Genomic DNA, 227,306 nt, shown 5'->3' with positions numbered 1-227,306 from the left:
ACACCATCGAGGCGATGGCGGCCAGCACCAGGAGGGGGCCCCAGCGCAGCCGCCGGGCCACGGCGGGGCCACCGAGAGCGACGAGCAGGGCCACCAGGACTGCCGGGACGGTGCCCGGGCCGACGTGCGGCACCCACGCGGCGAGCAGCGGCGGCCAGCCCACGAGCACGGGGACGCCGGCGTCGATCAGCTGCCATCCGACGACGGACGACGCCGTGACCAGCAGCGCAGCGACCAGGACGGCCGCGAGGTCACCCCGCAGGCGCAGCGGGCGGCGGGTCGCGGACGGGGGTTCCCCGGCCGGCCCGGGGCGGTCCCGCAGCACGGTGGTCATCGCCGACGGACAGTACGGAGGCCCGGTGATCTCGCCGTGAGGAGGTCCGTGAAGCGGGTGTGAGTAGCCCGGACGGACGAAGAAGGACACGCCTCGACGGCCCACGAGCCACTCGACACGGGCACGACCCCGCGCGGCGGGCGCGCGTCCGACCTCATAGCGTGACGCCGATGGACGGTCGCGTGGACGTGGTGCTCCCCTGTCTCGACGAGGCCGAGGCGCTGCCCGGGGTGCTCGCCGCGCTGCCCGACGGCTTCGACGCCGTGGTGTGCGACAACGGCTCGACCGACGGCACCCCGGAGGTCGCCGCCGGACTCGGTGCGCTCGTCGTCCACGAGGCGCGGCCGGGCTACGGCGCGGCCGTGCACACCGGGCTCGAGGCGACGCGCACCGACGTCGTCGCGGTGATCGACGCGGACGGCTCGCTCGATCCCGCCGAGCTGCCCGCGATGGTGCGGCTGCTGCTCGACACCGGCGCCGACCTCGTGGTCGGGCGGCGGGTACCGGCGGCGCGCGGGGTGTGGCCGTGGCACGCCCGGGTCAGCAACCGGGTGCTCTCGGGGCTGATGCGGACCCGCGGGGTGGGCGTGCGCGACATCGCCCCGATCCGGGTGGCGCGCCGGCAGGCCCTGCTCGACCTCGGGATCACCGACCGCGCGTTCGGCTACCCGCTCGAGCTGCTCATCCGCGCCGGCGCCGCCGGCTGGCGCGTCCGCGAGGTCGACGTCGCCTACCGCCCGCGGGCCGGGGGCCGCTCGAAGGTCTCCGGCTCGGTGAAGGGGACGGTCCGCGCCGTGCGCGACATGTCGAAGGCCATCGCCCGCACCCGCCCGGCCGCGGTGACCGGCAGCCCGGCACCGTCCACCGCACTCGACGACCGCGGCACCGCCCGATGACCGACAGGGCCGAACCGATCACGACGGCCCGAACGAACGCGCGGACCATGCGGACCAGTGCGCCGGTCACGAGGGTCGTCCTCGTGCTCGCGAAGGCCCCCGTCGCGGGCCGGGCCAAGACCCGGCTCATCGCGGCCACGACCCCGGAGGGCGCGGCGAACATCGCCGCCGCGGCCCTCCTCGACACCCTCGACGCCGCGCGGGCCGTCCGCGACGCGCACGTCGTCGTCGCCCTGGAGGGCGACCCCGCCGAGGCCGAGCGCCGCGACGAGATCACCGCCGCGCTCGCCGGGTGCCTCGTGGTGCCGCAGCGCGGCGAGAGCCTCGGCGACCGGATCACCGCCGCGCACGCCGACGTCGCCGACGCCTTCCCCGGCGCCGTCAGCGTGCAGATCGGGATGGACACCCCGCAGGTCGACGCCGGGCTCCTGGGCGACGCGCTCGACCTCGTCACCACCGACGCGGACGCGGCGCTCGGGCCGGCGTTCGACGGGGGCTGGTGGGCTCTCGCCCTGGCCGACCCGCGCCGGGCCGGCCTCGTCGCCGACGTGCCGACCTCCCGTGACGACACCGGCGCCCGCACCCTCACCGCCCTGCGCGCCGGGCTCACCCCGGACCGGGTGCTCGAGCTGCCGCCCCTGTCCGACGTGGACACCCCCGACGACGCCGTCGCCGTCGCCGACCTCGCTCCCACCGGTCGTTTCGCCCGCGCCGTCGCGGACGTTCTCCCCCTCGCCGGGTCGAGCTCCGCTGCGCTCCGTCTCCCTGCCGACGGGTCGAGCTCCGCTGCGCTCCGTCTCCCGATCCCCGGAGGCCTCCCCCGATGACCCGCACGACGTCGCCCGTGACGGATCCCGTCGCGGCCGAGCTGCTCACCGCGGCGACCGACACCGGCACCGTGTTCGACGCCGCGCTCGCCGGACGGCGCCACCGCCTGGTGCGCCACGACGGGGTGGTGCTCCCGCTGGCCGTGCAGCGCTGGCACGACGACGCCGACACCGACGACGACTGGCTGCTCGGACGCTGCTCCGGGCCGACGCTCGACCTCGGCTGCGGCCCGGGCCGTCTCGTCGTCGCGCTCGCCGACCGCGGTGTGGCCGCGCTCGGCGTCGACGTGTCCGTGCAGGCCGTCCAGCGCTGCCTCGAGCGCGGGGCCGCGGTGCTCCACCGCGACGCGTTCGAGCGCCTGCCCGGCGAGGGCCGCTGGCAGCACGTCGTGCTCGCCGACGGCAACATCGGGATCGGCGGCGACCCCGTCACCCTGCTGCGCCGGTGCCGCGCCCTGCTCGCCGACGGCGGCACGATCCTGCTCGAGCTCGAGCCCGACGCCGCGCTGTGGTGCGGCAGCGCCTACCTCGAGTGCCTCGACGACACCCCGGTCGACGCCGTCACCGACGCCCCGTGGTTCCCGTGGGCGGTGCTCGGACCGCACGCGGTCGACGAGGTGGCCACCGAGGCCGGCCTCGCCGTCGTCGCCCGCGCCGACGGCCCACGCGTGTTCGTGGAGCTCGCGCGGGCGTAGCGCCGGACCCGGGAACGCATCCGGGACCGGGGGTCAGCGACCCCCGATCACCCGGCTCCCCAGCGTCACCTGGACCTCCCGGGTCCCGCCCGGGGACTGCAGCGTGAGCCGCACCGTCTGACCGGGCGCCCGCGACTGGATCGCCGCGACGAACGCGTTGGCGTCCTCGATCACCCGGTTGTCGACGCCGACGACGACGTCGCCCGCCGCGATCCCCGCCTGCTGGGCGGGCGAGCCGGGCTGCACGTCGGCCATGGCCGCACCGCGCGGCTGGGCGTCGGCCACCCCGACACCGATGATCGCCTGCGTCGCCTGGCCGGTGTCGACGAGCTCGGTGGCCAGACGGCGGGCCTGGTTGATCGGGATCGCGAACCCGAGACCGATCGAGCCGGCCTCCTGCCCCGCGCTGCCGGTGGTGCTGGCGATCGCGGTGTTGACCCCGATCACGCGGCCCTGGAAGTCGACCAGCGGCCCGCCGGAGTTGCCGGGGTTGATCGCGGCGTCGGTCTGGATGGCGTCGAGGACGCTGCTCTGGCCCGCGCCGGACCCGCCGGCCTCGACGGGACGCTGCAGGGCGCTGACGATGCCGGTGGTCACCGTGCCGGAGAGCCCCAGCGGCGAGCCGACGGCCATGACGGGCTGGCCCTGCACGAGCTGGTCGGAGTTGCCGAGGGTCGCGGGGCGCAGGTCCGCGACCCCGCTCGCCCGCACGACGGCGATGTCTGCCGCCGGGGCCGTGCCGACGACCTGGACGGGCGCGGCGCGGCCGTCGGAGAAGATCGCCTCGAGACCGCCGCCCTGGCCGGCCTGCAGCACGTGGTTGTTGGTCATGATCAGGCCGTCGGCCGAGAGCACGATCCCCGACCCCTCGCCCGCCGCCCCCCGGATCTGCACGGCGCTGGGCAGCACGGTCGCCGCGACCGCCTCGACGGAGCCGGGCGCCGCAGCGGCGCCCCCGGTGTCGGGCACGGGCTCGTCGAGGGCCGTGCCCTGCGACGAGCTCGAGGACCCGGACGAGCCCCCGATCCCGCCGACGATCGCGGCGCCGAGCGCCCCGCCGATGAGTCCGGCCACCAGGGCGAGCGCGATCAGCCCCAGCGCGCCGGGCCGCCGGCGCGAGGCGGCCTGGCCGTTCTGGGGACCCGGACCGCCCGGTCCTCCCCCGCCGCCCCAGCCGGCGCCGGGATCGCGCGCCCAGCCGCCGGGCGGGGTCGCCGGGCCGGCGGCGGTGGTGCCCCAGCCGTAGCCCCCACCGGCGGGAGGCGTGCCGGGGGTGGTCGCCGTGCCGCCCGGGGGCGCGTAGCCCCCCGGTCCGGCGGCGGGCGCCTCCCGGGTCTGCGGCGCCGTCGCGGGGTAGGACGGGACGGCGCCGAACGACGCCGTCGGGCCCGCCGACGACGGGGCCTGGCCGAGCCCGGGCGGCGGGCCCTGCAGAGGCTGGGCAGCCTGCGGGGGCTGGCCGGCCTGCTGGGACGCCGGCGGAGCCTGCGGGGGCTGGCCCGACGGGGTGGACTGCGTCGACCGGGTCGGCGCGCTGTACGGCGTCGCGCCCTCGGCCGTGCCCGCCGGCGGGGTCGCGGACGTGTCGGTGTCCCGGCCGTACTCCCGGCCCGTCCCCTCGGCCCACCGCACTCCCCCGGGCCCCGAGGGCACCGCCGTCTCGCGGGTGGGGCCGGACTCCACCGACGGCCCGGACGAGCCGGGTCCGCCGGTGGGCGAGGCGGACGTCGAGGCGTCGGGCGTGTCGCCCGTCGACGGACCGGGACCGTCGGCGGCGCGGGACGCGGCGTCGTTCTCGCTCATGGGTCAACCCTCTCGCACCGACCGTCCGGGCGCGCCGACCGGCATCCCCCGCCGACCCGAGCGCCGACAGGGGAAGCTGGTGGGGTGGAACGTCCCGCACCCGGCCCGTCGACCGATGGTCCCGCAGCAGTCGACGAGCGCGCCGACGAGCGCGCTGACGAGCCCGCGACGGGGCCCGCCGTCGGGACCACGGACGTCCCCGCGGCCGCGACGGTCGACCGCCCCGCGCCCGGCGACGACGACGAGCCGCCGCCCGGGCTGATCCGGCACGTCCTGCAGGGCATCCCGCTGCGGCGGCGGGTCGGCATCCTCGTCTCGGTCGGCGGCGGGCTGCTCGTGGCGCTGATCGCGATCGCGGTGTTCCTCACCGCCCAGCGCGCCCTCTACGACCAGCTCGACGAGAGCCTGGTGCAGCGCGCGACGGTCGCGGCCGCGGGCGACCTCGCCGACCCCGCGATCCTGTTGCGCGTCTCCTCCGACGCCCTCGCCGCCGGCGAGGTGCGGGTCGCGATCGTCACCGCGGACGGGGAGTTCGTCACCCTGCGCGGCAACAGCCCACCGCTGGGGGCCGCCGAGGTCTCCGCCGCGCGCCAGGACCCGCCGACGTCGGTGCGCACGGGTGTCGCCGACGGCGAGGTCTACCGCGTCGTCGCCGTCTACGCGGGTGAGGGCCGTGCGCTCGTATTGGCCCAGGAGCTGGACCCGACGCGGCGGACCCTCTCCAAGCTCGCCGTGGTGCTGCTCGTCGCCGGGGCGTCGGGTGTGCTGCTCGCCGCCCTGACCGGCGTCGCGATCGCGCGGGCCGGGCTGCGCCCCGTCGAGCGTCTGATCTCGGCGACCGAGCGTGTCGCCCGCACCGGCGACCTGCGCCCGATCCCCGTCACCGGCGGCGACGAGCTCGCCCGGCTGACCACCAGCTTCAACGCCATGCTCGCCGCGTTGGCGTCGTCGATCGAACGACAACGCCGGCTGGTCGCCGACGCGGGGCACGAGCTGCGCACACCGCTGACGTCGCTGCGCACCAACCTCGAGCTGCTCATGGCCTCGGAGCGGGCGTCCGGGACGCCGGGTGCCCCGACGCTCTCGGCGCAGGACCGCGAGGAGCTGCAGGCCGACCTGCGCGCGCAGGTCGACGAGCTCGCCAACCTCATCGGCGACGTCGTCGAGCTCGCCCGCGACGACCCGCCGGAGGTGACCGCCGAGCCGCTCGACCTCGCCGACGTGGTCGAGCGCGCCCTCGACCGGGCGCGGCGGCGTGCCGCGGCCGAGAACGTCACGTTCGACGTCGAGTTCGTCTCCTGCGAGGTCACCGGCGACGCCAACGCCCTGGAGCGTGCCGCGCTGAACCTGCTCGACAACGCCGCGAAGTGGAGCCCGCCGGGCGGGACGGTGCGCGTGACCCTGCGCGAGGGCGTCGCGCCGGAGCGGCCGGGCACCGCGGTGCTCGAGGTGGCCGACCAGGGCCCGGGGATCGCCGACGAGGAGCTCGACCTCGTCTTCGAGCGCTTCTACCGCTCCCTCGACGCGCGGACGATGAGCGGGTCGGGGCTCGGGCTCTCGATCGTCGCGCAGGTCGCCGACCGCCACCACGGCGGCGTCTCGGCCGCCCGGGCGCCCGAGGGGGGCGCGCTGCTGCGGTTCTGGGTGCCGCGCCGCTGACGTTCCACATAGTGCTCACGGAGCGTCACGCGGTCTGTACGTGTGGCTGTGACCCGGCTTACGGTCGGGACGCGGACGACTCGACGAGGAGAGACCCCCAGTGAGCAGACTGCGCTTCGGCACGTTCCTGGCCCCGTTCCACCGTGCCGGTGAGAACCCGACCCTCGCGCTGCAGCGCGACCTCGAGCTGGTCGAGCACCTCGACGCGCTGGGCATCGACGAGGCCTGGATCGGCGAGCACCACTCGGCCGGCAGCGAGATCATCGCGTCCCCGGAGATCTTCATCGCGGCCGCCGCGGAGCGGACCAAGCGGATCAAGCTCGGCACCGGCGTGACCTCGGCGAGCTACCACAACCCGCTCTGGGTGGCCGACCGCATGGTGCTGCTCGACCACCTCACCCGCGGTCGCTCGATGCTCGGCGTCGGCCCCGGGTCGCTGCCCAGCGACTCGGCCATGATCGGGCTGAACCCGACCGACACGCGCGAGCTGCTGGACGTCAACCTCGACATCATCATGCGGCTGCTGCGTGGCGAGGTGGTCACCGAGCAGACGAAGACCCACAACCTCGTCGAGGCCCAGCTGCAGCTGCGGCCCTACACGGAGCCGTGCTTCGACGTCGCCGTCGCGGCCGTCGCCTCGCCCACCGGGCCCCGGATGGCCGGGCGGCACGGCGTGGGCCTGCTCTCGATCGGCGCGACGCTCTCGCAGGACGGCTTCGACGCGCTCGCCCACCACTGGAACGTCGTCGAGGAGCGCGCGCAGCACTACGGGCAGCCGACGCCGGACCGGGAGAAGTGGCGCCTGGTCGGGCTCATGCACATCGCCGAGACCAAGGAGCAGGCCTACCGCGACGTCGAGTACGGGATCGAGAACTGGTTCCGCTACTTCCAGAAGACCGCGGCGTTCCCGCAGATGGCGGTCGAGGGCGGCGACGTCAAGGAGATGATCGACTTCATCAACGAGGCCGGCATCGGGGCGATCGGGACGCCGGACGACGCGAAGGCGCAGGTCCAGCGCCTCGCCGACCAGTCCGGCGGCTTCGGCGCGATGCTGCTGCTCGGCCACGAGTGGGCGAACCCGCAGGCGACCAAGCGCTCGTGGGAGCTCATCGCGCAGAACGTCGTGCCGCACTTCCAGGGCACGACGTGGGGCGGGGTCAGCCACGCCGAGTCGACCCAGGCGGCGAAGGAGCGCGCCGGGCTCAAGCGCGACGCCTACGCCGCGACGCAGCTCGAGGCCGTCGACCACATGACGAAGAAGTACGCCGACGAGGTCGCCTCGAAGTAGCAGGTCAGCCTATGTGAGTGAAATTGTGGGCTATAGCCCACAATTTCACTCACATGGGTCTTACGGCGGAGTCTCGCGCAGCACGTAGCCCACGCCGCGGACGGTGTGGATGAGGCGTGCCTCGCCCTCGGCCTCGGTCTTGCGGCGCAGGTAGCCCACGTAGACCTCGAGCGCGTTGCCCGTGGTCGGGAAGTCGTAGCCCCAGACGTCCTCGAGGATGCGGCTGCGCGTGAGCACCCGGCGCGGGTTGGCCATGAACAGCTCGAGCAGCGAGAACTCGGTGCGCGTGAGGCTGATCGGCCGCTCGCCGCGCCGGACCTCGCGCGTCACGGGGTCGAGCGAGAGGTCGCCGAAGCGCAGCGGCTCGGGGTCCGGCGCGCCGGTCTCCTCGGGGGAGGTCCGGCGCAGCAGCGCCCGCAGGCGCGCGAGCAGCTCCTCGAGCGCGAAGGGCTTGGCGAGGTAGTCGTCCGCGCCGGCGTCGAGGCCGGCCACGCGGTCGGACACCGCCTCGCGGGCGGTGAGCACGAGCACCGGGATGTCGTCCCCGGCGTTGCGCAGCCGCCGGCACACCTCGAGCCCGTCGACCCGCGGCATCATCACGTCGAGGACGAGGGCGTCGGGACGCTGGCCCGCGATGGCGTCGAGCGCCTGCTGGCCGTCCGCGGCGAGCTCGACCTGGTAGCCGTTGAACGCCAGCGAGCGGCGCAACGAGTCGCGCACCGCCCGGTCGTCGTCCGCGACGAGGATCCGCATACCGGACAGTGTGGCCGCACGGCCTGAGACCGTGCTGAGACGCGCCGTGCGCGGCTCACCCGTCCGGCCCAGCGCACCGGGGACGGACGGTGGCCGGTCCTCCCGCCCGAGATGTCCGATACGGGATCGACACCGGCGACACGCAACCGCGCACCGTCCCGACGCGTCTCGCATGGTTGAGGATGTCGGGGCAGGATCTCCCGGATCGGGACGAGGGGGACGGTGTGTCGGGAACGGAGCGCAGCCGCGTGCGCAGCAGTCGGGGGCTCGATCGGGGGTCGACGGGCCCGCTCGTCGTGCTGCTCGCGCTGATCGCCCTCCTGGGTGGGTGTGCGGGGGTGGCCACCGCGCCGCCGCCACCGCCCGTGCCGCCGGTCGCGCTCGCCGCGTCCGTCGCGCCGGGTGCGGTGGACGTCGCCCCCGCCGAGCCGCTCGTCGTGTCCGCCGCGGGCGGCCGGCTGACGTCGGTCACCGTGACGCCCGCGGGCGGGCAGGCCCTCGCCGGCACCCCGGACCCCGCGGGCACCCGCTGGACCAGCCCCGCGCTCGCCTACGGCACCGAGTACCGCGTGCAGGCCGCCGGCGTCGACGAGCAGGGCCGGCCGGGGACGCCGCTCGACCAGACCTTCCGCACGGTGGCGCCCGAGGAGACCCTCGGGATCGCGAGCATCCGCCCCACCGACGGGCAGACCGTCGGCGTCGCGATGCCGATCTCGATCACGTTCGACGCGCCCGTCACCGATCGCGCCGCCGTCGAGCGCCGCGTGTCGGTGGAGACCTCGGTGCCCACCGAGGGCTCGTTCCGCTGGATGTCGGACGAGCAGCTCAACTGGCGCCCGAAGGAGTACTGGCGGCCCGGCACGCAGGTCTCGGTGAACGCGCGCCTGTTCGGCGTCGACAGCGGCGAGGGCGTGTACGGCGAGGAGGACCGTTCCTTCGCGTTCACCGTCGGCCGCGACCAGCGCGCCCGCGGCGACGTCAACGAGCACACGCTCGTGCTCTACCAGGACGGCCAGGAACTGCGCAGCCTGCCGGCGTCGTACGGCCGCGACATCTACCCGACGCAGTTCGGCGTGCACGTCGCGTTCGAGAAGCACGAGGTCAAGCGCATGCGCTCGGACACGTGGGGCGGCCCGGGCGAGGGCCAGCCCGGGTTCTACGACCAGAACCTGCCCCTGGCCGTGCGCATCTCCAACAACGGCGAGTTCGTGCACGTCAACCCGGACTCGGTCAGCGCGCAGGGCCGCCGCAACGTGTCCCACGGCTGCGTCAACCTCTCGCCGGCCAACGGCCGCTTCTTCTACGACTGGGTGCAGATGGGCGACCCGGTGGAGATCGTCGGCTCGAGCCGCCCGCTGACCACCCGCGACGGGGACATCGCCGACTGGACGATCCCGTGGGAGGAGTACCGGCAGGGCTCGGCGCTCGCGTCAACCTGACCCGAGCAGGCCCTCGGTCGTCATCCGCACCCGCACGAGGCGCCCGTCCGCGTCGTGGTGCAGCCGGTCGGCGCACACCGAGCGCCGGTGGTTCCCGCCGCCCGGCAGCGCCCCGTTGTGGTAGAAGAAGATCCACTCGCCGTCGACCTCGACGGGACACGGCCGGTTGGTCGCGCAGTTGCCCGGCACCTCGTTGAGGAGCCCCTCGACGGTCCAGGGCCCCTCGGGGTGCCGGCTGCGCGCCCAGACCACGCGCTGCGGGTGGCCGTAGCCGTACGCCAGGTAGAGCGTGCCGTCGCGCCCGTGGACGTGGACGCCCTCCTGGAAGCTCGGGAGGTCGATCTCGGTGACCGGGCCGGCCAGGGCCGTCATGGAGTCGTCGAGCCGGGCGACGAAGCAGCGGTGCTTGCCCCAGTACAGGTACGCCTGCCCGTCGTGGACGAGCACCCAGGGGTCGATCGTGTGGTCGTGCCCGTCGTCGTCGGGCACGTCGTTGGTGATCAGCGCGCGGCCCAGCGCGTCGCGGAACGGGCCGGTGGGGTGGTTGGCCACCGCCACGGCGATGGCGCCGCCCGGCACGGTCGCGTGGTGGACGGCCGGGTTCACGGCGAGGTACCACCAGAACCGCCCGTGCCGCTCGACGACGCACGACGCCTTCGCGCCGTCGCGGGCCCACGGGAAGTCGGCGACGCGCAGCAGCGGGCCGTGCGGCGTCCACGTCCGCAGGTCGGACGAGGAGAAGCAGAGCCAGTCGTGCATGACGAACCGGTCGGCGCCGGGCGGCGCCTCGTCGTGGCCGGTGTAGAGGTAGGCCGTGCCGTCGTGGATTAGCACCGCCGGGTCGGACGTGTAGACGTCGCGGATGATCGGGTTGCCCTCGCGGATCGCCGGCACGGAACCGGACGCTAGAGGACGACCCCGACAGCGCCCTCCGCGATCAGAACTCCACCCGCACGAGCCCCAGCACCTCGGCGCGCCAGTCGGCGTAGGCCTTGCCGATGGCCTGCCGGTCGGCGGCCTGCGCGGAGGTCGTCGACGGGGTCTCCGACGGCGTGCTGCCGTCGAGGCTCGCGGCGATGTCCGCGCCGGTCCACTCGGGCCCGGCGGTGCGCACCCGCAGGTGGCCCGGCGCCCGCTCGGCGCGCAGGGCGTGGGCGAGCACGCGCATGAGCGCGGTGCGCGCCTCCTGGTCGTCGGGCGCCTCGGTGTCGACGTTCGTCTGGCCGCCGACGAGCACCACCGTCGAGGCGTCGTGGAGCGCGGGCAGCACCGTCTCGGCGGCGCGGAAGCGGCTGAGCAGACCCTCGGAGAGGAACTGCTCGACCCGTCCCACGAGGCTGCCGCTGCGCGGGGTCATGGCCACCGGCAGCTGCACGTAGGCGTCGAACGACTTGCCGGACACCGCCTCGCCGAGACGGTCGAGGGTGTCGACCACCGTGGTCTCCGCGCCGGTGGCCCGGACGGCCTCCGCCACCTCGGTCAGTCGCTCGCCGCCACCGGTCACCAGCACGCTCGTCATGGCGCGTGACCCTAATCGGGGGAGGCCTGTTCAGGCACGGTGTACAACGCCACCACGCGGGCGGCCGCGGCGGCCATCTCGTCGCGCAGCTCCGGCGGCCCGAGCACCTCGACGGCCTCGCCGTACCCCAGCAGCCCGGCCCGCGCGGCGACCAGCGAGCGGAACGGCGCGGTCATCACCTCGCGGCCGTCGGCCCCGGCGCCCTCGAGGCGCCACGGCCCGGCCTGGACGGCGAGCGCGACGCGCCGCAGCGTCGGCGCCCACGCCGGGTCGACGCGCACCCGCACCTCGACCTCGTCGGACGGCGCCTGCAGCCGGTCGCGCAGCTCTCCCCACACCTCGGCGAGGTCGCGCTCGTCGGGGCGGCGGGCGGCCGTGCCCGTCGCCGCGACGTCCCGGACGCGGCTGACGCGGTACATCTTCGGCTGCCCGCGGTGGGCGGCGACGAGGTACCAGGTGCCGGCCTTGCTCACGAGGCCGTAGGGATCGACCGTGCGCCACGTGGCGTCGGCGGCGTCGCCCGTGGCGTAGTGGATGCGCACCCGCTCGTCCGCCACGAGCGCGGCGTCGAGCGCGGGCAGGGCGGGCAGGTCCTCGGGCGCGCGCCGCCACCCCTGGTGCTCGACGAGCAGGCGCCGCCGGGCGCGGTCGACGCCGTCGCGGCGGGCGTCCGGCACGGCGGCCAGCAGCTTGCGCGACGCCGACGCGAGCGCCGTGCCGAGCGCGCCTCCGTCGGCCGACGCCCCGAGCGCCACGAGCGCGCGCAGCTCGTCGTCGGTCATGCCCGTCACGTCGGTGCGGTAGCCCTCGAGCAGCGCGACGCCGCCGCGCCGGCCGCGCTCGCAGTACACCGGCACCCCGGCCGACGAGAGCGCCTCGACGTCGCGCTGCACCGTGCGGGTGGAGACCTCGAGTCGCCGGGCGATCTCGGGCGCGGGCAGCCGGCCGTGGGTCTGCAGGAGCAGCAGCGTCGCGAGCAGGCGGTCCGAGCGCACGGGGCCAGAATGCCCCAGAAACACGACAGCAGATGTCCGGTATCGAGGCGCACGCTGCTCCTATGACCCCCGCACCCGCCACCCTCGTGCTCGAGCCCCTCGGCCCGTTCGACCTGGAGCAGACCCGCGCCTTCGTCGGCCGCTGGCCCCCGATCACGCGCCACCGGCCGTCCCCCGACGAGCCCCTGCGCCTCACCGCCCCGCTCGACGGCGACCAGCGCCCCGTCGCGTTCGCCCTGCGCCAGGCCGCACCCGACGGCCCGGTGCAGGTCGAGATCGCGGGTGCCGACGGCGCCGAGGACCGGGCGCTGGCCCAGGTCGCGCGCCTCCTGTCGCTCGACCACGACGCCCGCGACTACCCCGACGTCGGACGCCGCGTCCCGGCGATCGGCCGCCTCATGGCCGCGCACCCCGGCCTGCGCCCGACGCTCTTCGGCACGCCGTACGAGGCCGCGGCCTGGAGCGTCGTCTCGGCCCGGATCAGCGAGCGCCAGGCCGGCACGCTCTTCCGGCGCCTCGCGGTCGCCCACGGCGAGACGCTCACCGTCGCCGGCGCCGAGGTCGACGCGTTCCCGCGCCCGGAGGCCCTGCTGGCCCTGCGCGAGCTGCCCGGCCTGCCGGCCGAGAAGGTGCGCCGGCTGCACGGCGTCGCCGAGGCCGCCCTGGCCGGGGAGCTCGGGATCGACCGGCTGCGCGCGCTCGGACCCGACGGCGCCCGGGCCGCGCTGCAGCGCGTGCGCGGCATCGGCGCCTTCTACGCCTCCCTCGTCTGGCTGCGCGCCTGCGGCGTCGTGGACGAGTGGCCCGACGGCGAGCCCCGCTGCCGCGCCGCGCTCGCCCGCCTCCACGGACGCCACCCCGACGACGCGCTCGACGACCTGGTCGCCGAGCTCCGCCCCTACCGCACCTGGGTCGCGCTGCTCCTGCGCGTGGCCTGCTGAGAACCCACCCCGAGGAGAAGGAACCATGACCGCACAGCCCGACCCCCGCCCCCTGCTCACCCGCGCGCTCGACCAGATCGGCGCGCTGGTCGCCGGCACCGAAACCGCGGCACTCGAGCGCCCGACCCCGTGCGACGACTGGGACGTCCGCACGCTGCTCGACCACCTCGTCGGCGTGCACCGCCGCATCGCCCACGTGGGCGCGGGCGGGCACTTCGGGGACATCGAGTCCGCCCCGGCCGTCGCCCCCGGCACCCACGTCGCCGAGATCGCCGCCGCCCGCGCGGACATCGACAGCGTGTGGTTGCACGACGGAGCCGTGCTCGACCGCGTGCTCACCGTCCCGTGGGGCACCATGCCCGGCCGGTTCGTCGGCTTCGGCTACGTCCAGGAGCTCACCGTGCACGCGTGGGACCTCGGCGCCGCGACCGGACACACCGCGGGCCTCGACGACGAGCTCGCCCTCGCCGTCGAGGACACCGCCCACCGGGTCCTGCCCGCTGAGCCCCGCGGCGGGCCGATCCCCTTTGGTCCGCCGGTCGCGGTGGCCGACGACGCCCCGCCCTACGAGCGGCTCGTCGGCTGGCTCGGACGTGACCCGCGGGGAGCGCTCGTCCGGTAGCCCGACGATGCTCCCCGGGCCGCGCCGCACCGGGCTCGCGCACGACGAGTTCCACACCGCAGCGATGAGTCCGTCGCTCGCGGCGCGTCACCACCTCCTAGACCGAACGAACCCGGCACCCGGAGGAACCGCCATGGCACGCCCCGTCGTCCACTTCGAGATCACCGGCCGCGACCCGGAGGCGCTGCGCCGCTGGTTCGGCGAGCTCTTCGCCTGGGACTTCGACGAGCCGAGCACCGTCGCCGAGGGCATCTCCGATCCCGGTAGGTACCACTTCACGGCTCCGGAGGGCGGCATCCCGGGCGGCGTCGCCGGCGGTCCGGGGTACACCCCGGGCACACTGTTCTACGTCGCCGTCGACGACGTCGAGGCCGCACTCGCCCGGGCCGAGGAGCTCGGCGGGCGCCGCGTGTTCGGGCCGGCGGCGGCGCCGTCGGGCCTGGTCGTCGGGCACCTGGCCGACCCCGAGGGCAACGTCGTCGGCCTCGCCGCCCTCCCGGTGTGACCTGCGTCGAGCCCCTCCGTTCGTTCCGAGCACGTATTATTCGGGGTGGCGGGAGTGACCCGAGGGTCACCGGGGGCGCGACGGACGGGGTGAGACGGTGGCGACGAGCGCAGGGGCCACGGCTCCGAAGGACACCGCCGCGACGGCCCGGCGCCGCGTCCGCCTCGATCCCCCGGCCGACCTCGTCGCGGCCCCCGGCTACGGCGCCCGGCGCGTCTACCAGGCCTACCTGGCCGCCTGGACCAAGCACGTCGACTCGGTGCTCACCGGCCCGCAGTTCGCGGTGCTCTCGGCGGTGCGCGCCTACCCGGACGCCGACCAGACGGCGTTGGCGAGCGCCGTCGCCCTGGACACCTCGACGATGGCCGACGTCTGCCGGCGCATGGAGCGACGCGGCCTGATCGCGCGCCACGAGGCCCCGCACGACGCGCGGGCGAAGGTCCTGACGCTGACCGACGAGGGCGCCGAGGCACTGGCGGAGACCAACCGCCGGGCGCGTGCGCTCGACGAGGCGCTGCTCGCCGGCTGCCCGGCCGAGCAGCGCCCGCACCTCGCGTCGCTGCTCAACGACCTCGGCCGGGAGTGGGAGCAGGTCGCGGAGCAGGGCGAGCTGTGAAGGACGCAGCGAACGCGCCGTTCGCTGCTTCTTTGCGCCGGAAGTCCCCGTTCGCGGGCGGTGGGTCCGGAGGGTCCGCGCACGCGGAGCAATCGCGACGAGTGGTGAGCCCTCCTCCGTAGCCTGAACGGCCCATGCCTGCGCCTGCGATCTGTTACGGCCGTGTCTCCGGACACGGCAGGCTATTGCGTCCTCGGATAGTACGTGCTCGGATTGAACGCAGCCGAACGCGAGCACCACACCGGGAGGGCGGCCAGATGGCGAGCCAGTCGTTCGAGGTCACCATCGTCGGGGGAGGTCTGGGCGGCCTGTGCGCCGCGCTGTCGCTGCGCCAGCGCGGCCTGCGCGTCACCGTCGTCGAGGCCGCGCCCGAGCTCGGCGAGATCGGCGCCGGCATCCAGACCGCGCCGAACGCCAGCCGCATCCTCATCGGGCTCGGGCTGCGCGCCCAGCTCGAGGCGATCCGCACCCAGCCCGAGGACCAGGTCCGCCGCCGCTGGGCCGACGGCAGCATCATCGCCCAGCTCCCCCTCGGGCAGCGGGTGATCGACCAGTACGGCGCCCCGTACTGGCACTACCACCGCGCCGACCTGCACCGCGTCCTGCTCGACGCGTGCGCCGACCCCGAGGGCCCCGGCCCGGTGGTCGCGCTGCACACCGGCGCCAAGGTCGCCGAGCTCGACCGGACCGACCCGCGGCGCCCCGTCGCGGTCGCCGAGGACGGGCGCCGCTTCGCCGGCGACGTGCTGATCGGCGCCGACGGCATCCGCTCCGCGGTCCGCGACCTCGCGGGCTTCGAGGACTCCCTGGTGTTCTCCGGCGAGATGGCCTACCGCGCGCTGATCCCCGGCGAGCTCGTGGCCGCGGACCCCGCGACGCGCTTCCTCATGGACCGCTACCACTCGACCATCTGGTACGGCCCCGACAAGCACCTCGTCCACTACGTCATCCGCGGCGGCCAGTACCTCAACGTCGTCGCGATCGTGCCGTGCTCCGACACGATCGCGCGCGACTGGAGCGGCCCCGCCACCCCCGACCAGCTCGCGGCCGACTTCGCCGACTGGGACGACCGCGTCCCGACGGTGCTCTCGAAGGCCAAGCCCGAGGACGTCTCGCTGTGGGCGATGTACCGGCGCCGCCGCGACCCGGTGTGGGTCGACGGCCGCGTCGCGCTGCTCGGCGACGCCTGCCACGCGATGCTCCCGTACCAGGCCCAGGGCGCCTCGCAGTCGATGGAGGACGCCGCGGTGCTCGCCGAGGAGCTCGGCCGCGTGACGCGCGACGACATCGACGGCGCCCTCGTGCGCTACGTCGACCGGCGCGCCAAGCACGCCGGCATGGTGCAGGACGCCTCGCTGCAGAACATGGCGTTCTACCACCTGCCCGACGGCCCCGAGCAGCGCGAGCGCGACGACAAGCTGCGCCGTTTCGACGGCGAGTCGGACGTCTCCTACGACTGGCTGTGGAACGGCAGCCCGCTGCGCGACCACGACACCGAGTCGATCCACTACCAGTTCGCCCGCTGACGCGCGGACCGCGACACCACCCCCCACCACCCGCGACGGGAGCGAACAGATGCGCACCGGAGACCAGATCGTCCAGGATCTTCCCTGGCGCTGGGGCGTCCAAGGAAAGATCTTCCTCATCGGCGGCCTCGGCTACATGTTCGACGCCTGGGACGTCGCCCTCAACGGGTTCCTCACCCCGCTGATCGGCACCGAGTTCGGGCTCTCGCCGGCCCAGCGGGGCCTCGTCGCCACCGCCAACCTCATCGGCATGGCCGTCGGCGCCGTCGCCTGGGGCACGGTCGCCGACCGCATCGGCCGCAAGAAGGCCTTCAGCATCACCCTGCTGATCTTCGCGCTGTTCTCGGTGTTCGGGGCGTTCTCGCCGAACATCGAGATCTTCCTGCTGCTGCGCTTCCTCGCCGGCGTCGGCCTCGGCGGCTGTATCCCCGTCGACTACGCGATCGTCAGCGAGTTCTCCCCCAAGAAGCAGCGCGGCCGGGTGCTCGCCGCGATGGACGGGTGGTGGCCGATCGGCGCGACACTCGCCGGCGTCTCGGCGACGCTGCTCGTGCCCGTCGAGGGCAACTGGCGCTGGATGCTCGTGCTGATGATCCTGCCGGCGCTCCTGCTGTTCTGGATCCGCCGCGGCGTGCCCGAGTCGCCGCTCTACCTCTCCCGCATGGGCCGCGAGACCGAGGCCCGCGCCGTCATCGACGACATGGTCACCCGCACCGGCGCCACCCCCGAGCCGTACGTCATCCCGGCCCCGGTGGCCGAGGACAAGCGCGGCGGCGCCTGGGCCGCGGCCGTCGACCAGCTGCGCCGCGTCTGGGCCTTCAACCCGAAGATCACCGCCGTGGCGTGGTCGCTGTTCATCGCCGTCATGCTCGTGTACTACGCCGCCCTGAGCTGGATGCCCTCGATCCTGCGGGCGCAGGGCTTCGGCGAGATCGCGGCCTTCGCCTCGACCACCCTGATGAACGCGCTCGGCATCGTCGGTGTCGCCATCTCGGTGCTCGTCGTCGACAAGTACGGCCGGAAGCGGGTCATCGCGATCGCCGGCCCGGTCGCGGCCGCGACCCTGGTCCTGTTCTCGCTGCTGCTCGGCACGCCGACGCTCGCGATCGTCGCCATCGGCGCCTTCGGCCTCTTCGCGCTGATCGTCATCCCGGTCATGTACGCCTACGTCTCCGAGCTCTACCCGACCGAGCTGCGCGCGTCGGGCTTCGGCTGGGCGTCGTCCTCGAGCCGCGCGATCACCGGCTTCGCCCCGCTGCTGTTCGGCAGCGTGCTCTGGCCGGTGCTGGGCCTGCCGCTGACCTTCACGCTGCTCGGTGTGCTCGTCGTCGGCGCCGTGATCTTCATGTGGGTCGGCGCGCCGGAGACCGCGGGCCGCGAGCTCGACCGGATCACCACCGACGTGCCCGACCAGCCCGCCGTCGAGGCCACCGGCAGCGAGCGCACCACGGCCTGACCGCGCTCCCCGTTTCGAGCGAAGGGCACCCTCGGTCGGCTAGACCGGCCGAGGGTGCCCTTCGCCACAACGCTCCACGGAAGGGAGGCCCGCGACGTGAAGCCCGCCGCGTTCACCTACCACCGCGCGCACGACGTCGCCGACGCCGTCGCGCTGCTCGTCGACCTCGCCGCGGCGGGCGAGGACCCCAAGGTCATCGCGGGCGGCCAGAGCCTCATGCCGATGATGAACTTCCGGCTCGCGCGCCCGACGGCGCTGGTCGACCTCGGGCCGCTGCGCCGGGTCCCGGCCATGACGGCGATCGACGCCTCCGACGGCACCCTGACCCTCGGTGCCCTGGTCACCCACCACGCCGTCGAGAAGGCCGACCTCCCTCCGGAGTGGGCCGTGCTCTCCCGCGCCATGCGCTGGGTCGGGCACCTGCCGATCCGCAGCCGCGGCACGGTCGCCGGCAGCCTCGTGCACGGCGACGCCACCGCCGAGTGGTGCCTGCTCGCGCTGCTCCTCGACGCCGTCGTCGTCGCCGAGGGCCCCGGCGGGCGCCGCGGGATCCCGGCCGGCGAGCTGTTCCACGGCTTCTACGCCACCGCCGTCGATCCGGACGAGGTCGTCGTCGAGGTCCGCTTCACCCGCCCCGCGCCGCACGCCGCGCTGTGCGAGTTCGCGCGCCGCCACGGCGACTTCGCGATCGTCGACGCGGCCGTGGCGCTCGACCTGGACGGCACGACCGTGACGGGTGGGCGCGTCGTCCTCGGCGGCGTCGCGCCGGCCCCGGTCCGCGTGCCCGAGGCCGAGGCTGCGCTCGCCGGCGAGGCGGGCGATGCCCTGTGGGCCGCGGTTGCCGACGCGGCCGCCGCGGCGGTCGATCCCCCGGACGACGCCACCACCACCGCCGCCTACCGCCGTCGGCTGACGCGCACGCTGGTGGCGCAGGCCTGTCGAGGGGCTGCGCGATGACCGCGACGGACCTGCCCGCGCCGACCGAGCCCCGCTTCGAAGGACGCCGGGGCCGCTGGGTCGGCGCCTCGATCCCCCGCCACGAGGACCCGCGCCTGCTCACCGGCCGCGGGCGCTTCGTCGACGACATCACCCTGCCCGGGATGCTGCACGCGGGCTTCGTGCGCGCGACCGTCGCGCACGCCCACGTCACCGCGATCGACCTGACCGCCACCCGCGTGGTCGACGGCGTCGTCGCCGCCTACGACGCCCGCGACCTGGCGCTCGGCGACATCGTCGCGCTGCTCGACCGGCCCGCCGAGGAGTTCACGCCGACGGCGATGCCGATCCTCGCGAAGGACAAGGTCCGGTTCGTCGGCGAGCCGCTGGCGATCGTCATCGCGCGCGACCCGTACGCCGTCGAGGACGGCATCGAGGCCGCGGTCGTCTCGTACGACGTCCTCGACGCCGTCGTCGACGAGGAGACCGCGCTGCGCGGCTCCGCGCTGGTCCACGACGAGGCCGCCGGCAACGTGCTACTCGACGTGTCGATGTTCGACACGCCAGGCGTCGACGAGGCGTTCGCGGACGCGGACGTCACCGTGGAGGTGACCACCCGCAGCGGCCGGCAGAACGCGCTCCCGCTCGAGACGCGCGGCGTCGTCGCGTCGTGGGATGCCCGCGACGACCAGCTGCTCGTCCAGACCTGCACGCAGGTCCCCCACCAGGTCCGCACGCTCGTCGCGCGCTGCCTGGACGTTCCCGAGCGCACGGTGCGCGTCACCGTCCCCGACATGGGCGGCGGCTTCGGGCAGAAGTGCGTGGTCGGGCGCGAGGAGGTCGCGGTGGCCGCCGTGGCACAGCGGCTGCACCGTCCCGTCAAGTGGATCGAGGACCGGCGCGAGGCGCTGACCGCCGGGTTCCTCGCCCGCGAGCAGACCTACCGGACGCGCGCGGCGTTCGACGCCGACGGGCACATCACCGCCCTCGACGTCGACGTCGTCTGCGACATGGGCGCCTACTCCTGCTACCCCTTCACCGCGGGCATCGAGCCGCTGATGGCGTCCGCGGAGATGCCGAGCGTCTACCGCGTGCCCGCCTACCGCGTGCGCGGGCGGGCGCTGACCAGCAACAAGGCCCCGACGGCGCCGTACCGCGGGGTGAGCCGCCCGCAGTACGTCATGGCGATCGAGCGGGTGATGGAGCGCGCCGCCCGCGAGCTGGGGCTGGACGCGGTCGAGGTGCGCCGGCGCAACGTCATCACCGAGTTCCCCTACACCGGCGTCAACGCCGTCACCTACGACCCCGGCACCTACCAGGAGTCGCTGGACCTCGCCGAGGCGACGATCCGCGACGAGGGCTGGTACGCGCTGCGTGACGCGGGCGAGCGGCACCTCGGGATCGGCTTCTGCTGCTTCTCCGAGCGCACCGGCTACGGCTCCGAGGCCTTCGCCAAGCGGAAGATGACCGTGGTCCCGGGCTTCGACCTCTCCGAGATCCGGATGGACACCACCGGCGCGGTCGTCGTTACCAGCGGGACGATGAACCACGGGCAGTCGCACGAGACGACGTTCGCTCAGATCGTCGCCGACCGGCTCGGCATCGACGTCGCCCGCGTCAAGCTGCGCCAGGGCGACACCGAGCGCATCGCCTACGGGTGGGGCACGTTCGCGTCGCGGTCGGTGACGATCGGCGGCTCGGCCGTCTCGCTGGCCTCCGAGCGCCTGGGCGAGCTGCTGTGCCGGATCGCCGCCCACCTGCTCGAGACCCGCCCGGACAACGTCGCGCTCGACGGCGACGGCGGCGTGGTCCAGCTCGACGACCCGTCGCGGCGGCTGTCGTACGAGGAGATCGCCGACGTCGCCTACCTGCGCAGCCACCTGCTGCCCAAGGACGTCGAGCCGACCCTGTCCGCGACGGCGAGCTTCGACGTGCCCGGCGACGGGACGTTCTCCAACGCCACGCACGCCGTGGTGGTCGAGGCCGACCCGGGCACCGGGGCGGTCCGCATCCTGCGCTACGTGTGCGTCGAGGACTGCGGGGTGGTGATCCACCCGAAGGTCGTCGACGGGCAGTGCCGCGGCGGGATCGCGCAGGGCATCGCCGGGGCACTGTTCGAGGAGGTCACCTACGACGGCCACGGCGAGCCGTCGGCGGCGTCGTTCATCGACTACCTGGTGCCGACGGCCACCGAGATCCCGGACGTGTCGATCTCGCACCTCGAGACGCCGTGCGCGTTCACCGAGAACGGGGCGAAGGGCGCCGGCGAGGGCGGCACGATCGGCGCGCCCGCGGCCGTGCTCAACGCCGTGAACGACGCGCTGCGCCACACCGGCGTCGAGCTGGACACCACGCCGATCCACCCCCGCGTGGTGGCCGACGCCCTGGAGAGGCCGTGAACGACCCGCACCTGCTGACGCTGACCGTCAACGGCACCGAGGAGGAGGTCGTCGTCGAGCCGCGCCGCACGCTCGCCGACGTCCTGCGCCACGACCTGCGCCTCACCGGCACCCACGTGGGGTGCGAGCACGGGGTGTGCGGGGCGTGCACCGTGCTCATGGACGACGCCCCGGTGCGCGCCTGCCTGGTGTTCGCCGTGCAGGCCGAGGGCGCCGACGTCCGCACGGTGGAGTCCCTCGACACCGACGGCGCGCTCTCCGACCTGCAGCAGGCGTTCGCCGACCACCACAGCTTGCAGTGCGGGTTCTGCACGCCCGGCTTCCTCATGCTCGCCGAGGGCGTGCTCGCGGAGTCGCCCGACGCCGATCGCGAGGAGATCCGCGAGGGGCTCTCGGCGAACCTGTGCCGCTGCACCGGCTACCAGACCATCGTCGACGCGGTGCACGCGACGGCGTGCGCGCGGCGTTCTCAGGAGGTCCCGTCGTGATCCTGGACAACCACCTCGCCGTGCCGGCCGCCCCGGACGACGTGTTCGCGCTGCTCAACGACGTCGAGCGGGTCGCGGGCTGCCTGCCGGGCGCGACGCTCGAGGGGCGGGAGGGCGAGGCGTACCGCGGTCGCGTGAAGGTCAAGGTCGGCCCGATCAGCGCCGCCTACGCGGGCACGCTGCGCTTCACCGAGGTCGTGCCCGACGAGCGCACGCTGCGCCTGTCCGCCCGCGCCTCCGACGCCCACGGGGCCGGCGACGCCGAGGCGGACGTCGTGCTCTCCGTCGCCGAGGCCGAGGGCGGCTCGACCCTCGACCTGCACACCGACCTGCTGATCCGCGGCAAGATCGCGCAGTTCGGCAAGGGCGCGATCACGACGGTCTCGAGCCGCCTGCTCGACCAGTTCGCCCGCAACCTCGCCGGCGAGCTCGCGAACGGCTCGCCCGGCACCGGGAGTGCCAGCGTGGGGGCCACGCTGACAAATCAGACACAGCACGCCGATAGGGTCAGGAAATCCGCCAGCTCGGCCACACCCGCCGACGACGGTCAGGCGCTCGACGGGCTCGCCATGCTCCTGCCGCCCAATGCCGGCCGCTGGGCCGCGCTGGCGGGTGCCGCCGGGGTGGGCGTCGTCCAGGGCTACCTGCTGGGCCGCCTGCGCGGCCAGAAGATGCTGATCGAGGAGCTGCGCCGTGACCGCTGACGACCCCCTGCACGGCACCGCCACCGACGCCGTCTACGACCGCGCCGGCTTCGGTGCCGCCGTCCCCCGCGGTGAGCGCCCGGCGCTGGTCGTCGTCGACCTCACCCGCGGCTTCACCGAGGCCGCGTTCCCCTCCGGCGCGGACCTGACCGCCGAGGTCGCCGCGACGTCCCGGCTCGTGGCCGCTGCACGCCACGGCGGCGTGCCCGTCGTCTGGACCGTCATCAGCTACACGCCCGCCGAGGCCGACGGCGACGCCGTGGCGTGGCTGCGCAAGGCCCCCGGGATGCGGGCGCTGCGTGACGGCAGCGAGGCGGTCGCCCTCGACCCGCGCCTCGACGTCCGCCCCGGGGACCCCGTGATCGTCAAGAAGGGGGCCTCGGCGTTCCACGGCTCGTCGCTGGCCGCCCTGCTCGCCGGCCTGCACGTCGACACGGCGGTGGTCTGCGGCGCGACGACGTCCGGCTGCGTCCGTGCCACGGCCGTCGACGCGGTGCAGTCCGGGTTCGACACGCTCGTCGTCGCCGACGGCTGCGGCGACCGCGCGCGGGGCCCGCACGACGCCGCCCTCTACGACCTGCAGGCCAAGTACGCCGACGTCGTCGACCTCGACGACGCCGTCGCCTACCTCGACGACCCCTTCCGGAAGGCCGATCGGTGACCGAATCCGCGCAGCAGCGCGTCCTGACCCAGCCGGCGCTCGCCGACCTCGCCGAGACGGCCGCGGTGAGCCGCTGGGTGCGCTCGGGGGACGTCCGCCTGCACGTCCTCGACCACGGCCCGGTGGACGGGGTGCCGCTGCTGATCGTCCCGGGGATCACGAGCCCGGCGATCGCCATGGACTTCGTGGCCCGCGAGCTCACCGACCTCGTCCGCCCGCTCGTGCTCGACGTGCGCGGGCGCGGGTTCTCCGACAGCGGTGACGCCTGGGACCTCGACACCTACGCCGACGACGTCGCCGCGGTGATCGAGCAGCTCGGCCTCGAGCGCCCGCTCGTGCTCGGGCACTCCATGGGCGCGCGGATCACCGCCGTCGCCGCCACCCGCCTCGCCCTGCGCGGCACCGTGCTCGTCGACCCGCCGATGAGCGGCCCGGGCCGCGGTCCGTACCCGACGACGCTGGAGGCCTTCCTCGGCCAGCTCGACCAGGCCTGTCGGGGCACCGACGCCGACGAGGTCGCGTCGTCGTGGCCCCGCTGGCCGCGGCGCGAGCAGGAGCTGCGCGCGCACTGGATGAGCTCGATCTCGCGCGACGCCATCATCGCGACCCACGCCGGCTTCGAGTCCGAGGACTTCTTCGCGACCTGGCCGTCGGTGCCCGCCCCGACCGTGCTCATCCACGGCGGCGACAGCCCCGTCGTCACCGCCGAGGGGGCCGAGGAGGCGGCGAAGGCCAACCCCGCCGCCACGGTCGTCGCGGTCCCGGGCACCGGGCACATGGTCTTCTGGGACGACCCCGCGGCGGCCCTCGCCACGACCCGCGAGGCCCTGCGCTCACTGCTCTGACCGAAGGGCACCTTCGCTCGATCTATCCGAGCGAAGGTGCCCTTCGGTCAGTACGGGCGCGCCGACTCAGGCCGCGCGGGTGACGTCCCCCGGGTCGGCGACGGAGCCCGAGAGCAGGGCGCCGGCCCCCGGCACGCGCGTGGAGAGCCCCAGCGACGACAGGATGCGGAACGTCGTCGCCGTCGCCGCGGAGAGCACCGGGAGGCCGACCTCGTCCTGCACGGCCTCGATCGACGGCAGCGACGGCATCTGCACGCACGCCGAGAGCACGAGCGCGTCCGCCCCGGAGAGGTCCAGCTTCCTGTGGTGCTCCCGCAGGTCGGCGGGGTCGAGCCGGGCGACCGCGAGGTTGTCGGGGACCTCGAGCGACAGGGAGTCGACGACCTCGACGCCGGCGTCGGTGAGGTAGTCGACGACGGCCTGGGTCAGCGGCTTCATGTACGGCGTCACGATGGCCACCCGCTTCGCCCCCAGGGCCGCGATGCCCGAGATCAGGGCCCCGGCGCTCGACACCACCGGCGCCGAGGAGCCCTCGGCCCGCAGCGCGCCGGTGATGTCGTCCTCCGCGGTGCAGTGGAAGCCGGGCCCCTGGGCCATGATCGCCACCAGGCAGGCGGTGGCGACGACGTCGGGCCGGGCGTCCGCGAGCTCCGTCGCCGCCCGCGTGGCCTGGGCGTTCATCGCCTGCAGCTGCTCGGGCGTCACGTGCTGCATCCGCGCCCGGGCGGCGTGGAAGACGAACCGCTCGTCCGGGATGACCTGCTCGCGCGCGGCGAGCATCCGCGGGAGCTCGGTCTCCATCGTGAGGTTGGAGCTCGGGACGATCATCCCCACGTGATGATCTCTGTGGTGGTCGGTCATCGCTTCTCGACGGGCTTCATCTCGGGGATGGTCAGTTCACCCTTGTCGACGACGAGCTCGTCGTCCAGGTACAGCGAGTTGCCGCGCATCGGGATGTCGAAGTGGCACGGCGTGTCGTTCGGGCCGCCGAGCTCGTTGTTCGGGCCGATCGAGAACATGACGTTGCCGTAGAAGCTGCGCAGCTCCATGCCCATGCCGCCCGGGAACTGCGTCAGGCCGTGCCAGTGGGCGCGCTCGTCGAGACCCCAGCCGACGTGCGACATGCCGTAGCCGCGGGGGTCGTCGAAGCTCGTGATGTACGACGACAGGAGCTCGGCGTCGAGGCCGCCGCGGATGTCCCGGATGAACCCCTGCTCGATGGTCAGCGTCACCGGCGTCTGCACGTAGGTGTTGAACGGCAGCAGCACGTCGCCGGGCGAGAGCACGATCTGCCCGTCCACGCCGTCGTCGGCGCCGCCGGTGAACACGAACGCGGCCGGCCAGTGGTCCCAGCGGCCGGGGGTGTCGGTGTAGCCGTACTCGGAGAGCGTCGGGTAGACGCCGAGGCGGTAGGTGACGTCGGTGCCCGCGGGGCTGGTGATGCGCATCGACTGCGCCTTGGCCAGCAGGTCGGCGCCGTACTCGACGCGCTCGCGCAGCTCGGTGGTCGGCATGAGGCGGGCGAGCAGCTCGGGCGGCTCGACGGCGGTCAGGATGCGGGTGCCGGCGTCCTGGATCGCGAACTGCTCCGGCGAGAACAGCAGGAACGTGCAGTCGACGAGCATGTCGACCGATTTGAGGGCCTCCACCGCGAGCGGGATGTTCCCCAGACCCGAGTCCCCGACCGCCCATGCGCCCGACGCGCTGGCCGGCGGCGGGAGGCGCAGGTGGAAGGTCGCCGCACCGAGCTGCTGCGCGGCCCACAGGAACGCGTCGGCGTACTCCCCGCGGTCGGAGCCCCGGGTCAGCACGGCGACGGTCTCGCCCTCGTGCACGCCCGAGAGCGTGAGCTGCTGCAGGCAGATGTCGTTGAACAGGTTCTGGTCCATCGGTCGACCACCTCCAACCTCAATCCGAGCACGTACTATCCGAGCACGCAAGGTCTGCAACGCAATCGTCATCGCTACGCTGCGCCGATGGCTCCGGAGGACGAACGCATTGCCCTGTTCCTCGACTACGAGAACCTCGCGATCGGAGCACGCGACGGGCTCGGTGTGACGCCGTTCGACTTCGGGCCGGTCGCCAACGCGCTGGCTGAGAGGGGCCGGGTGGTGACGCGGCGCGCGTACGGCGACTGGTCGGCGTTCGACGAGGACCGCCGCCTGCTCGCCCGCGCCCAGGTGGAGCTGATCGAGATCCCGCAGCGGATCGGCGGCTCCCGCAAGAACGCCGCCGACATCAAGATGGCCGTCGACGCGATCGAGCTGGCCTACGAGCGCGGGTTCGTGACGACGTTCGCGATCGGCACCGGCGACTCCGACTTCACCCCGTTGATGCACAAGCTGCGCGAGATGGACAAGCGCGTCATCGGCATCGGCGTGCAGTCGTCGACCTCGGCGCTGCTGCCCGCGGCGTGCGACGAGTTCCTCTTCTACGACCGCCTGCCCGGCGTCGAGGGACGTCCCGTCCCCGCACGGCCGTCTCGTCACCGGCCGGCGACCCCCGCCCCGACGCCGGCGCCGGCACCCGAACCGGAGCCCGAGACGAGCCCGGACGACGACCCCGACCTCGCCGCCGTCGTCACCAGCACGCTCGCCGGCCTCGCGCGGGCCACCGACGGGCCGGTGCGCGCCTCCACCCTCAAGCGGGCGATCCTGCGCAAGGACCCGACCTTCGACGAGGGCGACCAGGGCTTCCGCGGCTTCGGCGAGCTGCTGCGCCACCTCGAGAACCGCGGCGTCCTCACCCTCGCTCCGGGGACGGCCGCGGGCGACCCCGAGGTGGCGTTCCCCGAGGGCGCGTCGGCCGAGGACGAGGCGTTCGCGCTGCTCGCGAGCACGGTCCGCGACCTGCAGTCGCCCCAGCTCTCGGGGCTGAAGGACCAGATGCGCAAGCGCGAGCCGGGGTTCTCGGAGAAGCGCTACGGGTTCTCGAACTTCCTGTCCTTCGCCCGCGCCGCCCGCGCCCGCGACCTGGTGACGATGGAGTGGGACGAGCGCCTCGGCGACTACCAGCTGCGCGCCGTGTGAGGCCTCAGCGGTGCTGGCGGCGGCTCCCGCCGTGCCAGTCCTCGGTGATCCCGACCTGGTCGGTCGACACCCCGAACGACGGCAGCTGCGGCTGCTCGCGCAGGCTGCGCTTGAGCTCGGCGAAGCCCGGGAACCGCGCGAGGCCGACGGCGTGGTCCCAGAGCTCGCCGGCCTGCTCCTCCGTGGGCATGCGACTGATCACCGGGCCGAAGAAGGCGAGACCGTCGGGCGGGTCGACCTGGATGATCGGGGTCCCGACGTCCCGGCCGGTCAGCGCGAGGGCCTCGTCGGTCTCGGCCTGCACCACCGCGTCCCACGCGGTGTCCGCGGCGGCCGTCGCGAGCCCGATCGGCAGGTCGGCGGTGGTCAGCACCTTCTCCAGGAACGCGTCGCTGCCCTGGGTCTCGCGGGCATCGGCGGTGTCGGGCACCGGCTCCTGCTCGAACACGTGGCGCCCGAAGGCCTCCTGCAGCCGGTCGAGGGCCTCGGGGCCGTGCTCCTCGCGGGTGCGCGCCGCGACCCGCAGACCCCGCAGCCCTGCGGTGTGGCCGGCCTCGTACTCGGGCGGGAACTGCGCGGCGTAGTCGACCCCGGCGTTGAGCAGGCGCAGCGAGATGAAGCGCCACTCGATCGCGAGGTCCCGCTGCCGGGCGACCACCCGCAACCACTTGCTCGTCATCCAGCAGAACGGGCAGATCGGGTCGAACCAGAGGCGCACGTCCACGCCCGCGAGCCTAGGACGGTCACGCGCGGAGGCGGGCGGCGAGCGTCCCCTGTCCCGGGCCGTCGAGCTCGTCGAGGGCGTCGGCCCGCCCGGCCGCGGCCATGAGCAGGGCCTCGCCGGGTCCGGTGACCTCGGCGCCCTTCCCGTGGCTCCAGTCGAGGTCGGTCGCCCGCAGGCGCAGTCCGCGGATGCGCGGGGCGACGTGGATCGGCGGCGCGATCATCGCGAAGTCCAGGATCGCGCGCAGGCGCTCGGGCGGGATCGTCCGCGGCAGCCCGAGCGGGCGGCGGATGTCCTGGTGGTGGATCGCGCCGTCGGTCAGGGCGATCCGGCCGCCGAAGCGCGCCGTGAACCCCTCGGGGGTCGTGTAGCGGCGCAGGAGGGCGACCAGGCCCCACGGGTCCATGTCGTGCAGAGCGTCGACGGCCTTCTGGTTGGCCCGGTCCGGCGACAGGCCGGCGAGGACGAGCGTCCGCAGGAAGCCCGTCATGCCCTGGACGTCGTAGCTGACGACGTGGGCGGCGACGTCGCGCACCGACCAGCCCCGGCAGAGCGTCGGGGCCTCCCACTGCTCCGGGGTGAGCGTGGCGAGGAAGTCGGCGAGCTCGGCGCGCTCCTCGCGGGCCAGCGCCACGGTGTCGGGCATGCCGCATCGTGGCCGGAGGACCGCCGGGCGCGGAACCACCGACACGGTGCCCCGGACCCACTAGCGTCGTCACCGTGCGCCACGAGAGCACCGCCGACATCCCCGCACCCGTCCAGCAGGTCTGGGACGTGCTGATCGACGTCGAACGCTGGCCCGAGTGGACGCCGACGATGCGCCGGGTGGAGATCCTCGACGGCGCCACCCTCGCCGAGGGCACCCGTGTCCGGGTGCGCCAGCCCCGCCTGCCCGTGCTCGTGTGGACCGTCGACGAGGTCCGGCCCGGCGAGGCGTTCTCCTGGGTCAGCGGGCCGGCGGCGGGGCGCACGCGGGCCACCCACGAGCTGACGGTGCTGCCCGACGGCGGCACCCGCATCGCGCTCGCCCTCGTCCAGCGGGGGCTCTCGGCGGTGTTCGGCGCCCTGAGCACCGGGCTGACCAAGGCCTACCTGCGCACCGAGGCCGAGTCGCTGCGGGCGCGCTGCTCAGCCGGCTGAGTCCTGCAGCCGCCGCATCCCCGCGAGCCAGCGCTCGTAGTCCTGGCCCTTGCGCGCGAAGAACGTCAGCACCTCGGGGTGGGGCAGGATGAGGAACTCCTCGCGGCCGATCCCCTCGACGACGGCCGCGGCGACGGTCTCGGGCGAGAGCACCTCACCGGCCGCGCGCACGGTGTTCGCGGCGAGCGAGCTGAAGGTGTCGTCGGACCCCGCGCCCTCGAGCATCGCCGTCGCGACCCCCATCGGGCACAGCGCGCTGACGCGGATGCCGCGCGCGCCGTAGGTCACCGACAGCCACTCGGCGAACGCCACCGCCGCGTGCTTGCTGACGGCGTAGGGCGCCGAGCCGATCTGCGTGAGCAGGCCCGCCGCCGACGCGGTCGCGACGAAGTAGCCCTCGCCGCGCTCGAGCCAGCCGGGCAGCAGGAGACGCGCGGCGGTGATGTGGGCGCGGACGTTGACGTCGAGGACGGTGTCCCAGAGGTCGTCGGGGGTCTCCACCGGATCGGTGCCCGCCGCGATGCCGGCGTTGGCGCACCAGAGGTCGACCGGCCCGACCTCGTCGAGCAGGGCCGCGGTGGCGTCCCGGTCGGTGACGTCGAGGGCGCGGGACACCGCGGCGCCCGGGACGTCGGGCGCCTGGAGGTCAGTGGCCACCACACGGGCGCCGGCGTCGGCCAGGGCCGCGACCAGCGCGCGGCCGATGCCGCCGCCGGCCCCGGTGACGACGGCGACGCGGTTTCGGAGCTCCACCCCTCAGACCCGCTCGATGATCGTCGCGTTGGACTGGCCGCCGCCCTCGCACATCGTCTGCAGGCCGCGGGTGCCGCCGGTGCGGTGCAGCTCGTGGACGAGCTTGGTCGCGAGGATCGCGCCCGTCGCGCCCAGCGGGTGGCCCATGGCGATGGCGCCGCCGTTGACGTTGGTGCGCTCCAGCGGCGCGCCCGTCTCCTGCGCCCACGCCAGCACGACCGGGGCGAAGGCCTCGTTGCACTCGAACAGGTCGATGTCGTCGATCGTCAGCTTCGCCCGGCGCAGGACGTCGCGCGTGGCGGGGATCGGGCCGGTGAGCATGTACACCGGGTCCTCCCCCACCACCGACAGCGTCGTCACCTTCGCGATCGGCGTCAGGCCGTGGGTGCGCAGGGCGTCCTCGGAGACGACGAGCAGCGCGGCCGCGCCGACCGAGACCTGGCTGGAGACGGCCGCGGTGAGCTCGTAGCCCTCGCGCAGCGGCGGCAGCGCGGACATCTTCTCGACGTTCGCGTCGGGGCGGATGCCCTCGTCGCGGTCGAGGCCCTGCAGCGGGGCGATCTGGGACGTGAAGCGGCCCTCGTCGGTGGCCCGCGCCGCGCGGCGGTGGCTCTCGACGGCGAACTCCTCGAGCTGCGGGCGGCGCAGGTCCCACTTCTCGGCGATGAGCTGGGCGCCGCGGAACTGGCTGATCTCCTGCTCGCCGTAGCGCTCGATCCAGCCCGGGCCCTCGCGGCGGGTGCCCATGCGCTCGAGCACGGCGGCGTTGGCGTCGATGGGGACGATGGCCATGTTCTCGACGCCGGCGGCGATGACCATGTCCTGGGTGCCGGAGAGCACGGCCTGGGCGGCGAAGTGCAGGGCCTGCTGCGACGACCCGCAGGCGCGGTTGATCGTCACGCCGGGCACGTGCTCGGGGAAGCCGGCCGAGAGCCACGCCGTGCGCCCGATGACCCCGGCCTGCGGGCCCAGCTGGGACACGCAGCCCATGAGGACGTCCTCGACCGCGCCCGGGTCGATGCCGGTGCGCTCCACCAGGGCCGTCAGCGCGTGCGCGCCGAGGTCGGCGGGGTGCACGTCGGCCAGCGCGCCCTTGCGCGTGCCCACGGGCGTGCGGACGGCGTCGACGATGTAGGCCTCGGTCACGGGCACGGGCTCCTCCGGCGGATCGAGTGCGTGGCGTTACTGACGTTCAGTGTCTGCGACGCCACGCCGCTGACACCAGCGTGATCCTCAACCGGCTGCGCGGGCCTCGCGGACGAGGCGGCGCGCGCGGGCGATGTCGGGCGGGGCGGGGAGGTCGGGCAAGATCGTCGACGCCGTGTACAGCGCGCGCAGGGCGACGGTGACGCCGAGGTCGGTGGTGGGCAGTCCCGGCAGGCCGTACATCCGCCGCGCCCAGCGGGGCAGGGTCGAGAACGAGAGCGCGGCGATCGACGACAGCGTCAGCGCGATCCCCGTCGGCGCGCTCGGCTGCGGGGTGAGCAGGCCCCCGACGCCACGGCGCGCCTCGTCGGTGAGCCGCAGCTGCGGGCGGACGCGGTCGAAGTAGGCGCCGAGCTCGGCCCGCGACGCCGGCACGATCGCGGGGTCGAGGCCCACCACCTCGGCGGCGCGCACGCTCTCGGCGACGTAGGCGTCGGCCTCGGCGTCGTCGACCACCCCGGCCCGCCGGGCCACCGAGACGTACGAGTCGATCTCCGCGTTGTGCACCCAGAGCAGGTTCTCCGGGTCGTCGAGGGCGATCTCGGTGCCGTCGGCGTCCGTGCCGCGCAGCGTCGCGTGCAGGCGCCGCACCCGGCTCGCGGCCGTCTCGACGTCGGCGCGGGAGCCGAACGTGCGGGTGCCGACGAAGCCGACCGTGCGCTGGAAGCGCGGCCACGCCTTCTTGGGGTCGAACAGCGCCGAGTTCTGGTAGGTCGCGCGCATCACCTGCGGGTGCAGCGACTGCAGCAGCAGCGCGCGCATGCCCGCGACCCAGAGCACGGGCTCGAGCTGGACCCGCCACGTCACCGACGTCGGCCCGAACAGGCCCTCGTCGACCCCGTCGATCCCCTCCGCCATCACACCGCCGCTCTCCGTCGCCACGAGGACGGGGTCTCCGATCCGCGCGCCGCCAACCGCTGACACCGGCATACCACGTCCACTATCGTGGTCGTTCGTCGACGATGGAGGTCGCTCGGAGGCGCGGTGGACGACTGGGAGGCCTACCGGCTCGCCACGGCCTACGTCCTCGCGTCCGCGCGGGAGGACCGGGGCGCGATGGACGAGACCTTCGCCCACGTGCTGCGCGACCCGCACGTCCTGGTCGGGTTCGTCGGCGCGCTGACCCGGCTCGCCCACCTCCTCGTCGTCGAGCGCACCGGCTCGGAGGACGCCGCCCGCTGCTGGCTGGAGGACCGGGTGCGCTGGCTGTCCTCCGTCGACCCGCCGAGCGGGGGGTGAGCGGGACTCCGCGCGTGTGACCGCGACCACCCGCCCGGCCGTACGATGACGCGGATGACAGCGGGCGGTCTGCGGATCCGGCTCGTCGGCCGGTTCGCCCTCGAGGGGTTCGACGGTCACGCTCCCGTGACCGTCCCGAACGGGCGTGCCCAGCGACTGCTCGCCGTGCTCGCCGCGCACCAGGGCCGGTTCGTCCCCACCGACACGATCGTCGCCGCCCTGTGGCCGGACGGCCCGGCCGAGCCTTCCGGGCGCCCGGGCCGCAACCTCGCCGCGCTCGTCAGCCGGCTGCGCCGCGGCATCGGCAAGGACCGCGTCGAGGGCGACCCGAGCGGCTACCGCCTCGTCCGCGACGCCGCCACCACCGTCGACGTCTACGAGGGCCTCGCGCTGGCCGAGGAGGCGGAGCGCGACCTCGATCGCGGCCTCATGCTGCGGGCGCTGTCCGGCGCCCAGAGCGCGGAGGACCTGCTCGGCCGGGGCGCGGCCCTCGTCGGCGAGCCCGACGCCCCGTGGGCCGAGGAGGTCCGCCGCCTGGTCGCGACGACGCTCTCCCGCGCGCGCTCCTGCCACTGGACCGCGGCGCTCGCGCTCGGCGAGGACCGCACGGCCATCGACCTCGCCTCCCGCGCGCTGGCCGCCGACGCCCTCGACGAGCCGGCCGCCCGCGCCCTCATGCGCGCCTACGTCCGCCAGGGCGCCGACGGCGCCGCGCTCGCCGCCTACGAGCAGCTGCGCCGAGCGCTGTCGGAGGAGCTGGGCGCGGACCCGTCGCCGGCGACGCAGGAGATCTACCGCTCGCTGCTCGTGCCGGACGACCGCCCGTCCGACGCCGCGCCGGTCGCGGTGCAGGGGCGCGACCGCGAGCTCGCCCAGCTGCGCCGCGCCTGGTCGGCGGCCTCGCGCGGTCACGGCGGCCTCGTGCTCGTCACGGGCGAGGCCGGGATCGGCAAGAGCGCGCTGGCGCGCGTGCTCGCCGGCGAGGCGCGCGACGCGGGCGCCACCGTCCTCGAGGTCCGCTGCCAGGAGGCCGAGCGCTCGCTCTACCTGCAGCCGCTGGCCGAGGCGGTGCGCACGCTCGTGGGGCGCGAGGCCGCACCGCAGTCCGCCGGGGCGCCGCTGCTGCACCCGGCCGAGCGGGAGGCGCTCGGCGAGCTCGCGCCGGAGCTCGGCCCCGGGGGGACGCGGCCGGCGACCGACGAGCTCGGCCACCGCCGCACGTTGCTCGCGCTCGCCGAGCTCTTCGGGCGCACCGCGGAGGTGCACCCGATCCTGCTGGTGGTCGAGGACCTCCAGCACGCGGGCCAGACCACCGTGGAGGCCCTGCACGTGCTCGCGACACGCCTCGCCGCGCGGCGGGTCCTCGTGCTCGCGACGGAGCGCTCCGCCGAGGAGCGCAGCGGCACCGAGAGCCTGCTGGACGTGGCCACGCACCTGCGCGTCCCGCCGCTGTCCCGCGCCGCGGTGACCGCCCTGCTCGCCGCGTCGGGGGCCCGGTACGACCTCGACACCTTCCTCGCGTGGACCGGGGGCTCGCCGCTGCTGGTCGGCGAGCTGCTGCGCCACCCCGTGCCGGCGACGCGCGACGGGACGGCGGGCGGGGCACCGGTCATCCCCGAGGACCTCTACGTCCTGCTGCGACGCCGCCTGGACGCCACCGCCGAGGACGTCGTGCTGCTCCTCGGGCAGGCGGCCGTGCTCGGGTCGTCGTTCGCGCTCGACGACGCCGCGGCGCTCGCCGGCGTCGGACCCGAGGAGTGCGCCCGCCGCGCCGAGCGCGCGGTGCGTGCCGGCCTGCTGGTGCCCGACGGCGCGCGCTACCGCTTCGCCAACGACATCGTCCGGACCGTCGCCTACTCCCGCGCCGAGCTCCCGGTCCGGACCAGCCGCCACCGCCGCGCCGCCGAACTCCTCGCCGATCGCCCCGAGGCCGCCGCCGGGCACCACTCGGCCGCCGGCGACCACGCCGCCGCGGCGCGGGCGTGGCTGGCCGCCGCCGACGCCGCCCACCTCGTGTTCGCCCACCGCGACGCCGAGCGGCTGCTGACCTCCGCCCTCGGGAGCGCCGAGCGCACCGGGGACGCGGTGCTGCGCGCCACCGTCCTGCTGCGGCGCGGCCAGGCGCGCTGCGACCTCGCCCGGTTCGACGACGCACAGGCCGACCACGACGCCGCGCTCACCCTGGCCCGGGAGCTGGGCGACGAGGAGCTCGAGGCGCGCGCGCTCGAGGCCCTGGGCTGGACGGCGCTCTGGGCGCGCGACGCGTTCGCCGCCGTGGATCTCGCCGAGCGGGCCGGGCACCTCGCCGAGTCCGCCGCGGCCGCGCCGGGCGCGCGGCGGAGCTCGCTGCTGCTGCTCGGGCGGGTGCGGCACTGGGACGGCGACTACACCGGCGCGACCCACGCCTACCAGCAGGTGCTCGCCGTCGGGACCGAGGACGCCCTCGGCGCGGTGGCGATGGCCTACCGTGGCGCGCTGCTCCAGCACATGGACCGCTTCGCCGAGGCCCGCGCGGTCCTCGAGCGCGCCGTCGAGCTGTGCCGCCAGACCGGGGAGTTCCGCACGCTGCTGCAGAGCCTGTTCTTCTGCGGCCTCGCCCGCGGCGACGCCGGCGACTTCGCGGGCGCGCTGCGCGCGCTCGACCGCGCCCGGCGTCTCATCGACGACGCCGGCGTCGGCTACTACCGCGCCGGCATCGAGACGACGACGTCGTGGCTCTGGCAGGAGCTCGGCGACCTCGACCGCGCGCGCGAGCACGCCGAGACCGCCGTCGACCTGGCCCATCGTGGCGGCGGGGCGCTGGAGCTCGAGCAGGAGCTGCACGCCCTGCTCGCGCGCGCCGACTGCCTGCTGCTGGCCGGGAAGGACGACGACGCGGGCGCGACGGTCGAGGAGGCGGCGCCGCTGCTGGACCGCTCGCTGCCCTTCCGGCCGCGCGCGGCGATGCGGCTGCTCGAGATGCAGGCGCGCTGGGAGCCCGGGCGCGCCGAGGAGCTGCTCGTGACCTCGCGGACCTACCGGTCGGCGAAGTACGAGGCGCTCGCCCTGACCCACCTCGGGCGCGGCGAGGAGGCGGCGGCCGCGGCCCTGCGCACCCGCTCGGACCTCGTCGTCGCGCAGGTCGGCGCGCCGTCGACCCGGGGCCCGGCGCGCGACCGGATCGCGGCCGCGCTACCCGCCGAGCTGCGTGCCCGGTTCGTCGAGCACGGCCGTCTGGTCGTCCCGCGCACGCCGCACTAGCTCGATCGTCATGAACACGTGCGGGCGCCCCGCGTACTCCTCGGTGCCCCCGGCGGTCCAGCCGAGACGCTCGAAGAACCGCCGGTTGGCCGGCTGGACGTGGGCCACCATGCGCCGGCCGCCGCGGGCGGCCGCGGTGGCGACGGCGAAGCGCACCAGCGGTCCCCCGGCGCCGGCCGTCCGGGCCGCCGCGAGGACGGCGAGGCGGTCGCCCTGCCAGACGCCGTCGCCGAGGGGGAACAGGCGGACCGTCCCGACGACCTCCTCGCCGACCCGCGCGACGACGTGCAGCACGTCGTCGCGGGCGTCGTGGGAGTCGAGGTCGTCGCCGGCGAAGATGCCCTGCTCGTCGACGAACACGGTCCGGCGCACGCGGTGGTGCGCGGCGCGCTCGGCCTCGTCGGTCGCGATCGCGCAGACCACGGGCCGCGCGACCGAGCGCGTCACGAGCGGGCCCCCGACGAGCCCGGACGCCGCCCGATCTGCAGCAGCGGCTGCACGGCGTTGAGCGCGGAGCAGGCCTGGCAGCGGGCGCAGCCGGCGACGGCGTCGGCCGACGACATCTTCCGCTCGGTCATGTACGCCGCGACCTTCTGGTAGACGCGGTCGGTGTAGGCCGCGTCCGGGGGCGTGGCGTCGGCGAGCAGGCTGCCCGCGACGGGCCGCAGCGGCACGAGGAACGGGTAGACGCCGACGTCGACCGCGCGCCGGCAGCCCTCGATCGTCAGCTCGGGGTCCTCCCCCAGGCCGAGGATGACGTAGGTGGACACCCGGCCGCGGCCCCAGAGCGCGACGGCGCGCTCCCAGGTGCGGTAGTAGGTGTCGAGGCCCGTGCGCGCCTTGCCGGGGGCGACGCGGGCCAGCACGTCGGGGTCGAACGTCTCGACGTGGATGCCGACCGCGTCCGCCCCGCCGGTGCCGTGCACCTCGTCGAGGATCGCGGGGTCGCGCGGCGGCTCGAACTGGATCTCGACGGGCAGGCCGGCGGCGTCCTTGACCGCGCGCCCGCAGCGGGCGACGTAGCGGGCCCCGCGGTCGGGGGCGACCGAGCTGCCGGTGGTGAGCGTGGCGTCGACGGCGCCGTCGAGCTCCTTGGCGGCGACCGCGACCTCGGCGAGCTGCTCGGGGGTCTTGCGGGCGACGGTGCTGCCGGCGTCCAGCGACACCCCGATCCCGCAGAAGGCGCACTGGTCGGCGGTGTTCCAGTAGTTGCACGCCTGCACGACCGTGCTCGCGAGCGAGTCGAGGTGCAGCAGCGCGATCTTCCAGTAGGGCGTGCCGTCGGCGGTGGTGCGGTCGTAGAAACGGGGCCGGCGCGCGCCGGTGACCGACGCGAGGCGCTCGCCGTCGCGGTAGAGCCCCTGGGCACCGTTGTCCTCGGCGCGCAGGACGTACGGCGAGCCCGCGGTGGTGGGCACCGTGACCGGGAAGCCCTCGATCCAGAGCATGCCGGCGTCAGTGGGCCCGGCCCCGCCGGTGCGGGTCTCCACGGACGTCTCGAGGCGGATCCCGGCGCTCTGGACGGCGACGATCACCGACGCGATGGCCGCCGGATCCGGGTGCGCCTGCGCCGTGACCGTCTCCTCGCCCATCAGGCCCGTCATGCGCCACCCGCCTCGCGTCTACTTTCGGCCACGGTCATCTCTTATCGGAAAGCATCGTGTCGCCGCCGTCAAGGCGTGAGTCGATCTCCTCCCGGCGGCGGGCGCGCGCGTCGCGCCACGCCGCGGCGTCGGCAAACGACACGTCCCCGCCGTCGCCGTCGGCGATCGGGTCGCCCGTGGTGACGTCGAGGACGGCCTCGCCGAGCGTGTACGGCTCGTCGCCGGCGTACGGGTCGGCCGTCGCGACCAGGGCGAGCCCCGACGCGAGGTGCATCTCGACGGTCCGCTGGGTCGTGCCCGCCGTCTCGTCGAGGACCACCCAGCGGTCGCCCGCCTCGTGCGCGGCGGCGATCGCCGCCGCCCGCCCGGCGCGTGCCGCGGCGGCGACCAGCTCGTCGGCGCGCACCGCGAGCGCGGCGTCGAGCACCGCGCGCGTGCCGGCCCGGTCGAGCACGCCGGCGGGGTCGGCGTCGAGGGCGAGCAGGGCCCCGACCGTCGGGGTCGCGGCGCGGACCTCGTCGAGGCACGGCGCCGACGCGCTCGGCCAGGCGCCGGTACTCCTCGCCGTCGACCACGGCGATCGACCACACCCGGTCGCCCGCCGCCTGCCACCGTGCGCGCGCCCGGCCGAGAGCCGCCTCTTCCCCGGAGCGCACCGCAGCATTCATGATGTCCACTATAGTAGACGGGCGCTGCTCATCATGGATCAGGAGTGACGGACACCGATGCCCAGAACCGCAGTGGTCGCCCTCGGCGGGAACGCCATCACCCGGGGCGGCCAGGCCGGGACCTACGCCGAGCAGGCGGAGAACGCGCACGCGATGGCCCGCGCCGTGTGCGCGCTGCGCGACGCCGGGTGGAACGTCGTGCTGGTCCACGGCAACGGGCCCCAGGTCGGCAACCTCGCGATCCAGCAGGACGAGGCGGCCTCGATCGTGCCCGCGCTCCCGCTGTTCTGCGTCAACTCGATGACCCAGGGGCAGCTCGGCAGCCTGCTCGGCCTCGCCCTGCTCGCCGAGGGGCGCGGGCGGCTGCCCGGCGTCGTCTCGGTGGTCACCCACGTCATGGTCGACCCGGCCGACCCCGCGTTCGAGCGCCCCACCAAGCCCGTCGGTCCCTACTTCAGCGAGGCGCAGGCGCGCGTGCTCGCCCAGGAGCGGGGCTGGGAGATGATCCCCGACGGCGCGCGGGGCCACCGCCGGGTCGTGCCGTCGCCGAAGCCGGTCGGGATCGTCGAGGTCGACGCCGTCCGGGCCCTCATCGAGCAGCACATGATCGTCGTCGCGGGCGGGGGCGGCGGCATCCCGGTGATCGCGGGCGACCACGGACTCGAGGGCATCGACGCCGTGATCGACAAGGACTTCACCGCGCAGCGGCTCGCGGCCTCGGTGAACGCCGACGCGCTGGTGCTCGTCACCGACACCCCCAAGGTCTACGTCGACTTCGACACCCCGGACCGGCGCGCGATCGACCAGATGTCGGTCGACGAGGCCGCGAAGCACCTCGAGGACGGGCAGTTCCCCGCCGGCAGCATGGGCCCGAAGGTGCGCGCCGCCGTGCGCTTCATCCGCGAGGGCGGGCGCACCGCGGTGATCACCACCGCGGACCGTGCCGGGCCCTCGCTCGACGCGGGCGACGCCTACGGCGCCGAGCTGGTCGGTACCCGCATCGTGGGGAACGGGCGATGAGCGCGGGCTTCCTGCTCTACCGTGACACCTACCTCGACTCGGTCGTCCAGCTCTCGGGCACGCGCGCGATGCGCGAGGTCCCCGGGGTCGACTGGGCCGCGGTGGCGATGGCGACCGAGGCGAACCTGGAGACGCTGGAGAAGGAGGGCTTCGACCCGGCCGGCTGGGCCGGCGCGGGGCCGGGCGACCTCTTCCTCGCGGTCCGGGCCGACTCCGCGGAGGTCGTCGAGGCCGCGCAGGACGCCGGTCGCGCCGCCGCGTTCAGCCCGCGGGAGGCGACGACGACCGGGGTCGCCGAGCCCGACCCGCGCACCCTGGCCGAGGCCGTCGCCCGGCAGGCGAGCAGCAACGTCGCGGTGGTCTCGGTGCCCGGCGACTACGCGGCCCTCGAGACCCACCAGGCCCTCGGCGCCGGGCTCGACGTCCTGCTGTTCAGCGACAACGTGTCCCTCCACGACGAGATCGCGCTGAAGACGCGCGCCGCGGGCCTCGGCCGGCTGGTGATGGGCCCGGGGGCCGGGACGGCGATGCTCGGGCGGACGTGCCTGGGGTTCGCGAACGTCGTCGCCCCCCTCACCGACCGCGTCGGGGCGGTCGGTGTCGTGGCCGCGGCGGGCACCGGTGCGCAGGAGGTGGCCGCCCTCCTCGACCGCTGGGGCGTCGGGGTGACCCACGTCGTCGGCCTCGGCGGGCGCGACCTCGGCGCGCGGGTCGGCGGGCCCATGGGCCGGCTCGCCGTGCGCACGATGGCCGCGGACCCCGCGACGGACGCGATCCTGCTGGTCTCCAAACCGCCGGACCCCGACGTCGCGCGCTCGGTCGTCGCCGAGGCCGGCGACACCCCGCTCGTCGCCGCCCTCATCGGCATGGACGAGCCGCTCGACGGTGCGTCGGTCGTCCAGGTGCCGACGCTCGAGGCCGGCGCGCTGGCGGTGCTCGGCGTCCTCGGCCGGGGCGCGCCCGACCCGTCGGCGGGACTGCGCGCGCGGGTCGAGACCGCGATCGCCGACCTCGACCCCGGGCGCACGCTGGTCCGGGGCCTCTATTCCGGCGGCACGCTCTGCTACGAGTCGCTGGTCGTGCTCTCGCGCGTGCTCGGGCCGGTGTGGTCGAACACTCCGCTCGACAAGGCGCTCGCCGTGCCGGCCCCCGCGTCGAGCCACGTGTGCCTCGACCTCGGCGAGGAGGAGTACACCCAGGGCCGGCCGCACCCGATGATCGACCCCGAGGCCCGGCTCGAGCACCTGCGCGCCCAGGGCGCCGACCCCGAGGTCGCGGCGATCGTGCTCGACGTCGTGCTCGGCTACGGCGCGCACCCCGACCCCGCGGGCGAGCTGGCCGGCGAGTGCGCCCGCATCGTCGCCGGCGGCGGGCGGGTCGTGGTCTACGTGCTCGGCACCGAGGGCGATCCCCAGGGCCTCGAGGACCAGCGTCGGGCGTTCCTCGACGCCGGGTGCGTGGTCACCGAGACCGCCGCGCGCGCCGCCCTCGCGGCCGCGGCGATCGCGCGGCGCGACCCGGCGATCGCCGAGCTCGGGGCGTCCGGGTGGGCCCCGTGAGGGAGCTCGCCCTCGTCACCCACTCCACCTCGCCGCGCGGCGGGATGGTGCACACCCTCGCGCTCGCCGAGGCCCTGCAGGCCGCGGGGCGCGCGGTGCACGTCGTCAGCCAGGGCGACCCCGCCGCGGGTCTCTTCCGGCCCACGTCGGTGCCGTTCACGGTGCTGCCGGCCCCGCCGTCCGGCGGCTCGCTGACGGACAAGGTGTTCGCGTCGATCGACCTGCTCAGCGGGGCCCTCGCCGACCTCGCCCACCGGTTCGACGTGCTGCACACCCAGGACTGCATCGCCGCGCGCGCCGCCGCGCGCGTGCGGGACGGCGGGGCCGGGGTGGCGGTGGTGCGCACCGTGCACCACGTCGACGACTTCACCACCCCCGCGCTCGTCGACTGCCAACGCGCGGCGATCCGCGAGCCGGACCGGGTGCTCGTCGTCAGCGAGCAGTGGCGGCGCATCCTGCGCGACGAGTACGCGCGCGAGGCCACCGTCGTGCCCAACGGCGTCGACCCCGACCGCTTCCCGCCGGTCACCGCGGAGCGGGTCGCCGAGCTGCGGGCGTCGGTCGGCGCCCAGGACCGGTTCGTCTTCCTCGGCGTCGGCGGGATCGAGCCGCGCAAGGGCACGCACGTGGCGTTCGAGGCGCTGGCGCGGCTGAAGGCCACCATGCCGCACCCGCCGATGCTCGCGATCGTCGGCGGCCACTCGTTCCGCGACTACGCGGCCTACCGCCACGAGACCCTCGCCCGGCTCCCGGAGCTGGGCCTCGAGCTCGGCCGCGACGTCGTCCTGCTCGGCACGCTGTCCGAGGCCGACCTCGGCGCCTGGTACCGCAGCGCCGACGCGCTGTGCTTCCCCTCGCTGGCGGAGGGCTGGGGCCTCGCGGTGCTCGAGGCCATGGCCGCCGACCTGCCCGTGGTCGCCGGCGACCTCCCGGTGTTCCGGGAGTACCTGCTGCACCACCACAACGCCCTCATGCCGCCCTCGGGCGACGCCGCGGCGCTCGCGCGCGCGATGCAGGAGATGTACGCCGACCGCGCCCTGCGCCGCCGGCTGCGCGCCGGCGGTCGGGTGACGCTGGCCCGCTACACCTGGGCCGCGAGCGCCCGCCGGCACCTCGCCGTGTACGACGACGTGCGGGCGGGGGCCGTGGGGCAGGCCTAGTCAGTGCCCGTGCCCGTGGCCGTGCCCGTCGTCGCGGTGGTCGTGACCGGCCGGGCGCGCGGCCAGCTCCGACGAGCGTGCCGCGACGTCGTCGCCGCCCAGCGCCCCGCCGTCGACCAGCACGTCCTCGAGGGCGTCGAGCCAGCAGGCGTAGTAGCGGAACTCCGGGTCGTCGAGACCGTGCTCGGCCTCCCACGCCGCGATCCGGGCGACGAGGCGGTCGCGGAACGCGTCCCAGGTGAACGCGCCCGCCTCGGACAGCGACACCGCCATGCCGAACGCGCGGCTCTCCCACGGCTCGGTGAACACCAGCTCGCCGTTGGCCCGCGGCGGCGCGGCCGGGCCGGAGACGTCGAGGGCCGTCGACACGGCGGTCACGGCGCGGACACGACGGCCACGCCGACCATGGCGTCGCGGGTGACCAGGCCGGTCAGCGCCTCGGCGTCCCAGTCCTCGGTGCCGGCCGGGCGCTGCGGCAGCACGAGGTAGCGCACCTCGGACGACGAGTCCCAGACCTCGATCTCCTTGTCCGCGGGCACGTCCAGGCCCATCTCGCGCAGCACCGTGCGCGGCTCGCGCACCACGCGCGCGCGGTAGGCCGGGTCCTTGTACCAGCTCGGCGGCAGGCCGAGCACCGGCCACGGGTAGCACGAGCAGAGGGTGCACACGACGACGTGGTGGACGTCGTCGGTCTGCTCGAGCACGACGATGTGCTCGCCCTGCGGCCCGGCGAAGCCCAGTTCCTTGATCGCGGACGTGCCCTCGGCAAGCAGGCGCTCCCGGTACTCGGGCTCGGTCCACGCCTTGGCGACGACCTTGGCGCCGTTGAGCGGGCCCACGTCCTGCTCGTAGGTCTTGATGAACTTGTCCATCACCGCGGGGTCGATCAGCCCGCGCTCCACCAGCAGCGACTCCAGCGCCTCGGTGCGCTGCGCGGGCTCGGGACGACGGGTCGGGGCGCCGGTCACCGGTCACTCTCCAGATAGCTCTCGAACAGGTCGACGTGCAGCGTGAAGGGCTCCGCGTCGTCACCCCAGAGCTCGGTGGACGCGAAGCCGACGGTGTAGACGTACTGCGGGTTCTCGCCCTGGAACACGGCGTGGGTGTCGGGCAGCAGGTGACCCGGGCGCACCGCGGTGATCGTCCCGCGCCGGCCCCGGACGTAGCCGGGCAGCTTGGACGGGCCCTGCGGGCGGGGGGTGCTCGTGGTCCGCACGGCGTCGCCCGCCGCGAAGGCCGGCGGGCCGTCGATCTCGCGCAGCGAGCCCGGCCCGGTCGGGGCGTAGTCGGGCTTGGCCGGCTCGGGGAACGCCGGCTCGTCGACGTCCTCGCCGGCGAGCGCGCGCGCCCGGGCGTCGACCGCGCCCGGCGCGAGGATGCTGCTGTCCTGCAGCATCAGTTCAGCGGCGTTGAGCCAGCGGCCGTAGTAGCCGTCGGCGAGGTAGGACACGGGGTCGAGCCGCTCGAGCGCGTAGCGGAACGCGTCGAGGTTGCGCCCCGAGATGCGGCCCATGGTCAGGACCGTCATCGCGAAGCTGCGGCCCTCCCACGGCTCGCCGAACGGCGGCTCGTCGGGCGTCGGGACCTGCGCGGGGCCCCACCCCGGCGACCCGCCCATGTCGGCCAACGGATCCACGAGAACTCCTCACTCGCACCGGAGCCGGGGCGGCGCCGTGTGCGCCGCCCCGTCGCCACCACCGGTCAGACGGTCCAGGTCTGCATCACGAGCGCACCTTCGCGCCGCGCGGTCAGCTGGGCGTCGAGGACGTCCAGCGGGTTGATCGGCTTGACGCCCTCCATCATGTCGACCTCGCGCATGCCGTAGAGCATCGCCGCCGAGAACCGGCAGGCGTAGACCTTGCCGCCCTCGTTCATGAAGGTCGTGAGCTGCTTGTTGTAGCCCAGCGCCCCGGGGAACGCCTCGTCGCCGACCTTCGGGAAGCCGCGCGACGCGGACGCCATCAGGGAGCCCGGGCCGAACAGGACGATGCTGGTGTCGAAGCCCTTCCGGTTGACCCGGGTGGCGGTCAGCATGTTGACCAGCCCGACCGAGCCCTCGAAGGGCACGGTGTGCATGAAGATGTAGGCCTTCTCGCCCTGCTCGGCCTGGATGTCGTCGAAGACCTTGTCCTCGTAGTCGACGATCGCGTCGCCGGGGCTGACACGCTCACCCACGATCTGGACCACTGGTACCCCTCGTCTCTGTCTTGTGTGGTGCTCCCGGCGGGTGGGTCCCGCCGCTGTCGGTGGGGCGGTCAGACCGCCGGCTCGCGCCGTTCGGGCGGCGGGGCCCAGGTCTGCCGGTGGCTGCCCGGCATCGCGCGGAGGATCCGGTGGCGCAGGGGCCACGGGAGCGCCCGGTAGACCGGCGCGAAGACGCGTAGCCAGGCGAGCTCGAGGGGCCCGTGGGGGCGGCGCGGTCCGCGGGTGCCCGGGTAGCGCTTCGCGAGCTGCTCGTGGGCGCCGACCATCAGGTAGTGCTGGGAGTTCTCGCGGAGCCACCGGGAGAACGAGGTGCGGGCCATGTCAGAGCTTCCCGGCCTTGCGCAGCTCGTCGAGCCCGTTGGTCGCCGCGACGACGATCGGCTCGTTGAGCGCCCCGATCGCGGGCGAGTAGACGTTCTCCATGGTCGACAGGTCGTGGAACGTGAAGCCGTGCTTGACGGCCATCGCCAGGAAGTCGGCGCGCTCCTTGATGCCCTCCTGGCCGACCATCTGCGCGCCGATGAGGCGCAGGCTGCCGGGCTCGGCGAGCAGCTTGACCTTCACCGGCTTCACGCCCGGGTAGTAGCGCGCCCGCGAGATGCCCTGGGCCTGGCCGAGCACGTAGGGGATGCCGAGTGCGGTCGCGGTGGTCTCGCCGAACGAGGCGCCGCCGATGATCCACTTGCCGGCCGGCGTGCCCCAGGGCACGTAGACCGCCTTGTAGGCGCGGGTGCCGCCGCCGGCGTTGACCCCCGCGGTCTTGCCCTGCGCGTAGGCGTGGCTGCCCGTGAGCCCCTGCAGCGGCACCCGCGTGAGCCCGTGCGGGACCTCGACGGCGTCGCCCGCCGCGTACACGCCGGGCACTGAGGTGGCCATCCGCTCGTCGACGATGATCCCGCCCGTGGAGCCGATCTTCAGGCCCGCGGCGGCGGCGAGGCGCGCGTTCGGCGTCTTGTGGGTCGCGACGACGACGAGGTCGCACGGCAGCTCGCCGTCGGAGGTCGCGACGGCGTTGACGTGCCCCTGCCCGACGAAGCCCTGGAGGGTGGTGTTGAAGTGCGCGACGACGCCGAGCTCGCGCCACGACTCCTCGACCGGCGCCATGATGTCCGGGTCGGCCATGTCGGCGAGCGGCCAGGGGTGCGGGTCGATGAGGTGGGTCTCGATGCCGCGGTGGGCGAGCGAGGTGGTCATCTCGACGCCGAGCGGGGTCGCGTGGACGACGACCGCCCGCTTCACGGAGTCGAGGACCTTGTCCCACTCCATCGCCGCGCGGATGTTCTTGACGTAGTACAGGCCCTCGAGCTCGCCGCCGGGCACGCCCGGGTCGGCGTACTCGAACCCGGTGGCGACGATCAGCGTGTCGTAGCCGACGGCGCCCTCGCCGGCGACCTGCACGGTGCGCGCGGCGGTGTCGATGCCGGTCACCGTCGTCTCGTAGTGGACGTCGATGCCGACCTGGACGTACTGCTCCTTGGTGGCCAGGAACAGCCGCTCGAAGTCCGGGATCTCCTGCCCGTGGACGTAGGGGATGCCGCAGGGGCTGTAGGCCACGTCCTCGAACTCGGTGTAGACGACGACCTCGGCGTCCGGGTTCGCGGCCTTCACCCCGCCCGCGGAACCCAGCCCGGCGGCACCGCCGCCGATGATCACGGTCTTGTGCGGCACGCGGACCCTTTCCTCGACCCCTACGATGCGTGGCTCGGAGCCGGTCGACGCCACGCGCCGGATCCGACAGGATGTCCACCAAAGTTGATGCGTGTTGACCATACTGACCGCGTCGTGGGTGTCAAGGAGTAGCGCCATGGCCCGATCAGCAGCCGAGCCCGCGGGCTCCGCCGGGACACCGGCCGGCTGGGAGACGGTGGTCGACGCGATCGGCCCCAAGGTGCGTGACCTGCGCCAACAGGCCGGCCTGTCGCTCCAGCAGCTCGCGCGGCGCGCCGACGTGTCGGCGGCCGCCATCCACAAGGTGGAGCGCGGCGACATGGTCCCGACGATCACGACGCTGCTGAAGCTCGCGGACGCCCTCGAGCGGCCCATCGGCCACTTCGTCGGCGACGAGGCCCCCACGACCGTGGCGTCCGTGGTCGCCGCCGGGGCGGGCACGGTGGTCGCCGACGACGCCGGCACCACCCGCACCGCGATCACCGCCGCGCCGGAGCGCTTCCGGGTGGGTGGCGCCGCGGTGGTCGTGGACGCCGGCGCGGAGGGCACGTCCGGGGGGCCGCAGGCCGGCGAGGAGCTGGTGCACCTGCTCCACGGCAGCCTCGAGGTGGAGGTCGCCGGGGAGCGCCACGTCCTGGGCGCCGGCGACACCATCCAGTTCCCCGCCGACCGTCACACCCGCTGGCGCAATCCCGGACCCGCGGCGGCGCGCGCGGTCTGGCTCACGACGCGGGGCAGCTGACCCAGCCCGAGCGCCATCCCGGCCGCGAGGTGCCGGCCGGAGTCGGCGCCGAGGCGGTGCAGCCTGGTCAGCGCGCGGGTCGCGGCAGTTCGGTCGCCGGCGGCGACCGCGTGCAGCCAGACGTGCGCGGGCGCGACCGACTGCCCCCGCGCGGCCCAGGTCAGGAACGCCCGCGCGACCTCGGTGGTCCGCACGGTGTCCGTCAGCGACCGGAGGCGTTCCTCGCCGACGCCCGCGGCCCGCGCCACCAGCAGCACGCCGGCGAGCACGTCGTCACCGGCCGGCGTGAGGCCCGGACCCCGCCCGCCGACGGCCGCGGCGAGCTCCTCGAGGCTCCCCGCCCGTGCCGCGGTCCCGATCATCTCGCCGGGCACGAGCGCGTCCCGGGCGAGGGCGGTGTCGCCGAACGCCCGCGGCAGCGTCCCGCGCCACACCGCCCCCGGTCCGCGGACCGCCCACCGCTCCCCCGCGAGCCGGGTGCCGTCGCCCGTGACCGCCTCGCCCACCCGGCACGGCGGCAGCGCCGCGCACCGGACGTGGATCGGCCCCGCGTCGACGCCGGGCGCGACGAGCGCGACCAGCTCGCCGTCCAGGCGCAGGTAGGCCGCCCGGCGATGCACCGACACGACGCGCCCGGTCACCGGGCGGCGCAGCAGGCCGGCGGCACCGAGACCGGCGTCGATGATCATCCGGCGAGCGCGTGCAGGGCCTCGGTGAAGCAGGCCAGCGGCGCCGTCGCCACCCCGGCGCCGACCTGGCCCTGCCCCGACGACGCCGCGAGGATCCCGGTGTTGACCTTCGGGGTGACGCCCGTCGCCACCACCTTGCGCAGGTCGACCCCGACCGGCGTCCCGGCGAACCCCGCCGCGGGCAGCGTGAACCGGCTGCTCGCCCCCACGCAGATGCGCCGGAACGCGTCGGTGGCCGCGGCGGCGTCGGCCATCGAGCCGCCGAGGAACGCCGCGACGGCCGGCGAGTTCGCCGCGGCCGGCCCGCCGAGGCCCACGAGCTCGAGGACGGCGCTGTCGCCGATGTCGGGCGCCGCGTCGTCCGGGCCGAGGCCGGAGTAGTAGAGCGCGTCGCCGACCGGCGGCGCGGCCGTCGTGTACCAGCGGTCGGAGCCCGGCAGGCGGATGCCGAAGGTCGTGCCGTTGCGGGCCATCGAGGTGACGATCGACGAGCCCGGCACGCGCCCCGCCCACAGCGTCAGCGCCTTCGCCGCGGCCATCGCCGGGGTGAGGAAGAACAGGTGGTTGCCGGCGAGGAAGTCGGCGAAGGGGCCGCGGACGTCGTCGGGCAGGGCCGCGACGTGCCCGAGCCAGGTGCGCGCGAGCAGGTTGGTGGCCGCCTGGGTGCGCATGTGCAGGTCGTCGCCCATGGCGATGCCCTGCGCCGCGAGGGCCAGGACGTCGAGGGGTCCGGATCGCTGCAGCACGGCGGCGAGCGCCGGGCCGACGGCGTCGCGCAGCAGGCGCAGGCGGGCGATCGCGGCGTCGGTGTCGCGGCCGAACCAGGGCACCTCGCCGGGGCCCTGGTTGATCGGCGCGAACGAGCGCACGAGGCCGTCGTCGGCGGTGAGCTCCACGACGAGCACCGGGGCCGACGGCCCGATCGCGCTGGCCATGGGCACGACCATGTCGTGGTGGTTGGCGGGCTCGAGGCGCACGCCGCCCTCGGCGAGCAGGCGGTCGGCCGCGGCGACGTCGGCGGCCCATCCCTCGGCGACGGTCGCGGCGCGCATCGAGCGGCGCAGCGGGTCGCAGGCCTGCGCCCAGTCGACCGCCGGGCCGCAGTGCAGCAGCATCCGCCCCTCGACCCCGGGCACGACCTCGTCGGCGCGGCGCACGCCGGTCAGGAACGGCACGCCGGTGTCGAGGCGGCGCAGGACCTCGGCGTTGGCGACGTCGACCGACGGGTCGGCGTACAGGCGCGTCAGGGCCCGCACGGCGTCCGGGTCGCCGCCGGCGGGCGGGCGCCAGTCGACGTGGGTGACGGTGCCGCCCTGGGCGCGGACCGCGTCGGCGAACATCGGCAGCCCGACGTTCACCACGGCGATCTCGTCGGGCAGGGCTCGGACGGGTGCGGTCATCGGGACTCCCTCTCGGCGCTCTCGGGGGTGGTGGCCTGGCGGACGGCGTCGAGCAGCGCGGTCTCGGCCCCGTCGAACGCGGCGAGGCGCTCGCGGGCCCGGGCGTCGAGCTGGTCGAGCCGGTGGGTGAGGTCGGCGGTCATGCGCGCGACCGCGGCGGGCGCGGCGCCGCCCTGCGCGTCGCGGGAGAGCACGATCCGCCACGGGTCGAGCGCGCCGGTGAGGTCGGTCCCGGCGAGCCCGAGCGCACGGCCGGTGTGCTCGAGCGCCGCGCGGTCGAGCATCTCGCCGGTGATCTCGACGCCGGGGACGCCGGCCCGGCTCGCGGTGCGCACCGCGCGCCCGACGACGAGGTAGGCGGTGCGGTAGTCGACGTCGCAGGTCTGCACGAGGTGCTCGGCGAGGTCGGTGGCCTGGCTGTACCCGCCGCGGACCTCCTCGGCGAGCCGGTCGGCGTTGACGCGCAGGGTGCGCACGACGCCCGCGGCGAGCCGGGTGATGCGCAGCGTGAGGTCGAGCGCGCGGGGGACCTCGCCGTAGGCGTAGATCAGGTTGTCGCTGCGCGCCGACGGGCTCTTGCTCACCGCGAGGAAGCCCGACAGGCGCCCGATGAGCACGCCGGACGCCCCGCGGATGATCGAGAGCGAGTACGGGTTGCGCTTCTGCGGCATGAGCACGCTGGCGCGCGTGAAGCCGTGGTCGAGGTCGACGTAGTCGAACTCGCTGGACGACCAGATCTCCAGGTCCTCGGCGAGCTTGGAGAGGTTCGAGACGAGGCTGGAGGCCACCGCGAGCACGGAGATCAGCCCGTCGACCTGCCACATCGCGTCCCGGGTGTGCTCGATGACGCCGTCGAACCCGAGCGCCTCGGCGACGAACGCGCGGTCCTCCAGCAGCCGGGTGCCGTTGACGCAGCCGGCGCCGCCCGGGCTCGTATCGACCCAGTCGAGCTCGGCGAGCAGGCGCTGCCCGTCGCGCACGGTGGAGTAGACGAACGAGAGCAGGTAGTGGGCGAACGTCGAGGGCTGGGCGTGCTGCAGGTAGGTCTGGTCGGGCATCACCGTCTCGGTGTGCTCCTCGGCGCGCGCCACCGCGTCGCGCCCGAACCGGACCGCCTCGCCGACGAGCTCCGCGATCTGGTGCCGCACGTGCAGGCGCAGCGCGATCCGGACGGCCTCGCGCCGCGGCCGCCCGGCGTGCAGCCAGCCCGCGACGTCGCCGAGCTGGGAGACGAACCACGCCTCGCGGGAGTTGTAGGGCTCACCGAGCTCCGGGTCGTAGGGGAACTCCTCGGCCGGGGTCGCCTGGGCGACCAGGAGCAGCTCCAGCAGCGCCCGCTGCGCCGCGGCGGGGACGAGGCCCCGGCGGGAGAGGTCGAGCACGTGCGCGATGTCGGCGAGGTTGAGCCCGCGGTGCAGGAACGGGGCGTCGGCGTTCTCGAGCGCGAACCCCGACGCCACGAGCTCGGGGGCGGGACCGCCGACCGGCGGCCCCTCGTCGCGGTGGGCGCTCACGGTGCTCCTTCCGGGCTATGTGAGCGAACTTCGGGGCGATAGCCCCGAAGTTCGCTCACATGGGAGAGGGCGGAGACGAGGCCGCCGGTGGACCACAGGAGGGTCGGGTCGGGGCCGGCGTGCGCGACGTGCTCGATCGCCACGGCCGCGGCCTTCGCCCCGTAGGTGTCGTCGAGCAGCAGGCCCTCGGTGCGCAGGACGAGGTCGGCGGCGGCGCGGTCGGCGGGCGACGCCACCCCGAAGCCGGGACCCCGGGCATCGACGATCGTCAGCTGCTCGCGACACGGCGGCGGCGAGTCCAGGAGCGCCGCCGTCGCCCCGGCGAGGGCGAGGACCGCGGCGGTGATCTCGTCGGGCGGGCGGCTCACCGACGCCCCGAGCACCCGCCAGCCGGTGCCCGCGAGGCCCGCCAGCAGGCCCGCGACGCTGCCGCCGGAGCCGACGGGGATCACCACGGTCGGGGCCTGCGCCTCGGTCCACTGCGCGACGACCTCCGCCGCGGCGCACGCGAACCCGAGGGCGCCCACGGGCGTCGCCCCGCCGCGGGGCACGGCGAGCGGGCGCCGGCCCTCGCGTTCCAGCTCCGCCCCGAGGCGCGCCACCTCGCCGTCGACACGACCCCGGTCGTCCGAGCCGAGCGGGTGGATGCGCGCGCCCGCGGCGGTCGCCAGCGCCAGGTTCGTCGTGCCGTGCGGGTCGCCCCACACCACCAGCTCGCAGTCCAGGCCGGCGACCCGCGCCGCCTGGGCCGCCGCGGCGACGAAGTTCGAGTCGGGCCCGCCGCCGGTGACGAGCACGTCGCGGCCGCGGGCGCGGGCGTCGCCCAGCAGGTGCTCCAGCGCGCGGACCTTGTTGCCCGCCACCGCGAACCCGAGGAGGTCGTCGCGCTTGACCCACAGGGGGCCGCAGCCCACGGCCGCGCGCAGCCGGTCGGCCCGCACGAGCGGGGTCGGCAGGATGCCGAGCGCGAAGCGGTTCACGTGTCCCGCCCGCGCGCCACGACCGCGTCCACCATCGCCACCGCCACCCGGTCGGCCGGGCGCGCGAGCCAGCCCCGCACCTCGTCGGCGCTCGCGATCCCCCGGGCCGCCAGCTCGCCGGCGAGGTCACCGCCGTCGCGGAGCAGCGACTGGAGCAGGTCCTGCGCGGCGTGCTTGCCCAGCCGCGGGGAGAGCGCTGCGAGCACGCGCTCGGAGCCCAGCCGGTCGCCGTGGCGGGCGAGGTTGGCCGCCATCGCGTCGGCGTGCACCTCGAGCCCGTCGACCAGGGTCCGCGCCAGCGCGGCCGCCGTCCCGACGAGCAGGCAGACCTCCGGCAGCGCCGCCCACTCCGCCTTCCACGCCCGCCCGTCGCGCTCGTGCGCGGCGACCATGCTCTCGAGCAGCACGCCGGCCGACGACCGCGCCAGCCGCGCGAGGGTGTCGAGGTGCTCGCTCGCCTCGGGGTTGCGCTTGTGCGGCATCGTGATGCTGCCGACGGCGGTCGGGGAGGTCGGCTCGGCGAGCTCGCCGATCTCCGGGCGCGCCAGCTCGTAGACCTCGCCGCCGATGCGCGCGAGCGTGCCGGCGACCATCGCGAGCACACCGCCGAACTCGGCGACGCGGTCGCGGCTCGTCGTCCAGGAGATCCCCGGGTCGCCGAGCCCGAGCTCCGCGCAGAACGCGGCCCGCAGGGCGAGCGGGTCGACGCCCTCGTCGTCGTGGAAGGCCAATGCGCCGACGGCGCCGGCGAGCTGCCCGACCGCCCAGCGCGGGCGCCCCTCGTCGAGGCGCTCGACGTGCCGGCGCAGCTCGTCGGCCCACGACGCGGCCTTGAGTCCGAACGTCACCGGCGCCCCGGGCTGCCCGTGCGTCCGTCCCGCGATCGGGGTCGCCCGGTGGGTGGCGGCGAGCGCGAGCACGCGCTCCTCGAGCAGGCGCACGTCGCGGCGCACGATCGCCCCGACGTCGCGCATCACCGTGCCGAACCAGGTGTCGGTGACGTCCTGCACCGTCGCGCCGACGTAGACGTGCTCGCGCGCGGTCTCGGGCAGCACGGCCTGCAGGCCCCGGATCAGCCCGAGCGTGGAGTGCGACGTCGCGCGGGTCTGCGCGGCGACCTCGTCCCAGTCGAGCTCCTCGACCCGCGCCCGGCGAGCGATCTGCTCGGCCGCCTCGGCCGGCACGATCCCGGCCCGCGCCTGTACGCGCGCGAGCGCGACGAGGACGTCGAGCCACGCCTGCCAGCGCGCCTCCTCGCCGAGCAGCGCGGTGAGCTCGGGGGTGCTCCAGAGGTGGGCGTAGACGGGCGAGTCGGTCAGGCGGGCGACCACGACGGCTCCTCCCGCCGCGCGAGACGGCCGAGGGCCTCGCGGACGTGCTCGAGCGACGACCCCCACGGCACCGACACCCACCGCGTCGTGCCGTCCGGGCCCTCGACGCTGCCCTCGGCGAGGTCCTCCTGCTGCAGGCAGCACTTGGTGAGCACGGCGCCGCCTCCCTCGGCCCCGACCGCAGCCAGGGGGCACGTGTCGACGGATGGCGCCTCGCGGCCGTAGAACCAGCGGTGGATCTGGCGCGAGCGCTCGCAGCCCAGCAGCGTCCAGTCGGCCTCGGGCGGTCGTTCGTCGAGGTACGACACGGCGGCCCCGGGCACCTCGCCCCCGCCGCCGCGACAGGGCAGCAGGTAGTGCGCCGCCGGGTGGGCCGCGGCGAGGTCGGCCAGGTCGACGACGTGCGGCGTCAGCGCGATCGGCGGGAGGTCCTCGGCGAGCTCGAGCACGCGGCGGGCCTGGTCGGCGAGCTTCGCGGGGCGCGGCGGCACCACCTCCCGCACGGTGACCGGCAGCGGGCGGGCGTCGAGGATGAAGTTCACGTGCTCGTAGCGCCCCTGCACGACGACGGCGCGCGCCGCGGGCACCTCCGCCGCGGCGGCCGCGAGCTGCGTCGGCACCCCGGTGTCGATCTCGGGACGGTGCAGCAGCACGGTCTCGTCCGGCCCCGCCAGCAGGCGCACGTCGACGATCGGGCTGAACAGCTGGTCGTCCCCGGCGCGGGTGACGCCCAGCAGCGCCACCGGGCCGTCGCCGTCCCCGGGCGGGCGCACCACCAGGAACCGCGTCTTCCAGTAGGCCTCGCGGCCGAGGTAGCGCTCGCGCAGCGTCGCCTCGTCGTAGGGCAGCGGCGCACGGGCCACGGCGACGCCGCGGTAGCGCCCGGGGACGAGGTTGGTCATCGGCCGAGCTCCGCGGAGATCGCGGCGGGGACGGTCGCCGCGGCGGTGTCCGAGCGCAGCCCGAGGCGCAGGGTCTCCAGCCCGAGCACGTCCTCGAGGGCGATGTTGCCGAGGTTGACGTCGGGCCCGAAGCGGCGCACGAACCACGCCTGCTGGTGCGCGCGCGGCGCCTCGAACACGAGGTGCGCCGGGCCGACGGCGCCGGCCAGGGCGTCGACGACGTCCTCGCGCACGCCACCGTCGGCGTCGAAGATCCCGACGGTGCCGCTCTGGCGCCCCTCGGCGACGACGAGGTGGGCGCCGGCCTCGCGGTCGGCGGCGGCCTCGTCGCGCCACTGCTCGAGGGTGTGCTGCTGGTCGGGGTCCTTGGCGCCGACCTCGGTGACCACCGCGAAGCGGTCCGCCGCCCGCTCCACCAGCGCGCGCTTGTCGGCGACGGTCATCGGCACCGTGCCGCGGGAGACCTCGACGTGGCGGAACCCGACGCCGTGCGCCCACGCCAGGCACTGCTCGGCGACGCCCTGCGCCCACGCGATCTCCAGCAGCGTGCCGCCGAGGCACGACGCCACGCCGTGCCCGTCGAGCACCGCGATCTTCTCGGCGATCCGCGGGTCGACGTAAGCGGTGCCCCAGCCGGTCTTCCAGATGTCGACGAACGCGCCGGCGCCGGCGAGCAGGTCGGCCGCCGCGCTCGGGCCCACCCCGGGGTCGAGGACGTGCGTGAGCCCGACCGTCCGCGGCGCGGACGACCGGTCAGGCAGCGTCAGGAAGCTCGGGGTCGCCATGAGCCGATGTTAGATCACATAATGAACGAACAACCACTATCGATGACGACGGGACGTGACCCCGGTGCTCCCTGCCGCAGCCGCCACGCGCGACCTCTCCGCGCTCGCCCACCGCGTCGCCACCCACCCCGGCACGCGCGGGAAGGCGGCGATCGGGCTGGTCAGCGAGGTGTTCGGCGGCGCGGACTGGCTGGGCGGGCCGGGCGACGACGGCGCGGTGGTGGAGACCGCCGGTGGCCGGGTCGTCGCCTGCGGGGAGGCGCTGTGGCCGCCGTTCGTGGCCGGCGACCCCTGGGGCGCGGGCTTCGCCGCGGTGCTGACCAACGTCAACGACGTCGCCGCCATGGGGGCCGAGCCGCGGGGCATCGTCAACACCGTGAGCGCCACCGAGGGCCACGCGCGCGCCGTCCTCGAGGGCATGAAGCACGCGTGCCGGCTGTTCGACGTCCCGGTCCTCGGCGGGCACCTCACCCGCCACGACGGCGAGCCGTCGGTGTCGGCGTTCGCGGTCGGCGAGGTCGGGGGCGAACCGCTCTCGGTGACGCGCGTGACGCCGGGCCAGAGCCTCGTCGTCGCGGCCGCCCTCGACGGCACGATGCGCGCCGACTTCCCGTTCTTCCCCGCCTTCGAGCAGCGCGGCGAGCGCTGCGCCGGCGACGTCCGGGTGCTCGCCGAGATCGCGCGCTCCGGCGCCGCGGTGGCCGCCAAGGACGTCAGCATGGCGGGCCTCGTCGGCTCGCTGGCGATGCTGCTGGAGTGGGGCACGTTCGGGGTCGAGGTGGACCTCGACGCCGTCCCGACCCCCGCAGGTGTCGACGTCGGCGACTGGCTGACCTGCTTCCCGAGCTTCTGCTTCCTGCTGTGCGTGCCCCCGGGACGCGAGGCCGACGCGGTCGCCCCGTTCCGGGCGCGCGGGCTCGAGGCGGCCGTGGTGGGGCGCATCGACGACACCGGGCGGGTGCGCCTGCGTCGCGGCGACGAGGTGGCCGAGGCGTTCGACCTGACGCGCGAGGGCGTCACCCGCCTGGCGCGGGACGACCGGTGACCGGCTCAGAGGACGCACCGCAGCGGCGCCGGCGCGCCCCGCAGCGCGACGTCCGCGGCGAGGGCGAACAGCCGCAGCGCGCGGTCCGGGCAGCGCCACACGTGGTCGGACGCGAAGTCGAGCCACGACTCCGGGGGCACCACCTCGGCGCCCGAGTAGTCCAGCTCCCCCCAGGTCACGGCGATCTCGAGGAGGTCGAGCACGGCGTCGGGGTCCGACTCCACCGCGAGCAGCCGGTCGTGGTGGGCGCTGCCCCGCAGCGTGGCGGGACAGCCGCACCGCACGGCGCCGAGGTCCGCGGACAGCGGGACGACGACGTCGCTCGCGACGGAACGGGACATGGTGACCTCCCCCAGCACACTGCTGCTGTGACCCGAGCCACTGTGCTCTGTGGTGTTGCACGGGTGTTGCACGCGGGCGGAACGCGGTGAAGCAGCGCCGCGTCGGTGCCGTCTGGGAGGGCGGCATGCGCTGCACCGTCGACGCCGGCGGCTTCCCCCTCGTCGTCGACGAGCCTCCGTCGGCCGGCGGCACCGGGCTGGGCCCGCAGCCCACCGAGCTGCTCCTCGGCGCGGTCGCGTCGTGCTTCACCCTGGCCCTGGCCCACACCGCGGCCAAGCGCGGGATCGACCTGCGGGGCCTGACGGTGGACGCGACGGGCACCTACGACGGTCCGCGCTTCACCGCGATCGACATCGCGGTGCACGCGGAGGCGCCCGCCGGCGAGGAGCTCGAGCGGCTCGCGACCGTCGCCTCGCGGGTCTGCTACGTCACCAACACCCTGCGCGGCAGCCCGCCCGTCACGGTCACGACCGGCTGAGCGCGTCCCGGGCGCGCGCGGCGACCTCCGCGACCGGGACACCCAGGGCGCGGGCCGCGGCCTCGACGTCGGCGATCTCCGGCTTCGCCCGCTCGGTCCCGTCGGCGAGCCGCGCGACCTTGACGGTGACGTCGTGCCCGCCGACGACCACGGTCACCGCCCGCCGCGGCAGGGTCTCGCGCTGCCACGCCGACCAGCGCAGACCGATGGTCGTGGTGTGCCGGAAGACCGCGTCGGCGACGGCCGGGCGCACCGCCTCGTCGCACACCGCCGAGAGCACGTGCCCGGGCCGTCCGTGCCGGGCGACGATCGGGCTCGTCCAGCAGTCCCAGGCGCCCGCCGCGCGGACGGCCTCGAGCACCGAGGGCCAGAGCTGGGGATCGAGGTCGTCGACGGTCGCCTCGAGGACGACGACCTCCCCGGTCCGCACCCCCTCGGCGCTCCGGGCGGCGCCGAGGACGACGCGGGTGACGTTGGGGCGGTCCGGGGTGTCGCGCGCTCCCCCGCCGACGCCGACCGCCCGCACGGTCATCGCCGGGAACGGGCCGGGCCGGGCGAGGGCGGCGAGCAGCGCCGCGCCGGTCGGGGTGGTCCGCTCGCCGGCGAGGTCACCGCCGGGGTCGTCGCCGCCCAACGCGAGCCCGTGGCGGGCGGCGAGCTCGACCACCGCGGGCACGGGCACCGGGAGCCGCCCGTGCGCGGCGCGGACCGTGCCGCTGCCGGCGGCCAGGGGCGAGCAGGCGAGCGTCGCGCCGTCGGCGAGCAGCCCGAGGTCGTCGGCCGCGCTCACCACCCCGACGACGTCGGCGAGCGCGTCGTGGGCGCCGACCTCGTGGAGGGTGACGGTCGCGGGGTCGGTGCCGTGCACCGCGGCCTCCGCCGCCGCGAGCAGCGTGAACGTCCGGTGCGCGGCGTCCCGGGCCCGTGGCGGGAGGTCGGCGCGGTCGACCAGCGCGAGGATGTCGGGCAGCCGCCGGTGTCCCGGGTCGTCCGGCACGGTGACGTGCGCGCGCCGGCAGCGCAGGCCGCCGCGCCGGTCGTCCTCGGTACGCACGTCGAGCCCCGGGATCCCGAGCGCGGCGACCGACGCCCGTACCCGGTCCTCGGCGGCGCCCGCGTCGACCAGTGCCGCGAGCAGCATGTCGCCGGCGGCGCCGGCGGTGGCGTCGACCCACCCGGCCTCACCCACCGGCCACGAGCCCCTCGATCCGGGCGGCGTGCACGGCCGCGCCGAAGCCGTTGTCGACGTTGACAACCACCAGGCCCGGGCTGCAGGTGGCCAGCATGGCGCCCGCCGCCGCGAGCCCGCCGGCCGCGACGCCGTAGCCCGTGCTCGTCGGCACCCCGACCACCGGCGCGGCGACCAGGCCGGCGACGACGCTGGGCAGCGCCCCGTCCATCCCCGCCACGACCACCACGGCGTGCGCGTCGCGGAGCCGGTCGAGGCGCCCGAGCAGCCGGTGCAGTCCGGCGACGCCGACGTCGGGGACCAGGTCGGCGGCGATGCCGAGCACGGCGAGCGTCGTCGTGCACTCGCGGGCGACCGGGAGGTCGGCCGTGCCGGCGGTGAGGACGACCGTGCGCCCGGCCGGGGCCGGGAGGTCGCCGACGACGACGGTGCGCCCGTGCTCGTCGATGGTCACCGCCTCGCCGGGGAACGCGCCGGGCGCCGCGGCGAGCACGCCGTCGGGGCAGCGGGTGGCGAGGGCGGGCCCGGACGGGTCGCCGGCACGCAGGCCCGCGAGCAGGGCGAGCGTCTGCTCGGTGGTCTTCCCCTCCCCGAGCACGACCTCGGGGACGCCGGTACGCCGCCGCCGGTCGTGGTCGAGGTCGGCGAACGACTCGGTCACCGACCCTCCACCGGGGTCAGCACCAGGTTGAGCGAGCCCGAGCGCAGCGGCCGGTCGTCGACGACCACCTCGTCGTACCCGGCGCCCCGCACCGCCGCCCGGATCCGCGCGCGCCCGTCGTCGTCGAGCGCGGCGAGCTCGTCGTCGCCCAGCTCCACCCGCGCGGCCGGCCCGAGGTGGCGCACCCGCAGGAGGCGGTGGCCCAGCGCCTTGAGCGCCGACTCCGCCCGGTCGACCAGCGCCAGGACGTCGACGCTGACCTCCGTCCCGTACGGCAGGCGCGACGCCAGGCAGGGGGACGCGGGCTTCTCCGCGCTCGGGACGCCGAGGAGGCGGGCGATCGCGCGCACCGCCTCCTTGCCGACGCCGGCCTCCACCAGCGGGTGGCGTACGCCGTGCTCGGCGGCGGCGCGGAGGCCGGGACGCCAGTCGCCGAGGTCGTCGGCGTTGGCCCCGGAGACGACGACCGCGCCGTCACCGGCGAGCGCGCCCAGCCGGTCGTAGAGCTCGGACTTGCAGTGGTAGCAGCGGTCGCGGTCGTTGCGCCGGTACCCGGGGCGCTCGAGCTCCGCGGTGTCGACGACCTCGTGCGCGATCCCGAGGACGCGGGCGACGTGCCGCGCGCCGTCGAGCTCGCCGGTCGCCAGCGCGGGCGACACGGCCGTGACCGCCCGCGCCCGCGGGCCCAGCTGCTCGGCCGCGACCGCGGCGACCACCGACGAGTCGACCCCGCCGGAGAACGCGACCACGACCGTCCCCAGCGCGCGGACGCGCCGGCGCAGATCGTCGAGCTGTGCGGCCACGCGTCCAGTCTCGCGCCGCACCTCGGCCCCGCAAAGTCAGGCCTGCAGGGCCCGCTGCTTCTTCGCGACCTTCGCCTCGGCCTGCGCCGCGCGCTGGTCGGCCTTGCGGACCTGCTTCTCCGCCTTCTTCTGCGCCTTCTTCTCCGCGCGCTGCCTGCCTGTGCCCAGCACCAACGCGGTGCCGATGCCGAGCATCCAGATGTCCTTCGCGATGGGCGTGCCCTGCTGGGTCGGCCGGAAGTTCCCGTCGTGCATGCCGGGCGTGCGCAGGTAGAGCCCGAGCAGGCCCGCCGAGAAGCCGGTCAGCGCGAGACCGGCGACGCGACCGGACACGAACGGCGCCAGCAACGCGCTGCCGACCGCGATCTCCCCGGCGGCGAGCGCCTTGAGGAACGTGGGCGGGTCCATGTCCTTGAGGAACGGGTAGGTGCCCGCCGCGAAGCCGTGGATGCCGGCCGCGGTCTCCTCGTCGCCGGACCACTTCTGGAGGCCCGAGTTGAGGATGAAGGCGCCCGTGGCGAGACGCTGCGGCACCTGGGCGAGGTCGAGAGAAGGCATGGGCTGATCGTGCGCCCGTGTCCGTCGGCGTGCAGCACCGGGGTCGGGGGCGCGATCAGCCGCTAGGCTCCGCCCGTGCCCGCCGCGCACCCGGGGCCCCGATGACCATGCTCCCCATCTGGCTGCTCTTCGTCCTGCTCGTCGTCGTCGGTCCGGTGCTGGTCACGGGCCTGCAGGTGCTCGTGCGCCGCCGGTGGCCGCACCTCGCCGAGGGCGAGCACAACGACGTCGCCGGTTACCTGATCGCGATCGTCGGCGTCATCTACGCCGTCCTGCTGGCGTTCGTCGTCGTGGTGACGTGGCAGCAGTTCAGCCAGGCGGGCGAGATCGTCGGCCAGGAGGCGAGCGCGCTGCGCGGCCTCTACCGCGAGAGCGTCGCGTTCCCGCCCGAGGTCCGCGAGCAGATCCAGGGCGACGTCCGCGACTACGCGACGGCCGTGATCACCCAGGAGTGGCCCGCGATGGGGGACGGCGACCCCGGCCACCCGGCGGTCGCCGCCGTGCTCGACCGCACCGCCGCGCACCTCGCCACGCTGCCCGCCGACACGCCGATCCAGCAGCAGTACATCGCCGTCGAGGCCGACCGGTTCGCCGAGCTCGTCTCGTTCCGCTCCCAGCGCCTCGACTTCGTCGGCCAGGGCCTCCCCGGTGTCCTGTGGGTGGCGCTGGTGCTGGGCGGCGTCGTCACCATCGCGTTCGGGATGATCTTCGGGTTGCGCAGCACCGCGCTGCACCTGTTCATGACGGGCAGCCTCGCGGCCACGATCGGCGTGCTCCTGTTCGTCGCCATCGCGATCGACCAGCCGTTCCTCGGTGATGTCGCCGTGCAGCCGGCGCCGTTCCAGCGCGTCCTGAACGACTTCGGACGCTGACCTCACAGCCCGTCGACGAGACGCGGCAGGATCTCCCCGACGCCGCCGCGCAGCACCACCGTCGCGACGTCGTCGTACGGGGTCGGCTCGCCGTTGACGATGATCACCGCCGCCCCGGCCGCGGCCGCGAGGTCGACGACGCCGGCCGCCGGGTGCACGCCGAGCGAGGTGCCCACGGCGAGCAGCACGTCGGTGTCGGCCGCCGCCTGCTGCGCCCGCATGATCACGCCGGCGTCGAGGTTCTGGCCGAACGAGATCGTCGCCGACTTCAGGATGCCGCCGCACTCCGGGCACGGCGGGTCGTCCTCCCCGGCCGCGACGCGCGCGAGGGCCTCCCCCATCGGCGCGCGGGCGCCGCACGACAGGCACTGGGTGTGGTGCATGGTGCCGTGCAGCTCGACGACGAGGTCGGGTGACGACCCGGCCGCCTGGTGCAGCTCGTCGATGTTCTGGGTGAGCAGCGCGACCAGCCGGCCCGAGCGCTCGAGGTCGACCAGCGCTGTGTGCGCCGGTCCGGGCCGGGCGTCCCAGATCGGGTGCACCGCGCGCTGGCGCCACGACTCCCGTCGCACCTCGGGGTCCTCGACGTAGGCCTGGTAGGTGGAGAGCCGCTCCGCGGCCGGGTTGCGCGTCCACACGCCCTGCGGCCCGCGGAAGTCCGGGATGCCCGAATCGGTGGACACGCCGGCGCCCGTCAGGACGGTCACGCGCCCGGCGCGGGCGAGGAGGTCGGCCGCCCGCGCGAGGTCCTCGGGCTCGTCGGAGGTCATACGTCACTGTCCCCCGGCCGGATGGTCGATGTAACACGCACTCGACTCACCCCGAACTCACCCGTGCGACGCCGCGAGCACCTCCGGGTGACGGAACCCCGGCTCCCGGCGCGCAGGGGGAGGGTGTCGTGGGGACCCACCGTCAGCCGTCGTCGCGCGTGATCGGCGTGCACAGCCTGCCGAGCGCCGTCATCTCGCTGATCCAGGAGCAGGCCGAGGTGCGGGGCCTGCGCCACGACCCGCTGCCCGAGGTGACGCACGCGGTGCGCACCGACGTGGTCACGGGCTCGAGCGGCTGGTTCGGCCGGGGCCGTCCGCGCCGCCGGACCACCGAGATGCTACTGACCTCCGAGGTCCTCGTGGTCACCGAGCACGACCCTGACCGGGAGGACGCCGGCGACGCGCAGGTGACGTTCCACCGCCTCCACCAGCTCGAGGTCACCCGCGCCGAGGGCCCGGAGCCCGGTCTCGAGCTGATCGGTACCCCGGTCGGCGCCACCGAGCGCGGCGCGCGCGTCGTCGCCACCGACGGCGGCCCCGAGGTCGAGCGTTTCCTGCGGGCGCTGGTCGAGGCCGCCGAGAGCTCCCGCCGGATCGACGTGCCGTCCTCGCGCTTCCCCACCGACGTCGAGGCCGTCCGGCCGCAGCCGCACGAGGTCTACTGACCCTTCCGCGGTCGCCGCGCGCCCTCCCGCGCCGCGGCGTGGGCGTGCGCCTCGTCGAGCAGGCCCGCCACCTCGGGCCAGGTCGTGTCCGGGTTGAGCACGCAGACGAAGCCGTACTCGCCGTAGACGGGGTGCGGCATCAGCACGTCGAGCGCCGTGAGGTCGTGCTCGGCCGAGTCGGTCCGTCCCCCGACCACCTCGGCCGCGCGGTCGGGCGGCAGCCCGATGTTCAGGCGGTACACGCCGGGCCGGGAGAGATCCGAGGCGGCATCGTGGGCGTCGGAGGTGACCACCGTGGCCCACCCGTTCCGGGGCCGCTGCTCGTAGGTCCCGTCGGGGTCACAGATGGCGTAGACGTCGCCGTCGGCCTCGAGGATCAGGGTGTCGGGATAGCGCAGCGCGGACGTGACGGTCGCGAGATCCATGTCCGGAGAGCAACACGTTTCCATGATCGCTCGTCCGTGTCGAGTGGTGAGCATCACAAAACAAGCGAAAGCGGCCCCGCCGCCGCTGGTGGCTCAACGGCCGGCGAGGCCGCCCCGACCGCCGGCCGTTGACCAGCGGTGCACAACCATTTCCCGGTGCGCCTCCGGCCCGAAACGGCTCGGGCGGGTCAGCCCGTCGCCCGCCGTCCACCGACTTCGTGCCACGCCCACGTGCGGGCGAGGCCGTCGCGCAGGTCCGTCGTGGCCTGCCACCCCAGGTGCCCTCGCGCCGGCTCCGGGTCGGCGACGTGGGCGACGTCGTGGCGGCGGTCGGACACCTCGCCGAAGCCGAGCGGGCCGCGGTAGCCCGCGATCCCGGCGAGCATCGTGACGACGTCCGCGATCGTCGCCGTGCGGCCCGACCCGATGTCGAGCACGCGGCCCGGCGCGTCCGGGGCCGTCGCGGCGCGGACGAACGCATCGCAGACGTCGTCGACGTAGACCCAGTCGACCGGGCGGACGCCGCTGGACAGCGACGGCGCGACGCCCTCCCGCAGTGACGTGCACACGTACGGGACGAGCTTGCGGGTGTCGGGCTGGTCGGGGCCGTAGACCATCGCGAGGCGCAGCACCGTCACCGGCAGATCCCACTGGGCGTGGAAGAGGCGCGCGTAGCCGGTGGCGGCGCCCTTGGCCGCGGCGTACGGCGAGACGGGCGCCTCCTCCCCCCGCGACTCCTCGATCGAGCCGGCGAGCACCACCCGGCAGCCCGGGACCTCGCTCGAGGCGGTCATGATCGCGACAGCGGCCCGGGTGTTGGCGTCGAGCATCGGCAGGGCCAGCCCGACCTCGCGCTGCCCCGCGACCAGGCTCGCGAGGTGGAGGACCACGTCGGGGCGGACCCGGCGCACGACCTCGGCGCACCCTCCGGCATCGAGGAGGTCGCCGTGGTGCTCGGTGGCGCCCTCCAGGACGGTCGGCTCGCGGTGCAGGGCGTGGCGGGTCAGGACGTGGACGTCGGCGCCGAGACGGCGCAGGTGTCGGCCGAGGTGGCGGCCGACGAACCCGGTGGCGCCGGTGAGGAGGACGCGCCGGTCGCGGAGGTGGTCGTGCTCGGACATGACAGGGCCTCGCGGGTGGGGAGGGGCGCCATGGAGCGCGACGTCGAGCGGACCGGGAGCGTCGGCGCGGCCGTGGCGGCTTCGATCACGGCCAGGGTCGGCCGCCCCGGTCGCCGGGAAACGTGGGACCCGCGTGCGGCCGGACACCTCGGTCCCGGCCGGGCGCTACGCTCTGCCCCGGGCCCCCGTAGCTCAGGGGATAGAGCACGGCTCTCCTAAAGCCGGTTGTCGCAGGTTCGAATCCTGCCGGGGGCACCGTTGCTGACGAGGCCTTCTGCGCCGGCACGACCCCGGCGAACGCCTGCCTACGCCCGTTTCGGGTGCGGGTCTGGGCGCGAACGTCCTCGACGCGGCCGGGGTCGCCCCCGCTGCTCGAGAGCCTTCCTGCCGTGGGGAGGGGCGACCTCGTCGATCACGTCTAGCCCCTGGGGTCTGGGCGATCCGATTGAGCCGGTCTAGGGCCTGCCTCGATCGCCACGTCGTCTTCGTCAGGGTCGGCGCCGGCATCGCGGGCTTCGTAGAGCTGGCTCGCGGTCAAATAGCCGGAGCGCTCGAGGAACCGCTCATACATGTCGACTCGCTGCTCGGTCTCCAGGTGGATGTTCTCCATCACCAATCTGGCCATCTCGAGCTGGCCGCGGTGCTGGGCGCGCACGGTGGCGCGGGCAGCGTCGAGGGTCGGGCCGAAGCGCTTCTGCGCCGCGGTCCTGCCGACGCCGAGGACGTCGCCGATCGCGCTCCAGGCGACGCCTCGGGCGCGGGCCTCCGCGACGAGCAGGATGAGGATCTCCTCTAGGTGCTCGGCGCAAAGGCGCGCGCTCTCGATGCCGGAGATCACGTCGTCGGGGTCTTCGGGTCGGGAGCGGCGGGTGACCTCGCGGACCGTGTGGCGCACCGCGCCGGCTCCGGGTCGCGGGTCGGCGACGGCCCACAGGTCGTCGGCGAAGCGGAGCTCCGGCCAGTGCATCCGTCCACCCTAGGTGGACTGCGCCAGCGGGGCCGCTGTCGGGTGTGCTGCACTGACGTCGCCGGGGGGACACGGCACGGAGACGACGCGGTGACGACGGAGCCGAAGATGCATCCGGGCATCCCCGTGCCGCCGGGCGGAGTACGTGAGAGCGGAGGGGGAGCGATGAACGACAACGAGCTGCCGGAGCTCGGCGCGGTGTTCTGGCCGGTCGGCATCGGCGACAGCACGACGCTGGTCCTCGGCGACGACGTGGTCGTGCAGATCGATCTGCACGACATGGACAAGGCCGACGACGACACGAACCCGGAGGTGCCGGTCGTGGACCGGCTGGTCGAGGCGCTGCCGACCGTCGACGACCGGCCCTACCTGTCGGTGTTCGCGCTCACCCACGCCGACAAGGACCACTGCCTGGGGTTCGCCGACCTGTTGGAAAAGGCAACCATCGGCGAGCTCTGGGCCACCCCCCGGTTGTGGCGCGAGTACATCAACGCCCCCGACGGCGAGGGCCTCTGCCCCGACGCGCAGGCCTTCCAGCGGGAGGCAGAGCGGCGGGTGGCGGCGATCAAGGCGGCCCTCGCGGGAGGCCGCGCCCCGGCGCACGGCGACCGCATCATCATCATCGGCTACGACACCGAGCAGGAGCAGCACGCCTACAGCGAGCTGCCCGCCGAGTTCAAGTCCGGTCCTGGCCACGAGATCAGCATGGTCGACGGCGTGGACTGCTCGGACCGGTTCCGCGCGTTCATCCACGCCCCCTTCGCCGCGGACTGCGCCGAGGAGCGCAACGACACCTCGTTGGCCATGCAGATCACCCTGACGCACGGGAGCGGCACTGCGGGGAGGCTGCTGCTGCTCGGCGATCTCGCCCACGACACGATCATGAAGATCATCGACTACAGCGAGGACCACGACCGGGCCGAGACCCTCGAGTGGGACGTGCTGCTGGCCGCGCACCACTGCTCGAAGAAGGTCATGTACGAGACCGGGACCGATCGGCTGCTCCAAGACGTGCTCGACGCCTTCGAGCGCCACGCCGTGGACGCCTCGGCGGTCGTTGTGGCCAGCAGTGCCCCGATCCCGGGCCTCAACCACGTCGGTGACAACCCGCCGCACCGCAAGGCCGCCAACCGCTATGAGGAGATCGCCGAGCTGCGGTGCACCATGTCGTGGCCCAGCACGGACGCGCCGGAGCCGATCGTGTTCCTGGTCGACGAGCACGATGCGGGCATGCTCAGCGCGCAGAGTATCGAACTCGCGGCCGCCGAGACCGCCACGGCGATGACGCCCATGCGGCTCGGTCGCGTCGCGGCAGCAGCCGCTGTGGTAGCCGGGGATGTTGCCGGCTGGGACTGGCCGGGCCCGGGGGAACCCGAGGGCGACGACTCGGACCGGCCGCAGGGGTTGGAGGGGGTGCGCGAGGCCGTCGTCACCGACCGCGGCGAACCAACGCCCCCGCAGACCCCGGTCACGTTCGGCCGGTGACCGGCGTGACCCGTTCCGGGCACACCCTCGCCGCCGAGCAGCTCGCAGCGCTGGAGGCGGTCTCTCACGGGAGAATCGAATTCGTCGACGACCGCGGCCCGGACGGCGGGTTGGTCGTCTCCCTCGACACGAGCACCGTGCCCCGCGGTCCCGGGATCACCGTGCGCGCCCGCGAGCGATTCCGGCTCCTGGTCCCGGTTACCTTCCCGTTCGACCCGCCACACGTGTTCGTCACGCATCGGCGGTGGGCGAAGACCCCGCACGTCCAGTGGGGACGCCTGCTCTGCCTATACGCCTCGACCTCGGTGGAGTGGACTCCGGCCGACGGGATCCGCGGACTCGTCGAGCGCCTGAGCCTCTGGCTCGAGCGGGCGGCCGCCGACGACCTCGACCCCGACGACCAGCCGCTGCACCCGCCGGTGACCTACACCGACCGCTCCGCGGGGATCGTTGTCGTGCGCGCCGACCTCGCCGACCGCGTCCCCTGGTTCACCGCCGCGACGGCGACCGCCCCCGCAACCGTCACCGCGACTGCCGCCGCCGACACCGTCAGCGCGTCGCCGGCCACGGCCACGTTGTTCGCGTGGTGTCGCCGCGACGACCAGCGACTCGATGTGCTGGGGTGGTGCACCCTCGCCGAGGTGGTCGGTCAGGTCCTCGAGGACGATCAGACCGGGTGCGACGAGCACGGCCGGCCCTACGTGGTCGTCGCCACGGTGCTCGTCGACGACCGGATCGGCTGGGAGTTCCCCGAGCACGCCCGAGATCTCGCCGACGCCCTCGACGGGTGCGGGTACCGACGCGACCAGCTGATCGATGCGATCACCGCCGCGACCCGGATCAACCGCTACCTCAGGACGCTGGATCCGAGCCCGGCGCAGGGCACCCCAGCCGCGGCGCACGAGACGACACCGAGACCGACTACGACCGGCGAGTCTTCCGTCGGCGGGCCCGCGATCGATGATCAGGTGAGGGTGCTGCTGGCCACTCCCGCGCGGCGCGTCGACACCGCACGCCTCGCCCACATCGTCGCGTGGCGCTTCGATGACCTCGGGACCGACATCACCACGCTGCTCGCCGACTTCGGCGAGCAGCACTCGACCGGCACCCCGGACCTCGACGACGAGCACGCGGAGCTCAACAAGCGGGTGCGCGCCCTGGTGCACGACTGGCTCGGGTTCGCGGGCATCCGGTGGTCGAGGGTGTATGAGCTGCGCGACGAGGTCACCCGTCGCCGCGACGCCCGCAGCGTGTTGTCCTGGATGCGCTCCAAACGGGTCCTGCTGCTGGGCGTGGGCGCCCTCGGCGCCCCGGTCGCCGACCAGGTCGTGCGCGCCGGCGTGAGCGAGGTGCTCATCGTCGACTCCGGGCGCGTCACCCCGGGGATCCTGGTCCGCCAGCCGTTCGTCGACGCCGACATCGGCACACCGAAGGCTCAGGCCTTGGCCGCCCGGCTCAACCGGATCGACGCATCGGCGGTCGCGCGTGCCCTGGTCGCAGATGTTCCTGCTGCTCTGCAGCGCGGCGACATCGACCCGTCGGCCTTCGATCTGATCATCGATGCCACCGCCGACGTCGCTACCCGGGCGGCGCTCGAACGCCGACACACGAGCGAGCGCGGCCGGTGGCCGGCGCTGGTGACCATGGTGATCGGTCACGAGGCCCGACGAGGGGTGGTGACGGTGTCGCTGCCCGGAGCGACCCGCGCCGGCCAGGATCTGCTGCGCCGTGTCGCCCTCGCCGGGCGCGGCGAGCATCAGGCCGCCTGGGGGGACATCGCCGCGGATCTGTTCCCCACCAAGGTTCGGGACCGGTTCTCACCGGAACCGGGATGCTCCGCACCGACGTTCGTCGGCTCGGCCAGCGAGGTCACCGCGCTGGGCGCCCAGCTGCTCACCCGCGCTGCCGTGGTCCTGGACGCCGCCGTGCACCCTGAACCGACAGCCGACGGAGACCCCGCGCCGGTGCCGCCACCCCCGATGACCGCCATCGCGGTCCGACTCCTCCCCGATCACCCCGGCCACCTGGCCGGCCGAGACACCCCGACGAGCACGTTGAGCTGGTACAACGATCTGTGCACCCGCGAGGAGCGCTTCGGCTACGAGCTACGGGTGGCGCCGGCGGCGCTGGCCGAGATGCGCACCGAGACCCGCCGCGGACGCCGGGTCCGTGGCCCGATGGTCGAGACCGGCGGGATGCTACTGGGCACCCTCGACGAGGCCACCGGCGTGATCACCATCGACCTCGCGACCGGCCCGTCGCCCGACAGCCTCCTTTCCGCGGCGTTCTTCGACCACGGCGTGGAGGGCACCCAGGAGATCGTGGCGCACCACCGCACCCGCAGCGGCGACTTGATCGGGTTCGCCGGGCTCTGGCACACCCATCCCGAGGGTCCCGCGCGACCCAGCGCCGTCGACGAGCGCGCCATCGCGACCCTGACTCGGCTGGGTCGCCGCGCTATCATGCTCATCCTCGCCGGCTCCGGCCCGGTGTGGGAGCAATGGTGCGACGGCACCGGGACACCCGAGCTCTACGCCCGGATGGAGCACACCACCGCTCCTCCACGCACTAGCCGGTCCGCTGTTGATGCCGCTCAGCTCGGGGCGCTCGCCGGCGCGGCGGTCTTCCCGGGCGGGTTCGCGGACTCAGCGCCGGGACGCGGCTCGGGGTCCGACGCGTACGTCGCCTCGGCCCTCGCTGGCTCGCCCGGACGGGTCTGGCGCCGGATCAAGTCCCGGTTCCGTTTCGGGCGATCGAGGCAGCCGTGAGTGGCGCGCGGATCGGGTTGGCCTTGTCAGGGGGCGGCTTTCGCGCGACCGCGTTCGGGCTTGGAGCCCTGCGCGGGCTGCACGACCTGGACCTGCTCCGGCACGTCGATGTGGTCTCGGGGGTCAGCGGTGGGAGCCTGCTGGCCGCCATGTGGGCCTACGGCCCGACCTCGTTCGACGAGTTCGACGACACCGTTGTGGAGCTGCTGCGCTCCGGTCTCCAGATCGAGACCGCGCGACGAGCAGCGTCGCCCCGCCGCCTCATTCGCCGCCATAATCGGACCCGCCGACCCGGAGGGCTCACCGACGTCCTCGCCGACACGATCGCCTGCCGACCGTTCGGAGCCCGGCTCTTGCCCGAGGTCACTCACCCGCACCTGTCCACGATGCTCGCGGCGACCGACCTCGCCAGCGGCAACGCCGTGCGCTTCGGAAGCGACCGCTCGTCCTGCTCGCGCTTCGGCGAGATCCTCGACCCGATTCCGGTCTGCGACGCGGTCGCCGCCTCCTGCGCCTACCCTGTCTTCCTCCCGCCGTTGACCCGGACCTACACCTTCCGGACCCGCTTCGGCGAGCCTGAAGGAAAGCGGCTGCGCATGACCGACGGCGGGGTCTACGACAACATGGGCATCTCTCCGCTGATGCCTGGGCGCTCCCGCACCCACACCGCGCAGGTCTACGACCCCGACTACATCGTCGCCGTCGATGCTGCCAGCGGACGCGAAACTGATCCCTCGCCCACACCAAGAGGGATCTATCGGCTCACGCTGGCGCGCAGCTTCGACATCACCCACACCAAGACCCAGGACGGCAACCGTGCCCAGTTGCACACGGTCGCCACCAATGGGCAGCTACGCGGTTTCGTGCACGCCTACCTCGGCATGCAGGACCGCAACCTGCCGATCCACGTCGAGGACTATGTACCTCGCTGCGCCGTTGACAGCATCGGCACCAGCTTCAAGGCGCTCACCGAGACCGAACTCCAAGCACTGACCACCCGCGGCGAACAGCTAACCCGAGTCCTGACTGCCCACTACCACCCCGAGCTTGCCGCGCCGCGGACCGACCGAGCGCCGTAGCCCCTCTCCGCTCGGTGATGCTCGAGACCGAGCACTTCACCGCAGGCAAGCAGGCAATGCTCGGCCATGTCCAACGCGATTCCTCAAGAAGCAGACGAGAGCCGAGTCTTCTCTGCCTAACCGCAGCCTAATCGTTCCAGTGCGGGCTGGACGCGATGATCAAGTCGAGACGATGACTCAGCGGTCCGAGTAGGTGGCATCGCCAAGTCCCGACTTCTCGTCCGACGCCGTGCGGGCGCCGCACGTACACAGAACAGTTCTGCTCTCTCACGGCCCTACTCGGCCTGGACTTGTTCGGCACTGCTCGTGCGCTCGTTCGTGCCCCGTTCGCCCACTAGCCCCTGCCAGCGTCGAATCTACCGATCATAATCTCAGAACCAATGACGCTCGTGACAGAACAGGGCGCCGTTTCCTCCCTCTCGGGAAGTTACGTCACTTCGATTGTTCTGCGCGACACATGCGGCATCCAAGTCGATCTCCGTCTCGCACGTCCAAGTGTTCGGATACAGGGAGTTCTTAGTCGTGGACATTACACCGGGAACTTTTGTTCGATTCGCGCAGTAACCGTCCATGTCAGGTATACCCCCGCGGCTCACCGAACTTGAAGGTGAATTAAAGCACTGGACACTATTGACGTCTCGCGAGGTAGGTCTAGCATACAAACCGTACGCGTTGTAGGAATAAACACATGCATCATCCAGATCAATTGGCCGGACACAGCTAGTACCGGCCAACTCAAAGTCCTGCGTTCCTCCGGGCGCCTGAGTCCCACAGTACTTGGCAAGATCAAGACCGGATACGTCCGCCCCTGGAACAAACCAAACGAGAGCAGCGAGCGCGACGAGGGCCGCAGCAACGACCGCCACAGCCTTCCGCGACAGATAACCCCGCGGCGACTGTCGCGGATCTTCGCCCGATGACCGACGACTCAAAGGATTCCACCATCGGGGAGCACGTTTCATGTAGTTGTTGTGAAAATGGGGCAGATTCCCTATCTCGCTGGGATCGTGCCGAACAGGCCTCGGCAATCGCTTCTTGTTGAGCTCGACGCGCGCCTTCTGATGCAGCGAGTTCAGGCTCAGAAAGCTCTCAGGCGGGTCCAATTCGATGCCCCGACGCAAGGCTCCTACTAGTTCACCAGTAAAAGGCGTGCAGCCCGAGCCACTGGGGGACATCGCCTGCTCGGACTTCTGAGCAGCGCCTAGCAAATATATGCCGTCCCGTCTCGCAGACTCGAGAAGTCCGAGGGGTTCGCCGGGGCCCGAGTTGGTTTCCTCGCCTGGCAATGCATGCGCTGCGTAGCAGCAGTCCAGCCAGACGATTTTCCGCTCGCTGTCTGCCTGCCGGACTATCCTCGCGACCTCCTGCCAACGGACAGTCTGAGTATCGTTGGTACCCGTAGCTTCGGGTAGAGCGAGCAGGAGTTCTTGGTTATGGTATAACCCGTGGCCCGCGAAGTATACGAGGAGTGTGTCGGGAGCGTCGTCGGCTGCTGCAACGAGCTGGTCTAGAACGGTCTGGGCGGACTGGGTATAGGTGATCACGTGGATACGGTCATCGGGGATACCCCAGGCTTTAACGTCCCCGAACACCTCCTGAAGTTGCTTAATGTTATGCGCAACTCTATGTAGCGGTCGAAGGCTCACATAATCACTGATGCCGATAAGTACGCATCGAGACCGCTTCGGGTCTGGCGCGCCAGATGATGCACGGCGGACTTTCATTCCACTATCGTTAGCATCAGCCATGTCTTCGGGATGCAGTATTGTAACCCGACCATTCGCCTTCACGGCGACTGAGCTGACATCCTCGCGCCTCTTGGCTCGCCACTCAGAGAACGCCATGGCAAGATTAGCCAATTCGAACACGCCATAGAAGACTAGCTGAATAACGGCCGGATCGGGCCCCATCTCCTCAGACGGCGATTCAGGCCGCCTGACCTCTGCATTCTCCTTCACGTACCTATTGCTAATCAACGAGTTCTGCAAAGAGTTGAGCAGTAGTGGATCGTCGACCCTGTTCTCGTCAGAACCAACGATCCAAATCTCGATGGTATCCACGGTCTCAGTCTTTCTGGATGGTACTCGTGAAAAACACCTCGAGTGCCAGCGCTCGTTCCTTATCCACGACCAGGCACGCGTTGGCACCCTTTTGATTACTCATCGCAACTCCCCCGTCGAGACCGGTACGTCCAGTCGCCACCGGGACTGTCGTGTCACCCCTCGCGAGTGTTACGCGTGTCACGTCGATGTCCGATTTGGCTGCAGATGTGCCGTCGGCGGTTCAGCCAACTGATCGACCATCAGAGTCCGGATCGCGACTTGGCACGAGCCACCGTCCGCCGACGATGGCCTGTAGCCATTGCTGAACCGCCTGCTTGTCTGGTTATCGGGTCGTGAAGGTAGTCGATCTACGGTCTCGGTCGAAGCACCGGCTGACCTAGCTCGTGAATCACGTGTCGCCGTCGGGTTGGCTATCCCGGGGTTGGTCGCCCCGGTCAGTGAGGCCGGGCCGTGGCCTGACCCGCGCAGTTCTGTGACCGGGGCTTCGGCGCCGTTCGTCGGTATGTCGTCCGCAGCCTCGCTTGTACTTGTCGAGCGAGAGGCACGCGGACGTGATCTGAAGGCTCCTGGGGTGTGTGGTGGCAGGCCTGTTCTTAGGCGGCCATTGGTCATCCCAGCTCCTGGGCACTCGCGCGAGGAGCCAACTCCAACGGGCGGAGGCAGGGACCTGACCGCCGCGAGCCGATGGTGCCGGGTCCGGGGCCTCGCGAGAGTCCAAGAACGATCTTGCTCGGGGTGCGGGCTTGGGTGCGAACTGAGGTCACACGGCGCCGTGGGTGCGGGTTCTGCGGCGCGCGGCGCCTGCATAGTCGCTGGTAGCGGGCCCAGTACCCTTGGTCGGCAGTCCTCCTAAAGCCGGTGCCGCAGGTTCGATTCCTGCCGGGGGCGCTCAGGTCCGACAGGGCTGCTGCTGCCCATAATGCGGCGATGCGGCCCGTCCTCACCTGACACCGTGCAACCTCGAGGCGTAGCGAGAGACGAGTGTCCGACGCCCCTCGGTGACACCGATGTCCAGCCCATGGCCGTGGTGGCACGGCGCTGAACCCGCTCGACGCCGCCGGCACGATTGCCGCCTTACCGGGACACCCCAGAGCCTCCACCAGACCCGGAGCGCTTCACCGGTCGCCATGTCCCACCTTCGCACCGTGCCGTCATCGCCGCCGGAGACGGACGAGCACGACCGCTTCCGACGACACTGAGGACAACACCACCGGCGCGGACAGCTCCGCCCGCGACGGCGGAGGCGACGGGTGCGGGCCCTACGAACACAAGCTCCCCGGCGGGTACTGCAGCCCCGACACTGATGTTCTCGACGAGAACGGCGACCCGGATCCCGCCCGGGCGGTCGTCCCGGGCAACCTCCGCTGACCTCACCACGTGATGCGGTCCAGGAACGCGATCAGCAGCGCCTCGCACAGCCACGGTGGTGCGGCTTCGAGCACGATGTTCACCGGCCGTCCGCGGGGGCGCCGACACCGTCCCCGCCCAGGCCCGCGGTCTGCGGCAGCCTGTTGCGGTCGGGCGCGACTTCACCCCGCCGGCCCCGACCGGCTCTACTCCGCCGAACCCGGGCAGTCGTAACGCTTGGCCTGCACCCCTCCAAGCCGTGATCCTCGGCGAGCTCGAGCGCGGCCGCCGGCTCGACACCGTCGAGCCACGGTGACGTTGTCAACCGCGGATGCGCGTCGAGCCCCAGATCCTCGAGCGGCCGACGCCGCTCCTCCCACGGCCGGCCCGTGACCGATTCGCTATCGAGGGCGAGCACGTCGAAGGCTACGAAGGTCACCGGCACCTCCGTCCGCAGCGCTACCGACGGCTTCACCACGCCCAGCGGCCCTCTGGTCGACCCGCTCTTGCGTCGCTGCGGGGCGGTCAGGACCTGGACCGCACCGTGTCAGACGATGTTAGAGTTTCTACCGTGACCGGGGGGGGGCAGAAGAGGGCCTTCATTTCCTATCGACGAGCCACGTCGTGGCACGTGGCTCGAGGCCTTCACGATCGCCTGCGCGCGCGTAGTTGCGACGTCTTCCTCGATGTCAGCGGCCTAAAGAACGGCAACTTCGGCGTTAAGATCGATGAGGAGATCTCGGCGCGAGAAAACTTCGTCGTTGTGCTCGATCACTCAGTCCGATTCACTCGCTTTCCATCGAACGTCGACTGGATGCATCGAGAGATCGCCACAGCGATCGAGCGGAAACGGAACATTGTTCCCGTCCTCCAGGCGGGCGTGCAGATGCAGGACCTAAACCTGCCAAGTGATATAGCAGCGTTGTCGCAGCACAACGCGATCACGCTGGACCCCGAGTGGTACGACGAGGCAATCGACAGGTTGATCTCATACTTGGTGGAAGCATCACAACCCTCGACACTCGTGCCTCTCGACCAGGCATTGGAGGAAGCCAGGCTGGCGTTCTCCCGGCATTCGGGGCCGGAGATTCTTGCACCGCGCGAACCGAGCCGAAGTCCGGAGCACACGCCTTACCGTCCGCAGGCCGGTGACTTCATCGGTCCGCTCAAGAGTCCATCTGTCGACGGATCGCGAACGACGCGTACCACATGGTCGGCTACGGTATCGAGGCGATCTCCTTTGGCGGTCGACGTGACCCTCCATCTCTCGCACCAGGTTCTTCAGCTCGCGATTTGGAGAGCGCCAAAAAGCGGGAAGGTCGTCGTTTACCAGGGAGTCGACTTCGTGGGCGAGGTAGCTAACAGTAACGCCGGAGAAAGCATCAATGAATTCGCTTTGCGGATCAGAGATGGGAGGGTGGTGCGCTCGTGCTCACTCCGCGTGCGCAGTGCAGCCTCCGCAGTGCTGACGATTCTAGAAATGAAGGTCGACGGTACCTTCCTCATCGGCTCCTGAACGACGAAGGGTCGAGCGCGACTAGGTCGACGGTGACGGAATTCCTGGTGGTGCGACACGCCGTAATCAGCCCGTCGAGAGGTACTGGCAAGACCTGAGGCGGTTGTAGATCGGGGCGCCCTCCGGTCGCCCGCCTCCAAGGGCGCCCTCATCGCGGCCCGTCAGTGCCCCGACATGCCGCCGTCGACAGGCAGCGTGCTCCCTGTGATGTAGCTGGAGGCCGTGGAGGCGAGGAAGACCAACAACGCCGCATCGAGCTCCTGTTCACCAAGCCGGCCGAGAGGGCTCCGTTGGCTGACGAACTCAAGCAGCGGACCCTCGGGGACCTGCGCGGTCATCTTGAACTGAAACGCTCCGGTGTTTCGGAGGGCTGTGCGCTTGAGTGGGTCGGCGACAGCTTGGCGGTCGCGGCGGGGCCGGCCAGCGCCGCGAGCGCCGACGCCCGGGTGGTCACAATCGACTGGGTTCGAGAGGCCTCCCGCGATGCTCGCGCGGCAGCGTCGTCACCGGGCGCGGTGGTCAACGGGTAGAAGTCAGGGACCTTCGCGTAGGCCCATCCCGCCACCGCGAGAACCAGCACCGCCGCCACGACCCCCGGCGGCCATGCGTCACCATGCTGCCCACCACGCTCGCAAGCGGTGACGGGCCTCCGTCTCGCCGGGGCCGGGCGCGGCCGGCCCGTCGGCCCGCCTCGCTTTGCCGCCCTCGTCATCATCCCCACGGGAGAAGCGTCGCGCACCAACCGAACCCGTTACACGCGTGAGCGCCCGGCGTTCTAGAGCAACAGTTCTCACTATCGGACGCAAGCTCGTGGCGCCTCCGGGTGACCGCACTCGACGCTGCCGCGAGCCCGCCGCCGCTTGCGCACCGCGACGACGCTGTCCCGAGTCAGATCCGTGAGCCTGCGAGCTCCGTACTGATTCTGTTCGGGGTGCGGGTTTGGGTGCGAACTCGGGCCGCACGTCGCCGTAGGTGCGGGTTCTGCGGCGGTCCGCGCCGACAAAGTCCCTGGTAGCAGGCCCAGTACCCCTGGTCGGAGGTCCTCCTAAAGCCGGTGCCGCAGGTTCGATTCCTGCCGGGGGCGCTCCAAGCCGCGCCCGGCAGATGCTGCTCAAGATGCGGCACCGCTGCCCGGCTCTCACCGGACGGCAGGCAGCCTCGTCGCGACGCGAACTCCAGCGAGCAGCCCACGTCCCCGGCGAAGCGGACCGTCGTCCGTCAGCGACGGACCTCGACGCTCGACTTCCGCGACGCTGGACTTCCTCGACGCTGGCGCTCCCTCCGCCTTGATCTCGTGGGTCGGAGCCGCTGCCAGACTCGGGGCGCTTCACGACGATGCTGACCTCGCCGCCGCAGTGCGGGCAGGCCCGGACCGCGATTGGGGGCCGGTGCGAACTCGGGTGTGCGGGCGTCCGTTGTGGCGGGTGGGTCGGCGTGCCGTCGCAGGTGGGCGTGTTTGCTGCAGCGGTCGGAGCAGCAGCGGTGCCGCGGACCGGCGGGAGTGAAGGTGGTCCCGACGACGGCGATCGCCGAGATCGCCCAGCCCTGCTCGCGAAACGCGTGCGCTTCCACATCTGCCTCCCAGGACAGCACCCGGGCCTCCCGCCGCTCCGCCGGTGATCACTCACCCGCGAGCCCAGCGGCAGGACCCCACCCGGCCCCGTTCGGCGACGTCTCCGCCTGCGGGGCGGGCGGTGACGAGCCGCGCTTCAGGCGCTTGTCTACAGCATGAGCGGTAACAACCCCGCACCGAGAACGAGTAATGAAATTTTCTGCCAACGATCTAGTGGAAGCCAACCCACGACAAGCCGGCCGGCGCACGCGACGAGAAACGCCACAGCAATAAAGAGGAGCTGGCCATCAACGTATGTGGGTCCGCGAAGCACGGTTGCGGTCTGGGCGAAGCCCAGAAACCGTATCGAATTGCCTAAGTACAATTGATAGAGCAGAACACCGATCAGACTCGCCAGCGCAGCGCCTGTTGATCCTACGCGGTCAATCAGCCTGTCACCCGTACGCCTCCGTTGGAGGTAGACGCCAACAGCGACGGCCAGCACCGCCGATATCGCTATACCGTGAAACTTGATATAGTCTGACCCTGGATTAATGGCCTCCAGTACCTTCTCGTACAGAAGACCGAAAAAGATGCCTAACGTGCCAGCGATGGCATAGTCAAAAAACGCCTCTGCTGAAGATAGAGCAAAGGCCATGTAGTTCAGAACCAACAGCAGTACCGGAACAAGTACCCAATGAACCCTCGGAAGGGAAGGCGTCAATAGAGGCAGTGCGATCAAGTATATCTGTGCCAGCGAAAACAGGATGGCGACGTACATGACGATAGGCGGCGAGCTAGGTGGGGGATACAACCTATTGCGAACCGCGATACTCCCTATTAATCCAATGGCTCCCGAAGCTAAGATCGCGCCGAGCGAGTAATCAACGCGCCAACCGTAACTCAGGACCGATAGAACATATCCGAGGACCGAGAAGAACGACACAAAGACCATCGGCGGGCCTACGCCCCCTGCCCAAAGCAAGAACCAGTTCGGTTTCTCTTCGGTCTTCGTTTGCACCCCATTCTTGCCGAAGTTCTTGAACTCCAGATCTACAAGCCGACGAAAGAGCGGCCTAAATGCCGACTCAAGCGTAAGAAACGTGCGAGCTTGAGCGGTTGCTGGGAAGCTTGTTCCAAAATTGGGCGGCTGAAAAACTGGCTCGCCGAGACCCGGCACGAAAATCAGACTATGGAAGAACGACTTCGGGTCGCCGCCCGCCTTGAACGGAGGCAAGTCTTTCACATCCTCGTCCGCGAGTTGCCCCTGCCCTTTAAGGCTGACCCCAATCATAGCTCGAACAGTCTCGTACTCCCCCGAGTCCTGTGACACCAAGATTGCCAGTCGCTCCGGCTCGACCAACCGGAGACATGCCACCGTTTCCCAAACAGCTCCTTCGGACTGCCCTGCACTAACAACCACGAACCTCGCGTTGCGTATTAACTTTTCGACCAGCCTTCGCCAATCCGCATTTGGGTCAAGACTCAATCGGTGCGCGCCGGGCAGGCCTTCGTCCACCCCGCCCGGAGGGGCGACTGCGATTACAGGGCCCAGCGGAGCTAAAGCATCAACCAGTTGTTCCTCTTGAGATTTGCCGGTTATAAGGAAACGCTCCAAGTAGAATGGCGAGAAGTACCTCATTGGAACGTCCTCGCTTGTTGAAGCGATCGGATCCTGCCTGAACGGTCGTAGATAAAGCACAAACTCGGAGTCCGTTAACGAACTGAGCCCTCCCACTGTCGTCGGAGCCCGAGACCGAGCAACCTTTCGCCACGTTAAGCCACGGTCGAAGAATCTTGCGCCAGTAATCATGCCGATTCCAGAACCGAAGAACGTCAAACAGTCAAGCAAGTAGTTCTCCTGCTCGGAGTACGGCACGAACAAAAACCAGTAGAAGTACTGAGCACAAACAAACGTCGTGCCAACTCCGACGAGACAGAGGAAGGTACCGCCGATCCTGCGTTGGATACGATTGATCCCTGAAAATTCCAGACCGTCCATGGTCCCCCCAAGACTAGTCACTGGAGTGTAGCTGACGCGTCTAGGGCTGGCCTTTGCAAAAGATTCTGCTCTTAACCCAAGGACGCCAAGCCTGATCCAGGCAAATGGTTGACCGACTCGTGTGGCGATCGGGTCGTGGAGGTAGGCCATCTACGGTGCTGAATGGAGCACCGACCGGCCTGACTCGTGAATCGCCTTGCCGCCTCAAGGTTGGCTGCCCTGGGGTTGGTGGTGCCGGTCGGTGTTCCGGGCCTTGGTCTCACTCAACAGAGGTGTGTCCGCAGCTTCCGCGGTGGAAGTCGGCATGTCGTCCGCGGTCTCGTCCCTCTACGACATCGCGCGCCGCTCGACGACCTGGACCGCGACGTGCCGCGCGGCGACCACTGATCCCGGGGCAGCGCGGTACTGCGGGTGGCCACGTACCGCTGAACGAATTCCCCCGACACTGAAGCGCACCGAATTCAGCGGAGGCTATGGGGTGCGTCGGCTTCCTGCTCTCACTCGTTCAGCGCAGCAACGTCGTCGGTCTCTTCCGCGATGGTCTGGACGACGAGAGGGGAGCTGCATTGTGACGCGCGTGGACGGGGACCGGCTCTCGACGACCCAGGTGTCGGTCCGCGTAGCGATCGGCGTGAACGCTGTGGTCGCCGCCGTGCTGGGGGTGATCGGGTTCGTCCGCTACCTCCCGACGCAGGCCGACTATGTCGCGTGGGGCTGGACGGACGTCGCCTACTACACGCTGCAGCTGTTCCTCCTGGACTCGGCGCCCCTGCAGAAGGCGGCGCCCCTGCCCGTCGTGCTCGATGTCGCCCGGTTCCTCGCGCCGGCGACGACGGCACTGGCCCTCGGCGCTTCTGTCCTGGCCGTTTACCACTCGACGTATCACGCGGTCCGGGCCCGCCGGCTCCACCACCACACGGTGGTCTGCGGCGACGGCGCCCCGGCACTGCGCGTCGCCCGGGCGGCGCTCGAGGAGAACCGGTCGTGCGTGATCATCAGCGCCACGTCGACGAGCAGCGAGCCCGCTCCGGGCGGCCACGCGGAGGCGGTGCTGCGCATCGGCGGGGACCCCCGCGACGCGGCCGTCCTCCGCGAGGCGCGCATCGACCGCGCAGCGGAGGTCGTCATCGTCACCGGGGACAACGGCCGGAACACCGACATCGCCGCGAGCGTGCGAACTGCGCTGCGCGACGTCGCGACGCCGCCGCCCTGCTTCCTCGAGATGGGCTCGCCCGAGCTCGCGATCGCCCTGGCGGCCCACGAGCTCAACTCCGGGTCGGCGGTCCGGACCGAGTTCTTCGACCCGGCCGGGCGTGCGGCCCGGCTCCTCGTCGACGCCCACCTCCCAGTGTCGGTTTCCCGTTCGGTGGTGCTCGTCGGCTCCGGGCGCCAGCACGAGGCCCTCGTCGACGAGCTCGAACGGCGCTGCTCGCGAGCCGTCCATCCGTGGCGGTGGGCGAGCCTCGAGCCCGCGGAGCTCCAGGACTACGAGGTGCCCGACGACCTGGCTCTCGCCGTGGTCTCGGCCCCTGATGACGCGGGGGTCATCCGACTCGGCCTGCGCGTGCTGAGGCGGTTGCGCGCGTGCGCGGTCGACGTCGTGGTTGCGACCGGCTCGAGTACCGCCCTCGGTACCGAGGTGGCGGGCGACACGCCCGTCTCCCGCATCGACCGGGCCAGGTTGCTCCTCTTCAACGTCGCCGACCACGTCTACTCGCTGTCCTCGCTGCGTGACGGCATCTACCTCGACATCGCACGGGCGGCCCACGAGGCCTACGTCCGCCAGGCCCGCGCTCGCGGGGAGACCGAGCACAGCCACCCCTCCACGCTCCCGTGGCCGAAGCTCCCGGACGACCTGAAGACCGCGAACATCCGCCAGGCGCACTCGGTCGGCGAGAAGCTCCGCGGCGCGGGGCTGGCCGTCGTGCCCTCAGACGGCACCGAGAGCACCTTCGCGTTCGAAGGCGCTGAGCTCGACCGGCTCGCGAAAGAAGAGCACGAGCGCTGGCGCGCCGAGCGGACCGAGGCCGGCTGGACTTACGGCCCGCGGGACGACGCGGCCAAGACCCACCCCGACCTGGTGCCGTGGCCGAAGCTGCCCCCGGGGTCCCGGCAGAAGGACGTCGATGCCGTCGCCGACATCCCTCACCAGCTCCGTGGGATCGGGCTGCAGATCCTCCGCGTCGGCAGGTGACTAGTGCGCGCGGCTGTGGCACTTTCTCGGCGTGCGGGGTCGTTCCTGCTCGCCTTCCTTACGGGCGGCACCGCGGCCATGCTCGTGGTGGATTCCGACACGATGAGCCCGGTCGACCTGCTGACCCGGCAGCCGGCCATCACGACGGCCTACGTCATGACGGTCGGCGCAACCAACCGTCACCGTGGCGGTCGCCTACAGCCGACCGGCCCGCAGCCGATCGCAGAGCGAGGTCCTACCCAGGCTGGGCGTGACCAGTTCTGCACCCTGCTGCGCTCCTTTGGTGATGACGGACGACTCCTCGTCGTCTTGCCCGTCCACAGTCGCGCGCAGGGGGACAGCGCCTCACACGCGCCCGATCACTAGGAGTCGCAGCTGACATTGACGTACTGGCCGCGGACCGTCCGCGTGTCCACCACGCGATCGGCCCTTGGAAGGCAACGCAGCGTTGACCTCCTCCACGAACGCGCCAACCAGCAGCTTCGGCGGACCGCCGAATAAGGGCGAAGCCAGCGCCATCAGCGGCTTCACCGAGGTATGGACAAGGTTCTTGCTAACGTCGCTACCCTCGACGGGGCGCAGCCCACGTGGAGCCACATCAGGGAACGGGGGAACTGATGAGCACAGAGGTTCGATCACGGGTCGCCTTCGTGATCATGCCTTTTGCCGAGGAATTTCTCAGTATTTACGAGCAACTCATCCGACCTGGCATCGAAGCCGCCGGCTTCCAAGTGCGTCGAGGCGACGACCTCGAACAGATGCGCAACATCCTGCGAGACGTCATCGAAGGCATTGCGTATTCAGACATAGTAGTTGCAGACCTAACTGGCCTTAATCCCAACGTGCTATACGAGGTTGGCATTGCGCACGGGCTACGAAAGCCGGTCATCATGATTACGCAGGATATTGATAAGCTTCCGTTTGACTTGCGTTCCTATCGCGTCATTTCTTACTCCGCCCACTTCTCGGCAGCTGCCGATTTGCTCGCCAACTTGGAGTCAGTCTCGAAGGCTTACTTTGATTCTGCGACTCAGACTGTCGGCTCGGGCCCAGTAAGCGACTTCTATGCCATCGAAACCGGCGAAGACGGTACAAGAGGACAGCCCGGTGCCCGACGCCCCCCCAAGCGTGAAGTCGAAGATCGCCATTGGCTTCAGAGCATCCTCGACTCTATGAAGTCGATGTCTGATGCCCTTGGCAATTTCTCCGACATTCCGAAAAACCTCAAGGACATCGTCGACGCTGGGCGAATGTCCGTCGAGCTTGCATCAGTTCCGAACAAAGCCGACGAAGCGCGCGAGAATCTCAAGCTGCGCATATCACAGTTCGCTCAGCAGATCGAAGAAAATCGCGAGGCCGCGAGTCAGTACTTCGATGGACTACCAGACTTTTTCGCTAACAACTTCATGAATATAGACGAAAAAGATCCTACCCAGAAGAGGATGACGATTTCGTTGATCGAAGTCGCTCAAGCGATGCAGAAACAATCCGAAGACCTGAGACTGTCTCTCATTGCGCCCATGTCTGACTTCTCCACGGTCGACACTAGAAGTGGACTCGTGATGCACGATGACCTGCTCGATGTCTTCGTACGAGCCGAAGTCTTGTCACGACTGCGAGCGTACGTGGAACTCGCGACCAATATCGAATCCTTTTGCGGGCGGCTGGTTCGACTCCTACAAGGAAAGATCTCGCCCTTGAACGATTAGTGTCGTCCTTCACGCTTCAACTCGCTAACAACGCCGAGTCGCTGGTACTTACTGTTTCCGGCAGACTGCAGAACAGTCAGGCGAGCCGGCACCGTGCGTCGCACCAAAGACACTCAGTAGGCCGGAAGCAGGGAAAGCTAAGTCGACAGGCCGCACGACGGAGAGAAAGGACCCACGAAGCGCCCAAGGTTGCGAGACGTCTAGGGTGAATCAACTGCGCCGGGACGCAAAGATTGTTACGCATCCTAACACTCTTCCGAACTTCACCTGCAGCCCCCAAGACCACTGAAAGATAGTCGCCGAGCATTCTCTTTCGATGCGACCCACCGCTAAGACAGAAGGGACGCAAGAGTGGCAGAATCCTTTCCTCAAGAGCGGCTGCTGAAGTACTCCAACACGGTTCAGGTGGACGTTGTCCGCGACAGCCTTATGCCAGGAGAAGCTATTAGCGGCGTCTTCAGCAGCACCAGCACCGGCGTTGCACTGGTTGGGGTAACAAACCTTCGCCTCCTCCTACTTGACACGGCTCACTCTACCGGACGAGCGGCATTCCTGTCAGTCCTATACAGACAGATTCACGCGATCGCATTCGTGTCAAAGCAGGACCAACCTATCTTCTCTCGAACTATTGCGATAAACATCGGAGGCGTATTCTACGAGGCTGAATGCATGAACGATGCTGCGGCCGCAGAGCTACACGACCTCCTACTTTGGTACCTCGTCGGAGGGGTTCCCGACGATGTTGAGTCTGAGGATTCCGACTCGAGCGACGTCAAGCCGGCACCGACACCCCCATTGGAGGCACCCCAACCCCCGGCCAGAGCAGCGCCCTCCCCGAGGAGCAAGAGCCAAGTTGACGCGTCTCGCATGATCGAGATAGCAAAGACATTGGCGTGGCTAGACCCCTGACCTATCGCCACGAAGGCATTGACCTTTGCGCCCATCACGCCGAGCGCTACCCCCGACGACCCGGCACTCTTATGGCCACTACCGGGGCTCATCTGACACGGTCGGAATCGATGTCCACAAGGACACCCACACCGCGGTCGTGGTCGACGATCTCGGGCGCGAGCTGGCTCAACGCACGGTCAAAGCCACCGACGCCGGGCACCGCGCGTTAGTCGGCTGGGCTGGGCAGCACGCACCTGGCGAGCGGATGTGGGCGGTGGAGGACCGCCGGCACGTCTCGACCCGCTTGGAGCGCGCCCTGCTGGGCGCGGGACAGCGAGTGGTTCGGGTGCCCCCGAAGCTGATGGCCGGCGCACGCCAGAGCGCGCGAACGCGGGGCAAGTCCGACCCGATCGATGCGCTGGCGATCGCGCGGGCCGCGCTGCGCGAGCCCGACCTGCCCGTGGCCGAGCACGACCCGGCCTCCCGCGAGCTGAAGTTGCTGGTCGATCACCGCGAGGACCTCGTCGCCGAGCGCACTCGCATGCAGAACCGACTGCGTTGTCACCTCCACGAGCTCGACCCCGGCCTCGACCCGCCGGCGCGGCGCCTGGGCGAGGTCGGCCTGCTCGACGCGCTCGCCGCGCGACTGGCCGATCATCACAGCGGGATGCTGGCCCGGCTCGCCGGTGAGCTCATCGCCGATATCCGCGAGCGCACCCTGCGTATCCGGGCGCTGGAACGCGAGATCACCACCGCGACCCGGCACGCCGCGCCCCGACTGCTCGAGCTGCCCGGCTGCGGCCCGTTGAGCGCAGCAAAGATCGTCGGGGAGACCGCCCGGCCAGGCCGGTTCCGCTCCGAGGCCTGCTTCGCCATGCACGCCGGCGTGGCCCCGATCCCGGCCTCGTCCGGGCGCACCAACCGTCACCGGCTGGCCCGCGGCGGCAACCGGCAGCTCAACGTCGCCCTGCACCGCATCGCGATCACCCAGGCTCGGCTGCTCGACAGCCTTGGATACGCCTACTACCAGCGACGACGCGCTGGAGGCGACACAACCATGGAAGCCCTACGGGCGCTCGAGCGACGCCTCGCGCGCGTCGTGTTCAAACCTTCTCCAACCGCCAAACACCACCGTCGCCGCGCCGCAGCCTGCGGCGGCTTGACATAGGAGCAACTCGTGACCCACATCTTCGTGACCTTCACCCGCCCCGACCTGCTCCGCCCACAATGGCTCGAGGTGGTACCTGCACAAGAGGCTGCTCTCTCGCGGCTGCGCCGCGAACTCGACCGCACTCAACATCCCCGAGCCCGGTCTACGATGGTCAACACCAGACTGTGGGTCGGAGGAGCTCATGTTCGAAGTCGAGCTCGGTCGTCTCGACAGTCACCGCCTCTGCCTCGAACTCCGCGAGGCGATCTCCATGGGCACGGCGCAGGCCATCATGGAGGGGGCTGGCTGGGCGGAGGGCGTCAGAGATGGGCGATTAGCCGACGTGCGCCGCCACCTCCCGGACACACTCCTCGAGCTGGCCCAGGGACTCTCGAACCCCGACGTCGATCTCCTTCAGAGCCTTGCGCGTGCCCTCCGCACGCCATCCGATGGGCACGGTCTGGTCGGTCCGACGACCCAGCTCCTTTATTCCAGCGACGAGTGGGAGCAGTCGACCCACGAGGGGAACCCCGGGCGTTCACATCGCCTCCTCGAGCAGATCCGCTCCGACGCTCTCGAGGTCATCGATCGCGTCCTGGGATTCCTCCGGGAGACGCCCAGTCCCAGCTCAGCGGACTACCGAGCGGGCGTCCGAGCTTATGCCGAGGTCCTCGACCGTGTGCCATGGTCGACGGTCGCAGCGACGATGGGCGCTCGGGGCGCAGGCCCAAAGCTCCACCGGCTCCTCACGGAGTTCTCGGATGACGACCTGGTGGAGAGCCTGGAGGCGGCGAAGTCCGGCCTAACAGAACTCCGCTCAGAGCTCAGCACCGCGGCCTCCCAGGAGACGACCAAAATCTGGGAACGGGTCTCGGTCGCACTGCGCGTCGGCTTCACAGTCGTCGTCGGTGGCGGTGTTGGCGCGGCGCTAGCTGGCGCAGCTACTGGCGAGAGCCCTTTGAAGGAGTTCGTGAAAGTAGTGGTGGCGACGCTGGTCGCCGAGGTCACGAACGAGACCATCCGGATGCGTGGGCGAGGGCCAGGTCCCTCCCGGATGGGAACCACACACGCACGGCTAGTCGGCGCCCTCGAAGAATGCCGGGCGGAGGACCCCGTGGATATGCTCGACCAACTGCGGGTGCAGACCAAGCTCAGCGCCGCGATCTATGCAGCCCGAATCGACAGTCTGCGCGTCGGTTGGCCGGATTCGCACGACAGAGCGGAGTATTGGCTGACTCTCGACCGACTGCACCCTGAGGTCCATGGAGGGCCGACCCCGCCAGACCAGGTAAACAACGTACTCCGCGACCTGCGATCGTTCGACCAGCGCGTCGGCGACACTCGAGCGGCGCCGAGCGGGCGGGATTGGTCCCCGTCGCCGCTGTGAAGGGGAATTGTTACTCGACGTTACTATCCGATAGCCGACACAGCCCGCGGCGCTCCGCGCGTCGACTTCAGCGTCGACGCACCTTTCGTCGCGGGCGACACTCTCCCCGACCAAGGGACTGCTCAAGAGCACCGGCCCGCAGCACCGACAGCTCCCGCAACACCAAAAGGGCCCGCAACACCGAAAGGGCCCGCAGCACCGACAACGCCCGCAGCACCGCCGGCTCCCGCAGCACCGACAACGCCCGCAACACCGCACGGCCCCGCAGCACCGACAGCTCCCGCAACACCGAAAGGGCCCGTCAAGAGGTGTCAAACCCCCCACAAGGGGCCTCAATCCCTGACGCACGAACGGCTTTACGCCGTCTGGCCCGAACCCGCATGACGTGGGATCGGGCGGACGTCGTGTACGAAGAGACCGCAACGTGGGCGGGGTACGGCCCCCTGATGGCGCTAGCTGAACCTCCCCGCTCCTGCTAGATCAACTTCCCCAGGTCGTACGGCGGTTCCGGCGTGGTGTCGGGGCCGGGCGAGGGTCTGCCGGTGGGCTCGCGGGTGAGTGATCACCGGCGGAGCGGCGGGAGGCCTGGGGTGAAGCGCTCCGATCCCACGGGAGGACGTAGCGCTGGCGCAGCGAGTGTTATGCGGTGGCTCCTGCGTCCCGGAGCGGCGGTGAGGCTCGGCCCCCGGGCGCTGCGGACCGGTCGTGACGGGCCCGCGGCCCTCTCGAGATACCAACAAGCGATCTCTGCCGGGGTGTGGGTTTGGGTGCGAACTGGGGTCACACGTTGCCGCGGGTGCCGGTCTTGCGGCGCTTCACGCCTGCGTAGTCGCTGGTGGCAGGCCCAGTACACGCGGTTGGCAGTCCTCCTCAAGCCGGTGTCGCAGGTTCGAATCCTGCCGGGGGCGCTCGGGGCGTGTAGGGCTGCTTGCGCTCGGAATGCGGCGCCGTCCGGCCGTCGCGACCGCTCAGGAGCGCACGATTGCGTGAGCCACGCCCGGACGCGGACAGCCGATGTGTCCCGTGTCCAAGGATTGCCACACCTCGATGTCTCGCTGGTCGACCCGTGATCCGGCAGAGGCGCGAGCAGCTGAGACCTGACCGACGCCCGGCGCGTCGCTGCAGAGTTCCTCGACTCACGGGAGGAAGCTGTTCACCGTGGCGGGCCTGCTACGTAACCGGGGTCCACGGTGGAGACTGCAATCCGGTGGCGGCTCGCGACAGAGTGCGGCGCCTCCACCTCCGCACACCACCCCCGGCTAATTCCAACGACGCATACTGGCGGGAGTCGGCTTCATAGCGTTGGTCTCCCCCGCCGTGTTGCTCGTCGTCCTGTTGTTGCCCGAGAGCCTGTGGCCGTCTGCACCTCGCTTCACCACGGGCTGGACGCCCGCCTTGTTGGGGCTCCTTGCTGGTGGTGTGGCTCTACTCTCCGCGTCCGCATCAGCAGCATCGGTGGCCACCGCTCGGCGGGCGCACGGCCAGCAGTTCTACGAGCTCGCACGCGCAGTGCACGCCGACCTGACGACCGGTGAGGTTGCCGCATCCCGCGACCGGCTGAGGGCCCTCGTGCAATCTCGCCGAGAGCAGGCGAGCAACTCAACGGCGCCCGATCGATCGCAAGGCGAAACGCTTCAACGATCCCGGGATTCACCTTTCGACTCCATTGGCAACGTGCGCCGGGACTGGTTCACGTTGCTGTGGTGTTTCCAGCGCGTGCACGCCGCATCGGTCCTGCTCGCCGCCGTCCCCTCGGAGGTAATTCCGGCCGCTCAGCAGCGTCCGTACGACTTCCTGGCTACGCTCGTGCGTGATCATGTGCGCTTCTTCAACGCCGAGGCGACCGAGATACGCGGCGCGCTCGAAGAGTGGGCCCGGCGGCCGGTCGACGACGGCGACTCCATCAAGGCGTTCCTGAGCTTGGTCGTTGACCTACTGCAAGGTGAAGCCGTTGGCCGGTGGGCCGACCCCGTGACCACCGATAACGGAGAAGCACTCTATGAGCTGGTGACGGCCACCCCTGACCTGGAGCTTGCAGGTCTTCGTGAGTCCCAGTTCAACGCGATTCACCGAACTACCGTCTCGCGTGGCATCGACCGGATCACTCTCGTCAGGCGCCTGCAAGCCGAAGCGAAGAAAGCTCCCGACGGAATCAAGCGCGCGACTCTCATGAAGCGCGCGGAGCGACTCGATACCGCGGTCGCAACCGAGCGACTCGCAGACGACCATGGAGACTCAACCTCCACGTCGCCGGCAACACCCGCGACGAGTCACCCCGACCGAGCACGCACTCGACGTCGACCGCCGTAGGCTCGTGCCCATGGCGGATCAGCAGCATCTCGCCATCCTCCGCGGCGGGGTGCACGACTGGAACGCGTGGCGCGCGGCGCATCCGGACACCCGGCCGGACCTGTCGGCTGAGCGCCACGGCAGCGACGGGTTCGAGGACGACCTCAACGCGCTGATCACCGGTGTGCTCAACCAGGTCGTACCGGGCCGTGCACCCACCGACCGGACCGAACTCACGGGCGCCGACCTCAACCAGATCGACCTGCGCGGCGCCGATCTCCGCGGGGCGCGTCTGGACGGATCGATGCTGATCGAGGCGGACCTGACCGACGCCGACCTCCGGGACGCCAGTCTGACCGGCTGCGTACTGACGAGCGCCACGCTCGTGCGCGCCGACGCACAGAACGCGGACATGGGCGCGGCGACCCTGCGGTGGGCGGACGTCACGGACGCCACGCTGCGCGGCACACGCCTGCGCATGGCCAACGCGGACGAGATGACCGGCCGGCGCGTCGACCTCCGCGAGGCCGATCTGGTCCACGCGAGGTTGGTGGCCGCCGACCTGGCGGGCGCCGATCTCACCGGCGCCGCCGTCTATGGCGTGTCCGCCTGGGAGGTGGACCTCACTGACGCTCGCCAGGACGGACTGGTGATCACTCGCCCCAGCGAGCCCCAGGTGACCGTCGACGATCTGCAGATCGCCCAGTTCCTCCACCTGATCATCGCCAACCAGACCATCCGTGCCGCGATCGACGTGCTGGCCACGAAGGTCGTCCTGATCCTCGGGCGCTTCACGCCGCGCCGCAAGGAGGTCCTGCTCGCGGTGCGCGACGCCTTGCGTGACCGGGGCTACGTGCCTGTCATCTTCGACTTCGAGCGACCGGCGAGTCGCGACTTCACCGAGACCATCGCGACCCTGGCCCATCTCGCCCGCTTCATCGTCGCGGACCTCACCGACCCGGCCAGCCTCCCCAAGGAACTCGAGGCGATCGTCCCGCGGCTGGCCGTGCCGGTCGTCCCCCTCCTGGAGCGGGGCGCCTCCCTCTACGCCATGTTCGACGACTACTGGAAGTACGACTGGGTCCTCGGCCTCGTCGAGTACCGCACCGTCGCCGGGCTGCTCCGGTCCTTCGACAAGACGATCTGCAGGCCCGCGGAACGAGCGGCCGACGACCTCTCCGAACGGCGCGGGGCGGCAGGCGCCCACCGGCGTGGACCGCGCGGCGCGGGACGCTAGCGGTCGGTACCACTCCCAGCCAGCGACGTCGGTGCGGGAGCTGTCGGGCGTCGCTGGGCTCGTTTCGGCGTCTTCGTCCTCTGCGAACTGTTTGCGTCGAATATCGGCGTTGGTTTCGATGTCCCTATCAGGGCGACCTGACGACGATCACTTCTCGAGCAATCACCGAGCATCCCTGGAAAGGGAACTGTCACGGCGCGTAGAGCTCCGCGCACGGCCGGCTGAATAGCCTGGACGGCGTAGTGTCGACCGCGGACAATAGGGCTAGCGTTCCGCGACAGGAGCTCGAGAGAATCCTGGGGGGAACGATGGCGAGCGTCTTCCATCAGATCCAGTACTGGACCCTGACCATACCGCCCAACGGTTATCAATGGTTGTCCTACGGTCCGGATGCGAGATATCGGACCGGGACTGTCCAGGCGTCCTGCAATCCCGCCACGCCTCAGGGGCCGGGGAGCACGGTGCACCGGACGCACAGCCTCGGGGTGCCGGAGATCATCATCACGTCGATTCCCCTGGTCCAGGGAGATCTGGTCTTCACCAACACCTACGCCGGCTTCGCCATCTGGAATCGTGGCCAGGAGACGGTCTACAATTTCTCCGTGGCACTCTCCGTCATTCAACCGTAGGGATCACCTCATGTGGGCCACGATTTATCACGACGACAGCGGACAGATCCACAGCGTTGCCGCGTCGCCGTTCGGGGACGAGACGCCGGCCGAGATCATGACGCCGACCATCCCCGGACTGCGATCCGCCCGTGTGGAGCTACCGGCAGAGATCGCACTGGACCCCGACCGGCTCTCGGAGTTCTACGCTGAACTCAACGCGCTGGTGGCCGACTTCGTCCTCGACGATGGGGCACTCAGGAGAAAGCCCTGAGAGCCAAGGCGATGAACGGGGTTCCGAGCGCATCACCCCGCGCCGGATTCAGGGACAGGGACCCGGTCTCACCGAGGTGACCGTTGTCCAGGGGATGGTGAGGTGAGTCGGCGTGTTCCTCACCGCGAGGCGGAGGCCCGCTGCGTCGCTCTCGACGACGACTCCGCAGCTCCGCGCTGTTCCGTGGGTGACGGTGACGGACCGCGCCGCTGTCGGGTCCGGTGGCGCCCACCACCAGGTCAGGGCCGCGGCGGCGAGCAGCAGCGATGCGACGAGGGCCGCGGCTCGGGCTCGACCGAGGTCGGTGGCGGCGCGCTCGGCCAGCGCGAGCTTGTAGAGGCGAACGGTGCCGTAGTTCCGACGCAGGTCGTCGAACCGGATCCTCGCCGGAACCCCGGCGGCGGCCCGCAGCGCGAGCCAGAGTCCCGACACGCTGACGGCGATGCCGACCCCGAACAGGATGGTGAGGGCGATCCGCCAGCCGACCGGGACGTCGGCGGCGTTCGCCGGACCCTTGATCAGGAGCGCGCCGGTGACCACGGTGGTCAACCCCGCGAGGCCGTTGCGCCACCGCTCGGCGCTGGCCGTCACGGAGTCCAGCGAGGTCTCGGACAGCGCGTCGAACTCGACGCGTTCCGCCGCGGTGACGGGATCGGGGCGGTCGTCCTCGCGCGGCCGGCGATAGCGGTCAGCCATCGTGGGTGTCCGGGCGCACCTCGATGCGGAAGAGGATCCCGCACCCGTGCTCGGTCTCGAGGCGGCCGTCGTGAGTCCCCTCGCACCGGCACGACACGTCGATCGGCACGAACTCGCCGTCGTCGGTCACCACGTCCCGCGTGGCCAGCGTTCCGCCGCCTCCGGTGACGACGGCGTCTCGCGACGTCTCGAACCGGAACTGGTGGGTGCAGCGGGGGCAGGAGCCGGCCACCACGGCGGTCTCCAACCCGGCACGGCGATGGACCTCGCCGCGCAGCTCGCCGGACTGCAGCAGATCGAAGGCCTTGTCGGTCCACGCGAAGGCTCGCGGGTGAGTTCGCTCGTAGGGCAGGTCAGTCACGCGATCCTCCGTCGAAGAACGTCCCGAAGATCTGCAGCGGCGCCCAGTGCCGCACCGGTTGTCGACGGACGTCCGGGTGCCCGAGCAACCTGCGTACCGACCGGCTCAGGGCCGCCGGTGCGTCGCCGGTGAACATCGCGTGCAACGTCATCTCGACGAATCGTGTGGCGTGCGCGGAGTCGCCGAGCTGCGCGGTGGTGGCGAGCACCTCGTCGCTCCCGGCGGCCAGGAGCAGAGCGGCGATGCTGACCGGATCGGCGTCCGGCCCGGCCCCCGGCGTGTACCCGCCCCAGCAGCTCACGAGTGCGACGCGACGTGGTGGGCGCACGGCGATGCAGTCGGCCTGGGCGAGCACCGCGTCGCCGTCCAGGTCCAGATAGTGACCTCCCCCCGGCAACGGACGCCCGTGGACGGCGACCACCAGGAGATCTGCCGTCGCGTGGTCGAGCTCGGCACGCACGGCCGCGGCGTCGGTGAGGTGATCGACGACGAGTGTCGGCTCGCCGTCGAAGCCGTCCAGCCGATGATTTCGGAGCTCGGGATGGCGCCAGAGCGCGACGACCGGCTGTGCCGGGCGGACGCGGCTCCTCTGACGTTCCTGCAACGCCCGCTGGACCGTGAGCGACGGGCACACGGCGACCTGGGCACGCTCGCCGAGCACACTCGAGGCCACGGGCACGGCCGTCCAGGGGACGCTGCGAGCTCGGCCCACCGGCACGACGAGCAGCCGGTGGCCCTCCGACGCGGCAAGGACGCACGACAACGCCACGGGGACGAGCTCCGCCAGGGGAGCGAGGTCGGCCAGGAACAGTCCAGCGGCCTCCGGTCCCTCGAGGAGGTCGAGCAACGCGCCGAGTGGGCCGAGGTCACGCTCCCCGCAGGTCAGGGCACCCTCGCCGTCGCGGTACACCCACTGCGCCCTGTCGGTCAGCCCGATCTCGACGACGAGGAGATGGCAACCGGCAGGCAAGGGTTCGATCAGCGGCGCCACGCTCGCCGGCGGCGGCAGGTAGAGGTTGGCTATCAGGTCCTCGAGCGCCACCGCGGCGGGCTCGGCCGTCGTCCCCGCAATGGCGAGCGCGCCGACCTTGCGCACGGTACGCGTCCGCCGATCCAGCCACGGGTCCACCGGCGGCTCGCGCCAGGAACGGTCGGCGCGCGCAGTCAGCTGCCCGAGCAGCTCCGCGGGTCCAGCGCCCAGGTCCGCCGCGCCGCGTTCGATCAGTCCGGCCAGGCGCCGACCGGCCAGGCACTCGAGGAGCCACAGCAGAGCGACGGGGTCGTCGGCGTCGAGGGCGGTCCGGGCGGCTCGTTGGTAGGTCGGTTCGAAACGTGCGCGGTACTCCGCCTGGAGGTCGTGGCGCTCGAGATCTGCCCGCATCGCCTCGATCGTGCGGACGGCCGTGAACCGGGCGTCCACCGCCGCAGCCAGATCATCCTGCTCCAGAGCGCACCGGGCCAGCCCCTCCAGTGCGTTGGCCTCCCCGAGTGGATCCCCGAGCTCGCGGAATGCGGACAGGGCCGATTCTCCGAGCGTGCGTGCCTCGGGCCACGTGCCGACCACTCGCGCCGCCTGCGCCAACCCGGCCAGCGCGTTGGCACGCCCCCGAGGGAAGCGCACCTCGTCCGAGAGCCTGAAGGCCTCTTGGTGATGGCGGACCGCCGCGGAGACGTCGCGATCGGCGAGCGCCAGATCTCCGAGCAGATCGAGCGTGCCGATCCGCCCGAGCCCGACCTCGTCGGCGTCGAACGCCTCCGCTGCCTTCTCCAGAGCCCCCCGCGCACCGGCCCGGTCCCCGAGCAGCAACCGGATCTCGCCGAGCTTCGAGGCCGCGTTGCCGATCCCGCCGGGACTGCGCAGCGCGGTGAACACCGTCAGGGCCCGCTCGGCGTGGCCCCGCGCCGCGTCGAGGTCGCGCAGGCGCTGACGGCACTCCGCGAGACCGAGCTCGGCGTTGGCCCGGTACAGCCGGTCGCCGATCTGCTCGGCCAGACCCGCGGCCTCGGTGAACCGCTCCGCGGCGGCGGTCGCCGAGGACAGCGTGACGATCTCCACGTACCCCAGGGACACCAGGGCACGCACCCGGCCGAATCGGTAGCCGTCGATGTCGGCCAGGGCGGCGGCGCGTTCGAGCAGATCGGCGCACGAGCCGGCGTCGTCGACCTGGCGGGCGATCTCGGCGAGACCCAGCAGCGCGTTCACGGTGACGACGCGGTGCGACGGTGTGAGCTCCCGGCCGGCCAGCTCGTCGAACGCGGCGCGGGCCTGCGAGGCGTGTTCCGGTCCCATGCGCAGGAGCACGTCGCCGCGTGTCTCGAGCTCCAGGATCGTGTCCCAGCGCGCCCGTTCCACGGCGAGCGCGCCCTCGCCGATCCCCGGCCGACCGGGGTCGAGCAGGTGTCGCAGACGACACCGCAGAGCGATCGGCCCCGGCTCGTTCAGCCCACCGAGCAGCGCCCGCACGCGGGCGCGGTCGTGCGCAGCACCCCAGGCCTCGTACAGGGCGTCCGCGGCCCAGTGCTCGCGCACGCGGGCCACCTCTGCCGCGACGGTGGCGGCACCGCGGATCGGCACGTTCTCCACACACCACCTCCGTCGACGACGTTCGTGAGCCGGACGCGGGCGCCGGGCTCCCTCGCGATCAGGTGAGCCGTCGCTGCAGTTCCTCCAGCGCCTCCCACCGCTGCGCGGCCGCAAGAGCCGCTTGATCCGGCCACGTCGTGGGGTCGGCACGGTTGAAGCGCGGGCCGCCACGGGTGAGGATCTCCCGGAGGGCGCCGGGGTCGCTCGCCGCGAGGTCGGCGAAGGTCTCGACACCGTGCTGCCCGAGGAGGTCGGCGATCTGCGGACCGATGCCCTCGACGAGGGCGAGGTCGTCCCCCGGGACCGGCACGCCGGTGCGCTGCCGGGCGGTGGCCTCGAGCAGGCGGACGAACTCGTCCTTCTCGTAGGTCTGGTTCGGCGCGAAGTTGCTGTGCACCGGGGCGAGCGGGACGAGGAACTCGTGGTCGTGGTCGACACCCGAGAACCACATCGCGAGCACGTAGCACTCCGGGACGCGCAGGAGGCCGAACCGGTAGTCCGCCTCGAAGGCCGGGGTCGGCCCCTCGTCGTGCAGGGCCACGAGGTTGTCGACGTGGTCGCCGGCGTTGATGAGGTCGAGCCGGTGGGTGCCGTCCCCACTGTCGACACCGATCTGGACGACCTGGTGCCCGCCGCGGTCCGAGCGCACAACGTGGCGCCACCCGACCAGTGCGGCGGCCTCGAGACCGCGGCCTGCCAGTAGCTCCTCGACCCCGAGGTCGTGGACGGGATGGGGCATCCCGACGATCTCGGTGCCGGGATCGAGGTGCAGCGGCACGACGTGCTGGGTCAGGACCTCCAGGCTGGGGGCGGGTGGGGCAGCGGCGGCGATGGGCACGGCGGTCTCCTCAGGTGTCCGCGGCCCAGGCCGGCCGGGTGTAGACGGTGTCCTGCCACGACGCACCCTGGTGATAGGAGGCCGGGAACGTGGACTCGGGTTGCGCCGTGACGCCGTGGAAGGGGTCGGACACGACGAGCATCGGCTCGGGCTGCTTGCCCTCGGCCCGAGCGGTATAGGTGCCCGTCAGCACGACGAAGTGGGAGCCGGGATCCGGTGCCGTCGGACTCGACCGCTCCCAGGTGAGCCGAGCCAGGACGGGCCGTCCCTCACGGACGGCATCGCGGGCGCCCTTCAGATCCTGACGCTCGACGACCTCGGCGAAGATCCCGAGTCTCGTCAACGGCGGCGTGACCCGGTTCGGGTAGTCGAACTTCTCCGGGTTGTGCTCGCCCAGCACGGCGCCGGCGCCGAGGGGCGCGTCGAAGGCCTGGGTCCAGAAGCTCCACGCCAGGTCCCGGGCACTCGCCGTGACCAGGTCCTCCTGACTCGGCACCCGGCGCCCACGCCGGTAGAAGGTGGCCACGGACACCGACGTCGCCGCCCAGCACCAGTCGACGCCGCGCTGCGTCTGTACGTAGAAGGGCAGCACGGTGTCGAGGTCTGCGGGGTCGAGGACCTGCTCCGGGGGCAGGTGGTTGCCGGTCGGCGAGAGGTCCCGCCCCAACCGGATGCTGCCCGGCGCCCGCCCGCGCAGGTGCCACGCGCCGACGCACTTCTCGCCGGGCAGCGCGGCCACGTCGAGATCGGTGCGGAAGTACGAGAACGCCGGGTTGTCGTTCCACTCCCACCGGCAGTCGGCCGCCTCGGGCGCGGCATCCACGAGGTCGCCGCTCTCCTTGCCGGCGTCGCGGTAGGTCGTCCAGTGGACGTCGCCGGGGTCCCGCGGGGCGCCGAACACGAACGTCTCGGTCTCCGTCGTCTCCTTGTTGGTGGGTCCGGGGGCCTCGTCGGGGTCGGGCAGTCCCGTCACCGTCATCGTCGACGACGTCGTGCCCGGCTTCGGCTCCAACGGACCGAAGCGGTACGTCGCGAGCTGGGTGTCGTCGACGTCGAAGTTCGTGATCAGTTTCGCGGCCCGGCGCTTCATCTCGCGCAGGGTGGGCTGGAGCTCTCCGGTCTTGGTGGACGACCTCGAGACGGCTTTCCCCTCGGGGGTCACGATCGCGGTCGTCCCGGTCGTCGTGACGGTGTAGCCGACGTCGTCGCTGGTCGGTGGCGCGTAGGACACCGTCGCGGCGTACGTCGGAGCGACCTCGGGTGAGGGCGCGACGTTGATGCGCGGGTTGGTGACGAGCCTCGTCACGTTGACGACGTCGGTCGCGGAGAGGGCGCCGGCCCAGAGGAACGCGGCGCGGACGAGACCACGGGTCGTGTCGCCCGGCTCCTGGTCCTGGGGTGCGGTGCCCGAGACCGGCAGGATGCGGTCGAGGTCGAGGGGCGCCGTGCTCGACACGTCCGCCGTGGACACCGCCGCCGGCTCGACCGGGTCGACGGAAGCGGCGTCCAGGTAGAGGCGGCACGTCCCCGTCGCGTCGCGGGTGAAGACCACGGTGTGCTGGAAGCGGGTCGACCCGTCCGGCAGGGCGACCACCTTGCCGTCGACCTGTCCCTTCAGGGCCGCGTCGTCCAGGCGGAAGAACATCTCCTGCTGCGTGCCGTCCCCCGCGTAGAGGGTGACGACGACGTAGCGACCCGCGGTGCGCTTCGGCGGGTCGACGACGAGGGTGAGCGCCCACCCTCCGCCCTTCCGGTACGGCGCGTGCCGCGACACGAGGTTGCCGCGCTGCGCCTCGTCGGGCTTCGCGCCCGGGATCACGTCGGGACACACGAGAGCGAGGACCGAGAACGCCCCGGTGCCGAAGTCGTAGGCCGTCGCCGTCGGGACCGAGAACGTCGGCAGGTCGACGCGGCGGATGTCCGGCGCGCCGAAGCAGGTGATGAACAGCGACCCACGGCTGTCGACCGCGACCCCGGTGGGGTTCGCGAGAGCCACGGCCGTCGCGGACGCGCGGTCCGCCCCAACCGCGTCGCGCGGAGAGCCGGTACCGGCGACCGTCGAGATGGCGCCCTTCGGGGTCACCATCCGCACCCGGTGGTTGGAGGTGTCGGCGATGAAGAGGTTGTCCTCGCCGTCGAGGGCCACGCCCACCGGCCAGCTCAGTTGGGCCCGGTCCGCGGGGCCGCCGTCGCCGGCCGGGCCGCTGCCGTTGCCGCCCGCGACCCGCCGGAGCTTCTTCGCGGCGAGGTCGAGGCGCAGGACCCGGTGGTTGGCGGTGTCGCAGATGTAGAGCGCCGTGCCCGCCGCGTTCATCGCGAGACCCCGGGCCCACGTCACCGTGCCCCCACCCGCGCCGAGATCACCCTCGGCGGTCCAGGTCATCGTCGAGATCACGCCGTCGAGCGCCACCTTGCGCAGGCACCGGTTGTCGGTGTCGGCGATGTAGACGACGCCGTCCTTGTCGACCGCGACGGCCCGAGGGCGGTTGAGTCCCGCCGCCGTCGCAGGCCCGCCGTCACCGTCGAGCACACCCGGGCCGCTGCCCCGCGCCAACCACCGACCGGCGAAGACGCTGATGGTGCCGTCGACCGCGATCTTCTTGATCACGTGGTTCCAGCTGTCGGGGACGTACACGTTCCCGGCGGCGTCGAAGGCGGGGCGCCCGGGGTAGTAGAGCTCCTTGGCGAGCTCGTCGGTCTTGCCGTCCCACCGGCCCGCGCGCTGCCCGACGACGACCGTCCCGGTGCCGTTCGGTCGGAGGCGGTAGACCCTGCCGTCGGCGAGGAAGAGATCGTCGTCGCCGTTGATCGCGATCGGGAGTGGTCCGGCCGCGCGGTACCCGAGGGCGGGGTCGACGGAGATGGTGGACGCACGTCGGGCACGGGTCGTCGTGCTCGACCCGGTGGTCGAGGGCGTCGATGGGCCGACGCCCGGAGCGAGCGGCGACGCAGGGATGACCGCAGTCATGGGTTCGCTCCGATCGGGGAGGAGACGCCGCAGCAGCGACGGCGTGCGGGGAGGCGAGCAGACCGGCCGCGCGCGATCACGCTAGTAGCAGCGCGTGACATCAGCGTGGGCCGTTGGGGTGAACCAACGCGTCCACCAGCGCGGCGGGATTCCGCTCAGTCGCCGTACCGTGGGGGCTTTGTGCACCTCGGGCTCGCCGGCGGGTTCAGCCACGGCGAGCGCGACCCGATCAGAGCTGGACCTGGGTGCTCGACGCCCTCGACTCCCTACCGGAGGGACACCGCCGTGCCTGAGCTGACCGCCACGCCCATCACCGCCGACCTGGTGCGCGGCGCGGTCGAGCTGGAGACCACCGACCGCGGAATCCGCCCGCACCGCCTGCCCGCCTGGGCCCGGGCGCGCGCCGACCCGCAGGTGCTCAGCGCCGAGTCCTGCCCGGCGGGGGTCCGGCTCGTGCTGCGGACCTCGGCCACCGTCGTCGAGATCGACGCCCACCGCACCACCACCTCGTTCCGCGGCATGCCGCCACGTCCCGACGGGCGCTTCGACCTGCTCGTCGACGGCGTCCCCACCGACCAGCAGCACTCGAGCGGGGGCCGCGCGATCGTCCTCGACCTCGCCACCGGCACCGTGGAGACCCACGACGGGCCGGTGGGCACGGTCCGGTTCGCGGGGCTGCCGCCGCGCGAGAAGCGGCTCGAGGTGTGGCTGCCGCACCACGAACCGACCGAGCTCGTCGCGCTGCGTGCCGACGCCCCCGTGACGCCCGCGCCGCCCGCGGACCGGCCGGTGTGGGTGCACCACGGCAGCTCGATCAGTCAGGGCTCCAACGCCGCCGGCCCGACGGGGACGTGGCCGTCGCTGGTCGCCAGGACCTGCGGCGTCGAGCTGGTCAACCTCGGCGTCAGCGGCGGCATGATGCTCGACCCGTTCGTCGCGCGCGTCATCGCGGCCCTGCCTGCGGACCTCATCAGCGTCAAGATCGGGATCAACGTCGTCAACGGGGACGTCATGCGGCGACGCGCCTTCGCCCCCGCCGTGCACGGGTTCCTGGACACCGTCCGGGACGCGCACCCGACCACACCGCTGCTCGTCGTCGGCCCGATCCTGTGCCCCATCCACGAGACGACCCCCGGCCCGGGGGCGCCCGACTTCGCGGACGGCACCGTCCGGTTCCGGGCCACCGGCGACCCGGCCGAGGTGAACAGCGGACCGACCGGGAAGCTCTCGCTGCAGGTGGTGCGCGACGAACTCGCCGGCGTCGTCGCCCAGCGTGCCGACGACGAGCACCTGCACCTGCTCGACGGACTCGCGCTCTACGGGGAGGGCGACGCCGACGCGCTCCCCCTGCCCGACCGCCTGCACCCCGACCCCGCCACCCACGAGCTCATCGCCGAACGCTTCGCCGCGCACGCCTTCGGACCGGGTGGGCCGTTCGCGTGACCGGAGCCGCGCCTCCGTCGCCTCAGTGCGCGGTCACCCGCACGGCGGCGACGGGTCGGCACCGGGCGGGAGCAGACGTTCCTCCTCTGAGGTCGTCGGTCGGTCGGCCAACCGGCAGAGGTTGTCGAACCACTCGCGTCCGTTCAGCGCGACCACGGTCGAGCCGTACGGCCCGTTGGCGCTGAGCGTGCGGCCGTCGGGCTCGCTCTCGTCCAGGCTCTGGCTGAGGGGGAACACGCCACTGCGCGATCCGCGCGTGACGTCCCAGAACACCAGGCCCGAGTCGCCGTCCTCGGTCAGCAGGTAGCCGTCCTCGGTCACCTCACGCATCTCGATCACGTCGGGGGCGGCGAACGGAGGGCGGACCTGCTGTGCCGTGTCGGCGTCCCACACGGTGACCGAGGCACCGTCGTAGGCGAACAGCTGCGCGCCGCTGCGATCGAAGGTGAGGCGCTGCATCCCGTCGGTCGGTGGACGCCCGGGCAGGACGTGGATCCTCCGCTGCTCGGTGAGGCTCCAGATCTCCGCGAGAGAGCCGGGAGCGTCGATGGCCACTTGACCGGGGTGACCCGGACGAGCGACCACGCGCTGGGCGCCGCGATACCGATCCCGCTCCTGCGGGGTGGCTCCCAACGGAATGGACACGACCTCGCCCGTGCGCTCGTCCCGCGCCGCGAGGACCGCCCCGCAGAGGGAGATCAGGAGACCACTGCTGCGCGTCGCGCTCATGCCGTTCGCGCCGGGGGTGCAGGGGATGACGTCCGAACGAGTCGTGCCGAGGTCGGGCAGCGCGAACTCGGTGCGGACCCAGTGCGGTCCGACGTCGTCGAGCGCGGACAGGCCATCCCGCTTCACGAAGAGCCCGTGCGCCCTCCGGTCGTCGGCGCTCAGCAGCCGTTCCTTCACCGCGAGGACGCGACCGGTCGCGACGTCGACCACCGACACGTCCTGACCTCGCTGGCTGAGGAGGAAGCGACCGTCGCGGGTGCTGGCGACCTGGGGCAGCGCGACGTACGTCGACGCCGACGACTCCGGCCGGGGCGGGACGACCTCCGGATGGAGCTCGACCAGGGCGAGCGAGCGTCCGTCGGGGGCGAGCAGCCGCGGAGCCTGCCCGCCCGTGAGCACCGCCGGTGGGGCCGGTGGCCGCGTGAGACCGACCTGATCGACCGTCTCCCGAGGCACCTCGGCCCACCACCGCGACCCGTCGACGAGCGAGGCGATCCGGACGAACTCCCTGCCGGGTCGATAGCCCCCCGCTCTCTCCACCACGTGTGTGCCGTCGGCGCTGATCTCCGGCGGGACACCGAGCCATCTGCCGCCGGCACCGCACGTCGGCCCGAAAGGTAGCGACGCCCAGCGCCTCGTCTCGGCTCCGGTGACCATGTCGCGAGCGACGATCTTCTGATCACCGGACACGCCGTCGCAGCCGAGCTCCATCCCGGTCGCCACGACGGTGTCCGGCGTGATCTCGCGCAGCACCGCTCCCGTGCGCATCGAGCGCGCGGCGGAGCCCGGACCGACGGCGCCGTCACGCGACCCCGGACGGGCGAGGACCACCTGCTCGAGGTCGTCGCTGGCCGCCACGCTGTCGACGTCGGGCTCCTGGCGGAGGTCGAAGCCGTCGGGCAGCGGCGCGAGGTCGGGGAGCGACCACAGCCGGACGGGTCGTGGTGTCGAGCCGAGCGGAGGCGCGTAGACCAGGTGCCTGCCGTCTCCCGTGACGACCGCCGCGCCGGGACCACCGGCGGCGGCGCGGGGCGGTTGCAGCACGACCGGTCCGGTCCGCCGCACGGTGTCCCACAGCCGCAGGGAACCGTCGGTGGAGGTCGCGACCACCCATCGGCCGTCACCGGAGAGCGCGAAGCGCGCCGTGCGCGGAACGTCCGGCAACGTCCAGCTCGCCGCGCCGTCGAGCGGGTCGGTGAGGACCTGCGCCGTGCCGCCGGCCAGCAGGGCGATCACCCGCCCGTCCCGGGAGGCCTGCGTGGCCTCGATCGTGGCCGGTGCGGTGGACACGAGCCGGTCGACGGCGCGGTGGGTGAGGTAGCTGCGCGCCACGGCCTCCCGGGCCGCGGGGCTCGTCGGGTCGGCCCGGTAGGCGAGCAGGGCGAACTGGGTCGCCACGTCCGGGTCGGACGCCGACCGGGCGAGGGCGAGACCGCCGAGACTCTCGGCGTTGGCGGCGTCGAGCTGACGCTGGACGGTCTGGCCGCGCCGGATGGACGCCACCGCGAGGGTGCCGACGAGGAGCACCAGCACCGCGAGCGCCGCGATGACGGCGGTCCGCAGCTTCTGGGTGCGGCGGTGCTGCCGGACGTCCTCGCCCTCCAGCTCGTCCTTGGTGGTGCCGTGCATCGGCGCGGCGAGACCGGCCACGGCGTCGCGGAACCGCCCGTTCCGCAGTGTCAGGTCGACGTCGCGGCGAGCCCAGCCGAGGTCGAGGTAGAGCGGCTGGGTGGCGAACGCACCGAAGAGCGCGGGAGGCAGGGCGTCCGAGACGTCGGGGTCGAAGTCGTTGCGGGAGTCGTCCCACCGGCAGGTGCCCTCGGTGACGACGAGCAGGATCGACTCCGGCCCACGTGTCGCGAGCCAACGCTCGATCTCCTTGCCGACCCACTCCGACGACGCGGCCGCGGGCGAGGCGAGCACGACGAGGTGGCGTGATCCGTCCATGGCGGCGCAGATGCTCGGCCACAGAGCGGGGCTGACCGCGAGTCCCGTGTCATCGCGGAAGACCTCGAGCGCCCGACGCCGGTACCACCGCTTCCCGAGCTGCTGCAACGCGCGCTGGAGCTCCGGCGCGAGCATCAGGTCCGCCGCGTGCGAGTAGGACAGGAAGGCGTCGTAGCGCTTCGGGGGCCGCTCCGACGGGGGCGGATCCAGGGCCGCGATCCTCGGGTCAGGGACCGGAGTGCCCACCATCCCCCCGGAGGTGCCCTGCGGTGACGATCACCGCGTGGAGCGACCGTAGCCGCCCGGCCGGGTAGCGGGGAGGGCCACCCGGGCGAGAAGGGTCGACGCGGGGTGGACCGACGGCGCGGTCCGCGTCGCCGTCCCCGACCCCGACACCGGACGCAGCAGCGCCGGCTGGACCCCGCTGACCCGGACCACCTTCGACGGCGGGGTCATCGGCGTCGACACCGACGCCGTCCCACGGCCGCAACCGCTTTCCCCTTCAGTCGCGCCGCGCAACACGGTGGGAATGAGGTGGTATCCCGCCGACGCGGCATGCATCCTGCGATGCCATGACCGCGATGCCGGACGACGCCGGAGCCCGGTGCGAGCACGACGACGGCGCAGCTGACGATCACCTGCACCTCGACGCCACCCACGACCGTCCGGAGCTGACGGTGTTCCAGACGGCGGCGTGGGTGCCCCCGGCGTACCGCGAGGCCTACCTCGAGGGTGCGGCGTCCGTCCTCGGGCGTCACCCGCGCACCGGGTCCTGACCTCCTGACGACACCCTCCCCCGGCCGAGACGCAGCGCCGAGACGGCGAAGAAGACGCCGCCGAGCAGGGCGTAGCCGGCCACGGCGACCAGGGACGCCCCGGCGTCCGACGCCATGAGGACGAAGGACACGCCCGCCAGCACGGAGAGCCCTCCGCTGGCGATCATCGCGCCCTGTCCCCCGACCCGCCGTCGGCGCAGGGCCACGACGAGCTGCACGACGCCGGCCACGACGGCCCAGGCGCCCCACACCCGCAGGACGGCCGGGACGTCGGAGGTGACCGTGAGGGCGACTCCGATCGCGGCGAGGGCACTGATCGCGATGTTCACGGCCAGGCCGGTGGACACGCCGCGCGCCGCCCCACCGGCCGCCTCGACCCGCGACGAGCGGGCGTCGATGACGGCGGCGACCACGTCGACCACCGGGTAGAGCACGAGCAGCACCGCGGTCACGACGCCGACGCTCGACGACGTCGCGAACAGCAGGACCGCCCAGACCAGGGCGAATCCGGAGCGCGCGAGGTAGAGACGTCGCAGCGCCGGCGCGACGGCCGCCGGACCGGGAGCGATGGTGGTGGTCATGCCGGGTTCCTCTCGTTCCATGTAGAAAGACCGTTCTCTCTACTCAGGGAGACCGTGGCACACCTCGGCAAGGACAGCAAGACCGATCGTTCTTTCTGCTAGCGTCGACCCCATGGCAACGACCGTCCCCGCGCGCTCCGAGGCCCGGGAACGCCTGCTGACCACCGCCGGCGAGCTCTTCTACCGCGAGGGGATCCGGGCCGTCGGGGTCGAGCGCATCCTCGGCGAGGCACCGTCCACGCGGGCGACGTTCTACCGGCACTTCCCGTCGAAGGAAGACCTCGTCCTCGCGTACCTGAGCAGCGTCGACGACCGCACCCGCGCCGTGGTGCAGGCCGCCGTCGACACCGCGCCGTCACCGGCCGACGCGCTGCGGGCGATCGGCGCCGCCGTCACCGACGACCTGGCCGACCCGGCGTTCCGCGGCTGCGCGTTCCTCAACGCCGCCGCCGAGTACCCCGACCCCACCGACCCCGTCCGCAGGCTGATCCTCGACCACCGCGCCTGGTACGTGGCCACCCTGACCGACCTGTTCGGCCAGGTCTTCGGCGACTCACCCCGCCGCGGCAGGCCCGAGGACGCCGCGGCGCACTTCGTCATGATGCGCGACGGCGCCATGACCGGCGCCGGGCTCGACGGTGCCGACAGGGTGGGAGCGGCGTTCCGGCGCGGCCTCGAGGGCCTGCTCACCCTCCTGCACTGAGATGAGCTACAGCAGCGCCGCGGCCACCGCGCCGATGTCCTCGGGCAGGCCCTGCACGGCGATCTCGTCGACGACGGTGGCCTCCCACCGGTCGAGGTCGCGGCGCACCTTGCCCACCGGCCCGACGAGCGCGACCTGCTCCACGACCTCGGTCGGGATCGCGCGGGCCGCCTCGTCCTTGCGTCCGGCCAGGTAGTGCTCCTGCACCTGCCGGGCCGCGGCGCCGTGGCCCATGCGCACGAACACGTCGTGGTGGAAGTTCGCACCGGCCGCCCCCATGCCGCCGATGTAGAGCGCGAGCTCCGGGCGGACGCGGTCGGCCGCGCGCTCGACGTCGTCGTCGAGCACCACGGGCACGGTCGCGACGACCTCGAAGTCCTCGGGGCGACCACCCGGGCGGCGGGCGAAGCCGGAGGCCAGCGCGTCACGGTAGAAGTCGTCGAAGCCCGGGGCGAAGAACATCGCGTGCCAGCCGTCGGCGATCTCCGCGGCGAGCGCGACGTTGCGGGGACCCTCGGCGCCGAGCTGGACGGGGAGGTCGGGCCGGAGCGGGTGCAGCGACGACTTCAGCGGCTTGCCCAGCCCGGTGCCCTCGGCGGGCAGGCGTTGGAACTCGCCGTCGTAGGTGACCGGCTCGCGCCGGGCCAGGACCCGGCGCACGACGTCCACGTACTCCCGTGTGCGCGCCAGGGGCCGGGCGTAGGGCACGCCGTGCCAGCCCTCGGAGACCTGCGGGCCGGAGGCGCCGAGGCCGAGCACGACCCGGCCGCCGCTGAGGTGGTCGAGGGTCGTGGCGGCCATGGCGGTGGCGGCGGGCGTGCGCGCGGGGATCTGGGCGACGGCGGTGCCCAGACGCACCCGGCGGGTGAACGCCGCGGCGAACGCGAGCGGCGTGAACACGTCCGAGCCGTAGGCCTCGGCGAACCACACCGAGGAGAAGCCGGCCTCGTCGACGGCCCGCAGGCGCTCGGCGAGACCGGGCGGCGGTGTGCCGGTGAAGTGTCCGACGTTGATCCCGACGCGCACGGTGATCAGCCGGCGTAGAGGTCGGCGTAGCGGGCGCGCAGCTTGTACTTGAGGATCTTCCCGCCGACGGTCTCGGGCAGCTCGTCGGCGAAGACGACGGCCTTCGGCGTCTCGTAGCCACCGAGACGCGCGCGGCAGTGGGCGACCAGGTCGTCCGCGGCGACCTCCGCGCCCGGCGCGGTCACGACGACGGCGGTGACGGCCTCGCCCCACCGGTCGTGCGGGAGGCCGACGACCGCGACGCGCTGCACACCCGGGTGCTCGTAGAGCACGGCCTCCACCCGCAGGCTCGAGACGTTCTCGCCGCCGGACTTGACGATGTCCTTGATCCGGTCGACGGCGATCCGCAGGCCGTCCTCGTCGACCGCCGCGCTGTCGCCCGAGTGGAACCAGCCGCCACGGAAGGCCTCGCGGGTGGCCTCCTCGTTCTTGTAGTAGCCGGCGGTCATGATCGGGCTGCGGTACACCGCCTCGCCCGCCACCCCGGGCTGGTCGCGCAGCGAGCCCCCGACCTCGTCGACGACGTCGGAGGCCAGCAGCGGGCTGGGCAGCCCGACGTAGTTGGTGGCCGGCGCGGTGCGCTCGTACGTGTCGGGCCACTTCGCGGGCCAGAAGCGGTGGCACGCGATGGCCTCGGTCTGGCCGAAGATCCCGAGCACCACGAGGTCGTCGCCGGCCCGGTCGAGCAGGGCGCGGTAGGTCTTGGGGGCCAGCGCGCCCCAGCCGTAGACGAGCACCCCCAGGCTGCTCACGTCGTGCCCCGCGGTCTCGATCTCGCCGGTCAGCGCCGCGACGAACTGCGGCGACCCGGCCCACAGCGCGGTGACGCCCTCCTCGGCGACGGCCAGCGCGACCTGGTCAGGCACCGGGCGGCGCCCCAGGACGAGCGTGCCGCCGGACAGGAACGCGGAGAGCGTGAAGATCAGGTCGCCGACGTGGTAGATCATCGGCAGGAACGTGCCGACGCGCAGGTCGCCCTCGAGCCGCACGCCGCGGGTGAGCGAGAGGGCGAAGTTCATGGCCGCCAGGTAGCTCGACGCGTGCGACGTCATGACGCCCTTGGGCATCGCCGTGGTGCCCGAGGTGAACAGCATTTCCCAGATGTCGTCGCCGTGGATCTCCACGTCCGGCTCGTCCGCCGGCTGCCCGTCGAGGAACGCGGGGAACGACGGACTGCCCGCGACGGGCTCACCGCCCACCGTGACGGTGGCGCCCACCGACAGCCCGGTGCGGTCGAACACCGCGGCGACGCGGGGCCAGAGCTCGGCGTCGACGATCGCGAGCGCCGGCTCGGCGTGCCCGATCAGGTACTCGACGACGTCCTCGGCGAGGTTCGGGTTCAGCGGCATGACGACCATGCCCGCCTTCGCGATCCCGATCTTGGTCAGGAACGCCTCGACCGAGTTCTCGCAGCACAGGAGGACGCGGTCGCCGGGGCGCAGCCCGCGGGCCGCGAGCGCGTGGGCGACCTGGTTCGCGACGCGGTCGGCCTCGCGGTAGGTCAGGGACCGGAAGCGCTCGTCGGCGAACGCCCCGGGGCGCCCGACGATCGCGGTCTTGTCGGGGTAGCTCCACGTGAGCCGCTCGAAGACGTCGCCGACCGACGTGCGTTCCCAGCGCTGCACCGCCCGGCGCCCGCGCAACGTGGTGACGTCGAAGGTCGTGGTGCCCGCGCCCGCACTGTCCACCCGTGCCTCCTCGCCGTCGCGGTGTGACGTGCAGCATCCCGAGCCGGACCGTGGTGGCGCAAGGGTCAGTTATCCGCCATTCACTCCGGCGCCCTCGAGACCCAGGCAGCGGCGGGCCATCTCCTCGAGCATCTCGGCGAGCCGCGCGGGCTCCAGGCCGCTGTGGTGGAAGAGCACGGCCTGGGTGGTGCCGAGCGCGGCGTGCACCACGACGCGCAGCTCCGCGTCGGAGAGTTCCTTGCGCAGCGGCGCGAGCGCGATCACCCACTCCTCGACGTAGTGGCGCTGCGCCCGACGCAGACGCCGCAGGTCGTCCTCGGGCAGGTGGTGCGCCTCGCGGTAGTAGACCTGCAGCAGGCGACGCTCGTCGATCGCGAAGCGCACGTGCACCCCGACGAGCCGCCCGAGGGCCTCCCGGTCGCCGGGGGCGTCGGCCACGGCGGCGGCGGCGGCCCGCTCCATCTGGTCCATGAGCTGCTCCAGCAGCGCGCTGAGCAGCGAGGACTTGCCGTCGAAGTGCCGGTACACGCCCGAGCCCACGATGCCGGCGGCAGCACCGATGTCGGCCATCCCGACGGCGTGGTAGCCGTGGCGTGCGACGAGGTCGGCGGCGGCGGCGAGGATCCGGTCCTTGCGCGCGGGGTCGCGACGGCGGCGGGGGCGGGCGGCCTCCTGCTCGGTGGCGGCCACAGTCGCGGGCGCGGGCAGGGCGGCGGCGTCGGTGTGCTCGGTGTCGTCGGTGGCACCGGTGGCGTCGGTGGGGACGCCGCCGCCGGCGACCTCGACGAGCGCCGGTGCGCCACCCTCGGCTGCCGTCACGCCCTGCTCCTCTCCCGACCGTCGGGCTCGGCCGTGGTGAACCCGGCTCACTCGGGCGCGCTCCGCGCCCGCCCAGCTCACGGACCCGATGTGTCGAGGCAGCGTAGCGCGTCGCCGCCGGGTTGCCCCTTCTCAGTGTCGGTGGGACGCGCTACGGTCCCTTCCGAGTGAACGACGGATCACGTTCGGGGCGGGAGTCGCAGTGGACTTCGTGGAGACCGACGAGCACCGCGATCTGCGGGCCGCCGTCGCGGACATCGCCGCGCCGTTCGGTGGTGACTACTACGTCGACCACGCGCGCCGGGGCGCGGAGTGCACCGAGCTCTGGCACGCGCTCGGCGACGCGGGCTTCGTCGGGGTGTCGGTCCCCGAGGAGCACGGCGGCGGGGGCGGCGGGCTCGTCGAGCTGGCCCTCGTCTGCGAGGAGACCGCGGCGCAGGGCGCGCCGATGCTGCTGCTGCTGGTCACGCACGCGATCTCGGCCGCGGTGATCGCCGAGTACGGCACCGGGGAGCAGCGCAAGGAGTGGCTGCCGGGGCTGGCGAGCGGCCGGGAGAAGGTCGTCTTCGCGATCACCGAGCCTGGCGCGGGCTCGAACACCCACCAGCTGGCGACGACGGCCCGTCGCGAGGGCGACGAGTGGATCGTGCGCGGCGAGAAGTACTACATCTCCGGGGTCGACGACGCCGAGGCGCTGTTGCTGGTCGCGCGCACCGGGAAGGACGAGCGCGGCAACGCCCGGCTCTCCCTCTTCCTCGTCCCCACCGATGCGCCGGGCCTGCAGAAGATCCCGCTGCCCGTCGACGTCATGCTCCCCGAGAAGCAGTTCACGCTGCACTTCGACGACGTCCGGCTGCCCGCGACGGCGCTGGTCGGCGACGAGGGCCAGGGCTTCCGTCAGGTCTTCCACGGCCTCAATCCCGAGCGCATCACCGGTGCGGCGCTCTGCGTCGGGATCGCCCGCTACGCGCTGGCCCGCGCCGCGCGCTACGCCAACGAGCGCGAGGTCTGGGGCCGGCCCATCGGCGCGCACCAGGGGGTCGCGCACCCGCTGGCCAAGGCGCGGGTGGAGACGGAGCTGGCCGCGCTGATGACCCGCAAGGCCGCCTGGCTGCACGACCAGGGGCTGCCCGCCGGCGAGGAGTCGAACATGGCCAAGTACGCCGCCGCCGAGGCCGCGCTCGCCGCGGTCGACGCCGCGATGCAGACCCACGGCGGCAACGGCGTGGCCAGCGAGTTCGGCCTCCTCCCCTACTGGGGCCTCGCCCGGCTGCTCCGGATCGCCCCGGTCAACCGGGAGATGATCCTCAACTTCGTCGCCCAGCACGGCCTGGGCCTGCCGCGGTCCTACTGAGAGGGGAGCTCGCGATGGACCTGCAGCGCAACCTGGCCCGGCGGATCAACGTCGGCGACGCCCTGACGCGGTCGGCGGCCGCCCACCCCGGCCGTCTCGCGGTCGTCGACGGCGACCGACGGCTGACCTACGCCGAGTTCGACGCCTGGGTGAACCGTCTGGCCCACGGCCTGCTCGCCCGCGGTTACGCGGTCGGCGACGCCCTCGCCCTGGCCGCGGGCAACAGCGCGGAGTTCCTCGCCGTCTACTACGCCTGCGCCAAGGTCGGCGTGGTGTGCGTGCCGATCAACCTCGGCTGGCGCCCCGATGAGGTCGCCTACGTGCTCGACCACTCGCAGGCGCGCGGGATCGTCGTCGAGAGCCAGCTGGCCGCGACGATCGCCGAGGCGACGAGCCGGGTACCGGCCGTCGCCGAGACCGTCGTCGCCCCCGGCACCGGCACCACTGATCCCGGCGCGACCACCCTCGACGCGCTCGCGACCAGCGACGACTCCCCGCCCGAGGTCGCCGTCCCGGACCGCGCGCCGCTGTCCTACCTGTACACGTCGGGCACCACGTCGTTCCCGAAGGGCGTCGTCGGGACGCACCTGGCGATCCACCTCGAGTCGATGTCGGCGGCGCTGGACTCGGGATGGAGCGGCGAGGACCGGTTCATCGCGATGATGCCGATGTTCCACACCGCGCAGCTCAACGCGTTCTGCACCCCCGCCGTCGTCGTCGGTGCGACCATCCACGTGCACCGCGGCTTCGACCCGGCGCGGTTCCTCGAGACCATCGAGCGCGAGCGGATCACGCAGGTGTTCGGCCTGCCGGTGATGTACCGGACGGCGCTCGACCACCCGGACTTCGCGGCGCGGGACGTGTCGAGCCTGCGGCGCGCGGTCTACGCGATGGCGCCGATGCCCGAGGCGCAGATCAAGGCGTGCCTCGACGGCTACGGCTGCGACTTCGCCCTGCTGTTCGGGCAGACCGAGATGTCCCCGATCACCACGCTCTTCCGCCCCGAGCACCAGCTCAGCCACGTCGGGTCGGTCGGCACCCCACTGACCGGGGTCCAGGTGGGGATCATGGGGCCGGACGGGGAGCTCCTCGGCCCCGGCGAGCACGGCGAGATCGTCTACCGAGGTCCCTCGACGATGCAGGAGTACCTCCACGACGAGGCCGCCACCGAGAAGGCGTTCGCGCACGGGTGGTTCCACTCCGGCGACGTCGGGTGGTTCGGCGACGACGGCGTGCTCTGGTTCGCCGACCGCTACAAGGACGTCATCAAGACCGGCGGCGAGAACGTGGCCTCGCTCGAGGTCGAGCGCGCGGTCTACGACGCCGAGCCGGCGGTCGCGGAGGTCGTCGTCGTCGGACTACCCCACGCCCGCTGGAGCGAGGCGATCACCGCGGTCGTCGTCCCGAAGCCCGGCGGCACCGTCGAGCCCGACGCGCTGATCGCCGCGCTCAAGGAGCGGCTCGACGGCTACAAGGTCCCGAAGGCGGTGATCGTCGTCGACGAGATGCCGAAGACGTCCACCGGCAAGATCCAGAAGAACGTGCTGCGCGACCGGCACACCGACCACTACGGAGGTCGCTGACCCGATGGCCGTCCTGCGCTCCCTGCTCGACACCACCTCCGAGAGCTACGTCAGCAACCGCAAGAACCAGCTCGAGCTCGTGGCCGCGCTCGACGAGCAGCTCGAGCTCGTGGTCGCCGGCGGCGGCGAGCGCTACACGGCGCGCCACCGCGACCGCGGCAAGCTCCCCGTCCGCGAGCGGCTCGCGCTGCTGCTCGACCCGGACTCCCCGTTCCTCGAGCTCTCCGCCCTCGCGGCCTGGGGCACCGACTTCACCGTCGGCGCTTCGGTGCTCACGGGGATCGGCGTGGTCTCGGGCGTCGAGTGCTTGATCATCGGGCACGACCCGACGGTGCGCGGCGGCGCGATGAACCCGTACTCGCTGCGCAAGACGCTGCGGGCGCTCGAGATCGCGCGCACCAACCGGCTCCCGGTGATCAACCTCGTGGAGTCCGGCGGCGCTGACCTCCCGACCCAGGTCGACCTCTTCGTCCCCGCCGGGCGCATCTTCCACGAGCTCACCGAGCTGTCCTCGATGGCGATCCCCACCGTCGCGCTGGTCTTCGGCAACTCCACCGCCGGCGGCGCCTACGTCCCGGGGATGTGCGACTACGCCGTCCTCGTCGACCGTCAGGCCAAGGTGTTCCTCGGCGGGCCGCCGCTGGTGAAGATGGCGACCGGCGAGACCGCCGACGACGAGTCCCTGGGCGGCGCCGAGATGCACTCCCGCGTCTCCGGTCTCTCGGACTACTTCGCCACCGACGAGCGCGACGCCATCCGGCTCGGCCGCGAGATCGTCTCCCGGTTCCACTGGCAGAAGCTCGGTCCACCGCCCTCGCCGCACGCTCCGGAGCCGCGCTACGACCCCGAGGAGATCCTCGGGCTGCTCCCGCCGGACACCAAGGTGCCGTTCGACCCCCGCGAGGTGCTCGCCCGCACGGTCGACGGTTCCGAGTTCGACGAGTACAAGCCGCTCTACGGCACCTCGCTGGTCACCGGGTGGGCGGCGATCCACGGCTATCCGGTCGGGATCCTCGCCAACCACCGCGGCGTGCTGTTCAGCGAGGAGGCGAAGAAGGCCAGCGAGTTCATCCTGCTCGCCAACCAGACCGACACCCCGTTGATCTTCCTGCAGAACACCACGGGCTACATGGTCGGCACCGACTACGAGCAGGGCGGGATCATCAAGGACGGCGCCAAGATGATCAACGCGGTGACCAACAGCGCGGTCCCGCACATCACGATCAACATGGCGTCGTCGTTCGGCGCCGGGAACTACGGCATGTCCGGGCGCGCCTACGACCCGCGGCTGATGTTCGCGTGGCCCGGCGCGAAGCTCGCGGTCATGGGTGCGGCGCAGCTCGCCGGGGTCATGTCGATCGTCGGGCGCGCCTCGGCGACGTCGCAGGGCAAGCCGTTCGACGAGGAGGCCGACGCCGCCCGGACCCGCGCCATCGAGGCGCAGATCGAGAACGAGGCGCACTCCTTCTTCATCTCGGGGAAGCTCTACGACGACGGCATCGTCGATCCCCGCGACACCCGCACCGTGCTCGGCATGTCCCTGTCCGCCGTGCACTCCACCACCGTCGCCGGCCGTCGTGGCTTCGGCGTCTTCCGGATGTAGGCGCCATGAACCCTTCCCCGTCGCCGCGCGCGCCCCGGACGATCACCAAGCTGCTGGTCGCGAACCGTGGCGAGATCGCCGCGCGCGTCATGCGCACCGCCCACGCGCTGGGCATCGGCACCGTCGCCGTGTACTCCGACCCCGACGCCGACGCCCCGTTCGTCGCGCTCGCCGACGAGGCCGTCCGGCTGCCCGGCGCGTCACCGTCCGAGACCTACCTGCGGGCCGACCTCGTCATCGCGGCCGCCCGCACGACCGGCGCCGACGCGGTGCACCCCGGCTACGGGTTCCTCTCCGAGAACGCCGGGTTCGCGCGCGACTGCGCCGCCGCCGGCCTGGTGTTCGTCGGGCCGACGCCCGAGGCCATCGGGTCGATGGGCTCGAAGCTCGAGGCCAAGGCGCTGATGCAGGCCGCCGGGGTCCCCGTGCTGCCCGGGGCGACCGTCACCGACGACACCGACCTCGACGCCGTGGCCGCCGAGATCGGCTTCCCGGTGCTGGTCAAGGCCGCGTTCGGCGGTGGCGGGCGCGGGATGCGGATCGTGCGCTCGGCCCCCGAGCTGCGGGATTCCGTCGACGGGGCCCGGCGCGAGGCCGCGTCGGCGTTCGGCGACGGCACGGTGTTCCTCGAGCGGTTCGTCGAGGACCCCCGCCACGTCGAGGTGCAGATCGTCGGCGACACGGCCGGCGAGGTCGTCCACCTCTTCGAGCGCGAGTGCTCGATCCAGCGGCGCTACCAGAAGATCGTCGAGGAGAGCCCCTCACCGGCGGTCGACGAGGCGCTGCGCGACGAGCTCGGGACGGCTGCCGTCGCCGCCGGGAAGGCCATCGGCTACACCGGGGCCGGCACGGTCGAGTTCGTCCTGGACCGCGACGGAGCGTTCTTCTTCCTCGAGGTCAACACCCGCCTGCAGGTCGAGCACCCGGTGACCGAGCTGGTCACCGGCCTGGACCTGGTGGCGCTGCAGCTGCGGATCGCGGAGGGGCACCCGCTGCCGGCCGAGGTGACCGGCGCGCGCATCGACGGGCACGCGATCGAGGTGCGGCTCTACGCCGAGGACGTGCCGGCCGGGTACCTGCCCGCCACCGGGACGCTGCACCGGTTCGTGGTCCCGGCGCTGCCGGGCGTCCGCGTCGACACGGGCGTGGTCGACGGCTCGGTCGTGAGCCCGCACTACGACCCGATGCTCGCCAAGGTGATCGCCCACGGCGCGACGCGCGCCGAGGCCGCGCGCACGCTCGCCCGCGCGCTCGCGCGGGCCGAGCTGCACGGCGTCACGACGAACCGCGACCTGCTGGTCGGCATCCTGCGCGACGCGGAGTTCCTCGCCGGCGGCACCGACACCGGCTTCCTGCCCCGGCACCCGGAGCTCGTCTCCCCGGGGCCCGACGACGGCGAGCGCGTCCGTGCGGTCGCGGCGGCGCTGGCACTCCAGGCCGAGCACCGCGCCGACGCGCCGGTGCTGCGCAGTGTGCCGACGGGGTGGCGCAACGTCGGGGGTCCGCCGCAGTCGGCGTCGTACGCGACGGGCGACCGCACGATCGACGTCACCTACGCGTCGCGCCGCGCCCGGCTCGACGTGGCCGTGGACGGCGAACCGCTGCCGGTGACGCTGGTGGCGGCGTCGCCGGAGCAGGTGACGCTGGAGGTCGGCGGCGTGCGCCGCGCCTACCGGGTGCACCGCGCGGCGGGATGGACGTTCGTCGACGGGCCCGATGGCGCGAGCGCGTTCACCGACGTCCCCCGCTTCGCCGACCCGAACGCCGTCGCGCACGCGGGGTCGCTGCTCGCACCGATGCCGGGGACCGTGGTGCGGGTGCTCGCGGCCTCCGGCGACGCGGTGACCGCCGGCGCGGCCCTCGTCGTGCTCGAGGCGATGAAGATGGAGCACACCGTGGCGGCGCCGGTCGACGGCGTCGTCGGGGAGATGCACGTCGTGCCGGGCGACCAGGTCGAGACCCGGCAGGTGCTCGCCGTCGTCGAGGACGCCACCGCCGCCGAGGAGGCCTCGTGAACATCGCGGTCCTGCTGCGCCGCGCGGCGGCCGACCACGCGGACGACGTCGCGGTGCGCCTCGACGACCTCGAGCTCACCCACGCCGAGCTCGCCGAGCAGGCCGGACGCTTCGCGGCCCACCTCCGGGCCGCCGGCGTGGGGCCCGGCGAGCGCGTCGGGTTCTTCCTGCCCAACATCGTGGAGTACGTCGTCGGGCTGCTCGGGACATGGCAGGCCGGGGCCGTCGGGGTGCCGCTGAACTACCTCTTCCCCGACGCGCCGCTGCGCCACGCCGTCACCGACTCCGGAGCGCGGCTGCTCGTGCTCCCGCCCGGGGACGTCGAGCGGGTCGAGTCGGTCCTCGAGGGCGGGGCCCCGCCGCTGCTCACGACGGGGCCGGGAGGCTCGTTCGCGCAGGCCGTGGCGGACACGGCGCCGACCGACGCCGTCGTCCCGCGCCTGGACGGCGACGACGCTCTGATCATGTACACGTCGGGCTCCACCGGCGTGCCCAAGGGCGTGCGGCAGACGCACCGCAACGTCCTCGCCGAGGCCGAGGGCACCATCGAGTTCTACGGGATCACCGGCGCCGACCACGTCCTCAACTGCATGCCGATGTTCCACGTCGGCGGCCTGCAGCTCGCGTCGGTGCCGCTGCTGCTGCGCGGGGGCCAGATCACGCTCATGCCGCGCTGGGACGTCGAGGTGTGGCTCGAGATCGCCCAGCGGCTGCGCCCGACGATCGGCGGACTGATCTCGACGATGATGATCGACGTCGGCAACCGGACCGCACGCGACCCGGTCCGGCTGGACTCGTTCCGGTTCTGCATGTTCGGCGGCTCCCGCACGCCGACCGCGGCGATCGAGCGGCTGGAGAACGGCACCGGCATCCCCGGCACGGAGATCTACGGGCAGACCGAGCAGAACGGCCTCGTCGTCACCTACCACCCCGGCGAGCCGCGGCGGCCCGACTCGATGGGCCGGCCGCTCGACCACATCGTGGCGACGCGACTGGTGCCCGTGGACGGCCGGGAGACGGAGCGCAGCGGAGATCGACCCGACGACACCACGGACCTCGAGCCCGGCGACCCCCGCGTCGGCGAGCTCTGGGTGCAGGGCGACGCGGTGACGCCCGGCTACTGGCACCTCGAGGCACCCGAGAAGTGGGCGGTCGACGCCGACGGCCGCCGGTGGTTCCGCACCGGCGACCTGATGTCCCGCGATGCCGACGGCTACCTCTACTACGTCGACCGCATCGACGACATGATCGTCTCCGGCGGCGAGAACGTGTTCCCGCAGATGGTCGAGGAGCACCTGGCGGGCCATCCGGACCTCGCCGAGGTCGCCGTGATCGGCACCGCGCACGACCGCTGGGTGGAGCAGGTGACCGCGGTCGTCGTGCCCAACCGCCCCGGCGTCACCGTGGCGGCCCTCGACCGGTGGTGCGCCGAGCACCCCGACCTGCGCGGCATGCACCGGCCGCGACGGATCGAGATCGTCGAGGCGCTGCCCCGCACCGGCAGCGGCAAGCTCAACCGCCCCGAGCTACGGAGGATCTTCCCGTGACCGACGTGGTCACCTACGACGTCGTCGACGGCGTCGCCTGGTTGACGATCGACCGGCCGGAGGCACGGAACGCGCTGAGCAAGGACGTGCGCGACGGCCTCTGGGAGGGCACGCACCGGTTCGTCGCCGACGACTCCGCCGCGGTCCTCGTCCTGACCGGCGCCGGCGAGAAGGCGTTCTGCGCGGGTGGCGACCTCAAGGAGATGGCGGAGTCGTCCCTGGAGATCCCACCGCCGGACTTCCTGCCGCAGTTCGGGCGCAACGTCGAGGTCGCGAAGCCGACGATCGCCGCGGTCAACGGCGTCGCCTACGCCGGCGGGTTCCTGCTGGCCCAGCAGTGCGACCTCATCGTGGCGGCCGAGCACGCGCGATTCGCCGTCTCGGAGGTGAAGGTCGGGCGGGGCTCGCCGTGGGCGGCGCCGCTGTCCTGGCTCGTCCCGCCGCGGGTGGCACTGGAGATCCTGCTGACCGGCGACCCGCTGGACGCCGCCCGGGCCCGCGAGGTGGGGCTGGTCAACCACGTGGTGCCGGCCGCGGACCTGCGCGACCGCACCCAGGAGCTCGCGGCGCGGATCGCGGCCAACGCGCCGCTGTCGGTGCGGGCGGCCAAGCGGACGGCGTACCTGTCCGCGGAGGCGCCGCGCGAGCAGGCGTACGCGCGCGCCGAGGAGATCTGGGCGCCGGTGTACCGCTCCGCCGACGCGCAGGAGGGGCCGGCGGCGTTCCGCGACAAGCGGACCCCGGTCTGGACGGGGAGGTAGACGGGATGCCGGTGTCGATGACGGCGCTGTGTGACGACCTGGCCGCGGAGTCCGCGTCGCTGCGGGCCGTGCTGGCCGGGCTCTCCGAGGCGCAGTGGCGGAGCGCCACGCCCGCGGTGGGGTGGACGATCGCCGACCAGGTGTCGCACCTCGCGTACTTCGACGACGTCACCCTGCGCTCGGCCACCGACCCCGCCGCGTTCGCCGCGGAGAAGGCGCAGATGGACGCCGACGGCGGCGTCGACCCGGACACCGTGTGCGCGCGGTTCCGCGACCTGTCGGGGGCCGAGATGCTGGCGTGGTTCGACGACGCCCGCGCCCGGATGATCGCCGGGTTCCGCGGGCTCGACCCGTCGCTGCGGGTGCCGTGGTTCGGCCCGGCGATGAGCGCGGCGTCCTCGCTGACCGCGCGGATCATGGAGACCTGGGCTCACGGGCAGGACGTGTACGACACCGTCGGCGTCGTCCCCGAGCCCACCGCCCGGCTGCGCCACGTCGCGCACATCGGGGTCGGGGCGCGGGCCTACAGCTACCTGGCGCACGGGCGGTCGATGCCGGACGCGCCGGTGCGCGTCGAGCTGACGGCGCCGGACGGGTCGGTCTGGGCGTGGGGCCCGGAGGAGGCGGCGGACCGGATCACCGGGCCGGCGCTCGACTTCGCGCTGCTCATCACCCAGCGCCGCCACCGCGACGACCTCGGCCTGGACATCGTGGGCGACGCGGCGCAGGAGTGGGCGGAGATCGGGCAGGCGTTCGCCGGCGCGGCCGGGACGGGGAGGAAGCCGCTGTGAGCACAGCGAGCACAGCGGAACGTGCGGTCCGGATCGGGAACATCTCGGGCTTCTACGGCGACCGGCTGAACGCCGCGCGGGAGATGCTCGAGGGCGGTGGGCGGGCGGGCGACGGCATCGACGTCCTCTGCGGCGACTACCTCGCCGAGCTGACCATGCTCATCCTGGCGAAGGCGCAGGCCAAGGACCCCGACGCCGGGTACGCGAAGACGTTCCTGACGCAGATGCGCGACGTCCTCGCCGACTGCGTGGCCCGGGGCGTCAAGGTCGTCTCCAACGCGGGCGGGCTCAACCCGGCGGGTCTCGCGGCGGCGATCGACGAGCTCGGGACCGGCGCGAAGGTCGCCTACGTCGAGGGCGACGACCTGCGGGGCTCGCTCGACGCGATCACGCCGCCCGTCACGGGCAAGCCGGTGTCGGCCAACGCCTACCTGGGCGGGTGGGGCATCGCGGAGGCCCTGACGGCGGGCGCCGACGTCGTCGTCACCGGGCGGGTCACCGACGCCTCGCTGGTGGTCGGGCCGGCCGCGTGGTGGCACGGCTGGGAGCGTGCGGACCTCGACGCCCTCGCCGGCGCCGTCGTCGCGGGCCACGTGATCGAGTGCGGGCCCCAGGCCACGGGCGGGAACTACGCGTTCCTCGACGAGATCACCGACCGGCGCTACCCCGGCTTCCCCATCGCCGAGGTCGCCGCCGACGGCTCGTCGGTGATCACCAAGCACCCGGGCACCGGTGGGCTCGTCTCGGTCGGCACCGTGACCGCCCAGCTGCTCTACGAGATCGCCGCCCCGGCCTACCTCGGCCCCGACTGCACCACCCACTTCGACACCGTCGAGCTCTCCGACGACGGCGAGCACCGCGTGCGCATCAGCGGCGTGCGCGGCAGCGCTCCCCCGCCGACGCTCAAGGTCGCGGTCAACGACGCCGGCGGCTACCGCAACACCATGACGCTGGTGCTCACCGGGCTCGACATCGAGGCCAAGGCCGCCCACGCCGAGGCGCTGCTGTTCGACGTGCTCGGCGGCCGCGACCGGTTCGCCGAGGTCGACGTGCGCCTCCTGCGCTTCGACCACCCCGACGCCGCCACCAACGCCGAGGCGACCGCGCACCTGCGGGTCACGGTGAAGGACCCCGACCCGCGCGTGGTCGGGCGCTCGTTCTCCAACGCGACGATGGAGCTCGCGCTCGGCGGCTACGCCGGCTTCCACACCACCACCCCGCCGACCGCCGAGTCGGCGTTCGGGGTCTACCGCCCCGCGACCGTGCCCCGCTCCGCCGTCACCCACACCGTCGTCCTCCCCGACGGCGAGCGCCGCACGGTCGCCGACCCGCCGGGTGTCAGCGGAGTGGCTCCGCAGACACCTAGTGTCCGCGATTCCACTCCGTCGCCACCGCCCGGCGGTCCGACGACGCGCGCCCCGCTTGGCACCGTCGTCGGCGCGCGGTCGGGCGACAAGGGCGGCGACGCCAACATCGGCCTCTGGACGCGCACCGACGACGCCTACGCCTGGCTGCGCGCCTTCCTGACCGTCGACCGTGCCCGCGAGCTCCTCGGCCCCGAGGCGGCGGAGCTCGCGATCGACCTCCACGAGCTGCCGAACCTGCGCGCCCTCAACCTCGTCGTGCACGGCGTCCTCGGCGACGGCGTGGCGTCCTCGGTCCGCCCCGATCCCCAGGTCAAGGGTCTCGGGGAGTACCTGCGCAGCAGGCTCGTCGACGTCCCGACGAGCCTGGTCCCGTAGCCCGGCGGCGGAGGGCAGCACCCGCACCCACGGCGACGTGATCGCCGTTTCGAGGAGCTGCGCCGCGCCTGGCGCCCGAGACGTCCTCGAAGCGGCGATCAGCCGTCCTCGGCGCCGGGGGTGAGAGGCTCGCCGCTCAGGTTCCATCGGCCGCGGCAGTTGCCGGAGGTGCCTCTCGTCGGCGCGGTGAGCGCTACCGTCGGACGGTCGGGGTCCGGCCGTCCGCGCCGGGCTCCGGGCCCGGGGGGACACGTGGACGGCAGCCTGGCGGTGGTGACCGGGGCGTCGGCCGGGATCGGTGCCGCGATGGCGACGGCGCTCGCCGCGCGCGGGCACCGTGTGCTGGCCGTGGCGCGGCGCGAGCACCGTCTGACCGCCCTCGAGACCGCGACCGGCGGCCGCGCGATCCCGCTGGTCGCCGATCTGACCGCCGAGGGCGCGGCCGCACGCGTCGCCGAGCGCGCGGCGGACCTCGGGGGCGCGGAGCTGCTCGTGAGCAACGCCGGGGTCGGGGCGTTCGGCGCGTTCCGGGACATCCCGCGGGACCGGACGCTCGAGATGCTCCGGCTCAACGTGCTCGCCGGCGTCGAGCTGACCCACCGGATGCTGCCGACGATGCTGGACCGGCGCCGGGGCGGCGTCATCGTGGTGACCTCGAGCGGCGGGATGTACCCGACGCCGAACCTCGCGGCCTACGGCGGCAGCAAGGCGTTCCTGCTGTCGTGGGGCGAGGCGCTGGCGATGGAGCTGCGCGGCACGGGCGTCCGGGCGATGGTCACCTGCCCCGGCCCCACCGCCACCGAGTTCGGCGACACGGCGGGGATGGCCGACCTCCTCGGCAGGGCCCCGGGCCTCGCGCAGCCCGACGCGATCGCGCGGTCGGTGCTGGAGGCGTGGGACGCCGGACGCGTCCTCCACGTCCCCGGCCCGGCCAACCGGGTGATGGCCGGACTGTTCCAGCGCCTGCCGCGGAAGGTGACCCGGACGGTCACGGCGGCGATGTTCCGGCGCCCGGCGGGCTGACCGGGGCCCGGGGGTTCACCCGGCCTCCCGGTCGAGCAGAACGGTCCGGACGTCGCCGGGCCCGCGCCGCTCCACGCGGAGCACGTGCTGGTCGATGTCGTGCACACCGTCGACGACGGCGAGCTCGACGATCGCCCGCGCCGGCCACGGATGGTCCTCGATCGTCGTGAACGTGTGGGCGCCGCGCGGCGGAGCGTTCGGGAACAGGGTGGCGCCGGAGTTGAGCCCGGCCAGCCGGACACGGTCCCGGTGCGCCGCCAGGAGACCCGCCGTGTCGAGGGTGATCACGTCGTGCGCGCGACCGCGGTAGAGCCGGGCCTCGAGCAGCCCCGCCAGCCGGTCCTCGTCCACCCAGAAGAAGACCCGCCCGTTGAGCACGTCGAGCCACTCCCGGAACGTCATGTCGACGAGGTGCAGGTTCCGTTCCTGCAGCGGCATCTGGTCACGGATGACCACGGAGCCGAGCGTCGGGTGCTCCAGCGAGGTCGACTCCGTGCGCCGGGCCTCGAGCAGGCGGCGCCGCACGTCGTCACCCGGCGCACAGGCGTCCACGATCTGGCGGGTGGTCCGCAGGCCGTGGTCCCGGAGCGCCGGCCACGCTCCCGCCGACGCCATGTGGAACACCCGGGGGTGGCGGGCGATCAGCTCGTCCTCGATCACCCGGCACGGATACCCGCCCGCGACCGGCGTCGACGAGGGAACGCCCTCCCGCACTCGGGGGCTGGCCCCCTCCCCCGGGGCGATCACACGCAGCAGAGTTCTCCTCGGTCCCGGAGACCGCACCCCATCGGCTGGTTGCTCTGCGTCGTCAAGGGTGCTGTCATCCCGTCGTGAGGTTCGCCTGTTCAGGTGAGCGCGCCCCGGAAGGTGCTGCATGAACTACTCCCCGCAGTACGGCGGTCGGCCGGTGGGCCGTCCGGGGCCGATGCCGCCCGGGCGCCCCCCGGGGCCGCACCGCACGCCGCCCCGTCCGACCCCGACGCCGCCGCCGCGCGCTCCCCGCGCTCCCGCCCCGCCCCGCACGACGACCCCGACGGCCACCGGGGCGCCCCCCTCGACGTCCATGACCATGATGGCGCCGCTGATGCGCAGCATCACGCACGGCGCCCCCGGCCGCCGGGACTGGCGCTGGGTCCTCAGCGCCGCCGTCCCGGTGGTGGTGCTGGGCCTCGTCGCCTTCGCCGTCCGGGCCGTCGGCGTGCACTCGGGGTTCGAGCTCTGGGTCGACGAGATGGTCTACTCCGACCTGGGCAACTCGGTCGCCCGCGGGGACCTGCCGAACCTCCCGAACGGCTACTTCTTCTTGCACCCGCCCGGGATGTTCGTGGTCGAGGGCCTGGTCATCAAGGTGTTCGGTCTCGGCGACCTCGACCCGGCGAGCCGGGTGTGGGCGCTGCGCTGGCTGACGATCACGCTGGGCGCGCTGTCGGTGATGCTGGTGTTCCTGATCGTCCAGCGGATCGTCGGCCGTCTCCCCGCGTGGTTCGCCGCGGCCCTGATGATCTTCGAGCCCTTCGTGCTGCGGAACAACAGCCGGGTCTTCCTCGAGACCCTCGGCGGCCTCTTCGTCCTGGTCGGCCTGCTGGCCCTCATCCACCACATCACGGCCGGCGGCGCCCGGGACACCCGTGTCCTGCTCCCGGTCACGGCCGGCGCGTTCTTCGGTCTCGCCATCCTGACCAAGGACGTCTACGTCCTCTACGTCTTCCTCCCGGTGGTCGCCGCGATCTTCTGGCGCAAGACCCTGGCGATGCGCGAGGCACTGCTCGTGCTCGCGGCCACCGTCACCCCCTACGCCCTCTACCTGCTGTTCCTGTTCGCCGCCGGCCGCCTCGGCGGGTGGGTCGAGGCGAAGGCGCAGGGCATCGCCCGCATGTTCGGGGGCAACGTGACCAGCGGCTACAACGCCGAGGGCGCGCCCAGCCTCGTCTCGCGGCTCATCGAGCTGGTCGGCCACTACGGGACCAGCTACGCCCTGCTCGCCATCTGCCCGCTCGCCGGCATCCTCGTCGTGCGCAGCGCCCGCCCCGAGCGGCGCATGGTCGGCCTGACCGCCCTGTTCATGGGGGCGTTCGGGCTCTACTCGGCGGCGTTCGGGACCTTCGAGGAGCAGTACGGCTACGGGATCATGCTCGCGAGCATCACGGCGATGGCGGTGGCGGTCGTCGAGGCGCGCGAGCAGTGGCCTCGCGTGCAGCGGCCGGTCCTCGTCGCGACGTCCCTGTTCCTCGTGTTCGCCGTCGCCCTCGGCGTGCGCACCGAGCTGACCACCGACAACGGCTTCCAGCAGTTCCACGAGTGGGTCGCGGAGGGCAATCTGCCGGCCGACGCGAAGGTCGGCGTCACCAACGGGACCGCCCACTGGATGTACGCCCGCGACCCGCGCTTCGGCGTCTGGGTCAGCCCGAAGGAGATGCGCGACGCGGGCGCCCAGTACATCCTCACGCAGAGCCTCACGACGCGGCAGGGCTACGACTACGCCGTACCCGGGCTGATCGACTGGCTGGAGGCCAACGCGACGCCGGTCTTCCGCGCCGACGGCCCCAACAACGGCGCGACGATCCTGTACCGGGTCGACCAGCCGGCGCTCGACGAGGGCGCCGACGCCGACGTCGCCGCCTCCCCCGACCGGAACGGGGGCGAGATCGGTGTCGAGGCCGGCGGCTGAGCCCTCCACCCGGCGGCCGGCCTCCGGGACGCGGCGCACCACCGTGATCGTGCTGGTCGCCGTGGTCGCGGCGGCGGTCGTCCTCGCGGTGCTGGTCCTCGGAGGGGCGAGCCGCGCGACGGCGCCGGGCGACGGCGAGCCGCCCCGCTTCGGCGTGCTCGGCTCGTCGTGCGACGCCGCCCGGGTCGGGCCCCTGGTCGGGGCCGGCGTCTCGCTGGCGCAGATCACGATCCGCTGGTCGGAGTTCGCGCCCGAGCCCGGGATCGTCGACCCGGGCTACCGCGACGAGGTCGACGCGACCATCCGGCGCTGCCGGGACGCCGGGCTCGGCGTCGTCCTGAGCCCCGGCCTGCAGGGGGTCCCGGAGTGGGTCACCGCGCTGCCCGGTGCGTCGTACCGCGACCAGTACGGACGACCCGGCTCCGCCGCGGTGCCGAACCTCGCCTTCAGCGCGGCGGCGCGTGACGCGACCGCCGAGTACCTCGCCGAGGTCGCGCGCACGTGGCCCCTGGAGACGTTCGCCGCGATCCGGGTCGGGACCGGCGACAACGGCGAGCTCGGCTACCCGACCCGCTCGGCCGACCCGTCCGGGGAGACCCCGTCCAACGCCTTCTGGGCCTTCGACGACGCCGCTCAGCAGGGCGACGGCCTCGCGGCGGGCGCCGCACCGTCGCCGATGCCGGGATGGACACCGGGGGACCCGGAGTGGAACGGCCGCGCGGTGGACGCGAAGCAGGTCCGGAGCTGGTTCGAGTGGTACTCGGCCTCGATCGCCGGGGCCGCCCGCTGGCAGATCGACACGCTGCGCGAGCTGGGTTTCCGCGGCGAGATCCACCTTCCCCTGGCGGGCCGCGGGGTGCTCCCCGCCGATCTCGACGCCGCGGTCGAGAACCGTCTCGACGGCACCGGGGACCGGGACGGCAGCCTGAACACCGGGCTGGACTACCGCGCGCAGCTCGCCGCCCTCGCCGCCGCACCGGGGCCACTGGTGGTGGACAGCAGCAGCGTCGACGACACCACCGCGGTGAACGCCCGGCGTCTGGACCCGCCCCAGGACGTGTGCGCGCCCGACGACGCCGAGCAGGTGCGGTTCCCGACCGTCGACGTGTCGGCGTGGCCGTCCTACCGCTGGACCGCGGCGGTGGCCGCGGAGCACGGGCTGCCCGTGATGGGCGAGAACCCCGGGAACGCGGCCGCCGCGGGCACGGGTGGTGACGCCGGCTCCGATCCCCTGCCCGAGCAGATGACGCAGGGCACCCGGTACGCGCAGGAGTGCGGGTTCCGCGCGTTCCTGTTCGCCTTCGAGGACGACCTGTTCGGCGGGTCGCCCGACCTGAACCCGGACGTCTACGCCGCGCGCATCCGGGCCGTCACCGGCTGACCCCGCTCAGGATCCTTCGGCGGGCGTGGTCTCCGCGGTGGTCGGCTCCGGCGGTGTCGGCGTGAGCTGGGGCGCCGGGCCGAGGAAGCCGAAGGTCATCAGCAGGACGACGGCGACCGCCGCCAGGATCAGCGCCGCCATCACCAGCAGCACGATCGTCTGGTTGCGACGTCCCCGAGCGCGCGCCTCGGGGGTGCCGGCGGCGGCGACCTTGCCGGTCGCCCGGGTCCGGCGGGGACGCGCCGCGCCTTGGCTCCTGTCCTTGTCCTTCCCCGTGCCCGCGGCTCTCGGGGCGCCGCCGCGCCCGTCCCGCGACCGGCCGGGCGACCCCAGCGACGGGGGCGGTTCCGCCGCGGTCCGCGGCGGGGGTGGTGGACGGTCGCCGGGCGGCGGAGCGCGCCGGACCGGGGGCGGCATCCGGGGGCCGGGCCCACCCGGGACGCCGGGTCCGGGACCGCGGGGGCCGGGGCCGCGCCGGGGCGGAGGTCCGCCGGGGGGTGGATGGTTCACGGCACCTCCTGGGCACTGGCCGGGATGCTAGCCGGGGCGCGACCCGCCGCACAGCGCTCAGCCCGGAGCGGCGAGGACGGCGTCGACCGCGATCCCGAGGACGTCGGTCTCGGACTCCAGGACGGAGTCGTCGCCGGGCATCGCCCGCTCGATCGACAGGCCGCCGACGACGGTGTTGAGGAACCGCGCCCGCCGGGTGTTGTCGCCGTCGGCCAGCGCACCCTCCGCGACGAGGACTGTGAGCCAGTACTCGACGCGGCGCAGGCCCTCCCGCGCGGTGGCGAGGTAGGTCGCGCGGAGCTCGTCGGTGGGCTCCGGGGCGATGAACCGCTCGTGGACGGTGCTCCAGGCCTGCCGGGACGGTGCGCCGGGTGGCGCCGGGGCGAGGACGAGGCGCAGGCAGGCGATCAGCCGTTCCCGCGCCGGGAGCGTCGTGTCGTGGATGACGTGGTCGTCCGGGATCGCGATGTCGTACACGCACGCGAGCACGGCGTCCTGGAGGGCGCGCTGCGTCGGGAAGTGGTGGCGCAACGAGCCGGTGCTCACCCCGGCCCGCGCCGCCACGGCCCGCACGCTCAGCCCGGCCCCCAGGTGCTCGCCCGTCATCGCCACGGCCGCCTCGAGGATCCGCTCCCTCGAGCTCTTCTCCTGCGTCACCTCTCCAGCGTACTAGTACGCCGTACTAATACACCGTGCTAGTGTGCGACCAGTACAGCGTGTTGGTGGCGACGTCGGGGAGGAAACGGCATGTTCACGCAGCTGCGGCGGCGGATGACCGAAAGGCGCCTGCGACCCGGGGACGGGAGCGCGTTGCAGCGTTTCCGCTGGTGGCAGCCGCTGGGTCGGTCGCTGTTCCACCTGCGCCTGCCCGAGGGTGACCACGCCGTCGACGTGCGGCACTGGCGGAACTCCGGCTCCGGCGAGCCGACGGCGCAGCTCTACATCGACGGCCGGCAGGAGCTCACGTCGAAGCTGCCGGCGGCGTTCCCGGTGCCGGGCGGCACCATCGAGGTCGCGGTGAGCACTTTCGGGATCAAGCGCGTCCACTTCGTGGCCGTCGACGGCGCCGAGCACGTGCTCACGCCGGATCCCCGCTCCGCGGAGGCGCGCCGCGCGCGGCTCGACCATCGATATCCGGCCCTGAGCAGGGGCATCGGCGTCCTGTCGGTGCTCCTGCTCCTCGTCGGCGTCGGCCTGATGCTGCTCCAGGTCGCCGAGCCCGTCTCGCGGATCCCGCCGATCGCGATGAACCTCGGCGTCTTCGCGTCACCGGTCAGCCTGCCGTGGTGGCTGAACGCCGCGCTCACGGCCGGGGCCGCGCTGGGCAGCACGGAACGAGCCCTGCGGATCCGGTACCGCTGGTGGCTCGACGCGCTGGGGAACTGAGCCGATATCACCAGTTCCAGGGCAGGGCCTTCCCGAGGGTGTCGACGGCGCCCTCGGCGAAATCGCCGAGCCCGTCGACGATGTCGCCGACGGTGTCGACCACGTCCTCGAGGGCACCGACGACGTCGGTGACGACCGAGGCGGCCGCGTCGGCGACGTCCTCCGCGGCGTCGCCCACCCCGCCGGCGATGTCGCCCACGGCGTCCGTGATGCCCTCGGCCGCGTCGCCGATCGCCCCGGCGACGTCCTCGGCACCCGACCCGAGGACCTCGGCGGCGTCGCCGATCCCCTCGCCGATGTCACCGATGCCGTTGACGGCCCACTCGCCCGTGTCGCCGAAGAACTCGATCACGTCCTCGCCCGCCCCGATCGGGTCGGTGATCACGTCACCGATCCCCTCGACCAGCGAGCTCGGACTGAACGACAGGTCGAGCTCGAAGCCGAGCTCGAGGCCGATCGCCGCGCTGACGTCGAAGCTGAACCCGATGCGGTCGACGGAGACCTCGCCCTCGACCTCGAGCTCGGCGCCGAGTCCCACACCGACCTCGACGCCGTACTCCCCACTGACGAAGCCGAGATCGCCGCCGCCGGTCGTCCCGACCCGCGCGGCGGCCATCGCCTCGAGTGACACCGATGCCTGGATGCCGTCGATGCCGATGTGGGCGCTGCCGACGGCGGCCGCGTAGGCCATCGCCGAGGCGTCCACCTCGGCGGAGATGTCGCCGAGCGGCGTGCCGAGCGTGCCGCCGATCCGGCCCTCGACGCCGATGAAGACCTCGAGCGACCCCTGCGCGTCGATGCCGTTCGGGCCGATCTCCACCGACCCCTGGCCCTCGACGGAGACGCCGAGCTTGCCCTCGGCGGTGAACTCCCCGCTGAAGATGCCGGTGTCGAAGCTCTCCGAGACCCGGCCCTCGAGCGCGAACGCCGCGTCGAAGGCACCCCCGACCTTGATCGACTGGTTCTCCAGCGGCGGCAACGACGGCCGTGGCATCCCGAGCGGCTCCACCGGCCGCATGACGGTCGTGACCAGCGTCTGGGCGCCACTCGGGTCGAACTTCGTGACGGTCAGCGGCTCCTGGTCGTTGACGACCACACCCGGGGGGTTGTCGACCTCGACCCGCGCCCCGCCCTGGTACCGCAGCTCCGTCCAGGTGTGCCCGTCCGCCCCCTCGAAGCGGCGCACCTGCTCGAGCGGCGCCTCCACAGGCTTGTCGCTCGGGACCTGCCCGAGCCCGAAGTTCCGCGTGCCGGGGTCGGTCCACTGGGTGACCCACCGGTCGCCGTTCGTGAACTCGTGGACCTCGGACCACGACCCGTTCGGCGCCGTGACGCGGGTCTTCAGCGACCCGTCGGTGCCGAGCCAGGACTCCGTGGTGTCGGTCGGGCCGTCGATCTTCGCCCAGTAGCTGCCGTCGGGCTGGGTGATGCGCTCCATGCGCCCGTCGGCGTTCTCGGCGATCTCGTGGCGGGTGCCGTCCTGCTGCATGTCGACCCAGGTCGACGGCATCCCGCCCGGGCCCTTCTCCGACACCGTGATGTGCCGGTCGGCGGTCAGGGCCTCCTCGCGGGTCCCGCCGTCGGGCAGCTGCGACGACTTCGTCCAGGTGCCGTCGGGCCGCGTTGTCAGTGTCGAGACCGTCCCGGCGCCGTCGTCGGTGCGCTGCTCGATCGTGCCGTCGGGCTGCTTGGTGACGGTCGTCGTGCGCGTGCCGTCGGTCTCGGTCTGGGTGGCGAACCCGTCGGGCCGCGCCTCGGAGACGGTGCTGCGCCCGTCGGCGTCGGTGACGATCCGGATGGATCCGTCGGGACGGAGGGTCCGCTCGACGTGCTTCCCGTCCGCGGTGGTGACGGACTCGGTCTGCGTGCCGTCCGGGGACACCGAGACCGACCGCTCGGCCCCGCCCTCACCGCGCACCGACTGGGTCTCGGTGCCGTCCGGCGCGTGGATCTTGAGGATGGTCTGCTCGGTGGCCGGGTCGTAGAGCCTCGACTCGGTGCGGCCGTCCTCGAAGGTCGAGGTGGTCGCCTCGACGCCGTCGACGTCGGTGGCCGTGACGACCAGGGCGCCGGGCCAGCGGGTGACCTCCGTCGAGCTCCCGTCGGCGAGGGTGACGGTCTTGGCGAGCGAGCCGTCGCCCAGGACCTCGGTGCGCAGGGTCTGTCCCTGCGCGTCGGTGACCTCCGAGACCCAGCTGCCGGTGACGCTCGTCGTGACGCGCTCGACCGACCCGTCCTCGTGGGTGATGACCTCGATCCGCTCGCCGTCGGGCCCGACGGAGAGCGCCACCTGCGGCGGCTCGGTCTCGGTGTTCGCGGCCGGCGGCACCTCGCCGCCCGGGGGCACGCTCTCGTGGGAGAGGACCTGCCCGGTGCGCCCGTCGACCGTCACCGACTCGGTGCGCCCGTCGGGGAAGGTGTAGACCCGCGTCGTCGTGCCGTCGGGGTTGCCGACCTCCTCGACCTCGAGCCGGGTCGTCACCGACACCCCGTCGCTGCGGGTGGCCACCGCGGCCGCACCGCCGTCGGCGGTGGTCACGACGCTCGTGGTCAGCTTCTGCCCGGTCAGCCCGATCTGGACGGTCTGGAAGACCTGTCCGCCGGGGGGCGGGACCGCGCCGTCGAGCGGCATCCGGAACTGGGTGGTGACGCCGTCGAGGCCGGTGTGGTCCTCGGCGAACCCCGTCTCCGGATCCCAGCGCCGCAGGATGTTCTCCCCGTCGGCGCCGACCTCGGTGCGGGTGCCCGACAGCCCGTCGTCGTGCGTCGAGACGCGCGTCCCGTCGTCGTCGACCCAGGACTCGTAGACCTCCCCGTCGGGGCCGGTGAACCGCTGGATCTCCTGCACCGAGCCGTCGGGATGCAGGATCTCGACGGTCTGGGCGCCGGTGGCGGGGTCGGTGGCGACGACGCGTTCCGCGGTGGCGCCGACGAGCTCACCGCTGCCCGGGTGACCCTCGTGATGGGTCGCGGCGCCCAGGGCGTCGACGGTGAACGCGTCGGTGCGCCCGTCGGGGAAGGTGTAGACCTTCGTGACGGTCCCGTCGACGTTCTCGATCTCGGTGACCGCGACGCGCACGGTCGCGGTGCCCTCGGGCGTGGTGAACGTGGCGAGGGCGTCGCCGTCGTCGAGCGCCTCGACGGTGGTGATGACCTGGTCGCCGTCGGGCGAGGTGTCGATGGTCTCGAAGAGCGGCCCGTCGGGCAGACCGTTCGTCCCCCAGGTCGCCGACGAGGACGACCCGTCGGGTCGGTCGACGCTCGAGGTGAACGAGGTGTCGTCCCAGGAGTCCTGGGTCAGGGTGCCGTCGGGGGCCTCGAGGGTCGTCATCCCGCCCGTCGTCGCCCACACCTGCTCGGTGACGTGTGTGCCGTCCGGGAGCGTGTAGACGGCCTCGCCCGGCGGGTCGGTACGGACGAACTCGACGGTCGTGCCGTCGGCGTAGGTGCGGGTGACGGTCTCGGCGCCGGTGGCCGGGTCGGTCGTGACCTCCTCGCGCAGCGTGCCGCCGTGGTAGGAGCCGTTGACCTCGGCGCCCGGATCGCCCGGCGGGTCGACGGGCCCGCCGGAGCCGGGGTGGCCCTCGAGCGCGACGGGGACGCCGTCGATCCCGAGCGTGACGGCCTCGACCCGCCCGTCGGGGAAGGCGAGGAGGTGGGTCACCGACCCGTCCGGGTTCTCGACGGCCTCGATCGCCACGCGCATCGACGTCGTGGACGTACCGCTCGTGACGGTGGCGGTCGCGCCCTCCCCGTCGGCGTCCATCACCACGACGGTCTCGATGCTCTCGCCGCCGGGACCGGTCGCGGTGGTGCGCAGGATCTCGCTGTCCGCGAACATCCCGGACGACTGCGCGACGACGGTGGCGCCGTTCGCGCCGGTCGTGGTGAGCACGGTCTCCCCGCCGTCGCGGACGAGGACGCGGGTCGTCCCGTCGGGCGAGGTGGTGGTGGTCGTGACCGTGAAGCGCCCCTCGGTCATCGGGGTGGTGGTCTCCGTGACCGACGCGCCGTCGGGCTCGGTCCAGGTGGCGACGAGGTTCCCCGTGCCGTCCACCGTGCGCGTGACCTCGCGGATCGTGCCGTCGCCGAGGTGCTGCTCTACCAGCCCGGGGGTGGTCTCGCCGCGGTCGATCTCGAGGACGACGCCGCCGCGGTGCCCGGTCGGGTCGGTGGTGGCGGGGGCGTCCTCGTCGTCGGTCTCGTCGGTGTCGGTGATCTCGCCGGGTGCCTCGTGGACCTCGTGGTGGAGCACCTCCCCCGTGGTGTTGACGGTGAACGCCTCGGTGCGGCCGTCGGGGAAGGTGAAGGTGCGGGTCAGGCTGCCGTCGAGGTTCTCGACGTCCTCGACCTCGACGCGCGTGGTCGCCGTCGCGGGCCCGTCGCCGGTGATCGCCACGGCGCCGCCGTCGGAGGTCCCGACGACGCGGATCGTCTCGACCGAACCGTCCGGGGCGGTGATCGTCGTGGCGAACTGCTGCTGCCCCTCGAGCACCGCCACGCCGGAGAACCGGCCGTAGAGCGTCGCCACCGTGGAGGTCGTGGTCCCGTCGGGCTCGCGGGACTCCTCGGTGAACATGTCGCCGGCGCGGGCCGCGGTGGTGGTGCTGCCGTCGGGCCCCGTGGTGGTCCAGCCGCCGTCGCGTCCGTAGGTCTCGGTGACGACGACGCCGTCGGCCGTCGTGTAGGTGTCGGTGGTCTTCCCGTCGACGACCGCGCGGGTGACGTCGCGCTGGGTGCCGTCGGCGTAGGTCACCCGCAGCTTGCCGTCCTCGCCGGGCAGGACCTGCTGGACGACGATGCCACCGCGGTACGTCCCGGCGGGCCCGGAGACCGGCGCCTCGGGCCGCGGCGGCGGGACGACCGGCGCCTCCTCGGCGTTCGGGGCGTCGGGGCCGTCGTCGGTGTCGGTGTCGGGGTCGGTGTCGGGGTCGGTGTCGGGGTCGCTACCGTCCGCCGGGCCGTCGTCGGTGTCGCTGTCGGAGCCGTCCATCGGCGAGGTCGGGGCCGGTGAGGTCGGGGCCGGTGAGGTCGGGGACGTCGTGTCCGGCTCCGGCGCCGCCACCGGCGCGCTGCCGTTGGTGGCCGGAGCGGTGGTGGTCGAGTCGGCGGTGGTCACTTCGGTGGTGGCGTGCCCGTCGAGGTCGATCCCGAGGACGTCCAGGAGCTGGCGGGCGGCGTCCTGCAGCCCAGGCAGGTGGGCCGTGTCGACGGACTCGCCCCGCGCCGCGTCGACGATCAGGCCGGCGAGCAGGTCGAACGCCTCGCCCCGGCTGTCGCCCGGCTCGTCGTCGCCGGGCTGGTTCTCCCCGGTCTCGTCCTCGACCGCCTCGCGGAGGGACTCGCGCAGCTCCGCCTGCCAGGAGGGGCCGGTGTCGCCGGAGGTCGTGCCGTTCGTGGCCGGCCCAGAACTCGACGACACCGGGCTCGACGACACCGGGCTCGACGACACCGGGCTCGACGACACGGGGGTCGCCGGCGCCGTGGTCGGCACGCCGCGGTCGACCGGGACCGACATCGCGGGGCCGACCTGCTCGTCCCAGTCGTCGGTCGGCGGGAAGCACTCGCGGTCCCCGTGGTCGTCCGTCTCGACGGCGTCGGGCGCCGGCCGCGTGTCCGACCCGCCCCCGTCGTCCTCCCCGTCCGGGCCGAGCGCCTCCCACGCGTCCGGTTCGCCCCCACGGGGCTCGGGGATCGTGGGTGACGAGGACGGGGCCGGCCCGGCCGTTGGCTCGGGCGTCGCCTCGGGGGTCGCCGGAGCACTCGCCGGCTCCGAACGGGTCTCGGGTTCGTCCTCGGATTGGTCCTCGGTGGCGCGGTCGCGCTCGTCGTCCTCGGCCTCGTCGTCCCGGGCCCGGTCCTCGTCCCGGTCCTGGTCGCTGTCGCGGTCCTCGTCGCTGGTGCTGTCGCCGCTCGAGTCGCCGCTGTCGTCGGAGCCCGAGTCGTTCGACGAGTCGCTGGTGTCGTCGGAGCCCGAGTCCTCGGAGTCACTGCCGGAGTCGCCCGAGTCCCCGCTGTCGACCTGGGACGCCTCGTGCAGCGACGCAGCGAACCCCATCCCCGACCGCGAGAGGCGCTCCTCGAGACGTCGGGGAGACTTCGCGCCGCGCTCGATCTGCAGGCTCCGCAGCCGTGCCGCGTCGTCGGCGTCCAGCTCGAACCGGGCGATCATCTGCTCGGGATCGTCCTGGAAGACCCGGCTCGCCGCCTCGTCGGTGGCGAGCAGGACCAGCAGGTCCTCGATCCGTCCGGTCACGTCTGCCCCCTCGGTCGCACCCCCCGACGCGCGGGTCAGCGTGCCGGGTGCGGGGTGCCGGGGTCTGCCGTAGCGGACTACTGCTGTTGCGCCGCACCGACCAGCACCGGGAGCCCCCGCTGCTCGACCGTCACGTCGTCCATCGCGTACGTCGTGCTCCCGCCCCGCCCCGGCAGCACGAGGACTCCCCGGGTGACGCGCAGGCGCCGGCAGTAGGTGAAGACCTGGTAGAGGTCGCCGGGGTCGGGCCTGCTCCTGATCGGCTTGTACTTCGCGTCGTACACGGCGACGGGTCGCCCCTCGGGGTCGTACTCGACGACGTCGGCGCGCCCGTGGGAGGCGTCCGGCGGGTCGGTGATCGGCACCCGGACCTGGCGTTCCACCCGGTGGCCCGGGGCGGCCTCCGCGGCGACGGTCCGCTCGACGAACGCCTCCCACACGCTCGTCATCGGGAACAGCACCGCGGCGCCGCTGCGGTCGACGCCCTCGGGCAGCAGGCTGGTCCCGCGGATGACGAGCACGGCGGCGTCGAAGACGTCCCGGCCGTGTGCGGGCAGGCGGAGTCGCGCGACGCGGATCGCGCGCTCGACGTCCGGGACGCGGGTGATCGCCGCGAGCGCCGGGATCATCGCGGTGAGGCGGGCACGCGTGCGGGCGTGGCGCAGCGGAGCACGCAGCAGCAGGTCGAGGGCGCGCGCGAGCACCTGGTTCACCGGGACGTCGCGGGTGATGCGCTGCGCGCGGGTCACGAGCCGGTCCGCGCGGCCCGCGTGCCGGCGCAGGTGGGTGGCCACGTCCGGTCGGCCCGCGAACGGCGGCCGGGTGAAGGTGCGCTCCACGTACCCCTTGGGCAGGCCGCGCCCGACGAGCCGCTCGAGGGCGTCGACGAAGGTGACGGCGACGAGGTCGACGAGCGAGCCGTGCTCGTCGGCGGGGACGGGGTCGTCGCGCAGCAGCGCGGGTGCGCCGACGTAACCCGCGAGGAGCGCCGCCGTGTCGGCGAGGTCGAGGCGGCTGCGGATGTCGAGGACGAGCCCGCCGGGCAGGCGGAGCCGACCGACGAACGGTCCGGGGACGAGGGCGCAGCGGCCGGGCCCGGTCGGCGTGACCGACCGCAGCACCGCGCCCTCGCCGCGTGTCAGGGCGACCACGGCCCGCAGGTCGGCCTCCCCGAGCTCGACCTCGGTCGACGTGTACTCCCGCAGCCCGAGCACGTCAGCTGCCCTCGCCCAGCAGCAGCCGGACCTCCCGGTCGAGCTCCGCGAGCCGGTCGGGCTGGTCGAACCAGAGCTCGGCGAGGTACGGGTGCACCTGGAACGTCCAGGCGCGCACCAGCGACGCGGCGTCGTCGCGCACCATCCAGTACGAGTGCCCGGGGGCGGCCGGGTGGGTGTCCACGGCGTCGGCGACCAGGTCGAACACGCGGACCGGCAGGTCGGAGACGTCGTCCTGGGCCTCGAGCCAGCGGCGCAGGACCTCGCGGTCGGGGTGCAGGGCGAACGCGTGGAAGCGCCGGCGCAGGGCGAAGTCCACGAGCGCGAGGCTGCGGTCGGCGGTGTTCATCGTGCCCAGCACCAGCAGGTTCGGCGGCACCTGGAACGGCTCCTGCGAGTACGGGAGCCGCGCGCTCTGCCCGCGGTACTCCAGCAGCAGGAGCAGCTCGCCGAAGACGGCGGCGAGGTCGGCCCGGTTCATCTCGTCGACGACCAGGACGAACTGCTCGCCGGGCGCGGCGGCGGCCTCGGCGCACAGCGTGCGGAACAGCCCGGGCCGCACGGCGTAGGTCAGCCCGCCCGAGCGCGGGTCGACCTCGGGGCGCAGCCCCTCCACGAAGTCCTCGTAGGAGAAGGCGGGGTGGAACTGGACGAGCCGCACGTGGTCGGGCGACGTCGCGAGGTGCGCGGCGAGCCGGCGGGCCACGAAGGTCTTGCCCGTGCCGGGCGGGCCGTGGAAGAGCGCCTGGCGCAGCCGCCCCTCCGACAGGGCGGCGACCCACTCGTCGACGACCTCCACGTCGAGGTGGCAGGCGCGGGCGACGTCGGCGCTGGTCCCGGGGGTACCCCCGGTGCTCCCCCCACCGCCCGGCTCCGGAGGGCGTGGCTCGTCGTCGCCGCCCTTCGCCGCCTTGAACAGCGCGGTGAGCACGGCGTCGTGCTCCTGCGGCGCGACGCCGAACCTCTCGCGCCACTCCAGCAGGTCGATGCAGAACCGCGCGTAGTGCTCGCCGCTGCGCGCCCGGTAGCGCGTGCCCGTGACCGCGCGCAGCCCGCCCGTGGTCGCGTTGATGAGGATGCCGAACCGCTCCGGGTCCCGCAGGTACATCATCATCGTCAGCAGCGACGAGCCCGCGCCGTGCAGCAGGGTGCGGGTCGCCAGGACGTCGCCGACCAGCCGCAGCGCGTCCTCCTCCGACGGTCCCCACAGCGTCCGGATCGCCTCGTTGAGCTCGTCGAGACGCTCGGTGGCCTGCAGGATCGAGTAGCCGGTGAACGCGGGCGCGAAGCGGTTGCGCTTCTCGACGCCGGCGATCTCGTGGCGGTTGAACAGCTCGCCGAGCTCGAGGAACTCCTCGCGGCTCATCCGGCCCGGGTGACGGTCGAGCATGCGGCGCGCGTCGTCCTCGGCCTCGCGGCGGGCGGGGACGAAGCGCGGGCCGTAGACCTCCCGGACCTGCGCGAGCACCTCGACCGTCGACGGTGTGGGCATGCGGGGCAGGGTAGGTGGGCGCGCGATCAGCCCAGCAGCCCCCGCACCGCCCGCGCGTCGGGGCTCCCGAGCGCCGCCGCGGCGAGCTCGCGCGCCGCGTCCAGGTCGACGGCACGCACGGCCTGCTTCACCCCGGCGACGGCGGCCGGGGCGACGCTGAGCTCGCGCACCCCGAGGCCGATCAGCAGGGCGGCGGCCCGCTCGTCGCCCGCCAGCTCGCCGCAGACCGCGACGAGGACGTCGTCGCCCGCGCCGCGGGACGTGGCCGCGATCAGCGCGAGCACGCCCGGGTCGAGGGCGTCGCCGATCGCCGCGACCGCGTCGTTGCCGCGCTCGGCGGCCAGCGCGTACTGGGTGAGGTCGTTGGTGCCGATCGAGAGGAAGTCGACGTGCGGGGCGAACGCGGCCGACTTGAGCGCCGTCGCCGGGATCTCGACCATGATCCCCACGCGGAGCCCGTCCGGACGTCCGCGGCCGACCGCGGCGACGGCGTCGTCGAGGGCCTGCCGGGCGGCGGTGAGCTCGTGGACGTCCGCGACCATGGGGAACATGACGTCCACCGGGTGGTCGTGGGCGACCCGCACGACGGCCTGCAGCTGGTCGGCGAGCAGCTGCGGGCGGGCCAGCGCGAGGCGCAGCCCGCGCACCCCGAGGAACGGGTTGGCCTCCGGCGGCATCGGCAGGTAGTCCAGGGGCTTGTCACCACCGACGTCGAGGGTGCGCAGGGTGATGCGCTGCCCGCCCATCGCCTCGGCGATCGCCCGGTAGGCGGCTTCCTGCTCGTCGACGTCGGGGGCGTCGTGGCGGTCGAGGAAGCAGAACTCGGTGCGGACCAGCCCGGCGAGGTCGGCCCCGACGGCGGCCGCGGCGTCGGCGGCCGAGCCGACGTTGGCGCCGACGAGCACGGTGGTCCCGTCGCGCGTGACGGCGGGTTCGTGGGCCGCGCGCAGGGCGTCGTCGCGACGATCGGCCAGCGCCTGCGCGCGGGCACGGAAGTCGGCGAGGGTGGCGGGGTCCGGGTCGACCACGACGTCGCCGGTGGTCCCGTCGACGGCGAGGACGCCGGCCTCGCGTGCCCGCGCCGCAAGTGCCGCACCGACGCCGACGACCGCGGGGACGCCGCGGGCCCGCAGCAGGATCGCGGCGTGGGCGGTCGGGCTGCTGCCGGCGAGGACGACGGCCGGCGTCCGGGCCGGGTCGAGCACGGCGGCGTCGGCGGGGGTGAGGTCGTCGGCGACGAGGATCCCCTCGCCCGCAGCGTCCTCCGGCACGACGCCGCCGAGGGCGCGCAGCACCTGGTCGCGCACGTCGGCGACGTCGCGGGCCCGGGCCCGCATGTACTCGTCGGGGGCGGCCGCGAGCCGGCCCTCGACCTCGTCGAGGGCGTCCGCCCAGGCCCGCGCCGCATCGGCGCCGGCGTCGACCCGCGCACCGGCGTCGTCGAGCACGTCGGGGTCGTCGAGGAGCAGCAGCTGCGCGTCGAAGATCGCGGCCTCGGCCGTCCCGATCTCCCGGGCCGCGCGGTCGCGGACGGTCTGCAACCGGCCGCGGACGTCGGTGCGGGCCTCGTCCAGACGACCGCGCTGCTCGTCGGGCGTGCCGGGCCGGGCGGGCGGCACCTCGACGGCCGTCGTCCCGGTCGTCCGCACCGCGCCGAGGCCGATCCCGGGTGAGGCCGGGATCGGGCGCCCGGTGGGGACGGGGGCGACCTCTCCGGTGCCGGCGGACTCGCCGAAGTCGTCCTCGGCCAGCGCGAGCAGGCGGCGCACGGCCTCGGCGGCGTCGTCACCGTGCGCCCGGACGGCGACCTCGTGCCCCTGCAGGGCACCGAGCGTCGCGACCTTCGACAGGCTCGCGCCGGACACCTCGGGCCCGTCGAGCGTGACGTTGCGCAGCCGGACGTCGGCGTCGAGGCCGCGCACCGCCGACACGAGCTGCGCGGCGGGGCGGGCGTGCAGCCCGTGCGGCATCCGGACGGTGAAGGTGGCGGTCTCCCCGGGCCCGCTCACGGACTCCTGCGGGGTCGGCTCCGCGACGGCCCCGCCCAGGTGGGCCGTCTTGGCGTCGAGCGCGCCGGCCGCCTCCGCCGCGACCTCCGCGGTCGAGGCCCCGCCCGCGGCGCTGACCGCCGCGACGACGAGGCCCTCGACCAGCGGCGCGGGGCACAGCACGGCGCGCCCGCGGACGTCGTCGTCGACCAGCTCGAGCGCGAGCTCGGCCGAGAGGACGGCGCTGCCGAGGTCCATCAGCACGACGACGCCGTCGCCCCGGTCGGCGGCCGCGATCGCCTCGCCGATCGCCACGGCGTCGGTGCCGAACCCGCCGTCGTCGAGACCGGCGGCGACCTCGAGCGCCACCCCGCCGCCCGAGACCATCTCCCCCGCCAGGCCCACCGCCGCGTCGGCGAGGGCCCGGCTGTGGGAGACGACGACGAGACCGACCGTCACCCCGCCCCCTGCTCTGGCTCCTGCTCCGCGACGGCCGTGGCCGCCGCGGCGACGAGGAGGGCGGCCGAGGTCGCACCCGGGTCCTGGTGACCGGCGCTGCGCTCACCGAGGTAGCTCGCGCGGCCCTTGCGGGCGACGACCGGCGTCGTCGCGTCGCGGCCCTCGTCGGCGGCCGCCGACGCGGCGCGCAGGGCGTCGGCCAGCGACTCCCCGCTGCTCAGGGCCCCGTCGAGCGCGTCGAGGGCCGGGGCGAGCGCGTCGTACATCGTCTTGTCGCCGGGCTCGGCCTTCCCGCGGGCGACGACGCCCTCGACGCCGGCCCGCAGCGCCTTCGCGAACGTCTCGGGGTCGAGCGTCGCCGCGCCGCCGGTGGCCGGGGCCATGCGCAGGAAGAACGTGCCGTAGAGCGGCCCGCTCGCGCCCCCGACCGACTTCACCAGCGTCATCCCGGCCTGCTTGAACAGCGCCGCCGGGTCCGCCGGGGGCGTCGCCGCGAGGGCGTCGACGACCGCCGCCATGCCGCGATCCATGTTCGCGCCGTGGTCGGCGTCGCCGATGGCGGCGTCGAGGGCGGTCAGGGTGTCCTTCTGCGCGGCGACGGACGCGGCGAACGTCCGCAGCCACCGCAGCAGGGTGTCGGTGTCGACATCCGCCATCACATGCCCCAGCGCAGGGCCGAGGTGGCGACCGGGGCGTCCCAGAGGCGGAGCATGTCGTCGTCGAGACGGGTGATCGACACCAGGCACCCGGCCATGTCGAGGCTGGTGACGTACGGGCCCACGAGCGAGCGGACCGGGACGATGCCGGCCTTGTCGAGGAGGGCGGCGATCTCGTTGTACATGAGGTACAGCTCGAGGTTCGGGGTGGCGCCCATGCCGTTGACGAACACGAACACGCCCTCGCCGCCGGTGAAGTCGCGGTCGGCGAGGATCGGGTCGACGAGCATCTCGGCGATGTCGTGGGCGGACGCGAGCGGCACTCGGCGCCGGCCCGGCTCGCCGTGGATGCCGATCCCGATCTCGATCTCGTCGTCGGGCAGGTCGAAGGTGGGGCTGCCCTTGGCCGGGACGGTGCACGACGTCAGCGCCATCCCCATGCTGCGGGAGCTGTCGTTGACGCGGCGGGCGAGGTCGGCCAGCTCGGACAGGCTGCGGCCCTGCTCGGCGGCGGCGCCGACGATCTTCTCGACGGCGATGGCCGCACCGGTGCCGCGGCGCCCGGCGGTGAACAGGCTGTCCTCGACCGCGACGTCGTCGTTCATGACGACCGCCTGGACCTCGGTGTCGGTCTCGGCGGCGGCGAGCTCGGCGGCCATGTCGAAGTTCATGACGTCGCCGGTGTAGTTCCAGACGAGGTGCAGCACGCCCGCGCCGCCGTCGATCTGCTTCGTGGCCTCGGCCATCTGGTCGGGCACCGGGGAGGTGAACACCTCGCCGGCACAGACCGCGTCGAGCATGCCGGGGCCGATGAACCCGGCGTGCGCGGGCTCGTGCCCGCTGCCCCCGCCCGAGAGCAGCCCGACCTTGCCCGACACCGGCGCGTCGGCGCGGTAGAGGATCCGGTTCTCGTGGTCGACACGGATCTCGGGGTGGGCGCGCTCCACCCCGCGCAACGACTCCGCGACGAGGTTGGCCGGGTCGTTGAGAAGCTTCTTCATCGATCGCTCCAGGGATCTCGGGCACGGGTGGCCGGCCCCTCGATTCTGTCCCCGCGGAGCCCGAAGTGGGTCAAGAAAGTGCTCGCGGGGCGTCACAGATCCGGTGGGCGACGCCACCCGACCGTCGCATCGAGCGGCTCCTACGCCGACGTGACGAGCACGCTGTGCCGAACGGCAGTCGGCCGGACCGGTCAACCCAACGCCACCTCCGCCGACCCGGTGATCACCGGGCCCTCGTCGTCGATCTCCACCCACAGCGCGAGGCGGGCGCGTCGCTCGCCGTCGACCTCGACGATCTCCTCCACACGCCCGCGACACCGGGGCCGGGCGTGCACCGGGGTGATCCGGCGGAAGCGGCCGCCCAGCGAGCGCACCTGCTCCTGTGGGAACCACGCCACGAGCACGCGACCGAGGTAACCCATCGCGACCATGCCGTGGGCGAAGACGTCGTCGAAGCCGGCGGCGCGGGCGACGTCGGTGTCGATGTGGATCGGGTTGTGGTCGCCGGACGCCCCGGCGAACAGCGCGAGCATCGCGCGGGTGATCGGCCCGGTCTCGACGGGGCCGAGCTCGGCACCGACCTCGAGCGCGGTCACGCCGCCTCCCGGTGCACCACGACGATGACGTTGCGCAGCTCGGCGACGAGCTCGCCGTCGCGCGTCACGGCGGTGTCGCGCACGAGGAATTCGAGACGCCCCTCGCTGCGTGCGTAGACGTCGGTGATCCGGGTGACGAAGACGATCTGGTCGCCGGCGTGGAGGGTGCGGTGGTGGGTGAAGTGCTGCTCGCCGTTGAGGACGGTCGCGAGGTCGACGCCGACGTCCTCGAGCGTCCGGTAGATCGCTTCGGTCTCGGTCTCGAGGCCCGCGAGGTACGTCGGCGGCACGACGAGGTCCGGGTGGCCGGCGGCGCCCGCGGCGGCGAGGTCGCGATGGACCCCGTCGGCCGGGTAGCCCAGGAGTCGGGCGAAGAGGCGGAGCCTGCTGCGCTCGAGGGTGATCACCTCGCTCGTCAACTCGCGCCCGACGATCGTCGTGTCGATCATGCGCCCTCCGCTCGCCGCACTCGTTCTCGATCCTCACCGGCCGCGCTACCCCTCCTGGCGAACTCGGCACGGGGTGTCTCAGCCTGGCGGCCACGCTGACGTTCAACGTCAGGAAAGACGCCACGATCACCGCGGACGCTGGAGACGATCGTGGGTGACGTCGTTGTCGTTGTTTGTCGCCGGTGTCGCCGATGTGCGGTAGACTCGAACACATGAGCGAACCGGTGGGTGCGGCGGAGCGGGAGCTGCTTGCCCGTACCCGCGCCCGCTTCGCTGCTCGGGGGGTGGAGCACTACCGGCTGCTCGAGGATGTGGCCGAGCTCGACCGTGCCGGGGTGGCCGACCGGACCGGGGACCGGCTGGTCGAACGACTGGTGGAGAACCTCGCCCGCTGCGACCGCCGGGAGGCGACCCGGCTGGTCGACGAGGCCCGCGACCTCACCCCCCGGGTCACGGTCAGCGGCGAACCCCTGCCGCCGCGGCTGCCCCACACCGCGGCCGCCCTGGCCGACGGGGCGGTCGGTGAGGCGCACATCGTCATCATCCGGCGGACCTTGACCCGCATCGCCGCCCTCGAACACCTCACCCCGGAGGTGGTCGCCGAAGCCGAGCAGACCCTCGCGGAGAAGGCGCGGGCGCTGTCCCCGGCCGGGTTGACCCGGGCCGCGCAGCGGCTGCTGGCCCACCTCGACCCCGACGGCGCCGCCCCGACACCGGGCGAGGACGGCCCGGACACCGTGCAGCTGCTGCGCCACCGCAACGGCACCCTGGACCTGCACGCCCGCCTCAGCGACGTCATCGCCGCCACGATGATCGACCACGGGTTCGACGTCCTCTCCGGGCCCGCCGGCCCCGAGGACCACCGCGACGTGGCCGTGCGCCGCGCCGAAGCGCTCAAAGAACTGTTCGCCCACGCCTTCGGCCCCGGCGGGCTGATCACCGACACCCGCCGCGAACCCCGACCCGACCAGCCCGCCACCCCCGAACCGGCCGGCTGGACCCACGACGAGCCGACCGAGCCGACCGACGAGCCGACCGACGAGCCGACCGCCGAGCCGACCGCCGAGCCGACCGACGAGCCGACCGAGCCGACCGAGCCGACCGAGCCGGGCGAGCCGGGCGAGCCGACCGAGCCGACCGAGCCGACCGAGCCGACCGAGCCGACCGAGCCGACCGACGGTCAGGACGCGCTGATCCCGGAACCACGACGCCCCGAACCCGAGAAGACATCAACCGCGGCCGCCACTTCGCCCGCAGGTAGCGCGGGGCGGGCGCTGATCACGGTCACCATCGACCACGACTGGCTACGCCGCGCCGTCGGGCACGGCCTCCTCGACAACCAGCACCCCATCGACGCCGCCACCCTGCGGCGGCTGGCCTGCGACGCCGACATCATCCCGATCGTGCTCGGCACCCGCTCCGAACCCCTCGACATCGGCCGCCGCTCCCGCACCGTCCCCGACGCCCTGCGCCGCGCGCTCACCGTCCGCGACCAAGGCTGCGCGTTCCCCGGCTGCACCCGACGACCCCGCCGCTGCCACGCCCACCACATCAGATTCTGGGGCCACGGCGGCCCCACCGAGATCGACAACCTCGTGCTGCTCTGCACGCACCACCACCAGCAGATCCACCACGCCGGCTGGCTCGTCGAGATGATCGACCACCGGCCCTGGTTCACCCCGCCACCCTGGATCGACCCCACCCAACAGCCACGCCCCGGCGGCCCACTCCCCGCTCCGGCCTAACCGGGGACCACAGCCGGCGCGACCTGCGCCCACGACGACCGCCCATCCCCGGAGATCGGGATCGGCGGGCCGCCGACCACGGCGGGCCGCAGCGTCGCCTGGATGACACCGCGCACGCGCGCGAGCACCTCGCGACCTGCCCGTCCGCCGTCGCCCGCCACGAGGCCCTGGGCGTCGAGCCCCGCCGCCCGCGCGAGGTCGACCGCCCGCGCGGCGCTCGGCGCCTGCGTGACGACGACCGCGCTCGTCACCCCGAACACGTCATGGGCGCGGCGCATGGTGTGCCAGGTGTCGAACCCGGCGTAGTCGGTGAAGACGTCCTCGGGAGACACGCCGGCCGCGAGGGCGGCGTCACGCATCGCGTCGGGCTCGTTGTATTCGGGACGTCCGTTGTCCCCGGACATCAGGAGCTTCCCGACCCGACCCGCCCGGTACAGCGCCACGCCGGTCTCCACCCGCTGGCGCACCACCGCGCCGAGCGAGCCGTCGGACCGGACCAGCGAGCCGGGCACGATCGCAACCTGGGCGGACCGCACGGCGGCGGCGTCCGGTGTCACGAGATGGTCCGTCCGCTGGACGACGAGAACGTTCGCCGCCACCACCACGAGGATCCCGAGCACGAGACACCCGACGGCGCCGAGCGCCAGGACCCTCTTCACCCGCGCGATCCCGACACACCGGACACGCACCCGAGACTAGCCAGCCGCTCGCCCGCGTCCCCGTGCGCGCGGGAGACTCCCGCGGTGAGCGCCACCACCACCTTCGCCGAGCTGCACCACGGGTCGACGCCGCTGCTGCTGCCCAACGCCTGGGACGTGACGTCCGCGCGGGCATTCGCCCGCGCCGGCCACCCGGCGGTCGGGACGACGAGCTTCGGCGTGGCCGCCTCACTGGCCCGCCCCGACGGCGACCGCGCGAGCGCCGAGGCCAACGTCGCCCTCGCCCGGGCACTGCAGGGGCTCCCGGTCCCGCTCAGCGTCGACATCGAGGACGGGTACGCCGACGACCCGGATGCGGTCGCCGACTACGTCGCCCGGCTCGCCGAGGCCGGCGCCGTCGGGATCAACGTCGAGGACAGCACCGCCGAGGCGCTGATCGACCCCGAGGCCCACGCCGCCAAGGTCGCGGCGATCAAGCGGCGCTGCCCCGGGGTGTTCGTCAACGCGCGGGTCGACAACTACTGGCTCGGGCAGGACGCCACCGCCGACGCGGCGCTCACCCGCGCGGAGCGCTACGTCCGCGCGGGCGCGGACGGCGTGTTCCTGCCCGGTCTGCGCGAGCGCGACGTGCTGCGGACCGCGACGGACGCGCTCCCGGTACCGGTGAACGCGCTCATCTCGCCCGACCTCGGGCTCGCGGAGCTCGCCGACCTCGGCGTCCGGCGCGTCAGCACCGGCTCCCTGCCCTACCGCGCCGCCCTCCACGCGGCGCTCGACGTCGCCGCGGCCGTGCGCGACGGCACGCCCCTGCCGGCCGACATCCCCTACCCCGAGCTGCAGGCGGCGCTGCGGGGGTGAGTCACGCGTGGTGGTAGGCGTGCACCACCGCGTGGCCCCGCCCGCGGCTGATCATCCAGCGGTTCACCGGCACGGTGAGGACGAACGCGATCGCGAGCGACACCGCGAGCGAGCCCCAGAACAGGAAGCTGGTCAGCCCCGCGTCCATGGCGCCCGGGATGGCGACCATGAGGCCGTTGTCCACGATCTCCATGACGGCGATGGAGACGGTGTCCGCGGCCAGCGCCACCCGCAGGGCCTGCCGGAACCCGACCCCGGCGCGCAGCACGCCGCGCATCGTCAGGGCGTAGCCGAAGACGAAGGCGAGCGCCACCGAGAGCACGACCGTCGCCGCACCGTGCCACCCGAACGCGGTACCGATCACCATGCCCAGCACCTCGCCGATCGCGCAGCCGGTGAGGCAGTGCAGCGTGGCCTGCGCGGCCGTCGACCAGGACACCGATCCCCAACCCATGCTCGGCAATATACCCCCTAGGGGTATCGACGCACGGGCCTCGTCGCGCCGACTCCGCGGTCGAGGAGGAGAATGGTTGTAAGAACAACTATCTGGAAGGACGTCACCCCTCATGACGCAGGCCGACCCCCGCCCCCTGGTGCAGATCATCGTCGCGAGCACCCGTCCCGGTCGCCTCGGCGAGCCGATCGCGCGGTGGTTCGCCGAGTACGCCCGGGAGCACGGGGCGTACGACGTCGAGATCGTCGACCTCGCCGAGGTCGACCTGCCGATGTTCGCCGAGCCCCACCACCCGCGGCTGGCCAACTACACGCTCGACTCGACCAAGGCCTTCAGCGCGACCATCGCCCGCGCGGACGCCTTCGCGATCGTGCACCCCGAGTACAACCACAGCTACAACGCCGCCCTGAAGAACGCCCTCGACCACCTCAACCAGGAGTGGGTGGGCAAGCCGGTGGCGCTGATCGGCTACGGCGGCGTGGCCGCCGGGGCGCGCGCCGCCGAGGCGCTCCTGCCGGTGCTGGTCGCCCTGGGCATGTCGCCGGTCCGGGCCACCGTGCCGATTCCGTTCGCCATGAAGAACGTCGCCGGCGAGGGCGACGCCCGCACGTTCACCCCGGCCGCCGAGACCGAGGCCGGCGCCAAGGCCGCCCTCGACGGCATCGGCGCCTGGCTCGACGTCCTGGGACTCAACGGCGCGCGCTGACCCTTACCACGTGTCGATGTTCGGCCGGACCTTCTCCGGCGGCGCACCGACCGCGCGGGGCACGAACGACGAGGTGATCCAGCGCCGGGTGTCGGCGGGGTCGATGACGTCGTCGATCTCGTAGACCTGGGCGACGGCCAGCGCCCCGCCCTTCTCGTACTCAGCGGCCACGTAGCGCTCGAAGAGCGCCTGGCGCTCGTCCGGGTCGGCGACGGCGTCGAGCTCCTTGCGGTACCCGAGCCGCACCGCGCCCTCGAGGCCCATGCCGCCGAACTCGCCGGTCGGCCACGCCACGGCGAACGCCGGCGCCCCGAGGCTGCCGCCCATCATCGCCTGCGCGCCCAGGCCGTAGCACTTGCGCGTCACGACCAGGCCGATCGGCACCGAGAGGTTCCCGCCGACGGAGAACATCCGGCTGAAGTGGCGCACGGTCGCGTGGGTCTCGGACTCCGGGCCGACCATGAACCCCGGGGTGTCGCACAGCGAGACGACCGGCAGCCCGAACGCGTCGCACAGCTGCAGGAACCGGGCCGCCTTGTCCGCGGCGTCGTGGTCGATGGCCCCGCCGAGGTGGGCGGGGTTGTTCGCGATCAGCCCCATCGGCCGGCCCTCGACGCGCACGAGCGTTGTGACGATCCCCGGCGCGAAGTCCCGGCGCAGCTCGAGCACCGAGCCGACGTCGGCGAGTCCCTCGACGACGGCGCGCACGTCGTAGACACGCAACCGGTTCTCGGGCACGACGTGGCGCAGCCGCCGCTGGTCGGGCGCCTCCCAGTCGGCCACGGGCCCCTGGAAGTACGACAGGTAGCGCCGCGCGACGCGGGTCGCCTCCTCCTCGTCCGCGACGAGGACGTCGACGACGCCGTTGGTCACCTGGACGCCCATGGGGCCCACGTCGTGGGGCGCGACGACGCCGAGCCCGCCGCCCTCGATCATCGCGGGCCCGCCCATGCCGAGGCTGGCGCCGTCGACGGCGATGATCACGTCGCACATCCCGGCCAGCGCGGCGTTGCCCGCGAAGCAGCGCCCGGCGACGATCGACACCAGCGGGACCCGCGCCGACAGGCGCGCGAAGATCTCGAAGGTGGGCACGTCGAGCATCGACGCCCAGCTGCCGTCCGTGTCGCCGGGCCGTCCGCCGCCGCCCTCGGCGAAGACCACGAGTGGCCATCGGCGCTCCTCGGCGATCCGGAGCGCGCGGTCCTTCTTGCGATGGTTGATGAACCCCTGGGTGCCGGCGAGCACGGTGTAGTCGTAGGCCAGCACGACGGCGTTCGCCTGCGCGGCGCCGACGAGGTCGGCGTTGATCGTGGCGGTGCCCGCGAGCATGCCGTCGGCGGGCGTGCGTTCCACGAGGTCGTCGAGCGAGCGCCGCGTCCGCTGCGCCGCGATCGCGAGCGGGCCGTACTCGACGAAGCTGTCGTCGTCGCAGAGCTGCGCGAGGTTCTCGCGGGCGGTGCGCAGGCCCGTCCGGCGGCGCTTCTCCACGGCGGCGGGACGCCGGTCGTCGCGCCCGATCGCGTGGCGCTCGAGCACCGCCGCCAGGTCCGGGCGGACGTGGTCAGGATCGACGTCGGCCGCCTCCTCGACGTCCGCGACCGCCGCCGCGTCGGGCGCCACGACGAGCAGCGCGTCCCCGGCCGCGACGGTGTCGCCGGCGGCCACCGCGACCGTTCCCACGACCCCCGCGACGGGCGCGGCGACGACGTGCTCCATCTTCATCGCCTCGAGCACGACCAGCGCCTGCCCGGCCCGCACGACGTCGCCCTCGGCGACCTCGACGCCGACGACGGTGCCCGGCGCGGCGGCGTGCACGGCGTCCTCGCCGGGGTCGGGGCGCGGGGCGGGCGCCTCGTCCGCAGCGACGGACGCCACGAACCGCTGCGGCCGCGTCGCCGCGAGGATCTCGTGCCGGTGGTCGTCGAGGAAGTCGGTGCTCAGCTCGCCCGCCGCGAAGGCGGGGTGGCCGACGATGCCGGCGAGCACGTCGAGGTTCGTCCCGACGCCGGCGATGTTGACCTCCGACAGCGCGCGGGCGGTCCGCGCGGCGACGAGGGCGAGGTCGGCGTCGCGGTCGGCGACGATCAGCTTCGCCAGCAGCGGGTCGTAGCGCAGGCTCGTCCGGTAGCCGACGTAGCCGGCGCCGTCGACGCGCACGCCGCGCCCGGACGGCAGCTCGTAGGCGGTGAGCGTGCCGGCGGTCGGGGTCGTGGTGCCGTCGGCGTCGGTGTGCTCGAGGGTGATGCGCGCCTGGATCGCCGTGCCGCGCGGGGCCGGGAGGGGCCCGAGGTCGGCCAGCGTCGCCCCGCCCGCGAGCCGGATCTGCGCCCGGACGAGGTCGACGCCCGTGACCTCCTCGGTGACCGTGTGCTCGACCTGCAGCCGCGGGTTGACCTCGATGAACGCGAACCGGTCGCCGCTGACGAGGAACTCGACCGTGCCGAGACCCCGGTAGCGCACCGACTCCCCCAGCCGCACCGCGGCGGCGAGCAGGGCGGCCCGCACCTCGGGGTCGAGTCCCGGCGCGGGCGCCACTTCGACGACCTTCTGGTGGCGCCGCTGCACCGAGCAGTCGCGCTCGCCGAGCTCGGCCACCGCCCCGGTGCCGTCCCCGAGGATCTGCACCTCGACGTGGCGGGCCGGCCGCAGCAGCTCCTCGACGTAGACGCGGTCGTCGCCGAACGCGGCACCGGCCTCGGAGGCGCAGCGGGCGAGGGCGTCCGGCAGGTCGGCGGGGTCGGTGACGCGGCGCATGCCCCGGCCGCCGCCCCCGGCGACCGCCTTGACCATCACGGCGCCGGCCGACTCCAGCAGCGCCGCCGCCCCGTCGCGATCGGCCGCGGCGAGCACGGGGAGCCCGGCGGCCTCGGCGAGCGCGCGGGCGCGGGTCTTGTCGCCCAGGTCGGCCAGCACCTCGGGCGACGGCCCGATGAACACGACACCGTGCTCGGCGCAGGCCCGCGCGAACGCGGGGCTCTCGGACAGGAAGCCGTACCCGGGATGGACCGCGTCGGCGCCGGCCTCCGCGGCGGCCCGCAGCAGGTCGTCGACGTCGAGGTAGGCGGCGACGCCGGAGCCGCGCAGCGCGACGACCTCGTCGGCCTTCGCGACGTGCGGGGCGTCCGGCTCGTCGGTCGCGTGCACGGCGACGGGCACGATCCCGAGGTCGGCGAGCGCCCGGGCGATCCGGATGGCGATCTCGCCCCGGTTGGCGACGAGCACGCGCGAGAACACCTGGTCCGTGGACATCGCCGCCAGTCTCGACGACAGTGGCGCGGATGGCGATCACGGCGCACGTCGCCGGGATCGCGGCGACCCCGTACGGCCGGCAGCCCGGGCGGACCGCGCTCGACTGGCAGGCCGCCGCGGCCGGGGCCGCGCTCGCGGACGCGGGGCTGGTCGCACCCGACGTGGACGCCGTGATCTGCGGCTACGCGACGACGGCCGGCCACCTCATGCCCGCCGACCTCCTCGCCGAGCGGATCGGGGCGCGGCCGGCGATCGCCCACGGCACGAGCGCGGGGGGTGCGACCGGGCTGGTGATGCTCGCGCAGGCGGTGCGCCTGGTGCGCGCGGGCGACGCGCGGGCCGTGCTCGTCGTCGGCGGCGAGGACCGGAGGAGCGGCCAGACCACGGAGACCTCGACCCGCACGCTCGCGCAGGTCGGGCACGCGGAGCTCGAGGTGCCGCTCGGCGGGACCGTGCCGGCGTACTACGCGTTGCTGGCATCGGCGCACCTGGCCGCGCGCCGTCTGTCACCCGCCGATCTCGCTCCCCTCGCCGTGCAGATGCGCGCACACGCCGCCACCACGCCGGGCGCGCACCTCACGGAGCCGATCACGGTCGACGACGTGCTCGCCTCCCGCCCGGTCGCCGAACCCCTGCGCCTGCTCGACTGCTGCCCGGTCTCCGACGGCGGAGCGGCGGTGGTGGTGACGGCCGCACCGGCCGCCGTCGCCGTCACCGGCGTCGGCGAGGCGCACCGCCACCAGCACCTCACCGAGGCCGACCTCGACGACCTCGGCGCCCGGCGGGCGGCGTCGACGGCGTTGGACCGGGCCGGCCGCACGGTGGACGACGTCGACGTCGCCGGGGTCTACGACAGCTTCACCGTCACGCTCGCGATCCTGCTCGAGGAGATCGGCTTCTGCGCACCGGGCACGGCGGGCGCCGACGCGGCCGCCGGCCGGTTCGCCCGCGACGGCGCGCTCCCGCTCAACACGCACGGCGGGCTGCTCTCGTACGGGCACTGCGGGGTCGGCGGTGGGATGGCGCACCTCGTGGAGGTCGTGACGCAGCTGCGCGGGACGGCCGGCGCGCGCCAGGTGCCGGACGCCCCGCGCGTCGGTTTCGTGCACGGCGACGGCGGCGTGATGTCCGCGCACGCGAGCGCGGTGCTGGAGGTCGTGTGACCGTCACTCATGACGCGTGCCCGTCCTGCGGCCGGCGCTGGACCCTGCCGCGGACGGGGTGCCCGTCCTGCGGGGCGGCACCGCGGCGATCCGTGTCCTCGGGACACGGGTCGGTGGCCGCCGTCAGCGTCGTGCACCCGCCGTCGGGGGCGAGCTACGTGCTGGTGCTCGTCGACCTCGACGACGGCGTGCGGGCGATGGGACGCGGCGGGCCCGGGCTCGCCGTGGGGACCCGGGTGCGGGCGGCGACCGAGGACGGGCTGCTGACGTTCGGCGAGGCCTGACCGGTGGCCCTACGCTGCGCCGGATGCGAGGGCTCACGATCCGTTCGGTGGCCCTGGCCGCCGTGGGCGTCGTGGCCGCCGGGCTGGTCGCCTGCTCCGGCACGGCCGCGCCGTTCGACCGCTGGCCCGACAGTCGGTTCGGCGCCGTCGTCGTCGACAGGGCCACGGGCGGGACGACCGTCGATCACCACGGGCACGACCAGTTCCGGTCCGCGTCCCTCGTCAAGCTCCTGATCGCGCTCGACCTGCTCGAACGCCCCACTCCCCTCGCCGCACCGGATCGGCAGTTGATCTCCGCGATGCTGCGGTCCAGCGACGACGACGCGGCCAGCGTGCTGTGGGCCCGAGAGGGGGCGCCGGCGATCGTCGAGCGCTCCGTCGCGCGTCTCGGTCTCACCGACACCGAGCCCCCCGCCAGCCGGTCCAGCTGGGGCTACACCGCCACGAGCGCGCAGGACGTCGCCCGCGTGTACCGCCACCTCCTCGACACCGCGCCCGCCGGGGTCCGCGACCTCGTGCTGGGCGAGCTGCGGGCCACGACCCGGTGCGCCGTCGACGGTCGCGACCAGTACGGCGGGCTCCCGCACGCCGCCGCCGGGCGCCCGTGGGCCGCGAAGCAGGGATGGTCCGGCTTCGGCGAGGTGCCCGACGGCGCGCGCTGCGTCCCGACCCCGGCGCCGGTCGTCGACCCCGCCGCCGACGACCGGGTGCGCGCCGCCGCGCCACCGGCGCCCGCGCAGACGGGCAGCGAGCCCGACATCGACACCGAGGGGCCGGTCCTGCACACCGGGGGCGTCGTCGGGGACCGCGACGACCGGATCGTCGTCGTGCTGAGCCTGCACCCGGAGGGCACGCCGTTCGGGGAGGCCACCCGGCGGCTCGACGACGTCACCGGTGCGCTGGTGTCGGCTCCTCGTCGGTGACGGTGTCGACGACGGCGAGCAGCCGGGGGCGGTAGGTGTACCAGCCGCGGCTGACCCACCACCCGGCGCCGACCGCCCGCCAGACGAGCCCGGCGGGGAGGACGAGGACGCGTCGGACTCCCATGGGCGCATGCCTATCGCCCGCGGGCTCGCACGACGGCGACGGACACGAGCACGGGCGGTGACGGACGGGTGACGGTCTCGTGCTCGCGCCCGGGCCGCCCCTCAGGAGCACGCGTCGACGTCCGCGGCGTCCTGGGGACGCCCCCGCCCGACGTCCGAGGCCGCCGCCGTGAGGAACGCCGCGAGTGCCCGGGCCGCCGGGGAGAGCTCGCGGTGCAGCAGCCCGACCGGCGGGTGGCGCAGCGCCGGCCGCACCTGATGGATGGTCGCGCCCGGCGATACCGTCGACGCCGCCAGCAGCGCCACGCCCAGCCCGGCGGCGACGAGCGCCTGCACCTCCCCCGGCGTCGACACCTCGAACGGCACGCGCGGCGCGAACCCGGCGTCGACCGCGGCGGCGTCGAGCACCTGACGCAGGCCGCTGTCGGGCGGGAGGCAGACGAACGGGTCGTCCCGCAGGTCGGCGAGGGCGAGCGACCGGGACCCGGCGCGACGGTGCCCCGGCGGGGTGAGCAGCACCAGCTCGTCGTCCAGCAGCGGTGTCGCGACGCGGTCGCGGACCCGGTACTCGTCGTGGATCGGTCCGAGGACGAGGTCGACCGCCCCCGCGTCGAGCTCGGCGAGCAGCCCGGCGGTGATCCCGCTGCGCAGGGTCAGGCCGACGCCCGGGTAGCGAGCCGCGAAGGCGGCGAGGACCGACGGCAGGTCGAGCCCGGCGAGCACCGGGGCCGCACCGAGCACCACGCGCCCCCGCAGCACCGCGGCCAGGTCGGCGGCCTCGTCGCGCGCTGCGTCGAGCTCGCCCAGCACCCGCCGCGCCCGGACCAGGAACAGCTCGCCCGCCTCGGTGAGCCCGACGCGCCGGGTCGTCCGGGCGAGGAGGCGCACGCCGAGCTCGGACTCGAGCCGGCGGACCTGGGCGGAGATCGCCGGCTGGGCGACGTGCAGCGCCTCGGCCGCCCTGCTGAAGCCGCCGTGGCGCACGACCGCCTCGAAGTAGACGAGCTGGCGCAGCTCCACGGGTTCTATCGTGCAGCGATATCAATCACCACTCAAGCCTGTCTTGGACTTCTCGATCCGCCGGTCCGACGGTGGGGTCATGGCACCGATCACCCTCTCCGTCGCCTCGGCCCGCTACGACCACATGCGGGCCCTGTTCGACGGCACCGTGACCTTCGACGGCGTCGACGCGACCCTCACCAGCGCCGACCTCGTCTCCGACATCTTCGACCGCATGGTCCGCGAGCAGGCCTTCGACGTCGCGGAGCTCGGCCTCACCTACTACCTGCGCACCCTCGACCTGACCGACCCGCCGTTCGTCGCGCTGCCGGTCTTCCCGGCCCGCCACTTCCGGCACTCGGCGATCTGGGTCAACACCGCGAGCGGGATCGAGAAGCCCCAGGACCTCGCCGGGAAGACGGTCGGTGAATTCGCGATCTACGGCACGGACCCCGGCGTCTGGCTCAAGGGCATCCTCGCCGAGGAGTACGGCGTCACCCCGGAGCAGTGCCGCTGGGTGGTCGGCGGGGTCGACGCGCCGATGGCGCCCCTGGACTTCGTGTCCTTCCGGCACCCGGCGGCGGTCGACGCGAGCCCCGCCGAGGGCGCGCTCGGGCTGATGCTCGAGGCCGGCGAGATCGACGCGCTGATCTCAGCGCACCCGCCGCGGTGCGTGCTCGAGGGCTCGCCGCACGTCGCGCCGCTGTTCGGGGACACCGTCGCGGCCGAGCAGGAGTGGTTCGCGCGCACCGAGATCCTGCCGATCATGCACACCGTGGTGGCGCGCCGGGACCTGCTCGACGAGCACCCCGGCCTCGCCCGCACCCTGCTCGACGGCTTCACCGCCTCGCGCGACGCCGCCCTCGCGCACTACGAGTTCCGCCGCGGGACCCACCAGATCGACGTGATGGTCCCGTGGTTCGGCGACGTCTACGAGCGCGCCCGGGCCGTGCTCCCGACCGACTGGTGGCCCTACGGCGTCGCGGCCAACCGCGCCACCCTCGAGGCCTTCCTGCGCCACACCCACGACCAGGGGCTCTCCGACCGCCGGCGCGGCGTCGACGAGCTGTTCGCCCCCGAACTGCTCGACACCTGACGGTCAGTCGGCCGGCTCGGCCTTCAGCAGCGACAACAGGTACGCCCCGCCGACGGCACCGTCGCGCGGGGGCAGGACCCCGAGCTGACGCATCATGTCGGTGATCTCGTACTGCGCGAGGTAGTGCGAGAGCAGCCCGTCGGTGAAGCCGAGGAAGATGTCGCAGCCCTGAGTCTCGAACCGCGCGTCGGGGGCGAGCTGCGGCGGGCCGCTGCCGCCCTGGCGGAAGAGCACCACCGCGCGCCCCTCCTCGGGGGCGGTGAAGAGCTGCACCTCCTCGAACCACACGTCGGGCATGACCCGCCAGATGCGGTCGACGTAGCGGGTCATCTCCTCGCGGTCGGTGATCACGTGGGGCCAGAACACGGTGTCCTCCCACCGGCACTCCGGGTGCAGGAGGGCGAGGACCTGCTCGGTCTCGTGGGAGTTCCACGCCTCGAGCCAGCGGGTGGCGAAGTCACGCAGATCGGGCGTCACGTCCCGTCCCTCCGCGACCGCACGCGGGCGAACGCCGCCCCGATCCGGTCGACGACGTCGGTGTGCCAGACGACCTCGCGGTAGGCGAGCGTCTCGTAGGTCAGCGCGCTGATCGGGTCCATGGCGGGCGATCGCCGGGCGATCTCCTTGTTGTTGACCGCCGACCGCGTCGTCGTCTCCGCGATCGAGCGCGCGAGCCCGGTCGCGGCCGCGACGACGCCCCCGGCCGGCACCATCCGGTCGAGCAGCCCGATCCGCAGCGCCTCGGTGGCGTCGACGCGGTCGCCGGTGAACGTCAGGAGCTTGGCCTGGCTCAGCCCGACGATCTTCCACAGCGGCGAGAAGTACGGCGTCAGCCCCATCTTGATCTGCGGGAAGCCCATGACGACGTTGTCGGCGCCGAGGCGGATGTCGCAGAACACCGCGATGTCGCAGCCGCCGCCCAGGGCCGGGCCGCCGACCGCGGCGATCGTCGGCTTCCGGTAGTCGAGCAGCGTCCCGTAGGCACGCAGGCAGGCCTCGGAGTAGACCTCGCGGGTCTCGGGCGTGAAGCCCGACTGCAGGTCGAGGTCGAGGCCCGCGCAGAAGACGTCCTCGCCGCCGGTGATCACCACGGCGGCGACGTCGTCGTCGTACGCCCAGGCGTCGAGGTTGTCGCTGATCGCCGTGAGCATCCCGATGCTGAGCGCGTTGCGGCGCTCCCAGCGGTCGAAGGTGATCGTCCCGACGCCGTCCTGCACCGTCACCCGCGTGTCCTGCGTCATCGGCTCTCCCGCGTGTCCCAGGTGTGGAGGTCGTCGAGCTCGGCGAGGCGGTGCTTCTGCACCTTGCCGATGGCGGTGGTCGGGATCTCCGGGACGACGTGCCACTCGACCGGGATCTTCGGCCGGGCCAGGCGGAGCTCCTCGAGGTGCTCCACGAGCGGCTTGGCCTCCGACCACGACGCCGCGTCGGCCAGCACCACCCACGCACCGACGGCCTCGCCCAGCCGGTCGTCGCGCACCGCCGTGACGGCCGCGCGCTGCACCGCGGGGTGCGACGCGAGCGCGGCCTCGATGTCGCCGGTCGAGAACTTCTCGCCGCCGCGGTTCACGATGTCCTTGGTGCGCCCGAGCACCTGGACCCAGCCCTCGGCGTCCACCCGTCCGACGTCACCGGGGTAGAACCAGCCCTCGGCGTCGAACTGCATCGCCGTGACTTGCGGGTCGGTGTAGCGCTCGAGCAGCTGCGGGGTCCGCAGGCGCAGCTCGCCGACCTCGCCGGGGGCGAGCACCTCGCGGGCCTCGTCGACGACCTCGATCTCCATGCCGGGGATCAGGCGCCCGTCCCACTCGCGGCGGCGGTGCAGGGGGTCGTCGCCCGAGGCGATGGCGCAGACGCCGGCCGTCTCGGTCATGCCGTAGGCGCGCACGGCCCGGACGCCGACCTCCGCGGCGCGGTCGATGACCGCGGGCGGGATCGACGCCCCGGCGCACGCGTAGACGTCGAGCCGGTACCCGTCACCGGCGCCACGGGCGTAGCGGTCCACGAGATCGGAGAGGAACACCGTGGCGCCCATCATCAGCGTCACCCGCTCGGTGGTGATCAGCTCGACGGCCTCGTCGGGCTTCCAGCCCGCCATCACCACCGACCGGCCGCCGAGGTGGACGGGGAAGACGACGGCGGCGATGAACCCGCCGAGGTGCGAGAGCGGCGTCGCCGCCAGCGTCGTCGTGTGCTCACCGGCGCCGAGCGCGACGCGGAAGCTGCGCAGATGGGCGACCAGGGCCTGGGTGGTCAGCAGCACGCCTTTCGGTGCCGACGTCGTCCCGGACGTGTAGAGCAGCAGGCACGGCTCGTCGACCGGTCGGGACGGGGGCAGCGACGGGGTCCCGGCCCCCGGGCCGGGCACCGGCAGCCAGGCGCCGGCGGGCTCGTCCGCCGCGTACCGGACCGTCGGCTCCAGCCCGATCTCGGCGGCCAGGGCGTCGAGCTCCTCGGTCGGGCGTCGCTCGCCGAGACGCGTGACGGAGCAGAGCGCCGCCGGGCGGCAGTCGGCGAGGATCTGCCGCATCTCGTGCTCGCGGTAGATGGGGATGACGGGCACGTCGACCGCGCCGGCACGGAACGCGGCGATCTGCAGGACGAGGGCCTCGAGGCGGTTGGGCAGCTGGACGAGCACCCGGTCGCCGGGAGCGACGCCGCGGGCGACCAGGTCGGCGGCCACGGCGGCGGTCCACGCCTCGAACTCGCCGTAGGTCACCCGCCGGCCCTCGAAGACGAACAGCTCACGGTCCGGGTGCTCGGCCGCCCGCCGGACGAGGAGGTCGGCGACGGTCTCGTCGCTCCACAGGCCGGTGGCCCGGTATCCGGCGTGACGGTAGGCGGTGGACGGACTCGGCATCAGGGACTCCCGAGCGGCGACGACGGGGAGGAAGCGGACCGGACGCTAGCCTAGTGACTATTCACTAGGCAACGATGTGCCGCGGATACCGACCGGGAAGGGATGATCGTGCGGTGACACGGGCCCGCGTGCGCCGGACGGCGACGGAGCGGCGGCAGGAGCTCGCCGAGGCGGCGGCGCGCGCGTTCCACCGCGAGGGCTTCCACCGGGTCACCATCGCCGGGGTCGCGACGTCGGTCGGGGTCACCGCACCGGCGGTCTACCGGCACTTCGCGAACAAGAACGCCCTGCTCGCGGGGGCCGTCGAGACCGGTCTGGACGAGATCGAGGCGGCCGTGGCGGACGCCGGCGACCGCGACGCCGTCCTCGAGAACCTCACGCGCGCCGCCCTGCACCGCCCGGACTTCTGGACGCTGCTGCAGCGCGAGATGCGCCACCTCGACGACGCCGCCCAGCAGCAGGCGCGCGCACGGTTCCGGGCCTTCACGGCCTCCCTCGGCGCGGCGCTCTCGGCGGGTGGCGATCCGGAGGAGCTGCGGGTCATGACGGCCCTGGCGGTTCTCGCATCACCGTCGGCGCACCCCACGAGCCTGCCGACCGACCGCGCCCACGCGCTGCTCGCCGGAGCCGCGGCGGCGGTGTGCGTGGCGCCGCTGCCGTCGTCGGGAGGCGGTGCGACCGCCCGGGAGGAGCGCCACCCGGCGTCACGGGGTGAGGAGGTACTCGCGACCGCGATCCGGCTGTTCCACCGGCGGGGCTACGCCGCGGTGAGCCTCGACGACATCGGCGCAGCCGTCGGCATGGCCGGGCCGAGCATCTATCACCACTGGGCGAGCAAGGCCGACCTGCTCGTCGCCGCGGTCGACCGCGTGCTGTCCGGGCTCCCCGCCGCCGGGCCCGACGTCGCCCCGAAGACCGCCGTCCGCGCCTACGTCGACCTCGCGCTCCGCGAGCGGGAGGCGCTCGGCGTGTCCGTCACCGAGCGGATCGGCCTGCCCGGGGACGCCGCGGCGCGGATCGGACGGCACGACGCCGAGGACCTGGCGGGGTGGGTGGCGATGCTGCGCGCGTCCCGCCCGGCACTCGACGGCGACGAGGCCGCGCTGCTCGTGCACGCCGCCCGCGCCGTGGTCCACGACGTCGTGCGCATCGGCCGCCTGTACCGCCGGCCCGGGGTCGCCGACGAGCTCGAGGCGCTGGCGCTCGCGGTGCTCTACAGCCCGTAGGTCTCCAGGAGCCGCAGCCAGACCTCGCTCATCGTCGGGAACGACGGGACGGCGTGCCAGAGCCGCTCGACCGGCACCTCGCCGACCACCGCGATCGTGGCCGCGTGCACCATGTCCGCGACGTCCTGGCCGACGAACGTCGCGCCGACGATCACACCCCGGTCGGTGTCGACGACGATCGAGGCGAAGCCGTCGTAGCCGTCGGCCTGCAGCGAGGCGCCGGCCACGCTGCCGAGCTCGTAGGACACGGCGCGGACGGTCAGGCCGGCCTCGCGGGCCGCGGCCTCGGTGAGCCCGACGGCGGCGACCTGGGGGTCGGTGAAGATCACCTGCGGGACGGCGGTGTGCTCCGCGGTCGCCGCGTGGTGGGAGTACCGGCCCCCGAGCGGCGTGCCGTTCGCCCGGGCGACGAGCACGTCGCCGCAGATGCGCGCCTGGTACTTGCCCATGTGCGTGAGCTGCGCGCCCGTGCTGGCGTCGCCGACGGCGTAGAGCCAGTCGCCCAGCACCGTCGTGGTGTCGTCGGCCGCGAGGTGCGTCCCCGGCTCGAGCCGGACGGACTCGAGGCCCAGGTCCGACGTCGCGGGCCGGCGTCCGGCCGCGACGAGCAGCTCGGCGGCCCGCACCTCGGTGCCGTCGTCGAGGCTCGCCACCACCTCGCCACCCTCGCGGCGCACCGCCGTCAGCGACGTGGAGAGACGGACGTCGACGCCGGACGCGGTGAGGGACGCGTGCAGCCGGCGGCCCGCCTCCGGCTCGGTGGCCGGGATCAGCCGCTCGGAGTGCTGGACGAGCGTGACCCGCGCGCCGAGGCCGTGGAACGCGGTGGCCATCTCCACGCCGACCACCCCGCCGCCGAGGATCACCAGCGAGGACGGGATCTCCTTGACCTGGGTCGCCTCCTGGTTCGTCCAGGCGTTCACCTGATCCAGGCCCTCGACCGGCGGGAACACCGGCACCGAGCCCGTCGCCACGACCACGGAGCGTGCGGCGACCGAGGTCGTCGTCCCGTCGGCGTGGGTCACCTCGACCGCGCGCTCGCCGGCGAGACGTCCGTGCCCGCGCAGCAGGGTGATGCCGGCGCCGGAGAGCCAGTCGGCCTGGCCCGAGTCGTCCTCGCCGGCGAACTCGTCGCGCCGGGCGAGCAACTTCGCGGCGTCCACCGTGCCGGACACCGCCTGCGCCACCCCGGGCATGCGCTGCGTCGCGGCGTACAGGTCGACGGGCCGCAGCAGGGCCTTCGACGGGATGCACGCGTAGTAGGAGCACTCGCCGCCGACGAGGCGGGACTCGACGATGGCCGCCGACAGACCCTGCTGGTGGGCACGGTCGGCGACGTTCTCGCCCACCGGGCCGGCGCCGATCACCACGACGTCGACCTCGAGGTCGCTCATCGGTCCTCCTCTTCAGCGGGATCGTGTCGGCAGCATCCTCCCGGATCGCGCACCACGCTCAGCGGCGCTGTGCCCCGTCGAGGTACTCCCCGACGCCCGTCGCGACCGCCTCGCCCACCGCGTCGGTGCCCGCCGGGTCGGCGACGGCGGCGAGGTCGCCGGGGTTCGTGAGGAAGAGCGGCTCGACCAGGGCGCCCGGCATGGCGCTGGGCTCGTCGATGTAGCCGGGGATGCGCGGACCCAGCAGGACGAGGTGCCCGCCCCCGGACTCCGCGCCCGAGGAGTCGTCGGCGATCCCGCGGTCCAGCGGCGTGTGTCCCGCTGCCGCGAGGCGGGTGCGGATGGCGGTCTGCAGCGACTGCGCGAGGGCCCGGCTCCGCGGCCCGATCGGGCGTTCGGGCTCGTAGAGCGTCTCGGTGCCGCCGACCTCGGCGTCGGCGAACGAGTTGAAGTGCACCGACACCAGCGCGTCCGCCCGAGCGACGTTGGCGCAACGGACGCGGCCGAGCAGGTCCAGCTGGCTCGCGTCGGTGGTCAGCGCGCCGTCCTGCACGGCGTCGTCGGCGAGCGGGGTGCCGAGCTCGTCCGTGCTGCGGGTCAGCACGACGGTCGTCCCCCGGGCGCGCAGGCGCTCGGCGGCCGAGCGGGCGACGGCGAGGGTGAGGTCCTTCTCGCGCCGCACGTCGCCGTCGGCGGTCGTCCCCTCGCTCCCGGGATCGGGGCCACCGTGCCCGGCGTCGAGGACGACGGTGGCCGCCGGCCCCGGGCCGCTCGGGGCCAGCCGGACGCACCCGCCCGCCGGGAAGGCCGCCGGGTCCACGGCGACCGGACCCGGCGCCGCGGCAGCGGTCGCGCCACCGCCCGGGCCGGCGCCACGGGTCGGGGCCTCCTGCGAGGAGAACCCGAGCACCAGCGAGGCGGCGGCCAGGAGCAGGACGATCAGGACCTCGAGGACGCGGCGCCGCCCCTTCCGGGCGGCCCGCTCGTCGGCGGTGAGGGCGTGGTGTCGACCCACGGATCACGCCCTCCCGAGGCGTGCCGTCATGCCGACCCGTGTCCGTCTGCTCACGGTGCGTGAGGCTAGGGAGCGGCCGTGGCCGGACCCGGCGAGCCTGAGAACCCCCGGCCGCGTCCTGCGACCGACGGCGCCCCGCACACGTCGAACGACATGCCCTCTCAGGTCACGCCCCGACGAACGCCTCCACCGCGAGCCAGGCGCCGAAGACGAAGAACAGGACGGCCGCGCCGATCCGGATCGCCTTCTCCGGCAGGTTCCGCCCGAGCCAGCGCCCCAGGACGATCGCGAGGCCGTCCGCGGCGACCATGCCGATCGTCGAGCCGACCCACACGCCCGTGACCCCACCGGTACCCGGGTACTGGGTGGCGAGGGTGATGGTGGCGAGCATCGTCTTGTCGCCGAGCTCGGCGAGGAAGAACGCGACCGCCACGGCGATGAACGCCGAACGCGTGGTGGCGCTGCCCTTGTTCTTCTCCTCGTCGGTGAGCTCGTCCCCGCGCAACGTCCAGAAACCGAACGCGACGAACGCGATCGCCGCGACCAGCGCGATCCAGAACGTCGGCAGCGTCGCCCCGAGCAGGTAACCGACACCGACGGAGACCGCGTGCGTGACGGCCGTCGCCGCGGTGATGCCGAGCAGCACCGGCAGCGCACGGAACCGCGTCGCGAACGTCAGCGCCATCAGCTGCGACTTGTCGCCGAGCTCGGCGACGAAGATGACGGCGAAGCTGATGGCGGCGGCGGCGAGGAAGCCGGTCACGGGGGTGGTGCTCCTCTCGGTCGGCCGGACCGAGGGCGCACTCTCCGGCCCGACCCGGTGTCAGCGGGTCGTCGCCGAAGGTCTCGCCCGCCGCCGGGAGCCGGCGGCCGCCGCGGCCGGACGCCGGGGCGTCAGTGTGTCGACCGCGATGTTGGGAGCTACTCCCCTTCGCTGGAGACGAATGTAGCGAATGGCGCGAGGCATTTCCATCGGCGGGTGACCGCACTCACGGACGAGCGATGTGTCGGCGTCCCCCAGGAATTGTTTCGGCTGGCCGAACTCCATTTCGCGGGTGCGCGGAATTCGTCGTACGGCGGAGCGGGACGGCCCACGGCGGCGCCGAGCGGGAGCCTGCGCGCGTCCGCTTCCTGCCGCCCTGTCCCGTCCGCCGGCAGCCCCAACTCCTCCGGGGGGCCGTTCGGCCGCACGGATACACACGGTGTGACGCACGTCAACCCGTTGATTGCGCGGATGATCACCCCCACCATCACCTGCGACGCGATCTCTTCCCGACATCGGCGTACGCGAGGAGCTGTGGTGCCGTGATACCCATCATCGAGTTCGTGCTGGGCATCGCGGTGCTCGTGTACAGCGCGGAGAAGCTGATCGGCTACCTGGTCGGCGTGGCCAGCCGGTGGGCCGTGTCGCTCTTCCTCATCGCCGTCGTCTTCACCGGGATCGAGTTCGACGACCTGGCCTTCGGCATCGCCCTGAACCTCGAGGACCTCAGCGAGGTCGCCCTCGGCACCGTCGTCGGCACGACGATCGCGATGACCGGCATCGTGCTCGCGCTCATGGCGATCGTGGCGCCCTGCCCCGTCGACGTCCCGAAGAGCTACCTCGCCCTCTTCGTGGCCGCACCCGTGGTGATGTACGCGCTCGCCCTGACCGGGTCCCTGACCGTCGGCATCGGCGTCGTCCTCATCGTGCTCTTCGTGGCGTTCGTCGGCTGGATCGCCTACCGCGAGTACTCCGCGCGCAGGCCGGTGTTCCGCAACGCGGAGCTGTACGAGCAGCTCGAGAAGGCGGGCGTCGGCGCGGGCGGTGGCACGTCCACCGCGACGCTGACCCGTCCGGGCGGCGGGGGCGACGGCGGGGGCGACGACGCCACGACGGGCGACGGAGGTCGCCCCCACGGCTTCGACCTGCCGCCCGACCTCCGCGTCGACCAGGGCTTCCTCAAGGCGCGCCAGACCTCCCCGGTCGGCACCATCCTCTTGGCGCTCGTCGCGCTCGTGGGGCTCATCGTCGGCGCGCTGATCGCCGGGCAGGGCACCGAGGGCATCCTCGAGAACTTCGAGATCGAGGGCACGGTCTTCGGCGTCACCATCGCGACGCTCGCCCTGACCCTCGAGGACATCTTCCTGAGCGTCGAGCCCTCCCGACGCGGTGCACCCGAGATCGGCATCGCGAACGTCATCGGCAGCGTCGTGTTCTCGGTGACCGGCAAGCTCGGCATCATCCTGCTGGTCGGCGGCGCGATCCTCGTCGACGACGACACCCTCGCCTGGCACCTGCCGGTCCTGGTCGTGATGACCGTGCTCTCCGCGATCTTCCTGGCCACCGGCAAGCTGCGCCGCTGGCACGGCATCGTCCTGCTCGCCCTCTACGTCGCCTACTTCGTCACGAGCCTCGTCGTCTTCGGCGAGGTCCCGGTCGACGACTGAGCCGGCCCGACCCCGCGAAAGGAGCGACCCGATGACCAAGGATCGAGTCGGAGCAGGTCTCGCGGTGCTGGCCGCGATCATCGGACTGGTGCTGGTGTTCCAGTTCCCGCAGGCCGAGCCCGGTGGCGACGACGATGACGACGGCGCCGAGACCAGCCAGGTCGTGCCCGCCGTGCCTGCGCCGGGCCAGCCCGCCCCCGCACCGGGCCAGGTGCAGCAGCCCGCGCCGGGCGGCCAGGTCCAGCCGGCGCCGGGTCAGCCCGAACAGCCCGGCGACGCCGACGGGGACGACGACGATGACGACGGCTGAGTCCTAGCCGTCCTAGCCGTCCCCGGTCAGGCGCTCGCGCAGGATCGGGACGCCGGGGCCGTCGAGGTCGTCGAGGTGCGCGGCGCGCCCGGCCATGACCATGACGAGCGCGAGCGTCGGGCCGGCGGCCTCAGGCCCCTCGCCGCTGGTGAAGGGGCCGTCGGTGGCGGCGAGGCTCAGGCCCGCCGACACCGTCCTGCCGTTCACCGTGAAGTCGCGGCTCGCGAAGAAGCGGGCGACGTCGGTCGTGGCGTCGATCGGCGGCGTCCGCGTCAGTCCCAGGGGTCGACGCACGTCCTCGCCGTGGACGACGACCTCCCCCAGCCACGCCTGCTTGGGGCCCCAGGTCGACGTGGTGCTGGGAATGATCGCCCGGAACCGCGCGAGGGTCTCGGCCGGCGTCGCGCCGCGGTGCTCGGCGAGGCGGCGGTCGTTGTGGAGGTCGAAGTCGAACCGGGCGCCGAGCACGCTGCGCATCCAGCGCCACGGCCCGATGCTCGCGGCCGCGGTGAGATGGGCGACGGTCTCCTCCACCGTCCAGCGGTCGCACAGCGACGGCGTCGCCCACTGCGCGTCGGTGAGGTCCGCGAGGTCGTCGGCGAGCGCGGCCCGCTCGGCCCGTGCGGCGGCGAACACGGCGGCGTCGGCGGTCGTGGCCATGAGGATCCCTTCCTGGCGGAGTGCGTCGGAGGGTGGACGGGCGGGAGGCGCGGAACTCATCGGTGCCGGCCCCGGCTTACCGACGGTGCTTGGCCCAGGACATCCGCCGTACCATGCCGCCACCACGGCGGGGAGGTGACGCGTGCCCGATCTGAGCCTGGACGCGACGTCGGACACCCCGGTGTACCGGCAGATCGTCGAGCAGATCCGCTCCCTGGTCGAGGGCGGCGGGCTGCCGGCCGGCGAGCGCCTCCCGACCGTGCGCCGGCTCGCGGACAGCCTCGGGGTCAACCGCAACACCGTGTCCCGGGCCTACGCCACGCTGCGGGAGCTCGGCGTGCTGGAGACCCGGGCCGGCGGAGGGACGGCGGTGGCCACCCGTCCCCCGCTCCGGACGGACGAGCTCGACGACCACCACGACCTCGCCGCCGCCGTCCGCCACGCCGTGCGCTCCGGCCTGACGCCCGAGGAGGTCCGCGACCTCGCCCACGACCTCGCCCGGCGGGCCACCACCGAGGTGCGCGCCCTGTTCGTCGAGTGCAACGAGGAACGGGCCCGGGCGTTCGCGGAGGAGCTGAGCCGGCGACTCGACACCGACGTCCGGCCGGCCCTGATCACCGAGCTCGACGAGGCGTCCGCCGACCGCGACCTCGTCGTCACCACGTTCTTCCACCTCGCCGAGGTCCGCCGCTGGGCCCACCTCGCCCCCCGTGAGGTCGCGACGGTCGCCGTCGTCGTCGCCCCCCACGTCAGGACCCTCGCGCGGGTCGCCGACCTGCCCCCGGCCGCGCGCGTCGGCGTGCGGTACTCGACAGCGCACCAGGCGGAGCAGGTGCGCGACTGGTTCCTCGCGGCCGGCCTCGCCGACGTCGTCGTCGTGCCCCACGACGGCCCGGTCCCTCCCGAGCTGGCGGTGCTCGTCGTCCCCAGCGAGGACCCCGGGCTCGCGGGGGGCGCCGGGCCCGACACCACGGTGGTCGAGTTCGGCAACGTCCTCGACGAGGGCTCGATCCGGATGGTCGGCGAGGTCATGGCGGAGATGCGCGGCCGAGCGACCTCTTGACCTAGGACAAATCGGGTCTCACTCTCGACGGCGTGTCGGACCTCAGCGAGCACCTCGTCCGCTACGGCGTCCCGTTCGCGCCGGACCTCGTCGAGCGGGCCGCCGGATCGCGCGTCACCACCCGCGACGGCTCCGAGATCCTCGACTTCACCTCGGGCCAGATGAGCTCGGTCCTCGGGCACTCCCACCCCGACGTCGTCGAGACGATCAGCCACGCCGCCGCGACACTCGACCACCTGCACAGCGGCATGCTCAGCCCGCCGCTCCTGGAGTTCGCGGCCGCCCTCGCCGGCACCCTGCCCGCGCCGCTGTCCAAGGTCATGCTCGTCAGCACCGGAGCGGAGTCCAACGAGGCCGCCCTGAAGATGGCCAAACTGGCCACCGGCCGCTACGAGATCGTCTCGTTCGACCGCTCCTGGCACGGGATGACCTCCGGTGCCGCGGCGGCGACCTTTTCGGCCGGGCGGCGCGGCTACGGCCCGCCGATCCCCGGCAACCTCGCCCTGCCGACACCCGACGCCTACCGCTCGCCCTTCCGGCACGCCGACGGCAGCCACGACTGGGAGACCGAGCTCGACTTCGGGTTCGAGCTGATCGACCGGCAGTCGGCGGGGAGCCTCGCGGCCTGCCTCGTCGAGCCGATCCTGTCCTCGGGCGGGATCATCGAGCTCCCGCCGGGCTACCTGGCGCGCCTGCGCGAGAAGTGCGCCGAGCGCGGCATGCTGCTGATCCTCGACGAGGCCCAGACCGGCGTCGGGCGCACGGGCACGATGTACGCGTTCGAACGTGACGGCGTCGTCCCGGACCTGCTGACCCTCTCGAAGACCCTCGGCGCGGGCCTGCCCGTCGCCGCCGTCGTCACCTCGCCGGAGATCGAGCAGACCTGCCACCAGCGGGGCTTCCTCTTCTACACGACCCACGTCTCCGACCCGCTCGCCGCGTCCGTCGCGCACACGGTGCTGCGCGTGGTGACGCGCGACGGGCTGGCCGAGCGGGCGCGCACCCTCGGGGAGCAGATGACCCAGCGGCTCCTCGAGCTCCGCGACCGCCACGAGCAGGTCGGCGACGTCCGCGGACGCGGCCTGCTGCAGGGCGTCGAGCTCGTCCGGGACAAGGCCAGCCGGACCCCGGACCTCGCGCTCAACCACGAGCTGACCGCGGAGTGCCTGCGCCACGGCCTGCACGTCAACATCGTGCAGCTGCCGGGCCTGGGCGGGGTGATCCGGATGGCGCCGCCGCTGACCATCGCCGAGGACGACCTGCACCTCGGCCTCGACATCCTGACCGACGCCCTGGCGACGACGACGCGCTAGCCCGGGTCGCCGAACAGCTCGGCCGCAGGAAGGCCAGGCCGTTCGTCCCGCGCGGCGGCGTGAGCCATGATCGTCGGCGTGGACCTCACCGCCCGCGCGGTCGCCGCGGCCACCGCCGTCGCCGGCGAGCACGGCGTGCGCTGCGACGACCCGGTCGTCCTCGCCGACGGCTACAGCACCGTCGTCCACCTGCGCCCGAGCCCGGTCGTCGCGCGCGTCCCGACCCTCTACGCCGTGCTGCGCCCGGGGACGGCCTGGCGGGCGCGCGAGGTCGAGGTCGTGCGGCACCTGCAGTCGGTGGGCGCGGCCGTCGTCCCGCTGTCCGGCGAGCTGCCGCCCGGCCCGCACGTCCAGGACGGGCTGACCGTCACGTTCTGGGCGTACGTGCCGCCGCAGCCCGACGTCACGGTCACCGAGCGGGACCTCGCCCCCGCGCTCGTGGAGCTGCACGCGGCCCTGGCGACGTTCCCGGGCGAGCTCCCGGTGCTCGCCGGGCCCGCGCACGACATCCCGCTCTGCCTGGACGTGCTCGCCCGCGACCCCGGTCCGCTCGCCGCGGCGCAGGTCTGGGCGCTCCACGACGTCCACGAGCGCCTGCGTCCGCTGATCGCCGACCCGCCGCGCCCGTGGCAGCCCCTGCACGGCGACGTCTTCCCCGGCAACGTCATCCCGACCGGCGACGGACTGCTCTGGGCCGACCTCGAGGACACGACGCTCGGGCCGCCGGCGTGGGACGTCGCCAACCTGCGCCCCGACCCCGCCGACCGCCGCGCCGTCGACCTCTACCCCGACGCCCCTGCCGACGAGGAGATCGACGCGATGGCCGAGCTACGGACCCTCCAGGTCGCGACCTGGGTGGCCGCCGCCCCGCGACCCCCGGACATCACGCCCACCGACCAAGCGTCGTTCCTCGCGATGCTGCTGGCCCGCTGGGACGCCTGAGTCACCCCAGCCGGCCGTAGTCGATGATCGCCGCGAAGTCGAGGCCCCGCAGGGTGCCGTAGCCCGGGCCCCAGCCGCGGCCCAGCCGGGAGTCGATGAACGCCTCGGCCACCACCGTCGGCGCCTCCCGCACGAGCAGCGCCGCCTGGGTCGCGAGGGCCAGCTTCGTGACGAGGTAGCGCGCGGTGTCCTCCGGGGTCATCACGAGCTCCTCGATCTCCGCCAGGGCCTCGGCCAGCAGCGGGTGCTCGGCCGCGGCGGGGCGGATCTCGTCGAGGACGGGCTCGATCGCCTTCGGCTCGCGGGCCAGGACGCGCCCCACGTCCATGACCATCATGTTCGAGGTGCCCTCCCAGATCGCGTTGAGCGGCGCCTCCCGGTAGTAGCGCGGGCAGTCGTGCTCCTCGATGTAGGCGTTGCCGCCGATCGCCTGGATGACCTCCTCGGTGACACCGGAGACCCGCCGGCAGTTCCAGAACTTCGCGACGGGGGTGAGCAGGCGGCTGACGAGCCGCTCGGAGACGTCGCCGTGCCCGTCCTCCGCGCGGGCCACGCGGAAGGCCAGGTGGGCGGCGCCGGCCCACTCGAGGACGAGGTCGGCCAGCACCGGTGCCTGGATCGGGAGCTGGGCGAGCGGCGCGCCGAACGCGGTGCGGTGGTCGTTGTGGTGCAGCGCCTGGGACAGGGCCGCGCGCATGAGGCCCGCCGAGCCGACCGCGAAGTCCAGGCGCGTGTACTCGGCCGAGGACAGGATCGTGCGGACACCCTGGCCCTCCTCGCCGACGAGGACGGCCTCGGCGTCGTGGTACTCGATCTCCGAGGACGCGTTGGCGCGGTTGCCCAGCTTGTCCTTGAGCCGCTTCACCGTGATGCCGTTGAGCGCCCCGTCGGCGCGGCGGCGCGGGACGAACAGGCAGGACACGCCACCCTCGGTCTGCGCCACGGTGAGGTAGGCGTCGGACATCGGCACCGAGGCGAACCACTTGTGCCCGTTGACCAGGTACGTCTCCCCCGGCCCACGCCGCCCGACGGGCCGCGCGACGGTGACGTTGGCGCGCAGGTCCGAGCCGCCGTGCTTCTCGGTCATGAAGTAGCCGATGGTGCCCGCGGACTTCGCGGTGATCGGGAGGTCGGCGGGGTCGTAGCCCTCGACCGCGATCGCGCGGGCCCACGGCGCGAGCTCGGGCTGGCTGCGCAGGATCGGGATGCAGGCGTAGGCCATGCCGAGCGGGCACGCGGTGGACCCGTCGATCTGGTTCCACAGGTACGACAGCACGGCCCGCGCCGCGTGCCCGCCCGGCTGCTCCGCGGTCCACGCCAGCGAGTGCACGCCGGAGCCGAACCCCAGCCCCATCAGCTCGTGGTAGGCGGGGTGGAAGTCGACGTCGCCGATCTCGCGGCCGAGCCGGTCGAGGGTGCGCAGCTCCGGGACGTGGCGCTGGGCGTCGCGCGCGGCCTTGAGCACCCGCGGGTCCCACACCTGCGCGCCGAGCACCTCCGCCCGCTCCCGGGCCCACGGCGCGTGTCGCTCGACGATCCCCGCCGCGACCCGGTCGCCCGTGAACGCGTCGACGCCGGTGAGGTCCGGCACGAGGTTGTCGGGGACGGGGCGCGGACGGGCGAAGTCGTCGACGAGCGTCATGGTCGACAGCATCGCGGATGGGGCAGGGTGACCTCCATGAGTTCACCTCCGAGCTCCGCGTCGCCGCCCGCCGAGCCGCAGGCGGTCCTGACCCCGCTCACCGAGGCGTCGATCTTCCTCACCCTGGTGATCGAGCCGGGCGGCGAGGACGGTGTGCGTGGCGTGCTCGGCGACGTGTCGGGGCTGCGGCGCTCGGTCGGGTTCCGGCTCCCCGAGGGCGAGCTGACCTGCGTGGTCGGCATCGGCTCCGAGGCGTGGGACCGCCTCTTCGACGGCCCGCGTCCCCAGGGCCTGCACCCGTTCCGCGAGCTGCACGGCGCCCACCACGCGCCGTCGACACCCGGCGACCTCCTCGTGCACCTGCGGGCCCACCGCCTCGACATGTGCTTCGAGCTCGCGCACCTGCTGCGCAACCGGCTGCGCCCGCACGCGCGGGTGGTCGACGAGGTGCACGGGTTCCGGTTCTTCGACGAGCGCGACCTGCTCGGCTTCGTCGACGGCACCGAGAACCCCGAGGGCAACGCCGCCCGCCGCGCCGTGCTCATCGGCGAGGAGGACCCGGACTTCGCCGGCGGCAGCTACGTCGTCACCCAGAAGTACCTGCACGACATGGACGGCTGGGACGCGCTCTCCACCGAGGAGCAGGAGAACGCGATCGGGCGGACCAAGCTCCAGGACCTCGAGATGCCCGACGACCGCAAGCCGCCGAACTCGCACATCGCGTTGAACGTGATCGAGGACGAGAACGGCGACGAGAAGGAGATCCTGCGGTTCAACATGCCGTTCGGGCACGTCGGCACCGACGAGTTCGGCACCTACTTCGTCGGCTACACCCGCGACCCCGCGGTGCTCGAGCAGATGCTGACCAACATGTTCGTCGGCACCGCCGAGGGCCACCACGACCGGATCCTCGACTTCTCGACGGCGATCACCGGCAACCTGTACTTCGTCCCGACCGCGGACTTCCTCGACGACCCACCCGGCCGCTGACGGTGCGGGTCGCCGACGCCGACGGGCTCGCCGCCGCACTCCGGGACGCCGGGCTCGCCGGAGGGCGGCCGGTGGTCGTGCTGGTCGGCGGGGCCGGCGGGATGGACGACGCGGCCGTGCAGCTGGTGGCGGACGTGCTCGCGGCGGCGGTGCTCCCCGTGCTCGGGGACACGGGCGCGGTGGTCGACGGGGGCACCGACGCCGGCGTCATGCGCGCCGCGGGCCGGGCCGTCCGGGACCACCGCGCCGCGCTCGTGGGCGTCGCGGCCGAGGGCACCGTCGCGCCGCCGGCGGGCTCGTCGACCGAGGACGGCGCCCCGGCCCCGGAGCGCGGGCACACCCACCTCCTGCTGGTGCCCGGTGACGAGTGGGGCGACGAGTCGCCGTGGATCGACCGCGTCGCGGCAGCGATCGCGGACGGGCACCCGTCGGTGACGGTCCTCGCCAACGGGGGCGGCATCGCGGCCGAGGACGTCGAACGCGGCCTCGCCCGCGGCCGCCCGGTCGTCGTCCTCGCGGGCACGGGACGCCTGGCCGACGAGATCGCCGAGGGCACGACGCCCCGGGCGACGAACATCGCCCGTTCGGCCCTGACGACGGTGCTCTCCGTGCACGACCTTGGTGCGGTCCGGGCGGCGGTCACCGCCGCGCTCCGGCCGTCCGAGGGGGAGACGTGACACGACCGGCACTGTTCCAACGCTTCCCGAGCCTCCGGGCGCCGACCGAGTCCTATCCCGTCCTGCCCGACGACGCGGCAGCACGCTTCCCGGCTCTCGGAGACGAGATCGCCACCCTCGAACGGATCGTGGGGCCGGAGTTCGCTCGTTCGGACCTGGAAGCACTCCGACAGCAACACCGCTACCGGGCTCTCCAGATCGGGCTGATCCTCGGGGCGACCGCCCTGGCCGCCCTCGGTGGGCTCCAGGCGGCGTTGGCCGATCAGCGGTGGCCCGGGATCGCGCTCACCCTGCTCGGCCTGGTGCTGGCCACGGTCGGGCAGATGGCCGGCGAGCTGCAGACGTTCCAACGCTTCCTCGAAGAACGCATCAAGGCCGAGCGGTTCCGCGCCATGTACTTCCGGTACCTGTCCCGGACCGGGCGCTACGCCGGCCAGGACCACGAGATCGTGCTGCGTCGTGCGGTGCTCGCGGTCAAGGCCGGCGAGGAACCGCAGTGAACCGGGGGACAGAGTTCCACGACCTGTACGCGCAGCTGCGCATCCTCAAGCAGCTGGAGTACTACCGGAAACGCCGAGAGGAGTACAAGCAGGCCAACCACCAGGCGATCGTCGTCCGCAACATCCTGCTCGGTCTGGCCGCCGTGGCCGGCTTCGTGGGTCAGCTGACGCCCGAGGCGGCACGCCCCGGTCTCGCCGTCGGCGGCGCCGTGCTCGCCGCCCTCGCCGCCGCGGTCACCGCCTACAGCGCCCTCATCGGCTTCCCACAGCTCGAGAAGCTCTACGGCGACGCGGTGCGCAACCTCGAGGAAGCCGAGATCGACTGGGACGTCGCCGACCCGACCGCCGACCTCACGAACGAGGTCGAGCGCGTCGAAGGGATCTTCCGCAGCGAGATCGGGCAGTGGGGGCAGCTCGTCGTCAAGGAGGCCGAGGCCGCGAAGGAGGCGCAGGCGCAGCAGCACGCACAGGCGCAGCAGGACGCCCAGGCGCAACAGGACCCTCCGGCCGGGGCGCCGCCTCCCGGACCCCCGCCGGCACCGTGATCCCTCCCGGCGGGCACCGGGAGCTTTCTAGGCTGACCCCGTGGCCTTCTCGTGGCGCTCCTTCGCCCGGGACCTCGTCCGGCTGCGGGAGGGCCGGCCCGACTGGTGGGACGCGGTCCGCGCGGGCGGCTGCGCGGGCGGCGTGGTCCTCGTCGGCTGGTCGGTCGGGGCCGTCTCCGCGGGGCTGACCGCGAGCATCGGCGCGTTCACCGCCCTCTACGGCAGCGGCAGGCCCTACCGCTACCGCGCGATGGAGCTCGCCGCGATCGCGCTCGCCTTCGCCGCGGCGGTGGCGATCGGGGCGCTGGCGGAGTCGTCGATCCTCGTCTCGATCGTCGTCGTCGCGGTCATCGCCGTCGTGGCCACCGTGCTGTGCCAGGCCTTCGACACCGGGCCACCCGGCGCCTACATGTTCGTGCTGGCCGGGGCCACGGGCACGGCGATCCCCGGCGCGTCCGCCGAGCCCTGGCGTCTCGGGCTGCTCGTCCTCGCCGGCGGGGCGCTCGCCTGGCTCGCGCACATGGCCGGCGCCCTCGTCGGGCCCCGCCGTCCGGAGAAGGCCACGGTCGCGGCCGGCGCCGCGGCGGTGTCGGCGCTGCTCGACGCCGTCGGCACCGACCGCTACCCCGACGCCCGCGATCGGGCGGCGCGGGCGATGCACGCGTGCTGGGTGGTCCTCGTCGGCCAGCAGTCCCCTCGCCTGCGACGGGACGGCACGCTCGAGCGGCTGCGAGGCCTCGCCCTCGACCTGCACGGGCTCCTCGCGGAGGGCCTGCGCGCCCACGACGAGGGACGACCCGTGGACCCGGCGGCGGTGACGCGGGTCCGGGCGCTCGCCGACGCCGTCGCGCACCCGCCGGCGGCCCCGCACCCCGGAGGGCCCGCCAACGTCCCCCTCGGCGGCCCGGGCGTCGGGCGCGTCGTGCGTGACCTGCTGGCCGCCGGCTCGCCCTGGCGGGCGGTCCTCGTGCGGGTCGGCGTCGCGGCGCTCGTCGCCGGCGCGATCGGCTCGCTCGCCGGTCTCGACCACGCGTACTGGGCCGTCGCCGCGGCCGTGCTCGTGCTGTGCCAGGGCTTCGGCTGGACCGGGACGCTGGAGCGCGCCGCGCTGCGGCTGCTCGGCACCTGGATCGGGCTCGTGCTCGCCGCCGCCGTGCTCGCGCTGACGCCGACCGGTATCGCGCTGGCCGCCACCATCGCCGTGCTGCAGGGCGCCATCCAGCTGACGATGCCGCGCAACTACGGCCTGGGCGTCGTGGTGGTCACGCCGACCGCGCTGACGATCGGCAGCGCCGGCCACCCGGCCGACCTCGGCGAGCTGCTGCTCGCCCGCGGCGTCGACACCGCCGTCGGCGTCGTGATCGGCGTGGTGGTGTTCCTGCTCGTCGCGCCCGCCGCGTCCCGGCCGGACCCGCCCGCCCTCGTCGCGGCCACCCTCCGCGACGTCGCCCGCGTGGTCCCCCACCTCGCCGACGCGACCACCGCGAGCCCCGCGGCCCGCGAGGCGCGTCGCGACCTCAACGCCCGCGTCCTCGCGCTCGCCGACGCCCACCACGCCGGCGACGCCGCGCCCGTCGGGCGGACCGTGGACACGACCGTCTGGTGGCCCGCCCTCGACGCCGCCCGCGGCGTGGCGCACCGGACCCTCGCGGCGTGCTGGGCGGTGGACGCCTCCCGCTCCCCCGCGCACCCGGCCACGCCGTGGATCACCGATGAGCGGGCGGGCGCGATCCTCACCGCCCTGGCCGACCTCGACGACGTCGACGCCGACGGTTTCCTCGGCCCCGAGCTGGACGCCCTGCGCCGGGCCCTGCCTCAGGTCGCCACGTAGAGCGCGATCAGCCCGAGCGGGGCGACGACGTCGAACCAGAAAATGAAGCCGGTGTTGCCGGGCGCGGTGTTGCTCGCCCGGAACCGCTGCACCACGTGCCCGACGGCCGCCCCCAGGAAGAAGATCGAGAACGCGATGACCGTCGCGAGCTGGAAGTCGCGGTCGAACGCGGGCGCCAGCACGCCGAGGACGCCGATGAGCAGGCCCGCGAGCCCGACCTCCCACTGGAACGGGCTGCCCCGCGGCCAGCCGATGGAGTCGGCGATCGGGTCGGGCATCACGAGGTGCCCGGAGCCGGTGATGATCGCGTTGACGCCGACGATCCAGGCCAGCGCGTTGAGGAACGACGCCGCGAGCAGCCCGTCGGTGCCGTACTGCGCGATCTGGACGATCTCGGCGACGACGAACCCCACGATGCCGACGTAGGTCGTCATGCTCAGCAGCCGCAGCACCCAGGACGGCGGCCCCTGGGTGCCCTGCGTCGTGGTCATCGCCTCAGGATCGGGCGGCGTCCTCCCCGAGTCCATCCTTCTGTCCGGAAGCGGCCCAGCGGGCGGTGGGCACGACGGCGCCGAACGGGAAGAGGTGCACCGCGCTGATGAGGTTCCCGGGATCGGCCGCCACCGCCCGGGCCAGGCCGCGCAGGGTCTCGGTCGGCCGGTAGGTCTGGGTCGCGAGCTTGAGCACGCTGCCGCTCTGCTTGCGCAGGACCGCGAGCGAGGGCCCGACGCCGCACGACAGCCCGAACTTCAGCAGGCGGGCCGGCGACGTGAGCCCGGGCAGCCCGACGCGCACGGGCAGCGTGATCCCCGCGTCGCGCATGCGCCGCTCCCACCCGAGGACGGGGTCGGCGGCGAACACGAACTGGGTGACGACGTGCAGCGGCAGCCCGCCCTCGCGCGCGAGCTTGTCCTTGCGCGCCAGGGCGTCGTCGACCGCGCCCTCGTCGACGCCGGGGTTGCCCTCCGGGTGCCCGGCGACGCCGATGCTCGCGAACGGGCGCCGCGCGAGCGCCTCGGACTCGAGCACCTGCAGGGTGTTCTCGATCGACCCTGCCGGCGCGCGCGACCCGGCGACGAGCAGGAGGTCCGCGACCCCGGCGTCGACGAGGCGCCCGAGCGTGCGGTCCAGCGCCGCGGGGTCCGGGATCGAACGCACCGCGAGGTGGACGACCGGGCGCAACCCGTGCTCCCGGACCCGCGCCGCCGCGTCGAGGGTCTGCTGCAGCTCGAGGTTGGGGAGGTCGGTGACGTAGACGCGGGTGCCCGCCGGGAGCACCGTCGCCGTCTCGTCGAGGGCCGACGTCTCGCGTGGGGTCACCTCGATGCTGACGTCCGCCAGCAACCGGCGCACGGCGTCGTCGTCGTCCATCGGACCTCCGGGGCCTGGAGCATCAAGGGATGTCCGCGAGTCTCGCGGGCGGAGGCGCCCGGATGCTTCGTGCGCGACCACAAGGCTGGGTGGCCGTTTCCTGTCGTCGGCGACGATGACGCCCGTCACTGCCGGGCAGCAGGCTCTCGAGGAGACGCCCACTGCCGAGGAGACGCGGATGCTCGTCGATTTCCGCCCGCACGCCCGCCTGAGCAGTCCGACGACGCCGGTGACGATCGACGAGTCGCTCGGCCCGGTGGTGGGCGCGCTCGGTGAGAGCGCCACCGACCTGTCCCGCGTGCGCGTCGTCTGCGACTGGGTGCAGTACAAGCAGAACTTCCGCGACGTGGTGGAGGTGCGGCCGATCCTCTCCGGGGAACCGGACGCCCCGGTGCCCGAGGGCGTGCGCGACGACGACCTCGAGGTCGCCGTCGACGTCCGCCGCGCCACGACGGTGGACCTGCGGGAGCGCACGCGCGCGGTGCTGGATGCCCGAGCGACCGGGGACGTGCTCCTCGAGGAGTGGGGCCCCACCCGGCAGAGCTGCATCTGGGGCTTCAACGCCCTGTACTGGTCGGCGCTGGAGCTCTGGGAGAAGGCCACGGGCCAGGCCTACGAGCAGGCCCTGCCCGGCGGCGAGAGCGACGCCCGCAACCGCGACGCGGCCCGCGACGTCATCGGCGAGCTGTTCGCCGTGTGGGACGGGCTCGCCGACCGGAACGCGCTGCCGCCGGAGCTCTACGTCGTCGAGATCGGCGTCGGCAACGGGGCGCAGGCCCGGGTCTTCCTCGACGAGCTCCGCGCCATGGACGTGCAGCACGGGCGCGGCTACTACCGCCGCCTGCACTACCTCATGTGCGACTACTCCCAGCACGTCCTCGACCTGGCCCGCGAGACCGTCGCCGACCACGCCGAGCACGTCAGCGCGTTCGTCGTCGACGCCTGCCGGCCGCGCTCGGTGCTGGCGTTCCTGCAGTTCCGGGTGTTCCTGATCTACATCTCGAACGTCTACGACAACCTGCCCACCGACGAGGTCGCCCAGCTCGGCGGGCGCACCTACCTCGTCGAGTCGCGCGCCTACCTGCCCGCCGCCGACGCCGCCGAGATCGCCGCCTCGGTGAACGCCCGTCCCGACCAGCTCCCCGGGCTCGTGGCGACGCTGTTGCGCCTCGGCCCGGCCCTGCTCGCCGAGGCCCGCCCCGACCACGTCCCGAGCCCCGACGCGGCCGTCGCGTTCTGGCGACGGGTGTGGTCGGCGGTGCGCCTCGCCGAGCGCTACGCGGGCCTCGCCGGCCTCGACACCTACGAGCTCGCGCCCACCGTCAGCGGCGAGGCGCTGCGCCCGCTGCTCGAGTCGGGCGCCGACGTCCGCATGCACGTCAGCAACGGCGCGGTCGCGAGCTTCACCGAGACCATCGGCCTGCTCCACCCGTTCGGCACGCTGGTCTGCCACGACCTGTTCGCCCGTGACGTCGGCGCCTACCGCACCGGGTTCCGGGGGCCCGGCAAGTACGACGGGTCGGTCGTGAACTGGGTGAACGGTCCGCTGCTCGCCCACATCGGCCGGCGCCGCGGGTTCGACGTCTCCTACGCGCCGTTCGCCCACCGCAGCGGCACGAACATCGTCACGATGACCGCGCAGGTGAGGGACTGATGGAGCAGCTGCTACCGACCGCCGTCGTCGGCTCCTGGCCGGTCCCGGAGTGGCTCGAACGCCACAAGACCGACTGGCACCGCAGCCGCATCAGCCGCACACAGCTCGACGAGATCCACGACTGCGCGGTCACCGCGGCGATCAAGGAGCAGGAGCTCGCCGGGCTCGACGTCGTCTCCGACGGCGAGCTGCGCCGCGACAACGACGTCGACCACCTGCTCGCGCGCATCCCGGGGATCGCGGTCCCGCCGACCGGCAAGGACTTCTACTACGACTACGACGACGCCCGGGTCGCGTCGTCGCCGGTCTCCCCGGACGACGCTCCCGGGCTGGGCCTCGACGCCGACCTCGCGTTCACCCTGGCCCGCACCGACCGGCCGGTGAAGTTCTCGCTGACGGGGCCGTTCTCGCTCGCCCGCCGCGTCACCGACACCGTGCACGACGACCCGGCCGACCTCGTGCGCGCCCTCGCACACGTGCTCGCGGGCGCGGCCGGCGCGCTGCGGGACGCGGGCGCGTCGATCCTGCAGATCGACGAGCCGTTCCTCGCCGGCTACCCCGAGCAGATCGACCTCGCCGTCGAGGCGATCGACATCGTGACGCGCGACGTCGACGTCTCCTGGGCGCTGCACGTCTGCTACGGCAACCGCTACGCCCGCCCGTTGTGGGAAGGGCACTACGACTTCCTGTTCCCCGCCGTCCTGGACACCCGCGTCGACCAGCTCGTGCTCGAGTTCGCCCGCAAGGGCGACGAGGACCTGCCGGTGATCGCGCGCTCCGGTTGGGACCGCGCCGTCGGCGTCGGGGTCGTCGACGTCAAGTCGCGCGTGGTGGAGACGCCCGAGATCGTCGAGGCGCGCATCCGGCGGGCGCTGGAGTTCGTGCCGGCGCAGCGGCTCGTCGTCAACCCGGACTGCGGGTTGCGCAACCTCCCGACGTCCGTGGCGATCGCGAAGCTGCGCGCGATGGTCGACGGGGCCGCGAAGGTGCGGGCGACCCTCACCTGAGGAGTCACCGTTGCCCGTAGCTCCCGAACGCGATCCGGGCCGCCTCGAGCTGCCCGGCGTCGAGCAGGCGCGGCTCGCCGAGCTTGCGGGCCTCGGCCCAGAGCCGGCAGAGCCATTCGAGGGTGAGGCTGCGCGTGTAGGCCTGCTCGAGGTGCGCGCCGTACGTGGTGGCGCCGTGGTTGGCGAGGATGACGGCCGTGCGCCCGGCCAGCCCCTCGACGCCGAGCCGGGCGAGCTCCTCGGTGCCGTACGGCGCATAGGGCACCACCCGCACCGGGCCCCCGAGCTGCGCGACCAGGTAGTGCACTCCCGGGAGCTCGTCGAGCAGCGTGGAGAGCGCGGTCGCGTACAGCGGGTGGGTGTGGACGACGGCGCCGGCGTCGGTCGCCCGGTACACCGCGGTGTGCATCGGGACCTCGGACGACGGGCGCAGGTGCCCGTCGACCGGCGCGCCGTCGAGGTCGACGAGGCAGACGTCCTGCGGGTCGAGGGCCTCGTACGCGACGCCGGTCGGGGTGATGGCGACGAGGTCGCCGGTGCGCACCGAGACGTTGCCCGACGTCCCCACCGCGAGCCCGTCGCCGGCCATCCGCCGCGAGTACGCGACGACGGCCTCGCGCTCGTCCCGCATCCTCACCGCAGGACCGCTTCCCTCTCCCACGCGCCGGCGCGGAACGTGGCCCGCTCGGTGACGACGGCGGCGAGCAGCTCGGCGGGCGTCACGTCGAAGGCGGGGTTGTAGACCGCCGTACCCTCGGGCGCCGTGGGGACGCCCGCGACGGCCCGCACCTCGGCGCCGTCGCGCTCCTCGATGACGATGTCCTCGCCGGACACGGTGGCGTGGTCGACCGTCGACTCCGGCGCCGCCACCACCATCGGCAGTCCGTGACGCACCGCGGCGCACGCCAGCGCGTAGGTGCCGATCTTGTTGGCGACGTCGCCGTTCGCCGCGATGCGGTCCGCGCCGACCACCACGGCGTCGACGAGCCCGCGGGCCATCGCCGACGCGGCGGCCGAGTCGACGAGCAGGCGGTGGGCGACGCCCATCTCGCGCAGCTCCCACACGGTCAGGCGCGCGCCCTGCAGCAGCGGGCGGGTCTCGCAGGCGAGGACCTCGGCGACGCGGCCGCGCTCCGCCAGCTCGCGCACCGCGCCGAGACCCGTGCCCCACGCGACCGTGGCCAGGGCGCCGGAGTTGCAGTGGGTCAGCAGGCGCAGGGGGCGGTCGGGGCCCAGCGCGGTGAGGACGTCGGCGGCGCGGCGGCCGAGCCGCCGGTTGGTGGTCTCGTCCTCGTCGAGCACCGCGAGCGCCTCGGCGACCACCGCGTCGGCGCCCTCGTCGAGGCGGGCGAGGGCCCGTTCGACGCCGCGGCGCAGGTTCACCGCGGTGGGCCGGACCGCAGCGACCCGTTCCGCCTCGGCCCGCACGCGCGCCGGGTCGTCGGGGTGCCGGCGCGCGGCGAGCGCGGCCCCGAGCGCCCCCGCCCCGCCCAGCGCGGGTGCGCCCCGGATCGTCAGGTCCGCGATGGCCGCGACGAGCGAGTCGACGGACGCCAGGCGCTGCACCCGGTACTCGCCGGGCAGCGCCCGCTGGTCGATCGCCGTGACCGCCCCGCCGTCCCCGTCGTCCCAGTCCACGGTGCGCGCCATGGCATCCAGTCTGCCGCGATCCGCCCCCCGCCGGGCCAGGGAGATCAGGAGCGTGGGGTGCGCCTCGGCCGGCCGTCGGAGGTGGATGGCGCGCCCCTGATCACCGGCGGCGCCCCCCGCGAGGCGCGCGGACGGCGGGCGAACGCGGACTTTGCGCGCATAGAAGCAGCGAACATCCCATTGAGCACGCCGATAGGACGTTCGCTGCGGATCCGGGGGGGGTCAGGCCCCCGGGACGGTGACCGCCGCGAACGGCGTCGTCGGCTGGTGGGTCGCGTAGCGCCGCGGCTTCCCGTCGCGCGGGGGCGGGGTCGTCGCCGGGACGCCGCGGGTGTCGACGGTCGCGAGCACCTCGGCCCCGAACGGCCACCCGGTCCGGCGGGCGGCGCGGGCGGCGTCGGCGAGCTCGTCCAGGCCCCGTCCCGAGACGCCGCCCGACGCGTGGGAGGCGCTCCCGGGTGCCGGGGCCCGGTGGGCTGCCGGAGGGGCTTCCGGGGCGTCCTGCCGGCGCCGGCTCGGCCGGGCCTTCCTGTGGTGCCCCATCGCCGACCACTCCCCACCGTGAGCCCGCCCGCCACCGTCACCCGGGAGAACGAGCGGCGTCGCTCCGGGCAACGACCGCCGGGCGATCAGCCCAGGTCGTTGGTGCGGAAGGTGTCGCAGCGGGTGGGGTCGCCGGTGGTGTAGCCGGTGGTCAGCCACTTCTTGCGCTGCGCGGACGAGCCGTGGGTGAACGAGTCCGGGTCGACGGTCCCGCCGCCGAGGCGGCCTTGGATGTAGTCGTCGCCGATGCGCTGGGCTGCGTCGATCGCGCCGTCGAGGTCGGCCTGGGTGACCTCCGTGATGAAGGCCGGGCGCCCGTTCGACGGCGTCGCCGCGTGGTTCATCCAGACGCCGGCGAAGCAGTCGGCCTGCAGCTCGAGGCGCACCGAGTCCGACGTCGCCCCCTGGCGCGTGCGCACCGCGGCCTCGGTCCCCAGCTGGTCCTGGACGTGGTGGCCGTACTCGTGCGCGAGCACGTAGGCGTTGGTCAGCCCGCCGCCCTGCGCGCCGAACTGCTGGCGCAGCTGGTCGTAGAACGACAGGTCGATGTAGACGAGGTCGTCGGCCGGGCAGTAGAACGGCCCGGCGCTGGAGTCGGCGCTGCCGCAGCGGGTGTTCACCGCGCCGGAGAAGAAGACCGTGTCGACGCGCTGGTAGGTCGGCTGGGCCCCGCGCGTGGCCCGGGCGACCTGGGCGTAGCCGCCGCCCGCCCAGTACGCCTGGATCGAGTTGATGTCGGCGACGATCGCGCAGTCGGGGTTGGTGTTCGCGTCCGCGCCGGTACGGCACTCGCTGGGGAGCTCGGAGGTGCCGGCGATCGCCGGTCCGCCCGGCTCGCCGAAGCCGCCCGCCACCTGAGAGGACGTCCCGCCCCCGCCGGTGAGGTAGGGCAGGGCGAAGAACCCGACGACCACGACGACGATGAGGACCCAGCTGACCTTCCCGCTGCGCCCGCGGAACAGCAGGCTGATCAGCAGGGGGAGCAGGCCGCCCGTCCCTCCGCCGCCCCCGCCGCCCACGCCCCCGAACGGCGACCCGCCACCGCCGCCCTGGCCCCGCTGATCGGTGACCTCCGACGCGTCGAGCTGGGCGTCGTCCTCGTAGCGCATCCTGCGATCCTGGCGCAGGAGGGACCTCCGCGTCTCCCGGTGCGGGGAGGAGTGGTCGTGTGACGGTGGACGTCTGGGTCGTCGGTGGCGCCCCGGGAGCCGGGAAGAGCACGGTCGCCGACCGGCTGATCGCGCTCCTGTCCCCCGCGCCCGCGCTGCTAGACAAGGACACGATGTACGGCGACTTCGTCGGCGCCACCCTCGCCGCCGCCGGCCGCCCGGCCGGGGAGCGCGAGGGCCCCTGGTACGACGAGCACGTCAAGGTCCACGAGTACGCGGGCATGACCGCCGTCGCCCGGGAGATCCGTGCGAAGGGCTGTCCGGTGGTGCTCAGCGCGCCCTTCACGGGCCAGATCCGGGACCCGGCGCGCTGGGCGGCGTGGGTCGACGAGCTCGGCGGCGAGCCCGTACACCTGGTCTGGGTCGGGTGCGACGCGGCGACCCTGCGGCGCCGGCTCGAGGCGCGCGGGCGGGCCCACGACGCCGGCAAGCTCGAGGCGTTCGACGCCTTCGTCGCGCGCATGCGACCGGACACCCCGCCGCCCGTGCCGCACCTGGCCGTCGATTCGACCCGTGAGATCGACGATCAGCTGCGCCAGAATCCTGGTCCATGGGAGACGAGCTCGACGTCGTCGTGATCGGCGCCGGCGTCGCCGGGCTGGCCACGCTGCACCTGCTGCGCGCCCACGGCCTGCGGGTGCGCGCCTACGACGCGGCCGACGACGTCGGGGGCGCCTGGTGGTGGCACGGCCACCCCGGCTCGCGGCTCGGCACCGAGGGCTACGCCTACCAGTACTTCTTCTCCCCCGACCTGGTCCGCGACTGGGGCTGGAGCGAGCGCTTCCCCGCCGGCTACGAGGTGCTGCGGTGGCTGCGCTTCGTCGCCGACCGCCTCGACCTGCGTCGCGACATCACCCTCTCGACGCGGGTCACCGCCGCCGTGTTCGACGAGGAGCGGGAGCGCTGGACGGTGCGCACCGAGCACGGCGAGACCGTCGAGGCACGCTTCGTCGTGGCGTGCACCGGGCTGCTCCCCGGGCCCGCCGAGGCGCTGCCCGTCTCGTCGGGGGACTTCGCCGGCACGGTCGTGTGCACCTCGCGCTGGCCGGAGAAGGGACCCGACCTCGCGGGGCGTCGGGTCGGCGTGGTCGGCGTCGGCACCGCGGGCGTCCAGCTCGTGCCGCGCATCGCCGCGGAGACCGCGCACCTGACGGTGTTCGCCCGCGAGCCGGTGCTCGTCGTGCCGCGGTCGAACCCCGTGTACGGCTGGCCGGAGCGCGACGCCTACCGGGCGCGGTTCGACGAGCTGCGCGCGACGCTCCCGCACACCGCGACCGGGGCCGAGTACGAGCCGCACCTGCCCGTCGATCCCGACCTGCTCCCCGGCCTGTACGCCGACGGCTCGCGCCGGTTGTGGCTCGGCGGCGTCGTCGGCGCCGAGGAGGAGGTCGCAGCGTACGTCCGGGAGGCGATGACGGCCCGGCTCGGCGACCCGTCCCTGGCCGCGGTGCTCGTGCCCACCGACGACGCCGGGACGCCGACCCTCGACGCCGGGTTCCTCGAGGCCTTCCACCGCGACGACGTCGACCTCGTCGACCTGCGCGCCGACCCGATCGCCGCCGTCCGCGCCGAGGGGCTCGAGCTCGTCTCGGGTGCCGTGCACGAGCTCGACGTGATCGTCCTGACCGAGGAGCCCGACGCCGGGCCGCCCGCGCTGGGCGGGATCGACGTGCGCGGACGCGGCGGGCGCTCGCTCGCCGACGCCGCGGGCGCGGTGCTCGGGCTCGGGGTGCCGGGCTTCCCGAACCTCTTCACCACCGCCGAGCCCCCGGCCCCGACCTCCCGGGACGCGGTCATGACGACGGTGCGCCAGCACCAGGCGGAGTGGATCGCCCGCGCCGTCGCCGACCTCGCCGCCGTAGGGGCGTCCACGTTCGAGGCGATCGAGACGCTCCCGACGTCGGCGCCGCCGGCCGGGGCCGGCATCGCGGGGGTCGGCGACTACGTGGCGCGCTGCGAGCAGGAGGCCGCGGCGGGCTACCCGTCGTTCCGCCGCGCCTGAGCCCCCCGCCGCTCTGAGCCCCGGCTATTCGAGCGAAGGGCACCTTCGCTCGAATAGACCGGCGAGGGGCGCCCTTCGTCGGAACACGCGGATGCGCGAGCGGCACCTCAGGCATGATCAAGTGGCGGTGCGGGATGCCGAACGTGCCGGTCGCCGCGACGACCGAGGTCACTTCCCGGCGATTGCTTCGAGATTCGAAGCGTCCTCGTCAGAGAGTCGCGCTCCTACGGAGCGGGCGACCAGACGCAGCCGCCGTAGAACTCGACCTGGCCGTCGCCCTGCCGCACGGTGATATAGGCGGGGCCCCCGCTCGTGGACTCCGGACTGCCGATCGTGGAGCCGTCGGTGCTCTGCCGCGAGGCCGAGCAGTACCGGAAGACATCGTCCGTCGGGGCGCCCGGGGTACGGTAACGGCCGGGCGCGATCTCGGAGCCCACGGTGTACGTGCCCTCCGAGAAGCTGCCCGCCGGCGCGGACGCGCTGGTCGCGGCCGGGGAGGACGGGGCCGAAGACGGCACCCCGTACAACGGCGCGGTGTAGCTCGTCGACGTGCCGGTCCGCGACTCGTTGACCGCGCCCGCGAACCCGATCGCCCACAGGAAGCAGATCAGGAGCCCCACCCCGCCGAGGACGACGCCGGCGATCGCGAGACCGCGGCCCACGCCGCCCTTCCGCGACGCAGCGGTCAGCCCGACGATCGAGAGCACGAGCCCCACGGGGCTGATCACCCAGGACACGATCCCGAGGAACGGCACGAGCGCGAGCACGGCGCCGACGAGCGCGACGACGAACCCGCCGGTCGCGATCCCGTTCGACGGCGGGGCCTGGTGGTACGGGGCGTGGTGCGGCCCGTAGTACGGCTGCTGGTACGGCGGCGGGTACTGCTGCGTCACCGGAACTCCCCCGACTGATCACGACTCGACGCGGGTGTCTCGCGACGGCCGCCACGGGCGTTACGTCACCGTTCGGACGGTCAGGCGCGGGCGATCCGCTCGCGGGCCTGGGCCACGAGGCTGCGGGCCGAGGCGTGCATCCGCGCGCCGACGTCCTCCGGGGCCCGGCCGGCGCACGCGCGGGCGTGGGTGCCCTCCAGCAGGACGCCGAGCTTGAAGCACGCCATCACCGCGTACCAGGGCACGGCGGACGGGTCGGTGCCGGTGCGCCCGGCGTAGCGCGTGACCAGCTCGTCCTCGCCGGCGAGGCCCTCGATCGGCGCCCAGCCGAGCGCCGACCCGCTCGCGGGCCAGGTCGCGAGCAGCCAGCCGAGGTCGAGCAGCGGGTCGGCGACCGTCGCCATCTCCCAGTCGACGACGGCCGTCACCGCGGCGCGCCCGGGGTCGAACAGCACGTTGGCCAGGTGGAAGTCGCCGTGCGCGAGCGCGGGCGGACCGGACGTCGGGCGGTGGCGCTCGAGCCAGTCGGTGACGTCGTCGGTGTCGTCGCCGAAGCCGGGGTAGTGCTCGACCTCGCGGTAGCGGGCGAGCTCGTCGCGCCAGCGCGGCACCTGGCGGGCGAGGAACCCCTGCGGGCGCCCGACGTCGCCGAGCCCGACCGCGTCGACGTCGACGGCGTGCAGGGCGGCCAGCGCGTCGACCATCGCGGGACCGAGCCCGTGGCGCAGGGCCGGGTCGGCCTCCTGCGCCGGGGAGAGCCCGGTCGTGACGTTGACGCCCGGGACCTCGGCCATCGCGTAGACCACGCGGCCCGGCAGCACGCCGTCGACCGGCGCGGTGGCGAGCAGCCGCGGGTGCGGGACGTCGGTCGGCGCCAGCGCGCCGAGCACGCGGATCTCGCGCTCGATGGCCGCGTTGCTGCCCGTCCGCAGGTGGCGGGGTCCGCTGCGGACGACGACGCGCCGCTCGCCCGCCGTCGCGCGCAGCATGAGGTTCTGGGTGCCGCCGGCCAGCGGCTCGAGGCGCCACGGCCCGTCGCCGAGCCCGGCCGAGGCGAGCCACGCGATCACCGCGTCGGCCTCGTCGCGTGCCAGCATGCGTCCATCATCGTGACGGGAGCGCGGATGGGCGACGGCAGGTTCGCGAGGAAGGTCGTGGTCGTCACCGGCGGCAGCCGCGGCATGGGGCGGGCGATGGTGCGGGCGTTCGCGGCCGAGGGCGCGTCCGTGGTGATCGCCAGCCGCAAGATCGAGGCGTGCCGGGAGCTCGCCGACGAGGTGGGCGCGGCGCACGGTGTCGCGACGCTGCCGGTGGCCTGCAACGTCTCGCGCTGGGACGACTGCGACGCGCTCGTCGCCGCGGTGGACGAGACGTTCGGCCGTGTCGACGTGCTGGTCAACAACGCCGGGCTCTCGCCGCTCTACCCCGCGCTCGACGAGGTTTCCGAGGGCCTGTTCGACAAGGTGCTCGGCGTCAACCTCAAGGGCCCGTTCCGGCTCTCGGCGGCGTGCGGCACCCGGATGGTGGCCGCCGGGGGCGGGGCGATCGTCAACATCAGCTCCATCGCGGCGATCCGGCCGGGCCCCGCCGAGCTGCCGTACGCGATGGCCAAGGCCGGGCTCAACACGCTCACCGAGGGCCTCGCGCAGGCGTTCGGCCCGAGCGTGCGCGTCAACGCCGTGCAGGCCGGCCCGTTCCGCACCGACATCGCGACGGCCTGGACCCCGGAGGTCGTCGAGCGCTTCGAACGCAGCGCGGCGCTGGGGCGGCTCGGCGAACCGGAGGAGGTCGTGCCGGCCGTGCTCCACCTCGCGTCGGCCGAGGCGTCGTTCACCACCGGCGCGGTGCTGCGCGTCGACGGCGGGATGCCCTGAGCCGCTAGCGTTGCCGCCCGTGCCGCCCTCCCGCGCCCGTCTGGCCGCCGTCGCGCTCGACGCCCGTGAGCCCGAGGCGCTGGCGTGGTTCTGGTGCGGCGCGCTGGGCTCGTCGGTGGTGCGCCGCTGGGACGACGCGCACGGCACGTCCTACGTCGAGGTGGGGCTCGTCGGCGACGCCGTGCTGCTGTTCCAGCACGTCGCGGAGCGCAAGGCGGGCAAGAACCGGCTCCACCTCGATGTCGCGGCGCCGGGCGACCAGCAGGCCGAGGTCGAGCGCCTCGTCGGCCTCGGCGCCCGGGTGCTCGACGAGGCGCCCGACCATCCGTGGGTCGTGCTCGCCGACCCCGAGGGCAACGAGTTCTGCGTGCTGCCGGCCCGCTGACCACCACCGACTGGGCTGAACGAACGAAACCTGCGGGTGCCGGGTTCGCGACGCAGGGTGATCGGGCACCACGGCGGCTCCACGACCGAACGAGGAGCACCCGATGTCCCCTGCACCGCCCGGAGGCGGTGGGTTCAACGTGCTGCAGAGCCTGCAGAACGCGTTCACCACCCTGCTGAACTACGTGCCCAACATCATCGGGGCCCTCCTGGTCCTGATCATCGGCTACATCATCGCGCGTCTCATCCGCGCCGGGATCACCAAGCTGCTGCGCCGCGTGCGCCTCGACGACCGGCTCACCCACGGCCGCGGCGGCGAGTACGTCGCCCGGTTCTCGCCCGACGGGAGCCCGTCGAAGCTCGTCGGCCTCGTCGTCCAGTGGGTCCTGCTGGTCTTCGTGATCGTCTCGGCGGTAGGGACGCTGAACATCCCCGCCGTGACCGGGTTCGTGGACCTGGTGCTGTCGTACCTGCCGAACGTCCTCGCCGCGGTGCTGATCTTCCTGGTCGCCGCCGCGATCGCCGCGGCCGTCGGCGGGCTGGTGCACCGCACCATGGGCGACACCCCGACCGGGCGCGTGGCGCGCACCGCCGCCCCGACGCTGGTCATGGCCATCGCCGTGTTCATGATCCTGAACCAGCTGGGCATCGCGGAGACCATCGTCACCGCGACCTACATCGCGCTCATCGGTGCCGTCGCGCTCGGCTCCGCCCTGGCGTTCGGGCTCGGCGGGCGCGACGCCGCCGCCGACCTCATCAACTCCGGCTACCGCCGCGCCCAGCAGCAGTCCGGCCAGGTCCGCAGCGACCTCGAGACCGGGCGCGCACGGGCCGAGGCCGACGCCCGGGCGTACGCGCCCACCGGGCTCGGGAACGGCGGAGGGCACGACGCCACGGCGCAGTACGCGACACCCCAGCCGACGACCCAGCAGGCGACCCCGCCCGCTCCGCAGACCACGCCCACACCGCCCGAGGGCACCGCGATGCCCCCCGGCGCCGCGGGTGGTCCGACCCGGCCCGGCGACCCCCAGCCCGGGCTGACCGAGCCGGTGGCGCCGTCGAACCCGCCCCGGCGCTGACCCGCCCCGTTCTCCCCGACCGCCCCGCGACGCCCGCCGTCGCGGGGCGGTCGACCGTCGGGGGCGGGACGTCAGACGCCGTGCGTCCGCCACGTCCCCGGGGACACGCCGTGGCGACGGCGGAAGGCGCGGGTGAACGTCGTGACGTCGGCGAAGCCGCACCGCGCCGCGACGGCCGCGACGGTCGGTGCCGGCGCGCGCTCGAGCAGCCGCGCGGCCCGGCGCAGGCGCTCGTCGCGCAGCCAGGTCGCGGGCGGGGGCTCGCCCGCGTCGGCGAACACCCGCCCGACGTAGCGCCCGGAGACACCGAAGCGGCGCGCCACCGCGTCGACGGAGAGCGCCGGGTCGCCGAGGTGGTCGAGCAGGAACCGCTGCATCGCCGTCGCGAGCGCGGCGGGCCCGGCCGGGCGCGCGTCGTCGTCACCCGCGACCGAGCGCAGCAGGGCGTCGACCAGGTCGATCACCGTCGACGCCATCCGCGCGCCCGCGACCGGGTCGAGGTCCGCGGCCGTGTCCTCGAGGGTGTCCGCCGTCGCCGTGAGCACCCGCAGCAGCGGGTGGGCCGCCGGGACGGGGCGGGCGAGCGCCGCGGTCACGAGCGGGTCGGGCAGGCCCGCCGCGGCGACGGGGATCTGCAGGGTCAGGCAGGAGCCGACCGCGTCGACGTCGAGCGTCATCGCCTCCCGGCTGCGGTAGAGCACGGCCTCGCCGGCGGTGACCGCCGCCGTCCGGCCGGCGAGCGTGGCGCGGAACGTGCCGGAGCGTTGCAGGGAGACGAACAGCGTGTCCGGGATGTCCTCGCTCGCCGCCGCCCGCGACGTGCGAACCATGCGGCACGACGAGGCCGCGATGCCGGCGATCGTCACGCGGTGGTCGAGCGCCCGGGACACGACCTCGCCGTGGAAGGTGCGACGTCCCGACCCGGGCGGGCGCACCTGCAGCGGCACGAAGCAGTCGTCGGCGACGGCGCTCCACGCCTCGACCGAGTCCGCCACCGCCGAGAACACGCCGCCGATGCTAGGTCCGGATCGCCGGTTCCGGCACCGCCGCACGCCGGATCCGGCAACGCCGGGAGGGCGCTCGACGCGGGCCCTACCGTCGGTGCATGAGCGCAGGGGTGCTGGACCGCGAGCAGCTGGGGCATCTGCGGCACTGGGACAACCTGTCGCGCCAGTGGCCCAACGACTGGTCGCTCATGCAGGGCAAGGGCACCAGCCAGGACGACTTCGGCGGCTACCGGTTCCAGCTCGCCTACATGGTCTACGCCCTGGCGCTGACCCACCGACACCGCCTGCCCGCCGCGCCCGGGGTGTTCCGGCCGACGATGCAGCGGCTGATCGAGAAGCTGCTGCTGCCCGAGGTCTGGCTCTACTGGCGCGACGTCAGCCGCGGCGGCTCGGTCTTCAACGCCCACCTCGTCGACCAGCTGCACGAGGAGTGGGACCCGGTCATCCGCGACAACATCATGTACTCCGCGTACGTCCAGTCGTGCGCGCTGCTGCACGACCACCTCTTCGCCGACGACCGCTACGCCGCGCCGGGCGCGCTGACGTTCCGGCACTGGTCGTTCTTCTGGGGCGGCGGGGAGAAGCGGTTCGCCTACGACCGCGACTCGCTGACCGAGCACCTCTACTGGCAGATGGTGGAGAACGGCTACCTCGGCGTCGCGTGCGAGCCCAACTGCGTGTTCCAGATCTGCAACCAGCCCGCGATCCTCGGCTTCCGGCTGCACGACCTCATCCACGGCGGCTCCCGCGCCGACGAGGTGATCGCGGGCTACGAGAAGGCGTGGGCGGACTTCGGCCGGCTCGACGACAACGGCCACTACGCGATGATGATGCTCTCCGACACCCGCGCGGTGCGCCCCAACGAGGCGCCGTCGCCGTGGGTGGACGCGTGGTGCGGCGCGCTGATGACGATGTGGAACCGCGACTTCGTGCACCGGCACTACCCGAGCCAGGTCGCCGCGTTCCTGGTCCCCGGTGACGACGGCGCGCTGTCGGTGCGCTCGGCCCCCGCCCGCGAGGTGATGGGCCAGCCCGTCGTCATCGACTCCTGCGACACCGGCTGGGTGACCGCCTGGGCCTCCGAGATGGGTGACCGCGACACCCTCGAGCGCCTGCTCGCCCACGCCGACCGGCGGATGGGACCGACCTGGCGCGGCGGCGGCCTGTACTACCCGCGCAACGACACCCCGACCGACGCCCACGGCCGCCGCACCGACATCGAGCCGATGTCCGGCAACGTCCTGCTCGGGTACGCCCGGCTGAACGTCCCCGACGGGCTGTGGGGCCTCTACCAGCAGCCGTGGAGCCCCGAGCACCACGAGGAACCGGCGATCGTCGAGGTCGACCGCGACGTCGAGGTGAGCCGCGCGGAGGTCGTCGACGGCGTGCTGCACGCCCGCCTGCGCCGCGAGACCGCGGTGCCCGGCGACGGGCGGGTGACCCTGGGACGCCTGCCCGGCGGTGCCCGCCTGCGGCTCGACGGGGTGGAGGTGAGCGCCCCGGACGGCGTGCTGACGGTGCCGGACGGACCCGCCGTCGACCTGGTGGCGGCTCCCGGGACGACGCCGTGAGCGCGCCGCCGATCCGGGCGACGTTCTCCCTGGTCGACCACCACGACCGTCCCGTCACCGAGGCCACGTACCGCGGCTCCTGGCAGCTCGTGCAGTTCGGCTTCACCCACTGCCGCGTGGTGTGCCCGCGGGCGCTGGCGAAGCTCGGGGAGGCCCTGGACCTCGTCGGGGACGCCCCGGTCGTCCCGCTCTACGTGACCGTCGACCCCGAGCGGGACACGCCCGCGGTGATGCGCGCGTTCCTCACCGGCGCCCACCCGCGCTTCACCGGCCTCACCGGGTCGGCGGCGCAGGTCGAGGAGGCCGCCGCCGCGTTCCGGGTGTTCGCCCGTCCCCGCGACGACGGCACCGACCAGATCCGGCACACCGCCATCACCTACCTGCTCGACCCCGACGGCCGGCCCGCCCACCACTGGCCCGACACCGTCGACGCGGCGACGATCGCGGCCGACCTCGCGCGGTTCGCCGGGTCGTGACGTCGATCGGGGTATGTGAGCGAACTTCGGGGCTATAGCCCCGAAGTTCGCTCACATGGGGGGCGCAAGGGGGTGGCGGTCGGCGAGCCAGGTCGCGATCTGCTCCGCGGCGAGCTCGTTGCCGGTGGGCTCGCCGGGGGCGACCGCGCCGCCGAAGTGGGTGCCGCGCACGGCCACGTGGGTGCGGTCGGCGGCCCCCAGCGCGGCGACCATCGCGCGGGTGTCGGACGGGAACGCCGCCTGGTCGCCGGTGAGCTCGACGAACAGCGTCGGCACGGTGACACCGGGCGCACAGCGGACGAAGTCGGCGCGCGTGGAGAGCCCGGACCACGTCGAGAGCCACGCCTCGGGCGTGGTGAGGCGGCCGAACCCGACCTGGCCGTAGTTGATGAGGTCGGGCCGCGCCCCGAACAGCGAGCCGTACGGCCGCTCGCTGGGGTCGAGCGAGAGGTCGACCGTGCGCGGGTCGGCGTCGGTGCGGAACACCGTGACGACGTGCGGGGCGAGCGCGCGGCGCCGGTCGGCGGGGTCACCCGTCCTCTTGTGGGTGGCCCGCGCCTCCGCGGCGCGCTCGACGTGCCCGCGGGCGACGGCGTCGATGCGGGCGACGCGCTCGCGCTGGGCCGCGCGGTAGCGCTCGAGGAACGCCGGGTCGTACGACGAGCTCGCGGGCGGCTCGGCGAACCCGTTCTCTGCCCGGAACGGGTCGAGCTCCGGCACCACCGACAGCGGATCGCCCTCGTCGGCCACCGAGGGGTCGATGCACCCGAGCAGCAGCCGCCCCTGGCCGGGGTGCGGCGCGAGGAACACGACGCCGTCGGCAAGGGGCATGGCGGCGTCGGCGAGCTTCGTCGGGCGCCCGGCTGGCGTGGTCGCGAGCCGGTCGGCCGGCGCGAGGCCCGCCTGTTCGAGGTAGAACGCGTAGAGCGTGCCGCCCCCGGAGTGCCCGAGCGGGACGACCGCGTCGAACCCCCGCTCGTGCAGGAAGACCATGCCCGCCGCGACGTCGAGCAGTGCCTGCTCGTGGACGAGCGTGAGGTCGTTGTTGACCGACCGGGTGTGCTGCGTCCAGACCGCCACCCCGGCGCGCAGCAGGTGCGGCACGAGGGCGTGGTGGGTGACGTCCTGGCGCGGGTGCATGAGGCACACGACCGTGCGGGCGCCCGGCACGGCGGCGAGTACCCCGCGCACGGTGGCGCCGTCGGCCGTCGTCAGCTCGTGGACGCTCGTGACGGTCGCGGCGGGGCGCTCGTCGACGGCGACGTAGCGGCCCGCGCCCAGACCACGGACGGGAGCACTCATGCCGGGTCGACCCACGGTTCGACTCTGAGGGCGTTCTTGTCGTGCTGCGTGATGCTGCCGCCGGCGACACCCGCGACGCACGAGTACCAGACCGCGTGGCGGCAGCCGGTGGCGCGACGGTCGACGACGATCGGGCCGTCCGCGGTGATCTCGAAGTACGGCCCGATCTTGTTGACGGTGACGGTCCCGTCCTCGCCCGCCACCTTCGCCACCGAGGTGTTCTCCGGGACGTCGAGCACGTAGAGCGCGGTCATACCTGCGCCTCGTCCCAGGCGGCCGCGCGGTCCACGATCAGCTCGGCCTTGCGGGCGAGCAGCTTGCCGAACGTCGGCTCCGGGGCGCTCACGACGTCGAGCAGCGCGTCGATCGTCAGGTTCGCGTCGAGGTCCTCCTGCGGCGTCACCGGACGCATCGCGCGGGTGAACTCGACCATGTAGCCGTTGGGGTCGTGCGTGTAGATCGACTCGATCGTCTCGTGCTGGATCTGCATCTCGACCGGCCACTGCGAGTCGTCGAGCCGGCGCCGGTACTCGAGCAGGTCGTCCTGGTCGTCGACGTGGATCGCCAGGTGGCGCGACCGCACGAAGAACTCCGGGACCTCCGGCCCGAAGCCCGCGTAGACGTCGCCGCGCTCGTGGGCGTGCTGCGGCTCGAGGCCGAAGTAGTAGAAGAACGCGATCCGGTCGTCGTTCCCGATGTCGAAGAAGAAGTGGATGAAGTCCGGGTGGTTCTCCGGGCCCCACCCCGCCGCGCAGATCGAGTGCACGACCGGGAAGCCGAGGACGTCGCGGTAGAAGCGGACGGTCCCTGCGGGATCGAACGTCGGGAACGCCGCGTGGTCGACACCGCGGACCTTGTGCTCCAGTGCCATGGCCCCAGCGTAGAACTCGTCTACGCCTGCGTCAATCTTTCGACGCCTGCGTCTGGATGACGCTCTCCAGGTAGTCCAGGTCCTGCCGGAGCAGGCTCAACGCCGCCGCCGGGTCGCCCGGGCGCGGGGTGTCCGGCAGCCGGTCCGGCGCCTGCGCGACCGTCGCGACCGCCATCTCCGCCATCTGCTCGCCGATCTCCTCCGGCGACTGCGCCCCGCCCGCCCGGAACCAGAACGCGACCCAGTTGCACATCCCGATCAGCGCCAAGGCGGTCGACCGCGCCGGCCGCGGCCGGAACTGCCCGCTCCGGATGCCCTCGTCGACGATGCGCACGAAGCCGTCGAGCACCCGCCGCTTGGCCGCGGCGTGGGCCGCGGCGAGGTCGTCGGGCAGCTCGGACTCCGAGCGGATCACCAGCTGGAACCGCGGCCCGTGCCGGGCCTGCTGCGCCGCGGTGACCCGGACGAGGTCGCGCAGCTTCGTCTCCGGGTCCGCGTCGCCGCCCGCGATCTCCTCCGCGGTGTCGGCCGGCCCCTCGGTGATCTCGGTGACGAGCCGCGCCAGCAGCTGGTCCTTGTTCTTGACGTAGTAGTAGAGCGACGGCCGCGTCATGCCCATCGCATCCGCGATGTCCTGCAGGCTCGTCCCCGCGAAGCCGCGCTCGGCGAACAGGCGCGTCGCCTGTTCGTAGATCTGGGCCTCGACCAGTTCCCGACGGGGCCGCCGGGCGGGGGTCTCGTCCGGGGCGGGTTCCGGCAGGCTCATGAGCCGCGACGATACCGAGGCACCCTCGGTGGTCATGACGTCCGGAGGCGCGGGAGCAGCGCCTCGGCGTTGCGACGGTCGACGCCGGCGAGGACCGGGTGCCCCTCGGCGACGGCCTCGTCGAGCACGCGGTCGAACGTGACGCCCCACGATTCCGGCGCGAACGGGAAGTCGCTGCCGTAGAGCACGTGCCCGGGTGGGAAGAACGCCGTGATGGACGGGAGCGCGGTCGGGGTGGCCGAGAGCGCGGTGTCCACGAAGAAGCTCCGCAACTCCTCGAGGACGTCGTCCTCCGAGACTCCCTCGGTGAACCGCGCCGCCCCGGCGAGCCTGCTCGCGACGAACGGCACGAAGCCCCCGGCGTGGGACAGGATCACCCGCAGGCGGGGGTGCCGCGCGAGGACGCGGCGGGTCGCCATCTGCAGCGCCGCCCGTGTGGTGTCGAACGGGAAGTCCAGCAGCGGGCTGGGTAGGCCCGGGAGCATCGGCAGTCCGGGCGGGGCCGTCGGGTGGACGAAGACCACGGCGTCGCGCGCGTCGAGGATCTCCCACAGCGGCTCGATCGACTCGTCGCCCAGGTACGCGCCGCCGGCGTTCGACAGCAGCACCACGCCGTGCGCGCCGAGCACGTCCAGCGCGTACTCGGCCTCCGCGACCGCCCCCTCGACGTCCGGGAGCGTCAGCACCGCGAACTGCCCGAAGCGGTCCGGGTGCCGCGCCACCAGCTCGGCGTGCTCCTCGTTGACCGCCCGGGCCAGCTCGCGCGCCGCGGCGTCGTCGCCGAAGTGCACGCCGGGCGCGCTGATCGACAGCACCCCGGTCGCGATGTCCCGGCGATCCATCATCGCCAGCGCCGCATCCGGGTCCCAGTCCGGCGTGGGCCACCCGCCCGCGGTGAGCCCGCGCTCGTCGAGGGCGGCCCGGTACCGCGTCGGGATCAGGTGCTGGTGGACGTCGATCCGCATGCCGTGAGCTTCGCTCACCCGGCCGCAGGCCACACCACGTCGACGCGTTGCGGACCGCAGAACATCGGGCTCTCGACGTCGCGCCACTCGGCGTCGTCGGCCAGCCGCAGCCCGGGCAGGCGGTCGAGCAGCGCGGTGAGCACGGTCGAGATCTCGATGCGGGAGAGCTCGGCGCCCAGGCAGAGGTGCACGCCGTGGCCGAACGAGAAGTGCTTCCGGGCGGTCGGACGGCCCACGACGAAGTCGTCGGCGTCCTCGCCGAACACCGTCTCGTCCATGTTCGCCGACTCCAGCCCGACGACGACCCGCTCCCCCGGCTCCATCGACGTCCCGCCCATCTCGACCGGCTCGGCCACCGTCCGCAGGACCCACCGGATCGCGGACCCGTGCCGCAGACCCTCCTCACGGGCGGTGTCCAGCAACGACCGGTCCGCCAGCAGCGCCTCCCACCGGCTCCGATCGACGAGCAGGTGGTACACGGTCGAGCCGATCGTGTACGCGGTGCTCTCCAGGCCGGCGACGAACAACTGCCAGGCGTGGAAGGCCACCTCCCGGTCGGTGAGCTCACGGCCGTCGACTCGCCCGTGGACGAGCCGGGTGATCATGTCGTCCGGCTGGTCCGTCGACGCGCGGCGGGCGCGCGACGCGGCGACGAAGTACTCCTCCAGTCGCTGCCAGGCCTCCGTGCCGACGAACGGCGCGGGCAGGATCGCCGTGATCTCCAGCGAGAGCCGGGCCAGCTCGTCGGAGTCCTCGGCGGGCACGCCGACCAACCGGGCGATGACGCGGGCCGTCAGCGGCATCGCGACGTCCCCGACGAGGTCGGCCGGTCCACCGTCGGGCAGCGCGTCGATCAGCTCGTCGGCGTACTCCCGGACCCACGGCGTCGCGTTCGTGATCGCCGTCCGCGCGAACCCGGGGCGCAGCAGCGCGCGCAGTGCGGTGTGCTCGGGCGCGTCGCTCTGGGTGATCAGGGCGGGCGGCGCCTCGCCGTCACCCTCGTCGCCGAGGACGAAGTTGCCCGCGTTGCTCATCGCGTGTCCGTCCAGCAGCGCCTGGCGCGCGACGTCGTGGCCCGCCAGGAACATCAGCCCGGGCGCGACGTGCGACACCGGGCACCCGCTGCCGCGGACCTCCCGCAAGGACGCCCGGATCTCGGTGACGGACCCGCCGGCGAGCGGGTTGAAGGTCTGGTCGTCCACGGTCATCGGGGCACGCTCCTGGTGGTGGGGTCGAGCGGTGGTGGGAGTGCTCCTACTGCGCCTGGAGGTCATGACGACGGGCCCCCGCACCCGCCGTCTCCGGCCGCGGCGCGACCGCGCGCGGGATCGACGCGACGACGACCGCGCCCAGCAGGGCCGGCGCCGCGAAGGCGAGGAACAGGACGGCGGTCGGCAGTTGGGTCGTCAGCAGGAAGGCGCCGTACAGCGGCCCGACGATCCCGCCGATGCGACCCACCGAGAGCGCCACGCCGATCGCGGTCGCACGCACGTCGACCGGGTAGCGGCTCGCGATGAAGACGTTGATCAGGATCTGGGTCCCGACGGTGCCGATGCCCGCCAGCACGACCGCGACGTAGAGCAGGACCGTCGGCAGCGGCTGGCTGAGCACCGCGATCCCGACGACGGCCAGCAGGAACGAGCCCGCCGTCACCACCCGCGACCCGTACCGGTCCGCGAGCCGACCGAGCACCAGCGGACCGACCGCCGTCCCGACGTTCAGCACGACCAGGAACGTCAACGCGGAGCCCAGCTCGTAGCCCGCGGAGCGCATCAGCTGCGGCAACCACGTGTAGAGGCCGAACAGGACGAGCAGCGAGGCGAAGGTCGCGAGGCAGAACATCACCGTCGTCGCGCCGAACCGCCGCGAGAACAGCACACCGATGCGCGAGCCCTCGCGGGGCGGCTCGGCCACCTCGGCGTCGACGCCGAGCCGCGCCGCCCAGCCCGCGGCCTCGTCGTGACGACCCCGGGCCCGCAGGTACACCAGCGACTCCGGCAGGAACCGCATGGCCAACGGCAGGACGACCAGGGCCGCCCCACCACCGACGAGGTAGACCACGCGGAACCCGAGGTCCGGGCCGAACAGCGCGGCCACGAGCGCGGCGAGGGCTCCGCCGACGCCGACCCCCGCGAACGCCAGCGCCGTGTTCACGTGGTGGCGGCCCGACGCGGAGTACTCGTAGACCAACGCCGCGATCGAGGGCAGCACACCGCCCACACCGAGCCCGACGAGCAGCCGCCCGACGGCGAACACCGCGACCCCCGGCGCCAGACCACAGGCCAGCATCGCGATCGAGAAGATCGCCGTCGAGATCAGGACGAGGCGGCGCCGGCCGAGCCGGTCGGTCAGCAGCCCGACCACGACCGCCCCGACCAGCATCCCGACCGGCGTCAGGCTCCCGAGCACACCGGCCTGCGCCGTCGTCACGCCCCAGTCGGGGTGCGCGAGCAGGAACGGGAGGGCCGCGCCGTAGGCGATGACGTCGTAGCCCTCGAGCGTCATGCAGGCCAGGCAGAGCGCCAGGACGCTCGCCGGGGTGCGCGTCACCGGACGGCCCCGACCGGGCTCGCGAGGAGCGACCCGGCGTCGGGAAGTTCCGTCGACAGGCCGAGCGAGCGGAGCAGGCAGAACGCGCCCGCGGTGGCGGCCGACAGGACGGGCAGGCCGAGCTCGGCCTCGACGGCGGGGATGATCGGCAGCGAGGGCATCTGCACGCAGCAGGAGACGACCAGGGCGTCGGCGCGGGAGAGGTCGAGCCCCCGGGCCGCCTCGACGACACGGCCACCCGGGATGCAGCCGACCTCGGTGTTGTCGCCGACCTCGAGCGCGGCCCAGTCGACGATCTCGATCCCCTCGGCCTCGAGGTACGCGACCACCTGCTGCGCCAAGGGCTTCATGTACGGCATGACCAGCGCGACCCGCCCCCACGACTTCGCGGCCAGCGCGTCGACGAGGGCCCCTGCGCTGGAGACGAGGCTCGCGGGCAGGCCGCGCCCGGCGAACTGCTCCGCGACGGCCGCCTCGACGCGCCGGTGCTCCCCCGGCCCCTGCGCCATGACGGCGACGAGGCAGGCGTAGAGCAGGGCGTCGACGCCGGCGTCGGCCAGCTCGTCGACGCACCGCTCGCGCTGCGCGTTCATGGCGACGAGCTCCTCGGGCGTCACCTTCGCCATGCGCATGCGGCTGCCGTGGAAGGAGAAGGTCGCGTTCGGGTGCCGCGCGAGGAGAGCCGGGATCTCGGTCTCGACGGTGACGTTCGAGCTCGGGACGATCATGCCGATGCGGTGGTGGCTCACTGCTGGTTCTCCAGGCGTGCGGTGATGTCGGCCGTCATGGCTTTCTTGTCGAGCTTCCCGACCTTCGTGCGCGGCAGCGCCTCCACCAGCTCGACGCGCTCGGGCCACTTGTACTTCGCGACGTCGAGGCGGGTCAGGTGAGCGCGCAGGTCCTCGAGGGTGACGACGGTGCCGTCGGTCGCGAGGTAGGCGCAGCCGCGCTCGCCGAGGCGGGGGTCGGGCATCGCGACCAGCGCCGCCTCCACCACGTGCGGGTGCGAGAGCAGCAGCAGCTCGACCTCCTCGGCGTTGATCTTCTCGCCGCCGCGGTTGATGAGGTCCTTGATGCGACCCTCGATGGAGATCGCCCGGTGGCCGTCGAGGAGGCGGACCGCCCCGAGGTCACCCGTGCGGTAGAAGCCCTCGGAGGTGAACGCCTCCGGCCGGTCGACGCCGAAGTAGCCGCGCAGGGTGTACGGGCCGCGGCAGCACAGCTCGCCGACCTCGCCGTCGGGGACCTCGTTCTCCGTTCCCGGGTCGAGGATGCGCACCTCGTCGGCCGGGGAGATCGGGACGCCGACGGTCTCCCGGCGTAGCTCCGGGGACCCGTCCTGCGGCGTCACCAGGAACATGCCCTCGGCCATGCCGAACAGCTGCCCCACCCACGCGCCGCCCCGACCCGTCCTCGTGAACAGGTCCTCGGAGACCTTGGCGCCGGAGAGGACCGCGACGCGCAGGGTCTGGGCGAGCCGGTCGTAGAGCGGGTGCTCCGGGGCCCGGTAGTGGACGTGGCCGAAGAGCACCGAGGTGGTGCGCTCGGCGACGAGGAGGGGCATGGCGGTGTCGAGGTCGTGGTCGGTGAGCACGAGGCAGGCACCGCGGGTGTGCGGGCCGTGCACGCCGCACACCACGCCAGCGTTGTGGATCACCGGGATGAGGTGGCCGACGCGCTCGTCCGTGCTCCAGCCGAGGGCGTCGGCGTAGGCGCGGGCGTTGTACCAGTACTCGGCGTGCTGCCGCGGGATCAGCTTCGGGACACCGGTCGTGCCGCCGGAGAGCTGGAAGACCGCGATGTCGTCCGGGTCGATCCCGCGCTGGATCTCCTCGACGCGCTTGCGGGCCTCGTCCGGGTCGATGTCCGCCGCGGGGAGGTCGCCGAGGACGAGGACGTGGCGCATCGTCGGGTGGTCGTGGGCCTGCTCGTGGGCGAACGCCACGAGGTCGATGCCCTTCGTCCCGGCCTCGACCAGGTGCGCCCGCGCCCCGACCGCCCGGCTGATGTGCGCGATCTCGTGACCGCGGTGGGCGGCGAGGGTCGCGACCGGCACCAGCCCGGCCTTGAGCAGCGCGTACCAGGCGACGACGGTCTCCAGACGGTTCGTCACCTGGATGATCACCGGGTCGCCGGGATGCAGGCCGAGGTCCGCGAGCCCGACGGCGATCCGGTCGGTCTCGGCGTCCAGCTCGGCGTAGGTGCGCCGGCCCTGGGCCGCGACGACGGCGTCGCGATCGGGATGGGCGAGCGCGACCGCGTGGAACTCGTCGGCGATCGTGCTCGTGCCCCAGAACTCGCCGTACTCGTCCCGGGTCATCGCAGGGCCACCAGGTGCGCGCGGTCGGCCACGAGCCCGTCGGCGAAGTCGTGGCGCAGGGCCTCGGGGCCGGCCACCACGACCAGCGCCGGCGTCTGCCGACGGAGCCGCTCGGCGACCTCGAGCCGGGTCAGCACGCTGGCCCGGTCGTCGGCGCCCGTCAGCCACACCGTGTCCATGACCCGGGCGCCCCGCCGCACCGCGTCCTCCACGACCTGCTCGGAGCCGGACGGGCGGTCGTCGGTGCCGAGGTCGAGGACGGTGGCGCCCAGGGCCTGCGGGTCGTCGGCGACGACCCGCGAGTCGAAACCGCGCGACCCCTCCGGCTCCCCCTCGACCTCGGGCTCCTGGCCCGGGGTCGACGGCCGCAGCGTCCGCGCGAGGGCCCACTCCGCCAGCGACTCGGCCGCCGACGGCTCTTCCCCCGCCCACTGCTGCAGCGCCCTGTGCACCAGCTCGGGCGACCCCGCGGCGAACCGGTCGAGCGGGACGTTGCCCGCCCGGCTCATGTACGCCACGAGGAGCTGCTCGACGGGGAGGTCCAGGCGCTCCGGGAAGGTCTCCCACCAGCGGCGGGAGCGCTCGGCGATGTCCTGGATCCGCGCGACGGCGGGGCGGCGCTCGTCCTCGTAGGCGGTGAGGGCCGACTCCAGGTCGTCCGACTCCTGCAGCGAGCCGACCAGCGCGATCGCGTCCTCCATCGCCAGCTTCGTGCCGGACCCGACGGAGTAGTGCGCGGTGTGCGCCGCGTCCCCGAGCAGCACCACCTTCCCTGCGTGCCAGCGGTCGCAGCGCACCGTACGGAACTGCATCCACCGGGTGCGGTTGCCGATCAGCCGGTGGCCGTCGAGGTGGTCGGCGAACACGTCGGAGAGGTACTCCAGCGCCACGGTGTCGGACTCGTCTGCCGGCACCACGTGGTCGAAGCCTGCCGCCCGGTAGGTCGCCTCGTCGGTCTCGACCAGGAACGTGCTGCGGTCCGCCGCGTAGGGGTAGGCGTGCGTGACGAACACGCCGTGCTCGGTCCGCTCGGGTGCGAACAGGGCGTGCGGTAGCGCGACGTCCGTGCCGGCCCAGAGGTACCAGCCGGTGCCGGTCTCGACGTCGGCGCCGAAGTCGCCGGCCGAGCGCGTGGCACTCCCGACCCCGTCCGCCGCGATCACCAGGTCGGCGTCCAGCTCGTCGGCCGAGCGCCGTGCCCCGAACTCGAGCTTCACGCCCGCGTCCTCGGCGTGGCGCTGCAGCACCCGCAACAGCTCGGCCCGCCCGACCGCGACGAGGCTCGACACGCTCATTCCCGCCGCCCGGCCGCCGACGACCATCCGCATGTCGTGCGACCAGGAGGCGGCGAGGATGTCGTCGAGCGAGGCCGGGTCGGCCTCGGCCAGCCGGCGCTGCGTCCGCGCGGCCAGTCCGACGCCGAACCCGAACGTCTCGTCCGGAACGCCCTGCTCGTGGACCACGACCTCGCAGTCGGGCCGGGCGAGCTTGCACAGCCGCGCGGCGTAGAGACCTCCCGGTCCCCCGCCGAGCACGGCGACCCGGTCCAGCCTCATGAGCGGGCGTCCGCGAGCACGCGGCTCGTCCGGGTCACGTCGTCGACGTGGTCGACCGGGACGACCGCCGTCGAGACCGCCGTGAAGCACCCCGGGCAGCAGTACTGCCGGAAGTGCACCGCGCCGTCGACGTAGTCGCCCGCGCCGTCCACGACCTGCGGGCCCGCGTCGCTGACCGGCCCCTCGTAGCGCACGAGGTCGAGCTCGCCGACCGCCCCGGAACCGAGCACCGTCGCGCAGTGCGTGCAGGCCACCCGGTCGCCGACGGCGACGAGGTTGTCGTCCAGCCTCCGGGCGTCGGTCAGCGCGATCGTCTCCCGCGTGCCCCCGGCCGGGCCGCGGGAGCGGCGGGCGTCCTTCAGCTCCTGACGGCGGGCGTCGGTGGCCTGCGCGTCGACCGCGCCGGACCCGTCGAGGACGACGCCGTAGGCCGCCGCGGCCGTGGCCACGGTGACCTTCTCCTCCCGCACGTCGCGGGCGACGTCCTCCGGCTCGCGGACCAGCGGGTCGCCGTAGCCCCCGCCGCCCTGCCAGAACATCGTGAACACCTCGCCGGGCGCCACGTACGTCTCGCCGTAGCAGGGCTGCAGTTCCGCGGTGCCGCCGATCTCCTCGAGGTCGGCGGGCAGGCGCCCGGCCCCGAGTGCCGCCGACACCTCGCTGCCGCGGGCGATCCACTCCACGCCGGTGTTGCCCGGGTAGCCGCCGGCGAGCCCGTTGTTCTGGCTGACCGCCTTGCCGTTGGAGGCCAGGACGAGGCCGATCGGGAAGCTCGTGCCGTGGGGGGTGATCGCGAGCGACGCACCCACGCCGCCGCGGCGCCGGCCGGGACCGCCGGAGTCCGGCTCCTCCCGCCGCCAGAGCGCGAGCACCGGGTAGAGGAACTCTGTCATCTCGACGTCGGGCACGCGCCCGAGCGGGATGCAGAAGAGGCCACCGGTGTCCATGCCGTCGGCCTGTGGCTGGGCGCCGTAGCCGCCCGCCATCGGGTCCATCATGATCGAGAGGAAGGGCGTCGGCACGGGTCCGCGCTGGTCGAGCCCGGCGATCACCGCGGTGTCCCAGGTGCCGCAGCAGGTGGCCTGGACGTGCGCGTCCAGGTCCGGCGCCTGGTCGAGCATCTGGCTCAGGCACTCGGCGACGAGGTTGCCGGTGAGCCAGGCCGGCCCGATCGGGCCCCGGCCGACCGCCGCCGGGAAGCTCGCGTTGTTGATCGTGCCTTCCTCGGCGACGAGGTCGAAGCAGCGCATCAGCCCGCCGGCCGACCACGGGATGTCGCCGGCGAGGATCGGCAGCAGCGCGAGCATCACGCCGCCGCGCATGCCCGCGTAGGTGCAGTTGACGACGCCGGACTGCGGGTCGGTGCCGGTGAAGTCGAAGGTCAGGTGGTCCGCCGCCTTCGTCATCGCCACCGTGATCTTGTGCAGGCCGCGGTCGCCCTCGTGCGACTGGTCCTGGTAGCCGGTGGCGTGCCACGTGCCGTCGGGGAGGTCGGTGAGCTTGCCCCGCAGGCGCGACTCGGCGTCGGCCATCATCCGCTTCATCACGGCCTTGACCGTGTCGGCGCCGTACTGCTCGATGACCGCGAGCAGGCGGTCGCGCCCGACGGTGTTGGCGCCGACCTTCGCGCGCAGGTCGAGCCCGATCATCATCGGGACGCGGGAGCGGCGGACCCAGACGTCGGCGACGTCGTCCTGCAGCACCCCGTCACGCACGACCTTGACCGGCGGGGTCGGCAGCGACTCGGAGAAGACGTCCTGCGCGGCCGGCGAGAACGAGCCGAGGCCGACGCCGCCGAGGTCGGGCTGGTGGGCGATCGCCGACGTCCAGCCGAAGAGCTTCCCCTCCCAGAACACCGGCTGGTAGACCATCGCGTCGTTCTGGTGCAGCCCGCCGCCGACCCACGGGTCGTTGGTGAGGAACATGTCGCCCTCGGCGATGCCGGGGTTGCTCGCGCGGTGCTGCAGCGTCCAGTAGATCGCGAGGTCGACGGCGCCGACGAGCATCGTGTTGTAGAGCCCGACCTGCACCTCCTGGCCGAGCTCGTCGGAGACCGCGAAGTCGAAGTCGTTGGCGTCGGTGACGATCGGCGAGCCGGACATGCGCTTGAGCGCCTCGCCCATCTCGTCGGTGACCGACCAGAGACGGTGGCGGACGACCTCGTAGGTCAGCGGGTCGAGCGCGTCGATCTGCTCCTGGGTGACGGTGTGGACCGGCAGGCTCTCCGGCAGCTGCGCGGCGAGCACGGCGGGGTCGATCGGGCGGCTCGAGAACCTCTCGGAGCCGGGGACGGCCATGACCATGATTCAGGCTCCGGTCTTCTGCGAGTGCGTGATGTGCAGGTTGCCGAGCTCGTCGACGGTGCCGGTGCGGCCCTCGGGCACGACGACGGTGGTCGTCGGGACCTCGATGACCGCCGGGCCCGTGACGACGTGGCCGGCGCGCAGGGCGGTGTAGTCGTAGATCGGGGTGTCGACGAAGCCCTGGCCGATCTCGAGGTAGACCGGCCGCCGGCCACTGACGGGTGGCTCCCCGGACGCCCGCTCGAGGGGCGGCAGCTCCGGGCTGAACGGCAGGACGCCGCGGCCGCGCACGCGGTAGGTGATGGCCTGGATGCCGGCGGCGCTGAACCCGGAGCCCTGGCCGAACAGCTCGGCGTACTTCTCCTCGAACCGGTCGGCCGCCGCCCGCATGGCGTTCTCGTCGAGCGGGCCGTCACCGACGGGGACGGTGACCTCGGCGAGCTGCATCGCGTAGCGCATGTCGACCTCGCGGACGATCTCGACGCGGTCGAACTTGAGGCCCTGCCGGTCGAGGCCCTGGCGGACCTGGTCCTCGAGCTGCGCGAAGTTCTTCTCCGCGCGGACCGGGTCGACGGGGAGCTGGGCGGGGTCGGAGAGCTCCTGGGCGAGCGCGATGTCGGACGCGGCGAGGCCGTAGGCGGAGAACGCGGACGCGACCGGGCCGAGCGGGACGACGACCTCGGCGACCCCGAGGTGCGTCGCGTACTTCGCGCAGAACGCGGGGCCGGAGCCGCCGAAGGCGTAGAGGACGAACTCGCGCGGGTCGTGGCCGGCCTCGACGACGCTCTTGCGCAGCAGGTCGCCGGTCTGGGCGTTCTGGGCGGCGTGGATGGCCGCGGCGGCGTCCTCGACGGACAGGCCCAGCGGCTCCGCGACCTTCGTGCGGATCGCCTCGCGGGCCTTCTCCACGTCCAGCGCCTTGCGCCCGCCGAGCAGGCCCGAGGTCGGGAGGATGCCCAGCACGAGGTTGGCGTCGGTGTTGGTCGGCTCGGTGCCGCCCTGGCCGTAGCACGCGGGGCCGGGGACGGCCTGCGCGCTGTGCGGGCCGATGCGCAGGTTGCCGCCGGCGTCGACCCACGCGATCGCGCCGCCGCCGGACCCGATGGCGTGCACGCGCAGGGTCGGGACGTTGATCGGGTGGTGGTTGATGACGGTCGTGGTGTCGCGCTCCGGCTCGCCGTCGACGATGAGCCCGACGAGGAACGTCGTGCCGCCGACGTCGGTGGAGATGATGTTGCGGTGGCCGAGCCGCCGGCCCAGCTGCGACGAGCCGACGACGCCGCCGGTGAGCACCGACCCGACGGTCGAGATGGCCTGGGCCGGCGCCTCGGATGCCGCGACCGCCCCGCCGTTGGACTGCATGACGAGCAGCGGGCCGGCGAGCCCGCGGTCCTTGAGGCCGGCCTCCAGGTTGGTGAGGTAGTCGCGCAGGCCGGGGCCGACCTGCGTGCTCATGATCGTCGTGGAGTTGCGGGCGAACTCGCGGATGCGGGGGCTGACCTCGCTGGAGAGGGCGACGTAGATGTCGGCGTCGATCTCGTGCACCAGCTCGCGGACGCGGCGCTCGTGGACGGGGTTGCGGAAGGCCCAGAGCAAGGACACCGCGATGGCGCGGATGCCGTCGTTGCGCAGCGCGGTGACCTGGCGGCGGACCTCGTCCTCGTCGAGCGCGACGACGACGTTGCCGTCGCGGTCGACGCGCTCGGTGACCTCGAGGGCGTGCCGCTTGGGCAGCAGGTGGTGGTCCTTGTCCTGGGCGAGGACGTGCTGCAGCTCGTGCGGGCTGCGGCCGAGGTAACGCCCCTCGACGTTCATGATGAAGATCGAGTCGCGGTGGCCCTTGGTGGTCAGGAACCCGACGTCGGGGACCTTCCGCATCACCAGCGCGTTGAGGCTCGACGTCGTGCCGTGCGCGACGTGGTGGGTGTCCGCCAGCATCTCCTCGACGGAGCGCCCGAGCTGCTCGGCGAGCAGCTCGAGCACGTCCATCACGCCCCGGGAGTAGTCCGGCGGCGTCGACGGCGCCTTCGCCGCGATGACCGAGCCGGAGTCGTCGTCGAGCACCGCGTCGGTGAACGTGCCCCCCACGTCGACGCCGATCACATAGGTCATGGCCACACTCCTCATCGAGCCAGGGGCGTGACCCGAGCCACGCATTTGACGGTGCCGTCGACTATCTGACACCGACGAAGGCTCGTCAAGGGGCGACCGGGCTCAGGCGTCGAGGAACGTGGCCACCATGTCCTGCACGAGGGCCGTGCGGGCGATGCCGCCGAAGTGCGTGGTGCCGGGCAGCACCGCGAGCTGGGTGGCCGGGACGCCGGCGAAGTCCCCGTTGACGTCCCCGCCCCGCAGGCGCAGGAAGGCCACGGCGTGCTCGAGGCGCACGGCGTCGCAGTCGCCCACCGTGTACAGGGTCGGCGCGGCGTAGCCCGCGATGTCGTCGTCGCTCCAGTCCGGGCCCGCGTCGAGCGCACCGAGCTTGTCGAGCAGGCCCTGCAGGCCCTCGGGGTGCGGCGACTTCGCCCGGTACGAGTCCGCCATCGGCGTCCCCTCGATCATGTCGACCGTCATGGCGCCGACCGCCTCGCTGTTCTCCGACCGCATGCCGCCGGCCGTGAACGCCGCCGAGGAGACCACCGCGCGGCGGATCAGCTCGGGGTGCCGGATCGCGAGGGTCAGGGCCACCGCGCCGCCGACGCTGAAGCCGAAGACGTCCACCCGGGAGATCCCCAGGTGCGCGAGCAGCGCGACGACGTCGCCGGTCAGCTCGGGGATGGACAGGGGGCGGTCGAGGTCGTTGGTGCGTCCGTGGCCCTGGAAGTCGGCGGCGATCACCGTCCGGCCCGCCGACAGCCCGGGCAGCAGGGCGCCGAACTGCAGGTCGATGTCGAACAGTCCGCCGTGCAGGAGCAGCAGGGGCGTGCCGCCGGTGCGCTCGTCACCGTGGACCTCGAAGTACATCCGCAGCTCGCCGAGCGGGGCGTAGCCGGTGCGGGTGGGGACGGAGCTGGTGCTCATCGGGGGCTCCTCGGGGTGGGGCGAGATGGTCTCGCCCGGACGTCGAACGGGAGCGACGGCCTTCGACACGGCCCCGGGGAAATCTTCGTTCAGGCTCCGTAGAGGTCCATCCCGGCGTCGAGGGCGGGGAGCAGCAGCGTCCGCGGGGCGAGGCGCCCACCGAGGGCCGTCAGCTGGTTGACCAGGCCGGGGGTGACGCTGCGGTCGCCCCGCACCATCGCCTCGACCCCCGCCGCCGCGACGTCGGCGGCCTCCCCGACGACGAGGTCGGGCGCCCGCCCGAAGTCGGTGCCGGCGGCGTCCGCGAACCCGGTGCGGGTCAGGCCCGGGCTGAGCGTGGTCAGGGTGACGCCGGTGCCGGCGAGCTCGGTGTGCACGGCCTCGGAGAACGACTGCACGAACGCCTTGCTCGCCGCGTAGCTCGCCGCGCCCGGCAGCGGCTGGAACGCGGTGATCGACGAGACGTTGAGGATCGCGCCGGGTCGGGCGTCCGCGGCGGCACGCCGGACCAGCGCGCCCACCGCCGCCACCGTCAGGGAGTGCAGGGCCAGGACGTTCACCCGGACCAGCCCGTCGAGGGCGGCCTGCACGTCGGCCAGCTCGGCGACGCGGCCCGTCACGCCGAAGCCGGCCGCGTTGACCACCCCGGCCACGCGGTCGTCGTCGACCAGTTCCCGGGCGGCGGCGAGGTCCGCGTCGGTGCCGAGGTCGAGGGCGTGGACCGCCGCGTCCTGCCCGGAGAGCGCGCGCAGCTCGGCGGCGAGGTCGGCGAGCGCGTCGCCGCTGCGGGCGACGAGCACCATCGGGTGGCCCCGGCGGCCGAGCTCCCGGGCGACGGCCGCCCCGATGCCCGAGGACGCGCCGGTGACGACGACGGCGGCATCGGGGGCGGGCGCTGGCAGCGGCATGGTGCCGGGTACCCGCTCGACTTGCGTTCGAGCGCGCTCGAAGGCCTAGCGTCGAGAACGTGCCTGGTTCGATCATGGGAACGGCCGTCCGCCGCGTCGAGGACCCGGAGCTCATCCGCGGTCACGCCACCTACGTCGACAACATCGTGCCGCCGGGGGCGCTGCACTGCGTCTTCGTCCGCTCGCCGCTCGCGCACGCGCGCCTCGACGCGGTCGACGTCGCGAAGGCCCGCGGGGCGCCCGGCGTCGTCGCGGTCCTCACCGGCGAGGACATGACCGCGATCCCCGACCACCGCCCGTTCATGGTGCTCAACGACGCCTGTGCGCGGCCGCTGCTCGCGCGCGGCAAGGTGCGCTTCGTCGGCGACATGGTGGCCGCGGTGATCGCGACGACCCGCGCGGAGGCCGTCGACGCCGCCGAGCTCGTCGAGGTCGACTACGACCCGCTCGAGCCGGTGGTCGACCCCGAGGCGGCGCTGGCCGACGGCGCCCCGCTGCAGTTCGAGGAGCTCGGGAGCAACCTCGCCGCCGGGTTCCGCGACCCCGACGACGTGCACCCCCTCGACGACGCCGACGTCGTGGTGCGCGCGCGGATCGTCAACCAGCGCCTCGCCGTCGCGCCCATGGAGGGCAACGCGGTGACGGCCACGCCGGGCGGCGCGGACGAGGCCTACGACATGACCGTGCACGTCTCCACGCAGATGCCGCACGGGCTGCGCGGGCAGGTCGCCGCCCAGTGGGGCTGGGACACCGAGCGGGTGCGCGTCGTCGCCCCGCACGTCGGCGGCGGGTTCGGCGGCAAGGCCGGGCTGGCGCCCGAGCACGCGGTGGTCGTCGAGGCAGCGCGTCAGCTCGGCCGGGCGGTGACCTGGACCGAGACCCGCTCGGAGAACCTCACGGCGATGCCGCACGGGCGCGGGCAGGTGCAGTACGGCGAGCTCGGGCTGCGCCGCGACGGCACGATCGTCGGCCTGCGCGCCCGGGTGGTCGGTGACTCCGGGGCCTACGCGGGCTTCGGCGGCGCGCTGACCCTCGGGCCGACGCGGAACATGGCGCAGGGCGTCTACCGCATCCCCGAGATCGCCTACGACGGCGCCGCCGCGCTGACCACGACGACGCCGATGGGCGCGTTCCGCGGCGCCGGCCGTCCGGAGGCCGCCGCGATGGTCGAGCGGCTGGTCGACATGGCCGCCCACGAGCTGGGGATCGACCCGGCCGAGCTGCGGCGCCGGAACTTCCTGCAGCCCGAGGAGTTCCCGCTGACCACGCGCACGGGCTCGCTCTACGACTCCGGCGACTACGAGCGCGCCCTCGACGCGGCACTGCGCGCGTCCGGGTACGACGCGCTGCGCCGCGAGCAGGCCGAGCGCCGCGCGCGCGGCGACCGTGTCGCGCTGGGGATCGGGCTCGCCGTGTACGTCGAGGTCACCGCCGGGGGCGGCGGGGGCGAGTACGGCTCGGTGAGCCTCGACGCGGACGGCGGCGCGACCGTCTCCGTCGGCACCTCCGCGCACGGGCAGGGCCACGCGACGTCCTTCGCGATGATCGTCGCCGATCGTCTCGGCGTCCCGATGGAGCAGGTGCGCTTCGTGCAGTCCGACACCGCGGCGGTGCCCCGCGGCGGCGGGACGGGCGGGTCGCGGTCGCTGCAGCTCGCGGGCTCCAGCGTGCTCGTCGCCGCCGACGCCGTGCTCGCCCGGGCCCGGGAGGTCGTGGCCTCGGCACTCGAGGCGGACGCCGACGACATCACCGCCGCCGAGGACGGCCTCGGTGTCGCCGGCGTCCCCGACCGCGCGCTCACGTGGAGCGAGATCGCCGCCGCCGCCGACGAGCAGGGGGTGTCGCTCACCGAGGTCCGCGACGAGCAGCAGCCCGGCGCCACCTACCCGTTCGGCGCGCACGTGTCGGTCGTCGAGGTCGACCTCGACACCGGCCGGGTCACGCCCGTCCGTCACGTCGCCGTCGACGACTGCGGCACCGTGCTCAACCCGACGCTCGTCGCCGGGCAGCAGCACGGCGGGCTCGCGCAGGGCATCTCGCAGGCGCTCTGGGAGGGCTTCTCCTACGACGCCGACGGCAACCCGACGTCCGGGACGTTCGCGGCCTACCTGCTGCCGACCGCGGCCGAGGTGCCGAGCTACGAGGCGTCGTCCACCGAGACGCCGACGCCCTACAACCCGCTGGGCGCCAAGGGCATCGGCGAGGCCGCGACGATCGGGTCGACGCCCGCGGTGCAGAACGCCGTGGTGGACGCGCTCGCCCCGCTCGGCGTGCGCCACGTGGACATGCCGCTCACGCCCGACCGGGTGTGGCGCGCGATCCGCGCCGCGGAGGCCGGCACGCCCGCGGACCCGTGGTCCGAGCCGCCGGCGTTCTTCGCGGACCTGCCCGTCCGGGGCGCCGCGGCCGATCCCGAGGCCGCTTCCGTGGACGTGTAGGGAGCGTCCCCCGCCGCCTCCAAGCTATCGCGCGCCGGGGGACTTGCGGCAAGACCCGGGGGTCTCCGCAGAATCACGCGCCGTGATGCCCGAGATCGATGTCGTCGTGGTCGGGGGCGGCCCCACCGGCATGATGCTGGCCGCCGAGCTGCGGCTCCAGGCGGTCGGCGTCGTCGTCCTGGAGCGGGAGACGGAGCCCGCGCCGTTCGTGCGGTCGCTCGGGCTGCACGTGCGCAGCATCGAGCTGATGGACCAGCGCGGGCTGCTCGAGCGCTTCCTCGCCGAGGGGCAGCGGCACCCGCTGGGCGGGTTCTTCGCCGCCATCCCCGGGCCGCCGCCGACGGATCTGGACACCGCCCACGGCTACGTCCTCGGCATCCCGCAGACCCGGACGGACCGTCTGCTCGCCGAGCACGCCGTCGAGCTCGGCGCCGACGTCCACCGGGGCACGGAGGTGGTGGGCCTGGAGCAGGACGACCGGGCGGTCGCGGTCCTGCTCGCCGACGGCACGACCCTGCGCGCGCGGTACGTCGTCGGTGCCGACGGCGGGCGCAGCACCGTGCGCAAGCTGCTCGGGGTCGGCTTCCCCGGCGAGCCGTCACGTCAGGACACGCTGATCGGCGAGATGGAGGCGAGCGCGTCGCCGGAGGAGATCACCGCGGTCGTCACCGAGGTCCGGCGCACCCAGACGCGGTTCGGCCTCGGGCCGTCGGGCACCGACGGCGTGTACCGCGCCGTCGTGCCGGCCGCCGAGGTCGCCGGGGAGCGCGGCGAGGCCCCGACGATGGGGGAGTTCCGGGAGCGCCTGCGCGCCGTCGGCGGCACCGACTTCGGCGTGCACTCCCCCCGCTGGCTCTCCCGCTTCGGCGACGCCACCCGGCAGGCCGAGCGCTACCGCGTCGGCCGCGTGCTGCTCGCCGGCGACGCCGCGCACATCCACCCGCCGGTCGGCGGGCAGGGCCTCAACCTCGGCATCCAGGACGCGGCGAACCTCGGGTGGAAGCTCGCCGCCGAGGTCGCCGGGTGGGCGCCCGCCGGCTCCTGGACACCTACGAGGCCGAACGCCACCCGGTCGCGGCCGCCGTCCTCGACAACACGCGCGCGCAGATGCAGCTCATGTCCACCGAGCCGGGGCCGCAGGCGGTGCGCCGGCTGCTCGCCGAGCTCATGGGCGTCGAGGGGGTCAGCAGGCTGCTCACCGAGAAGATCACCGCGATCGGCATCCGCTACGACCTCGACGACGAGCACCCGCTCGTCGGCCGGCGCCTGCGGGACGTGCCGCTGACCGACGGCCGGCTCTACGAGCACCAGCGCGCCGCCCGCGGCCTGCTCGTCGACCGCTCCGGTGCGCTGACCGTGACGGGGTGGGAGGACCGCGTCGACCACCTCGCCGATCCCGGAGCCGGGATCGACGACCCCGCCGTGCTCCTGCGCCCGGACGGGCACGTCGCCTGGGTCGGCGACGGGCAGGAGGCGCTCGTCGCGCGGCTGGAGAGGTGGTTCGGTCCGCCCGCGGACGCGCGCTGAGGACGCGGTCAGCCGGCCGGGGCGCTGCGTCCCCGCTGCTCGCCCGGCACGCCGCCGCACCCCGCCCACACCATCGCCGCGGTGCGCGCCGCCCAGTCCTCCGCGAGGGTCTCGCCGCGGGCGGCGTGGGCGAGCCACGAGCCGGTGAGCAGGTCCTCCGCGGTCGTGTGGTCGGCGTGGGCCCGCAGGTCGCCCGCCTCGATCCCGGCGCGCAGGCAGGCCCGCAGGCGCGCGCGGCACGGGTCGACCAGGCGGTGGCGGATCTGGTCGCGCACGCGGGGGTCGGCGCCCTCGACGAACGCCGTCGCGACGAGGGCGGTGGCGTCGTGGTCGACGACGAAGCGCCGGAACCGGGCGAGCTCGGCGACGAGGTCGGCGAACGCGTCGCCGGAGGGCCTCGGGCCGTCGCCGTCCGTGCCCGGGTCGATCGTGGACAGCGCGGCGACGGCGAGCTCGATCCGCCCGGCCCACCGCCGGTACACCGCGGCCCGCGTCGTGCCGGCCTCCTCGGCCACCGCGGCGACCGACAGCCCGGGGAGCCCCTCGCTGCGCAGGTGGCGCAGGGTGACCTCGAGGACGAGGCGGTCGATCTCGGCGTTGCGGGGCCGGCCACCCACGTGGGCGGCCCCGTCACCGGACGCCACCGGTCGCGCGGGCGGCGCCGCCGGGGGGCGCGCGGGATCGTGCTCGGCCACGGGCATGCCATGTAGGTGGCCCCACCGCACCGATACACAAACGTGTCGTATTGCGGCGCGGAGTGACGGACCAGGCGGCGCCGCCCTCGCTCTCACGGGCGGCCACCGTCGCTGGGCCAGGAGGGTGATGAGTGTTCCTGAGGAACCTGGTCCATCCGGGGTGACTGACACGGACCGTGTTGCTCGCGGGGGTGTGGCAAGGATAACGTTTCGATCGATTCGATACATGGCTGGTGTGTATCGCCGGGGGCGGACGACAGGCGGAGACCCAGCCGGGGAGGGACGCGCAGTGATCACCAATCGCGATCTGGACGTCATCGGGCTCCGCGACCTCACCGGCATCACCGACCCCGCACCCGCACGCCCGCCGTCGGCGGGCGACGGTGTCAGCTACGAACTGTTCCGCGAGGTGCCGCCGTCGCGGGACGGGTGGTCGCTCCTGTGCCGCCGGGCGGGCCGTGTCGCGTGGTCGATGCCCCTGGCCCCGCGCGGCGCGGCACCCCGGGTCCGCCCGAGCGTCGCGCAGGCGGTCGCCGTGCGGGTGCTCACCGAGCAGGGCGTGTTCGTCAGCGGCTGGAACCACCTCGACGGCACCGATCCCGCCACCGACGAGCACTTCGTCGCCCGCCGCCCGCACGGCGCGACGGCCCTGCCGGTCTGAACGATCTACGCTCGCCCCTGTGGCCTGGGCGCTGGTGGCGGGCGGTTCCGGTGGCATCGGCCGGGCGGTGTGCCGTCGGCTGGCCGCCGACGGGTGGGACGTGGCGCTGACCTACCGCTCCCGTCCCGAGGCGGCGGCCGCCGCGGCGCGCGACGTCACCGACGCCGGCCGCCGGGCGGTGACCGTCGCCCTCGACCTCGAGGACGCGGCCGCGACGGCCGAGGTCGTGCGCACGGCGACGCCGGAGCCCCCGGCGGCCGTGGTCTACGCGGCGGGCCCGCACATCCCGATGCGGTACCTCTCGTCGATCACCCCGGAGCGGTACCGCGCGCAGATCCTCGGCGACACCGTGGCGGCCTACAACCTGCTGCACCCCGCCATGGCGGTGCTGCGCGAGACGCGCGGGAGCATCGTCGCGCTCGTGACGCCGGCGATCGAGCGGTACGCGAAGAAGGACGCGCTCTCCTCGGCGCCGAAGGCCTCGGTGGCCGCGACCGTCCGCGGGATCGCCGCCGAGGAGGGCCGCTACGGCGTGCGCGCCAACTGCGTCGGCGTCGGGCTCATCGAGGGCGAGGGCATGTGGCGCGAGCTCGTGGCGCGCGGCGACTACACCGACGAGCTGCTCGACACCGCGCGGCGCAACCTGGCGCTGCGCCGCTTCGGGTCGGTCGAGGACGTCGCCGAGGTCGTCGCGTTCCTCGTCTCCGAGCGCGCCGGGTGGATCACGGGCCAGACCGTCGACGTCGACGGCGGCTACGCGCTCTGAGCCCCGCCGATGTCGCGGTGCGGGTCGATCGCGGCCAGCTTCGGCAGGACCTCGTCGGCGTAGACCTCGAGCGCACGCTGGGCGACCCCCTGGGGCATGCCGCCGAAGGCGAACAGGTTCACGACGCCGCCGGCGTCGAGGGCGCGGACCCGCTCGACGGTCTGCTCGACGAGCTCGTCGGGGGTGCCGCCCATCTGCAGGTCGGCGAGGAACCGGTTGAACGCCGGCAGCCCGTGCTTGGCGATGTTGCGACGCAGCCCGGCGTAGTACTCGTAGCCGGGCACGTGTTCCAGGCGGGCGTCCGTGAACTCGTAGTGGTCGATCGTCGAGCGCGCGTAGGCCATGGCGTACTCGTCGTGCAGCTCCCGGGCGCGCACCGGGTCCGGGTCGACGGTGGTGAAGTTGACCAGCACCGGCGGGGGCGGGTCGACGTCGTGGATCTCCCGGAACAGCTCCCGGTACTCCGCGGTCTCCCGGACGGTGACCTCCCACGGCTTCTGCGCGATCAGCATCAGCCCGTAGCCCAGCGTCGCCATGATCCGTGCCGACTCCGGCGACACCGCCGACGCGTACGTGCGCCCGCGGAAGGTGGTGAACGCGGGCGGGTGCAGCTCGGCGCGCGGTTGGCGGTAGAGCTCGCCGTCGGAGGAGATCGCCCCGGACTCGAACGCCGCGGAGATCGCCGTCGCGTACTCCACGAACCGCTGCCGCGACTCCCCCATCTCGAGGCGGAACCCGTCGAACTCGATCGACCCGAGCCCGCGGCCGAGCCCGAGCACCACGCGCCCGCCCGACACCGAGTCGAGCCAGGCGATCTCCTCGGCCACCCGGACCGGGTCGTGCCACGGCAGCACCATGACCATCGTGCCCAGCCGGGCGTGCGTCGTGCGGCCCGCGAGATAGGTCAGGAGCTGGGCCGGGTTCGGCATCATGTGGTAGCGCGTGAAGTGGTGCTCCGCGGTCCAGATCGACCCGAAGCCCCGCGGCTCGGCCTGGTCGGCCAGCGCGAGCCCGCCGCGCACCACGTCGTGGTCGTCGCGCCCGTCCTCCAGGCCCTGGAAGAAGAGCCCCATCCCGATGTGCATGGCGCCTCCCGTTCTTGAATCCAGACTAGAAAAAATGCCGGACGTGGGCAACGATCCGGAGCCATGGAGCAGCACGACGTCGACGTCCTCGTCATCGGTGCCGGCGCGGGCGGGCTGTTCACCGCCGCCCGGCTGGCCCACCGCGGGTACCGGACGCTCGTGGTCGAGCGCCTCGACCGCGTCGGCGGCCGCGCGTCGAGCGAGGTGATCGACGGCTTCACCGTCAACGACGGCGCGATCGTCATCGAGACCGGCGGGATCACCGAGCAGACGTTCGCCGAGGTCGGCGCGCGCTTCGACGTGCGCCCGGCGAAGCCCCCGATCCTCTACCGGATCGGCGGCAAGGACGTCGACGTCACCGGCGGCGGGTGGGGGTTCCTGCTCTCCAAGCTCACCCGGCAGGGCGCGAAGCTGCTCGACGGTCTCGGCGCCGCGCGGACCGACGACGGCCTGCCCGACGGCGAGCTCTCGACCGCCGACTGGGTGCGGCGCTACACCGGCAACGAGAAGGTCCACGGGATCTTCCGCAACATGTGCGCGTCGATCTTCGCGGTGTCGTCGGAGGACCTGCCGGCGGCGGTGTTCCTGACCTACTTCACCCGGCGCAGCGCGTTCAAGAAGTTCGGCTTCTGCCCCGAGGGGACGATCGGGGTGTGGCGCGCGCTCGCCGACGCCGTCGAGGGACACGGCGGCGAGGTGTGGCTCGACAGCGAGGTGACGTCGCTGGACCTCGGCCCGGACGGGACGGTCAGCGGTGCCACGGTGCGCCGCGGCGACCGGTCCGTGGCCGTGTCCTGCCGGGTCGCCATCAGCGACGCCGGCCCGGCCGCCACCGCCGACCTCGTCGGGCGTGACCGCCTCCCCGCCGCGTACGTCGCCGACGTCGACACCACGCCGTGCGCGATGCTCGTCGTCAACTTCGCGAGCCCGGAACCGCTCGTCGAGGCGCCGGGGCTGCTGAGCTTCGCCACCACTCGGCGGATGTGCTACGTCGCCAACTTCACCGCGACGTGCCCCGAGATGGCCCCGGAGGGCTGGCACCTCTACAACGGCACCTCGGTGCCGGAGCCCGCGACCGGGGCGCTCGACGAGGAGAAGGAGCTCGAGCTGCTCTACGGCGACCTCCGCGAGCAGATCCCCGGGTTCGACGGCGCCCGCGTGCTCTCGACGACCGTGTGGCGCGACGCCTGGCCGCCGCAGCGCGCCGTCGCCGGCCACGACCTGCCGCACACGACGCCGATCGCGAACCTCTGGAACGTCGGCGACGCGGTCAAGCAGTACGCGAACGGCGGCACGACGGCGTGCGCCGAGACCGCGGCGCTCGTCGTCGACGAGATCGCGGCGCGGTTCCCGGTGGCGGCGATCCGCTAGCGGTCGCGCCGTGCGGCGCCTGCTGAGGCACGGGGGTGTCTCAGCCTGGCGGCCACGCTGACGTTGGACGTCAGGAAAGCCGCCACGATCATGGAGGCGCGCCCCGGACGAGACCGGGCGCAGCGGTGATCGCTCCCGGTGCTCCATCGACCACCTGTCAGTCAGGTGGTGTACGGAGCAGCCACAGCGATCATGCTCCGGCCGACGCCGGACAACCTCACGCTAGGGCCCTGCGCCCCGCACCCACCCCCACATACCGCGGCATGGGCCGACCCTCGGCGGGGGCTAGGCCGGAGCCGGCTGACCGTCGGCGACCATCCGCGCCAGCCGGAACTTCTGCACCTTGCCGGTCGGGGTGGTGGGCAGGTCCGTGGCCTCGAGGAACACCACCCGGCGCGGCACCTTGAACCGCGCGAGCTGCTCCTTGCACAGCGCGACGAGGTCGTCGGCCGTCACCTCGAACCCGGGCTTGGCGACGACGCACGCGACGCCGATCTCGCCCCAGCGCTCGTCGGCGACCCCGACCGCGAAGGCCTGGCTCACCCCCGGGTGGCGCGAGAGGACCTCCTCGACCTCCTTGGGCATGACGAGCTCGCCGCCGGACTTGTAGAGCTCCTTGCTGCGCCCGGTGAGCACGACGTAGCGGTCCTCGGTGAGGTAGCCGAGGTCACCCGAGCGCACCCAGCCCTCGTCGTCGAGCGCCAGCGCGGTCTCGGCGGGCTTGCCCCAGAAGCCGAGCATGTTCGTCGGGCCGCGGGCGGCGAGCTCGCCCTCCTCGCCGGCGGGCAGCGGCTCGCCGGTCATGACGTCGATCGTGCGGTACTCGGTGAGGTCACCGTTCTTCGACAGCCCGGCCGCGCCGGCCAGCTTGACCCGGCCGACCGTCCCCGAGAGGCGCTCGAACGGGTCCTCGGGCAGCGACAGCGTCATCGCCCCGCCCTGCTCGGTCATGCCGTAGCCGGTGACGATCTCGTCGACGCCCAGGGTGTCGCGCACCTTCTCCCACAGCCACACCGGCGCGGGCGCGGCGCCGGAGAGGATGGCGCGCAGGCTCGACAGGTCACGGGCGGCGAGGTCGGGGTGCTCGAGGATCGCGACGGTCATCGTCGGCACGCAGAGGATGTCGGTGGCGCGGTGGCGCTCGATGCCCTCGAGGTAGCGGCCGGGGTCGAACGCGGTCTGCGGGATGATCGCGCCGCCGACCATCATCGCCGCCATGAGGCCCTCGACGTAGCCGAACATGTGGTAGCAGGGCAGCGAGAACAGGATGCGCCGCCCGTCCTCGAACGCCCGGGTCAGCGCCGACGCGTAGCCCGTGCGCTGGCTCGCGTCGTGGGTGATGAGCACGCCCTTCGGCGAGCCGGTGGTGCCGGACGTGTAGAGGATGTCGGCGACGTCGTCCGGGGCCGCTCCGCGGCCTGCGCTCCCGCCCGGGTGCTCGCGCCCGAGCTGCTCCAGGTCCTCCACCGACCCCACGCCCTCGCGTGACCGGCCGTCGGTGGACAGCGTCACGACGCCCCGCAGCTCCGGCAGCGCCGTCTGCTCCCCCACATCCCAGCCGGGCGCGATCTCGTCGAGCATCCCGAGGTGGTCGAGCCCGGCGAACCCCGTCATGGTGATCAGCAGGTTCGCCTGCGACTGCTCGAGGACGTAGCGCAGCTCGTCGGTGCGGTAGAGGTAGTTGAAGGGGATCGCGACGGCGCCGGCCCGCGAGATCGCGAACTTCAGCGGCACGAACTCGACGTAGTTGGCCATCACCAGCCCGACCCGGTCACCCGGCCGCACGCCCAGCGCGACGAGGCCGTCGGCGAGGCGCTCGGTCCACGCGGCGACGTCGGCGTAGGTGACCGTGCGGTCGTCGGTGATCACCATCGGGCGGTCGCCGAACTCCTCGGCGCACCGCGCGAGCCGCTCGTGCAGCGTCATCGGCGTCCACGCCGAGAACCGCTGCCGCAGCGCGTCGCGCCGCTCCTCGAGACTGGCACCCATCGCACACCACTCCTGGCGTCGGTCCCCCGTTTTTTAGTCGCGAGAAGAATATGTGGCGGTCGTGACCCGGACCACCCACAGATGCGTGACCGGTCGACCACGGCGCGTACACGACAATCGCGCGTGATCTCCGGGGCGCCGTGCTCTACCGCGCGCGGAACCGGGCCAGACGCTCGCTCACCGCGGGGTCGGCCAGGTGCTCCAGCACCACCTCGGTCTCGCGTGCCAGCCCGTCGGAGAGCGGCGCCCGCAGACCCTCGTGCACCAGCCGTTTCGTCCGCGCCGCGGCGCCCGGGTCGGCACGCAGCAGCCGCGCGACGACGTCGTCGAGCAGCGCCTCGAACCCGTCGGCGGGCGCGCTGCGCCAGGCCAGCCCGAGCGCCACGGCCTCAATGCCCGAGAGCCGCTCGCCGAGCAGGATGTGGGTCAGCGCGCGCTGCGCCCCGAGCAGCCGCGGCAGGCGCTGCGAGCCGCCGCCGGCGGGGACCTGGCCGAGACGCGCGTGGTTGTCGGCGAGCAGCGCGTCGTCGCGCACCACCACGACGTCGGCGGCCTGGACGAACTCGAAGCCCCCCGCGGTCGCCGAGCCCTCGACGGCCGCGACGACCGGCACCGGCAGCGTCGCCACCACCGAGCAGGCGCGGTGGAAGGCCTCGAACAGGCGACGCAGGTCGCCCTGTGCGCCCAGCCGGGTCACCTCGTCGACGTCACCGCCCGCGCAGAAGTGCCCGCCGGCCCCGCGGACGACGATCACGCGGGCCCGCGCGGACAGCTCGACCAGCGCGTCGTGGAGCCCGTCGGCCAGCCCCACCGTGATCGCGTTGCGCGCCTGCGGGCGGTTCAGCACGACGTGCCCGACGTCCCCGTCGAGCCGGGTCAGCACCGGTGCGTCCGACACGGTGACTCCTCTCCCACAGCGTGTTCTAATCCATATTAGAAGAATGAGGAGGCCCCGCATGGAGTCGCACGAGAAGACGGCCCGGCTGCTCTACGACGCGCTGGCCACGGGCGACCGCGCGATCCTCGACACCCTGCTCGACCCGGCCTTCGCGGGCGAGGCCACCGAGGGCCTCCCGTTCGACCTCGGCGGCACCCACGACGGCGCCGAGGCGATGATCCGCGACTTCTGGTGGGCGATCGGGCGGCACTACCGCGCCCGTGCCGAACCCGCCGAGTTCCTGGCGCTCGCCGACGGCGGGCTCCTCGTCCTCGGCCGCTACACCGGCTCCGCGCGCGAGGGCGGACGCGAGCTCGACGCGGCGTTCGCCCACGTCCTGACGTTCACCGGTGACGGCCGCATCGCCTCGCTGCGCCAGTACACCGACAGCGCCCGGTGGGCCGGCGCCACGCGGTCCGTGCCCGCCGGGCAGCGGGAGCTGCGCGTCGTGCGCTACGACGTCGCCGACGGCGTCGCGACGATCGAGCTCGACCGCCCGGAGGCCGGCAACGCGATCGACCCCACGATGGTCGAGGACCTCGACGAGGCCACCTTCCGCGCCGCGCACGACCCGGGGGTCCGCGCGGTCCTGCTCCGCGGCACGGGCCGCAGCCTGTCGGTCGGCGGCGACCTCGCGTACTTCACCCGCCACGCGGACGACATCCCGGCGCGCCTGCGGGGGATCATCGACCGCTACCACGTCACCCTCGACCGGCTCGCCACACTCGACGCGCCCGTGGTGTGCGCGGTGCACGGCGCGCTCGCCGGTGGGGGGTTGGGGCTCGCGCACGTCAGCGACATCGTCGTCGCGGCCGACGACAGCAAGTTCGCCGTCGGCTACGGCGCGATCGGGCTGGCCTCGGACGGGGCGAACACCTGGTACCTGCCCCGCCTGGTCGGGATGCGGCGCGCCCAGGAGATGTTCCTGCTCAACCGCGTGCTGACCGGACCCGAGGCGCTCGAGGCCGGGCTGATCACCGAGGTCGTGCCGGCCGCGGACCTGGCGGCGCGGGCCCGGGAGCTCGCGACGACCCTCGCCGCCGGGCCCACGCAGGCGTTCGGCCACATGAAGCGCCTGCTGCTCGCGAGCCAGGACGCCGACCTGAGCCGGCAGCTCACCGAGGAGACCCGGCGCATGACCGCGACCGGCGCGACCGCCGACGCGCGCGAGGGGATCACGGCGTTCGTGGAGCGCCGGCGCCCGGAGTTCCGCGGGCGTTAGCGCAGCAGGTGGCGGGCGAAGAACCGGTTCGCGTCGTCGCCCTCGAACGCCGGGACGCCGGTGTGCCCGCCGGTGTTGGCGTGGAGCGTCTTCTCCGCGGAGCCGAGCGCGTCGAAGACGTCCAGGGCCCGCTGCCGGTCGTTGTCCACGTCGTCCCACTGCAGCAGCACGAGCACCGGGACGGTGACCCGCCGGGCCTCCTCGACGACGGCGCGGGGGACGTAGCTCCCGGCGAACAGCAGCAGCGCTGCGAGGCGCGGCTCGACCACCGCGAGCCGCAGGCCGAGGGCGGTCACCCCGCCCGCGTACCCCACCGGGCCGCCGATCCCGGGCACCTCGAGGAGGGCGTCGAGCGCGGCCCGCACCTCGGGGACCGCCTCCTCGATGGGCGGGAGCACGAGCCGGTCGACGATCTCGTCGGCGACGGGGCCGCCGGCCCGCACCGCGCGGCGCAGGTCGGCGCGGGCCTCGTCGGCGACGGTGGACCGGGGCCGCTTGCCACAGCCGGGGAGCTCGAGGGTGGCCGCGGCGAAACCCGCCGCCACGGTGTGCCGGGCTCGGGCGGCCAGCCGCGGGTACATGGTGGGCAGCCCGCCGGGGTGGCCGAGCAGGATCAGGGGCGCCGGCGCGGCATCGGACGTCCAGAGGTATCCGGGGATGTCGTCCAGGGTGAACTCGCGCTCGAGGACGCCGTCGTCGAGGCGCCGTTCGGCGGTGAATCGCATGGTCGTGCCTTTCGGGAGTGCGCGGGGACGGCGCTCCCGGACGACCTATCGCCCGACCGTGACCCCGCAGGGGAGCACCCATGTCGCATCGCTCACGGGTCTCACCTCCTCGGTCCGCACGGCCTCGGGGAAAGCTAGCAGGGCGGCAGGCGCAGCAGCGCGAACACGGCGTCGGCGGTGCGCGCCGGGTCCTGCCCGGCGAGCCCAGCCGCGTTGAGGGCACCGATCAGGAGATCGCGCACCTCGCCCGGCTCCGGCCCGGCGGCCAGCGTGCCGTCGGCCTGGGCGTCGGCGATCAGCTCCGTCCAACGCCGCAGGTACTCGCGGCGCAGCGCGCGGAACCCCGGCGGCTGGCGTGCGGCGAACTGCGGGGCGAGCACCACCGCCGCGTAGTCCGACAGTTCCGCGAGCGCGCGCAGGTGGGCGTGGACGCCGGCCCGCAGCCTCTGCGCCGGTGTCCCCGTGGGCACCGCCATCTCGTCGAGCCGCCGCAGCGAGGCGCTGATGCCCTCCTCGAGCACCGCCTCGACGAGCCGCTGCTTGGATGCGAAGTGGAAGTAGATGCTGCCGGTCTGCAGCTCCGCCGCCGCCGCGATCGCGCCGAGGCTGGCACCCGCGGGCCCGTGCCGGGCGATCTCGGCCGCGGCCGCGTCGAGGATCCGGCGGCGCGTCAGATCGCCCTTGCCTCGCCCGACCTCAGTGGATGCGCCTGTCATGTCCGCGCCAGTATGGCTCCCGCAGGGTCGGCTTGATGACCTTGCCGGTGGCGGTGCGCGGCAGGGTGTCGACGACGTCGACCGACTTCGGGCTCTGGAAACCGGCGAGCCGGGCGCGGGCGAACGCGAGGACGTCGGCGGGGTCCGGCGCCGCCCCGGCCGGGACGATCACGGCCTTCACCGCCTCGCCCCACCGCTCGTCGGGCACGCCGATCACCGCGACCTCGGCGACGTCCGCGTGCTGCGCGAGCACCCGCTCGACCTCGGCGGGGTAGACGTTCTCCCCGCCGGTGACGATGCGGTCGCCGGCGCGGTCGACGAGGTGGATGCGCCCGGTGTCGTCGAGGCGGCCCAGGTCGCCGGTGCGCAACCAGCCGGCCGGGTTCAGCGCCGCGGCCGTCTCCTCGGGGCGCCGCCAGTAGCCGACCATGTTCTGCACCGAGCGCGTCCGGATCTCACCGATCGCGCCGTCGGGCACCTCGTCGCCGGTCTCCGGATCGACGATGGCCACCTCCACCCACGGATACGGACGCCCCGCGGACGTCAGCGCCGCCCCGCCCTCCCGGTGCTCCGCGGCGGAGAGCTGCGCGAACGCGCCCGTGGCCTCGGTCAGCCCGTAGATCTGCACGAAGTCGCAGCGCAGCGCCACCATCGCGCGCTTCAGGGCGTCCTCGCCGATCGGCGACCCGGAGTAGATCATCTGCCGCAGGCCGAGCGGGCGGGAGTCGACGCCGGGCACCGCGCAGAGGGCCGCCAGCATCGTCGGGACGCAGAACGCCGTCGTCACGCCGTGCGCCTCGATCGCGTCGAGCACCGCGGCCGGGACGAAGTCGGCGACGACCACCGCCCGGGCGCCGCGCGCCATCCCGGCCAGCGCCCACGCGAGCCCGCCCATGTGGAACAGCGGCATGGCGACGAGGCTGACGTCGCCGTCGCGGAAGCCCCACGCGGTCGCGATCTCGTCGACCAGCACGGCGAGGTTGGTGCCGTTCGCGAACATCGCGCCCTTGGGCCGGCCGGTGGTGCCCGACGTGTAGAGCTGGAAGGCGACGTCCTCCGGCGCCACCGGGCGCTCCGGGTCCTGCGCGGGGCCCACCCAGTCCGTGAACGACCGCCAGGAGGCGTCGCCGTCCACCGGGACGTCGCCGAGGACGACGACCCGCCGCCCCGACAGGACGTCCGCGAGCGCGGCCGCGACGGGCTCGTCGACCAGCACGACCGTCGTCCCGGAGTCGTCGATCATCGAGATCAGCTCGTCGGTGGCGAGCCGCCAGTTGAGCGGCGTCAGCACCGCGGCGGCCAGCCCGCCGCCGAACAGGATCGGGAAGTACGACACGTCGTTGCGCGCGACGAGCACGACCCGCTCGCCGGGGGCCACGCCGTCGCGGACCAGGGCGGCGGCGACGGCGCGCGCCTGCTCGCGCAGCGCCGTCCACGTCGTCCCCTCGCCGGGACGCCCGGCGGGCTCGACGGCGATCGCGTCCGGCGCGGCGGCGCACCGCGCGTCCAGCAGCGCGCGCAGGCTCATGACCGCCCGCCCCGGTGGACGCCGATCTGCTTCATCAGCCCGAGCAGGTCGTAGGTCGCGTTGAGGTAGCACGCGCGGTCGCCGCGGAAGTCGAAGACCTCGAGCCCCGCGAAGGAGAACGGTCGCCCGGTGCCCTCGATGCCGGGCGGGTCGAGGCGGCCGGAGAAGTGGCCCGTGCCCCGCCAGTGGAACGCCGCCCGCGCCCGGTCGTCGGCGTACAGCGGCGGCGCGGTGACCTCCCACTGCAGGTCGGGATAGGCGCCGAGCACGTAGGCGATGTAGCCCTCCGCGGCCGCCGGCCCCTGCACCGCCCAGCCGGTGTGGCGCGTGGTCGGGCTGTCGAGGACGAAGTCGTCGGTCAGCAGCTCGCGGCAGAGCTCGGGGCGGTTCTCGTTCCACGCCCGGATCCAGCCCTCGTACCAGCGCACGGCGAACGCGCGGTCCAGCACCGCCGCGTCGCACTCGGGGACCACCACGCCTGTCTCTAACATGCGTTAGAATCTAACGAGAAACAGATTCGAGGACAAGAAGTACGGTGCCGCCCGTGGCCTCGGTGACGCGTCGGGCGCACGGCTCGCGCGGCCGGCGACGCCAGGAGAACCTCGCGAAGCTCCTCGACGCCCTCGAGGCCCTGCTCGCCGAGGGTGAGTCGTTCACCGAGGTCAGCGTCGAGCGCCTCGCCGCCCGCGCCGGGGTCTCGCGCTCAACGTTCTACGTGCACTTCGCCGACAAGGGCCGGTTGCTCTCCGAGCTCACCGCCGACGTCGTCGACCAGCTGCTCGAGGCCGGCCGGGGCTGGTGGGGTCACGACCCGCCGGCCACGCGCCCGGAGCTGCGGTCACGCGCCGCGACGATCGTCGCCACCTACCGCCCGCGGGCGGAGCTCATGCGGGCGGTGATCGACTCGTCGAGCCACGACCCCGCCGTCCGCGAGGTCTTCCGCGAGCTCACGGGACGCTACGTCGCCGAGATCACCGCCCACATCGTCGCCGGGCAGGCCGCGGGCACCGTGCGCCGGGACGTCCCGCCCGGGCCGACCGCACAGATGCTGACGTCGATGGCCGAGCGCGGGTTCGACCGCATGTTGCGCGGCGCCGACGACGCGGCCGCCGACGACGCCGTCGAGGCGTTCACCGCGATCGTCTGGAACACCCTCTACCGCGACGCGCCCTGAACCTGGACACTGTGTCCAGACATGGTGTCCTAGGTGAGAGGGAAGCCATGACCACCACGGAAGCCGGCCTCCGCTCGCTGGTCCTCCCCGACCGCGTCCACGGCTCGGTCTACACCGACCCGGCGATCTACGCCCGCGAGCTCGAACGCATCTGGTACACGACGTGGGTCTACGTCGGGCACGCGAGCGAGGTGCCGGAACCCAACGACTACGTGCGCAAGACGATCGGCCCGCAGCAGGTCGTCATGACGCGCGACAAGGCCGGCGACATCCACGTCCTGCACAACCGCTGCAGCCACCGCGGGAACCTGGTCTGCGACGCCGAGCGGGGCAACGCCGGCTCGTTCCGCTGCCCGTACCACGGGTGGACGTTCGCGAACACGGGCGACCTGCTGGGCTTCCCGTTCAACCAGGGCTACGGCGGGTCGCGCGCCCGCGCGGAGCTCCCGGGGCTCGGCGTCGTCCCGCGCGTCGAGAGCTACCGCGGCTTCGTGTTCGCGAGCCTGGCCGCCGAGGGCCCGACGCTGCGCGAGCACCTGGGCGCGGCCGCCGAGCGCCTCGACCGCCTGTGCCGGGTCTCCCCGGAGGGCGAGGTGGAGCTGACGGCGGGCTGGGTGCGCCACGAGGTCACCGCGAACTGGAAGATGCTCGTCGAGAACGAGACCGACGGCTACCACCCGCAGTTCGTCCACTCCTCGATCTTCTCGATCTCGGGCAGCGGCATCGGCGCGCTCTACAGCGACAAGTCGACGGCCGTCACGCGCGCCCTCGGCGGCGGGCACACCGAGAACGACCTGAGCCCCGAGTTCCGCCGCCTCGGCGTGCCGATGGGCTGGGCCGGCACGCCCGAGGCGAAGATCCCCGGCTACGTCGCGTCCATGCGCGACGCGTACGGCACGGACACCGCCGACGAGATCATGATCAACGGCTCACCGCACGTCATGATCTTCCCGAACCTCTTCGTCGCCGAGATCCAGCTCTTCGCGATCCAGCCCCTCGCCGTCGACCGCACCGTCCAGCACGTCACCGCGATCCAGTTCAAGGGCGCGCCCGACCTCAACCGCCGCCTCGTCACGCAGTGCGTCGGCTCGGTCGGGCCCGCCGGGATGCTGCTGGCCGACGACGCCGAGATGTACGAGCGCAACCAGCGCGGCGTCGCCCAGCTCCAGCCGGAGTGGCTCGACCTGACCCGCGGCCTGCACCGCGAGCGCCTCGACGACGAGGGCTACACGGTCGGCACCGCGACCGACGAGACGTCGATGCGGGCGATGTGGCGGCACTACCTGGAGCTCATGACATGACGGTCGAGCTCCGCGAGGCCGAGCAGTTCCTCTACCGCGAGGCACGTCTCGCCGACGCGTTCGCGCTCGAGGAGTGGGAGGCGCTCTGGACCGACGACGCCGTCTACCACGTGCCCGTGGACCCGGACGCCGATCCCCGCACCCACATGTCGATCGTCTTCGACAACCGCGGCCGCATCGCGACACGCATCAAGCAGCTGCAGACCGGGCGGCGGCACTCGCAGCGCCCGCCGTCGCGGCTGTGCCGGTCGGTGACGAACGTCGAAGTGCTCGGCGTGGAGGGCGACGACACCGTCGTCACCTCGGTCGTCCAGATCCTCGAGTCGCGCGACCGCGGGCGGACGTGGTGGGTGGGGCGGGTCACCCACCACCTGCGACGGGTCCCTGCGGAGAACGGCGGAGCTGATCTGCGGATGGCCGCGAAGACCGTCGTGCTGGTCGACTCCGACCGGTCGTTGCCGACGATGTCGTTCCTCATCTGATGGACGTCGTCGCCAACGAGTTCGCGACGGTGGCGGTGTCCGTCGACGACCGCGGCAACAGCACGCGCCTGCGTCTCGAGGACCTGCGCACCGGGACCGTGCGCTACCTCGACGCACTCGAGCTCGAGTCGATCGTCTGGGCGCCGGAGGACTGGATGCGCGCGCTGCTCGACCCGTCGCAGCACCGCTGGCGCGACGCCGACCGGGGCCCCGCGCAGGAGACGATCCGGGAGTCGCGGGACCCCTAGGATCACGCCGTGCCCCGGGAGCGGAAGTCCGCCCGCACCCGCGAGCGCATCCTCGCCGCGGCCGCGCAGGTGCTCTCCCGCAAGGGCTGGGCGGGCACGCGGCTCGTCGACGTCGCCGAGGTCGCCGCGGTGCAGGCGCCGGCGGTCTACTACTACTGGTCCTCGCGTGAGGAGCTGCTCGCCGAGGTCGTCACCGTCGGGCAGCAGGCGACCCTCGAGCACGTCGTCGCGTCCCTCGCGGCGATGCCCGCCGACGCGTCGGCGCTCGACCGCATCGACCGGGCGATCGCCGCGCACCTCGAGGTCGTGCTGCGCCGCTCCGAGTTCTCGCTCGCGGCCATCCGCAACGCCGCGCAGCTGCCCGCCGACATCCGCGAGCGTCAGCTGGTGGGCCAGCACGCGTACGCCGACGTGTGGCGCGGGCTCGTCGAGGACGCCGTCGCCGCCGGGGAGCTGACCGCCGACGTCGACGCCCGAGCCGCACGCATGCTCGTGCTCGGCGCGCTGAACTGGGCGCCCGAGTGGTGGAACCCGGAGCGCGGGCCGGTCGAGGACGTCGTCGCGACCACCCAGCACGTGGTGCGCCGGGGCCTGTCTACTCCCCGGTGAAGCGCGGCGCCCGCCGCTCGATCACCGCGTCCAGCCCCTCGCGCGCGTCGGCGGTACCGGAGAGCTCGGAGACGGTGCGCGCCTCCTCGGGCAGCTGGGCCTCGACGCGCGCGCCGAGCCCGGACCACAGCAGCCGCTTGGTCGCGGCCAGGGCCTGCGGGGCGCCGGCGGCGAGGCGCTCGACGAGCTCCTCGGTGCGTGCGGCCAGCTCGTCGTCGGGGACGACGGCGGTGAGGACCCCGGCCTCGAGCGCCTCGGCGGCGGACAGCACGGGGTTGGTCAGCGCGATCTCCATGGCCTTGCGCAGCCCCACGAGCGCCGGGAGCGTCACGGTCGCGCCGGCGTCGGGCGCCATGCCCACGCGTGTCGCGCCACCGAGGAAGCGCGCCGACTCGGCGGCGACGACGAGGTCCGCCGCGCACACGAGCCCGAACCCGCCGCCGCCCGCCGCGAACCCGTGCACCGACGCGACCACGGGCGCGGGCAGCGCGAGCAGCGCCTGCACCACCATCTGCAGCCGCGAGGTGGCCTCGCGCAGGTAGTCGGGCAGGCCGGTCCCCTTGCTCGCGAACGTCTTCACGTCCCCGCCCGCGCAGAAGTGCCTCCCCTCGCCGGTGATCACGAGGACGCGCAGGCCGGGGCGCGCGTGGCAGGCCATCACAGCGTCGTGGAAGGCGCGCAGCAGCGGCACGTCGAGCCCGTTCGAGGCCTCCGGGCGGTTGAGCCGCAGGCGCGCGACGCCGCGGTCGTCGACGTCGAGCAGCACCGGACCGGACCCCACGACCTGCTCGCCCACCGGTACCCTCCTCGCAGTTTCTAATGCGGATTAACCGTACACGGGAGAGTCCATGGACCTCGCGCTCGCCGACGCCCGCGTGATCGTCACCGGCGGCGCGTCGAACATCGGACGTGGCATCGTGCACGGCTTCGCGCGCGAGGGCGCCCGCGTGCTGCTCGCCGACCGCGACGGCGCGCAGGCGGCGCGGGTGCGCGAGGAGGGCCTCGCCCTCGGGGCGGCCGCGGTCGAGGTGCTCGAGATCGACCTGACCACGGACGGCGCGGGCGGGCGGGTGGTCGGCGCCGCGGTGGACCGCTTCGGCGGGCTCGACGCGCTGGTCAACAACGCCGGCTGGAGCGTGCCGGGGTTCCTCACCGAGCAGACCGACCGGGCGCTGTGGCAGCGCACGATCGAGACCAACCTCTACACGGCGATCGACTGCACCCAGGCCGCGCTCGGACCGATGAGCGAGGCCGGCACGGGGTCGATCGTGTTCATCTCCAGCGACGCCGCCTTCGGCGCGATCCGTCAGGGCGTCTACGGCACGACGAAGGCCGGGCTGATCGCGCTCGCCCGCACGACCGCCCGCGAGCAGGGCCGCCACGGCGTCCGGTCGAACGTCGTGTGCCCCGGGCTCGTGCTGCCCACCGACGGCGGCGTCGGGACGGGGAGCCTGTGGGCCGGCGGGCGGGACGCGGTGTTCGACGATGCGCAGGTCGCGTCCGTGGTGAAGCAGCAGCCGCTGCGCCGGCTGACCACCCCCGCCGACGTCGCCGACGCCGTCGTCTGGCTGTCCTCGCCACGGGCCGCGCGCCAGGTGACCGGCCAGGTCGTCGCCGTCGGCGGGGGTTCGTCGATGCCGTAGACAGGGGCGGGGCACTTTTTTTATTCTCGATGAGAAACCAAGCCCGGGAGTGCGCGTGAACCAGTCCTCGATCGTCCCCGAGACCGACGAGCGCGCGGCGCTGCGCGAGGCCGTCACGGGCCTGGTCGGTCGCTACGGGCACGACTACTTCGTCGCGCGGGCCCGCGCCCACGAGGAGCCGACCGCCCTGTGGAAGGAGCTCGGCGCGAACGGCTTCCTGGGCGTGCACCTGCCCGAGCGGTACGGCGGGGGCGGCGGCACGCTCGGCGACTTCTCGGTCGTGGTCGAGGCGGCGTCGGCGGCGGGCTGCCCACTGCTCATGACCGTCATCTCCCCCGCCATCTGCGGCACGATCCTCGCCCGCCACGCGTCGGACGAGATGAACCGCCGCTGGCTCACGGGCATCGCCGACGGCTCGACGAAGATGGCGTTCGCGATCACCGAGCCGGACGCCGGGTCGAACTCCCACGAGATCACGACAACGGCACACCGCGACGATTCAACACAGCACGCCGATAGGGGCTGGCGGCTGAGCGGCACCAAGTACTGGACGTCCGGTGTCGACGAGGCCGACGCGATCCTCGTCGTGGCGCGCAGCGGCACGGCCGCCACCGGGGGGAAGCGGCGGCCGCTCTCCCTGTTCGTCGTCCCCACCGACGCCCCCGGGCTCTCCTACCAGCCCATCGACGCCGCGCTCGTGCAGCCCGAGCAGCAGTTCACGGTGTGGTTCGACGACGTGCTCCTCGGCCCCGAGGCGTTGATCGGCGACGACGGCAACGGCCTGCGCCAGGTGTTCTCCGGGCTCAACCCCGAGCGGATCACCGCGGCGTCGATCAGCAACGGCATCTCGCTCTACGCGCTGGAGAAGGCCGCGACGTACGCGAACCAGCGCGCGGTGTGGAAGGGCGTGCCGATCGGCGCGCACCAGGGCGTCGCCCACCCGCTCGCCGAGGCCTACATCGGCGTCGCGCAGGCACGGCTGATGGCGGCGCGCGCGGCGGAGCTCTTCGACGCCGGCGCGGACGCGGCCGAGGCGTCGAACATCGCCAAGTTCGCGGCCGCCGACGCGTCGCTGCGCGCGCTCGACCAGGCCATGCAGACCCACGGCGGCAACGGGTTGTCCCTCGAGTACGGGCTCGCCGACCTGTGGTTCCTCGCGCGCATGCTCAAGACCGCGCCGGTGAGCCGCGAGATGGTGCTGAACTTCGTCGCGCAGCACAGCCTCGGCCTGCCGTCGTCGTACTAGACGACTCCTAAGCTGACCCGATGACCGGGACCGCGCGGGACACGAAGTCCGCGCGGACCCGCCGTCGTGTCGTCGACGCCGCCGCGCACGTGCTGCTGCGCCGCGGCTACGCCGGCACGCGTCTGTCCGACGTCGCCGAGGTCGCCCAGGTCCAGGCGCCGGCGATCTACTACTACTTCTCCTCGCGCGACGAGCTGATCGACGAGGCCGTCGCGGTCGGACTCGACCGTGCGCGGACGCTCGTCACCGACGCCCTCGCCGAGGCCCCCGCGGACGCCCCGGCGATCGACCGGCTCGCGATCGCCGTCGCCGCGCACCTGCGCACGCTGCTCACGCACTCCGACCACGCGGCCGCCGCCGTGCGCACCGTGCCGCAGCTGCCCGAGGCGATGCGCGAGCGGCACCGGCAGGCGCAGCGCGACTACGTCGCGGTGTGGCGGCGACTCGTGGCCGAGGTCCGCGACGACGGCGACCTCGACCCCGCGCTGGACCCGGGCACCGCACTGATGGTGGTGCTCGGCGCCCTCAACTGGACCGCCGAGTGGTGGGACCCGGCGCGCGGCTCGCTCGAGGGCGTCATCGACGCCGCGCAGCGCCTGGTCCGCGACGGCCTCGCCGCCGGGGGCACCGGAGCGCGATAGCGGCCGTCCGGCTCTTGCCACGCGCCGCCGGGGCGAGGACAACGTCGAGGATGGACGTGGAGAGTGCCCGCTGGGTCGGGTCGATGCCCGAGGTCTACGACCGGTGTCTCGTCACGCCGGTCTTCGAGCCGTTCGCGCGGGAGCTCGCGCGGCGTGCCGCGCGCGGGTCACCGCGCCGCGTGCTGGAGCTCGCCGCCGGCACGGGTGCGGTCACGCGTGAGCTCGTGCGGCGGTGCCCGGACGCCGAGATCACCGCGACCGACCTCAACCCGGCGATGGTGGAGCACTCGGCACCCCACGTCGCCGGGGCGACCTGGCGGGTCGCCGACGCGGCGCACCTGCCCTTCCCGGATGCGTCCTTCGACCGCGTCGTGTGCGGCTTCGGCGTCATGTTCCTGCCGGACCGGCCGGCGGCCTACGCGGAGGTCGCGCGCGTCCTCGTCCCGGGCGGGCGCTTCCACTTCACGACGTGGGACGCGCTCCCGACCCACGGCTTCGCGCACCCGCTCGGGCTCGCCCTGGAACGCGTCTTCGGCGACGACGCGCCGACGTTCGTCACGGCGATCCCGCACGGCTACCACGACACGAAGCAGGTCACCGCCGATGTCCACGCGGGCGGGCTCGAGGTGGTCGGGCTCGCGACGATGACGGTCGAGGGCCGGGCCGACGACGCGCGGCAGATCGCCGTCGGGTTCTGCACCGGGTCGCCGCTGCGCGCCGAGCTCGTGCGCCGCGGCGACCTCGACGCGACGGTCGAGCAGGTCGCGACGACGATGACCGAGCTGCTCGGCCCGGGCCCGGTCCGGGCGACGATGACCGCGCACCTCATCGAGGCCGAGCGGCCGTAGCGGTCAGGA

Annotated in this window: 209 protein-coding genes, 1 tRNA gene and 1 pseudogene (2 of these 211 running past the window's edge); 100 read left to right on the top strand and 111 right to left on the bottom strand. The window is 73.5% G+C overall.

The window, feature by feature from the left end; all coding sequences use genetic code 11:
• Positions 1-334 carry the start of a hypothetical protein gene (locus WCD41_RS02435; protein WP_337711785.1) on the bottom strand. 1,046 nt of this gene lie to the left of the window's left edge, so the window shows 334 of its 1,380 coding nt (coding positions 1-334); its start codon is at positions 332-334; its stop codon lies off the left edge, out of view.
• A gap of 170 nt (positions 335-504) precedes the next feature.
• Here WCD41_RS02435 and WCD41_RS02430 point away from each other — a divergent pair, with 170 nt between their 5' ends.
• From WCD41_RS02430 to WCD41_RS02420, 3 genes are read left to right on the top strand one after another with little or no spacing between them, the layout of a single operon-like run.
• Positions 505-1,230, top strand: a complete 726-nt coding sequence (locus WCD41_RS02430; protein ID WP_337711784.1) for a glycosyltransferase family 2 protein — start codon at positions 505-507, stop codon at positions 1,228-1,230.
• Between the two features lie 47 nt (positions 1,231-1,277).
• Positions 1,278-2,057 (top strand): TIGR04282 family arsenosugar biosynthesis glycosyltransferase, encoded by a 780-nt coding sequence (locus WCD41_RS02425; RefSeq protein ID WP_337711783.1) that lies wholly within the window; start codon positions 1,278-1,280, stop codon positions 2,055-2,057.
• Between the two features lie 17 nt (positions 2,058-2,074).
• Entirely contained in the window at positions 2,075-2,752 is a 678-nt protein-coding gene (locus WCD41_RS02420) for a class I SAM-dependent methyltransferase (RefSeq protein ID WP_337711782.1), read from the top strand.
• Positions 2,753-2,785: 33 nt separating this feature from the next.
• Here WCD41_RS02420 and WCD41_RS02415 read toward each other — a convergent pair whose 3' ends face one another.
• Entirely contained in the window at positions 2,786-4,555 is a 1,770-nt protein-coding gene (locus WCD41_RS02415; protein ID WP_337711781.1) for a trypsin-like peptidase domain-containing protein, read from the bottom strand.
• A gap of 84 nt (positions 4,556-4,639) precedes the next feature.
• Between WCD41_RS02415 and WCD41_RS02410 the strand changes: the two genes are divergently transcribed.
• Both WCD41_RS02410 and WCD41_RS02405 read left to right on the top strand, forming a co-directional pair.
• A complete protein-coding gene (locus tag WCD41_RS02410) occupies positions 4,640-6,214 on the top strand; it encodes a sensor histidine kinase (protein WP_337711780.1) in 1,575 nt (524 codons plus the stop codon).
• A gap of 100 nt (positions 6,215-6,314) precedes the next feature.
• Positions 6,315-7,502, top strand: a complete 1,188-nt coding sequence (locus WCD41_RS02405) for an LLM class flavin-dependent oxidoreductase (protein WP_337711779.1) — start codon at positions 6,315-6,317, stop codon at positions 7,500-7,502.
• Between the two features lie 60 nt (positions 7,503-7,562).
• On the opposite strand, the gene WCD41_RS02400 is transcribed toward WCD41_RS02405, so the two are convergent.
• Positions 7,563-8,255, bottom strand: a complete 693-nt coding sequence (locus tag WCD41_RS02400) for a response regulator transcription factor (RefSeq protein ID WP_337711778.1) — start codon at positions 8,253-8,255, stop codon at positions 7,563-7,565.
• A 248-nt stretch (positions 8,256-8,503) separates the two neighbouring features.
• Here WCD41_RS02400 and WCD41_RS02395 point away from each other — a divergent pair, with 248 nt between their 5' ends.
• Positions 8,504-9,694, top strand: a complete 1,191-nt coding sequence (locus WCD41_RS02395; RefSeq protein WP_337711777.1) for a L,D-transpeptidase — start codon at positions 8,504-8,506, stop codon at positions 9,692-9,694.
• Here the strand turns inward: WCD41_RS02395 and WCD41_RS02390 are convergent.
• Genes WCD41_RS02390 through WCD41_RS02380 form a run of 3 tightly spaced genes read right to left on the bottom strand, consistent with a single transcriptional unit; the run spans position 9,686 to position 12,208 of the window.
• Positions 9,686-10,588 carry a family 43 glycosylhydrolase gene (locus WCD41_RS02390; RefSeq protein ID WP_337711776.1) on the bottom strand — a complete coding sequence of 301 codons (903 nt, stop codon included), beginning with the start codon at positions 10,586-10,588 and terminating at the stop codon, positions 9,686-9,688. The genes WCD41_RS02395 and WCD41_RS02390 overlap by 9 nt on opposite strands.
• A gap of 43 nt (positions 10,589-10,631) precedes the next feature.
• Complete coding sequence (locus WCD41_RS02385; RefSeq protein WP_337711775.1) at positions 10,632-11,213, bottom strand: hypothetical protein; 582 nt, start codon at positions 11,211-11,213, stop codon at positions 10,632-10,634.
• Between the two features lie 11 nt (positions 11,214-11,224).
• Positions 11,225-12,208, bottom strand: a complete 984-nt coding sequence (locus WCD41_RS02380; RefSeq protein WP_337711774.1) for a helix-turn-helix transcriptional regulator — start codon at positions 12,206-12,208, stop codon at positions 11,225-11,227.
• A gap of 62 nt (positions 12,209-12,270) precedes the next feature.
• On the opposite strand from WCD41_RS02380, the gene WCD41_RS02375 reads away from it, so the two are divergent.
• The 12 genes from WCD41_RS02375 (at position 12,271) to WCD41_RS02320 (ending at position 23,907) form a co-directional block, all read left to right on the top strand.
• The gene (locus WCD41_RS02375; protein ID WP_337711773.1) at positions 12,271-13,149 is read left to right on the top strand and encodes a DNA-3-methyladenine glycosylase family protein; all 879 of its coding nucleotides are present in this window, start codon (positions 12,271-12,273) and stop codon (positions 13,147-13,149) included.
• 25 nt (positions 13,150-13,174) lie between these two features.
• A complete protein-coding gene (locus WCD41_RS02370; protein ID WP_337711772.1) occupies positions 13,175-13,771 on the top strand; it encodes a TIGR03086 family metal-binding protein in 597 nt (198 codons plus the stop codon).
• A gap of 133 nt (positions 13,772-13,904) precedes the next feature.
• Positions 13,905-14,276 carry a VOC family protein gene (locus tag WCD41_RS02365; RefSeq protein ID WP_337711771.1) on the top strand — a complete coding sequence of 124 codons (372 nt, stop codon included), beginning with the start codon at positions 13,905-13,907 and terminating at the stop codon, positions 14,274-14,276.
• 97 nt (positions 14,277-14,373) lie between these two features.
• Positions 14,374-14,892 carry a MarR family winged helix-turn-helix transcriptional regulator gene (locus WCD41_RS02360; RefSeq protein WP_337711770.1) on the top strand — a complete coding sequence of 173 codons (519 nt, stop codon included), beginning with the start codon at positions 14,374-14,376 and terminating at the stop codon, positions 14,890-14,892.
• Positions 14,893-15,149: 257 nt separating this feature from the next.
• Positions 15,150-16,418 carry an FAD-dependent monooxygenase gene (locus tag WCD41_RS02355; protein ID WP_337711769.1) on the top strand — a complete coding sequence of 423 codons (1,269 nt, stop codon included), beginning with the start codon at positions 15,150-15,152 and terminating at the stop codon, positions 16,416-16,418.
• Positions 16,419-16,467: 49 nt separating this feature from the next.
• Entirely contained in the window at positions 16,468-17,874 is a 1,407-nt protein-coding gene (locus tag WCD41_RS02350) for an MFS transporter (protein WP_337711768.1), read from the top strand.
• 96 nt (positions 17,875-17,970) lie between these two features.
• On the top strand, positions 17,971-18,831 hold the full coding sequence (locus WCD41_RS02345; protein ID WP_337711767.1) for an FAD binding domain-containing protein: 861 nt from the start codon (positions 17,971-17,973) through the stop codon (positions 18,829-18,831).
• Positions 18,828-21,209: a xanthine dehydrogenase family protein molybdopterin-binding subunit gene (locus WCD41_RS02340; protein WP_337711766.1), complete on the top strand. Its 2,382-nt coding sequence runs from the start codon at positions 18,828-18,830 to the stop codon at positions 21,207-21,209. The genes WCD41_RS02345 and WCD41_RS02340 overlap by 4 nt, the downstream gene beginning before the upstream one ends.
• Positions 21,206-21,697, top strand: a complete 492-nt coding sequence (locus WCD41_RS02335; protein ID WP_337711765.1) for a (2Fe-2S)-binding protein — start codon at positions 21,206-21,208, stop codon at positions 21,695-21,697. Before WCD41_RS02340 ends, WCD41_RS02335 begins: the two co-directional genes overlap by 4 nt.
• Positions 21,694-22,401 (top strand): SRPBCC family protein, encoded by a 708-nt coding sequence (locus WCD41_RS02330; RefSeq protein WP_337711764.1) that lies wholly within the window; start codon positions 21,694-21,696, stop codon positions 22,399-22,401. The genes WCD41_RS02335 and WCD41_RS02330 overlap by 4 nt, the downstream gene beginning before the upstream one ends.
• Positions 22,391-23,062 carry an isochorismatase family protein gene (locus WCD41_RS02325; RefSeq protein ID WP_337711763.1) on the top strand — a complete coding sequence of 224 codons (672 nt, stop codon included), beginning with the start codon at positions 22,391-22,393 and terminating at the stop codon, positions 23,060-23,062. The genes WCD41_RS02330 and WCD41_RS02325 overlap by 11 nt, the downstream gene beginning before the upstream one ends.
• Entirely contained in the window at positions 23,059-23,907 is an 849-nt protein-coding gene (locus tag WCD41_RS02320) for an alpha/beta fold hydrolase (RefSeq protein ID WP_337711762.1), read from the top strand. Before WCD41_RS02325 ends, WCD41_RS02320 begins: the two co-directional genes overlap by 4 nt.
• Positions 23,908-23,973: 66 nt before the next feature.
• On the opposite strand, the gene WCD41_RS02315 is transcribed toward WCD41_RS02320, so the two are convergent.
• Together WCD41_RS02315 and WCD41_RS02310 are read right to left on the bottom strand one after the other, a co-directional pair.
• Positions 23,974-24,768, bottom strand: coding sequence for a maleate cis-trans isomerase family protein (locus WCD41_RS02315; RefSeq protein WP_337711761.1), 795 nt, complete (start codon positions 24,766-24,768; stop codon positions 23,974-23,976).
• Positions 24,765-25,796: a 2,5-dihydroxypyridine 5,6-dioxygenase NicX family protein gene (locus tag WCD41_RS02310; protein WP_337711760.1), complete on the bottom strand. Its 1,032-nt coding sequence runs from the start codon at positions 25,794-25,796 to the stop codon at positions 24,765-24,767. Before WCD41_RS02310 ends, WCD41_RS02315 begins: the two co-directional genes overlap by 4 nt.
• Positions 25,797-25,883: 87 nt before the next feature.
• On the opposite strand from WCD41_RS02310, the gene WCD41_RS02305 reads away from it, so the two are divergent.
• Positions 25,884-26,936: an NYN domain-containing protein gene (locus WCD41_RS02305; RefSeq protein WP_337711759.1), complete on the top strand. Its 1,053-nt coding sequence runs from the start codon at positions 25,884-25,886 to the stop codon at positions 26,934-26,936.
• A 4-nt stretch (positions 26,937-26,940) separates the two neighbouring features.
• Here the strand turns inward: WCD41_RS02305 and WCD41_RS02300 are convergent, their stop codons facing one another.
• Both WCD41_RS02300 and WCD41_RS02295 read right to left on the bottom strand, forming a co-directional pair.
• Positions 26,941-27,660, bottom strand: coding sequence for a mycothiol-dependent nitroreductase Rv2466c family protein (locus WCD41_RS02300; RefSeq protein ID WP_337711758.1), 720 nt, complete (start codon positions 27,658-27,660; stop codon positions 26,941-26,943).
• Between the two features lie 19 nt (positions 27,661-27,679).
• A complete protein-coding gene (locus WCD41_RS02295; protein ID WP_337711757.1) occupies positions 27,680-28,306 on the bottom strand; it encodes a maleylpyruvate isomerase family mycothiol-dependent enzyme in 627 nt (208 codons plus the stop codon).
• A gap of 74 nt (positions 28,307-28,380) precedes the next feature.
• Between WCD41_RS02295 and WCD41_RS02290 the strand changes: the two genes are divergently transcribed.
• On the top strand, positions 28,381-28,800 hold the full coding sequence (locus WCD41_RS02290; protein WP_337711756.1) for an SRPBCC family protein: 420 nt from the start codon (positions 28,381-28,383) through the stop codon (positions 28,798-28,800).
• Here WCD41_RS02290 and WCD41_RS02285 read toward each other — a convergent pair.
• From WCD41_RS02285 to WCD41_RS02275, 3 genes are all read right to left on the bottom strand, one after another.
• Positions 28,789-29,553 carry an SDR family oxidoreductase gene (locus WCD41_RS02285; protein ID WP_337711755.1) on the bottom strand — a complete coding sequence of 255 codons (765 nt, stop codon included), beginning with the start codon at positions 29,551-29,553 and terminating at the stop codon, positions 28,789-28,791. The genes WCD41_RS02290 and WCD41_RS02285 overlap by 12 nt on opposite strands.
• A gap of 3 nt (positions 29,554-29,556) precedes the next feature.
• The gene (locus WCD41_RS02280; RefSeq protein WP_337711754.1) at positions 29,557-30,699 is read right to left on the bottom strand and encodes an acetyl-CoA C-acetyltransferase; all 1,143 of its coding nucleotides are present in this window, start codon (positions 30,697-30,699) and stop codon (positions 29,557-29,559) included.
• A gap of 87 nt (positions 30,700-30,786) precedes the next feature.
• Complete coding sequence (locus WCD41_RS02275; RefSeq protein ID WP_337711753.1) at positions 30,787-31,617, bottom strand: oxygenase MpaB family protein; 831 nt, start codon at positions 31,615-31,617, stop codon at positions 30,787-30,789.
• A 126-nt stretch (positions 31,618-31,743) separates the two neighbouring features.
• On the opposite strand from WCD41_RS02275, the gene WCD41_RS02270 reads away from it, so the two are divergent.
• Positions 31,744-31,998 carry a hypothetical protein gene (locus tag WCD41_RS02270; RefSeq protein WP_337711752.1) on the top strand — a complete coding sequence of 85 codons (255 nt, stop codon included), beginning with the start codon at positions 31,744-31,746 and terminating at the stop codon, positions 31,996-31,998.
• A 54-nt stretch (positions 31,999-32,052) separates the two neighbouring features.
• Complete coding sequence (locus tag WCD41_RS02265; RefSeq protein WP_337711751.1) at positions 32,053-35,238, top strand: ATP-binding protein; 3,186 nt, start codon at positions 32,053-32,055, stop codon at positions 35,236-35,238.
• Here the strand turns inward: WCD41_RS02265 and WCD41_RS02260 are convergent.
• The 3 genes from WCD41_RS02260 to WCD41_RS02250 are packed head-to-tail and all read right to left on the bottom strand — an operon-like array spanning position 35,170 to position 37,506.
• Positions 35,170-35,685 (bottom strand): MSMEG_0567/Sll0786 family nitrogen starvation N-acetyltransferase, encoded by a 516-nt coding sequence (locus WCD41_RS02260; protein ID WP_337711750.1) that lies wholly within the window; start codon positions 35,683-35,685, stop codon positions 35,170-35,172. The genes WCD41_RS02265 and WCD41_RS02260 overlap by 69 nt on opposite strands.
• The gene (locus WCD41_RS02255; RefSeq protein ID WP_337711749.1) at positions 35,682-36,842 is read right to left on the bottom strand and encodes an MSMEG_0568 family radical SAM protein; all 1,161 of its coding nucleotides are present in this window, start codon (positions 36,840-36,842) and stop codon (positions 35,682-35,684) included. Before WCD41_RS02255 ends, WCD41_RS02260 begins: the two co-directional genes overlap by 4 nt.
• A gap of 34 nt (positions 36,843-36,876) precedes the next feature.
• On the bottom strand, positions 36,877-37,506 hold the full coding sequence (locus WCD41_RS02250) for a hypothetical protein (protein WP_337711748.1): 630 nt from the start codon (positions 37,504-37,506) through the stop codon (positions 36,877-36,879).
• Positions 37,507-37,567: 61 nt separating this feature from the next.
• Between WCD41_RS02250 and WCD41_RS02245 the strand changes: the two genes are divergently transcribed.
• Genes WCD41_RS02245 through WCD41_RS02235 form a run of 3 tightly spaced genes read left to right on the top strand, consistent with a single transcriptional unit; the run spans position 37,568 to position 41,249 of the window.
• The gene (locus tag WCD41_RS02245) at positions 37,568-38,530 is read left to right on the top strand and encodes a carbamate kinase (RefSeq protein ID WP_337711747.1); all 963 of its coding nucleotides are present in this window, start codon (positions 37,568-37,570) and stop codon (positions 38,528-38,530) included.
• Positions 38,527-40,089, top strand: coding sequence for an AllF/FdrA family protein (locus WCD41_RS02240; protein ID WP_337711746.1), 1,563 nt, complete (start codon positions 38,527-38,529; stop codon positions 40,087-40,089). Before WCD41_RS02245 ends, WCD41_RS02240 begins: the two co-directional genes overlap by 4 nt.
• Complete coding sequence (locus tag WCD41_RS02235; protein WP_337711745.1) at positions 40,086-41,249, top strand: MSMEG_0565 family glycosyltransferase; 1,164 nt, start codon at positions 40,086-40,088, stop codon at positions 41,247-41,249. Before WCD41_RS02240 ends, WCD41_RS02235 begins: the two co-directional genes overlap by 4 nt.
• On the opposite strand, the gene WCD41_RS02230 is transcribed toward WCD41_RS02235, so the two are convergent.
• The 6 genes from WCD41_RS02230 to WCD41_RS02205 form a co-directional block, all read right to left on the bottom strand.
• Complete coding sequence (locus WCD41_RS02230) at positions 41,250-41,627, bottom strand: nitrile hydratase accessory protein (RefSeq protein ID WP_337711744.1); 378 nt, start codon at positions 41,625-41,627, stop codon at positions 41,250-41,252.
• Positions 41,624-42,217 carry a nitrile hydratase subunit alpha gene (gene nthA, locus WCD41_RS02225; protein WP_337711743.1) on the bottom strand — a complete coding sequence of 198 codons (594 nt, stop codon included), beginning with the start codon at positions 42,215-42,217 and terminating at the stop codon, positions 41,624-41,626. The genes WCD41_RS02230 and nthA overlap by 4 nt, the downstream gene beginning before the upstream one ends.
• Complete coding sequence (gene nthB, locus WCD41_RS02220; protein WP_337711742.1) at positions 42,214-42,885, bottom strand: nitrile hydratase subunit beta; 672 nt, start codon at positions 42,883-42,885, stop codon at positions 42,214-42,216. Before nthB ends, nthA begins: the two co-directional genes overlap by 4 nt.
• A 65-nt stretch (positions 42,886-42,950) precedes the next feature.
• Positions 42,951-43,424: an MSMEG_0572/Sll0783 family nitrogen starvation response protein gene (locus tag WCD41_RS02215; protein ID WP_337705290.1), complete on the bottom strand. Its 474-nt coding sequence runs from the start codon at positions 43,422-43,424 to the stop codon at positions 42,951-42,953.
• Between the two features lie 80 nt (positions 43,425-43,504).
• Entirely contained in the window at positions 43,505-43,774 is a 270-nt protein-coding gene (locus WCD41_RS02210) for a hypothetical protein (protein ID WP_337711741.1), read from the bottom strand.
• Position 43,775: 1 nt separating this feature from the next.
• Positions 43,776-45,122, bottom strand: a complete 1,347-nt coding sequence (locus tag WCD41_RS02205; protein ID WP_337711740.1) for an FAD-dependent oxidoreductase — start codon at positions 45,120-45,122, stop codon at positions 43,776-43,778.
• Between the two features lie 136 nt (positions 45,123-45,258).
• On the opposite strand from WCD41_RS02205, the gene WCD41_RS02200 reads away from it, so the two are divergent.
• Complete coding sequence (locus WCD41_RS02200; RefSeq protein ID WP_337711739.1) at positions 45,259-45,864, top strand: helix-turn-helix domain-containing protein; 606 nt, start codon at positions 45,259-45,261, stop codon at positions 45,862-45,864.
• On the opposite strand, the gene WCD41_RS02195 is transcribed toward WCD41_RS02200, so the two are convergent.
• Genes WCD41_RS02195 through WCD41_RS02165 form a run of 7 tightly spaced genes read right to left on the bottom strand, consistent with a single transcriptional unit; the run spans position 45,795 to position 53,465 of the window.
• Positions 45,795-46,553, bottom strand: coding sequence for an oxamate carbamoyltransferase subunit AllH family protein (locus WCD41_RS02195; RefSeq protein ID WP_337711738.1), 759 nt, complete (start codon positions 46,551-46,553; stop codon positions 45,795-45,797). The two genes, WCD41_RS02200 and WCD41_RS02195, sit on opposite strands and share 70 nt — an antisense overlap.
• The gene (locus WCD41_RS02190) at positions 46,550-47,953 is read right to left on the bottom strand and encodes a YlbE family protein (RefSeq protein WP_337711737.1); all 1,404 of its coding nucleotides are present in this window, start codon (positions 47,951-47,953) and stop codon (positions 46,550-46,552) included. The genes WCD41_RS02195 and WCD41_RS02190 overlap by 4 nt, the downstream gene beginning before the upstream one ends.
• Positions 47,950-49,467, bottom strand: a complete 1,518-nt coding sequence (gene argH / locus WCD41_RS02185; protein ID WP_337711736.1) for an argininosuccinate lyase — start codon at positions 49,465-49,467, stop codon at positions 47,950-47,952. Before argH ends, WCD41_RS02190 begins: the two co-directional genes overlap by 4 nt.
• Positions 49,464-50,447: a 1-aminocyclopropane-1-carboxylate deaminase/D-cysteine desulfhydrase gene (locus tag WCD41_RS02180; RefSeq protein ID WP_337711735.1), complete on the bottom strand. Its 984-nt coding sequence runs from the start codon at positions 50,445-50,447 to the stop codon at positions 49,464-49,466. The genes argH and WCD41_RS02180 overlap by 4 nt, the downstream gene beginning before the upstream one ends.
• Complete coding sequence (locus tag WCD41_RS02175) at positions 50,444-51,778, bottom strand: class-II fumarase/aspartase family protein (protein ID WP_337711734.1); 1,335 nt, start codon at positions 51,776-51,778, stop codon at positions 50,444-50,446. The genes WCD41_RS02180 and WCD41_RS02175 overlap by 4 nt, the downstream gene beginning before the upstream one ends.
• Complete coding sequence (locus WCD41_RS02170) at positions 51,763-52,680, bottom strand: XcbA family protein (RefSeq protein WP_337711733.1); 918 nt, start codon at positions 52,678-52,680, stop codon at positions 51,763-51,765. Before WCD41_RS02170 ends, WCD41_RS02175 begins: the two co-directional genes overlap by 16 nt.
• A complete protein-coding gene (locus WCD41_RS02165) occupies positions 52,677-53,465 on the bottom strand; it encodes a phosphosulfolactate synthase (RefSeq protein ID WP_337711732.1) in 789 nt (262 codons plus the stop codon). The genes WCD41_RS02170 and WCD41_RS02165 overlap by 4 nt, the downstream gene beginning before the upstream one ends.
• 64 nt (positions 53,466-53,529) lie before the next feature.
• Between WCD41_RS02165 and WCD41_RS02160 the strand changes: the two genes are divergently transcribed.
• A complete protein-coding gene (locus WCD41_RS02160) occupies positions 53,530-54,510 on the top strand; it encodes an AIR synthase related protein (RefSeq protein ID WP_337711731.1) in 981 nt (326 codons plus the stop codon).
• A 5-nt stretch (positions 54,511-54,515) separates the two neighbouring features.
• Here WCD41_RS02160 and WCD41_RS02155 read toward each other — a convergent pair whose 3' ends face one another.
• A complete protein-coding gene (locus tag WCD41_RS02155) occupies positions 54,516-54,851 on the bottom strand; it encodes a hypothetical protein (RefSeq protein ID WP_337711730.1) in 336 nt (111 codons plus the stop codon).
• 86 nt (positions 54,852-54,937) lie between these two features.
• Here WCD41_RS02155 and WCD41_RS02150 point away from each other — a divergent pair, with 86 nt between their 5' ends.
• On the top strand, positions 54,938-55,330 hold the full coding sequence (locus tag WCD41_RS02150) for an OsmC family protein (protein WP_337711729.1): 393 nt from the start codon (positions 54,938-54,940) through the stop codon (positions 55,328-55,330).
• Here WCD41_RS02150 and larC read toward each other — a convergent pair.
• The 4 genes from larC to WCD41_RS02130 are packed head-to-tail and all read right to left on the bottom strand — an operon-like array spanning position 55,317 to position 58,541.
• The gene (gene larC, locus WCD41_RS02145) at positions 55,317-56,519 is read right to left on the bottom strand and encodes a nickel pincer cofactor biosynthesis protein LarC (RefSeq protein ID WP_337711728.1); all 1,203 of its coding nucleotides are present in this window, start codon (positions 56,517-56,519) and stop codon (positions 55,317-55,319) included. The genes WCD41_RS02150 and larC overlap by 14 nt on opposite strands.
• Positions 56,512-57,180 (bottom strand): nickel pincer cofactor biosynthesis protein LarB, encoded by a 669-nt coding sequence (larB, locus tag WCD41_RS02140; protein WP_337711727.1) that lies wholly within the window; start codon positions 57,178-57,180, stop codon positions 56,512-56,514. Before larB ends, larC begins: the two co-directional genes overlap by 8 nt.
• Positions 57,177-57,983: an ATP-dependent sacrificial sulfur transferase LarE gene (larE, locus tag WCD41_RS02135; RefSeq protein ID WP_337711726.1), complete on the bottom strand. Its 807-nt coding sequence runs from the start codon at positions 57,981-57,983 to the stop codon at positions 57,177-57,179. Before larE ends, larB begins: the two co-directional genes overlap by 4 nt.
• 36 nt (positions 57,984-58,019) lie before the next feature.
• A complete protein-coding gene (locus tag WCD41_RS02130; RefSeq protein WP_337711725.1) occupies positions 58,020-58,541 on the bottom strand; it encodes a hypothetical protein in 522 nt (173 codons plus the stop codon).
• A gap of 101 nt (positions 58,542-58,642) precedes the next feature.
• On the opposite strand from WCD41_RS02130, the gene WCD41_RS02125 reads away from it, so the two are divergent.
• Complete coding sequence (locus tag WCD41_RS02125; protein WP_337711724.1) at positions 58,643-59,413, top strand: bestrophin-like domain; 771 nt, start codon at positions 58,643-58,645, stop codon at positions 59,411-59,413.
• A 2-nt stretch (positions 59,414-59,415) separates the two neighbouring features.
• On the opposite strand, the gene WCD41_RS02120 is transcribed toward WCD41_RS02125, so the two are convergent.
• Positions 59,416-60,183 (bottom strand): SIR2 family NAD-dependent protein deacylase, encoded by a 768-nt coding sequence (locus tag WCD41_RS02120; RefSeq protein WP_337711723.1) that lies wholly within the window; start codon positions 60,181-60,183, stop codon positions 59,416-59,418.
• Between the two features lie 128 nt (positions 60,184-60,311).
• Here WCD41_RS02120 and WCD41_RS02115 point away from each other — a divergent pair, with 128 nt between their 5' ends.
• A complete protein-coding gene (locus tag WCD41_RS02115; RefSeq protein ID WP_337711722.1) occupies positions 60,312-60,848 on the top strand; it encodes a hypothetical protein in 537 nt (178 codons plus the stop codon).
• On the opposite strand, the gene WCD41_RS02110 is transcribed toward WCD41_RS02115, so the two are convergent.
• Positions 60,842-61,273 carry a DUF6194 family protein gene (locus WCD41_RS02110; RefSeq protein WP_337711721.1) on the bottom strand — a complete coding sequence of 144 codons (432 nt, stop codon included), beginning with the start codon at positions 61,271-61,273 and terminating at the stop codon, positions 60,842-60,844. The genes WCD41_RS02115 and WCD41_RS02110 overlap by 7 nt on opposite strands.
• A gap of 188 nt (positions 61,274-61,461) precedes the next feature.
• On the bottom strand, positions 61,462-62,394 hold the full coding sequence (locus WCD41_RS02105; protein WP_337711720.1) for an NAD-dependent epimerase/dehydratase family protein: 933 nt from the start codon (positions 62,392-62,394) through the stop codon (positions 61,462-61,464).
• A gap of 181 nt (positions 62,395-62,575) precedes the next feature.
• Here WCD41_RS02105 and WCD41_RS02100 point away from each other — a divergent pair.
• Positions 62,576-62,649: transfer RNA gene (locus WCD41_RS02100), tRNA-Arg, on the top strand.
• Positions 62,650-62,812: 163 nt separating this feature from the next.
• Here WCD41_RS02100 and WCD41_RS02095 read toward each other — a convergent pair.
• Positions 62,813-63,361 carry a hypothetical protein gene (locus tag WCD41_RS02095; protein WP_337711719.1) on the bottom strand — a complete coding sequence of 183 codons (549 nt, stop codon included), beginning with the start codon at positions 63,359-63,361 and terminating at the stop codon, positions 62,813-62,815.
• A gap of 90 nt (positions 63,362-63,451) precedes the next feature.
• Here WCD41_RS02095 and mblB point away from each other — a divergent pair, with 90 nt between their 5' ends.
• The 3 genes from mblB to WCD41_RS02080 are packed head-to-tail and all read left to right on the top strand — an operon-like array spanning position 63,452 to position 68,693.
• Positions 63,452-64,846: an anti-phage 6A-MBL system MBL-fold protein gene (mblB, locus tag WCD41_RS02090; protein WP_337711718.1), complete on the top strand. Its 1,395-nt coding sequence runs from the start codon at positions 63,452-63,454 to the stop codon at positions 64,844-64,846.
• The gene (locus WCD41_RS02085) at positions 64,843-67,614 is read left to right on the top strand and encodes a ThiF family adenylyltransferase (protein ID WP_337711717.1); all 2,772 of its coding nucleotides are present in this window, start codon (positions 64,843-64,845) and stop codon (positions 67,612-67,614) included. Before mblB ends, WCD41_RS02085 begins: the two co-directional genes overlap by 4 nt.
• Positions 67,611-68,693 carry a patatin-like phospholipase family protein gene (locus WCD41_RS02080; RefSeq protein WP_337711716.1) on the top strand — a complete coding sequence of 361 codons (1,083 nt, stop codon included), beginning with the start codon at positions 67,611-67,613 and terminating at the stop codon, positions 68,691-68,693. Before WCD41_RS02085 ends, WCD41_RS02080 begins: the two co-directional genes overlap by 4 nt.
• 371 nt (positions 68,694-69,064) lie before the next feature.
• Here the strand turns inward: WCD41_RS02080 and WCD41_RS02075 are convergent, their stop codons facing one another.
• From WCD41_RS02075 to WCD41_RS02070, 3 genes are all read right to left on the bottom strand, one after another.
• Positions 69,065-70,753 (bottom strand): effector-associated constant component EACC1, encoded by a 1,689-nt coding sequence (locus tag WCD41_RS02075; protein ID WP_337711715.1) that lies wholly within the window; start codon positions 70,751-70,753, stop codon positions 69,065-69,067.
• Positions 70,754-72,126: 1,373 nt separating this feature from the next.
• On the bottom strand, positions 72,127-72,198 hold the full coding sequence (locus WCD41_RS31260) for a hypothetical protein (RefSeq protein WP_507237350.1): 72 nt from the start codon (positions 72,196-72,198) through the stop codon (positions 72,127-72,129).
• Positions 72,199-72,203: 5 nt separating this feature from the next.
• Entirely contained in the window at positions 72,204-72,542 is a 339-nt protein-coding gene (locus tag WCD41_RS02070; protein WP_337711714.1) for a DNA ligase-like domain-containing protein, read from the bottom strand.
• A gap of 132 nt (positions 72,543-72,674) precedes the next feature.
• Here WCD41_RS02070 and WCD41_RS02065 point away from each other — a divergent pair, with 132 nt between their 5' ends.
• Positions 72,675-73,619, top strand: coding sequence for a toll/interleukin-1 receptor domain-containing protein (locus tag WCD41_RS02065; protein ID WP_337711713.1), 945 nt, complete (start codon positions 72,675-72,677; stop codon positions 73,617-73,619).
• A 161-nt stretch (positions 73,620-73,780) separates the two neighbouring features.
• Here WCD41_RS02065 and WCD41_RS02060 read toward each other — a convergent pair whose 3' ends face one another.
• Both WCD41_RS02060 and WCD41_RS02055 read right to left on the bottom strand, forming a co-directional pair.
• Positions 73,781-74,104, bottom strand: a complete 324-nt coding sequence (locus WCD41_RS02060; protein ID WP_337712317.1) for an SDR family oxidoreductase — start codon at positions 74,102-74,104, stop codon at positions 73,781-73,783.
• Positions 74,105-75,340: 1,236 nt separating this feature from the next.
• Complete coding sequence (locus WCD41_RS02055; protein ID WP_337711712.1) at positions 75,341-77,173, bottom strand: hypothetical protein; 1,833 nt, start codon at positions 77,171-77,173, stop codon at positions 75,341-75,343.
• Between the two features lie 568 nt (positions 77,174-77,741).
• On the opposite strand from WCD41_RS02055, the gene WCD41_RS02050 reads away from it, so the two are divergent.
• The 8 genes from WCD41_RS02050 (at position 77,742) to WCD41_RS02015 (ending at position 88,912) form a co-directional block, all read left to right on the top strand.
• Positions 77,742-79,367: a RyR domain-containing protein gene (locus WCD41_RS02050; protein ID WP_337711711.1), complete on the top strand. Its 1,626-nt coding sequence runs from the start codon at positions 77,742-77,744 to the stop codon at positions 79,365-79,367.
• Positions 79,368-79,984: 617 nt separating this feature from the next.
• Positions 79,985-81,076 (top strand): nucleoside 2-deoxyribosyltransferase, encoded by a 1,092-nt coding sequence (locus tag WCD41_RS02045; RefSeq protein WP_337711710.1) that lies wholly within the window; start codon positions 79,985-79,987, stop codon positions 81,074-81,076.
• Positions 81,077-82,124: 1,048 nt separating this feature from the next.
• Entirely contained in the window at positions 82,125-83,135 is a 1,011-nt protein-coding gene (locus tag WCD41_RS02040) for an IS110 family RNA-guided transposase (protein WP_337711709.1), read from the top strand.
• 184 nt (positions 83,136-83,319) lie between these two features.
• Positions 83,320-84,504 (top strand): hypothetical protein, encoded by a 1,185-nt coding sequence (locus WCD41_RS02035; RefSeq protein ID WP_337711708.1) that lies wholly within the window; start codon positions 83,320-83,322, stop codon positions 84,502-84,504.
• Between the two features lie 1,455 nt (positions 84,505-85,959).
• Complete coding sequence (locus tag WCD41_RS02030; RefSeq protein ID WP_337711707.1) at positions 85,960-86,814, top strand: hypothetical protein; 855 nt, start codon at positions 85,960-85,962, stop codon at positions 86,812-86,814.
• A gap of 10 nt (positions 86,815-86,824) precedes the next feature.
• Entirely contained in the window at positions 86,825-88,030 is a 1,206-nt protein-coding gene (locus WCD41_RS02025; RefSeq protein WP_337711706.1) for a pentapeptide repeat-containing protein, read from the top strand.
• A gap of 308 nt (positions 88,031-88,338) precedes the next feature.
• A complete protein-coding gene (locus WCD41_RS02020) occupies positions 88,339-88,659 on the top strand; it encodes a hypothetical protein (protein ID WP_337711705.1) in 321 nt (106 codons plus the stop codon).
• A 10-nt stretch (positions 88,660-88,669) separates the two neighbouring features.
• On the top strand, positions 88,670-88,912 hold the full coding sequence (locus tag WCD41_RS02015) for a hypothetical protein (RefSeq protein ID WP_337711704.1): 243 nt from the start codon (positions 88,670-88,672) through the stop codon (positions 88,910-88,912).
• A 48-nt stretch (positions 88,913-88,960) separates the two neighbouring features.
• On the opposite strand, the gene WCD41_RS02010 is transcribed toward WCD41_RS02015, so the two are convergent.
• Genes WCD41_RS02010 through WCD41_RS01990 form a run of 5 tightly spaced genes read right to left on the bottom strand, consistent with a single transcriptional unit; the run spans position 88,961 to position 96,359 of the window.
• Positions 88,961-89,608, bottom strand: a complete 648-nt coding sequence (locus WCD41_RS02010) for a hypothetical protein (RefSeq protein WP_337711703.1) — start codon at positions 89,606-89,608, stop codon at positions 88,961-88,963.
• Positions 89,601-89,969: a hypothetical protein gene (locus WCD41_RS02005; RefSeq protein WP_337711702.1), complete on the bottom strand. Its 369-nt coding sequence runs from the start codon at positions 89,967-89,969 to the stop codon at positions 89,601-89,603. The genes WCD41_RS02010 and WCD41_RS02005 overlap by 8 nt, the downstream gene beginning before the upstream one ends.
• Positions 89,962-92,553, bottom strand: a complete 2,592-nt coding sequence (locus tag WCD41_RS02000) for a hypothetical protein (protein ID WP_337711701.1) — start codon at positions 92,551-92,553, stop codon at positions 89,962-89,964. The genes WCD41_RS02005 and WCD41_RS02000 overlap by 8 nt, the downstream gene beginning before the upstream one ends.
• A 58-nt stretch (positions 92,554-92,611) precedes the next feature.
• On the bottom strand, positions 92,612-93,391 hold the full coding sequence (locus WCD41_RS01995) for a helix-hairpin-helix domain-containing protein (protein WP_337711700.1): 780 nt from the start codon (positions 93,389-93,391) through the stop codon (positions 92,612-92,614).
• Between the two features lie 10 nt (positions 93,392-93,401).
• Positions 93,402-96,359 (bottom strand): NHL domain-containing protein, encoded by a 2,958-nt coding sequence (locus WCD41_RS01990; RefSeq protein WP_337711699.1) that lies wholly within the window; start codon positions 96,357-96,359, stop codon positions 93,402-93,404.
• Positions 96,360-96,653: 294 nt separating this feature from the next.
• On the opposite strand from WCD41_RS01990, the gene WCD41_RS01985 reads away from it, so the two are divergent.
• Positions 96,654-97,802 (top strand): GDSL-type esterase/lipase family protein, encoded by a 1,149-nt coding sequence (locus WCD41_RS01985; protein ID WP_337712316.1) that lies wholly within the window; start codon positions 96,654-96,656, stop codon positions 97,800-97,802.
• A gap of 33 nt (positions 97,803-97,835) precedes the next feature.
• On the opposite strand, the gene WCD41_RS01980 is transcribed toward WCD41_RS01985, so the two are convergent.
• Entirely contained in the window at positions 97,836-100,727 is a 2,892-nt protein-coding gene (locus WCD41_RS01980; protein WP_337711698.1) for a TIR domain-containing protein, read from the bottom strand.
• A gap of 323 nt (positions 100,728-101,050) precedes the next feature.
• Here WCD41_RS01980 and WCD41_RS01975 point away from each other — a divergent pair, with 323 nt between their 5' ends.
• Positions 101,051-101,254 (top strand): hypothetical protein, encoded by a 204-nt coding sequence (locus WCD41_RS01975; protein ID WP_337711697.1) that lies wholly within the window; start codon positions 101,051-101,053, stop codon positions 101,252-101,254.
• Here the strand turns inward: WCD41_RS01975 and WCD41_RS01970 are convergent.
• Positions 101,233-101,835, bottom strand: a complete 603-nt coding sequence (locus WCD41_RS01970; RefSeq protein ID WP_337711696.1) for a hypothetical protein — start codon at positions 101,833-101,835, stop codon at positions 101,233-101,235. The genes WCD41_RS01975 and WCD41_RS01970 overlap by 22 nt on opposite strands.
• A 112-nt stretch (positions 101,836-101,947) precedes the next feature.
• Between WCD41_RS01970 and WCD41_RS01965 the strand changes: the two genes are divergently transcribed.
• Positions 101,948-102,538 (top strand): TetR/AcrR family transcriptional regulator, encoded by a 591-nt coding sequence (locus tag WCD41_RS01965; protein ID WP_337711695.1) that lies wholly within the window; start codon positions 101,948-101,950, stop codon positions 102,536-102,538.
• A gap of 6 nt (positions 102,539-102,544) precedes the next feature.
• Here the strand turns inward: WCD41_RS01965 and WCD41_RS01960 are convergent, their stop codons facing one another.
• The 3 genes from WCD41_RS01960 to WCD41_RS01950 all read right to left on the bottom strand — a co-directional run bounded on the left by WCD41_RS01960 (position 102,545) and on the right by WCD41_RS01950 (position 106,071).
• A complete protein-coding gene (locus WCD41_RS01960) occupies positions 102,545-103,564 on the bottom strand; it encodes an LLM class F420-dependent oxidoreductase (RefSeq protein WP_337711694.1) in 1,020 nt (339 codons plus the stop codon).
• A 5-nt stretch (positions 103,565-103,569) separates the two neighbouring features.
• Positions 103,570-105,252, bottom strand: coding sequence for an AMP-binding protein (locus WCD41_RS01955; protein WP_337711693.1), 1,683 nt, complete (start codon positions 105,250-105,252; stop codon positions 103,570-103,572).
• Between the two features lie 69 nt (positions 105,253-105,321).
• A complete protein-coding gene (locus WCD41_RS01950) occupies positions 105,322-106,071 on the bottom strand; it encodes a TetR/AcrR family transcriptional regulator (protein ID WP_337711692.1) in 750 nt (249 codons plus the stop codon).
• A gap of 202 nt (positions 106,072-106,273) precedes the next feature.
• Here WCD41_RS01950 and WCD41_RS01945 point away from each other — a divergent pair, with 202 nt between their 5' ends.
• The 9 genes from WCD41_RS01945 (at position 106,274) to WCD41_RS01905 (ending at position 118,490) form a co-directional block, all read left to right on the top strand.
• Entirely contained in the window at positions 106,274-107,425 is a 1,152-nt protein-coding gene (locus WCD41_RS01945; protein ID WP_337711691.1) for an acyl-CoA dehydrogenase family protein, read from the top strand.
• Between the two features lie 14 nt (positions 107,426-107,439).
• Positions 107,440-109,008 carry an AMP-binding protein gene (locus tag WCD41_RS01940; RefSeq protein ID WP_337711690.1) on the top strand — a complete coding sequence of 523 codons (1,569 nt, stop codon included), beginning with the start codon at positions 107,440-107,442 and terminating at the stop codon, positions 109,006-109,008.
• 4 nt (positions 109,009-109,012) lie between these two features.
• The gene (locus tag WCD41_RS01935) at positions 109,013-110,611 is read left to right on the top strand and encodes an acyl-CoA carboxylase subunit beta (protein WP_337711689.1); all 1,599 of its coding nucleotides are present in this window, start codon (positions 109,013-109,015) and stop codon (positions 110,609-110,611) included.
• A 5-nt stretch (positions 110,612-110,616) separates the two neighbouring features.
• Positions 110,617-112,626 carry an ATP-binding protein gene (locus WCD41_RS01930; protein WP_337711688.1) on the top strand — a complete coding sequence of 670 codons (2,010 nt, stop codon included), beginning with the start codon at positions 110,617-110,619 and terminating at the stop codon, positions 112,624-112,626.
• Positions 112,623-114,173 carry a class I adenylate-forming enzyme family protein gene (locus WCD41_RS01925; protein WP_337711687.1) on the top strand — a complete coding sequence of 517 codons (1,551 nt, stop codon included), beginning with the start codon at positions 112,623-112,625 and terminating at the stop codon, positions 114,171-114,173. The genes WCD41_RS01930 and WCD41_RS01925 overlap by 4 nt, the downstream gene beginning before the upstream one ends.
• Positions 114,170-114,934 carry an enoyl-CoA hydratase/isomerase family protein gene (locus WCD41_RS01920; protein WP_337711686.1) on the top strand — a complete coding sequence of 255 codons (765 nt, stop codon included), beginning with the start codon at positions 114,170-114,172 and terminating at the stop codon, positions 114,932-114,934. The genes WCD41_RS01925 and WCD41_RS01920 overlap by 4 nt, the downstream gene beginning before the upstream one ends.
• Positions 114,935-114,951: 17 nt before the next feature.
• On the top strand, positions 114,952-115,725 hold the full coding sequence (locus WCD41_RS01915; RefSeq protein ID WP_337711685.1) for a TIGR03084 family metal-binding protein: 774 nt from the start codon (positions 114,952-114,954) through the stop codon (positions 115,723-115,725).
• On the top strand, positions 115,722-117,467 hold the full coding sequence (locus WCD41_RS01910) for an acyclic terpene utilization AtuA family protein (protein ID WP_337711684.1): 1,746 nt from the start codon (positions 115,722-115,724) through the stop codon (positions 117,465-117,467). Before WCD41_RS01915 ends, WCD41_RS01910 begins: the two co-directional genes overlap by 4 nt.
• Positions 117,468-117,719: 252 nt before the next feature.
• Positions 117,720-118,490, top strand: a complete 771-nt coding sequence (locus WCD41_RS01905) for an SDR family NAD(P)-dependent oxidoreductase (protein WP_337711683.1) — start codon at positions 117,720-117,722, stop codon at positions 118,488-118,490.
• Between the two features lie 15 nt (positions 118,491-118,505).
• Here the strand turns inward: WCD41_RS01905 and WCD41_RS01900 are convergent, their stop codons facing one another.
• Together WCD41_RS01900 and WCD41_RS01895 are read right to left on the bottom strand one after the other, a co-directional pair.
• Positions 118,506-119,150, bottom strand: a complete 645-nt coding sequence (locus WCD41_RS01900) for a DUF7002 family protein (RefSeq protein ID WP_337711682.1) — start codon at positions 119,148-119,150, stop codon at positions 118,506-118,508.
• Between the two features lie 219 nt (positions 119,151-119,369).
• Positions 119,370-119,555, bottom strand: a complete 186-nt coding sequence (locus WCD41_RS01895; RefSeq protein WP_337711681.1) for a hypothetical protein — start codon at positions 119,553-119,555, stop codon at positions 119,370-119,372.
• Here WCD41_RS01895 and WCD41_RS01890 point away from each other — a divergent pair.
• Complete coding sequence (locus WCD41_RS01890) at positions 119,554-121,158, top strand: ArnT family glycosyltransferase (RefSeq protein ID WP_337711680.1); 1,605 nt, start codon at positions 119,554-119,556, stop codon at positions 121,156-121,158. The genes WCD41_RS01895 and WCD41_RS01890 overlap by 2 nt on opposite strands.
• Before the next feature lie 49 nt (positions 121,159-121,207).
• Complete coding sequence (locus WCD41_RS01885; protein ID WP_337711679.1) at positions 121,208-122,539, top strand: hypothetical protein; 1,332 nt, start codon at positions 121,208-121,210, stop codon at positions 122,537-122,539.
• 6 nt (positions 122,540-122,545) lie between these two features.
• Here the strand turns inward: WCD41_RS01885 and WCD41_RS01880 are convergent, their stop codons facing one another.
• Together WCD41_RS01880 and WCD41_RS01875 are read right to left on the bottom strand one after the other, a co-directional pair.
• Positions 122,546-122,956, bottom strand: a complete 411-nt coding sequence (locus tag WCD41_RS01880; RefSeq protein WP_337711678.1) for a hypothetical protein — start codon at positions 122,954-122,956, stop codon at positions 122,546-122,548.
• A 150-nt stretch (positions 122,957-123,106) separates the two neighbouring features.
• Positions 123,107-123,706: a TetR/AcrR family transcriptional regulator gene (locus WCD41_RS01875; RefSeq protein ID WP_337711677.1), complete on the bottom strand. Its 600-nt coding sequence runs from the start codon at positions 123,704-123,706 to the stop codon at positions 123,107-123,109.
• A 90-nt stretch (positions 123,707-123,796) separates the two neighbouring features.
• On the opposite strand from WCD41_RS01875, the gene WCD41_RS01870 reads away from it, so the two are divergent.
• Positions 123,797-124,435: a hypothetical protein gene (locus tag WCD41_RS01870; protein ID WP_337711676.1), complete on the top strand. Its 639-nt coding sequence runs from the start codon at positions 123,797-123,799 to the stop codon at positions 124,433-124,435.
• A gap of 7 nt (positions 124,436-124,442) precedes the next feature.
• On the opposite strand, the gene WCD41_RS01865 is transcribed toward WCD41_RS01870, so the two are convergent.
• The 8 genes from WCD41_RS01865 to WCD41_RS01830 form a co-directional block, all read right to left on the bottom strand.
• Complete coding sequence (locus WCD41_RS01865; RefSeq protein WP_337711675.1) at positions 124,443-130,691, bottom strand: hypothetical protein; 6,249 nt, start codon at positions 130,689-130,691, stop codon at positions 124,443-124,445.
• Between the two features lie 77 nt (positions 130,692-130,768).
• Positions 130,769-131,905: a 5-methylcytosine restriction system specificity protein McrC gene (locus WCD41_RS01860; protein WP_337711674.1), complete on the bottom strand. Its 1,137-nt coding sequence runs from the start codon at positions 131,903-131,905 to the stop codon at positions 130,769-130,771.
• Between the two features lies 1 nt (position 131,906).
• Positions 131,907-133,397 (bottom strand): McrB family protein, encoded by a 1,491-nt coding sequence (locus WCD41_RS01855; RefSeq protein WP_337711673.1) that lies wholly within the window; start codon positions 133,395-133,397, stop codon positions 131,907-131,909.
• 26 nt (positions 133,398-133,423) lie between these two features.
• Positions 133,424-135,844, bottom strand: a complete 2,421-nt coding sequence (gene ptsP / locus WCD41_RS01850) for a phosphoenolpyruvate--protein phosphotransferase (RefSeq protein ID WP_337711672.1) — start codon at positions 135,842-135,844, stop codon at positions 133,424-133,426.
• Positions 135,841-136,500 (bottom strand): dihydroxyacetone kinase subunit DhaL, encoded by a 660-nt coding sequence (gene dhaL / locus WCD41_RS01845; protein ID WP_337711671.1) that lies wholly within the window; start codon positions 136,498-136,500, stop codon positions 135,841-135,843. Before dhaL ends, ptsP begins: the two co-directional genes overlap by 4 nt.
• Positions 136,500-137,501: a dihydroxyacetone kinase subunit DhaK gene (gene dhaK / locus WCD41_RS01840; protein ID WP_337711670.1), complete on the bottom strand. Its 1,002-nt coding sequence runs from the start codon at positions 137,499-137,501 to the stop codon at positions 136,500-136,502. Before dhaK ends, dhaL begins: the two co-directional genes overlap by 1 nt.
• Positions 137,502-137,692: 191 nt before the next feature.
• Complete coding sequence (locus WCD41_RS01835) at positions 137,693-138,097, bottom strand: MaoC/PaaZ C-terminal domain-containing protein (RefSeq protein ID WP_337711669.1); 405 nt, start codon at positions 138,095-138,097, stop codon at positions 137,693-137,695.
• A complete protein-coding gene (locus WCD41_RS01830; protein ID WP_337711668.1) occupies positions 138,094-138,546 on the bottom strand; it encodes an FAS1-like dehydratase domain-containing protein in 453 nt (150 codons plus the stop codon). Before WCD41_RS01830 ends, WCD41_RS01835 begins: the two co-directional genes overlap by 4 nt.
• Positions 138,547-138,758: 212 nt before the next feature.
• Here WCD41_RS01830 and WCD41_RS01825 point away from each other — a divergent pair, with 212 nt between their 5' ends.
• Positions 138,759-140,291, top strand: a complete 1,533-nt coding sequence (locus tag WCD41_RS01825) for a DUF222 domain-containing protein (RefSeq protein WP_337711667.1) — start codon at positions 138,759-138,761, stop codon at positions 140,289-140,291.
• On the opposite strand, the gene WCD41_RS01820 is transcribed toward WCD41_RS01825, so the two are convergent.
• A complete protein-coding gene (locus WCD41_RS01820; protein WP_337711666.1) occupies positions 140,288-140,950 on the bottom strand; it encodes a SanA/YdcF family protein in 663 nt (220 codons plus the stop codon). The two genes, WCD41_RS01825 and WCD41_RS01820, sit on opposite strands and share 4 nt — an antisense overlap.
• A gap of 84 nt (positions 140,951-141,034) precedes the next feature.
• Here WCD41_RS01820 and WCD41_RS01815 point away from each other — a divergent pair, with 84 nt between their 5' ends.
• Positions 141,035-141,808 (top strand): isocitrate lyase/PEP mutase family protein, encoded by a 774-nt coding sequence (locus WCD41_RS01815; RefSeq protein WP_337711665.1) that lies wholly within the window; start codon positions 141,035-141,037, stop codon positions 141,806-141,808.
• Between the two features lies 1 nt (position 141,809).
• Here the strand turns inward: WCD41_RS01815 and WCD41_RS01810 are convergent, their stop codons facing one another.
• Complete coding sequence (locus tag WCD41_RS01810; RefSeq protein WP_337711664.1) at positions 141,810-142,262, bottom strand: DUF4396 domain-containing protein; 453 nt, start codon at positions 142,260-142,262, stop codon at positions 141,810-141,812.
• Positions 142,263-142,374: 112 nt separating this feature from the next.
• Between WCD41_RS01810 and WCD41_RS01805 the strand changes: the two genes are divergently transcribed.
• On the top strand, positions 142,375-142,968 hold the full coding sequence (locus WCD41_RS01805) for an NADPH-dependent FMN reductase (RefSeq protein ID WP_337711663.1): 594 nt from the start codon (positions 142,375-142,377) through the stop codon (positions 142,966-142,968).
• A gap of 3 nt (positions 142,969-142,971) precedes the next feature.
• Here WCD41_RS01805 and WCD41_RS01800 read toward each other — a convergent pair whose 3' ends face one another.
• On the bottom strand, positions 142,972-146,217 hold the full coding sequence (locus WCD41_RS01800; protein ID WP_337711662.1) for a carboxyl transferase domain-containing protein: 3,246 nt from the start codon (positions 146,215-146,217) through the stop codon (positions 142,972-142,974).
• 29 nt (positions 146,218-146,246) lie between these two features.
• Here WCD41_RS01800 and WCD41_RS01795 point away from each other — a divergent pair, with 29 nt between their 5' ends.
• The 3 genes from WCD41_RS01795 (at position 146,247) to WCD41_RS01785 (ending at position 148,587) form a co-directional block, all read left to right on the top strand.
• A complete protein-coding gene (locus tag WCD41_RS01795; protein ID WP_337711661.1) occupies positions 146,247-147,380 on the top strand; it encodes a thiolase family protein in 1,134 nt (377 codons plus the stop codon).
• A gap of 113 nt (positions 147,381-147,493) precedes the next feature.
• On the top strand, positions 147,494-147,664 hold the full coding sequence (locus WCD41_RS01790; RefSeq protein WP_337711660.1) for a PhlB family protein: 171 nt from the start codon (positions 147,494-147,496) through the stop codon (positions 147,662-147,664).
• Positions 147,665-147,687: 23 nt separating this feature from the next.
• On the top strand, positions 147,688-148,587 hold the full coding sequence (locus tag WCD41_RS01785) for a serine hydrolase (protein ID WP_337711659.1): 900 nt from the start codon (positions 147,688-147,690) through the stop codon (positions 148,585-148,587).
• On the opposite strand, the gene WCD41_RS01780 is transcribed toward WCD41_RS01785, so the two are convergent.
• Both WCD41_RS01780 and WCD41_RS01775 read right to left on the bottom strand, forming a co-directional pair.
• On the bottom strand, positions 148,553-148,711 hold the full coding sequence (locus WCD41_RS01780) for a hypothetical protein (RefSeq protein ID WP_337711658.1): 159 nt from the start codon (positions 148,709-148,711) through the stop codon (positions 148,553-148,555). The two genes, WCD41_RS01785 and WCD41_RS01780, sit on opposite strands and share 35 nt — an antisense overlap.
• A 101-nt stretch (positions 148,712-148,812) precedes the next feature.
• Positions 148,813-149,730 carry a LysR family transcriptional regulator gene (locus WCD41_RS01775; RefSeq protein ID WP_337711657.1) on the bottom strand — a complete coding sequence of 306 codons (918 nt, stop codon included), beginning with the start codon at positions 149,728-149,730 and terminating at the stop codon, positions 148,813-148,815.
• A gap of 79 nt (positions 149,731-149,809) precedes the next feature.
• Between WCD41_RS01775 and WCD41_RS01770 the strand changes: the two genes are divergently transcribed.
• Entirely contained in the window at positions 149,810-150,805 is a 996-nt protein-coding gene (locus tag WCD41_RS01770) for a substrate-binding domain-containing protein (RefSeq protein ID WP_337711656.1), read from the top strand.
• 3 nt (positions 150,806-150,808) lie between these two features.
• Here the strand turns inward: WCD41_RS01770 and WCD41_RS01765 are convergent, their stop codons facing one another.
• The 3 genes from WCD41_RS01765 to WCD41_RS01755 are packed head-to-tail and all read right to left on the bottom strand — an operon-like array spanning position 150,809 to position 153,665.
• Positions 150,809-151,282 (bottom strand): nuclear transport factor 2 family protein, encoded by a 474-nt coding sequence (locus WCD41_RS01765; RefSeq protein ID WP_337711655.1) that lies wholly within the window; start codon positions 151,280-151,282, stop codon positions 150,809-150,811.
• Positions 151,279-152,046, bottom strand: coding sequence for an enoyl-CoA hydratase/isomerase family protein (locus WCD41_RS01760; RefSeq protein WP_337711654.1), 768 nt, complete (start codon positions 152,044-152,046; stop codon positions 151,279-151,281). Before WCD41_RS01760 ends, WCD41_RS01765 begins: the two co-directional genes overlap by 4 nt.
• The gene (locus tag WCD41_RS01755) at positions 152,043-153,665 is read right to left on the bottom strand and encodes a class I adenylate-forming enzyme family protein (protein WP_337711653.1); all 1,623 of its coding nucleotides are present in this window, start codon (positions 153,663-153,665) and stop codon (positions 152,043-152,045) included. Before WCD41_RS01755 ends, WCD41_RS01760 begins: the two co-directional genes overlap by 4 nt.
• Positions 153,666-153,778: 113 nt before the next feature.
• On the opposite strand from WCD41_RS01755, the gene WCD41_RS01750 reads away from it, so the two are divergent.
• Positions 153,779-154,891 (top strand): TetR/AcrR family transcriptional regulator, encoded by a 1,113-nt coding sequence (locus tag WCD41_RS01750; protein WP_337711652.1) that lies wholly within the window; start codon positions 153,779-153,781, stop codon positions 154,889-154,891.
• Here the strand turns inward: WCD41_RS01750 and WCD41_RS01745 are convergent.
• The 3 genes from WCD41_RS01745 to WCD41_RS01735 all read right to left on the bottom strand — a co-directional run bounded on the left by WCD41_RS01745 (position 154,879) and on the right by WCD41_RS01735 (position 158,063).
• On the bottom strand, positions 154,879-156,285 hold the full coding sequence (locus WCD41_RS01745; RefSeq protein ID WP_337711651.1) for a dihydrolipoyl dehydrogenase family protein: 1,407 nt from the start codon (positions 156,283-156,285) through the stop codon (positions 154,879-154,881). The genes WCD41_RS01750 and WCD41_RS01745 overlap by 13 nt on opposite strands.
• A 58-nt stretch (positions 156,286-156,343) precedes the next feature.
• Positions 156,344-157,300, bottom strand: coding sequence for an N-acetylmuramoyl-L-alanine amidase family protein (locus WCD41_RS01740; RefSeq protein WP_337711650.1), 957 nt, complete (start codon positions 157,298-157,300; stop codon positions 156,344-156,346).
• A 166-nt stretch (positions 157,301-157,466) separates the two neighbouring features.
• Positions 157,467-158,063, bottom strand: a complete 597-nt coding sequence (locus WCD41_RS01735; RefSeq protein WP_337711649.1) for a TMEM165/GDT1 family protein — start codon at positions 158,061-158,063, stop codon at positions 157,467-157,469.
• 542 nt (positions 158,064-158,605) lie between these two features.
• On the opposite strand from WCD41_RS01735, the gene WCD41_RS01730 reads away from it, so the two are divergent.
• Both WCD41_RS01730 and WCD41_RS01725 read left to right on the top strand, forming a co-directional pair.
• Positions 158,606-159,730, top strand: a complete 1,125-nt coding sequence (locus WCD41_RS01730; RefSeq protein WP_337711648.1) for a sodium:calcium antiporter — start codon at positions 158,606-158,608, stop codon at positions 159,728-159,730.
• Between the two features lie 31 nt (positions 159,731-159,761).
• Complete coding sequence (locus WCD41_RS01725) at positions 159,762-160,040, top strand: hypothetical protein (RefSeq protein ID WP_337711647.1); 279 nt, start codon at positions 159,762-159,764, stop codon at positions 160,038-160,040.
• A 12-nt stretch (positions 160,041-160,052) separates the two neighbouring features.
• On the opposite strand, the gene WCD41_RS01720 is transcribed toward WCD41_RS01725, so the two are convergent.
• Complete coding sequence (locus WCD41_RS01720; RefSeq protein WP_337711646.1) at positions 160,053-160,700, bottom strand: maleylpyruvate isomerase family mycothiol-dependent enzyme; 648 nt, start codon at positions 160,698-160,700, stop codon at positions 160,053-160,055.
• Between the two features lie 142 nt (positions 160,701-160,842).
• Here WCD41_RS01720 and WCD41_RS01715 point away from each other — a divergent pair, with 142 nt between their 5' ends.
• The 3 genes from WCD41_RS01715 to WCD41_RS01705 all read left to right on the top strand — a co-directional run bounded on the left by WCD41_RS01715 (position 160,843) and on the right by WCD41_RS01705 (position 164,018).
• The gene (locus WCD41_RS01715; protein ID WP_337711645.1) at positions 160,843-161,763 is read left to right on the top strand and encodes a GntR family transcriptional regulator; all 921 of its coding nucleotides are present in this window, start codon (positions 160,843-160,845) and stop codon (positions 161,761-161,763) included.
• 32 nt (positions 161,764-161,795) lie between these two features.
• On the top strand, positions 161,796-163,076 hold the full coding sequence (locus WCD41_RS01710; RefSeq protein WP_337711644.1) for an aspartate aminotransferase family protein: 1,281 nt from the start codon (positions 161,796-161,798) through the stop codon (positions 163,074-163,076).
• A gap of 78 nt (positions 163,077-163,154) precedes the next feature.
• Complete coding sequence (locus WCD41_RS01705) at positions 163,155-164,018, top strand: phosphotransferase family protein (protein ID WP_337711643.1); 864 nt, start codon at positions 163,155-163,157, stop codon at positions 164,016-164,018.
• Position 164,019: 1 nt separating this feature from the next.
• Here the strand turns inward: WCD41_RS01705 and WCD41_RS01700 are convergent, their stop codons facing one another.
• Positions 164,020-165,660 (bottom strand): acyl-CoA dehydrogenase family protein, encoded by a 1,641-nt coding sequence (locus tag WCD41_RS01700; protein ID WP_337711642.1) that lies wholly within the window; start codon positions 165,658-165,660, stop codon positions 164,020-164,022.
• Between the two features lie 36 nt (positions 165,661-165,696).
• Between WCD41_RS01700 and WCD41_RS01695 the strand changes: the two genes are divergently transcribed.
• From WCD41_RS01695 to WCD41_RS01675, 5 genes are read left to right on the top strand one after another with little or no spacing between them, the layout of a single operon-like run.
• Positions 165,697-166,650: a Dyp-type peroxidase gene (locus WCD41_RS01695; protein ID WP_337711641.1), complete on the top strand. Its 954-nt coding sequence runs from the start codon at positions 165,697-165,699 to the stop codon at positions 166,648-166,650.
• Between the two features lie 2 nt (positions 166,651-166,652).
• Positions 166,653-167,327, top strand: a complete 675-nt coding sequence (locus WCD41_RS01690; protein WP_337711640.1) for a hypothetical protein — start codon at positions 166,653-166,655, stop codon at positions 167,325-167,327.
• Positions 167,324-167,827 carry a DUF4231 domain-containing protein gene (locus WCD41_RS01685; protein ID WP_337711639.1) on the top strand — a complete coding sequence of 168 codons (504 nt, stop codon included), beginning with the start codon at positions 167,324-167,326 and terminating at the stop codon, positions 167,825-167,827. Before WCD41_RS01690 ends, WCD41_RS01685 begins: the two co-directional genes overlap by 4 nt.
• Positions 167,824-168,372 carry an SLATT domain-containing protein gene (locus WCD41_RS01680; RefSeq protein WP_337711638.1) on the top strand — a complete coding sequence of 183 codons (549 nt, stop codon included), beginning with the start codon at positions 167,824-167,826 and terminating at the stop codon, positions 168,370-168,372. The genes WCD41_RS01685 and WCD41_RS01680 overlap by 4 nt, the downstream gene beginning before the upstream one ends.
• Positions 168,373-168,412: 40 nt before the next feature.
• Positions 168,413-170,203 carry an FUSC family protein gene (locus tag WCD41_RS01675; RefSeq protein WP_337711637.1) on the top strand — a complete coding sequence of 597 codons (1,791 nt, stop codon included), beginning with the start codon at positions 168,413-168,415 and terminating at the stop codon, positions 170,201-170,203.
• On the opposite strand, the gene WCD41_RS01670 is transcribed toward WCD41_RS01675, so the two are convergent.
• Together WCD41_RS01670 and WCD41_RS01665 are read right to left on the bottom strand one after the other, a co-directional pair.
• The gene (locus WCD41_RS01670) at positions 170,188-170,694 is read right to left on the bottom strand and encodes a DUF6790 family protein (protein WP_337711636.1); all 507 of its coding nucleotides are present in this window, start codon (positions 170,692-170,694) and stop codon (positions 170,188-170,190) included. The two genes, WCD41_RS01675 and WCD41_RS01670, sit on opposite strands and share 16 nt — an antisense overlap.
• A gap of 4 nt (positions 170,695-170,698) precedes the next feature.
• Positions 170,699-171,574 (bottom strand): methylenetetrahydrofolate reductase, encoded by an 876-nt coding sequence (locus tag WCD41_RS01665; protein WP_337711635.1) that lies wholly within the window; start codon positions 171,572-171,574, stop codon positions 170,699-170,701.
• Between the two features lie 115 nt (positions 171,575-171,689).
• Between WCD41_RS01665 and WCD41_RS01660 the strand changes: the two genes are divergently transcribed.
• Entirely contained in the window at positions 171,690-173,228 is a 1,539-nt protein-coding gene (locus tag WCD41_RS01660; protein ID WP_337711634.1) for a hypothetical protein, read from the top strand.
• Complete coding sequence (locus WCD41_RS01655; protein ID WP_337711633.1) at positions 173,228-174,235, top strand: hypothetical protein; 1,008 nt, start codon at positions 173,228-173,230, stop codon at positions 174,233-174,235. Before WCD41_RS01660 ends, WCD41_RS01655 begins: the two co-directional genes overlap by 1 nt.
• 4 nt (positions 174,236-174,239) lie before the next feature.
• Here the strand turns inward: WCD41_RS01655 and WCD41_RS01650 are convergent, their stop codons facing one another.
• From WCD41_RS01650 to ypfJ, 4 genes are all read right to left on the bottom strand, one after another.
• Complete coding sequence (locus WCD41_RS01650; protein ID WP_373695071.1) at positions 174,240-174,866, bottom strand: class II aldolase/adducin family protein; 627 nt, start codon at positions 174,864-174,866, stop codon at positions 174,240-174,242.
• Positions 174,867-174,868: 2 nt separating this feature from the next.
• Positions 174,869-175,885: an S-methyl-5-thioribose-1-phosphate isomerase gene (gene mtnA / locus WCD41_RS01645; protein ID WP_337711631.1), complete on the bottom strand. Its 1,017-nt coding sequence runs from the start codon at positions 175,883-175,885 to the stop codon at positions 174,869-174,871.
• 222 nt (positions 175,886-176,107) lie between these two features.
• Entirely contained in the window at positions 176,108-176,428 is a 321-nt protein-coding gene (locus WCD41_RS01640) for a hypothetical protein (RefSeq protein WP_337711630.1), read from the bottom strand.
• An 86-nt stretch (positions 176,429-176,514) separates the two neighbouring features.
• Positions 176,515-177,537, bottom strand: a complete 1,023-nt coding sequence (ypfJ, locus tag WCD41_RS01635) for a KPN_02809 family neutral zinc metallopeptidase (RefSeq protein ID WP_337711629.1) — start codon at positions 177,535-177,537, stop codon at positions 176,515-176,517.
• A gap of 59 nt (positions 177,538-177,596) precedes the next feature.
• Between ypfJ and WCD41_RS01630 the strand changes: the two genes are divergently transcribed.
• Both WCD41_RS01630 and WCD41_RS01625 read left to right on the top strand, forming a co-directional pair.
• The gene (locus WCD41_RS01630) at positions 177,597-178,175 is read left to right on the top strand and encodes a P-loop nucleotide/nucleoside kinase family protein (protein ID WP_337711628.1); all 579 of its coding nucleotides are present in this window, start codon (positions 177,597-177,599) and stop codon (positions 178,173-178,175) included.
• Complete coding sequence (locus WCD41_RS01625; protein ID WP_337711627.1) at positions 178,148-179,599, top strand: flavin-containing monooxygenase; 1,452 nt, start codon at positions 178,148-178,150, stop codon at positions 179,597-179,599. Before WCD41_RS01630 ends, WCD41_RS01625 begins: the two co-directional genes overlap by 28 nt.
• Positions 179,600-179,823: 224 nt before the next feature.
• Here the strand turns inward: WCD41_RS01625 and WCD41_RS01620 are convergent, their stop codons facing one another.
• Positions 179,824-180,492 (bottom strand): Rv1352/Rv1906c domain-containing protein, encoded by a 669-nt coding sequence (locus WCD41_RS01620; protein WP_337711626.1) that lies wholly within the window; start codon positions 180,490-180,492, stop codon positions 179,824-179,826.
• A gap of 80 nt (positions 180,493-180,572) precedes the next feature.
• A complete protein-coding gene (locus WCD41_RS01615) occupies positions 180,573-181,589 on the bottom strand; it encodes a phosphotransferase family protein (RefSeq protein ID WP_337711625.1) in 1,017 nt (338 codons plus the stop codon).
• A gap of 27 nt (positions 181,590-181,616) precedes the next feature.
• Between WCD41_RS01615 and WCD41_RS01610 the strand changes: the two genes are divergently transcribed.
• From WCD41_RS01610 to WCD41_RS01600, 3 genes are all read left to right on the top strand, one after another.
• Entirely contained in the window at positions 181,617-182,366 is a 750-nt protein-coding gene (locus WCD41_RS01610; protein WP_337711624.1) for an SDR family NAD(P)-dependent oxidoreductase, read from the top strand.
• Between the two features lie 19 nt (positions 182,367-182,385).
• Positions 182,386-182,751, top strand: coding sequence for a VOC family protein (locus WCD41_RS01605; RefSeq protein ID WP_337711623.1), 366 nt, complete (start codon positions 182,386-182,388; stop codon positions 182,749-182,751).
• A gap of 103 nt (positions 182,752-182,854) precedes the next feature.
• Entirely contained in the window at positions 182,855-183,829 is a 975-nt protein-coding gene (locus WCD41_RS01600) for a mechanosensitive ion channel family protein (protein WP_337711622.1), read from the top strand.
• A gap of 71 nt (positions 183,830-183,900) precedes the next feature.
• Here WCD41_RS01600 and WCD41_RS01595 read toward each other — a convergent pair whose 3' ends face one another.
• Complete coding sequence (locus WCD41_RS01595; RefSeq protein ID WP_337711621.1) at positions 183,901-184,836, bottom strand: AraC family transcriptional regulator; 936 nt, start codon at positions 184,834-184,836, stop codon at positions 183,901-183,903.
• 98 nt (positions 184,837-184,934) lie between these two features.
• Here WCD41_RS01595 and WCD41_RS01590 point away from each other — a divergent pair, with 98 nt between their 5' ends.
• Together WCD41_RS01590 and WCD41_RS01585 are read left to right on the top strand one after the other, a co-directional pair.
• Positions 184,935-186,407, top strand: coding sequence for a linalool dehydratase/isomerase domain-containing protein (locus WCD41_RS01590; RefSeq protein WP_337711620.1), 1,473 nt, complete (start codon positions 184,935-184,937; stop codon positions 186,405-186,407).
• Positions 186,404-186,883, top strand: a complete 480-nt coding sequence (locus WCD41_RS01585; protein ID WP_337711619.1) for an SCO family protein — start codon at positions 186,404-186,406, stop codon at positions 186,881-186,883. The genes WCD41_RS01590 and WCD41_RS01585 overlap by 4 nt, the downstream gene beginning before the upstream one ends.
• Before the next feature lie 51 nt (positions 186,884-186,934).
• On the opposite strand, the gene WCD41_RS01580 is transcribed toward WCD41_RS01585, so the two are convergent.
• The 14 genes from WCD41_RS01580 to WCD41_RS01515 all read right to left on the bottom strand — a co-directional run bounded on the left by WCD41_RS01580 (position 186,935) and on the right by WCD41_RS01515 (position 203,445).
• Positions 186,935-188,185 carry an alpha/beta hydrolase gene (locus WCD41_RS01580; RefSeq protein WP_337711618.1) on the bottom strand — a complete coding sequence of 417 codons (1,251 nt, stop codon included), beginning with the start codon at positions 188,183-188,185 and terminating at the stop codon, positions 186,935-186,937.
• Positions 188,182-188,439: a hypothetical protein gene (locus tag WCD41_RS01575; RefSeq protein ID WP_337711617.1), complete on the bottom strand. Its 258-nt coding sequence runs from the start codon at positions 188,437-188,439 to the stop codon at positions 188,182-188,184. The genes WCD41_RS01580 and WCD41_RS01575 overlap by 4 nt, the downstream gene beginning before the upstream one ends.
• Positions 188,436-189,056 carry a VOC family protein gene (locus tag WCD41_RS01570; protein ID WP_337711616.1) on the bottom strand — a complete coding sequence of 207 codons (621 nt, stop codon included), beginning with the start codon at positions 189,054-189,056 and terminating at the stop codon, positions 188,436-188,438. Before WCD41_RS01570 ends, WCD41_RS01575 begins: the two co-directional genes overlap by 4 nt.
• A 31-nt stretch (positions 189,057-189,087) precedes the next feature.
• Positions 189,088-189,822 carry a TetR/AcrR family transcriptional regulator gene (locus WCD41_RS01565; RefSeq protein ID WP_337711615.1) on the bottom strand — a complete coding sequence of 245 codons (735 nt, stop codon included), beginning with the start codon at positions 189,820-189,822 and terminating at the stop codon, positions 189,088-189,090.
• A 32-nt stretch (positions 189,823-189,854) separates the two neighbouring features.
• Positions 189,855-190,787, bottom strand: coding sequence for an amidohydrolase family protein (locus WCD41_RS01560; RefSeq protein ID WP_337711614.1), 933 nt, complete (start codon positions 190,785-190,787; stop codon positions 189,855-189,857).
• 14 nt (positions 190,788-190,801) lie between these two features.
• The gene (locus WCD41_RS01555; RefSeq protein ID WP_337711613.1) at positions 190,802-191,995 is read right to left on the bottom strand and encodes a cytochrome P450; all 1,194 of its coding nucleotides are present in this window, start codon (positions 191,993-191,995) and stop codon (positions 190,802-190,804) included.
• A gap of 46 nt (positions 191,996-192,041) precedes the next feature.
• Entirely contained in the window at positions 192,042-193,337 is a 1,296-nt protein-coding gene (locus WCD41_RS01550; protein WP_337711612.1) for an MFS transporter, read from the bottom strand.
• Positions 193,334-194,086 (bottom strand): maleate cis-trans isomerase family protein, encoded by a 753-nt coding sequence (locus WCD41_RS01545; RefSeq protein WP_337711611.1) that lies wholly within the window; start codon positions 194,084-194,086, stop codon positions 193,334-193,336. The genes WCD41_RS01550 and WCD41_RS01545 overlap by 4 nt, the downstream gene beginning before the upstream one ends.
• Positions 194,083-195,657, bottom strand: a complete 1,575-nt coding sequence (locus WCD41_RS01540; protein ID WP_337711610.1) for a (2,3-dihydroxybenzoyl)adenylate synthase — start codon at positions 195,655-195,657, stop codon at positions 194,083-194,085. Before WCD41_RS01540 ends, WCD41_RS01545 begins: the two co-directional genes overlap by 4 nt.
• Positions 195,654-197,213 (bottom strand): FAD-dependent monooxygenase, encoded by a 1,560-nt coding sequence (locus WCD41_RS01535; RefSeq protein WP_337711609.1) that lies wholly within the window; start codon positions 197,211-197,213, stop codon positions 195,654-195,656. The genes WCD41_RS01540 and WCD41_RS01535 overlap by 4 nt, the downstream gene beginning before the upstream one ends.
• A complete protein-coding gene (locus WCD41_RS01530; RefSeq protein ID WP_337711608.1) occupies positions 197,210-199,516 on the bottom strand; it encodes a hydantoinase B/oxoprolinase family protein in 2,307 nt (768 codons plus the stop codon). The genes WCD41_RS01535 and WCD41_RS01530 overlap by 4 nt, the downstream gene beginning before the upstream one ends.
• A 3-nt stretch (positions 199,517-199,519) precedes the next feature.
• Positions 199,520-201,628, bottom strand: a complete 2,109-nt coding sequence (locus WCD41_RS01525; RefSeq protein WP_337711607.1) for a hydantoinase/oxoprolinase family protein — start codon at positions 201,626-201,628, stop codon at positions 199,520-199,522.
• Positions 201,629-201,730: 102 nt separating this feature from the next.
• Positions 201,731-202,537 carry an alpha/beta fold hydrolase gene (locus tag WCD41_RS01520; RefSeq protein WP_337711606.1) on the bottom strand — a complete coding sequence of 269 codons (807 nt, stop codon included), beginning with the start codon at positions 202,535-202,537 and terminating at the stop codon, positions 201,731-201,733.
• A gap of 89 nt (positions 202,538-202,626) precedes the next feature.
• Positions 202,627-203,445 carry an SDR family NAD(P)-dependent oxidoreductase gene (locus tag WCD41_RS01515; protein ID WP_337711605.1) on the bottom strand — a complete coding sequence of 273 codons (819 nt, stop codon included), beginning with the start codon at positions 203,443-203,445 and terminating at the stop codon, positions 202,627-202,629.
• A 59-nt stretch (positions 203,446-203,504) separates the two neighbouring features.
• On the opposite strand from WCD41_RS01515, the gene WCD41_RS01510 reads away from it, so the two are divergent.
• Positions 203,505-205,883: a xanthine dehydrogenase family protein molybdopterin-binding subunit gene (locus tag WCD41_RS01510; protein ID WP_337711604.1), complete on the top strand. Its 2,379-nt coding sequence runs from the start codon at positions 203,505-203,507 to the stop codon at positions 205,881-205,883.
• Between the two features lie 85 nt (positions 205,884-205,968).
• Positions 205,969-207,410, top strand: a pseudogene (gene rox / locus WCD41_RS01505) (rifampin monooxygenase).
• Between the two features lie 8 nt (positions 207,411-207,418).
• On the opposite strand, the gene WCD41_RS01500 reads toward rox, so the two are convergent.
• The gene (locus tag WCD41_RS01500; protein WP_337711603.1) at positions 207,419-208,111 is read right to left on the bottom strand and encodes a TetR/AcrR family transcriptional regulator; all 693 of its coding nucleotides are present in this window, start codon (positions 208,109-208,111) and stop codon (positions 207,419-207,421) included.
• A 283-nt stretch (positions 208,112-208,394) separates the two neighbouring features.
• On the opposite strand from WCD41_RS01500, the gene WCD41_RS01495 reads away from it, so the two are divergent.
• Positions 208,395-208,766: a hypothetical protein gene (locus tag WCD41_RS01495; RefSeq protein WP_337711602.1), complete on the top strand. Its 372-nt coding sequence runs from the start codon at positions 208,395-208,397 to the stop codon at positions 208,764-208,766.
• Between the two features lie 19 nt (positions 208,767-208,785).
• Positions 208,786-209,532, top strand: coding sequence for an SDR family NAD(P)-dependent oxidoreductase (locus WCD41_RS01490; RefSeq protein WP_337711601.1), 747 nt, complete (start codon positions 208,786-208,788; stop codon positions 209,530-209,532).
• Here WCD41_RS01490 and WCD41_RS01485 read toward each other — a convergent pair.
• Positions 209,520-210,617 carry an LLM class flavin-dependent oxidoreductase gene (locus WCD41_RS01485; RefSeq protein WP_337711600.1) on the bottom strand — a complete coding sequence of 366 codons (1,098 nt, stop codon included), beginning with the start codon at positions 210,615-210,617 and terminating at the stop codon, positions 209,520-209,522. The two genes, WCD41_RS01490 and WCD41_RS01485, sit on opposite strands and share 13 nt — an antisense overlap.
• A 63-nt stretch (positions 210,618-210,680) precedes the next feature.
• On the opposite strand from WCD41_RS01485, the gene WCD41_RS01480 reads away from it, so the two are divergent.
• Positions 210,681-211,988, top strand: a complete 1,308-nt coding sequence (locus tag WCD41_RS01480) for a phytoene desaturase family protein (protein ID WP_337711599.1) — start codon at positions 210,681-210,683, stop codon at positions 211,986-211,988.
• 285 nt (positions 211,989-212,273) lie between these two features.
• Here WCD41_RS01480 and WCD41_RS01475 read toward each other — a convergent pair whose 3' ends face one another.
• Complete coding sequence (locus WCD41_RS01475; RefSeq protein ID WP_337711598.1) at positions 212,274-213,977, bottom strand: class I adenylate-forming enzyme family protein; 1,704 nt, start codon at positions 213,975-213,977, stop codon at positions 212,274-212,276.
• A gap of 145 nt (positions 213,978-214,122) precedes the next feature.
• Positions 214,123-214,875, bottom strand: a complete 753-nt coding sequence (locus WCD41_RS01470) for an enoyl-CoA hydratase/isomerase family protein (RefSeq protein WP_337711597.1) — start codon at positions 214,873-214,875, stop codon at positions 214,123-214,125.
• A 58-nt stretch (positions 214,876-214,933) separates the two neighbouring features.
• Here WCD41_RS01470 and WCD41_RS01465 point away from each other — a divergent pair, with 58 nt between their 5' ends.
• Positions 214,934-216,136, top strand: a complete 1,203-nt coding sequence (locus tag WCD41_RS01465) for an enoyl-CoA hydratase-related protein (RefSeq protein ID WP_337711596.1) — start codon at positions 214,934-214,936, stop codon at positions 216,134-216,136.
• Here the strand turns inward: WCD41_RS01465 and WCD41_RS01460 are convergent.
• From WCD41_RS01460 to WCD41_RS01445, 4 genes are all read right to left on the bottom strand, one after another.
• Complete coding sequence (locus WCD41_RS01460; protein WP_337711595.1) at positions 216,133-216,861, bottom strand: dienelactone hydrolase family protein; 729 nt, start codon at positions 216,859-216,861, stop codon at positions 216,133-216,135. The genes WCD41_RS01465 and WCD41_RS01460 overlap by 4 nt on opposite strands.
• 134 nt (positions 216,862-216,995) lie before the next feature.
• Entirely contained in the window at positions 216,996-217,577 is a 582-nt protein-coding gene (locus tag WCD41_RS01455) for a TetR family transcriptional regulator (protein ID WP_337711594.1), read from the bottom strand.
• The gene (locus WCD41_RS01450) at positions 217,558-219,105 is read right to left on the bottom strand and encodes an AMP-binding protein (RefSeq protein WP_337711593.1); all 1,548 of its coding nucleotides are present in this window, start codon (positions 219,103-219,105) and stop codon (positions 217,558-217,560) included. The genes WCD41_RS01455 and WCD41_RS01450 overlap by 20 nt, the downstream gene beginning before the upstream one ends.
• Positions 219,102-219,596 carry an ester cyclase gene (locus WCD41_RS01445; RefSeq protein WP_337711592.1) on the bottom strand — a complete coding sequence of 165 codons (495 nt, stop codon included), beginning with the start codon at positions 219,594-219,596 and terminating at the stop codon, positions 219,102-219,104. Before WCD41_RS01445 ends, WCD41_RS01450 begins: the two co-directional genes overlap by 4 nt.
• A gap of 53 nt (positions 219,597-219,649) precedes the next feature.
• Here WCD41_RS01445 and WCD41_RS01440 point away from each other — a divergent pair, with 53 nt between their 5' ends.
• The 5 genes from WCD41_RS01440 to WCD41_RS01420 are packed head-to-tail and all read left to right on the top strand — an operon-like array spanning position 219,650 to position 222,919.
• Positions 219,650-220,279 (top strand): TetR/AcrR family transcriptional regulator, encoded by a 630-nt coding sequence (locus tag WCD41_RS01440; protein WP_337711591.1) that lies wholly within the window; start codon positions 219,650-219,652, stop codon positions 220,277-220,279.
• A 47-nt stretch (positions 220,280-220,326) separates the two neighbouring features.
• Entirely contained in the window at positions 220,327-221,580 is a 1,254-nt protein-coding gene (locus WCD41_RS01435) for an aromatic ring-hydroxylating oxygenase subunit alpha (protein WP_337711590.1), read from the top strand.
• On the top strand, positions 221,577-222,062 hold the full coding sequence (locus WCD41_RS01430; RefSeq protein WP_337711589.1) for an aromatic-ring-hydroxylating dioxygenase subunit beta: 486 nt from the start codon (positions 221,577-221,579) through the stop codon (positions 222,060-222,062). Before WCD41_RS01435 ends, WCD41_RS01430 begins: the two co-directional genes overlap by 4 nt.
• Positions 222,062-222,310, top strand: a complete 249-nt coding sequence (locus WCD41_RS01425; RefSeq protein ID WP_337711588.1) for a hypothetical protein — start codon at positions 222,062-222,064, stop codon at positions 222,308-222,310. Before WCD41_RS01430 ends, WCD41_RS01425 begins: the two co-directional genes overlap by 1 nt.
• Positions 222,311-222,319: 9 nt before the next feature.
• Positions 222,320-222,919: a TetR/AcrR family transcriptional regulator gene (locus tag WCD41_RS01420; protein ID WP_337711587.1), complete on the top strand. Its 600-nt coding sequence runs from the start codon at positions 222,320-222,322 to the stop codon at positions 222,917-222,919.
• Here WCD41_RS01420 and WCD41_RS01415 read toward each other — a convergent pair.
• Positions 222,906-223,715: an enoyl-CoA hydratase/isomerase family protein gene (locus tag WCD41_RS01415; RefSeq protein ID WP_337711586.1), complete on the bottom strand. Its 810-nt coding sequence runs from the start codon at positions 223,713-223,715 to the stop codon at positions 222,906-222,908. The two genes, WCD41_RS01420 and WCD41_RS01415, sit on opposite strands and share 14 nt — an antisense overlap.
• A gap of 52 nt (positions 223,716-223,767) precedes the next feature.
• Between WCD41_RS01415 and WCD41_RS01410 the strand changes: the two genes are divergently transcribed.
• The 4 genes from WCD41_RS01410 to WCD41_RS01395 are packed head-to-tail and all read left to right on the top strand — an operon-like array spanning position 223,768 to position 227,297.
• A complete protein-coding gene (locus WCD41_RS01410; protein WP_337711585.1) occupies positions 223,768-224,562 on the top strand; it encodes an SDR family NAD(P)-dependent oxidoreductase in 795 nt (264 codons plus the stop codon).
• Between the two features lie 55 nt (positions 224,563-224,617).
• The gene (locus WCD41_RS01405; RefSeq protein ID WP_337711584.1) at positions 224,618-225,808 is read left to right on the top strand and encodes an acyl-CoA dehydrogenase family protein; all 1,191 of its coding nucleotides are present in this window, start codon (positions 224,618-224,620) and stop codon (positions 225,806-225,808) included.
• Between the two features lie 20 nt (positions 225,809-225,828).
• Positions 225,829-226,449, top strand: coding sequence for a TetR-type transcription factor C-terminal domain-containing protein (locus tag WCD41_RS01400; protein ID WP_337711583.1), 621 nt, complete (start codon positions 225,829-225,831; stop codon positions 226,447-226,449).
• Between the two features lie 50 nt (positions 226,450-226,499).
• Positions 226,500-227,297 carry a class I SAM-dependent methyltransferase gene (locus tag WCD41_RS01395; RefSeq protein ID WP_337711582.1) on the top strand — a complete coding sequence of 266 codons (798 nt, stop codon included), beginning with the start codon at positions 226,500-226,502 and terminating at the stop codon, positions 227,295-227,297.
• Positions 227,298-227,300: 3 nt separating this feature from the next.
• On the opposite strand, the gene WCD41_RS01390 is transcribed toward WCD41_RS01395, so the two are convergent.
• On the bottom strand, positions 227,301-227,306 hold the 3' portion of the coding sequence (locus WCD41_RS01390) for a cytochrome P450 (RefSeq protein ID WP_373695059.1). Its footprint extends 564 nt past the window's final position; 6 of the gene's 570 nt are visible here — the last part of the coding sequence; the start codon falls outside the window, past its right edge; its stop codon occupies positions 227,301-227,303.

This window comes from Actinomycetospora aeridis, from assembly GCF_037400275.1.
Taxonomy (GTDB): domain Bacteria; phylum Actinomycetota; class Actinomycetes; order Mycobacteriales; family Pseudonocardiaceae; genus Actinomycetospora; species Actinomycetospora aeridis.
This window is presented reverse-complemented; position numbering and strand designations above follow the sequence as displayed.

What these genes read in the sequence shown, in the direction of transcription:
- WCD41_RS01625 (WP_337711627.1), top strand. Translation starts at nt 178,148, where the DNA reads ATGGGAGACGAGCTCGACGTCGTCGTGATCGGCGCCGGCGTCGCCGGG.
- WCD41_RS02255 (WP_337711749.1), bottom strand. Translation starts at nt 36,842, where the DNA reads ATGACGGGCCTGATGGGCGAGGAGACGGTCACGGCGCAGGCGCACCCG.
- WCD41_RS02310 (WP_337711760.1), bottom strand. Translation starts at nt 25,796, where the DNA reads ATGGACCAGAACCTGTTCAACGACATCTGCCTGCAGCAGCTCACGCTC.
- WCD41_RS01450 (WP_337711593.1), bottom strand. Translation starts at nt 219,105, where the DNA reads ATGAGCCTGCGCGCGCTGCTGGACGCGCGGTGCGCCGCCGCGCCGGAC.
- WCD41_RS01500 (WP_337711603.1), bottom strand. Translation starts at nt 208,111, where the DNA reads ATGCCCGTGGCCGAGCACGATCCCGCGCGCCCCCCGGCGGCGCCGCCC.
- WCD41_RS02165 (WP_337711732.1), bottom strand. Translation starts at nt 53,465, where the DNA reads ATGGCGACCCCGAGCTTCCTGACGCTGCCTGACCGGTCGTCCGCGCCG.
- WCD41_RS02415 (WP_337711781.1), bottom strand. Translation starts at nt 4,555, where the DNA reads ATGAGCGAGAACGACGCCGCGTCCCGCGCCGCCGACGGTCCCGGTCCG.
- WCD41_RS01615 (WP_337711625.1), bottom strand. Translation starts at nt 181,589, where the DNA reads ATGCTGGCACGCGACGAGGCCGACGCGGTGATCGCGTGGCTCGCCTCG.
- WCD41_RS01975 (WP_337711697.1), top strand. Translation starts at nt 101,051, where the DNA reads ATGACCGCGATGCCGGACGACGCCGGAGCCCGGTGCGAGCACGACGAC.
- WCD41_RS02200 (WP_337711739.1), top strand. Translation starts at nt 45,259, where the DNA reads ATGGCCCGATCAGCAGCCGAGCCCGCGGGCTCCGCCGGGACACCGGCC.
- WCD41_RS02350 (WP_337711768.1), top strand. Translation starts at nt 16,468, where the DNA reads ATGCGCACCGGAGACCAGATCGTCCAGGATCTTCCCTGGCGCTGGGGC.
- WCD41_RS01640 (WP_337711630.1), bottom strand. Translation starts at nt 176,428, where the DNA reads ATGGGGCACCACAGGAAGGCCCGGCCGAGCCGGCGCCGGCAGGACGCC.
- WCD41_RS01590 (WP_337711620.1), top strand. Translation starts at nt 184,935, where the DNA reads ATGAGCGCAGGGGTGCTGGACCGCGAGCAGCTGGGGCATCTGCGGCAC.
- WCD41_RS02190 (WP_337711737.1), bottom strand. Translation starts at nt 47,953, where the DNA reads ATGACCGCACCCGTCCGAGCCCTGCCCGACGAGATCGCCGTGGTGAAC.
- WCD41_RS01940 (WP_337711690.1), top strand. Translation starts at nt 107,440, where the DNA reads ATGGACCTGCAGCGCAACCTGGCCCGGCGGATCAACGTCGGCGACGCC.
- WCD41_RS02170 (WP_337711733.1), bottom strand. Translation starts at nt 52,680, where the DNA reads ATGACCAACCTCGTCCCCGGGCGCTACCGCGGCGTCGCCGTGGCCCGT.
- WCD41_RS02020 (WP_337711705.1), top strand. Translation starts at nt 88,339, where the DNA reads ATGGCGAGCGTCTTCCATCAGATCCAGTACTGGACCCTGACCATACCG.
- WCD41_RS02195 (WP_337711738.1), bottom strand. Translation starts at nt 46,553, where the DNA reads ATGATCATCGACGCCGGTCTCGGTGCCGCCGGCCTGCTGCGCCGCCCG.
- WCD41_RS01745 (WP_337711651.1), bottom strand. Translation starts at nt 156,285, where the DNA reads ATGAGCGACCTCGAGGTCGACGTCGTGGTGATCGGCGCCGGCCCGGTG.
- WCD41_RS02125 (WP_337711724.1), top strand. Translation starts at nt 58,643, where the DNA reads ATGACCATGCTCCCCATCTGGCTGCTCTTCGTCCTGCTCGTCGTCGTC.
- WCD41_RS01670 (WP_337711636.1), bottom strand. Translation starts at nt 170,694, where the DNA reads ATGACCACGACGCAGGGCACCCAGGGGCCGCCGTCCTGGGTGCTGCGG.
- dhaL (WP_337711671.1), bottom strand. Translation starts at nt 136,500, where the DNA reads ATGGCGGATGTCGACACCGACACCCTGCTGCGGTGGCTGCGGACGTTC.
- WCD41_RS02110 (WP_337711721.1), bottom strand. Translation starts at nt 61,273, where the DNA reads ATGGATCTCGCGACCGTCACGTCCGCGCTGCGCTATCCCGACACCCTG.
- WCD41_RS01445 (WP_337711592.1), bottom strand. Translation starts at nt 219,596, where the DNA reads ATGTTAGAGACAGGCGTGGTGGTCCCCGAGTGCGACGCGGCGGTGCTG.
- WCD41_RS01530 (WP_337711608.1), bottom strand. Translation starts at nt 199,516, where the DNA reads ATGGTCATGGCCGTCCCCGGCTCCGAGAGGTTCTCGAGCCGCCCGATC.
- WCD41_RS01565 (WP_337711615.1), bottom strand. Translation starts at nt 189,822, where the DNA reads ATGAGCCTGCCGGAACCCGCCCCGGACGAGACCCCCGCCCGGCGGCCC.
- WCD41_RS02295 (WP_337711757.1), bottom strand. Translation starts at nt 28,306, where the DNA reads ATGCCCGACACCGTGGCGCTGGCCCGCGAGGAGCGCGCCGAGCTCGCC.
- WCD41_RS02275 (WP_337711753.1), bottom strand. Translation starts at nt 31,617, where the DNA reads ATGGCGGAGGGGATCGACGGGGTCGACGAGGGCCTGTTCGGGCCGACG.
- WCD41_RS01655 (WP_337711633.1), top strand. Translation starts at nt 173,228, where the DNA reads ATGGAGCAGCTGCTACCGACCGCCGTCGTCGGCTCCTGGCCGGTCCCG.
- WCD41_RS01810 (WP_337711664.1), bottom strand. Translation starts at nt 142,262, where the DNA reads ATGGGTTGGGGATCGGTGTCCTGGTCGACGGCCGCGCAGGCCACGCTG.
- WCD41_RS01770 (WP_337711656.1), top strand. Translation starts at nt 149,810, where the DNA reads ATGGCACCGATCACCCTCTCCGTCGCCTCGGCCCGCTACGACCACATG.
- WCD41_RS02375 (WP_337711773.1), top strand. Translation starts at nt 12,271, where the DNA reads ATGACCCCCGCACCCGCCACCCTCGTGCTCGAGCCCCTCGGCCCGTTC.
- WCD41_RS01965 (WP_337711695.1), top strand. Translation starts at nt 101,948, where the DNA reads ATGGCAACGACCGTCCCCGCGCGCTCCGAGGCCCGGGAACGCCTGCTG.
- WCD41_RS01880 (WP_337711678.1), bottom strand. Translation starts at nt 122,956, where the DNA reads ATGCCGCCCCCGGTCCGGCGCGCTCCGCCGCCCGGCGACCGTCCACCA.
- WCD41_RS01665 (WP_337711635.1), bottom strand. Translation starts at nt 171,574, where the DNA reads ATGGACGACGACGACGCCGTGCGCCGGTTGCTGGCGGACGTCAGCATC.
- WCD41_RS01580 (WP_337711618.1), bottom strand. Translation starts at nt 188,185, where the DNA reads ATGAGTGCTCCCGTCCGTGGTCTGGGCGCGGGCCGCTACGTCGCCGTC.
- WCD41_RS01650 (WP_373695071.1), bottom strand. Translation starts at nt 174,866, where the DNA reads ATGCGGGACGAGCGCGAGGCCGTCGTCGCGTACTCGCGGCGGATGGCC.
- WCD41_RS02035 (WP_337711708.1), top strand. Translation starts at nt 83,320, where the DNA reads ATGTTCGAAGTCGAGCTCGGTCGTCTCGACAGTCACCGCCTCTGCCTC.
- WCD41_RS02120 (WP_337711723.1), bottom strand. Translation starts at nt 60,183, where the DNA reads ATGACCTCCGACGAGCCCGAGGACCTCGCGCGGGCGGCCGACCTCCTC.
- WCD41_RS01395 (WP_337711582.1), top strand. Translation starts at nt 226,500, where the DNA reads ATGGACGTGGAGAGTGCCCGCTGGGTCGGGTCGATGCCCGAGGTCTAC.
- WCD41_RS01870 (WP_337711676.1), top strand. Translation starts at nt 123,797, where the DNA reads ATGTTCACGCAGCTGCGGCGGCGGATGACCGAAAGGCGCCTGCGACCC.
- WCD41_RS01520 (WP_337711606.1), bottom strand. Translation starts at nt 202,537, where the DNA reads ATGAGCACCAGCTCCGTCCCCACCCGCACCGGCTACGCCCCGCTCGGC.
- WCD41_RS02425 (WP_337711783.1), top strand. Translation starts at nt 1,278, where the DNA reads ATGCGGACCAGTGCGCCGGTCACGAGGGTCGTCCTCGTGCTCGCGAAG.
- WCD41_RS02130 (WP_337711725.1), bottom strand. Translation starts at nt 58,541, where the DNA reads ATGCCTTCTCTCGACCTCGCCCAGGTGCCGCAGCGTCTCGCCACGGGC.
- WCD41_RS01890 (WP_337711680.1), top strand. Translation starts at nt 119,554, where the DNA reads ATGACCATGATGGCGCCGCTGATGCGCAGCATCACGCACGGCGCCCCC.
- ypfJ (WP_337711629.1), bottom strand. Translation starts at nt 177,537, where the DNA reads ATGCGCTACGAGGACGACGCCCAGCTCGACGCGTCGGAGGTCACCGAT.
- WCD41_RS02340 (WP_337711766.1), top strand. Translation starts at nt 18,828, where the DNA reads ATGACCGCGACGGACCTGCCCGCGCCGACCGAGCCCCGCTTCGAAGGA.
- WCD41_RS01930 (WP_337711688.1), top strand. Translation starts at nt 110,617, where the DNA reads ATGAACCCTTCCCCGTCGCCGCGCGCGCCCCGGACGATCACCAAGCTG.
- WCD41_RS02015 (WP_337711704.1), top strand. Translation starts at nt 88,670, where the DNA reads ATGTGGGCCACGATTTATCACGACGACAGCGGACAGATCCACAGCGTT.
- WCD41_RS02265 (WP_337711751.1), top strand. Translation starts at nt 32,053, where the DNA reads ATGACAGCGGGCGGTCTGCGGATCCGGCTCGTCGGCCGGTTCGCCCTC.
- WCD41_RS01610 (WP_337711624.1), top strand. Translation starts at nt 181,617, where the DNA reads ATGGGCGACGGCAGGTTCGCGAGGAAGGTCGTGGTCGTCACCGGCGGC.
- WCD41_RS02155 (WP_337711730.1), bottom strand. Translation starts at nt 54,851, where the DNA reads ATGTCCCGTTCCGTCGCGAGCGACGTCGTCGTCCCGCTGTCCGCGGAC.
- WCD41_RS02210 (WP_337711741.1), bottom strand. Translation starts at nt 43,774, where the DNA reads ATGGCCCGCACCTCGTTCTCCCGGTGGCTCCGCGAGAACTCCCAGCAC.
- WCD41_RS01780 (WP_337711658.1), bottom strand. Translation starts at nt 148,711, where the DNA reads ATGGGAGTCCGACGCGTCCTCGTCCTCCCCGCCGGGCTCGTCTGGCGG.
- WCD41_RS02245 (WP_337711747.1), top strand. Translation starts at nt 37,568, where the DNA reads ATGCCCAGAACCGCAGTGGTCGCCCTCGGCGGGAACGCCATCACCCGG.
- WCD41_RS01435 (WP_337711590.1), top strand. Translation starts at nt 220,327, where the DNA reads ATGACCACCACGGAAGCCGGCCTCCGCTCGCTGGTCCTCCCCGACCGC.
- WCD41_RS01455 (WP_337711594.1), bottom strand. Translation starts at nt 217,577, where the DNA reads ATGACAGGCGCATCCACTGAGGTCGGGCGAGGCAAGGGCGATCTGACG.
- WCD41_RS02365 (WP_337711771.1), top strand. Translation starts at nt 13,905, where the DNA reads ATGGCACGCCCCGTCGTCCACTTCGAGATCACCGGCCGCGACCCGGAG.
- WCD41_RS01915 (WP_337711685.1), top strand. Translation starts at nt 114,952, where the DNA reads ATGACGGCGCTGTGTGACGACCTGGCCGCGGAGTCCGCGTCGCTGCGG.
- WCD41_RS02385 (WP_337711775.1), bottom strand. Translation starts at nt 11,213, where the DNA reads ATGACGAGCGTGCTGGTGACCGGTGGCGGCGAGCGACTGACCGAGGTG.
- WCD41_RS01935 (WP_337711689.1), top strand. Translation starts at nt 109,013, where the DNA reads ATGGCCGTCCTGCGCTCCCTGCTCGACACCACCTCCGAGAGCTACGTC.
- mtnA (WP_337711631.1), bottom strand. Translation starts at nt 175,885, where the DNA reads ATGGCGCGCACCGTGGACTGGGACGACGGGGACGGCGGGGCGGTCACG.
- WCD41_RS02240 (WP_337711746.1), top strand. Translation starts at nt 38,527, where the DNA reads ATGAGCGCGGGCTTCCTGCTCTACCGTGACACCTACCTCGACTCGGTC.
- WCD41_RS01805 (WP_337711663.1), top strand. Translation starts at nt 142,375, where the DNA reads ATGACGCAGGCCGACCCCCGCCCCCTGGTGCAGATCATCGTCGCGAGC.
- WCD41_RS02055 (WP_337711712.1), bottom strand. Translation starts at nt 77,173, where the DNA reads ATGGACGGTCTGGAATTTTCAGGGATCAATCGTATCCAACGCAGGATC.
- WCD41_RS02105 (WP_337711720.1), bottom strand. Translation starts at nt 62,394, where the DNA reads ATGTCCGAGCACGACCACCTCCGCGACCGGCGCGTCCTCCTCACCGGC.
- WCD41_RS02095 (WP_337711719.1), bottom strand. Translation starts at nt 63,361, where the DNA reads ATGCACTGGCCGGAGCTCCGCTTCGCCGACGACCTGTGGGCCGTCGCC.
- WCD41_RS01600 (WP_337711622.1), top strand. Translation starts at nt 182,855, where the DNA reads ATGTCCCCTGCACCGCCCGGAGGCGGTGGGTTCAACGTGCTGCAGAGC.
- WCD41_RS01980 (WP_337711698.1), bottom strand. Translation starts at nt 100,727, where the DNA reads ATGGTGGGCACTCCGGTCCCTGACCCGAGGATCGCGGCCCTGGATCCG.
- WCD41_RS01660 (WP_337711634.1), top strand. Translation starts at nt 171,690, where the DNA reads ATGACGCCCGTCACTGCCGGGCAGCAGGCTCTCGAGGAGACGCCCACT.
- WCD41_RS01460 (WP_337711595.1), bottom strand. Translation starts at nt 216,861, where the DNA reads ATGCGATTCACCGCCGAACGGCGCCTCGACGACGGCGTCCTCGAGCGC.
- WCD41_RS01855 (WP_337711673.1), bottom strand. Translation starts at nt 133,397, where the DNA reads ATGCCCACACCGTCGACGGTCGAGGTGCTCGCGCAGGTCCGGGAGGTC.
- WCD41_RS02250 (WP_337711748.1), bottom strand. Translation starts at nt 37,506, where the DNA reads ATGCTGCGGTGCGCTCCGGGGAAGAGGCGGCTCTCGGCCGGGCGCGCG.
- WCD41_RS01700 (WP_337711642.1), bottom strand. Translation starts at nt 165,660, where the DNA reads ATGACGCTCGTCGACGACTTCGCCCGTCCGCGCCCCGTCCCCGACAAC.
- WCD41_RS02370 (WP_337711772.1), top strand. Translation starts at nt 13,175, where the DNA reads ATGACCGCACAGCCCGACCCCCGCCCCCTGCTCACCCGCGCGCTCGAC.
- WCD41_RS01525 (WP_337711607.1), bottom strand. Translation starts at nt 201,628, where the DNA reads ATGACCTATGTGATCGGCGTCGACGTGGGGGGCACGTTCACCGACGCG.
- WCD41_RS02025 (WP_337711706.1), top strand. Translation starts at nt 86,825, where the DNA reads ATGGCGGATCAGCAGCATCTCGCCATCCTCCGCGGCGGGGTGCACGAC.
- WCD41_RS01825 (WP_337711667.1), top strand. Translation starts at nt 138,759, where the DNA reads ATGAGCGAACCGGTGGGTGCGGCGGAGCGGGAGCTGCTTGCCCGTACC.
- WCD41_RS01430 (WP_337711589.1), top strand. Translation starts at nt 221,577, where the DNA reads ATGACGGTCGAGCTCCGCGAGGCCGAGCAGTTCCTCTACCGCGAGGCA.
- WCD41_RS01755 (WP_337711653.1), bottom strand. Translation starts at nt 153,665, where the DNA reads ATGCCGAGTCCGTCCACCGCCTACCGTCACGCCGGATACCGGGCCACC.
- WCD41_RS01535 (WP_337711609.1), bottom strand. Translation starts at nt 197,213, where the DNA reads ATGAGGCTGGACCGGGTCGCCGTGCTCGGCGGGGGACCGGGAGGTCTC.
- WCD41_RS01400 (WP_337711583.1), top strand. Translation starts at nt 225,829, where the DNA reads ATGACCGGGACCGCGCGGGACACGAAGTCCGCGCGGACCCGCCGTCGT.
- WCD41_RS01795 (WP_337711661.1), top strand. Translation starts at nt 146,247, where the DNA reads ATGGCGATCACGGCGCACGTCGCCGGGATCGCGGCGACCCCGTACGGC.
- WCD41_RS01465 (WP_337711596.1), top strand. Translation starts at nt 214,934, where the DNA reads ATGGAGTCGCACGAGAAGACGGCCCGGCTGCTCTACGACGCGCTGGCC.
- dhaK (WP_337711670.1), bottom strand. Translation starts at nt 137,501, where the DNA reads ATGAAGAAGCTTCTCAACGACCCGGCCAACCTCGTCGCGGAGTCGTTG.
- WCD41_RS02430 (WP_337711784.1), top strand. Translation starts at nt 505, where the DNA reads ATGGACGGTCGCGTGGACGTGGTGCTCCCCTGTCTCGACGAGGCCGAG.
- WCD41_RS01410 (WP_337711585.1), top strand. Translation starts at nt 223,768, where the DNA reads ATGGACCTCGCGCTCGCCGACGCCCGCGTGATCGTCACCGGCGGCGCG.
- WCD41_RS01485 (WP_337711600.1), bottom strand. Translation starts at nt 210,617, where the DNA reads ATGCACATCGGGATGGGGCTCTTCTTCCAGGGCCTGGAGGACGGGCGC.
- WCD41_RS01695 (WP_337711641.1), top strand. Translation starts at nt 165,697, where the DNA reads ATGAGTTCACCTCCGAGCTCCGCGTCGCCGCCCGCCGAGCCGCAGGCG.
- WCD41_RS01785 (WP_337711659.1), top strand. Translation starts at nt 147,688, where the DNA reads ATGCGAGGGCTCACGATCCGTTCGGTGGCCCTGGCCGCCGTGGGCGTC.
- WCD41_RS01575 (WP_337711617.1), bottom strand. Translation starts at nt 188,439, where the DNA reads ATGACCGCGCTCTACGTGCTCGACGTCCCGGAGAACACCTCGGTGGCG.
- WCD41_RS02305 (WP_337711759.1), top strand. Translation starts at nt 25,884, where the DNA reads ATGGCTCCGGAGGACGAACGCATTGCCCTGTTCCTCGACTACGAGAAC.
- WCD41_RS02355 (WP_337711769.1), top strand. Translation starts at nt 15,150, where the DNA reads ATGGCGAGCCAGTCGTTCGAGGTCACCATCGTCGGGGGAGGTCTGGGC.
- WCD41_RS01515 (WP_337711605.1), bottom strand. Translation starts at nt 203,445, where the DNA reads ATGCCGCTGCCAGCGCCCGCCCCCGATGCCGCCGTCGTCGTCACCGGC.
- WCD41_RS02010 (WP_337711703.1), bottom strand. Translation starts at nt 89,608, where the DNA reads ATGGCTGACCGCTATCGCCGGCCGCGCGAGGACGACCGCCCCGATCCC.
- WCD41_RS02045 (WP_337711710.1), top strand. Translation starts at nt 79,985, where the DNA reads ATGAGCACAGAGGTTCGATCACGGGTCGCCTTCGTGATCATGCCTTTT.
- WCD41_RS01480 (WP_337711599.1), top strand. Translation starts at nt 210,681, where the DNA reads ATGGAGCAGCACGACGTCGACGTCCTCGTCATCGGTGCCGGCGCGGGC.
- WCD41_RS01570 (WP_337711616.1), bottom strand. Translation starts at nt 189,056, where the DNA reads ATGGCACTGGAGCACAAGGTCCGCGGTGTCGACCACGCGGCGTTCCCG.
- WCD41_RS01990 (WP_337711699.1), bottom strand. Translation starts at nt 96,359, where the DNA reads ATGACTGCGGTCATCCCTGCGTCGCCGCTCGCTCCGGGCGTCGGCCCA.
- WCD41_RS02315 (WP_337711761.1), bottom strand. Translation starts at nt 24,768, where the DNA reads ATGACCGACCACCACAGAGATCATCACGTGGGGATGATCGTCCCGAGC.
- WCD41_RS01540 (WP_337711610.1), bottom strand. Translation starts at nt 195,657, where the DNA reads ATGACCCGGGACGAGTACGGCGAGTTCTGGGGCACGAGCACGATCGCC.
- WCD41_RS01895 (WP_337711681.1), bottom strand. Translation starts at nt 119,555, where the DNA reads ATGGACGTCGAGGGGGGCGCCCCGGTGGCCGTCGGGGTCGTCGTGCGG.
- WCD41_RS01475 (WP_337711598.1), bottom strand. Translation starts at nt 213,977, where the DNA reads ATGGGTGCCAGTCTCGAGGAGCGGCGCGACGCGCTGCGGCAGCGGTTC.
- WCD41_RS02400 (WP_337711778.1), bottom strand. Translation starts at nt 8,255, where the DNA reads ATGCGGATCCTCGTCGCGGACGACGACCGGGCGGTGCGCGACTCGTTG.
- WCD41_RS01560 (WP_337711614.1), bottom strand. Translation starts at nt 190,787, where the DNA reads ATGCGGATCGACGTCCACCAGCACCTGATCCCGACGCGGTACCGGGCC.
- WCD41_RS01425 (WP_337711588.1), top strand. Translation starts at nt 222,062, where the DNA reads ATGGACGTCGTCGCCAACGAGTTCGCGACGGTGGCGGTGTCCGTCGAC.
- WCD41_RS01830 (WP_337711668.1), bottom strand. Translation starts at nt 138,546, where the DNA reads ATGATCGACACGACGATCGTCGGGCGCGAGTTGACGAGCGAGGTGATC.
- WCD41_RS01725 (WP_337711647.1), top strand. Translation starts at nt 159,762, where the DNA reads ATGACCAAGGATCGAGTCGGAGCAGGTCTCGCGGTGCTGGCCGCGATC.
- WCD41_RS01555 (WP_337711613.1), bottom strand. Translation starts at nt 191,995, where the DNA reads ATGACCGTGGACGACCAGACCTTCAACCCGCTCGCCGGCGGGTCCGTC.
- WCD41_RS01800 (WP_337711662.1), bottom strand. Translation starts at nt 146,217, where the DNA reads ATGTCCACGGACCAGGTGTTCTCGCGCGTGCTCGTCGCCAACCGGGGC.
- WCD41_RS01720 (WP_337711646.1), bottom strand. Translation starts at nt 160,700, where the DNA reads ATGGCCACGACCGCCGACGCCGCCGTGTTCGCCGCCGCACGGGCCGAG.
- WCD41_RS01970 (WP_337711696.1), bottom strand. Translation starts at nt 101,835, where the DNA reads ATGACCACCACCATCGCTCCCGGTCCGGCGGCCGTCGCGCCGGCGCTG.
- WCD41_RS01760 (WP_337711654.1), bottom strand. Translation starts at nt 152,046, where the DNA reads ATGACGCAGGACACGCGGGTGACGGTGCAGGACGGCGTCGGGACGATC.